General features: G+C 41.5%; 168 protein-coding genes and 4 pseudogenes (2 of these 172 only partly in view). 73 read left to right on the top strand and 99 right to left on the bottom strand.

The annotated features are described in order from the left end of the window. Positions 1-1,293: the 5' portion of a phosphoenolpyruvate synthase gene (ppsA, locus tag ACR5KR_RS03615; RefSeq protein ID WP_448265475.1), read on the bottom strand. 1,320 nt of this gene lie to the left of the window's left edge; the window shows 1,293 of its 2,613 coding nt (coding positions 1-1,293); the start codon lies at positions 1,291-1,293; its stop codon lies off the left edge, out of view. Positions 1,294-2,094: 801 nt separating this feature from the next. Between ppsA and ACR5KR_RS03610 the strand changes: the two genes are divergently transcribed. Beyond that, the gene (locus ACR5KR_RS03610) at positions 2,095-2,820 is read left to right on the top strand and encodes an alanine--tRNA ligase-related protein (protein ID WP_445627734.1); all 726 of its coding nucleotides are present in this window, start codon (positions 2,095-2,097) and stop codon (positions 2,818-2,820) included. 287 nt (positions 2,821-3,107) lie between these two features. Here the strand turns inward: ACR5KR_RS03610 and ACR5KR_RS03605 are convergent, their stop codons facing one another. The 10 genes from ACR5KR_RS03605 to ACR5KR_RS03560 all read right to left on the bottom strand — a co-directional run bounded on the left by ACR5KR_RS03605 (position 3,108) and on the right by ACR5KR_RS03560 (position 42,681). Beyond that, the gene (locus ACR5KR_RS03605) at positions 3,108-3,905 is read right to left on the bottom strand and encodes a 2OG-Fe(II)-dependent halogenase WelO5 family protein (RefSeq protein WP_448265474.1); all 798 of its coding nucleotides are present in this window, start codon (positions 3,903-3,905) and stop codon (positions 3,108-3,110) included. Positions 3,906-4,125: 220 nt separating this feature from the next. After that, the gene (locus ACR5KR_RS03600; RefSeq protein ID WP_448265473.1) at positions 4,126-6,135 is read right to left on the bottom strand and encodes an ABC transporter ATP-binding protein/permease; all 2,010 of its coding nucleotides are present in this window, start codon (positions 6,133-6,135) and stop codon (positions 4,126-4,128) included. 105 nt (positions 6,136-6,240) lie between these two features. Next, the gene (gene proC / locus ACR5KR_RS03595) at positions 6,241-7,062 is read right to left on the bottom strand and encodes a pyrroline-5-carboxylate reductase (RefSeq protein ID WP_448265472.1); all 822 of its coding nucleotides are present in this window, start codon (positions 7,060-7,062) and stop codon (positions 6,241-6,243) included. A 31-nt stretch (positions 7,063-7,093) separates the two neighbouring features. Continuing rightward, positions 7,094-8,200, bottom strand: a complete 1,107-nt coding sequence (locus ACR5KR_RS03590; protein WP_448265471.1) for a zinc-binding dehydrogenase — start codon at positions 8,198-8,200, stop codon at positions 7,094-7,096. Positions 8,201-8,237: 37 nt separating this feature from the next. Then, entirely contained in the window at positions 8,238-9,032 is a 795-nt protein-coding gene (locus ACR5KR_RS03585; protein WP_448265469.1) for a 2OG-Fe(II)-dependent halogenase WelO5 family protein, read from the bottom strand. Positions 9,033-9,403: 371 nt separating this feature from the next. Further along, positions 9,404-17,122 carry an amino acid adenylation domain-containing protein gene (locus ACR5KR_RS03580; protein ID WP_448265468.1) on the bottom strand — a complete coding sequence of 2,573 codons (7,719 nt, stop codon included), beginning with the start codon at positions 17,120-17,122 and terminating at the stop codon, positions 9,404-9,406. Positions 17,123-17,184: 62 nt separating this feature from the next. Next, positions 17,185-21,474 carry a beta-ketoacyl synthase N-terminal-like domain-containing protein gene (locus tag ACR5KR_RS03575; RefSeq protein WP_448265467.1) on the bottom strand — a complete coding sequence of 1,430 codons (4,290 nt, stop codon included), beginning with the start codon at positions 21,472-21,474 and terminating at the stop codon, positions 17,185-17,187. Continuing rightward, positions 21,471-31,520, bottom strand: a complete 10,050-nt coding sequence (locus ACR5KR_RS03570) for an amino acid adenylation domain-containing protein (RefSeq protein WP_448265466.1) — start codon at positions 31,518-31,520, stop codon at positions 21,471-21,473. The genes ACR5KR_RS03575 and ACR5KR_RS03570 overlap by 4 nt, the downstream gene beginning before the upstream one ends. Next, entirely contained in the window at positions 31,517-42,328 is a 10,812-nt protein-coding gene (locus tag ACR5KR_RS03565; protein ID WP_448265465.1) for an SDR family NAD(P)-dependent oxidoreductase, read from the bottom strand. Before ACR5KR_RS03565 ends, ACR5KR_RS03570 begins: the two co-directional genes overlap by 4 nt. 212 nt (positions 42,329-42,540) lie before the next feature. Continuing rightward, complete coding sequence (locus ACR5KR_RS03560; RefSeq protein WP_448265463.1) at positions 42,541-42,681, bottom strand: hypothetical protein; 141 nt, start codon at positions 42,679-42,681, stop codon at positions 42,541-42,543. An 852-nt stretch (positions 42,682-43,533) separates the two neighbouring features. Between ACR5KR_RS03560 and ACR5KR_RS03555 the strand changes: the two genes are divergently transcribed. The 19 genes from ACR5KR_RS03555 to ACR5KR_RS03465 all read left to right on the top strand — a co-directional run bounded on the left by ACR5KR_RS03555 (position 43,534) and on the right by ACR5KR_RS03465 (position 82,819). Next, positions 43,534-45,660 (top strand): patatin-like phospholipase family protein, encoded by a 2,127-nt coding sequence (locus tag ACR5KR_RS03555; protein ID WP_448265462.1) that lies wholly within the window; start codon positions 43,534-43,536, stop codon positions 45,658-45,660. 287 nt (positions 45,661-45,947) lie between these two features. Further along, positions 45,948-46,343, top strand: coding sequence for a hypothetical protein (locus ACR5KR_RS03550; protein ID WP_445627746.1), 396 nt, complete (start codon positions 45,948-45,950; stop codon positions 46,341-46,343). A 266-nt stretch (positions 46,344-46,609) separates the two neighbouring features. Then, on the top strand, positions 46,610-50,839 hold the full coding sequence (locus ACR5KR_RS03545) for an SDR family NAD(P)-dependent oxidoreductase (RefSeq protein ID WP_448265461.1): 4,230 nt from the start codon (positions 46,610-46,612) through the stop codon (positions 50,837-50,839). Then, a complete protein-coding gene (locus ACR5KR_RS03540) occupies positions 50,840-55,765 on the top strand; it encodes an amino acid adenylation domain-containing protein (protein ID WP_448265460.1) in 4,926 nt (1,641 codons plus the stop codon). Positions 55,766-55,908: 143 nt separating this feature from the next. Then, positions 55,909-56,517, top strand: a complete 609-nt coding sequence (locus ACR5KR_RS03535; protein WP_448265459.1) for a LysR family transcriptional regulator — start codon at positions 55,909-55,911, stop codon at positions 56,515-56,517. Continuing rightward, a complete protein-coding gene (locus tag ACR5KR_RS03530) occupies positions 56,510-57,208 on the top strand; it encodes a cupin domain-containing protein (protein WP_448265458.1) in 699 nt (232 codons plus the stop codon). The genes ACR5KR_RS03535 and ACR5KR_RS03530 overlap by 8 nt, the downstream gene beginning before the upstream one ends. Positions 57,209-57,218: 10 nt before the next feature. After that, positions 57,219-58,013 (top strand): SDR family oxidoreductase, encoded by a 795-nt coding sequence (locus ACR5KR_RS03525; protein ID WP_448265457.1) that lies wholly within the window; start codon positions 57,219-57,221, stop codon positions 58,011-58,013. Between the two features lie 231 nt (positions 58,014-58,244). Then, positions 58,245-63,215 carry an amino acid adenylation domain-containing protein gene (locus ACR5KR_RS03520; RefSeq protein ID WP_448265456.1) on the top strand — a complete coding sequence of 1,657 codons (4,971 nt, stop codon included), beginning with the start codon at positions 58,245-58,247 and terminating at the stop codon, positions 63,213-63,215. 506 nt (positions 63,216-63,721) lie between these two features. Then, complete coding sequence (locus ACR5KR_RS03515) at positions 63,722-64,888, top strand: aldo/keto reductase (protein ID WP_448270080.1); 1,167 nt, start codon at positions 63,722-63,724, stop codon at positions 64,886-64,888. A gap of 22 nt (positions 64,889-64,910) precedes the next feature. Beyond that, positions 64,911-66,704 carry an ABC transporter substrate-binding protein gene (locus ACR5KR_RS03510; RefSeq protein WP_448265454.1) on the top strand — a complete coding sequence of 598 codons (1,794 nt, stop codon included), beginning with the start codon at positions 64,911-64,913 and terminating at the stop codon, positions 66,702-66,704. Between the two features lie 16 nt (positions 66,705-66,720). Further along, on the top strand, positions 66,721-67,656 hold the full coding sequence (locus ACR5KR_RS03505; RefSeq protein ID WP_445627754.1) for an isopenicillin N synthase family dioxygenase: 936 nt from the start codon (positions 66,721-66,723) through the stop codon (positions 67,654-67,656). 71 nt (positions 67,657-67,727) lie between these two features. Next, positions 67,728-69,353, top strand: a complete 1,626-nt coding sequence (locus ACR5KR_RS03500; RefSeq protein ID WP_448265452.1) for a glycosyltransferase family 39 protein — start codon at positions 67,728-67,730, stop codon at positions 69,351-69,353. Positions 69,354-69,406: 53 nt separating this feature from the next. After that, on the top strand, positions 69,407-69,901 hold the full coding sequence (locus ACR5KR_RS03495) for a GtrA family protein (protein ID WP_448265451.1): 495 nt from the start codon (positions 69,407-69,409) through the stop codon (positions 69,899-69,901). 9 nt (positions 69,902-69,910) lie between these two features. Beyond that, entirely contained in the window at positions 69,911-71,050 is a 1,140-nt protein-coding gene (locus ACR5KR_RS03490; RefSeq protein ID WP_448265450.1) for a hypothetical protein, read from the top strand. 234 nt (positions 71,051-71,284) lie between these two features. Continuing rightward, positions 71,285-72,616 carry an MBOAT family O-acyltransferase gene (locus ACR5KR_RS03485; protein WP_448265449.1) on the top strand — a complete coding sequence of 444 codons (1,332 nt, stop codon included), beginning with the start codon at positions 71,285-71,287 and terminating at the stop codon, positions 72,614-72,616. A 117-nt stretch (positions 72,617-72,733) separates the two neighbouring features. Continuing rightward, positions 72,734-77,413, top strand: coding sequence for an amino acid adenylation domain-containing protein (locus tag ACR5KR_RS03480; protein ID WP_448265448.1), 4,680 nt, complete (start codon positions 72,734-72,736; stop codon positions 77,411-77,413). A gap of 100 nt (positions 77,414-77,513) precedes the next feature. Next, positions 77,514-78,908, top strand: coding sequence for an MFS transporter (locus ACR5KR_RS03475; RefSeq protein ID WP_448265447.1), 1,395 nt, complete (start codon positions 77,514-77,516; stop codon positions 78,906-78,908). A gap of 188 nt (positions 78,909-79,096) precedes the next feature. Continuing rightward, positions 79,097-81,106, top strand: a complete 2,010-nt coding sequence (locus ACR5KR_RS03470; protein WP_448265446.1) for an ABC transporter ATP-binding protein/permease — start codon at positions 79,097-79,099, stop codon at positions 81,104-81,106. A gap of 30 nt (positions 81,107-81,136) precedes the next feature. Beyond that, positions 81,137-82,819, top strand: a complete 1,683-nt coding sequence (locus ACR5KR_RS03465; RefSeq protein WP_448265445.1) for a GUN4 domain-containing protein — start codon at positions 81,137-81,139, stop codon at positions 82,817-82,819. A 303-nt stretch (positions 82,820-83,122) separates the two neighbouring features. Here the strand turns inward: ACR5KR_RS03465 and ACR5KR_RS03460 are convergent, their stop codons facing one another. Continuing rightward, the gene (locus tag ACR5KR_RS03460) at positions 83,123-83,551 is read right to left on the bottom strand and encodes a hypothetical protein (protein ID WP_292777668.1); all 429 of its coding nucleotides are present in this window, start codon (positions 83,549-83,551) and stop codon (positions 83,123-83,125) included. A 359-nt stretch (positions 83,552-83,910) separates the two neighbouring features. Here ACR5KR_RS03460 and psbQ point away from each other — a divergent pair, with 359 nt between their 5' ends. From psbQ to hemJ, 4 genes are all read left to right on the top strand, one after another. After that, positions 83,911-84,366, top strand: coding sequence for a photosystem II protein PsbQ (gene psbQ, locus ACR5KR_RS03455; RefSeq protein ID WP_448265444.1), 456 nt, complete (start codon positions 83,911-83,913; stop codon positions 84,364-84,366). Between the two features lie 81 nt (positions 84,367-84,447). After that, a complete protein-coding gene (locus ACR5KR_RS03450) occupies positions 84,448-85,551 on the top strand; it encodes an NAD(P)/FAD-dependent oxidoreductase (protein ID WP_448265443.1) in 1,104 nt (367 codons plus the stop codon). A gap of 228 nt (positions 85,552-85,779) precedes the next feature. Continuing rightward, positions 85,780-86,631: an alpha/beta fold hydrolase gene (locus tag ACR5KR_RS03445; RefSeq protein ID WP_448265442.1), complete on the top strand. Its 852-nt coding sequence runs from the start codon at positions 85,780-85,782 to the stop codon at positions 86,629-86,631. 468 nt (positions 86,632-87,099) lie between these two features. Next, complete coding sequence (gene hemJ, locus ACR5KR_RS03440; RefSeq protein WP_448265441.1) at positions 87,100-87,681, top strand: protoporphyrinogen oxidase HemJ; 582 nt, start codon at positions 87,100-87,102, stop codon at positions 87,679-87,681. 265 nt (positions 87,682-87,946) lie between these two features. On the opposite strand, the gene ACR5KR_RS03435 is transcribed toward hemJ, so the two are convergent. Continuing rightward, a complete protein-coding gene (locus ACR5KR_RS03435; RefSeq protein ID WP_445627767.1) occupies positions 87,947-88,840 on the bottom strand; it encodes a peptidoglycan-binding protein in 894 nt (297 codons plus the stop codon). Positions 88,841-89,680: 840 nt separating this feature from the next. Here ACR5KR_RS03435 and ACR5KR_RS03430 point away from each other — a divergent pair. Next, positions 89,681-89,887 carry a hypothetical protein gene (locus ACR5KR_RS03430; protein ID WP_448265440.1) on the top strand — a complete coding sequence of 69 codons (207 nt, stop codon included), beginning with the start codon at positions 89,681-89,683 and terminating at the stop codon, positions 89,885-89,887. A gap of 51 nt (positions 89,888-89,938) precedes the next feature. On the opposite strand, the gene ACR5KR_RS03425 is transcribed toward ACR5KR_RS03430, so the two are convergent. From ACR5KR_RS03425 to ACR5KR_RS03390, 8 genes are all read right to left on the bottom strand, one after another. After that, positions 89,939-90,487 carry a hypothetical protein gene (locus ACR5KR_RS03425; protein WP_448265439.1) on the bottom strand — a complete coding sequence of 183 codons (549 nt, stop codon included), beginning with the start codon at positions 90,485-90,487 and terminating at the stop codon, positions 89,939-89,941. A 104-nt stretch (positions 90,488-90,591) separates the two neighbouring features. Further along, entirely contained in the window at positions 90,592-90,744 is a 153-nt protein-coding gene (locus ACR5KR_RS03420) for a hypothetical protein (protein WP_448265438.1), read from the bottom strand. Next, positions 90,741-91,157, bottom strand: a complete 417-nt coding sequence (locus ACR5KR_RS03415) for a type II toxin-antitoxin system VapC family toxin (RefSeq protein WP_448265437.1) — start codon at positions 91,155-91,157, stop codon at positions 90,741-90,743. The genes ACR5KR_RS03420 and ACR5KR_RS03415 overlap by 4 nt, the downstream gene beginning before the upstream one ends. Further along, complete coding sequence (locus tag ACR5KR_RS03410; RefSeq protein WP_448265436.1) at positions 91,154-91,372, bottom strand: transferase hexapeptide repeat containing protein; 219 nt, start codon at positions 91,370-91,372, stop codon at positions 91,154-91,156. Before ACR5KR_RS03410 ends, ACR5KR_RS03415 begins: the two co-directional genes overlap by 4 nt. A 74-nt stretch (positions 91,373-91,446) precedes the next feature. Next, on the bottom strand, positions 91,447-93,165 hold the full coding sequence (locus ACR5KR_RS03405; protein WP_448270078.1) for an NAD+ synthase: 1,719 nt from the start codon (positions 93,163-93,165) through the stop codon (positions 91,447-91,449). Between the two features lie 177 nt (positions 93,166-93,342). Next, positions 93,343-94,089, bottom strand: a complete 747-nt coding sequence (locus tag ACR5KR_RS03400) for an NUDIX hydrolase (RefSeq protein WP_448265435.1) — start codon at positions 94,087-94,089, stop codon at positions 93,343-93,345. After that, positions 94,050-94,649: a nicotinate-nucleotide adenylyltransferase gene (locus tag ACR5KR_RS03395; protein ID WP_445627771.1), complete on the bottom strand. Its 600-nt coding sequence runs from the start codon at positions 94,647-94,649 to the stop codon at positions 94,050-94,052. Before ACR5KR_RS03395 ends, ACR5KR_RS03400 begins: the two co-directional genes overlap by 40 nt. A gap of 201 nt (positions 94,650-94,850) precedes the next feature. Further along, on the bottom strand, positions 94,851-96,260 hold the full coding sequence (locus ACR5KR_RS03390) for a nicotinate phosphoribosyltransferase (protein ID WP_448265434.1): 1,410 nt from the start codon (positions 96,258-96,260) through the stop codon (positions 94,851-94,853). A gap of 454 nt (positions 96,261-96,714) precedes the next feature. Here ACR5KR_RS03390 and ACR5KR_RS03385 point away from each other — a divergent pair, with 454 nt between their 5' ends. Together ACR5KR_RS03385 and ACR5KR_RS03380 are read left to right on the top strand one after the other, a co-directional pair. Next, complete coding sequence (locus ACR5KR_RS03385; protein WP_194041182.1) at positions 96,715-96,867, top strand: hypothetical protein; 153 nt, start codon at positions 96,715-96,717, stop codon at positions 96,865-96,867. Positions 96,868-97,201: 334 nt separating this feature from the next. Continuing rightward, positions 97,202-97,888 carry a hypothetical protein gene (locus tag ACR5KR_RS03380; protein WP_448265433.1) on the top strand — a complete coding sequence of 229 codons (687 nt, stop codon included), beginning with the start codon at positions 97,202-97,204 and terminating at the stop codon, positions 97,886-97,888. Positions 97,889-98,068: 180 nt separating this feature from the next. On the opposite strand, the gene ACR5KR_RS03375 is transcribed toward ACR5KR_RS03380, so the two are convergent. The 5 genes and pseudogenes from ACR5KR_RS03375 to ACR5KR_RS03355 form a co-directional block, all read right to left on the bottom strand. Then, positions 98,069-99,586, bottom strand: a complete 1,518-nt coding sequence (locus tag ACR5KR_RS03375) for a trehalase family glycosidase (RefSeq protein ID WP_448265432.1) — start codon at positions 99,584-99,586, stop codon at positions 98,069-98,071. Between the two features lie 169 nt (positions 99,587-99,755). After that, positions 99,756-102,554, bottom strand: a complete 2,799-nt coding sequence (gene treY, locus ACR5KR_RS03370) for a malto-oligosyltrehalose synthase (RefSeq protein WP_448265431.1) — start codon at positions 102,552-102,554, stop codon at positions 99,756-99,758. 469 nt (positions 102,555-103,023) lie between these two features. Next, positions 103,024-104,871 carry a malto-oligosyltrehalose trehalohydrolase gene (treZ, locus tag ACR5KR_RS03365; protein WP_448265430.1) on the bottom strand — a complete coding sequence of 616 codons (1,848 nt, stop codon included), beginning with the start codon at positions 104,869-104,871 and terminating at the stop codon, positions 103,024-103,026. A 404-nt stretch (positions 104,872-105,275) separates the two neighbouring features. Next, positions 105,276-105,683 carry a thiol-disulfide oxidoreductase DCC family protein gene (locus ACR5KR_RS03360; protein ID WP_448265428.1) on the bottom strand — a complete coding sequence of 136 codons (408 nt, stop codon included), beginning with the start codon at positions 105,681-105,683 and terminating at the stop codon, positions 105,276-105,278. Positions 105,684-105,797: 114 nt separating this feature from the next. Then, positions 105,798-105,902, bottom strand: a pseudogene (locus ACR5KR_RS03355) (Uma2 family endonuclease); the annotation flags it as partial. 310 nt (positions 105,903-106,212) lie between these two features. Between ACR5KR_RS03355 and ACR5KR_RS03350 the strand changes: the two are divergent. From ACR5KR_RS03350 to ACR5KR_RS03325, 6 genes are all read left to right on the top strand, one after another. Next, the gene (locus tag ACR5KR_RS03350) at positions 106,213-106,737 is read left to right on the top strand and encodes a calcium-binding protein (protein WP_445627779.1); all 525 of its coding nucleotides are present in this window, start codon (positions 106,213-106,215) and stop codon (positions 106,735-106,737) included. A gap of 384 nt (positions 106,738-107,121) precedes the next feature. After that, on the top strand, positions 107,122-108,171 hold the full coding sequence (locus ACR5KR_RS03345; RefSeq protein ID WP_445627780.1) for an aldo/keto reductase: 1,050 nt from the start codon (positions 107,122-107,124) through the stop codon (positions 108,169-108,171). 116 nt (positions 108,172-108,287) lie between these two features. Beyond that, a complete protein-coding gene (gene dps / locus ACR5KR_RS03340; RefSeq protein ID WP_445627781.1) occupies positions 108,288-108,860 on the top strand; it encodes a DNA starvation/stationary phase protection protein Dps in 573 nt (190 codons plus the stop codon). A gap of 633 nt (positions 108,861-109,493) precedes the next feature. After that, positions 109,494-110,210 carry a pirin family protein gene (locus ACR5KR_RS03335; protein ID WP_445627782.1) on the top strand — a complete coding sequence of 239 codons (717 nt, stop codon included), beginning with the start codon at positions 109,494-109,496 and terminating at the stop codon, positions 110,208-110,210. 396 nt (positions 110,211-110,606) lie between these two features. After that, positions 110,607-111,311, top strand: a complete 705-nt coding sequence (locus ACR5KR_RS03330; RefSeq protein ID WP_322698681.1) for a mobilization protein — start codon at positions 110,607-110,609, stop codon at positions 111,309-111,311. 427 nt (positions 111,312-111,738) lie between these two features. Next, positions 111,739-112,461 carry a class I SAM-dependent methyltransferase gene (locus ACR5KR_RS03325; RefSeq protein ID WP_445627784.1) on the top strand — a complete coding sequence of 241 codons (723 nt, stop codon included), beginning with the start codon at positions 111,739-111,741 and terminating at the stop codon, positions 112,459-112,461. Positions 112,462-112,481: 20 nt separating this feature from the next. Here the strand turns inward: ACR5KR_RS03325 and ACR5KR_RS03320 are convergent, their stop codons facing one another. The 3 genes from ACR5KR_RS03320 to ACR5KR_RS03310 all read right to left on the bottom strand — a co-directional run bounded on the left by ACR5KR_RS03320 (position 112,482) and on the right by ACR5KR_RS03310 (position 114,684). Then, a complete protein-coding gene (locus ACR5KR_RS03320; RefSeq protein WP_445627785.1) occupies positions 112,482-112,910 on the bottom strand; it encodes a YidH family protein in 429 nt (142 codons plus the stop codon). Positions 112,911-113,230: 320 nt separating this feature from the next. Continuing rightward, positions 113,231-113,893, bottom strand: a complete 663-nt coding sequence (locus ACR5KR_RS03315) for a hypothetical protein (protein WP_445627786.1) — start codon at positions 113,891-113,893, stop codon at positions 113,231-113,233. A gap of 80 nt (positions 113,894-113,973) precedes the next feature. Beyond that, on the bottom strand, positions 113,974-114,684 hold the full coding sequence (locus ACR5KR_RS03310; protein WP_448265427.1) for a cadmium resistance transporter: 711 nt from the start codon (positions 114,682-114,684) through the stop codon (positions 113,974-113,976). 334 nt (positions 114,685-115,018) lie between these two features. On the opposite strand from ACR5KR_RS03310, the gene ACR5KR_RS03305 reads away from it, so the two are divergent. Then, on the top strand, positions 115,019-116,005 hold the full coding sequence (locus ACR5KR_RS03305; RefSeq protein ID WP_448265426.1) for a LysR substrate-binding domain-containing protein: 987 nt from the start codon (positions 115,019-115,021) through the stop codon (positions 116,003-116,005). 200 nt (positions 116,006-116,205) lie between these two features. Here the strand turns inward: ACR5KR_RS03305 and ACR5KR_RS03300 are convergent, their stop codons facing one another. The 3 genes from ACR5KR_RS03300 to ACR5KR_RS03290 form a co-directional block, all read right to left on the bottom strand. Continuing rightward, on the bottom strand, positions 116,206-116,574 hold the full coding sequence (locus tag ACR5KR_RS03300; RefSeq protein ID WP_322714827.1) for a pentapeptide repeat-containing protein: 369 nt from the start codon (positions 116,572-116,574) through the stop codon (positions 116,206-116,208). Next, positions 116,564-116,878, bottom strand: a complete 315-nt coding sequence (locus ACR5KR_RS03295; protein WP_448265425.1) for a hypothetical protein — start codon at positions 116,876-116,878, stop codon at positions 116,564-116,566. Before ACR5KR_RS03295 ends, ACR5KR_RS03300 begins: the two co-directional genes overlap by 11 nt. A 213-nt stretch (positions 116,879-117,091) precedes the next feature. Continuing rightward, positions 117,092-117,622: a hypothetical protein gene (locus ACR5KR_RS03290; RefSeq protein ID WP_334935277.1), complete on the bottom strand. Its 531-nt coding sequence runs from the start codon at positions 117,620-117,622 to the stop codon at positions 117,092-117,094. Positions 117,623-118,047: 425 nt separating this feature from the next. Between ACR5KR_RS03290 and ACR5KR_RS03285 the strand changes: the two genes are divergently transcribed. The 4 genes from ACR5KR_RS03285 (at position 118,048) to ACR5KR_RS03270 (ending at position 126,879) form a co-directional block, all read left to right on the top strand. Continuing rightward, entirely contained in the window at positions 118,048-121,671 is a 3,624-nt protein-coding gene (locus ACR5KR_RS03285) for a WD40 domain-containing protein (RefSeq protein WP_448265423.1), read from the top strand. Positions 121,672-121,871: 200 nt separating this feature from the next. Continuing rightward, positions 121,872-122,849 (top strand): ABC transporter substrate-binding protein, encoded by a 978-nt coding sequence (locus tag ACR5KR_RS03280; RefSeq protein ID WP_448265422.1) that lies wholly within the window; start codon positions 121,872-121,874, stop codon positions 122,847-122,849. 9 nt (positions 122,850-122,858) lie between these two features. Then, complete coding sequence (locus tag ACR5KR_RS03275; RefSeq protein ID WP_448265421.1) at positions 122,859-125,522, top strand: ATP-binding protein; 2,664 nt, start codon at positions 122,859-122,861, stop codon at positions 125,520-125,522. Then, entirely contained in the window at positions 125,512-126,879 is a 1,368-nt protein-coding gene (locus tag ACR5KR_RS03270) for a diguanylate cyclase domain-containing protein (protein WP_445627793.1), read from the top strand. Before ACR5KR_RS03275 ends, ACR5KR_RS03270 begins: the two co-directional genes overlap by 11 nt. A gap of 70 nt (positions 126,880-126,949) precedes the next feature. On the opposite strand, the gene ACR5KR_RS03265 is transcribed toward ACR5KR_RS03270, so the two are convergent. Further along, complete coding sequence (locus tag ACR5KR_RS03265; RefSeq protein WP_445627794.1) at positions 126,950-127,570, bottom strand: hypothetical protein; 621 nt, start codon at positions 127,568-127,570, stop codon at positions 126,950-126,952. 41 nt (positions 127,571-127,611) lie between these two features. Then, positions 127,612-128,187, bottom strand: coding sequence for a leucyl/phenylalanyl-tRNA--protein transferase (gene aat / locus ACR5KR_RS03260; RefSeq protein WP_448265420.1), 576 nt, complete (start codon positions 128,185-128,187; stop codon positions 127,612-127,614). 104 nt (positions 128,188-128,291) lie between these two features. On the opposite strand from aat, the gene ACR5KR_RS03255 reads away from it, so the two are divergent. After that, positions 128,292-128,621 carry a hypothetical protein gene (locus ACR5KR_RS03255; protein WP_012410384.1) on the top strand — a complete coding sequence of 110 codons (330 nt, stop codon included), beginning with the start codon at positions 128,292-128,294 and terminating at the stop codon, positions 128,619-128,621. Positions 128,622-128,720: 99 nt separating this feature from the next. On the opposite strand, the gene rpsN is transcribed toward ACR5KR_RS03255, so the two are convergent. The 6 genes from rpsN to ACR5KR_RS03225 form a co-directional block, all read right to left on the bottom strand. Continuing rightward, a complete protein-coding gene (gene rpsN, locus ACR5KR_RS03250) occupies positions 128,721-129,023 on the bottom strand; it encodes a 30S ribosomal protein S14 (RefSeq protein ID WP_335037693.1) in 303 nt (100 codons plus the stop codon). 76 nt (positions 129,024-129,099) lie between these two features. After that, positions 129,100-129,789, bottom strand: coding sequence for an endonuclease III (nth, locus tag ACR5KR_RS03245; RefSeq protein WP_448265419.1), 690 nt, complete (start codon positions 129,787-129,789; stop codon positions 129,100-129,102). Beyond that, a complete protein-coding gene (gene rseP / locus ACR5KR_RS03240; RefSeq protein WP_448265418.1) occupies positions 129,765-130,865 on the bottom strand; it encodes an RIP metalloprotease RseP in 1,101 nt (366 codons plus the stop codon). Before rseP ends, nth begins: the two co-directional genes overlap by 25 nt. Positions 130,866-131,036: 171 nt before the next feature. Continuing rightward, positions 131,037-132,317 (bottom strand): serine--tRNA ligase, encoded by a 1,281-nt coding sequence (serS, locus tag ACR5KR_RS03235; protein ID WP_448265416.1) that lies wholly within the window; start codon positions 132,315-132,317, stop codon positions 131,037-131,039. Positions 132,318-132,510: 193 nt separating this feature from the next. Next, the gene (locus ACR5KR_RS03230; RefSeq protein WP_445627799.1) at positions 132,511-132,840 is read right to left on the bottom strand and encodes a hypothetical protein; all 330 of its coding nucleotides are present in this window, start codon (positions 132,838-132,840) and stop codon (positions 132,511-132,513) included. 226 nt (positions 132,841-133,066) lie between these two features. Further along, complete coding sequence (locus ACR5KR_RS03225) at positions 133,067-133,645, bottom strand: DUF3611 family protein (RefSeq protein WP_445627800.1); 579 nt, start codon at positions 133,643-133,645, stop codon at positions 133,067-133,069. A gap of 597 nt (positions 133,646-134,242) precedes the next feature. Between ACR5KR_RS03225 and ACR5KR_RS03220 the strand changes: the two genes are divergently transcribed. After that, positions 134,243-134,590 carry a PadR family transcriptional regulator gene (locus ACR5KR_RS03220; protein WP_445627801.1) on the top strand — a complete coding sequence of 116 codons (348 nt, stop codon included), beginning with the start codon at positions 134,243-134,245 and terminating at the stop codon, positions 134,588-134,590. 52 nt (positions 134,591-134,642) lie between these two features. After that, positions 134,643-135,173 carry a cofactor assembly of complex C subunit B gene (locus tag ACR5KR_RS03215; RefSeq protein WP_322698287.1) on the top strand — a complete coding sequence of 177 codons (531 nt, stop codon included), beginning with the start codon at positions 134,643-134,645 and terminating at the stop codon, positions 135,171-135,173. A 448-nt stretch (positions 135,174-135,621) separates the two neighbouring features. Here the strand turns inward: ACR5KR_RS03215 and ACR5KR_RS03210 are convergent, their stop codons facing one another. Next, complete coding sequence (locus ACR5KR_RS03210) at positions 135,622-135,939, bottom strand: DUF3155 domain-containing protein (protein WP_041566316.1); 318 nt, start codon at positions 135,937-135,939, stop codon at positions 135,622-135,624. Positions 135,940-136,226: 287 nt separating this feature from the next. Here ACR5KR_RS03210 and ACR5KR_RS03205 point away from each other — a divergent pair, with 287 nt between their 5' ends. Next, positions 136,227-137,582, top strand: coding sequence for a GAF domain-containing sensor histidine kinase (locus ACR5KR_RS03205; RefSeq protein WP_445627802.1), 1,356 nt, complete (start codon positions 136,227-136,229; stop codon positions 137,580-137,582). A 39-nt stretch (positions 137,583-137,621) separates the two neighbouring features. Here ACR5KR_RS03205 and ACR5KR_RS03200 read toward each other — a convergent pair whose 3' ends face one another. The 3 genes from ACR5KR_RS03200 to ACR5KR_RS03190 form a co-directional block, all read right to left on the bottom strand. Further along, the gene (locus ACR5KR_RS03200) at positions 137,622-138,509 is read right to left on the bottom strand and encodes an aldo/keto reductase family oxidoreductase (protein WP_448265415.1); all 888 of its coding nucleotides are present in this window, start codon (positions 138,507-138,509) and stop codon (positions 137,622-137,624) included. A gap of 250 nt (positions 138,510-138,759) precedes the next feature. Beyond that, positions 138,760-139,584, bottom strand: coding sequence for an SDR family oxidoreductase (locus tag ACR5KR_RS03195; protein ID WP_448265414.1), 825 nt, complete (start codon positions 139,582-139,584; stop codon positions 138,760-138,762). A gap of 7 nt (positions 139,585-139,591) precedes the next feature. Then, complete coding sequence (locus ACR5KR_RS03190; protein WP_445627805.1) at positions 139,592-140,557, bottom strand: quinone oxidoreductase family protein; 966 nt, start codon at positions 140,555-140,557, stop codon at positions 139,592-139,594. A 278-nt stretch (positions 140,558-140,835) separates the two neighbouring features. On the opposite strand from ACR5KR_RS03190, the gene ACR5KR_RS03185 reads away from it, so the two are divergent. Then, the gene (locus tag ACR5KR_RS03185; protein ID WP_448265413.1) at positions 140,836-141,771 is read left to right on the top strand and encodes an AraC family transcriptional regulator; all 936 of its coding nucleotides are present in this window, start codon (positions 140,836-140,838) and stop codon (positions 141,769-141,771) included. Positions 141,772-142,089: 318 nt separating this feature from the next. Here ACR5KR_RS03185 and ACR5KR_RS03180 read toward each other — a convergent pair whose 3' ends face one another. The 8 genes and pseudogenes from ACR5KR_RS03180 to ACR5KR_RS03145 form a co-directional block, all read right to left on the bottom strand. Further along, on the bottom strand, positions 142,090-143,331 hold the full coding sequence (locus ACR5KR_RS03180) for an S-layer homology domain-containing protein (RefSeq protein ID WP_445627807.1): 1,242 nt from the start codon (positions 143,329-143,331) through the stop codon (positions 142,090-142,092). A gap of 559 nt (positions 143,332-143,890) precedes the next feature. Continuing rightward, positions 143,891-144,520 (bottom strand): annotated as a pseudogene (locus ACR5KR_RS03175) (S-layer homology domain-containing protein); the annotation flags it as partial. Between the two features lie 1,643 nt (positions 144,521-146,163). Further along, positions 146,164-146,877, bottom strand: a complete 714-nt coding sequence (locus ACR5KR_RS03170) for a conjugal transfer protein TrbI (RefSeq protein WP_448265412.1) — start codon at positions 146,875-146,877, stop codon at positions 146,164-146,166. A 100-nt stretch (positions 146,878-146,977) separates the two neighbouring features. Further along, entirely contained in the window at positions 146,978-147,121 is a 144-nt protein-coding gene (locus tag ACR5KR_RS03165) for a hypothetical protein (protein ID WP_448265410.1), read from the bottom strand. A 157-nt stretch (positions 147,122-147,278) separates the two neighbouring features. Continuing rightward, positions 147,279-149,009 carry an NACHT domain-containing protein gene (locus ACR5KR_RS03160; protein ID WP_448265409.1) on the bottom strand — a complete coding sequence of 577 codons (1,731 nt, stop codon included), beginning with the start codon at positions 149,007-149,009 and terminating at the stop codon, positions 147,279-147,281. Positions 149,010-149,033: 24 nt separating this feature from the next. Further along, positions 149,034-149,189: a hypothetical protein gene (locus ACR5KR_RS03155; protein WP_448265408.1), complete on the bottom strand. Its 156-nt coding sequence runs from the start codon at positions 149,187-149,189 to the stop codon at positions 149,034-149,036. Beyond that, positions 149,186-150,232: an IS4 family transposase gene (locus ACR5KR_RS03150; RefSeq protein WP_448265407.1), complete on the bottom strand. Its 1,047-nt coding sequence runs from the start codon at positions 150,230-150,232 to the stop codon at positions 149,186-149,188. The genes ACR5KR_RS03155 and ACR5KR_RS03150 overlap by 4 nt, the downstream gene beginning before the upstream one ends. A 154-nt stretch (positions 150,233-150,386) precedes the next feature. Then, a complete protein-coding gene (locus ACR5KR_RS03145) occupies positions 150,387-150,950 on the bottom strand; it encodes a hypothetical protein (RefSeq protein WP_448265406.1) in 564 nt (187 codons plus the stop codon). 162 nt (positions 150,951-151,112) lie between these two features. On the opposite strand from ACR5KR_RS03145, the gene ACR5KR_RS03140 reads away from it, so the two are divergent. Both ACR5KR_RS03140 and sbcC read left to right on the top strand, forming a co-directional pair. After that, on the top strand, positions 151,113-151,307 hold the full coding sequence (locus tag ACR5KR_RS03140; protein ID WP_448265405.1) for a hypothetical protein: 195 nt from the start codon (positions 151,113-151,115) through the stop codon (positions 151,305-151,307). 355 nt (positions 151,308-151,662) lie between these two features. Further along, the gene (gene sbcC, locus ACR5KR_RS03135) at positions 151,663-154,689 is read left to right on the top strand and encodes an exonuclease subunit SbcC (protein ID WP_448265404.1); all 3,027 of its coding nucleotides are present in this window, start codon (positions 151,663-151,665) and stop codon (positions 154,687-154,689) included. Positions 154,690-154,700: 11 nt separating this feature from the next. Here sbcC and ACR5KR_RS03130 read toward each other — a convergent pair whose 3' ends face one another. The 11 genes from ACR5KR_RS03130 to ACR5KR_RS03080 all read right to left on the bottom strand — a co-directional run bounded on the left by ACR5KR_RS03130 (position 154,701) and on the right by ACR5KR_RS03080 (position 163,932). Beyond that, complete coding sequence (locus ACR5KR_RS03130) at positions 154,701-155,990, bottom strand: peptidoglycan-binding protein (RefSeq protein WP_448265403.1); 1,290 nt, start codon at positions 155,988-155,990, stop codon at positions 154,701-154,703. Positions 155,991-156,327: 337 nt separating this feature from the next. Continuing rightward, positions 156,328-156,837 carry an SH3 domain-containing protein gene (locus tag ACR5KR_RS03125; RefSeq protein ID WP_448270075.1) on the bottom strand — a complete coding sequence of 170 codons (510 nt, stop codon included), beginning with the start codon at positions 156,835-156,837 and terminating at the stop codon, positions 156,328-156,330. A 418-nt stretch (positions 156,838-157,255) separates the two neighbouring features. Continuing rightward, positions 157,256-158,767, bottom strand: coding sequence for an AAA family ATPase (locus tag ACR5KR_RS03120; protein ID WP_445627815.1), 1,512 nt, complete (start codon positions 158,765-158,767; stop codon positions 157,256-157,258). A gap of 557 nt (positions 158,768-159,324) precedes the next feature. Further along, complete coding sequence (locus ACR5KR_RS03115; RefSeq protein ID WP_445627816.1) at positions 159,325-159,852, bottom strand: YceD family protein; 528 nt, start codon at positions 159,850-159,852, stop codon at positions 159,325-159,327. 168 nt (positions 159,853-160,020) lie between these two features. Further along, positions 160,021-160,548, bottom strand: coding sequence for a Jag family protein (locus ACR5KR_RS03110; RefSeq protein ID WP_445627817.1), 528 nt, complete (start codon positions 160,546-160,548; stop codon positions 160,021-160,023). Then, positions 160,545-161,696 (bottom strand): membrane protein insertase YidC, encoded by a 1,152-nt coding sequence (yidC, locus tag ACR5KR_RS03105; RefSeq protein ID WP_445627818.1) that lies wholly within the window; start codon positions 161,694-161,696, stop codon positions 160,545-160,547. The genes ACR5KR_RS03110 and yidC overlap by 4 nt, the downstream gene beginning before the upstream one ends. A gap of 247 nt (positions 161,697-161,943) precedes the next feature. Further along, positions 161,944-162,336: a PH domain-containing protein gene (locus tag ACR5KR_RS03100; protein ID WP_445627819.1), complete on the bottom strand. Its 393-nt coding sequence runs from the start codon at positions 162,334-162,336 to the stop codon at positions 161,944-161,946. Further along, positions 162,323-162,745 carry a ribonuclease P protein component gene (gene rnpA / locus ACR5KR_RS03095; RefSeq protein WP_448265401.1) on the bottom strand — a complete coding sequence of 141 codons (423 nt, stop codon included), beginning with the start codon at positions 162,743-162,745 and terminating at the stop codon, positions 162,323-162,325. The genes ACR5KR_RS03100 and rnpA overlap by 14 nt, the downstream gene beginning before the upstream one ends. A 26-nt stretch (positions 162,746-162,771) precedes the next feature. Beyond that, a complete protein-coding gene (gene rpmH / locus ACR5KR_RS03090) occupies positions 162,772-162,906 on the bottom strand; it encodes a 50S ribosomal protein L34 (protein ID WP_099102484.1) in 135 nt (44 codons plus the stop codon). 106 nt (positions 162,907-163,012) lie between these two features. Next, positions 163,013-163,525, bottom strand: coding sequence for a DUF2808 domain-containing protein (locus ACR5KR_RS03085; RefSeq protein ID WP_445627821.1), 513 nt, complete (start codon positions 163,523-163,525; stop codon positions 163,013-163,015). Positions 163,526-163,755: 230 nt separating this feature from the next. Then, on the bottom strand, positions 163,756-163,932 hold the full coding sequence (locus ACR5KR_RS03080) for a hypothetical protein (protein WP_448265400.1): 177 nt from the start codon (positions 163,930-163,932) through the stop codon (positions 163,756-163,758). A 409-nt stretch (positions 163,933-164,341) separates the two neighbouring features. On the opposite strand from ACR5KR_RS03080, the gene ACR5KR_RS03075 reads away from it, so the two are divergent. The 3 genes from ACR5KR_RS03075 (at position 164,342) to ACR5KR_RS03065 (ending at position 167,382) form a co-directional block, all read left to right on the top strand. Next, a complete protein-coding gene (locus ACR5KR_RS03075; RefSeq protein ID WP_445632182.1) occupies positions 164,342-165,517 on the top strand; it encodes a Re/Si-specific NAD(P)(+) transhydrogenase subunit alpha in 1,176 nt (391 codons plus the stop codon). A gap of 171 nt (positions 165,518-165,688) precedes the next feature. After that, positions 165,689-165,982 carry an NAD(P) transhydrogenase subunit alpha gene (locus tag ACR5KR_RS03070; RefSeq protein WP_138499926.1) on the top strand — a complete coding sequence of 98 codons (294 nt, stop codon included), beginning with the start codon at positions 165,689-165,691 and terminating at the stop codon, positions 165,980-165,982. Next, on the top strand, positions 165,979-167,382 hold the full coding sequence (locus ACR5KR_RS03065) for an NAD(P)(+) transhydrogenase (Re/Si-specific) subunit beta (protein WP_445627822.1): 1,404 nt from the start codon (positions 165,979-165,981) through the stop codon (positions 167,380-167,382). The genes ACR5KR_RS03070 and ACR5KR_RS03065 overlap by 4 nt, the downstream gene beginning before the upstream one ends. A 166-nt stretch (positions 167,383-167,548) precedes the next feature. Here ACR5KR_RS03065 and ACR5KR_RS03060 read toward each other — a convergent pair whose 3' ends face one another. From ACR5KR_RS03060 to petN, 7 genes are all read right to left on the bottom strand, one after another. Continuing rightward, complete coding sequence (locus ACR5KR_RS03060) at positions 167,549-168,271, bottom strand: HNH endonuclease (protein ID WP_448265399.1); 723 nt, start codon at positions 168,269-168,271, stop codon at positions 167,549-167,551. A gap of 64 nt (positions 168,272-168,335) precedes the next feature. Then, positions 168,336-168,935 carry an HNH endonuclease signature motif containing protein gene (locus tag ACR5KR_RS03055; protein WP_448265398.1) on the bottom strand — a complete coding sequence of 200 codons (600 nt, stop codon included), beginning with the start codon at positions 168,933-168,935 and terminating at the stop codon, positions 168,336-168,338. Positions 168,936-168,945: 10 nt separating this feature from the next. After that, the gene (locus ACR5KR_RS03050) at positions 168,946-169,146 is read right to left on the bottom strand and encodes a hypothetical protein (protein ID WP_448265397.1); all 201 of its coding nucleotides are present in this window, start codon (positions 169,144-169,146) and stop codon (positions 168,946-168,948) included. Positions 169,147-169,401: 255 nt separating this feature from the next. Continuing rightward, complete coding sequence (locus tag ACR5KR_RS03045; protein WP_448265396.1) at positions 169,402-169,728, bottom strand: hypothetical protein; 327 nt, start codon at positions 169,726-169,728, stop codon at positions 169,402-169,404. Positions 169,729-170,234: 506 nt separating this feature from the next. Beyond that, the gene (locus ACR5KR_RS03040; protein ID WP_448265395.1) at positions 170,235-173,399 is read right to left on the bottom strand and encodes a GAF domain-containing sensor histidine kinase; all 3,165 of its coding nucleotides are present in this window, start codon (positions 173,397-173,399) and stop codon (positions 170,235-170,237) included. A 152-nt stretch (positions 173,400-173,551) separates the two neighbouring features. Further along, a complete protein-coding gene (locus ACR5KR_RS03035) occupies positions 173,552-173,713 on the bottom strand; it encodes a hypothetical protein (protein WP_094350864.1) in 162 nt (53 codons plus the stop codon). Between the two features lie 7 nt (positions 173,714-173,720). Continuing rightward, positions 173,721-173,810: a cytochrome b6-f complex subunit PetN gene (gene petN, locus ACR5KR_RS03030; RefSeq protein WP_017322509.1), complete on the bottom strand. Its 90-nt coding sequence runs from the start codon at positions 173,808-173,810 to the stop codon at positions 173,721-173,723. Between the two features lie 279 nt (positions 173,811-174,089). On the opposite strand from petN, the gene ACR5KR_RS03025 reads away from it, so the two are divergent. The 4 genes from ACR5KR_RS03025 (at position 174,090) to ACR5KR_RS03010 (ending at position 179,013) form a co-directional block, all read left to right on the top strand. After that, positions 174,090-175,982, top strand: a complete 1,893-nt coding sequence (locus ACR5KR_RS03025) for an ATP-binding protein (RefSeq protein ID WP_448265394.1) — start codon at positions 174,090-174,092, stop codon at positions 175,980-175,982. A 144-nt stretch (positions 175,983-176,126) separates the two neighbouring features. After that, a complete protein-coding gene (locus ACR5KR_RS03020; protein WP_448265393.1) occupies positions 176,127-177,389 on the top strand; it encodes a sensor histidine kinase in 1,263 nt (420 codons plus the stop codon). Positions 177,390-177,514: 125 nt separating this feature from the next. Further along, on the top strand, positions 177,515-177,946 hold the full coding sequence (locus tag ACR5KR_RS03015) for a hypothetical protein (protein ID WP_448265392.1): 432 nt from the start codon (positions 177,515-177,517) through the stop codon (positions 177,944-177,946). Positions 177,947-178,452: 506 nt separating this feature from the next. Continuing rightward, complete coding sequence (locus ACR5KR_RS03010; protein WP_448265391.1) at positions 178,453-179,013, top strand: exonuclease domain-containing protein; 561 nt, start codon at positions 178,453-178,455, stop codon at positions 179,011-179,013. 167 nt (positions 179,014-179,180) lie between these two features. Here ACR5KR_RS03010 and ACR5KR_RS03005 read toward each other — a convergent pair whose 3' ends face one another. The 4 genes from ACR5KR_RS03005 to ACR5KR_RS02990 form a co-directional block, all read right to left on the bottom strand. Continuing rightward, entirely contained in the window at positions 179,181-180,524 is a 1,344-nt protein-coding gene (locus tag ACR5KR_RS03005) for a hypothetical protein (RefSeq protein WP_448265390.1), read from the bottom strand. 255 nt (positions 180,525-180,779) lie between these two features. Then, positions 180,780-181,478, bottom strand: a complete 699-nt coding sequence (locus tag ACR5KR_RS03000) for a hypothetical protein (RefSeq protein WP_445627834.1) — start codon at positions 181,476-181,478, stop codon at positions 180,780-180,782. A 1,171-nt stretch (positions 181,479-182,649) separates the two neighbouring features. Continuing rightward, complete coding sequence (locus tag ACR5KR_RS02995; RefSeq protein ID WP_104909288.1) at positions 182,650-182,922, bottom strand: GlsB/YeaQ/YmgE family stress response membrane protein; 273 nt, start codon at positions 182,920-182,922, stop codon at positions 182,650-182,652. A 372-nt stretch (positions 182,923-183,294) separates the two neighbouring features. Then, positions 183,295-183,795, bottom strand: a complete 501-nt coding sequence (locus ACR5KR_RS02990; RefSeq protein ID WP_445627835.1) for a DUF4174 domain-containing protein — start codon at positions 183,793-183,795, stop codon at positions 183,295-183,297. 31 nt (positions 183,796-183,826) lie between these two features. Here ACR5KR_RS02990 and ACR5KR_RS02985 point away from each other — a divergent pair, with 31 nt between their 5' ends. Further along, on the top strand, positions 183,827-184,024 hold the full coding sequence (locus tag ACR5KR_RS02985) for a hypothetical protein (RefSeq protein WP_448265389.1): 198 nt from the start codon (positions 183,827-183,829) through the stop codon (positions 184,022-184,024). A gap of 170 nt (positions 184,025-184,194) precedes the next feature. Here the strand turns inward: ACR5KR_RS02985 and ACR5KR_RS02980 are convergent, their stop codons facing one another. After that, the gene (locus tag ACR5KR_RS02980) at positions 184,195-185,175 is read right to left on the bottom strand and encodes an aldo/keto reductase (protein ID WP_448265388.1); all 981 of its coding nucleotides are present in this window, start codon (positions 185,173-185,175) and stop codon (positions 184,195-184,197) included. A gap of 509 nt (positions 185,176-185,684) precedes the next feature. On the opposite strand from ACR5KR_RS02980, the gene ACR5KR_RS02975 reads away from it, so the two are divergent. Continuing rightward, positions 185,685-185,867 carry a hypothetical protein gene (locus tag ACR5KR_RS02975; protein ID WP_322710478.1) on the top strand — a complete coding sequence of 61 codons (183 nt, stop codon included), beginning with the start codon at positions 185,685-185,687 and terminating at the stop codon, positions 185,865-185,867. A 206-nt stretch (positions 185,868-186,073) separates the two neighbouring features. On the opposite strand, the gene ACR5KR_RS02970 is transcribed toward ACR5KR_RS02975, so the two are convergent. Next, a complete protein-coding gene (locus tag ACR5KR_RS02970; protein ID WP_445627838.1) occupies positions 186,074-186,232 on the bottom strand; it encodes a hypothetical protein in 159 nt (52 codons plus the stop codon). A 571-nt stretch (positions 186,233-186,803) separates the two neighbouring features. On the opposite strand from ACR5KR_RS02970, the gene ACR5KR_RS02965 reads away from it, so the two are divergent. Together ACR5KR_RS02965 and ACR5KR_RS02960 are read left to right on the top strand one after the other, a co-directional pair. Continuing rightward, the gene (locus ACR5KR_RS02965; protein ID WP_448265387.1) at positions 186,804-188,087 is read left to right on the top strand and encodes an MFS transporter; all 1,284 of its coding nucleotides are present in this window, start codon (positions 186,804-186,806) and stop codon (positions 188,085-188,087) included. Between the two features lie 389 nt (positions 188,088-188,476). Beyond that, a complete protein-coding gene (locus tag ACR5KR_RS02960) occupies positions 188,477-189,577 on the top strand; it encodes an alpha/beta fold hydrolase (RefSeq protein ID WP_448265386.1) in 1,101 nt (366 codons plus the stop codon). Positions 189,578-189,879: 302 nt separating this feature from the next. Here the strand turns inward: ACR5KR_RS02960 and ACR5KR_RS02955 are convergent, their stop codons facing one another. Then, complete coding sequence (locus tag ACR5KR_RS02955) at positions 189,880-191,406, bottom strand: glycosyltransferase (protein WP_448265385.1); 1,527 nt, start codon at positions 191,404-191,406, stop codon at positions 189,880-189,882. A gap of 408 nt (positions 191,407-191,814) precedes the next feature. Between ACR5KR_RS02955 and ACR5KR_RS02950 the strand changes: the two genes are divergently transcribed. Then, entirely contained in the window at positions 191,815-192,087 is a 273-nt protein-coding gene (locus ACR5KR_RS02950) for a Precorrin-3B methylase (RefSeq protein WP_448265384.1), read from the top strand. A gap of 6 nt (positions 192,088-192,093) precedes the next feature. Here ACR5KR_RS02950 and ACR5KR_RS02945 read toward each other — a convergent pair whose 3' ends face one another. Then, entirely contained in the window at positions 192,094-192,555 is a 462-nt protein-coding gene (locus ACR5KR_RS02945; protein ID WP_448265383.1) for a DUF3592 domain-containing protein, read from the bottom strand. A 205-nt stretch (positions 192,556-192,760) separates the two neighbouring features. Here ACR5KR_RS02945 and ACR5KR_RS02940 point away from each other — a divergent pair, with 205 nt between their 5' ends. Further along, a complete protein-coding gene (locus ACR5KR_RS02940; protein ID WP_448265382.1) occupies positions 192,761-195,016 on the top strand; it encodes a glycoside hydrolase family 10 protein in 2,256 nt (751 codons plus the stop codon). 175 nt (positions 195,017-195,191) lie between these two features. On the opposite strand, the gene ACR5KR_RS02935 is transcribed toward ACR5KR_RS02940, so the two are convergent. The 8 genes and pseudogenes from ACR5KR_RS02935 to ACR5KR_RS02900 all read right to left on the bottom strand — a co-directional run bounded on the left by ACR5KR_RS02935 (position 195,192) and on the right by ACR5KR_RS02900 (position 203,177). Then, the gene (locus ACR5KR_RS02935; RefSeq protein WP_448265380.1) at positions 195,192-195,836 is read right to left on the bottom strand and encodes a DUF938 domain-containing protein; all 645 of its coding nucleotides are present in this window, start codon (positions 195,834-195,836) and stop codon (positions 195,192-195,194) included. Positions 195,837-195,848: 12 nt separating this feature from the next. Next, on the bottom strand, positions 195,849-196,316 hold the full coding sequence (locus ACR5KR_RS02930) for a hypothetical protein (RefSeq protein ID WP_445627845.1): 468 nt from the start codon (positions 196,314-196,316) through the stop codon (positions 195,849-195,851). A gap of 103 nt (positions 196,317-196,419) precedes the next feature. Continuing rightward, the gene (locus tag ACR5KR_RS02925; RefSeq protein WP_448265378.1) at positions 196,420-196,722 is read right to left on the bottom strand and encodes a hypothetical protein; all 303 of its coding nucleotides are present in this window, start codon (positions 196,720-196,722) and stop codon (positions 196,420-196,422) included. 474 nt (positions 196,723-197,196) lie between these two features. Then, positions 197,197-198,600, bottom strand: coding sequence for a glycoside hydrolase 100 family protein (locus ACR5KR_RS02920; protein WP_448265377.1), 1,404 nt, complete (start codon positions 198,598-198,600; stop codon positions 197,197-197,199). A 610-nt stretch (positions 198,601-199,210) separates the two neighbouring features. Beyond that, a pseudogene (locus ACR5KR_RS02915) lies at positions 199,211-199,480 on the bottom strand (SDR family oxidoreductase); the annotation flags it as partial. A gap of 404 nt (positions 199,481-199,884) precedes the next feature. Beyond that, positions 199,885-200,547 carry a class I SAM-dependent methyltransferase gene (locus ACR5KR_RS02910; protein WP_448265376.1) on the bottom strand — a complete coding sequence of 221 codons (663 nt, stop codon included), beginning with the start codon at positions 200,545-200,547 and terminating at the stop codon, positions 199,885-199,887. 264 nt (positions 200,548-200,811) lie between these two features. Further along, positions 200,812-202,170, bottom strand: a pseudogene (locus ACR5KR_RS02905) (APC family permease). Between the two features lie 584 nt (positions 202,171-202,754). Further along, positions 202,755-203,177: a hypothetical protein gene (locus ACR5KR_RS02900; protein WP_445627850.1), complete on the bottom strand. Its 423-nt coding sequence runs from the start codon at positions 203,175-203,177 to the stop codon at positions 202,755-202,757. A 405-nt stretch (positions 203,178-203,582) separates the two neighbouring features. Here ACR5KR_RS02900 and ACR5KR_RS02895 point away from each other — a divergent pair, with 405 nt between their 5' ends. Then, positions 203,583-205,004, top strand: coding sequence for a WGR domain-containing protein (locus ACR5KR_RS02895; RefSeq protein WP_448270073.1), 1,422 nt, complete (start codon positions 203,583-203,585; stop codon positions 205,002-205,004). A 400-nt stretch (positions 205,005-205,404) separates the two neighbouring features. On the opposite strand, the gene bchM is transcribed toward ACR5KR_RS02895, so the two are convergent. Further along, entirely contained in the window at positions 205,405-206,091 is a 687-nt protein-coding gene (bchM, locus tag ACR5KR_RS02890; RefSeq protein ID WP_448265375.1) for a magnesium protoporphyrin IX methyltransferase, read from the bottom strand. Positions 206,092-206,301: 210 nt separating this feature from the next. Between bchM and ACR5KR_RS02885 the strand changes: the two genes are divergently transcribed. From ACR5KR_RS02885 to ACR5KR_RS02860, 6 genes are all read left to right on the top strand, one after another. Further along, positions 206,302-207,486, top strand: a complete 1,185-nt coding sequence (locus ACR5KR_RS02885; RefSeq protein WP_448265374.1) for a DUF58 domain-containing protein — start codon at positions 206,302-206,304, stop codon at positions 207,484-207,486. A 206-nt stretch (positions 207,487-207,692) separates the two neighbouring features. Then, a complete protein-coding gene (locus ACR5KR_RS02880; RefSeq protein WP_099100573.1) occupies positions 207,693-208,058 on the top strand; it encodes a ferredoxin thioredoxin reductase catalytic beta subunit in 366 nt (121 codons plus the stop codon). Next, the gene (locus ACR5KR_RS02875) at positions 208,055-208,447 is read left to right on the top strand and encodes a DUF309 domain-containing protein (RefSeq protein ID WP_448265373.1); all 393 of its coding nucleotides are present in this window, start codon (positions 208,055-208,057) and stop codon (positions 208,445-208,447) included. The genes ACR5KR_RS02880 and ACR5KR_RS02875 overlap by 4 nt, the downstream gene beginning before the upstream one ends. A gap of 299 nt (positions 208,448-208,746) precedes the next feature. Further along, on the top strand, positions 208,747-209,244 hold the full coding sequence (locus ACR5KR_RS02870) for an LptA/OstA family protein (protein WP_445627853.1): 498 nt from the start codon (positions 208,747-208,749) through the stop codon (positions 209,242-209,244). Positions 209,245-209,274: 30 nt separating this feature from the next. Then, positions 209,275-210,003, top strand: a complete 729-nt coding sequence (lptB, locus tag ACR5KR_RS02865) for an LPS export ABC transporter ATP-binding protein (RefSeq protein WP_445627854.1) — start codon at positions 209,275-209,277, stop codon at positions 210,001-210,003. Positions 210,004-210,467: 464 nt separating this feature from the next. Next, on the top strand, positions 210,468-211,583 hold the full coding sequence (locus ACR5KR_RS02860; RefSeq protein WP_448265372.1) for an LptF/LptG family permease: 1,116 nt from the start codon (positions 210,468-210,470) through the stop codon (positions 211,581-211,583). 269 nt (positions 211,584-211,852) lie between these two features. On the opposite strand, the gene ACR5KR_RS02855 is transcribed toward ACR5KR_RS02860, so the two are convergent. The 7 genes from ACR5KR_RS02855 to ACR5KR_RS02825 form a co-directional block, all read right to left on the bottom strand. Beyond that, the gene (locus tag ACR5KR_RS02855; protein ID WP_448265371.1) at positions 211,853-212,473 is read right to left on the bottom strand and encodes a CP12 domain-containing protein; all 621 of its coding nucleotides are present in this window, start codon (positions 212,471-212,473) and stop codon (positions 211,853-211,855) included. 225 nt (positions 212,474-212,698) lie between these two features. Continuing rightward, positions 212,699-213,295 (bottom strand): CPBP family intramembrane glutamic endopeptidase, encoded by a 597-nt coding sequence (locus ACR5KR_RS02850; protein WP_445627857.1) that lies wholly within the window; start codon positions 213,293-213,295, stop codon positions 212,699-212,701. Between the two features lie 160 nt (positions 213,296-213,455). Further along, positions 213,456-214,511 (bottom strand): DUF3326 domain-containing protein, encoded by a 1,056-nt coding sequence (locus ACR5KR_RS02845; RefSeq protein ID WP_445627858.1) that lies wholly within the window; start codon positions 214,509-214,511, stop codon positions 213,456-213,458. 110 nt (positions 214,512-214,621) lie between these two features. Further along, a complete protein-coding gene (locus ACR5KR_RS02840) occupies positions 214,622-214,801 on the bottom strand; it encodes a hypothetical protein (protein ID WP_335192520.1) in 180 nt (59 codons plus the stop codon). Between the two features lie 146 nt (positions 214,802-214,947). Then, complete coding sequence (locus tag ACR5KR_RS02835) at positions 214,948-215,268, bottom strand: 2Fe-2S iron-sulfur cluster-binding protein (protein WP_445627859.1); 321 nt, start codon at positions 215,266-215,268, stop codon at positions 214,948-214,950. Between the two features lie 396 nt (positions 215,269-215,664). Continuing rightward, the gene (locus tag ACR5KR_RS02830) at positions 215,665-215,958 is read right to left on the bottom strand and encodes a helix-turn-helix domain-containing transcriptional regulator (RefSeq protein ID WP_448265370.1); all 294 of its coding nucleotides are present in this window, start codon (positions 215,956-215,958) and stop codon (positions 215,665-215,667) included. Further along, on the bottom strand, positions 215,951-216,289 hold the full coding sequence (locus ACR5KR_RS02825; protein ID WP_448265369.1) for a type II toxin-antitoxin system RelE/ParE family toxin: 339 nt from the start codon (positions 216,287-216,289) through the stop codon (positions 215,951-215,953). The genes ACR5KR_RS02830 and ACR5KR_RS02825 overlap by 8 nt, the downstream gene beginning before the upstream one ends. Between ACR5KR_RS02825 and ACR5KR_RS02820 the strand changes: the two genes are divergently transcribed. From ACR5KR_RS02820 to ACR5KR_RS02790, 7 genes are all read left to right on the top strand, one after another. Next, positions 216,288-216,425, top strand: a complete 138-nt coding sequence (locus tag ACR5KR_RS02820) for a hypothetical protein (protein ID WP_448265368.1) — start codon at positions 216,288-216,290, stop codon at positions 216,423-216,425. The genes ACR5KR_RS02825 and ACR5KR_RS02820 overlap by 2 nt on opposite strands. Positions 216,426-216,932: 507 nt before the next feature. Then, a complete protein-coding gene (locus tag ACR5KR_RS02815; RefSeq protein ID WP_448265367.1) occupies positions 216,933-217,328 on the top strand; it encodes a hypothetical protein in 396 nt (131 codons plus the stop codon). A 213-nt stretch (positions 217,329-217,541) separates the two neighbouring features. Beyond that, positions 217,542-218,486 (top strand): DUF4351 domain-containing protein, encoded by a 945-nt coding sequence (locus ACR5KR_RS02810; RefSeq protein ID WP_448265366.1) that lies wholly within the window; start codon positions 217,542-217,544, stop codon positions 218,484-218,486. Between the two features lie 27 nt (positions 218,487-218,513). Further along, the gene (locus ACR5KR_RS02805; RefSeq protein WP_448265365.1) at positions 218,514-218,753 is read left to right on the top strand and encodes a DUF4351 domain-containing protein; all 240 of its coding nucleotides are present in this window, start codon (positions 218,514-218,516) and stop codon (positions 218,751-218,753) included. A 335-nt stretch (positions 218,754-219,088) separates the two neighbouring features. Next, positions 219,089-221,719 (top strand): bifunctional aconitate hydratase 2/2-methylisocitrate dehydratase, encoded by a 2,631-nt coding sequence (gene acnB / locus ACR5KR_RS02800; RefSeq protein WP_448270071.1) that lies wholly within the window; start codon positions 219,089-219,091, stop codon positions 221,717-221,719. Positions 221,720-221,781: 62 nt separating this feature from the next. Continuing rightward, a complete protein-coding gene (locus tag ACR5KR_RS02795) occupies positions 221,782-222,228 on the top strand; it encodes a DUF29 domain-containing protein (protein WP_448265364.1) in 447 nt (148 codons plus the stop codon). Between the two features lie 197 nt (positions 222,229-222,425). After that, positions 222,426-222,845, top strand: a complete 420-nt coding sequence (locus tag ACR5KR_RS02790) for an endonuclease domain-containing protein (RefSeq protein ID WP_448265363.1) — start codon at positions 222,426-222,428, stop codon at positions 222,843-222,845. A 181-nt stretch (positions 222,846-223,026) separates the two neighbouring features. On the opposite strand, the gene ACR5KR_RS02785 is transcribed toward ACR5KR_RS02790, so the two are convergent. After that, complete coding sequence (locus ACR5KR_RS02785) at positions 223,027-224,706, bottom strand: hybrid sensor histidine kinase/response regulator (protein ID WP_448265362.1); 1,680 nt, start codon at positions 224,704-224,706, stop codon at positions 223,027-223,029. A 300-nt stretch (positions 224,707-225,006) separates the two neighbouring features. Continuing rightward, complete coding sequence (locus ACR5KR_RS02780) at positions 225,007-226,917, bottom strand: GTPase family protein (RefSeq protein ID WP_448265360.1); 1,911 nt, start codon at positions 226,915-226,917, stop codon at positions 225,007-225,009. A gap of 387 nt (positions 226,918-227,304) precedes the next feature. Between ACR5KR_RS02780 and ACR5KR_RS02775 the strand changes: the two genes are divergently transcribed. Further along, positions 227,305-227,595: a DUF433 domain-containing protein gene (locus ACR5KR_RS02775; RefSeq protein ID WP_448265359.1), complete on the top strand. Its 291-nt coding sequence runs from the start codon at positions 227,305-227,307 to the stop codon at positions 227,593-227,595. Between the two features lie 342 nt (positions 227,596-227,937). Here the strand turns inward: ACR5KR_RS02775 and ACR5KR_RS02770 are convergent, their stop codons facing one another. The 3 genes from ACR5KR_RS02770 to ACR5KR_RS02760 form a co-directional block, all read right to left on the bottom strand. Next, positions 227,938-228,651, bottom strand: coding sequence for a serine/threonine protein kinase (locus ACR5KR_RS02770; protein ID WP_448265358.1), 714 nt, complete (start codon positions 228,649-228,651; stop codon positions 227,938-227,940). Positions 228,652-228,770: 119 nt separating this feature from the next. Next, entirely contained in the window at positions 228,771-229,871 is a 1,101-nt protein-coding gene (locus ACR5KR_RS02765; protein WP_448265357.1) for an AI-2E family transporter, read from the bottom strand. 120 nt (positions 229,872-229,991) lie between these two features. Further along, positions 229,992-230,686, bottom strand: the 3' portion of a protein-coding gene (locus ACR5KR_RS02760) for a bifunctional orotidine-5'-phosphate decarboxylase/orotate phosphoribosyltransferase (protein WP_445627870.1). 739 nt of this gene lie beyond the right edge of the window; only the last 695 of its 1,434 coding nucleotides appear in the window; its start codon lies off the right edge, out of view — the gene reads right to left on this strand; it ends in the stop codon at positions 229,992-229,994.

Genomic DNA, 230,686 nt, shown 5'->3' with positions numbered 1-230,686 from the left:
GGTTTGAAAATCCGCAGGCGATCGACCTTTACCGCTTTTGCCGGAACTCTGCTCGTCGGGTAACGATTTTATAAAATCTCCCCGCTCTAGGATGGTTGTAAGTGCGTCTTTCATGAGCGGATCGGATTTTCCCAATGTGACGTTTAATACCGTTTCTCTGCTGACAGGTGAAGCCAGCGTCGCTGTAACATCAACAAACAACCTTCCACCAGCAGTGTGCATGGGTGCATGGGTCATTAACAGGAAAAAAGACAATCCCAATGGTTTCATGGCATCGGTCATCATTTGGTTGTGACCGACAGATACATAGACGTGATTTTCGCGATCGCTTGTTTCAGGAATGGGATATAAAGTCGTGATGGGGCGACTCTGGACAATATGAAATGTGTCATCAACCAAACACCATTCGATGTCCTGGGGGCAGCCGAAATGTGCTTCAATCTTCCTACCGATGCGCTCAAGCTGCAAAATCTGCTCGTCTGTCAGTGCTTGTCTATTCTGCCGTTCAGGTTCAATTTCCTGTTCTTTCGTACCGCCATCTTTTAAGGCGTAAATAGCCAGTTTTTTGGTAGATATCTTCTTATCAATAACCTTGCCGTTACACACTTTATAGATATCAGCATTCACAAGCCCGGATACCGTAGCCTCACCAAGTCCGAAGCCCGCATCAATGGATAACACCTTCCTGTTAGAAGTGACGGGATCGGCAGTAAACAAAATTCCTGCCACCTGGGGAAATACCATCTTCTGAACAACCACAGACAGGTGGACTTGACGGTGGTCGAAGCCGTTTTGGAGGCGGTAAATTATTGCTCTCTCGGTAAATAGCGATGCCCAGCACTTACTGATATGCTTTAAAATTGCTTCCTTCCCGATAATGTTCAAATACGTATCCTGCTGGCCTGCAAAAGAGGCTGTCGGTAAATCCTCAGCAGTTGCGCTGGATCTTACTGCATAGGCGTTTTTTTCTCCAAGCCTGGAGAGGTGGTGGGCGATCTCTTCATTAATGTCTTGAGGAATGGTTATCCCTTCGATGAAAGAGCGAATCTCACCGCTAAGTTCGCCGATTTTGTCCCGGTCTTCCACCAATAGATGCGATAACTGTTCGAGTAATTCGTTAATCGACGACGTTTCCCCAATGATTCTTTTAAAAGCTTCAGTAGAAATACAAAAGCCATCTGGTACGAGTATTCCTTCAATTTTGGAAAGTTCCCCCAGGTTCGCGCCTTTACCCCCAACAAAGGTGAGTTTTGTTTTGTCTATATTTTGAAAACCAAGCACAAATGAACTCATCAGTTTTCCTCCTTGGGCAATTCATACTTTGGTAATATGGTTGCCATACCTTGCGGTTCATTGATGTATTTACCACTATGTAAGGGGCTGTATGTCTCGTTGTAAAAATACAGGCTCTAAGGATTTTTGAAAAGTATTTTTGGTAACATCTAAGTCTCAGAAACCTAACCCCCCTAGCCCCCCTTCCCTACAAGGGAATGGGGGTTTCAAAGCCTCTCTCCGCTTGCCTAACGGCAGGCTGACGCCAACGGGGAGAGGAATGGAAGTGGGGTTTATAGTATACTTTGTGACTTTTCAAACAACCTCTAAGGATTTTTGGCAATAAACTGCATCATCTGTCGATCGGGTTCACCCCAGAAAAATTCTTTCAGGCTGTCTTCAGCCCCTCAATTGCCTCTGCTGGGATAGCTGTCTTGATTGCTTTCAGTATCTCAGTATCCTGTATGTTTGGAGACAATAAAGAAAATTCTTTCAGATGCACCGGGTTATCTTTAATTCTAAGCGACAATACTTAATTTAACGTGAGTTCGACAAGCCCTTTTTTGATCTCTCCCCCAACCCCTCTCCATGTTGGAAAGGAAAGCCAAAACCCTAATTTCTCGTTGCTCCTCCCTTGCCCGTGGGAGAGGTTCATCGAATTCACGTTAATTTACATAACTTTTGGGCTTAACTGAACCATATTACAGTATAGGTTGCTTATTTCACCCCCTTATTCAGAGTAATATATCTTCTGAACAAACTCCAGTCTTCAAGATGGATGAGGTTTATAATCGGGATCAAAGTCAAGTTGAAAGATTTTCTATGTCCACAGTACTTGCTTATCTTGAAGATACCTATAAATTTACTTATCAGGCTCGCGTTGAGTATATTGCTAATGATGAGCGGGGTGATTATTGTGTACTCGATAGTACTGTGTTTTATCCACAGGGTGGTGGTCAGCCTTCAGATATAGGCACAATTGAAGCCAGAGGAGTTCAGATTCCCATCACTTTCGTAAGCTTTGTAGATGAAGAAGTTCGTCATTATGGAGATTTTTCATCTATATCTTTAGAAAAAGGTGAAGAAGTAATTTTATATGTTGATGAAACCCGTCGTATGCAAAATGCTAAAGCTCATACGGCTGGACATCTCATGTACACAATAGTCGAATCCCTTGATAAAAATCTCATCGCAGTCAAAGGATATCATTTTCCGGATGGTTCTTATGTAGAGTTTCAAGGAAGCCCTTCATTTGAAAATACTGAAAAATTTATTGCTGAAGTTAATACAAAAATTAGTGAAGCTTTAGATGAAGCTAGCAATGTAGAAGCTTCACTGATTACATCAGAAGAATTGGCAGTGCGTTGGTCTAATATACCCAATAACCTACCTCCAGGAAAACCTTTAAGAGTAGTAACAATTGCCAATCTTCATCCAACTCCATGTGGTGGAACTCATTTAAAATCACTTAATGAACTAAAAAGTGTAGTAGTTACTAAAGCCAAACGTCAAAAAGGAAATCTAAAAATTAGTTATAAATTCGAGTAAATTTATGCTTTTTTAATCTGAAGTTACTTTCAAACAAAAAATGCTGATATTTATGCAGAGCCTGAGGCAGTCCGGTTAGTCCAGCAGGGAGGGTTTCCTTTTGTAGGTGACTGGCGTTAACGAGCTTGCGGGCGATCGCTAATTTTACTTATAATATCGTGTCCGCTTAAAAACTTATCATTAAGACCGCTCTAGGGGCAGAGGGGAGGAGTTTTTAGGCTTTCTGCATAGAGAAAGGGAATCATAACTAATTAGCCGGACATGATATTATAAGTTCTAATTTGTCTTTACGACCAAAAAACTAAATCACCTCCCGGCATTTTTCCAATAAAAGAGTTAATTGTTATACGTTCTCCCATGCCTGGCAAGACTTCATGAAAATTACGGCTGTTGAAGATGACCAAATCTCCTGTGAGCGGAATATTATGTTTTACTTCTGAGGTAGCTATTAAAGAACGATCGTAGCCATAGGAACCAGGAGTTTTATATTTTTCATCTTCAGGCTGCCACTGTCGGTTATAGACTTTGCAAACACCTCCTTGACTAGGCGCTTTGACATAGAGATTCCATACTAATTGCGAGGTAATATTTCCTATTACCCAATCTGGAGCATCTAACCCTGCAAAGTCTATGTGTAGCAAGGCAACATTAATCTGACGTATCAATCCAGCGAAGTAATATCCATAAGCTTCATTTTCGTAAGCAATTTGTACTTGACTAGAGACATTCTGCCGGAGAATTGTTGTCAAACGTTTTAGCGGGTCAAAAGATAAGGAAGTTACCTGATTATAAGTTTTGTTAGCTTTTTCAACCGCATCAAAATATCCCCTTTTATCCTTTTTTATATATTCAAATTGGGTAATTCCAATTCTTCCTATTGGTGGTTCCACATTTTTATAAAAATTAAACCCAACTTTTTCAATTGCCAAAGCTAATTTGTGACATTCTTCAGATGAAGCAAATTTAGAAATGCGAATTGATGGAATTTCATTTCTCAGCAATGCTTGGAAATTTTGCTGATTCATTTCACAGTCATTTAATGTTTGCCACTTTGTTGCTCTTAGCATGGTAACTTTCTCACTCATAATTTCTGGTAAATTAAGTTGTTGTCAAAACAGGAAATGATGGAAATAAAGATAAAATCAAAGTTAGTTTTTTATTTGGTCTTTAAGCTGTCAAACCCACATTCCGCAGGTGCGATTGCAATCAGCCAAAAAAGGGAGTGTCACTTTATCCCCACACTATAAGCAGGGGAGAAAAAGTCTTAGTAAAGCCTATCAATTAGATAATTTATTTTTTACTTTGTTAAATTCTCACCCATTTCAACACTTTGGGATCTTTGTCATAGCGATAGGTTAAGCCATCCCTAGTAGTGATAGACTCCCCTTTGCTTGCCTTACTTCTAATAGTGGAAACAGAATAGTTCGTTAATGCATTCATTTCTTTATGAGAAAACCTTTCGCTTGTACTGATTTCTAATTGTGGTTCATTATTAGGTAAAACATCTGTTGTGTTTTCAGCATTTTCATAAGTATTAGTGACAATTTCTCTTGCTTTTTGCAGTCGATAATCCTGCACGGTTACAAGTTGCCAACTGGAATCTTGTGAGAGTTCTAAAACCCATTGATGATAATTAAATAGACTTTCTCGATGTCCAACACTAATAAATGTTGTTTTTGTCTCTTGTAGCTGTTGATATAAACTCCCTTCATTTCTTAAATCTAAAGCACTCGTTGCCTCATCTAAGATAGTGAAGCTAGGATGAGTAACTAATAGTCGAGCAAAGGCTAAACGTTGTTGTTCTCCCAAAGATAATATGTTTTCCCAAGGAACTTCAGTATCAAAACCTTCAACTCGACTGAGCAAGTTTTGCAGGTTTACTTGTTGCAAAACATCTTTGAGTTCTGCATCGGTCATCTGACGATTTGTATTAGGATAAAGTAATTGTTCGCGCAAAGTTCCTAAGATAATGTAAGGACGTTGGGGTAAGAATAAGACATCTTGTAGCGGAGGACGCACCAGACGACCAGTTCCCGCATTCCACAAACCTGCGATCGCTCTCAATAAAGAACTTTTACCTCGACCACTTGGCCCGACAATTAATAAACCTTCTCCAGACTGAACGTTTAATGACAAGTCTTCGACTATCACCTGTTCATAGTTAGGTGTTTGTAATGTCACATGCTCAAAAGCAAATTGCTTCTCTTCTATTGTTTTAATAGTACTGACATTTTCGGGTTGTTTAGTTACTTCTTCTAAGGCATCTGAAAACTCAGATAAACGCTCAACATAACTAGAAAATCGCCCAGAAACACTAAATTCTCGAATTAATTCTTCTAAAGCACCAGCAAACATATAGCAAGCTGTAGTAGCTTGTCCAACTTGTCCGAAATCAATTTCACCTTTAATATATAAAGGTGCGAGTACTACGAGTGCGATCAGTTCGATAACAGCCCGATATCCTCTGTTAAAAATTTCCTTACTTCTCTCCCAATCAATCTTTTGTTTAATCTCTTTGACCAAAATACTAAATCGGCGTTGAACTATATTTAGTTCCTGTTCTTCTCCTCGGAAAAAAGCTATCGACTCGGCGTGATTGCGAACATGAGTTAAACAATAGCTATAATCAGCTTTAGCCTCAAGTTCTGCCTGATTAATCTTAATTAATTCTTGATTTAAGTAAATAGCAATAAAGTTGCCTACAATTGTATAGATAATTAGAGCAATAGCTATCTGTTGCGAAATTGTCCAGACAACTATTAAAAAGGTTATCATTTCCAGTACTTTTTCTAGGAAAGTGGCTGAAAAACTGAGAGCATTACCAGTAACTGGTTCAATCTCTTGAGATAAACGTTGATCTGGATTATCAATATCTGATTGAAAATTAATTTTATAATAAGCACGTTTGTTTAAATATTTATTTAAAACATGATTATTGAGCCATTGATACCAATCAAGAGAAATTTGTTTTCTTACAAATTTAGTCAGTCCTACTAGAAGTGTTATTAATACAAGTCCAACAGCATAAAAAGCTATAGTATAACTAAATTTAGAATAATCCTTCTCTTGAATAATAACATCGATTAAATAACGATGAATAAAACTATTAAAAGTAGTTACACCGACAAGAGTGAAGATGAGAAATATTAGGAGAATCAGCATTCCCCAGGCACGAATCACATCTGAAAAAGCTCTTTCTCCTGGCTTGTTTGGGTACCAATAAGGGCCAGCGATCGCTTTTACATTTTCCCAAAATCGAATAAAGTCTGTAAAAAAATTTGTTGCGGGTTTAGCTTGAATAACTTGGGTTGACATATTTGATAAATAAACTGGAATTTCTGAAAATTATATTTCATAGTTTTTAGTGTTGAATAATCAGTAATAATTACCGAATCAAGAATACCATTCACCACTACTTATTCAAATCATATTGCCTAACTGTTGAGTGCGGCTCAAAGCAGTAAGCACGGCATTAGAGATGACAGTTCGCATCCCACCTTTTTCTAACTCGTAAAGACCAGCAGCAGTCACTCCACCAGGACTCGTTACCTTGTTGCGTAAGACTGCTGGATGTTCATCAGTCTGAAACATTAGTTCTACACTCCCAGCAATCGTATGCAATGTTAGTTCTTGGGCTTGTGCGCGAGTTAAACCCATCTGTACCCCAGCATCAATCATCGCTTCGATGTACAGAAAGATAAACCCAGTGCCGGCGCTACTCAACGCCGTTGCCATATCCAAATAATGTTCATTTTGGGTAGTAAATTCTTTGCCTAATGCTTGTAAAATGACTTGCGTATGCGATCGCTGTATTTCTGTCACACTTGGTGATGCGCTCCACACCGTAGTCCCATGACCAACTTGTACAGCAATATTCGGCATTGTACGAACAACAGCAGGATGATTCAACCCTTCGCACAGAGATGCAATACCTACTCCACCCACAATACTAATTACTAAAGCATCAGGTGAAATTTTATCCTTCAGCATAGCCATAACAGAGGTTAAAACCTGCGGCTTTACAGCCAATATCACAATCGATACGCCTTGTATAGCTTCTATATTGGAGGTTGTAGTACGTACTCCATATTCCCTTTCTAAATACAGGCATCGCGTAGAAAGTGGGTCACTGACTATAACTAAATCGGGTTGTTGAATAGTTTTTGTCGATAACAATCTACTAATTATCATTTCGCCCATCGTACCACCGCCGATAAAGGCAATTTTTAAATCTTTGAGCATATCTTTCTCCTTATTTTATATGTTGTTGGTATCAATATAGATTAGGTTGAATTACAGCTTTTAATACAGAACCTTGTTCAACATCCGCCAGAGCTTGATTAATTTCTGCTAGTGTGTATGAACGACTAATTATCCTCTCCCAAGCAATATTTTTACTGGAATCACTATGGCGTTTTAGTAATTCAATCATTCTGTAAAAATGGCTGAAATCAATTCCCCAAGTTCCGCGAATATCAATATGTTTGAGATTAATTTCTAAGTGGGGATTGATGAGAATTTCACCCGTGTTTGTGTAATGCCCGACAACCACATAACGACCGCCATTTCTCGTCATATTCAAACCCTCTTTGACAGCAATGGGAATGCCTGTGGCTTCAATAGTGACATCAGCACCATGTCCGTGTGTCAATTCCAAAACCCGCTCAATATGTTGTTGTGGGTCGTTAGCATTAATTACCAGGGTTTCATCTACGCCGAAAGATTTGGCAACTACTAAGCGACTTTCATATTTATCAATGACAATTACTTTACCTGCACCTGAGAGTAAAGCCAGAATTGCCGCACTCAAACCTACAGGGCCGCAACCCTGTACCACGACAATATCACCAATTTGAATTTGCGCTCGATCGATAGCGTGTAGTGCAGTTGGTAAAGCACATCCCCCAGCAATGAATTGCCTTGGTGAGACTTCTTCAGGTAAAGTGAGAACTTTCACCCCTGGTTTGAGGTAAATCAATTCAGACCAACCACCTAGTAATCCATCTTTGGCTGAGTAGGTGACACCATAAACCTTGCGTTGTGGACAGCGAGTGGATGCTTTGGCTACTAGACAATACCAGCAGTTGTAACAGGTTTCGTGAACATCGAGAAAAGTAGCGATCGCTCCAGGCTGAATTAATTTACCATTGACATCACTAACCTCTCCACCTGTTTCCACCACACGACCGACTGAAAAGTGACCGGGGATAATTGGATATGGTACTCCTTCTAAATGCCCACGGAGTAAATGTACATCAGTTCCACAAACTTCAGAATATATGGTTTCAATAATGATTCCACCCTTTTCTAAAATAGGGTTTGGTAATTGTTGGATTGTAACTGGCTCATTAGGCGCAGTCATCACAGCTGCATTGGGCATGAATCATTACCTCACTTTGGGCAGGGGGCTGCTTTCTTCAAGACCAGAAAATAATTTCACCGTTAGGAAGTAAGCCAATCATGGAAGTGAAAGCTACACGCTGTCCATGCATCGGCTCAACATAGTGAAAGTTGGTTGTATTAAAAAGCAGTACATCTCCTACGTAAGGTTGGAAAGCGATCGCATCTGCATCCGCAATTACTCGATCGCTATATCCGTAGGAATCGAGTTTATATTGCTCATCGCTTGGTTGCCAACGGCGATCGTAAATACAAGTTTTACCATGATTGTTGTCAGATAATTTCAAATACAAAGTCCAAGAAAGTTGAGCAGTAATTGTACAAACTTCCCATTCAGATTGCTCTATTGGCGCAAAATCAATATGAATTTGGGTTCCATGCTCTATTTTTCTGATCAGTCCTGCATAATAGCTACCGTAATCTGGTTCAGAAGCAATTCGCACATTCACGCCACACTCTCGAAATTTCGCCATTATGCGCTCTAATGGATTGAAGGAAGCTGCTGTAATGGAGTCTCTTAATTTAGCTGCTCGTTCTACTTCTTTAAAATAATTTCCTTTACTAATGCTGTTATATTCAAACACTGTGATGCCAACTTTTTCAATTTTAGGAGTGACATCTTCATAAGCGTTAAAGTTGAGCGATTGAGATTGAGTATATAACATCTCACACTCTTCGGGTGTGGCAAATTCTTTCAACCGAATCAGAGGAATTCGGTGTTCGAGAAGCATTTTTAAAGTTTCTGTAGTTAAGGGATACTCTTGTTTTTTATCCCACAGTGTCGATTTAATCTGATTAGAAGCAGCAGTCATAATACAATTCCTTACATTTAAATTTCAAATTTCGGTTTTGGTGAAAAATCAATACGCTTGGGTTAAAGGTTATTGGCGTCGAAAATTGGTCTTTCAGACGCGATGAATCGCGTCTCTACATGAGTTACAAATCTCAATTGATATTCATACTCAACAACGCCATATTTGCTTTAAAACTTCCAAAAAATAAATTATCTAATTTACTCAGATAATATATTTCTCTTTCCCCCTGCCCCCTGCCCCCTGCCCCCTGCCCCCTTTCAAGGGCAGGCTTTTAGGCTTTCGATAAATAGTTGAGAATGTTCTCAATTATTGAACGTAGTTTTAAGTTCTCAGACAATGGTTTTGGTTTTAAAATCCCAAAAATTTGTCTAATCAAAAAAACCTGCCCCAGAAAGCCCCCTGCCCCCTGCTCCCTGCTCCCTGCTCCCTGCTCCCTGCCCCCTGCCCCCTTGCCTACATAAGGCTTGCTGAATGCAATTTTTCAATTGTTCGGCTAAGACTTGGACGTGGGGTTCTGCCATCATCGTGATATGATTGCCTGGAACAAAATGGATATCTACTGGTTCGCAAGAATACTCACTCCAGCCCCAGGTCGAATCTTGGGAAATTTCAGAAAACTTGCTATTCAACCGTTCCGGGGGAGTCTCGCTGGCACGTAGAAGCGTAATTCGACCCGGATAGAGATGTTTTGGTACATAATTAATCAGAGATAAAGAGTTTGCTTTTAAAGCTTGCACCATGTTTTTCAGCTGATTAATTTCAGCGTGAGGAGGCAGCATATTCACCATTTTTAAATGCTGTAAAACATATTTTAGTTGCTCCTTTTCAGATAGCGATCGCAGGGTATCGTAAGAAATATCCATGTTGGTTGATAGAGAAACTTCTACTGCTTTGATCGCCTCAATCAACCACCGAGCATGATCCCAATCAAGACGCTCAATACGTGCTTGTTTGTCTTTAGAAGTTGGTGCTGACATATCAAGTATGACGACTAAAGCAACCTCATGTCCCCCATCGAGCAACTGATTCGCCATTTCAAAAGCTACTATACTTCCTAACGAATGTCCTCCTAAAAAGTATGGCCCTTGCGGCTGGACGGTTTGCATTGCTTGAATGTAATGACTAGCCATATCCTGAATTCGGGTGTCTGGCTCTACATCTAGATTGTTTGCTTGAAAACTGTATAATGGTTGCTCATCTCCTAAATAACGCCCTAAGTGATATAAGTAGAAAGGTTCGCCGCCAGCGCCAGGAATGCAGAAGAAAGGTAACTTTGAACCGTTTGGCTGAATTGGTACTAGACAAGACGAATTTGAATAATTCGAGTCTATTTGCAAAATTGTCGCTAACTGTTCAATAGTTGGGTTTTGGAAAAGGCTTGTTAAACTCACATCTTTACCAAACTGCTGCTTAATTTGAGTTATTAAGTAGGGGGCTAAAAGAGAATGACCACCTAAGTCAAAAAAGTTATCTTGTACTCCTACTTTGTCAACTTTCAGAATTTTTGACCAGATTTGCACCAGTTGCAGTTCTAATTGGTTACGGGGTTCGACAAATGTATCTAGGTTATTAATGTTAGAAGGTGTAGGCAAAGCACGGCGGTCTACCTTACCGTTGGGTGTCAGGGGCAAGCTATCTAGGAAGACAAAACTAGAAGGCATCATATACTGTGGTAGCTTAGTGGAGAGGAAGCGCCGGATTTCACTAATGGTAGGTGTTGAATCCTGATTGGGAATAATGTAAGCCACTAAGCGTTCTTCATGGGCAATTACAACAGTCTGATGTACAAATGGATGTTGTGCTAATACTGTCTCAATTTCTCCAAGTTCAATGCGTATGCCGCGAATCTTGACTTGACGATCGAGGCGACCAAGAATTTCGAGAGAGCCATCTGGAAGATAGCGACCGCGATCGCCTGTATAATACAACAAATCCCGCTCATCATTGCGAAAATGGTTTTTAACAAACCGAGAGCGCATTTCTTCTAGGGCGTTAATGTAGCCCAAACTGCGAAATGGTGTCCGCAAAACAATCTCGCCCGCTTCCCCAATACCACACAATTGACCATTTGCACTCAAAACTAGAGCTTGAGTTTCCGGAAGTGTCCGTCCTACTGGCTGTACTCCTGGTGTGGGTTCATTAGGTACTTGGTAATAACATTTTGCCAAAGTTGTCTCTGTCGGCCCGTACAGATTAACGATTTCACCTGCTTGGAGGAAAGCATCTCGCCATTGCAGTACAAGCGTTTCTTTCAGAGGTTCTCCGGCTAAGAATAACCAGCGTAAGTTATGCAGAGATACTTCCGAGGGGACACTAGTTAACCATGATTGCGCCAAGGAAGGAACTGTGTGGAGAACAGAAATCTGCTCGCGTTCCAAGTAACCCAAAATTTTCGTTGGTTCTAACTTATCCTCTGGTGTTGGCAGACACAAGGTTGCACCACTGGTCAAAGGTAAGAAAATATCTCTTAAAACGACATCAAAGGAAAGTCCTGTTAATTGGGCAATGCGGTCTTTTTGATTAATTCCAAAGGTTTGTCTTTGCCAATTGAGAAAATGCGCCATCCCTTTGTGACACCCCAACACTCCTTTAGGAACGCCAGTAGTACCAGAAGTAAAGAAAATATAGGCTGCATCATTAGCAGATATTTCCGGCAGAAGTATTGGATGACTGCTTTCTTGGCGATAATTTATAGCTACTGCTGTGTCTGGATTTATACAGATAACAGTTAAAGACTGCCATATTTCCCGGTCTTCTGGGTATTGACTATCGACATACAATATGCATTTAACTTTAGCTTCCTGAAGCATTAGCCGTTGGCGTTGACTAGGAAGTTGCGGATCGATGGTAAGTAAAACTCCTCCACTCAAGAGAACAGCGATCGCACTGGCAATCAATCCAAAACTTGATGTGCCGTACACCGCTACGACATCTCCCCGTTCGATTCCGTGACTTAGCATCACCCTAGCTAAATCTTGAGAGCTTTTGCTTAATTCCCTATAGTTCCAAGTGCGAGATCCTTGACGGACTGCTGGCTGTTCTGGGGTGCTATTTACCCAAGAGGTAAACGTTGTTGTAACTAATTCGTATTCTGGTTGTGGTATGGCTGTTGTGGGATCTGGTAGTAAAAATCGGGTTTGTGGTGTGACAAGAGAATAAGAGGCGATCGCACTATCAGGTTCAGCCACAATTTGATTCAGCAAATGATGGAATTGTTGCACCATTTCCACCATTCGTTCTGAAGTAAATAAATCAGCATTATAGAGTAGTTGCAGAGTTATTCCTTGTTCGTATTCTGCAACATACAAGCTTAAGTCAAACTTGGAAGCCGCTTCTGACATCGATATAGGTTCTACAGACAACCCAAAAAGTTCTAGTTGGGTGTTTGCCAAATTCTGTAAATTAAACCATACCTGAAAAATTGGGTTATGGCTGAGATTTCGTTCTGGCTGCAACGCTTCCACCAACATTTCAAAAGGCAAATCTTGATGAGAGTATGCTCCCAGAGCCACTTCTCGCACCTGTGATAATAGCTGGCTAAAACTGGGATTACCATCCAAGCGGGTACGCAACACCAGGGTATTGACAAAAAAGCCAATTAACCCTTCAATTTCTGCACGGTTACGGTTAGCGATCGGCGTACCTATGCAGATATCATCCTGCCCACTATAGCGCCATAGCAATATTTGGAATGCTGCTAACAGCGTCATAAACAAGGTGACACTTTCTTTTTGACTCAATTGTTTGAGCGCAACACTTAATTCTTTTGAGAGTGCCAACTCTTGATATGCGCCGTGGTAAGTTTGCACAGCCCCTCTGGGGCGGTCAGTGGGTAGTGACAATAAAGTTGGTGCATTGGCTAGTTGTTGTTGCCAATAACTCAGTTGGCTTTGGAGTACATCCCCTTGCAACCAGTTTCGCTGCCAAATGGCAAAATCTGCGTACTGAATCGGCAGTGGTGCTAAAGGTGACGGCTGACTTTGAGAATAAGCATTGTACAGAGCTACTAATTCCTGGACAAACACACCCATTGACCAGCCATCACAGACAATGTGATGTATGAATACTAACAAAGCGTGTTCTGTCTCAGACAGCACAACTAATGTTGCTCTGACCAATGGTTCATTTGCTAAGTTAAAAGCTTGAATAGCTTGTTTTTGCACTAATTGCTGCAAAGCAATTTCTTTTTCGGTTACTTCGGCTTCGCTCAGTACAAGTGTGGATAAATGCTTCAAGTCAACAATAGATACTGTCCAAGGTGTAGATGTTAGTTGGCTTAAAGGAAGCCTCTTGCTCCCTGCCCCCTGCTCCCTGCCCCCTGCTCCCTGCCCCCTGCCTATTTCCTGTTCCCTAATAATTTGTATTGGTTGTCCATCAACGGTAATAAAGTTAGTACGTAATGCTTCGTGGCGATAAATAATTTCTTGTAAGCTTTTTTCTAAAGCTGCTTGATTAAGAGTTCCTGCTAAACGCAAAGTTAGAGGTATGTTATAAGTGCCACCAAGAGACTGTAACTGGTCTAAAAACCACAAACGCTGTTGAGCATAAGACAGTGGTAATTGTGTATTTTTTGCCCTTGGTAAGATGGGTGGTGTAGAAAATTCTAAGTCTTGTACTGAGCGAAGTCGAAGTACTTGTTGCTGCAATTGCTCAAGCGATCGCGCTAATTCGGCAATTGTTGCTTTGGCAAACAACTCACGCAATGGTAGTTCCACTTTAAAAATGTTACGGATACGTGAAAGCAATTGCGTTGCTAGTAATGAATGTCCCCCAACTTCAAAGAAGTTATCATCTATACCCACTTGCTCTAGTTTCAGCACTTGTGTCCAAATTTGTGCCAGCATTTCCTCAATGGGTGTGCGTGGGGCGACATATTTGCCTTTTTGTTCGCTGTGTAAATCTGGTGCTGGTAGGGCGCGGCGGTCTACTTTACCGTTGGGAGTTAGTGGCAGGGACTCCAGCACTACAAAAGCATTTGGAACCATGTACTCTGGGAGTTTTGCTTTTAGGAATTGCCGCAGTTGGTTGATTGTGAGTGTACTTCGACTTTGCTCAGTACAAGTTACCTGTGGATACGGTACTACGTAGGCGACAAGGCGCTTCTCTCCTGGGATATCTTCATGGGCGATCGCACAACAAGTCTGCACATCACCATGTTGGCTCAGTGCTGTTTCAATTTCTCCTAATTCAATGCGGAAGCCACGGACTTTTACCTGATTGTCAATGCGCCCTAAGTATTCAATGTCACCATTCGGTAAATAGCGTGCTAAATCCCCAGTTTTATAAAGGCGCTCAGAATTAGAAGATTGGTCTTCTGTTTCCCCTCTGCTCCCCTGCCCCTCGGTCACTGAGCGTAGTCGAAGTGCTGCTCCCCTGCCTCTTTGAAAGGGATTGGAGATAAATTTCTCTTGTGTCAACTCAGGACGGTTGAGGTAGCCTCTTGCTAATCCCACACCCCCAATGTGTAACTCTCCAGGCACACCAATGGGAACTGGTTGCAAATTTTCATCTAAAATGTAGACTTGCGTATTGGCGATCGCCTTACCAATAGATATTTTCTCATCTTCAGGAGTGCATTTGGCAATAGTCGCACAGACACTAGCTTCCGTTGGCCCGTAAGCGTTGAAGAAGTTTCTGCCAACAGACCACTGCTTGATTAATTCAAGAGGACAAGCTTCTCCGGCGACAATTATTGTTTGCAGTGTCGGCAGTTCCTCCACAGGCATAACTGCTAACGCCGATGGTGGTAGGGTGATATGGGTAATGCAATGCTTACGTAATTGCTTAATTAATGGTTCTCCTGGCAATAGAGAGTCTTTAGTTCCTAGATAAAGCGTTCCACCTGAAAACAGAGCCATCAAAATTTCTGAGATGCTTGCATCAAAACTGAAGGAGGCAAACTGGAGAACGCGACTAGAACAAGTCAAGCCAAAAGTTATTTTCTGAGCTTGAGCTAAGTTGCACAATCCCTGATGCTCAACCATCACACCTTTGGGTCTACCTGTAGATCCTGAAGTGTAAATCAAATTAGCTAGATGAAAAGCTTTGACTCCACTGCTTGGATTATCTTGATTGTTTTGGGCAATTTCTGACCAAGCTTCATCTAAAAAGACAACTTGTGCTTGATTTGGAGGAAGTTTGTCAATCAGTTGTTGTTGAGTTAACAGCACCGAAACAGTAGCATCTTCTAGCATGAAGCGCAAACGCTCAGGCGGATACTCTGGATCTAGTGGTAAGTATGCTCCACCTGCCTTGAGAATACCTAGTAGTCCAACTACCATTTCTAAAGAACGCTCCACACAAATGCCCACCAGCGTGTCTGGTTTGACACCCAATGAGTGCAAGTAATGAGCTAACTGATTAGCACGACAATTCAACTGATGGTAGGTGAGTTGTTGATTGTCAAACACTACCGCTACAGCATCGGGTGTACGTTCTACCTGTTCTTCAAACAACTGATGAATACATTTATCTTGGGGATAATCTACTTGAGTATTGTTCCATTCAACGAGTAACTGCTGTTGCTCAGATTTTGTCAGCAGAGGCAATTGTGCAATTCGCTCTTGAGGATTAGCAACAATTCCTTCAAGTAATGTTACAAAATGCCCACTCATTCGCTCGATTGTGCGCTCATCAAACAAATCAGCGTTGTACTGCCACATACCCACCAATCCAGTGCTTGTACTGAGCGTAGTCGAAGTGCTTGTATTCTGCATTGATAAAGTTAAATCAAACTTGGCAGTTGCACCTTCTACTGGTAAAGAACTGATAGTTAAGCCAGCAAGTTCTACTTCAGATATGGGTGCATTCTGGAGGACAAACATCACCTGAAACAGTGGCGTATGGCTGAGGTTTCGTTGTGGCTGCAATGCTTTTACCAACTCTTCAAAGGGCAGGTCTGGATGAGCGTAAGCTTCCAATGTCACCTGCCGTACTCGACTGAGCAATTGCCCAAAACTGGGGTTGCCTGACAAATCGGTACGTAATACTAAAGTATTGACAAAAAAGCCAATTAACCCTTCAAGTTCTAAGCGATCGCGGTTAGCAATGGGCGTACCCACTACAATATCATCGGAGCCTGTATAGCGATAAAGCAAGGTAACGTAAGCACAGAACAGCGTCATAAATAGGGAAGCTGCCTCTTGCCTGCTAAAATTAGCGATCGCTTGACTCAGTTCGCTTGATAATTCTACATATTGGACTGCGCCCCGGTAAGTTTGAATGGCTGGTCTAGGTCGGTCTGTAGGTAATTCTAGTAAGGTAGGAGCATTTTTGAGTTGTTGCTTCCAGTAATCAAGCTGCGTTTGCAGTACTTCTTTTTGCAACCATTGCCGTTGCCAAATCGCAAAGTCGGCATACTGAATTGGTAGCTCTGGTAGCTTTGGGGACAAGTTATTACATAGAGCTGAGTAAATGATTGCTAACTCGCGCATCAATATACCTGTTGACCAACCATCTACTATGATGTGGTGGACTGTTAGTATAAAAGCGTGTTCTAGCTCTGTGAGTTTCACCACACAAGCTCGGATTAAAGGAGAGCTAGCAAGGTCAAAAGGTCGAGCAAGTTCAGTCGTGGCTAATTTTTGGCAAGCGATCGCTCTTTCACTTTCCGGTAAATCTGTTAAATCTACTACTGGCACACTTAAGGTTAAGCTGTCAGCAATAATCTGGACTGGGCGATCGTTGATGGTGCGGAAGTTGGTACGTAAAACTTCGTGGCGAGCAATAATTTTGTTGAGACTTTGCTCTAGCGCCACAACATTCAACTGACCGTGAAGTTTTATAGCTGTTTGTTCGTTGTAGAAGGGGCTATCTGGTTCCAACTGGTTTAATAACCAGAGTCGTTCTTGGGCAAATGACAGAGGTAAGTTCTGGAGGCGATCGGCTTTGACGAGGGGTAAATCTGTGTCGGGGTTCGCATTTTTCTCTTGCAGTAACAAAATAAGTTCTGCCTTATGGTTAGCTAATAAGTCACGAGTTTCTAGCGTTAATACGCCCTTTGGAGCATTGGCACGCAGCTGCTCACCTTCAACCCACAACTTCACACCCTGTTTAGTAAGATTAGCTAACAATTGCTCGACATTCACAGAAAAATTACCTCCACTTTGCCTAATTCGTAATTCGTAATTAAAGAATTATTTATTGCTGTTTAAATTGCGATTTCTTCTCGATCAATTGCACTTAATTTCATATCTAATTCTAGTTGTTTATCTAGCTTGGGTGCTATTCCAGCTATTGTGGGAAATTCAAATAAACTTGCTACAGTTAATTTAATCGAAAAAACCTTTTTTAGTCGAGATATAATTTGAACAGCTATTAAAGAATCTCCTCCTAATTCAAAAAAGTTATCATGAATTCCTACCTGTTGAATCCCTAATAATTCTTGCCAAATATCAGCAATTTTTTCTTCGATTTCATGACGCGGAGCTATATAGGAATTGGGCAAAGTAGGTCTTGTGTGGAGTGCAGATAATTTTTCTGGCTGTAAAATATCCGGCTTTGCTTGTAATGAAAATTCTGATTTGGAGTCAGTCTCTTTTTGCCCAGATTTTACACTAAATGCCGCTGATGCAGAAGCAACAGCCATAATAATCTGATGCTCTAATGCTTCAGTTTCAGGAAAAGCGGCAACTTGCACAAAATCTTGAGCGCGTAATGCTTCAAACCACTGTTGTTTGATGATAAAAGGTTGACCTGGATTGCGTCTTTTATCATCTAAAGGTTTCAACAGCAGACCCCAAGTGATATCAAAGTCTATTTTTGGCTGAGTTATTTCCCACACTAAAAGGAAGCCGCCAGGAGCTAATAAAGAGCGTACATGGTGGAGTGTTTGATCTATGTTTCTAGTTGCGTGTAAAACATTAGAGGCGATGATTACATCAAAGCTGTACTTATCAAACCCTTGCTCAGTTGGAGACTTGTCTATATCTAGTAATCTATATTCAACAAATGGATAGTCTTTAAACTTCTGTTGAGCTTGAGTCAAAAAGCCGTTACCAATATCAGTAAAAGTATAGTTTGTTCGTTCGGGCGGTAACACAGATAATAATGCTTGCGTAGACACACCAGTACCCGCGCCGATTTCTAAAACTCTCAGGTGAACGGATGATGGCAATGATTTGACTACCTGTTCTAAGCTGGAACGCAAGATAGAGTTGTAGTAAGAAATTAAGGGAGTTTCCGAATATGAACCATTGTTTTCTTTTTGATAAACCAGTTCATTGAAAATCTCTAATGGTTCTTGTTCGCTAATAACAACAGCAGCTAAATTTTCACCACAGCGTTGCACTAAATCTAAATCTACTAAAGATGAAGCAGCAAACCTTGCTCTAACTGCTTCTAAATGTTCATTAATATAATCTTGCGAACATGGCAATAGCTTAGTAAATAACTTCTCCTGTTGCTGTAGTTGTCCTTGTTCCACCAATATTTGCAACCATCTAGATAACAATTGCTGATAGCGGGGAGAAATATGGTATTGCGCTAACAAATTATCTAAAGAATACTTTTCTTCAGGATTGCTAAAAGCTCCTAATTGCTGGAATGCAGAGTTGATGTAAGCTGTACATAAACGGTCTAACCACTGTCTATTTTCTTGATAGGTTAACTCGTTGAGTTCTGCATTTCTAGTATTTGCTTGGTTTTGACCTGCTTGTGTAAGCGATGTCCACAATTGTGATGTTGTGGGTAAGATTTGCAACTGTCCCCAAGCTGCTTTTTGTGGAGGGTCAATCCAATAACGTTGGCGTTCAAAGGGATAAGTTGGTAAGGGAAGACGATAATACTCATCCTGGCTATAAAATCCAAACCAATCTACTTTCACTCCAGCCAACCAAAGTTGACCTAATGTGTTGAATAAAACACGAATATCAGATTGCTTTTCTTGAGGATGACGTACCGAAGTTAAGACAGTTTGTAGAGGTGCTTTGTCTGGATGTCTCTTGACTAATGTAGTTAGTGTGTGTCCTGGCCCTACCTCTAGTAAAACTTGCTCTGGGGTTGCTAATAATTTCTCGATACCTTGAGTAAACAGCACTGTAGAACGTAGATGTTGAGCGTAGTAGTCAGGATTTGTGGCTTGCGTGACTGTAATCCAAGTACCAGTCAGATTGGAAATATAAGGAAGTTTAGGGGGATTTAAAGTAACTTTTTTGACTCGCTCTGCAAAGGCCTCTAAGATTGGTTCCATCATTTGAGAATGGAAAGCATGAGAAGTATGCAGACGACGACATTCAATTCCTTGAGCAGCTAGCTGATTTTGTAGTGTATCTATTGCTGCTGTTGAGCCGGAAACTACACACTGCAAGGGTTGATTAATTGCAGCAACAGAAAGTTCTGAACCTAACAGAGATTGTACCTTATCTGCGGGTAAGGGAACAGAAAGCATTGCTCCAGTGGGCAATTGCTGCATCATCTGTCCGCGTGCTGCTACCAAAGATAAGGCATCTTCTAGAGAAAAAACTTCTGCTAGAGTTGCTGCGACATACTCGCCAATACTGTGACCGATCGCAGCTTGTGGTTCCACTCCCCAAGACTGCCATAATTTAGCTAGGGCGTACTCAATTACAAAAATAGCGCTTTGAGCAATTGCTGTTTGTTGAAGTTGCTTTGATGCCTCATCAATCTTTTCGTCACTAGGGTAAAGAAGATGACGTAAATCAAGCCCTAAAAGGGGTTTAAGAATTTCTGAGCAATAATCAACTTGTTCTTGAAACACTGTTTCAGTTTCGTAAATTTCCCGCGCCATGTTGACATATTGAGAACCCTGACCAGGAAACATAAAGACCACAGGCCGTTCTGTAATCTCTGTATAGTTAGTAAATACTTGGTTTGACTCTAGACCTTTAACAGCATCTTCTAAATCTTGACAAATCAACATCCGCCGATGATTAAAACCCCGCCGACCACTATTGAGGGTATAAGCGACATCCCCCAAGTTAAGCTCAGGATGCTCTTTTAAATGAGTAATTAAATTAGCCGTTGCCTTCTCAAGCGCACTCGCACTCTTACCCGAAAGACACAATAATTGATAATCTCCCCCCTGCCCCCTGCTCCCTGCTCCCCTGCTTTCTTCTCCCTGCCCCCTGCCCCCTGCCCCCTGCCTCAACAAAGGTGCTTCTTCTAAAATCACATGAGCATTAGTACCCCCCATACCAAAAGAACTAACCCCAGCACGGCGAGGAATATTATCTGTTTTCCATTCAGTCAATTTTGTATTGACATAAAAAGGACTGTTGGCAAAATCAATTTTGGGGTTTGGTGTCTCGAAATGCAAGCTAGGAGGCAGCATTTTATGTTGCAGTGCTAATACTGTTTTAATCAAACCTGCAACACCTGCTGCTGTATCCAAATGTCCCAAGTTGGTTTTTACCGAACCAATAGCGCAAAAACCTTTTTTATCTGTAGTTTGACTAAAAGCTTGAGTTAAAGCTGCAATTTCAATCGGATCTCCTAAAGGTGTGGCTGTGCCATGAGCTTCAATATAAGAAATTGTCTCAGCATCTACACCCGCTATAGCTTGAGCTTCGCCAATTACTGCTGCTTGACCGCTAGCACTAGGAGCAGTGTAGCCGACTTTCATTGCACCATCGTTATTAATCGCCGAGCCTTTAATAATTGCATGAATGTAGTCGCGATCGCTGATTGCATCCTGTAATCTTTTTAATACCACAATTCCAGCACCGCTACCTGCGATCGTTCCTTGTGCTTTAGCATCAAAAGCACGGCAGTGTCCATCAGGAGAAAGAATCATTCCTTCTTCATGCAAATAGCCGATTTTTTGGGGAATGCTGATAGTAACTCCCCCAGCTAAAGCTATGTCACATTCACCATTTAAAAGACCTTGACAAGCTATGTGAACAGCAACCAAAGAAGTAGAACAGGCCGTTTGCACATTTACTGCGGGGCCAGTCAAATTGAGTTTGTATGCAACTCGTGTCGGTAAAAAATCTTTATCGTTAGAAATTCCTAATTGCACAGGGTCAATTGTGGTTAATAGTTGATAGTTAGGGTAGAGGTTGTTGAGCAAATACCCACTCATTCCTACACCACCATAAACCCCGATTAAACCATTGTAGGTTTGCGGATCGTAACCAGCTTTTTCTGTTGCTTCCCAAGCCAATTCTAAAAATAGGCGTTGTTGTGGATCTATTAACTCAGCTTCTTTGGCGCTATAAGCAAAGAAATTTGCATCAAACAATTCAATATCTGATAGAACACCCCTAGCTTTTACATAATTAGGATTATTCAGTAAATCAACAGAAACCCCAGAATTTATTAATTCTTCATCCTTCAAACAAGAGATAGATTCTACACCATCTTGTAAATTCTGCCAAAATGATTCAATATCTTTTGCGCCAGCAAATCTACCAGCAACAGCAATTATTGCTATTTCAGAATTATTAAATTCATTATTGTTATCTACTGAATTTATTGTCATTTTGTACCTTTCTTCTGAGAGCGATATTGTTGTCTGGATTGTAATTGTTGATTTCTTAAAACTTTAACTTCATTTAAAGATTGAGGACGAGAAGTATTTTGTTTAATTATATCTTCTTTTTTAATCTTAGTACTTAAATATTGATTTAAACTATGTATAGTTGGATAATTAAACATATCAACTATTGACAATTCTAAACCAAATTCTTCTTGCAATTGCTGATTAATTTTTACCAGTAATAAGGAATGACCTCCTAGCTCGAAGAAATTATTATAAATTCCTACTTTTTCTACTGCTAATGCTTTTTGCCAAATACCAGCAATAATTTTTTCTGTTTCTGTATTTGGGATTACATAATCTGATAGTTCCTTATGTAAATCTGGGTCAGGCAAAGCGCGACGGTCTACTTTACCATTAGGTGTCAGAGGTAAAGACTCTAGTATTACAAAAGCAGTTGGCAACATATACCCAGGCAGTTTATCGGCAAGGAACTGACGCAGTTGCCCTGTTATAAGTGTCACGTCTTTTTGCGGCACTACGTAAGCGACTAAACGCTTGTTACCTGGAGTTTCTTCACGAGCGATCGCACAACAAGTCTGCACATCACTATGTTGGCTCAGTGCTGTTTCAATTTCTCCCAACTCGATGCGGAAGCCCCGAATTTTTACTTGATTGTCAATACGTCCCAGGTATTCAATATTACCATTTGCCAAATAACGTGCTAAATCCCCAGTTTTGTAGAGACGACCAGAACCAAAGGGATTGGAGATAAATTTCTCTTGTGTCAACTCAGGACGGTTGAGGTAGCCTCTTGCTAATCCTGCTCCACCGATGTGTAACTCTCTTGGTACACCAACGGGAACTGGTTGCAAATTTTCGTCTAAGATGTAGACTTGCGTGTTGGCGATCGCTTGACCAATAGATATTTTCTCATCTTCAGGGCTGCATTTGGCAATAGTCGCACAAACACTAGCTTCTGTTGGGCCATAAGCGTTGAAGAAGTTTCTGCCAACAGACCATTGCTTGATTAATTCAACAGAACTTGCTTCTCCGGCGACAATTATTGTTTGCAGTGCTGGTAGTTCCTCCACGGGCATAACTGCTAATGCCGATGGTGGTAGTGTGATATGGGTAATAGAATAATCGCGTAATCGTTCAATTAACGGTTTTCCTGGCAATAGAGAGTCTTTTGTTCCCAAATACAGCGTTCCACCTGACATTAATGCCATTACAACTTCCCAAATAGAAGCATCAAAACTCAAGGAGGCAAACTGGAGAATGCGACTATCAAAGTCTAAGCCAAAAGTTGTTTTCTGAGCTTGAGCTAAGTTGCACAATCCCTGATGCTGAACCATCACACCTTTGGGTCTACCTGTAGAACCCGAAGTGTAAATCACATTTGCTAGATGAAAAGCTTTGACTCCAGTGGTTAGGTTATGTTGATTGTTTTGGGCAATTTCTGAGCAAACTTCCTCTAAAAAGACAACTTGTGCTTGATTTGGAGGAAGTTTGTCAATCAGTTGTTGTTGAGTCAGCAGCACTGAAACAGTAGCATCTTCTAGCATGAAGCGCAAACGCTCAGTTGGATACTCTGGATCGAGTGGTAGATATGCCCCACCTGCCTTGAGAATGCCTAGTAGTCCCACCACCATTTCTATTGACCGCTCCACACAAATACCCACCAGCGTGTCTGGTTTTACACCCAATGAGTGCAAGTAATGCGCCAATTGGTTAGCGCGACAATTCAATTGATGGTAAGTCAGTTGTTGATTTTCAAACACTACCGCTACAGCATCGGGTGTACTCAAAGATTGTTCTTCAAACAACTGATGAATACATTTATCTTGGGGATAATCTGCTTGAGTATTGTTCCAGTCAACTAATAACTGCTGTTGTTCAACTGCTGTCAGCAGAGGCAATTGTGCAATTCGCTCTTGAGGATTAGCAACAATTCCTTCAAGTAATGTTACAAAATGCCCACTCATCCGCTCGATTGTGCTGGCATCAAACAAGTCAGTATTGTATTCCCACACACCCACCAATCCTTGGGTAGTGTTTTCCATCGATAAACCCAAATCAACTTTTGTAGTTGTGCTTTCTACTGGCAATGAACTAACAGCTAACCCAGCAAGCTCTACTTCCTGTACGGGTGCATTCTGAAGGTTAAACACCACCTGAAATAGTGGTGTATGTCCCAAGTCCCTTTCTGGCTGCAATGCTTCCACCAGCATCTCAAAAGGCAAATTCTGATGAGCATACGCTCCTAAAGCTACTTCTCGAACGCGAAGGAGTAATTCGCTAAAACTGGGGTTGCCTGACAAATCGGTACGTAATACTAAAGTATTGACAAAAAAGCCAATTAACCCTTCGATTTCACTGCGATCGCGGTTTGCGATCGGCGAACCCACCAAAATATCTGATTGTCCTGTGTAGCGGTAAAGCAGGGTATCATAAGCTGCCAACAGCGTCATAAAAAGGGTACAACTTTGCTCCTGACTGAGTTTTACTAACCTATCAGTTAACTCAACTGAAAGTGCAAACTTCTGATATGTCCCAGCGAAAGTCTGCACAGCAGGTCTAGGTCGGTCTGTAGGTAGCAACAATAAAGCTGGTGCGTTTGCTAGTTGTTGTTGCCAATACGAGAGTTGGCTTTGCAGTACATTTCCTTGCAACCACTGTCTTTGCCAAATAGCAAAATCTGCGTACTGAATCGGCATTGGTGCTAACGGTGACGGCTGACCTTGAGAATAAGCATTGTAAAGTGCCATTAATTCTTGGACAAACACACCCATTGACCAACCATCAAAGATAATGTGATGTATAAATATTAACAAAGCGTGTTCTGCCTCAGACAACGCTACTAATGTTGTCCTGATTAATGATTCATCTGCCAAGTTAAAAGGTCGTTGTCCTTGTTCTTGCGCTAATTGCTGCAAAGCAATTTCTTTTTCGCCTGTAGCTAAATTCTGCAAGTCAACAATTGATAATATTCCCTGCCCCCTGCCCCCTGCTCCCTGCTCCCTGCTTTTTATTCCCTGCTCCCTAATAACTTGAACTGGTTCTCCATCAACTGTGATGAAGTTAGTCCGTAAAGCTTCGTGGCGATAAATAATTTCTTGTAAGCTTTGTTCTAAGGCAGTTCGATTCAGAGTTCCAACTAGACGTAAAGCTAAAAGTAAATTGTAGAACGCACTGTTGGGATTTAACTTGTCTAAAAACCACAAACGCTGTTGAGCATAAGACAGTGGTAACTCTGCATCCCTTGCTTTTGGTAAAATGGCTGATGTTGTTAGATCCTGTTGCTGCAACTGTTGAATATTTTGGGACAATTCAGCGATCGTTGGTGCAGCAAATAAGCTCCGCAATGGTAATTCTACATTCAAGCTGCTACGCACGCGAGAAATCAGTTGCGTTGCTAGTAGAGAATGTCCCCCAAGTTCAAAGAAATTATCATGAATACCAACTCGCTCAACTTTTAGAACTTGCGCCCAAATTACTGACAGGATTTCCTCAATGGGGTTACGTGGGGCGACATACCGATCCGATAATTGGTTGTGTAAATCAGGTGCAGGTAACGCGCGGCGGTCTAATTTCCTGTTAGCGGAAAGCGGTAGAGCCTCCAAGATGACTATTGCACTTGGAACCATATACTCTGGTAACTTTTCCTTGAGGAAGTTACGTACTTCGCCAATAGAGATTGTCTGCTCTGGTTGCGGCACAATATATGCAACTAAGCGTTTATCACCTGGTGTATCCTCACGTACAACCGCACAAGACGCTTGTACATCGCTTAGTTGACCCAGTACCGCTTCAACTTCGCCTAACTCAATGCGGAAACCCCGAATTTTAACTTGATTATCAATACGTCCTAAAGATTCGAGTTTTCCATCAGGTAAATAACGTGCCAAATCCCCGGTTTTGTATAAAAGTGCTGTTAGCGGTAGCGGGGCGTTCAGCCCGTGCTGAATTGTCCCCCTGCTCCCTGCTCCCTGCTCCCTGCCTCTTTGAAAGGGATTAGGAATGAATTTCTCTTGTGTTAACTGAGGTCTATTAAAGTAACCTTGGGCTAAAAGCGCACCTGCAATGTACACTTCTCCAGCCACGCCTACAGGTACAGGCTGTAGATATTTATCAAGGACGTAAATTTGCGTATTAGCAATGGGTCGCCCAATGGAAGGAAGTAGCGGCCAAGTATCTATTGCATTAGGCAAAGTATAACTGGTGGCTAGATGGCTTTCTGAAGGCCCATACTGATTGTGCAAAGTAATATCAGTTAATTGGCTCAACCAAAGAGAAATCGCAGGGGTAATTTGTAACTGTTCTCCAGACGTAATAATTTCTCGCAAACCAGTATTAACTATGTCATTCCCCAAGGCGACTTCTGCTAGTTGCTGTAAGCCAACAACAGGGAGAAACATTCTCTGAATTTGTTTCTCTTGCAGAAAACCTAATAATGCTAAAGCATCACGGCGTAATTCTTCTGTGATTAAGAACAATGTGCCGCCAGAACACCAAGTAGTAAAGATTTCTTGGAAGGAGACATCAAAGCTAACCGAAGCAAATTGCAGGGTTTTTGCACGAGTAATCTTGAGATTGTCCCGATGCCACAAGATATGATTGCACAGGGCAAGCTGACTCATGGCTATACCCTTGGGTTGACCTGTGGAACCGGAAGTGTAAATTATATAAACTAAGTTATTGGGTTGTACGCCAGAAATTACGTTGTTTGTGCTGCACTGAGAAATATCTTCAGCGTCAGTATCTAAACAAACAAGTTTTGCTTGATAAGAAGCAGGGTAGCTCAAAACCTCATCTTTCCCTTTGATTGAAGCCCCATCCCTTGTAGTTGGCTTTTCTCCCCTGCCTCCTGCTCCCTGCCCCCCTGCTTCCCACTGGGGTAGCCTGTCAATAAGTCGCTGTTGAGTCAGTAAAACTTTAACTTGAGTATCGTCTAAAATAAAGCTCAAGCGATCGCTCGGATACTCTGGGTCAAGTGGTACATACGCTCCACCCGCTTTGAGAATTCCCAGTAGTCCAATGACCATCTCTAAAGAACGCTCGACACACAGCCCAACTAAGACATCTGGTTTTACACCCAATGAGCGTAAGTAGTGCGCCAACTGGTTAGCACGGTAGTTTAATTGCTTGTAAGTAAGTTGTTGATTTCCAAACTCTACCGCCACTACATCTGGTGTAAGCTCGACTTGTTCTTCAAATAATTGATGGATGCACTTATGAAGTGGATAATCAACTTCTGTATCGTTCCACTCCACTAATAACTGCTGTTGCTCAACTGCTGTTAGCAATGGCAATTGAGAAATTCGTTGTTCTGGGTTAGCAACAATACCTTCAAGTAATGTGACAAAATGACTTGTCATTCGTTCAATTGTGCTGGCATCAAACAAGTCAGTGTTATATTCCCACCACCCTGCTAATCCTGTGGCAGTGTTTTCCATCGATAAAGTTAAATCAAACCTAGAAGTTGTGCCTTTTATTGGCAATCGATTTACAGTCAGCCCGGTTAGTCCTAATTCAGATGTGGGTGCATTCTGAAGGACAAACATTACCTGAAACAGCGGTGTATGACTGAGGTTTCTTTCTGGCTGCAATGCTTCCACCAACATTTCAAAAGGCAAATTTTGATGAGAGTATGCCTCCATTGCCATAGAGCGAACACGGGTGAGTAATTCGCTAAAACTGGGGTTGCCTGTCAAGCTGGTACGCATAACTAAGGTATTGACAAAAAAGCCAATTAACCCTTCTATTTCAGAGCGATCGCGGTTAGCAATTGGCGAACCCACCAAAATATCTTCTGTACCTGTATAGCGGTAGAGTAGCGTATCATAAGCTGCCAATAGCGTCATGAACAAAGTTACACCTTGTTCTTGGCTGAGTTTTGTTAGCTTATTAGTTAGTTCAACAGACAGGACAAACTCTTGATGTGTGCCGTTGTAGGTTTGCACAGCTGGTCTAGGTCTGTCTGTGGGGAGCGACAATAAGGCTGGTGCATCTTGTAGTTGTTGTTGCCAGTAATTTAATTGGCTTTGTAATACTTCCCCTTGCAACCAGTTTCGCTGCCAAATTGCGAAATCTGCGTATTGAATCGGCAGTGGCGCTAACGGTGACGGCTGACCTTGAGCATAAGCATCGTACAGTGCTGCTAGTTCTTGGACAAACACACCCATTGACCAACCGTCACTCACAACATGGTGCATACACACTAACAAGACGTGTTCGGTCTCATTAAGCACTACTAATGTCGCCCTGATTAATGCTTCCTTTGCCAGGTCAAAAGGTTGAGTAACTTGTTGTTGCGCTAATTGTTGGCTAGTAATTTCTCGTTCTGTTGTAGATAAATACTTCAAGTCAACAACTGAAACTGTCCAAGTAGTTTCTGTTTGAATAATTTGAGAAGGTTTGCCATCAACTGTAATGAAGTTAGTGCGTAACGCTTCGTGGCGATGAATAATTTCTTGTAAGCTTTGTTCTAAGGCTACTCGATCCAAATTTCCCACTAGCCGCAAAGCCATAGGAATGTTGTAAAAGGGGCTGTTAGGCTCGAACTGATCTAAAAACCACAAACGCTGTTGTGCATAAGACAGTGGTAATTCTGCATCCCTTGTCCGCTTTAAAAGTGGCGGGGAAGTTATTTCTGAGTCTTGTTGCTGTAACTGCCCAATTGATTGTGCTAATTCGGCTACTGTCGATGCAGCAAACAACTCACGTAATACTAGTTCTACTTTGAAAATGTTGCGGATACGTGAAAGCAATTGGGTTGCTAGTAGCGAGTGTCCGCCAAGCTCAAAGAAGTTATCATGAATGCCTACTTGCTCCAGTTTCAGCACTTGCGCCCAAATTTGCGCCAGCATTTCTTCAGTTGGTGTGCGCGGGGCGACATACAATTCTCGCAGTGTGCTGTCTAAGTCTGGTTTTGGCAGGGCGCGGCGGTCTACTTTACCGTTAGAGGTGAGGGGTAAGGATTCCAGCAGCACTATTGCACTTGGCATCATGTACTCTGGTAGCTTTGCCTTAAGAAACTGACGCAGTTCTGGGACTGTAAGAGATTGCTCGGTCTGCGGGACTACGTAAGCTACTAAACGTTTACTTCGACTCCCCTCAGTACAAGTGTCGCCCGGTTCATCTTCTCGTACTATTACCACGCTTTCCCAAATGGCTGGGTGAGAAGCCAGTAATGCTTCAATTTCTCCCAACTCAATGCGGAAACCACGAATTTTAACTTGGTTATCAATTCGTCCTAAATACTCTAACTCGCCATTGGGCAAATACCGCGCTAAATCACCTGTTTTGTATAATTTTTTGGAATTATCAAATGGGTTAGAAATAAAACGTTCTGCTGTCAGTTCGGGACGATTGAGATAGCCGCGTGTCACCCCCTCTCCACCAACATACATTTCACCAAGAACGCCTATCGGTGCTGGTTGTTGATGTTCGTCTAGTACATACACCTGCAAATCTGGTATTGGGCGACCTATTACACTTGCCGTGCTTTGCAAATCAGCTTTACTTAACGGGCGATAGGTAACGTGTACGGTGGTTTCTGTAATTCCGTACATATTAACTAATTGGGGTGAGGTGTCGCCGTGTCGCTCAAACCAAGGTTGCAAACTGTTGATTTCTAAAGCTTCGCCACCGAAAATTACTTGGCGTAAGTTCAAGGAGGAGGCAGGGGGAAATGTAATTGACTGTTCTGCTTGAATTAACTGACGGAAAGCTGAAGGGGTTTGATTGAGAATTGTGACTTTTTCTTGACACAATAATTGATAGAAAGATTCAGGCGATCGCGTTACCAAATAAGGCACTACTATTAGTTTTCCACCATACAGCAATGCACCCCAAATTTCCCATACAGAAAAATCGAATGCATAAGAGTGGAACATTGTCCACACATCATCTTGATTGAAGTTATACCAAGAGTCTGTGGCTGCAAACAGACGAGTTACATTTGAGTGATTGACTAAAACGCCTTTGGGCTTACCTGTAGAACCAGAAGTGTAGATGACATAAGCTAAATTATCGGGTGTTGCGGTATTTTCCGGGTTTAACTCGCACTCTTGAGCAATTTTTTCCCAGTCGGTGTCTAAGCAAACAATATGCGCCTGATGTTGAGGAATAGTGTCTACTAATTGCTGTTGTGTTACCAGTACTTTAACTTGAGCATCTTCTAACATGAAGCTTAAACGCTCAGTTGGATACTCAGGATCGAGCGGCACATAAGCACCACCCGCTTTGAGAATGCCTAGTATGCCGACGATTGTTAAGAGCGAACGCTCTACACACAACCCCACCAACGTATCTGATTTTACACCCAAGGAGCGCAAGTAATGCGCTAACTGGTTAGCTTGATTGTTCAACTGCTGATAAGTCAGTTGTTGATTTTCATACACAACTGCGACAGCATTGGGGGTACGCTCTACTTGCACCTCAAACAACTGATAGATACACTTATCCTGAGAATAATCTGCTTGAGTGTTATTCCACTCTACTAATAACTGCTGTTGCTCAGGTTGCGTCAATAGGGGTAATCGGGAAATTGGCTGTTGTGGATTTGCCACAATCCCTTCAAGTAACGTTATAAAATTACCCGTTATACGCTTGATAGTGCTGGCATCAAAAAGGTCAGTGTTGTACTTGAAAATTCCAGCTAAAGAAGAATTGTTTTCTGCGATCGTCAAATCTAGATCGAACTGACCTTCCATTTGAGGAATTTCAAAAGGTTTGAGGATAAATCCTTCTCTATTTACTTCACCTTCTAACAAAAGTTTTTGCGTCTGCTCAAACTGTCCTAAGTTCTGCAAAATAAAGTTGAATACAGTTTGAAAAATCGGGGAACGGCTGGAATCGCGCTGTGGCTGCAATCGCTCTACTAGTAAAGCAAAGGGAAAATCTTGATGCGCTAATGCTTGTGATACGCAGGAGCGAATTTGAGCCAGAAATTCCCCAAAACTGGGATTTCCTGACAGATTTGCCCGGATGACAACTGGATCGACGAAGTAGCCGACAATTGAGGCAAATTCTATCTGAGTTCTACCTGAAGTCGGAACGCCGACTAGAATATCCTCTTGCCCTGTATAACGATACAGGAGAACCTGAAATGCAGCCAGAAGCAGGATATATTGGGTAACGCCTTCTGTTTGAGCTAATTTTTTCAGTTTTTCGGTCAGTTCTGGGGAAAGAGTAAAGTTATGGGAAGCACCGTTATAAGTTTGGATGGATGGCCGTGGTTTGTCTGTCGGCAAATTGAGTACAGGTAATTCTCCTGCTAGTTGTTGCTGCCAGTAGTTCCAGAGCTTTTCTCCTTGGGCGGTGGTTAATAATTCTCTTTGCCAATAAATGTAATCGATGTAAGAGTGCTGTAGAGGAATTAGAGATGGCTCAACACCTGACTCTAGTGCAGGATAGCTGGCGATTAATTCTTCCATCAGTAATGGCATCGACCAACCATCACCTGCAATATGATGTACTGACATCAACAGGATGTGTTCGTCTGGCGAAGAAGTAAATAAACGCACCCGGATGATTGGGCCATTTTTGAGGTCGAAGGGTTGCTTGTATTCCTGAAAAACTCTTTGCTCAAGCTCCTGCTCGCTCCAATTAGAGGCATTTATTTGTTGAAAATCTGGTAATTGAGTTTGATGGATTTGTTGAACAACTTGATTACCTTGCTTGGAAAAGGTGCTACGTAACTGAGGATGACGGTTAATCAGGAGTTGGAAGGTTTTTTGCAAAATCGTGACATTCACCTGCGAACAAATACGACAGGCAAACACCATATTGTAAGCTGCACTTTCAGGTGCTAGTTGCCACAAAAACCACAGCGCTTGTTGACCGTAGGAAAGAGGATAAATATTTAAAATATCTGGGCGATCGCGCAGTAATTGTAAAATTTCACTTTTATACTGCTGTAATTGAGCAACTACATCAGGAGTTAACAGCGACTTAGAACCCCCAATACGTAATTTTTCCCCGTCATTTCCCAATTTAATCCCTTTCAAAGAAAGGTCTTGTAAAAATTCAACCAAGCTCATAGTTCCAACTCCACCCAATCATTATTTTCGAGATTCTCTAGCTGAAATTGCTCGCTACCTGTGCTTTGGCTTTCTTGAGCAAAATCTAGGGGAAAAATTTCCAATGCCAAATAATTAGCCAGTTCTGTAACCGTAGGATAATCAAAAGCTAAATTTGGGGGTACAGAGCATCTTAAAGAGTTTTGCAAGCGGTTTCGCAACTCAACAGCCGTTAGAGAATCCATTCCTAGCTCAAAAAACCTCTGCTCTCGATCTAGGGTTGAGAGATTACGCCCTAGCACCTTAGCTACTTGTGAGGAAATATGCTCAATTAAGAGTGGTTGGCGATCGCTAACATTCGCCTTCTCTAATTGAGTCCGAAAATCAGATTGTTCGAGTTTCTTGGCTGTGTGGCTGAAGTTAGCGAAAAATGGCGATGCGAAACTTGATTTACTGAGAAATTCTGACCAGTCGATCGGTATTACCGCTACTTGAGCAGAAGATTGATTCAACAATTGTTCTAGTACAACTAATCCTTGTTGCGGCGCAATTGTACCAATACCGTTTGTTTGTAGGCGATTTTGATTTTGGCTATCTAAGTTAGCCGTCATACCCACTTGCGACCAAGGCCCCCAGTTAATGCTGATTCCAGGTAAACCCAAAGTTTGGCGATAATGGGCAAAGGCATCCATAAAAGCATTCGCTGCTGCATAGTTGCCTTGTCCAAGAGAGCCAATCAGCGAACTCATCGACGAGAAACAAACAAAAAAGTCTAGTGGTAGATGTTGGGTGAAGGTATGTAGATTCCACGCGCCTTGCACTTTCGGAGCCATTACCCGCCAAAAACGCTCTAAAGACTGTTGCCGTAAAACACCATCATCCAGCACGCCAGCCGCATGGATAATCCCTCGCAGTGGCGGTAACTGAGAGTCGATTTTTTCTAATACTTCAACCACGCGATCGGCTTCGGAAACATCCGCTTGCACCACCAGTACTTTTGCACCCGATCGCTCAAAGCTAGATATTCTTTGTTTTGTGGCAATAGATACCTTACTTCGCCCAATTAATACCAAATGTCGCGCACCTTTTTCTATCAACCACTCAGCCACCTCTAGACCCAGTGCGCCGAATCCACCAGTAATTAAATAACTCGCGTCTGATTTTATAGATAACTGCCCCTCATCAACTGTTGTACTGATTTGCGGCATCGATACTACTACTTTGCCGATGTGCTTGGCTGCTGCCATATAGCGGAAAGCATCTACTACTTGCTCTAGGGAAAATACTGTTTGAGGTAAAGGCTTAAGAGTACTTGTTTGGAATTGTTCTATTAGTTGCTGCAACATCGGGGAAATTAAAGAAGGATACTTTTGGTGAACTTCCCCTAAATCAAAAGCAAAATATGAAACATCATCTCTTGCGGCTTTTACTTGGCTTTCATCCCAGATGCCAATTTTGCCGATTTCGACAAATCTTCCTTTGTGAGCTAACACCTGTAAGCTTTTGTTGATGAATTCACCATTTAAGCTATTGAGAACAACGTCTACTCCTTGTCCCTGTGTCAGACTCATCACCTCGTCAGCAAATTCCAGGCTGCGGGAGTTCATTACATACTTAACTCCCATTGATTTGAGAAATTCCCACTTGTTAACAGAAGCAGTAGCAAATACCTCTGCACCAGCAGCTATTGCTATCTGCACCGCAGCTAAACCGACACCCCCAGCTGCGGCGTGAATCAAGACTCGTTCGCCTGGTTGAATTTTTGCTAGATGATGCAACCCGTAATGGGATGTTAAAAATGCTAAAGGTATGGTCGTTGCTTCTTGGAAACTTAAGTTTGTGGGCTTTTTGACTACAGTCGTTGCTGGTAAGGTGACAAAACTGCTGAAGGCATCGTGAGTTGTCACCCATGCCAGAACTTCATCCCCAACTTGGAGATGGTCAACATTCTCTCCCACGGTGACGATATTTCCAGCACACTCAAAGCCAAAAGTCAACTGACTCGCTTCGGTAATGCCCATTTTTTCAGCATAATATTCTTTAAGCATTCCTAAAGCATTCAGGACATCTCGGAAATTCACGCTTGCAGCTTGCACTTGAATTTCCACCTCGTTGTGTTGCGGTGGGCGACGAGTCATCGCTTCCAACGATAGATGATCTAAGACACCGTACTCAGATAGCTTTAATTGCACAGGCTGGCGAGAAGCGATCGCAATTTGTTTATCCCGATCGGAAATGGCTTTGCGCCGCACCAGTCGCGCTACGTAGCGTTTGCCGTGACGAATGGCTATTTGGTCTTCTGCATCTGGAGAACAGATTTCTGACCACAGCGATGGCTCCGCCAACGTCAAAGACGAACGCAGATTGTCCTCATCGGCAGCTAAATCTAAGCGCACACATTGTAATTCGGGATGTTCTAGAGCAATGACTCGACCTAATCCCCACAATGCCGCCCCACTTAGTTGAACTGGCTGTGGCAATGCGCTATCTACCGCTTGAGTGCCACGAGTTACCAGCCATAGCCGAGGAGGTGTTGGGAAGTTGGCTTGCACCACAGCTTGCACTAAATGTAAGACACCGCCGCAATTTAGAATTTGTTCTTGTTCTAAATCTATCAGAGAGTTTTGTGACTGCTCTTGGTAACTCCACAGATGAACAATATTACTTATTTGATCCTGACTGATAGCACTAATCAATTTTTGCCAGTGGTCTGAGAGGCTGGGATCGATTTGATAATGTTGCCGATCAATTTTCTGATAGTTAGCACCAGCAGAGACTAAGATATAATCGGGTCCTTGCTGTTGCAGCTCTTTGGCTAGTTGTTGGCCTAGTCCTTCTGAATCAGTCAAAATCAGCCAACTGCCACCAGGGACAGCAGCCGATTGACTTTTTTCCACCGCTTGCCATTCAATTTCATACAACCAGTCTGCGAAATCTTGCTCAAGAGATTGCAGCAACGCTTGGCGAGTCGCTTTTTTGGCTTGTAAACCTTTAATATCTGCAATCAACTGTCCATGAGTATCAAACAGTCTAATATCTGCTAGTAGCTTGTCAGACTGAGAACTTTCTAGCTGTCGTTGCACCGCATGACACCATAACTGCTGACTTTGAGGACGTTGGTAAAACTCGAAACTCTCAATTGCAAAGGGTACAAAAGTCTCATCGTCAGAAAAGAAAATGCTGGTCAGTTGTAAGCAGGAATCTAGAAGACCTGGATATAATTGATAATCTTCTAAACTCTCTACTTCCGAAAGCCATTTAAGCTTGGCTAGGGCTTCTTTTTCTTTCCACCAAACCGAATCAAGCCACTGGAAACTTGCACCCAGTTGAATCTGTCGCTTTTGCCAACTTTGATAAATTTCTTTTGCAGCTATTTGTTGAGTACAGCGTGTCTGTATCTCTTGGAGAGAGACTGTTTCTGGTGTAGTGTTAACGCCAGAGGAGATTTTACCTGTGGCATGAACTAACCACTCACTTATCTGAGTACTACCATTTGGAACTGTATCAAAGCCGATAAGTTGGAAAGATGCGCCACTTCCCTCAAAAGACAGCACCAACTGTACTGTGCGCGCTTTACCTTCAGGGATAGGCAATGCTTGCGGGAAAACTATATTTTCTAACAGACATGACTCACTGGCGAAAGTCAGCTTTGCTGCACCCAATAATAAGGAGAGATGACAGGCTCCAGGTACTATAACTTGGTTATAAACTTGATGTTCTGTTAAGAACGGTAGAGTTTGAGTACTAAATTCCGATTCAAACAAGATTTCCTTGCTTAAAGGCAACTGAAGCTTTTTGTCTAATAATGGGTGCAGTTTTGCTGGTTGTTGCTGTTGATGCCGAGGTGGAGTATGTTCAAGCCAATAGCGTTGTCTTTGAAATGGATAGGTCGGTAGTGCAACTTTGCGGCGAGGATAATCTTGCTCAAATCCTGACCAATTAACTTTGCTTCCGGCTACGTATAACTCACCTAAACTAGAGAGCAATTGTTGCCATTCTGGTATGCCCTCACGTAAAGAAGGTAGCCATAAACCTTCACCATCTGGCAAGCATTGACGACCCATGCCTAACAAAATCGGTTTCGGCCCGATTTCTAAGAAGACTTCACATCCAAGAGTACGCAATGTCTGCATACTATCAGCGAACCGTACTGTTTGACGGATATGATTTACCCAGTATTGCGGTGTTGTGATGCGATCGCCTGCCAATTCTCCAGTAATATTAGATACTAATGGAATTTGCGACTGATTGTAGGTAACTTGATTAGCTATTGCCTCAAAATCAGCCAACATCGGTGTCATCAACGGCGAATGGAAGGCATGGGATACTTGCAAACGCTTTGTCTTGATTCCTTGCGCTTCTAGTTGCTGACAAACAGCGTTGATATCTTCCCTAGTTCCAGAAATTACGACACTTTCCGGGCCATTGATGGCTGCTATTGCCACCCGTTGATTATAGGCTGCAATAACTTCTCTCACTCTCGCCTCTGAAGCCATCAAGGAAACCATTTCGCCACCGGATGGCAATTGTTGCATCAACCGTCCGCGATGAGCAATGAGTTTTAATCCATCTTCCAAGCTAAAAACGCCCGCGACAGTTGCAGCAACATACTCGCCAACACTATGCCCCATGACGACATCTGGCTCAATACCCCACGATTTCCAAAGCTGATACAAGGCATACTCAATCGCAAATAACGCAGGTTGAGTATATGCAGTTTGATCCAGCAGATCCTCAAGACCTTGACTAGGATACAGTACCTCTAACAAAGAATGCTCCAGTAACGGACGAAGAATTTCATCGCACTGCTCTAAAGTTTGGCGGAAGATGGGTTGGGTTTCATATAATTTGCGACCCATGTTGATGTACTGGGAGCCTTGGCCAGTAAACAAGAAAGCTATTTTTGTTGGCTTGTTATTAGACTGGAAGCTCTTAGAAGGTGTCAAATCAGCCAGTTTCTCTACCAACTCCTCCCTAGAGTCAGCCACAATCGCCAGACGATGGTTAAAATGCTCCCGCCCTGTATTCGCCGTATAGCAAACATCTGCAATAGATACTCCAGAATTCGATATCAAAAATTCCCGATACCGATGTCGCAATTCATCTAAAGCATTCAGAGTTTTTCCTGAGAGTGCAAGCAAGTGGTAAGGACGCTCCTCTGCTCCCCTGCTCCCACTTCGGCTACGCTCAGTGACCACCTGCTCCCCTGCTCCCCTGCTCCCACTTCGGCTACGCTCAGTGACCACCTGCTCCCCTGCTCCCCTGCTCTTTCCAGAGGGTGCTTCTTCCAAAATCACATGAGCATTAGTACCACCTATTCCCAGAGAATTCACCCCAGCACGGCGGGGATAATCTTGGGTATGCCAATCCTGCAACGTAGTATTAACGTAAAAAGGCGTATTGGGTAAATCCAGTTGAGGATTAGGTTGTTCAAAGTGCAAACTTGGGGGAATTTTTTGATGGTACAGTGACAGGACTGTTTTGATAAAACCAACCACACCAGAAGCAATCTGGAGATGACCGACATTGGTTTTTACCGAACCAATACCACAAAAGTTTTTTGACTGCGTACTAGCACGAAATGCTTGGGTGAGTCCGCCAATTTCAATTGGATCTCCTAAAGGTGTGCCAGTTCCATGTGCTTCTACGTAGCTGATGGTTTCTGCATCAATTCCCGCCATCGCCATTGCTTCTGTAACCACAGCTGCTTGACCATCTCCATTAGGAGCCATGTAGCCAACTTTTGTACCACCATCGTTATTAACGGCGGAACCTTTAACTACAGCATAGATGTTATCGCCATCAGCGATCGCATCCTCCAACCGCTTCAAAACCACAAGCCCTACACCACTACCAAAAATCGTCCCCTGAGCCTTAGCATCAAAAGCCCGACAATGACCATCTGGAGTGACAATCATTCCTTCTTGATACAAATGACCAATCTTTTGGGGTGCATTCACAGAAACCCCACCAGCTAAAACCATGTCACTTTCGCCACTCAGCAAGCTGGCACAAGCCATGTGAATTGCTACTAGGGATGTAGAGCAAGCGGTTTGCACATTCACGCTTGGCCCAGTCAAGTTGAGTTTGTAAGAAATCCGTGTGGTTAAATAATCTTTATCATTAGCAACCATCATCTGCAAACCACCCATTGAATCTATGGTTGCTACTTGCAGATTATCGTTAATATCAAGCTGATGGCGGTTGGGATAAACATTATTTAGTAAATAAGTGTTCATCACCGCGCCAGCATAGATCCCGATCGCACCATTGTATGTTAGAGGATTATAACCCGCAGTTTCTAAGCTTTCCCAGGCACATTCGAGTAAAAGCCGCTGTTGAGGATCTAGTAATTCTGCTTCTTTTGTGCTATAGCCGAAGAAATCAGCATCAAAAGATTCCACATCAGATAATATTGGCTTGGCTTTGACGTAGTGAGGATTTTTCACTAGCGCCGGGTCTACACCTGCTTTGATAATTTCTTCATCGCTAAAAAATGAAATCGATTCTACGCCATTGCATAAATTTTGCCAGAATTCATCGATATTATTCGCGCCGGGAAAACGACATGACATCCCGATGACGGCGATATCCGATTGATTAACAGCTTGGCGAGAACTCCGAACCTTGGCGCGTTTTTGACCTTGGACTACAGAAGGTGATTCTGTTTGTCCTTGACTTAAGAAATTCGCTAAGGTGCTGATACTGGGATATTTAAACATATCCACAATCGACACCGGAATCTGGAAGAACTCTTGCAATTTACTCTGAGCCTGCACTAGAAGTAATGAATGTCCTCCTAGCTCAAAGAAGTTCTCATGGATGCCTATTTCTTCAAGACCCAACACTTCTTGCCAAATTTGTGCAACTTGGCGTTCAATGTCTGAAACTGGTTGTGCTTGGTCGTTGGTGCTTGCGTGCAACTCGCCTCTGGTAAGCTTTTCTAAATCGATGATGCCTGTTTTAGTTAATGGCATCTGTTGTAGCTGCACAAAATTGCAAGTACTGGGTGTACCATAGCGATCGCACACCACTAATTTAGACAATTGCTCGCCAACTGAGGAATTACTAGCGGTAAAATAAGCAGTTAATTTTTCCAGAGGGTAAGTATCTTCTACATAACTGCGGATATATCGGTTACTACCATCTAATCCCACTAGCAATTGCACCTGATTATGGTGTAAACCGATGAGCAAAGAATACAGCCCTTGTCGTGCAGATATGGTATAATACCCCGCCTTTTGAGCCAACTTGCTTCTTTGGTAGTCTTGGCTAATACCGAGGCCATCCCACAGACTCCAGCTAAAGCAATAGCTCTTTAACCCCTGAGTACGCTGGTAGTGTGCAAAACTCTCTAAAAACTGATTGGCTGCAACAAATGTGCCGACAGTAGCGCCTCCCAAGAAACTACTGACTGAAGAAAAGCTGATGAAAACTGCTTGGGGATTGTCTAGTAGTAATTGATTGAGTACCCAAGCTCCCCCAACTTTTGAGCGTAGGGCTGCTGACCAACTGTGATGATTTTCTGCGATGAGCGATCGCTCCTGATAAGATCCTGCTAGATGTAATATCCCGTCTAATTGACATTGCCAGCTAGACTTTGCCTGTTCAATCACACCTTGCAAAGCTGGCAAATCACAGACATCCACTGCCTCGTAGATGATTTCTCCACCTAGCTTTTCTAGTTCTTGATAAGCCGCGATTTTTTGAGATATAGCATTGGACTGTTCTGTGTAGTTGTGCCATACACTTCTTTGGGGTAGTTCAGTTCTACCAACTAACACTAGCCGTGCTTTGTAATGTTTCAACAAATACTTAGCAATTTCAACACCAACACCCCCAAGACCACCGCTAATTAAATACATTCCACCTAGTTGAAAGGCAAAATCTTGCTTTGGTTGGGAGCGAAAATCTACTTTCTCTAATCGAGGAATCCAACGCTCTCCTTGGCGATAAGCTACCTCAGACTCCCCTGATAAGATATGCAACTCTTGCAGAATGCGCTCTGCATTCACTACTGTTTTATCTACAGTTAAATCTACATGACGACTAGTCAATCCTGGTATTTCCTGGGATATGACCTTCAATAAGCCAAGCAGTGGTGATTTTTCATAGGCAATTTTATCAACAGATGATGTGAACTGCGTATAATTAGAAACTACTAATAACTCGATAGGATATTGCAATTTCTGGATACTAGCTAACGCTTTAATTAAGAATAGTAGACTATAAACACTATATGTTTGAGCTTGTTCTAAGGACTCTAAACTGGAAATCTCATGAATACAACTGTTATAAGTCCATAAATGTATAATTTTATCGATTTGAAAGTTATTAGCTTTCAGGGCAGATAGCAAACGTTGATAATCTTCGGGATTATTTGGTGCAATTTGATAGCGGTTATTGCTCAGTTGCTTAAAGTCTACTCCCGCTTCAACACCAACCCAAGACAGCCCTTGCTTTTGAAGTTCTGCCCCTAAATATTCACCTAATCCTAATTGGTCGAAAAATACCAGGAAGTTACCATTAATTGTAGACTTTTGGCTTACAGGTAATTTACGTCGCCATGTTTTACGATAAAACCAGTCTGGTAGTAAGTTGGGATTATCTAAATTGATGCCTAACTGTTGAATAATATTATCGAACTCACCAGCCACAAACATCTTGCTTAATTGGGTGCGCTGAATCTTGCCAATAGCAGTCTTGGGTATCATCTCCTTTTTCAGAGGAATGATGTAATTTGGATTAACCCCAACATTTTTAACGACTGCTCCACGAATCTTCTTTATTAGTTCTTTTAACAAGGTCTGCTCGGAAATAGCAGAATTAAAAAAGATTGCTAATTGATCTGCGTTTTGCCCAGAGAATCGCACGGCACAGGCAGCCGTATAAGATATCTCTACACCCTCCACTTCTTCAACTACTGATTCAATTTCATGGCTGTAATAGTTGATGCCATTGATAATAATGTCATCTTTATCTCTGCCAGTCAGCACGATTCGTCCTGACTGTAAATAGCCGATATCTCCAGTGTTAAACCATCCATCTTCGGTAAAAGCTTCGCGGTTGCGCTCTGGATTTTGATAGTAACCTCTTGTTACTGAAAGTCCTTTAACTTGGAATCTCCCAATCGCCCCTTCGGGAACGATTTGATTATTATCGTCAGTAATGCGAATTGATGCTCCCGGAATCGGCGGCCCAAGTTCTACAAATGACATATCATCTGATGAAGTTTCTAAAGAAAAACCATCAGACCAAGTAATTCCTGAGCAAGTCTCAGACATCCCAAAGGCTGGATGAATGGCGTTAGGTGGTAAACCATGTTGTTGGAGGAGCTTAAGAAAACTACGTGCTGTTTTCGGTACGATTTGCTCTCCAGCGTTCACGAGAAAGCGCATAGAAGATAAATCCCATGACTGCTGATTTATTTCACTAGCGCGTTCGTTAAGTAAGGAAAAAGCGAAGTTTGGGGCCCAAGAAATTGACGCTTGGTGGCGTTGAATCAATTCCAACCAACGAATGGGATTTTGCAGAATATATTCTGTAGATGCATGGATTTGCTTGCAACCTAAATCAACTGCCATCAGTCCCAGAAATACAATTGCACCCACATGCTCTAATGGCATCCAGTTCAAAACAATCTCATCACTGAAAAAATTGTTCATTTGGGCTGTGCCAGCCGTCATACTTAAGAGATTGCGATGAGTTAACATCACACCTTTAGGAAAACCAGTACTACCTGAAGTAAGTAATAGTAGTGCTAAATCATCTCGGTCACTTTGATGAATATTTCTATCTGGTTGGTTTTGGCGTAAGTTATCTACTGTCTCAACTGGAAAATTTTCGATATTTAAAAGTGCTGGTAACTCCCGAAGGCTTTGAACTAATTTTGAGCTTGTCAGAACAATAGGTTGCTCTAACATCTGCCAAGCATTGTGTAATTTGTTAACAGCGCTGTTAACCTGCCCGTAGGCAGGAGCAATAGAAAGTGGTACGGGAATAAAACCGCCTAATATACAACCCCAAAACGCAGGTATGAAATCTTGACTGAGATCGATTTGAAATATTACTTTGTCTAATGGTTTTAAACCTAGCTTTCTTAAACCAGCTAATATCTTTTGAGCATCTAATAGTAAATCTTTATAAGATTGAATAATTTCACAACCATCGGCTTGAATATAAACTAATTCTTTGTCTGGAAATTGAATAGCTGTTTTTTGCAGTGCTTCCCAAAGAAGTTTTGGAGCATTTTCTTCTTGTTTTAGTTCTTTGCCATGACTAACAGCTAGTTTGTTATTAGCAAAATCCTGATTGATAGTTGAACGAGAAAATTGAGGTGTAACTAAAGTATTGTTTTCTTCACCTGTGAGAGTTTTCCAATCATTTAGCAAGTCTGATATACGTAGCGATCGCTGCTGCTTGAGATGTTCTTGAACTACTACTGCTACTTGCTTAACTTCAGGTAATAACTGAATTTGCTCTGACCATTGCTGTATAAGATTTGTATCCCTTACTTCTAAATCATTTAAGACAGTTTCATCTATCTGTCCCGATGGAGTTAATGGTAAAGTGGAGACTGGCACAATCGCCTTCGGTATTAATTCGCTAGACAGAATTGTTTGCAAATAAGATAGCAATTGTTCTGGTACAAATAATCCTGATGGAACTACATAAGCAATTAAATCTTGTTTTGAATTTTCTGTCTGCCTCTCTATTACTACACAATCGTCAACAGCCAAACTCGACTTAATAGCATCTTCTACTTCTCTATATGGAAAAATTTTATTATTTGAATTTACTAAAAGCTGACTATGATTATCTAACTGCATTAGCTTATATATCCTTTTTAAAGTCCGCTCTTCAATAATTAACATTACCTAACTAAACTTCTGCTAAAAGTGGGTTGACATTAGGTAACAGCTAGCCCTCAAAATCATTTCTTAACAATTTCAATTTTTTTTCATCTCTACGTCTTCAGCATTAATCCTTAATCAGCTAAGTCTATTGTAATCAGCAAATCTTTAATTTCTTTAAAGACCAATTAAACAAATTCAGTTTTGTTAGGTTCTTGATAAATATCTTTAACAACAGCTTCAAGTCCATATTCTGCTACAGCATCCCCTTCAACCGTTATTAAACCAAATAGCCCAATACCTCCGACGATATTAAATGGATTTCCCAATGGTATAAGAATAGCTGCAACCGCAGCAGAATTACCCTCGATCTAACTGATGATTTTACTCTTTTTTGATAAAAACTAATTTATAGGACTCATATTTGATTGCGTGAAAAAACTCAGTACACCTCTAACTTTTCTCTCCTGTTAAAAGTTCCCTCTCGATCGCGCTTGCGCCTCTCTAGGAGAGGCTTCTCTTTCAGAGATGCTAACGCGAACGCCAACGCGCACCACGCAAATAATTTCAGAAATAAAAGCAGATTTTTATATCGTTGAAACAAACTTACTTTCTTGAAAGTAACATACTGAAAATTTCAGTTAAAGAATCATCTCATTTTTCTCAATAAAATGCAACAGCATTTCAAACAATTCGTTGAAGACAGTTAAGACAGTTAAGACAGTTAAGACAGTTAAGACAGCAATCGTCAACAATTTATGTTGTTCGCCAAGATTTAAAGCAGAATAATTCTATAAATTTAAGTAAATATTTAAATAAATATCTTGACTTAAAAATCCAAATAAACTATGTTTTTGATACAATGAACATAAATTTTGAATATTTGAGCAATAATTAAAAAAATTGCAATGAATTATAATTTTAAATAAGTTATAAGTTGAGAAAGGTTTAGTAATATTATTTAATAGTTGCCAAGATTTGAATTGGAAAAATCTTAATGGTAAGTGAGATATGGGAACTAATAGGGAGCGCAGCCATACTGGTATAATCAGTCGTAGAGAGTGCGACGATGGACGATGATAGCAATCTGAGTACACCCCATTATTCAAGCGATCGCCATAAATTTTAATCGTCACTAAGGACTTTCTTCAGTTCTACTCTTATTTGGAGATTAAAATATCGTGACAACACAGGTATATAGCCAATCAGTTATAACATTTGATGGTCAAGATGATTATATAAATTTTGGCAGGAATGATATTGGTGGTGTTTTTGCTGAGGGTAGTTCAGCCTTTACGATTTCTGGATGGATTAATCCTCAAGAACTAAAAAATCAAGCCACTACATACGGAACGCACAATGTTTTTTTTGCGCGTTCCTCAGACCGATATAGTGATAACTTTGAGTTTGGCATCAATGAATCAGGAAACTTAGATATATATATTGATGAGAAGGTTGAGAAGGTTATCAGAACCTTTGGCAATGGAGAATTAACTGTCGGACAATGGCACTTCTTTGCTATTGTTTTTAATCGGGGTCAACTGACTATACACCTTGATGAGCATGAATATTTTGGCTATTTGACAGGTGACTCTTTAAACAAAGCAACTAGTCCTGTAACTCTGGGCGCGACTTTACACAACAGTATATACTTCACAGGTCAATTAGCTAACATTAGCGTCTGGAATTATCCCTGTCCGCCAGTGGAAATCCAAACACACCGCTCTGGGCCTCTAATCGGCAATGAACAAGGATTAGTTGCTTATTGGATGTTAAATGAAGGAGAAGGATCGACCGTCAAAGACCAGACTGAAAATACTCATAATGGAACTTTGCATGGTAATCCCAGTTGGGGTTTAGCACAAATTCCATTTGGAATTACCCAATCATCGAACCAGAGCCAGACAACAAGCAATTCCCCAGAAGAGAACCAGTCAGTTGCAGAGGTTTCCTCCACTGAACTAACTGCTGTTGGCCAAGCTGACTCGCAGCAATCCATTGAAGTTTCCCCAGATGTAGAAAACGACGTTCTTGCAACTCCCACTCCCGTAGCCTCAACTACAGGAAAGGGAAAAAAAGGGTCAAAGAAGCAGAGTGAAAATACCAACATTCAAACTTCCCAGCCAAAGCAAGAGGAGAAAGTCGAAATAGTTCAAGCAACTGAAAGTCAAGTTCCAACCGATATCCAACAGCCCAAAAGATCACAAAAATTAACTCAGGAGCGATCGCAAAAAACTATGATTACTACAGCCAATCCTAGATATAAAATTCTTTCCATTGATGGAGGCGGTATTCGAGGGATTATCCCAGCGCTAATATTAGCAGAAATTGAAAAGCGCACACAAAAACCGATTTTTAGTTTATTCGACTTAATTGCAGGCACTTCAACCGGAGGAATTCTGGCACTAGGATTGACTAAACCCCAATTAAGTTTAGATCCATCTATATCTGAAAGTGAAGCCCAAGCTCAGTACAGTGCCGAACAGATGGTTAAATTATATGTCGAATATGGGGCTGAGATATTTTACGAGCCATTTTTTGAACATCTGCTCGGCCCTCTTGAAGATATGTTTACTCAGCCCAAATATGCGTCTGATGGCAGAGAGGAAATTATCAACAAATATTTTGGTAATACCCCTCTAGAAAATAATCTTAAAGAAGTTTTCGTCACTAGCTACGATATCGAACAGCGAATTCCAATATTCTTTACCAACAAAATCGAAAAACAACAGATAGAATCTAAAAAATTTCGGAAGGTGAGTGTCGGTTTTACACTCAAAGATGCGGCAATGGCAACTAGTGCGACACCTACTTATTTTCCTCCCTATCGAGTTGCGACTTCTCATAATCCTAGTGGCTTTTATAATTTAGTAGATGGAGGATTGGTTGCTAATAATCCAGCAAGCTTGGCGATTACAGAAGCGAAAATCAGTAGACAAACTCAAAGAACAGCGCTACATACCAACGATATCTTATTAGTTTCCTTGGGTACAGGTTCACTGACGAGTGTCTACAAGTATAACGATGTCAAAAATTGGGGACAATTGCAATGGGTAAAACCTCTTTTAAACATTGTTATGGACGGTGGTAGTGAAGTTGTAGCCGGAGAATTAGAACACTTATTTGAGTCTACTGAAAAAGAAATCAGAGGCTCTTATTATAGATTTCAAACATTCCTCACAGGTGAGTTAGAAGACATAGATAATGTCAAATCAGAAAATATTCGTCAGCTACAAACTATAGCCCATCGACTGATTACAGAAAGAAGTCAACAAATCGATGAGTTATGTAGTATTTTGTCAGCCTAAAAAACAGGCAGGGGACGAGGAGATGAGGGAGACAAGGGGACAAGGGAGACAAGGGAGACAAGGGGGACAAGGGGACAAGGGAGACAAGGGAGACAAGGAGATAAATAAAACTCCTAACTCCTAACTCTTAACTCCTAACTCCTAACTCCTCACTCAGCACTCAATTTTGTACAAGGAAAAATTAGTCACCATCTCGATCAAGTACTAAGCTAGCAAGTAAGGGTGAATAAATTCTATTACCCTTAATCAAGATTTAACCAAGAATGTAAGGATTTAAGGTAATTCCAATGGATGAAGTCGTTAAAAAAATCGCTGCTTTGGGTCTTCCTGGCATACTTTTGGTAATTGCAGTTTCTGCATCAGGTTTGGCGGGTGGTTACGGCGTTGTAGCTGCCCTGGCGGGGTTGGGAGGCCCGTTTGGCATCATCGGCGGTCTAGGTGTGCTTGGTTTGACAACACTTGTAGGGGAAGCTATAGCGGGATTTGGAATTGAAGCAGTTCTCAAGAACATTTATACAGAACGTCGTAAAACCGAATCTGTGAGATATCTCCTCAAAGAAATTAAAGATTTACCGATTACAGAGGATCTAAAACTCAAACTAAAAAATGAACTGAACCCAACAATCACTGAGAATTTTGAAGATGTTCAGCCGCCAAAAACAATTGAAATCGTCGAGGAATAATTTTACTGTTACATTTGTTGAGACTACCAACAAAATGTTACTAAATTAAGTGCGATCGCGCTTAATTACTCTCAAATAATAAAATGGCCTTTGAGTCCGACTTCTACCGAATTAAACCCTCAAAGGCCATTATTCAAAATCATGCAATGCAGCCTGAAAATATATTTAAACAGGAACAGATTAAAACCTAAAAACTTGTTCTGCACTAATTCATTCAATTTATAGTTTTTAACCACCACTTGTATACAGTATGGGTTGATAATCAAATGAATTTTTCAGAAAAAAAAAGTTTAGATTTAGAGAAAATACAGCAAATTAAAAATGATTTTGAATTAGTTTTATTGGATAAAACTTCAATAAACGAATGTACAGTAATTATTAAAAAAATATTTCCCCTAGAAGTCATACTATATATTGTTTCAAGTTCAAATATTTCACTAGAACAAATTCGCTCTTATCTTCAAGATATATGCGATGAAGCATTACTACCAAGAGCTTTGGTATCAGTGTCTCATCTACCTTTAACTGCCACAGGAGATGTAGACGAATTAGCTTTGAGCAACATTCCTGTTATTGATGAAATTTTAATTGAGCGAGTAGAAAACCAACTTAATTTTGATCGCAGAATCGAACAGGCAGTGATAGTAGTGCAGGAGTTGAGAAAGCAGATCCCCTCACTCCATTTGTCAGATTTGCTCCCAGATTGGCAAAACAAAAATGCATTTGTTAACTTTTCCCCAGTTCCCAAAGACTCCCAACCCAGTACACAACAACATTTCTTTGAACTAAAACCACTTGCCATCAGCTACGGTGGTATTCTCCCTGACGATCCCAATGCACCTATTACCTTACCCGAAGTTTTGCAAAGAACTGCTCAACAGGCTACAGGTGGGGAAATTATTTACCTGTTGCCTGATGGAACAGAACTACGCCAATCCTACGCTGAGTTACTTGAAGTTGCAAAGCGAATTCTTACTGGTTTGAGAAAATTGGGACTCAAGCCAAAAAACAAAGTTATATTGCAAATGGAACTTAATTGTGACATTATTCCTACCTTTTGGGGCTGCCTACTGGGAGGCTTTGTACCCGTAATCATGGAAGTGTCACCAACTTATAGAGAATCAAACAAGGTGGTGGATAAGCTTTGTCATATTTGGCAGTTCTTAGATAGTCCAGTCATCTTAACTACAGAAGCTCTCAAACAAGAGGTAGAATTACTATCGCAATGGCTACCAGAAGAACGCCTAAAAATAGACACGATTGAAGCATTAAAAGACAACACTGCCAGCACACAATATTACCAGAGTCAACCAGATGAAGTAGCTCTTTTTAACTTAACTTCTGGTAGTACAGGAATTCCAAAATGCGTTCAATTGACTCATCAAAATCTCATTGCTCGCGCTAGAGGGGCCAATAAACTTAATCAACACGAGCCAGAAGATGTAATTTTGAATTGGCTACCGTTCGATCACATTGGCAGCATTTCCGACTGGCATATTCGTGGTGTAGAAATCGGTTGTACCCTAGTTTATGCACAAAAAGAATATATCTTAGGTCGCATCCTCAACTGGTTAGATTTAATCCATAAATACCGGATTACTCATAGCTGGGCCTCCAATTTTGCTTATGCCATAGTTAATGACTCTTTTAAACAAGAACCAGAACAAAACTGGAACTTATCTTGCGTAAAATTCCTACTAACAGCTGGTGAAGCAGTATCCAGTAAAGCTGTGGAGGATTTTCAAGAAAATTTAGTGACTTACGGACTCAAAGCAACGGCAATTAGACCAGCTTTTGGGATGGCAGAGATGGGTTCAGGGATTACATATTATCAGCCGCACCAAGAAGCACCTTTGTTGTTCCATAGGGTAGACAAATCTAGATTGCAAAGTACTATTAAACGAGTAGAAATAGACCATCTAAATCATCATATTTTTACTGATTTAGGTTCAGTTATTCCGGGAATTACCATTCGCATAGTAGATAATAACAACTCTGTATTAAAAGAAGACACCATAGGTCGTTTGCAAGTCAAAGGTGATGCAGTTTCTCCAGGATATTACAACAACCACGATGCCAACAGTCAATCATTTTTAAAAGAGGGCTGGTTTGATACTGGAGATTTAGGATTCATTGCCAACGGACAATTGGTGGTTACTGGTCGCGCGAAAGAAACTATTATCATCAATGGAGCTAACTACTACAGTCATGAAATTGAAGCAGTAGTTGAAGAAATTGGCGAAATTGAAGTGTCTTACACCGCCGCTTGTGCAGTCTGCGATGCTGATGATACAACGGAGAAACTAGCCATTTTCTTTAATTCGCCAATTACAGAAGACCAAAAACTATTAGAACTACTAACTAAAATTCGGCAGGCAGTCGTCAGTAAAATCGGGTTGAATCCTGATTATTTAATTTTATTACCTAAAGAAGATATACCCAAAACTGTTATTGGTAAAATCCAGCGATCGCAACTTCGCAATCGCTTTGGTGCAGGTGAGTTTAACCACATTATCAAACAAATTGATATATTACTAAATAATACTAATACTATTCCTGACTGGTTCTATCAAAAAGTCTGGCGACGTAAGAAAGCCAAGCTTCTAAAAGCTTTACCTCAAGGTTGTCTAACTATAGTCTTCCTCGACGAGTTAGGATTGGGGACATTTGTTTGTCAGCAATTAGAACAGCAAAACCTGCCATATTTGTGTGTTTCACCCGGCTCTGATTTTGCTAAAAAAAGTTCCCATCACTTCTTTTTAACTCCTGGAAATGCAGAGCATTATCAGCTCTTACTTGACACAATCAAGGCAGAGAAACAGACCATTGGTCAGATTCTCCATCTGTGGAATTATCAAGAGTATAGCGGAGAAATCAAAAGCCTAGCAGCTCTGGAAAAAGCGCAAGAACAGGGAATCTACAGTTTGTTATTTCTTGTCCAAGCCATAGCAAAAACTCAAATCCCAGATTTACAGTTATTGTTTGTTTCTAGCTATACCCAGTCTACGCAGCCAACAGACAAGATTGCTTATGAAAAATCTCCAGTTCTCGGTGTCATTAAAACTATTCCTCAAGAAATACCCTGGTTAAATTGCCGTCACATAGATTTGACACCAAATTTAATACAGGCAGATGGTAACTATGTTTTACAAGAACTCCAGGTTTTATCAAAAGACCAAGAGGTTGCTTACCGGGATGGAGAACGTTTAATTGCAGGTTTAGAAAAAGTTAATCTGCAAAAAAAAGCAAAGCAAGAACTTCCCTTAAAAGTGGGGGGAATGTATCTGATAAGTGGTGGGCTTGGAGGTGTTGCGGTTGAAACTGCTAAATATCTAATTCAGTTTTTTAATGCCAAATTATTATTAGTAGGTCGGACTCGTTTATCAAATGTCTCATTAGAAAAAGTCAAGGTTTATCAGGAATTAAAGCAGCTTGGCTCCGTGATTTATGAAGCAGTGGATATCTGCGACTTTCAAGCCGTGCAACAAGTGGTGGAAAAAGCCAAGGCTAACTGGGGATGCCAACTAGATGGCGTGATTCATCTGGCGGGAACTTATCACGAACAAATGCTAGTGAATGAAACACCACAGAGTTTAGCTGCAATTTTGCAACCTAAAGTGTTAGGCACTTGGGTGCTACATCAGGTACTTAAGAAGCAAGGACAGGGGATTTTCATTAGCTTTTCTTCTTTAGCAAGTTTCTTTGGTGGAGCGACAATTTCGGCTTATGCTGCTGCTAACAATTTTTTGGAAAGCTTTAATCAATATCAACGTTTTATTGGTGGGTTGCACAGCTATTGCTTTGCTTGGACAAATTGGCGTGATACAGGAATCAATAAAGGTTATCAGAGGCAAGAAATCACCCGCGCTCAAGGCTATTATGAGATGAGTTTGCAACAAGGATTATATTCCTTTTTGGCTGGTTTATATCACGACCAAGCCCAACTAATAGTCGGTTTAGATGGCAGCAATCCCAAAATTCGCCGTTTCACCTCTGAGTTTCCAGAATTACAGAAATTAACTGCCTATTTCACTACGAGTAACGGTTCTATCGTACCAGAGTTATCAGATTTGATGGTACGCGATCGCTTCGGAACAACCGTTAACTGTGACTTCGTGCAACTATCGCAAATGCCCCTCACCGCTAATGGTGAAATCAATCGAGAATTATTGACTAAGGGTATAACTCAAAAAGCGATCGCTCCCCGAAACGAAACGGAACGGCAAATAGCTCAAATCTGGCAAGAAATTTTAAAAATACCCCAAATTAGTGTTTACGACAACTTCTTTCAACTAGGAGGAAATTCTTTGCTAGCCTTCCAAGTCATTTCTCGGTTGCGCGAGGCTTTTTCTGTTGAATTGTCGCCAAATCGTTTTTTTGCATCCCCAACTGTAGCTGGTTTGGGAGAAAGTCTTGAGGCGCTGCTAACTGTCGTCAGCAAGTGGAATGTAGCTATTGATGACGCAGAAGAAGAATATGAGGGAGGCGTATTATAAATGACAACAATAGAATTTGTATCTTATTTAAATAGTTTAGGCATAAAAATTTGGTTGGAAGGCGACCAGTTAAACTATCGCGCTCCCAAGCAAGTGATGAACCCAGACCTGAAAAACCAACTGCTAGAGCGAAAATCAGAAATCCTGGCTTTTCTAGAAGAAGCTAAGACTGCAACAGACTCCTCCTTTGAGCCAATACCATCTATGCAGCGTTCTGAGGAGTTGCCCTTATCCTTTGCCCAGCAGAGGATGTGGTTTCTCTATCAATTAGAGAGTCAAAGCCCATTTTATAATGAGAGTTGCCAGCTACGCCTTCAAGGTGTACTCAACACAGAAGCTCTTGAGCAGAGTATCAACGAAATCATCCGTCGTCACGAAATTCTGCGAACAACATTTCCAGCAGTAGATGGAAAACCTTTGCAGGTAATTTCTCCCAGCATGGCGATCGCCATGCCAGTTCTAGACTTGCAAGGTTTAGAAGCATCAGAGGTACAACAGATTGTCAAAAAAGAAGCTGGCCAACCTTTTGATTTGAGTAATGGCCCTTTGTTGCGAATCACTTTACTACGACTGGGGCCAGAGTCCCATGTCCTGGTATTGACTATGCACCACATCATCACGGATGGCTGGTCAATGGGGATATTCATCAAAGAGTTGTCCAACCTCTACCGAGCTTTTACTCTTAGTTCCCCTTTGCTCCTTTCTGAGTTGCCTATCCAGTATGCTGATTTTGCAGTTTGGCAGCGACAGTGGTTAACTGAGTCAGTTCAAAAACAACAACTGAATTACTGGAAGCAACAGTTAGCTGGTGCTACACCCTTATTAGAACTACCCACAGACAAACCGCGTCCCCCCGTTCAGACTTTTTGTGGTGCTACCAAAGAATTTCAAATTGACCAGAATTTGAGCAAGCAAATCAAAACCTTCAGCCAACAGTCAGGAGCTACCTTATTTCATACCCTACTGGCGGCTTTCGTAGTTTTAATGTTTCGTTACAGTGGTCAGGATGATATCTGCATCGGTAGCGCGATCGCCAACCGCAACCGCAAAGATATAGAACCATTGATTGGCTTTTTTGTCAATACATTGGTACTGCGTCACCGGATTGAGGGAAATCCTAGTTTTTATGAGTTTCTCTCTCAAGCGCGACAAGTTGCAACCTCTGCTTACAGTCATCAGGATGTTCCTTTTGAACAAGTAGTAGAAGCGTTGCAACCAGAACGATCTCTGAGCTACAATCCCCTTTTCCAGGTAATGTTTGTCTTAGAGAATTTCTCGTTAGATACATTAGAGTTGCCTAATCTTACCTTGACTCCCCAACTGGTAAAAAGGGAGACATCTCAGTTTGATTTGAGCTTGGCAGTTTGGCAGACAAAAGCAGGATTGATGGGTTCGTGGGAATATAACAGCGACCTCTTTGAGCCAGATACCATTGCGAGGATGACAAGTCATTTCCAGACTTTGTTAGCAGCGATTATTGCTAATCCCAATCAACCTATTGCTGAGTTACCACTACTGACTGAGTGCGAACGTCATCAGTTGCTAGTGGAATGGAATGATACTTATACGCCTTATCCTGACAGCAAATGCATCCATCAGTTGTTTGAGGAGCAGGTTGAAAAAACGCCAAATGCATTAGCTGTGGTCTATGAGGACGAGTCTCTGACATACCAACAGTTGAACCTCCGCGCCAATCAGTTGGCGCATCATCTGCAATCTTTAGGTGTTGGTGCAGAAGTACTGGTGGGAATTTGTGTTGAGCGTTCGCCCTTAATGATAGTAGGATTGCTGGGCATTCTCAAGGCTGGTGGGGCTTATGTACCGCTTGACCCAGCATATCCCCAAGAGCGGTTGGCGTTTATGCTAGAAGATGCCCAAGTTAAAGTACTGTTGACCCAGGAAAGCTTGGTCGCAACGCTACCGTCACATCAAGCGCAGGTGATTTGTCTGGATAGCGACACAGCAATCTTCAGCACCAGTGTAGAGAATTTACTCCACACAGCAACAACTGACAATCTGGCTTATGTGATTTACACTTCCGGTTCCACTGGCAAACCCAAAGGAGTGCAAATTGAACATCGAGGATTGTTAAATCTCGTCTTTTGGCATCAACAAGCTTTTGCAGTGTCGCCGCTTGACCGAGCAACACAAATTGCGGGAGTCGCATTTGACGCTTGTGGTTGGGAAATCTGGCCTTATCTGACTGCTGGAGCTAGCATTCACTTTCCCAATGATGAAACCCGGCTTTACCCTGAGCAACTACGAGATTGGTTGTTGTCAAAGGCAATAACCATTAGTTTCCTACCGACACCAATGGCCGAGAAAATTTTATCATTAAATTGGCCGGCGAATGCTGCTTTGCGGACTTTGCTCACAGGTGGGGATCAACTTCATCAATATCCTTCGGCTGCTCATCCCTTTAAGGTGGTGAATAATTACGGGCCAACAGAGAATACTGTAGTCACAACATCTGGTACTGTTCCTAAAAGACAACAAGACTATATACCACCTGCGATTGGGGGGGCGATCGCTAATACTCAAGTTTATATACTCGATTCCCTGTTGCAGCCTGTACCCATTGGTGTGACTGGAGAATTGTACATCGGTGGTGAGAGCTTGGCACGAGGCTACCTCCACCGTCCCGACTTGACGGCTGAAAGATTCATTCGTAACCCTTTCCAAAGAGGCAGAGGGGCAGGGGAGCAGGGAGCAGGGAGCAAGGGAGCAAGGGAGCAGGGAGCAGGGAGCAGGGGAGAAATAAAAGAGCGGCTTTATCGAACAGGCGATTTGGTTCGCTACCAAGCCGATGGCAATATAGAATTCTTGGGTCGCATTGATAACCAAGTTAAAATTCGTGGCTTTCGCATTGAACTTTCGGAAATTGAAGCGGCTTTGACTCAACACCCACAGGTACGCGATGCTGTTGTGCTTGCCAGAGAAGATAAACCTAGTATTAAGAGTTTGGCAGCATATATCATCCCAGAATTGACACAGCCAACCAGTAATGAGCTACGTCTGTTTCTCAAGTCAAAGCTCCCCAGTTACATGATACCTGCATCCTTCACAGTTCTAGAAGCTTTGCCGATTACCCCCAACGGCAAAGTAGACCGTCGTGCATTACCAGTACCAGAGTTCGAGTTCGATGAATCAACTGGCTTTGTCTCCCCCCACACCCATACTCAAGAAGTCTTAGCCAAGATTTGGCGGAATGTTTTATTGCTTAAACAAGTCGGTATCCACGACAATTTCTTTGAATTGGGCGGGGATTCCATCATTAGTATGCAAATTATTGCTAAAGCTAATCAAGCCGGACTCAAGCTGACTCCGAAACAACTTTTTCAACACCAAACAATTGCTGAATTAGCTGCTGTTGCTGGTACAATTAACTTGGTTCAATCAGAACAAAGTTTAGTTACAGGGGTTGTCCCTCTAACACCGATTCAGCACTGGTTCTTTGGGCAAAATCTGCCGGAACCTCATCACTTTAACCAATCCTTCCTGCTAGAAGTTCCCGCAAATTTGCAACCGGAGTTATTAAAGCAGGCACTACAAAAATTACTGTACCATCACGATGCTTTACGCCTGCGGTTTGTGCAGCAGGAGGGGCAATGGCAGCAGTACAACAGTGATGTGAGCGATGGCGTATCGTTGGGTATTGCAGATTTGTCTTATCTGCCCCAAGCAGAACAGTTAAGGACAATTGAAGCAAGGGCAGACGAAGCACAAAGGACGCTGAACTTAGCAGATGGGCCGCTAATGCGGGTCGTTCTATTTCATTTAGGCAATTCTCCCGGACGTTTACTCATCGTCATCCATCACTTGGCTGTAGATGGGATCTCGTGGCGAATATTGTTAGAAGATTTATCTGGAGCATACAAACAATTAGAAACTGGCAAAAGTATCCAACTACCTGCAAAAACCACATCCTTTAAGGATTGGGCAATTCGATTGCAGGATTATGCCCGCTCTCAAGAATACTCACAGCTAGATTACTGGCTGGACTCAATGCAGTTGCCAATTGCTCCTTTACCGTTGGATTATGCTGCTGTTGCCCAAGATAATACTGTAGCTTCCAGTCGGATTGTATCTGTATACCTGAGTGGAGAACAGACTCGTGCTCTATTACAGGATGTCCCTGGAGCTTACAATACTCAAATTAACGATGTGCTATTGACCGCGTTGGTGCAAACTTTCACTCGTTGGACAGGTTCTCACTCTTTATTGATTGACTTAGAAGGTCATGGACGAGAAGACTTGTTTGAGGATGTGGACTTGTCTCGTACTGTAGGCTGGTTTACTAGTATATTCCCTGTGCTGTTAAAACTTGAGGATCGTTTCGATCCCGGAGAGGTTCTGAAGTCGGTCAAAGAGCAACTACGAGGTATTCCCAACCGGGGTATTGATTATGGCATCTGGCGCTATCTTAGGCTGGATGAGAGCGATCGCAGTGAAAAAGCAGGGGGCAGGGGGCAGGGAGCAGGGGAGCAGGGGAGCAGGGGAGCAGGGGAGCAGGGGAGCAGGGGAGCAGGGAGCAGGGGAGAAAAACTACCTATACCAGTCCTACCCCGAGCTGAGGTGAGCTTTAACTACTTGGGTCAATTTGACCAAACGCAGTTAGCAACCCTTGGCTGGAAATATGCTCAAGAGTCTTGCGGTTCCATTCACAGCCCTAAAGGACAACGCCGCCATTTGTTAACAGTGAATGGATTAGTCGTTGAAGGCAGGCTGAAACTGGAATGGCAATATAGCGAGCATTTCCATAGCCGGGCCACTGTAGAAAATCTGGCTAATGAGTATATAGAAACCTTAGAAACTATTATTGCCCACTGTTTATCCCCAGAGGCAGGTGGCTATACTCCTTCAGATTTCCCAGAAGTTGAGTTTAGCCAAGAAGCTTTGGACGAACTGCTAGCAGAAATTAATTAAAAATAAAGTCGTCTACATTTAAAACCAAATTTCTGTTTTAACAAGGTTTTCTGCAAATAAACTAAATTCTTGGAGGTGATTTATAACAAAGCTACTAATGACTCGCTACTAAAAAATATCATGATGATTACTCAGGAAAAACTATGCTGGAATTTCAGATTGAATTTAAACCTCGTATCCCTCCTGCCAAAAATTTAGTCATAGGTACTTTGGGGCCTGCTGCTACTAGTAGTGATTATGCTGCTAAACATATAACTAACCATCTGGCTTCAGAACAAGTAACTGTATCAACTCAGTTATTTGATACTTTTACAGATGTTAGAGAAGCTTTGCTGCAAGACAAGGTGAATTTGGCTTTAGTTCCTCATGCTTACGACCGGATTAATGAGTTTTATATGGAGCCAAGTTTTGATTTAGGTTTCATTTTTATATATCCTACTCCAGTTTATGGATTGGCTAAGAAAAAAAATACAGAGGTAGTTTTCAACGGTTCTAGAATTGTTACTCATCCTGCTCCTTTACCTTTGTTGACAGAACTCTTGCCAGATTCTCAAGATCGAACACAAATACAAGTGGATTTGTCTCCTTCTACCAGCGATTCAGCAATTCAAGTAATGCAGGGTTTAGCTGATTTGGCTATTACTAATGAGAATGCTGTTAAAGCCTACGATTTAGAGTTTATTTCAACCTACGGAAATATCCAGATGAGTTGGTCAATTTTTCAGAAAAAATTAGCAGAAAATTATGTCTAAATATTTTCCTCAGCCAAAAACCATCAAAATTAATTCAGATGTAGAGTTAATTGCATTTCAATGTCAAGATACAGTTGTGCAATTAGTTTCTATTCCAGCAGGGGCTACGTTTGAATTACATCGGCATCCTGAAAGTCAAATTGGAATGCAAATCAAAGGGCGTTTAGAAATAAATATTAATGGTACTAAAGAAATTCTTGAACCCCTTAAGCAAGTTTATGTGGCAGGTTCTAATGTTCTTCATGGTTCTATAAACCCTTTCTCCGAAACAGCATTAGCATTTGATGTGAAACGCATCACTCATTCTGAGGAAGCTGAGGAAGCTATTTTGAAAGTTTCACCAACTCCAGATGAAATTACAGGTTTTGAGTGCCAGTCTGTTGTTGGTTCTTGGTTTAAAATTATTATTACTAAAATTCCTCCAAAAGGAATAATACCAATTCGCCAGTCTGCTAGTGAAACAATGGGAATAATTCTTAACGGTCAGTTGAGAATGATGGTGGAAGAACAACAGCAGCAGTTAGAATCTAATAGTGTTTATTATGCTCCTGCTGATGTTCTTTATGGAGGATATAATCTCTGTGACGAAATAGTATTTTTGGTTGAAATTTCAATTAAACCTCCCTCTCTTGTCTCAGTCCAAGATACTGTTTCCAAGACATATATGGCGCGATCGCTAACTACTTCGTAAGGGAACAATCATGGATTTAGGATTAACACAGAAAGTAGCTTTAGTGACAGGAGCAAGTGCTGGTATAGGTTATAGCGTTGCCCAAAAGCTGGCAGCAGAAGGTTGTCAGTTAATAATTTGTGGGAGAAATTATGAGCGGTTAGAACAAGCTTATCAAGGTTTGGTTGGTTCTCAAGTTAAAATTATCCCGATTTGTGCTGATGTGCAAAATGCAAGTGATTCTCAAAAGTTAGTCCAAGAAGCTATCAGCCAGGTTGGCAAAATTGATATCTTAGTTAATAATTCCGAAGGGGCTAGTTTTTCTAATGAAGCAGTAGAAAATTTATCTGATGAAGATTGGATAACTGTGTTTGAAGGTAAGTTAATGGGCTATATTCGCATGACGAATTTAGTGCTACCGACAATGAAAAATCAGCGATGGGGGCGCATTATCAATATTGTTGGAACATCAGGAAAAGAACCTTCTAGTCGTCTTGTGAAATCGGGAGTGGCGAATGCTGGATTAATCAACTTTACTAAAACTGTTGCTTCGCAAGTTGCTAAGTGGAATGTTTTAGTTACCTGTGTCAATCCTGGTCTGATTGATACTCCAAGGCATAGAGAATATTTAGAAGTATTTGCCCAAGAGGAAGGTCGGACGGTTGATTCGATAATAGAAGGAACGAATAAGATAATTCCTCTTGGTCGCCGCGGTGTTTCTAGTGAGGTTGCTAATTTGGTAGCTTTTCTAGCGTCAGAATGTGCTAGCTATATTACGGGTGTTACTATTCCGATAGATGGCGGATTGTCAACGTCTGCTTTTTAAGAGATTGAGTAAGTTTTTAGTTTATATAAGTTCTATTTTATTTATGAAAATTACTTTTTTTAAACGAACCGCAGAGGCCTAGAGGTTATTAATACATTGCTAATAAAATTGGGCAAACCTCTGCGTACCTTTGGGCTTGACTCTGCGCTCCTCTGCGTTAATAAACATTGGTTTTGTACCTCACTTAAATGAAAATCGCAATAACATAATTAAGATCGTCTTTAAAAAACAATGGTAGTTGCACAAAAACAAAGTAAAAATAAAGATATTGAATCTATTTATCCCCTTTCACCTACGCAGGAGGGGATACTCTTTCATACTCTCTATGAGTCGGAATGGACAATCTATTTTGAGCAGTTTCAATTAACTATTCATGGCAATTTAGATTCAGGTATATTTGAACGAGCTTGGCAACTGTTGGTAGAGCGACATTCGGCTTTGCGGACTCTTTTTGTTTGGAAGAATCGCAAACAATCAGTTCAGGTGGTGCGTAAACAAGTGAATTTGCCTTGGTCTATTTTAGACTGGCGAATGTTTCCTCAGCAAGAGCAAGAAATACGTCTCAATTCTTTCTTAGATTCAGATAGAAAACAAGGTTTTGAACTTGACAAAGCTCCATTAATGCGCTTTGCTTTAATCCGAGTAGCCGATGAAACTTATGAGTTTGTTTGGAGTTTTCATCACCTATTAGTTGATGGCTGGAGTTGGCCGATTATCTTCAAAGAATTGTTTGCTTTATATGAGTCAATTCAGAACGGTCAACAGTTATATTTAGCTCCCAGTCGTCCTTACCGAGATTATATTAATTGGTTGCAACAGCAAGATTTGGCTGAAGCGAAGGCATTCTGGCAACAAAATCTTGAGGGGTTTACTGCACCTACGCCTTTAATAGTTGAACGATCGCTAGGGCAGAGTTCTCACCAACAGCAAAATATTGAGGTGCGATCGCAACATCTATCAACCGAGACGACAACTACCTTAAAATCTTTTGCCCAACAACATCATCTCACACTTGCCACCTTGATACAAGCAGCTTGGGGGCTGTTACTAAGTCGTTATAGTGGTGAGTCTGATGTAGTTTTTGGCACTACTGTATCTGGGCGTCCACCTACTTTATCTGGTGTGGAGTCGATGGTGGGATTGTTCATTAATACATTACCCGCACGGGTGAAAATCCCGGATACAACCGATTTGTTAACCTGGCTGCGGTTGTTGCAACAAGAGTACATAGAACGGGAGCAGTATTCATACACTCCACTGGTAGATATTCAAGGCGTAAGTGAAATTCCTCGCACTCAACTTTTGTTTGAAAGCCTGGTTGTATTTGAAAACTATCCTGTAAATGTAACATTGCAGCAACTTCCTGGAAACTTAAGCATTGGGGAACTACAAGACAGAGGACAAACCAATTATCCTCTCACACTGCTGGCAATTCCTGGCGAGGAAATGACTGTCAAAATTTACTACGATCGCCAACGCTTTGATGCAAACATTATCGATCGCATGGCTGGTCATTTCCTTACTCTGTTGCAGGGAATTACCGCTAATCCTCATCGCACCCCAGGCGAGTTACCGATACTGACTCCAAGAGAGCAAGATTTGCTTTTAGTACAGTGGAATGCTACCTCAGCAGCACATCCCATCAATCGTTGCATCCATCAGTTATTTGAGGAGCAAGTTGAAAGAACACCCCAAGCCTTAGCGGTGGTATATGAAAATCAACGATTGACTTATGAGGAGTTAAATCAGCAAGCCAATAAAATCGCCCACTACTTGCAACGCTTCGGTGTGAAACCAGATGTGCCGGTGGGTATTTGTGTGGAGCGATCGCTAGCAGCTGCTAGCGCTATTTTAGGAACTCTCAAGGCTGGAGGAGTTTGCGTTCCCCTCGATCCTACTTATCCATCAGAGCGTTTAGCCTTCATGCTCAACGATTCTCAAACACCAGTCATCTTAACTCAAACACATTTGCAGTCATTATTTAATGGCAACTTGGCTCATCGTCTAATTGTGTTAGATGAAGATGAAGACGAAATCGCCAAAGAATCTGAGAGTAATCTGCAAGTTGAGGTAGGAGTTGATAATTTAGCCTATATCATATATACCTCTGGCTCTACTGGCACTCCTAAAGGCACTCTTGTTACCCAGCGATCGCTCGCCAATTTAGTAGCACACCATCAGGCAAAAATGGCCACAGGTATTGGTGTGCTTCAGTTTGCCTCCCTGAGTTTTGATGTCAGCTATCACGAAATATCCGTGGCGTGGGGCTTGGGAGGTACGCTGTATATGATTTCTGAATGCGATCGCAAAGATTTAGATAAATTAATTCATTTACTTGCTAATAACCCAATTGGTAAAGTTTTTCTGCCAGTTAGCCTTTGGCAGCAATTAGCAGAAATATACGGAGAGCAAGAACATCTATTTCAGAATATTCGGGAAGCGATCGCTTGTGGCGAACAACTCCAAATTACTCAGCCTACGATCGAGCTGTTTAAGCGTCTGGAAAATTGTACACTCTACAATTTCTATGGCCCTACAGAAGCAGACTTAGTTACAGCTTATACTTTTAGCCAAAACCCAGATGAATGGCCGATTTATCCGCCCATTGGTAAAGCTGCTGTCAACGTGCAAGTTTATTTATTAGACAACAATCTGCAACCCGTGCCGATTGGTGTGGCTGGGGAACTCTACGTGAGTGGTGATGGTTTGGCTCGTGGCTACCTCAATCGTGCAGATTTGACGAATCAGAAATTTCTCCCAAATCCGTTTACCGATTTTGGATTGCCGATTTTAGATTTTAGATTGAGGGACACAAGTGAAAATTTCCAATCTGCTGAAAGTTCTGAGAATCCAAAATCCAAAATCCAAAATCTAAAATCAAGTTGTTTGTACAAAACTGGGGACTTAGCCCAATATCTACCAGATGGGAATATCGAGTTTTTGGGACGAATAGATGATTTAGTAAAAATTCGGGGCTTTCGCGTTGAACTGGGAGAAGTTGAAGCCGTTCTGAGCAAACATCCTCAAATTAACCAAGCAGTAGCAAAAGTGTATGGGGAAAGTGCCAGGGAAAAATATTTAGTCGCTTACTTTGTCCCCATTGTGGGAGAGACAATCACAGTCGAACAACTGCGGGCTTTTTTAACTAAGCAATTGCCAGATTATATGATTCCATCAGCTTTTGTCGAAATGGAATCATTCCCGCTCACACCCAATGGTAAGGTAAACCGTCGCGCTCTCCCAGAACCAACAACCAGCCGACCGGAATTAAGTCAAACTTTTGTTGAACCGCGTACTCCCACTGAAGAAATCTTGGTTGGGATTTGGAGAGATGTTTTAGGGTTAGAACGAGTTGGTATTTACGATAACTTCTTTGATTTGGGGGGACATTCTTTACTGGCAACTCAGGTGATTGCTTTAACGCGCAAAGCATTTGGGATAGAATTACCACTATTGAGTTTATTTGAGTCTCCGGCGATCGCACCTTTAGCTCAAAAAATTGCTACAGCTAAAGCCCCAGACCGGCAGGAGTTAGCTCTAAAACGACTTCCTCCCCAAAACGAGCCAATACCAATTTCTTTAACCCAGCTAGAGTTGTGGTTTTTTGACCAATTCTATCCAGGCAATTCCATCTATAACCTGCCTTTGGTCTATCGCATCACAGGTGCGCTTAACGAGAAAGCATTAGAGGAGAGTTTAAGAGAAATTGTCCGGCGACATGAGACATTGCGATCGACTTTTCAGGTTAAGAATGGCCAAGTCGTCTATGCTGTTATTAACGAGCCTGTCTTTGACTTTTCAGTAATCGATCTCCGGCACATCAGCGAAACTGAGCGCGAAGCTCAAGCCGCACAACAGGCTGAACAGGAAATTAAGCATCCTTTTGATTTGGCACGAGGCCCTTTATTACGCAGCAAGCTTTGGCGTTTGGATGAACAAGAGTATCTATTCGTTGCCGTCACCCACCATATTGTTGCTGATGGTTGGTCTTTTAGTGTCCTAACCCAAGAACTGGCAAAGGTTTACGAAGCCTTTTGTGAAGGTAAGCCGTCGCCGTTGACTGAGTTACCGATTAAATATACCGACTTTGCTCAATGGCAAAGGCAGTGGTTACAAGGAGAAGTCTTAGAATCTCAGCTTCAGTTTTGGCAAAAGCATTTAGGCACTAGTCCGCCAATATTGAAGCTACCATGCGTTAGCGAAGCTGGCCGTAGGCATCGCCCACGTCCACCAGTGCGAACCTTCAAGGGTTCGAGTCAATCAGTATTTCTCTCAAAAAAATTAACCGAAGCGCTGAAGGCACTGAGTCAACAGGAAGGCGTAACCCTGTTTATGACATTGTTGGCAGCATTCCAGACATTACTCTTCTCTTATACAAGACAGGAAAATATCATTGTCAGCAGCGCCTTGGCAAATCGCACCAAAGTAGAAACTGAAGGACTGATTGGTTTCTTTGTCAATTTACTGCCATTTTGTACCAATTTAGGAGGAAATCCCAGCTTCCGAGAACTACTTAGCCGAGTGCGCGAGGTAGCCTTGGGTGTTTACGCTCATCAAGAAATGCCCCTGATTAAGCTAATAGAAGAACTCCAACCAGTCAGAGATCCCAGTTACACATTAATAAATCAAGTAATGTTTGTCTTTCAAAATACTCCAGAGGATAATTTACAATTTGCAAATCTTACTTTGAAAGAGCAGTTTATTGCTAGAGATACAAAAGATACCGCAGAGTTTGATTTAGAGTTAACGCTCGAAGAAACATCAACAGGTATTGAAGGTCTGCTTGTATACAGAACCGATTTATTTGAAGCTGCCACTATTACCAAGATGGTCTATAATTTTCAGACTTTACTGGAAAAAATAACGACCAATTATAACCAGCGTTTAACTGAACTTATCTTAATATCTGAACCCCCAAGTTTGCCCACTCAAACTGTTGTCTCTCCAATATCGAGGGATTTTGTTACACCTCAAAATTCTATCGAAGAAGTTGTATTAGCTATCTGGAAAGAAATTTTAGGGATAGATCGGATTAGCACTCAAGACAACTTTTTTGAACTGGGAGGACATTCTGCTCAAGCTCTTGAAGTTATATGCAAACTACAGTCAGCTTTGCAAGTCGAACTACCGTTGATTTACTTGTTTGAAAAACCTACTGTATTTCAGCTAGCAGCAGCCATCCAATATCAATTAAATAGTTAAGAAATTTCATTTCCATGTAGGGTGTGTTGTCGCATAGCGCAACGCACCGTCAACAATCTAAGGTGCGTTAGCCTACGGCATAACACACCCTACGTCTGGAAGTACTTTAAACTTCGATTTATTCTTGCCTACTTATCTAATATTTCAACTGCTCTGTCCAAGCAAATCTTAATTTAGAGATGAAAAACATGGAACTTACAAAAAATAATCAAATAATTGAAAATACCAAACATAGTATTAGGGAAGTTACTCAAATATCTAACGAAGAACTTCGTATATTGCATGAAATTCCTACATTTAGAACGATTGTTCAAACATTCGTTGTCAGAGCATCATCTATACCCAAGTATGCCACCGTCTAACTACTCCAAGATACATGAGTTAATTCAAGATCGCCTTCAGCATATTGAAAAATCATACTTGATGTTTCATCTCAAAGTAATGCAGGGCTTGATGTCAGCAAAAAGTCATTAATGAATCGCTCTTTTAATCAAAACACATTTATGATGCAATATCGTAGATTCGGGCGTACAGAATTGCCAATGCCAGTCTTTTCCTGTGGCGGAATGCGCTACGTCTATACTGAGTATAAGGAGCTGACTCAAGAACAAATTCCCGATGAAAATCAACAGAATTTAGAAGCCACTATTCGCCGTTCTTTAGAAGTTGGCATCAATCACATCGAAACTGCCCGAATGTATGGAACTTCTGAGATGCAATTAGGAGCTATTTTACCTAAATTACCTCGAGAAAAAATTATTGTCCAGACTAAGGTTACTCCTACATCTGACTCTGAAGATTTCCGCCATTTATGTGAGAAATCTTTGGCTTTATTAAAGCTAGATTACATTGACTTATTAACACTGCATGGCATTAATAATTACCAACATCTTGAAGATAGCATTCGTCTTAATGGCTGTCTTGATGTAGCGCGACAGTTGCAAGCTCAGGGTAAGGTAAAGTTTATTGGTTTTTCTACCCACGCTCCAACAGACTTAATTATCAAAACCATTGAAACCAATCAATTTGATTATGTCAATCTCCACTGGTACTACATTAATCAATTCAATTGGCCCGCCATTGAAGCCGCCACACGTCATGATATGGGTGTATTTATCATTAGCCCATCAGATAAAGGTGGTATGCTTTATAAGCCTCCACAAAAGTTATTAGACTTGTGCTATCCTCTTAGCCCGATGGTGTTTAACGATCTGTTTTGTTTGAGCCATCCGCAAGTACATACTCTCAGCTTGGGCGCATCTAAACCATCAGATTTTGACGAACACTTGAAGGTTATAGAACTTTTAGAACGAGCAGATGAAATTTTACCACCAATTTTAAACCGTTTAGAGAAAGCAGCGATCGCCACATTAGGACAAGACTGGTATCGCACTTGGCACACTGGTTTACCCAGATATCCCCAAACCCCTGGTGAGATTAATATTCCAGTTATTTTATGGTTGCGAAATTTAGCGATCGCTTTTGATATGTTTGAATATGCTACAAGGCGTTACAACCACTTAAATACTGCCGATCCTTGGTTCCCTGGCTTGACAGCAGAAAAAGTTAGACAATTCGATCTAAGTGATTGTTTGCGTCATAGTCCCCATGCAGATAAAATACCAGCTTTATTAGAAGATGCTCATAGGTTGTTATCTCAACCTAGTCAATAAGAAATTGCGGAGTGGTTTCACGATGTCGCATTCTAAGTTATTAAAAAATTATAAAAAATATACTTTAATTCGTCATCGTTGGCTAGTAATTTTGCTGGCTTTAATAACTGCGATCGCCATAATTATCTATCATCAAATTACCTCAAAAATCCCAGCAATACCAACATCTGAAATTATTGTCCCTTTCCCAACTGAACCGACAACTTTCAATCCAGCTTTAATCGTAGAATCGGCTTATATTTTAAACTATACTTATGAAGGGCTAGTTAAAGAAAATGCTCGTGGAGAAATTGAACCCGATCTAGCTAAATCTTGGCAAACTTCCAAGGATAATAAACAAGTAATTTACACCCTCAGAAAAGGGCTAAAATGGTCAGATGGAAAACCACTAACGGCTGAAGATGTCGTTTTTACCTACAATGAAATTTACCGTAATCCAGACATTCCTACTTACGCCAAAGACTTCTTTATAATTGGTCAAAATCGTACCTTACCTACTGTACGAAAGCTTGATAATTTGCGAGTTGAATTTACATTACCTGAACCATTTGCTCCATTTATTCGGGCTACAAAATTAGAAATTTTACCAGCCCATATTTTTCGGGAAAGCGTCAAAACAAAAGAGCAGGAAGGCATACCCAAATTTATGTCAATTTGGGGAACTGATACTCCCCCAAAAAATATTATTGTCAACGGCCCTTATACAATAGAATCTTATACTCCGAGCCAGCGAATAATTTTCCGCAAAAATCCATATTACTGGCGTAAAGATACTCAAGGCAACTCACAACCTTATATTGAGCGCGTGATTGGACAAATTATTCCTAATCAAGATACTTCTTTAATCCAATTTCGTTCTGGAGGATTGGATTACATCAACGTCAATACTGATTATTTTTCATTATTAAAACATGAAGAAAGTAAAGGAAAGTTTACTATCTATAATGGCGGTCTTTTTATTGGGTCAACTGCTATTACTTTTAATCTCAATCAAGGTAGTAGGAATGGTCAAGCATTGGTCGATCCTATAAAGTCTCGTTGGTTCAATACAGTGGAATTTAGACAAGCAGTTGCCTATGGAATTGACCGCCAACAAATACTCAACAATATCTATAAGGGATTGGGTAAACTGCAAAATTCGCCGATTGCTGTACAGAGCAAGTATTATTCTCCTGTTCAAACTGTCTACGAATACAATCTTCAAAAAGCGAAAAAATTACTTCTAAAAGCAGGTTTTAAATACAACAATCAAGGTCAGCTATTAGACGAGCAAGGCAATATTGTCCGCTTTAGCCTAATGACGAATAGTACCAATAATGCATTGCAGGCGATGGGAGTACACATAAAACAAAATTTGAGTAACCTTGGCATAACTGTTGATTTTAATCCCGTAGCTGCTAGCATTTTCATCAATAAATTGACTCAAACTTTTGATTGGGACTGTCAATTACTTGAGGTTGCTGTCGGTCAAGAACCAAATGATTGGGCTAATGTTTGGTTGCCTGAAGCTGGTTGGCACTTTTTTAATCAAGAATCCCAAGCAGGACAAATGCCGATAATAGGGCGACAGGTTGCAGATTGGGAACGAAAAATTGGTAATTTATACATTCAAGCAGCCTCCGAAGTGGATGAAGCAAAGCGTAAAGCTATGTATGTAGAAACTCAACAAATTACTCAGGAGTATCTGCCATTTATTTATCTAGTTAACCCTTTATCAATGGTGGCAGTACGAAATCGTATCCAAGGTATTGAACACTCTGCCCTACTAGGAACATTTTGGAACACTTACAACTTGAAACTGACTGAGATTAACTAAAGAGGATATCGTTTGTATGCAAATTCCTATCATTGATTTCAATCCTTTTCTTATAGGTGACTTAACCGCAAAAGAAGCTGTCGCTGCACAAATTTCTCTTGCTATTCATGAGGTCGGATGTTTCTACCTCAAAAATTATGGTATTCCTAATACTCTAATTGCTCAAGTTTTTTCACAAACCGAGTGCTTTTTTGCACTACCGGAGCATGAAAAAGAACAAATATCTTTCTTTCCAGATCGGAATCTTCGCGGATATCATAATTTTAAAAAGAGTGAAGATAAACATAATGCCAATGAGCTAATGACTGAAGGCTTTCATTTTGGGAAAGAAATTACTCCTGATGAAGTTGGTGCGATTGAAGATCCTTTTTTTGAACCGAATAAATGGCCTAAAAATCCAACTCAGTTTCGTGAAGTGATGATAGAATTTTTCATGGGTTGTCACGAAAGCGCCCTGAAAGTATTCCAAGCTTTGGCTATTTCCCTGAGAATTCCAGAAAATTACTTTACAAATTTATATTCAGAGCAGAATCACGGCATAGTTTTACATCACTACCCATCGATATATCATCCTCCAGAACTAGGAAAAGTTTATCTGGCAGAACATACCGACATCGGAACGCTGACATTTTTATTTCAAGATTCTGAAGGATTAGAAGTATATACAAATGCTGGGGAATGGGTTGTAGCGCCCTTCATTCCTGATGCAATTATCGTATTGGTGGCAGATTTAATGCAGCGATGGACGAACGATAAATTTGGCGCTACACGACATCGAGTTATAGTTCCAACTCAATCTCACAGTGCTAAACAAAGGTACTCATGCGCCTTTTTTACAGGCCCTAATTACGATGCTCAAATTAAGTCCATTCAGACTTGCTTAGATATAGATGAAGTTCCTAAGTATCCACCAATTCTTGCACAGGAATATTTTAAACAGCCAAAAGGGTAATTCGTAATGACGCTTTTGCGTCGCTAACATAATTCGTAATTAATACATTACTTTAAAAAGGGTTGATCCAATTGCTAGCAAAGTCAAATCCTCCAACTTGGTTAAAAATTTTGGTAATTAGCCTGATTGGGTTAGGTATTTTCTTTCGCTTTACCCATTTAGGGCAAAAAGTGTATTGGTACGATGAAATTGCTACATCGCTGGCAATATCTGGTCATACGCTAGCTGAGGTTAAACAAGAAGTTTTTAGCAATTGGGGTAATAATCAAGGCATAATTCCTGCCATCACTTTAGACAAATATCAACACATTAACCCAGATCGATCTGTGGCTGATACAGTTCGCTACTTAATAACTTCAGACCCGCAACATCCACCTTTGTATTATGTAATGGTGAGATTGTGGGCGCAAGTCTTTGGGGATTTTCCGGCGGGAGTTAGGAGTTTATCAGCAGTAATCAGTTTGTTGATATTTCCTAGTGTGTATTGGTTGTGTTTAGAGTTATTTGAATCACCACTAGTAGGGTGGGTGGGAATGGCTGTGATGGGGATTTCTCCCTTGCAGGTTTTCTTTGCCCAAGATGCACGAGAATACGGTTTGTGGATGGTGATGATCCTAGTATCAAGTGCTGCTTTGTTGCGAGCTATTCGCCGAGAAAGTTTCTCTACCTGGGCTGTGTATGCTCTCACCCTAGCCTTGGGATTCTATACCCATTTATTAACAGTAATGGTTGCGATCGCTCATGGGATTTATGTAGTTATTAGGCAAAAGTTTCGCTTTCACAAAACCTTGCGTAATTATTTACTGAGTTCAATAGCAGCTTGCTTAATGTTTTTACCCTGGCTAACGGTGCTGATTACCAAAGCTGACACAGCAACAAATCTTTTGTCATGGATAACATTTAAAACCGATAGTCCTTTTGACCTGATTGGAATTTGGCTCAGTCGGATTAGCCGAATATTTTTTGATTTTAATTTGGCTTCTGATGATGCTTGGGTCAATAATTTGCCTGCGGAAAGTCCTTTATTTTATAGCATTCCTACAATAATAGCCAGTTTATTGTTGATTATTTACATTATCATTTTCTTGAAAAATCACTTATCAAATAACACTAGTTTATTTATTGCTTTATTAGGGGGATTTCCCGGTTTAACATTGCTTTTATACGACCTAATTTTTGGAGGAATTCGCTCCATTTATTTTCGCTATCAGTTACCCTTATACCTCAGCATCCAAATTGCTGTAATCTATATTTTAGCTTTCCAGCTTTTTTTAGCAAAGAACTGGCAGAAAAATCTTTGGCAAATTATGACGATGGGATTACTCCTCTCTGGGCTAGTTTCTGATGTTAGATTTTTTCAGACTGAAACTTGGTGGTCACAAATTGGTGGCAAGAATTTGCTAGCAATGAGTCAACTTATTAATCAATCTAATAGTATTTTATTGGTAAGTAGTAAAAATGATTATAACTTGGGAGTTATCCTCACCTTAAGTCATAACTTAAAGCCAAAAGTTGGCTTACTTACAATCCAAAATGACCAGTTACCAATAATTCCTCAATATTACAATACTATTTTCTTTGTTGACGATCTGGAAAATAGTTTAGCTCATCAGCTTGAGAAGGATAAAACTAACTCCCTGAAATTAGTCTATCCACTTGAAGGGTTTTGGCAACTCGAGAAAAATCAGAAGACGTGAATATTTCTGATTGTAGCAGCCTCGATAAAAAATATTAAGTGAGTAAAAATTGAATGAATAAATTTATTAACTACTTTAGTATTAGCTTCTTGAGAGATAAAGTCCAATTATTTGTTTCTTCAACGCTCATAAGTCGGTTTTTTCGCTTTGCTGTAGTCGGTTTTAGTGGGGTAATTGTAGACTTGGGAGCATTTTATTTTTTACATAGCTCATTATGTTTGGCGTTAACTCTGAGTGCAATGCTTTCCACAGAAATAGCAATTATTAATAATTTTCTGTGGAATGATTTATGGACGTTTGGTGATGTGTCTTTTCAACAAAAATTAAATTTAAAGTTTCAACGTTTTGTCAAGTTTAATCTAATTTGTTTGGTTGGGCTGATTTTCAATAGCCTAATTGTAAATTGGCTATTTTATCAATTCCACGTGAATGAATACATAGCTAAATTGGTAGCGATCGCTTGTGTGACACTTTGGAATTTCTGGCTCAACCTGAAGATGAACTGGCAATTAACAAAGGCAGAAGTAGATGTAGTTGTAGATATCTAAGGAACAATCATGTTAAAACCACTAGTTATGTTTGGTTATAGTTTAATTTTTATAACTACTATATTTTTTTCTTCTGGATGCTTGAATCTCGTTTTACCCTATTACAAGACTATCCAGAACCTTGGTGAAATCAGTGTTAAATGGCAATATTTGACTGAACACAAAGATGATTATGACGCTATTTTTCTAGGGCCAAGTACTACCTACTTTGGGGTGATCCCGAAATTGTTTGATGAATACATGACGACACAGGGTAAAAGTGTAAAATCTTTCAACTTTGGTATTGCAGGTGCAAATGTATCAGAACTAGATTTTTATTTACAAAAAATTCTGGCTTTAGAACCAGCAAACTTAAAGTGGATATTTCTCGATTGTTCAGTTGACTTATTTACCAACATTGGCTCTACTTCCGTTCAAGAGATATACTGGCATACTCCTCGGAAAACACTAGAAAATTTCCAATTAATTTTGGAATCATCAATCGATAGCTGGCAAGCAAAAGTTCCATATATATACGCTAACTTTCAAAGCTTTATCTACCGATGGCTAGGAATTGGTCAACTTTCTACTTTCTGGCAGGAAAGAATATTAAATTTAGATTTATCAATTTCAGATCCATTAGCAAAAGTATCTGAGGATAGGCTCATACAAGAATCTGGATATTACGCAATAGATTGGCAAAAAAAAGCTGATAAATGGAAAACTATGTTTAGAGCAAATGGTTTGGATACTTATCAAAAAAATCTCAAAAATGAACAAGCAAAATTAGCAAATTTCAATTCAGAAAATGTATTTAACGATCCATCTACAATATATGGAGCGAAAATGATGAAGAATATTGCTTCTCGGATCGAACAACAGCAGCAAGTTAACAAAAAGAAAATGGAAGCTATATTTTTCATTCCTCCAATTCTCGAAACTGATTCCAACCCATCTGCTATTTACAGAGCGTATAAATCGGGATATATCGAGAATCTATTTGCTTTTAATAATCCTAATAATTTTACTAATTTATATGAACTAGATCGCAGAATTGATAGCGCACATCTCAATCATCAAGGCGCTGAAGAATTCACACTTTTACTGGCATCAGAATTTAGCCAATATTTGAAAAATTCTGGAGAAAAACTTATTAGTGGTAGACTTTAAATATCTAGTTTTTATTACCTAATCACTAATTACATATAAATAAATATGGTATTCACAGAATTTCGGTTTATATTTTTCTTCCTGATTGTTTTCTGCATTTATTGGGCTTTGCAGAAACACAATCATCGGAAATTGTGGCTGCTAGTCTGTAGTTATATTTTCTATAGTGCTTGGGATTGGCGCTTCCTTTTTTTGCTCTTGCTATCGACAGTTATTGATTACTTTGTCGGTTTAATGCTATCTAGACCACAGGTTAGTGATTTGCAAGCAAAAGCGATCGCCTCACTTGAGGTAGTAGAAAAAAAAGAAACTACAAGTTTTTGGAATTGGGATGGCTTGCTAAATAAGCCACAAAATCAGCAACAACGTCAAGCATGGTTGATACTTAGTTTAGTAGCAAATCTCGGAATATTAGGATTTTTTAAATACTATAATTTCTTCACCGATTCTGCTGCCAACTTATTAGCTTTTTTGGGCTTACCCCTGAGTCTTAAAACCCTTAATATTATTTTGCCAGCAGGGATTAGTTTTTACACATTTCAAACTCTGAGTTATTCCCTGGATATTTATCTAGGTAAACTCAAACCTGTAAGAAATTTTTGGGATTTTTCTCTATTTGTAACTTTTTTCCCTCAACTGGTTGCAGGGCCTATTGTCCGTGCATCTACCTTTTTACCGCAACTGCTAACCCCAAAAAACTTAAGCGAGGTTGATTTTAGAGGATGTTTAATGCTTTTTTTCGTAGGGTATTTTAAGAAAGCCTGCATTTCCGATAATCTTTCGCCTGTAGTAGAACAGTATTTCACGAATCCAGAAAATTATACTTTCTTGAGTTGTTGGATTGGTGTTATTTCTTTCGTCATCCAGATATACTGCGATTTTTCTGGTTATTCTGATATGGCGATCGCTTCAGCCGGTTTACTTGGATACAAACTACCTCTGAACTTTAATTTCCCCTATCTTTCCAATAATATCACTGAGTTGTGGCAACGTTGGCACATCACTCTTTACAGTTGGTTGCGAGATTATGTTTATATTCCTTTAATGAGAAAACGACCAAAAGCTGAACGCACAGAAATGTTTGGCTATAGAAATATTCTCACTTTGATGCTTTTATCAGGACTCTGGCATGGGGCTGCTTGGCATTTTGTAGTTTGGGGTGGATTAAATGGCATCGCCTTAGTTGTTCACAGGCAATGGTCATCTCGGATCGCTCCCTATAAGGAATTAGTACCACTGAGAAAGATGCTAGGTATTCCCCTAACATTCTATTGGTTTTGTGCCTCTGTCATTTTCTTTCGGAGTAACGATCTCAGCAGTGCTGTACAAATAGAAAAATCCTTTTTATTCTTTAATTCTCTTGGTTATGAAAACCTAAATATCCAAATTGCATGGATTTTTGTACCTTTAATTATCCTCCACTGGGCGGCTTATAAGGGTTGGTTTGCTGATTGGTGGCGTAAAATTCCTAGTTGGAGTTTTGCTGTTTTATTTGGGGTGTTGGTTTCAACAATATTTCGGCTGACAGCAATCAATCCTCAACCCTTTGTCTACTTTCAGTTTTAGTGTGCGATCGCTCAATGCACATAAATTTAGCGTAGGAAATCAAATATTATATGGCGAAGAATAAAAATTGGATAAAGAGGTGTACCTATCTTTTAAAAAATAAAATAATAGCCTTATATGAGCAAGCTGGAAATAATTAAAAATAAAAATATTGAATCTATTTACCCTCTTTCTCCTATGCAGGAGGGTATGCTTTTTCATACTTTGTATGAGCCAGAATCAGGAGTATATCTTGAGCAGTTCTGTCTCACGCTCTCTGGAAATCTAGATATTACAGTGCTTCAACAGGCTTGTGTGCGAGTAGTGAAGCGTCACCCAGTTTTGCGTACCCTTGTGGTTTGGGAAAAGCAACAAAAGCCTCTCCAGGTAGTATGTAAACAAGTAGAGTTACCTTGGCAAAACTATGATTGGCGTTCCTTATCTGCAAAAGAACAACAAGAGCGCCTAGAAACTTTCTTACAAGCAGATCGAGTCCAAGGTTTTGTTCTTGACAAAGCTCCACTTATGCGCTTTACGTTAATTCGAGTTGCTAATGATATTTACGAATTTATCTGGAGCTTTCATCACCTGCTAATTGATGGCTGGAGTTGGCCGATTCTCTGCAAAGAGGTTTTTACTTTTTACAATGCTTTACTTAAAGGCAAATATTTATATTTAAATACTCCTCGTCCTTACCAAAATTACATAAATTGGTTACAACAACAAGATTTGAGAGCAGCAGAAGCTTTTTGGCGGCAACAACTCCAAGGATTTACTAGCCCTACCCGTTTGCTACTAAATCGGGGTGAGGTGCAAAATTCTCCACAAGTAAAAACCTACCACGAGCTGCACTGCTGTTTATCGTTGCCCATAACTGCTGCTTTACAGTCCCAAGCACAGCAATATCATCTAACAGTTTCAACTTTCGTACAAGCAGCTTGGGCAATTTTACTCAGCCGCTACACTGATGAGTCTGAGGTAGTATTTGGCGCAACTGTGTCCGGCCGTCCTCCCACTTTATCGGGGGTGGAATCGATGGTGGGACTATTCATTAATACTCTACCAGTTAGGGTGAAAATCCCAACAGCAAAGCCTTTATGGCAATGGCTGAGGCAATTGCAGACTCAACAGGTGGAGCGATCGCAGTATTCTTGGTGTCCGTTAGTCAAAATTCAGGCTATTAGTGAAATTACCCAAGAATTACCTTTGTTTGAAAGCATCGTGGTGTTTGAAAACTATCCACAAGATACGTCTTTCTCAAATCCAGGTCAAAGCATCCAAATTACTAAACGGCGAGTCATTGAACAAACTAATTATCCGCTCACAGTCATCGCTGTACCGGGACAAGAGTTATCCCTACGCATTCTTTATGATGGTAGCCGCTTTGACGAGGAAACGATTAACCGGATGATGGGGCATCTCGTGACTTTGTTAGAGGGTATGGTCGCTAATATCGAGCAGACAGTGAGTGAAATACCTATGCTAACTGCTGCCGAGCAGCAACAACTTTTAGTATGGAATGATACCCAAACAGATTATCCTCACAAATGTATCGCTCGGTTGTTTGAAGAACAGGTAGAACGAACACCGGATGCAGTCGCCGTTTCATTCCAATCCCAACAACTGACTTACCAGCAGTTAAATTGTCAGGCTAACAAGTTAGCACACCATCTCCAAAAACTTGGGGTAGGGCCAGAAGTGCGGGTAGGGATTTGCGTTGAGCGTTCTTTATCGATGGTAATAGGACTGTTGGCAATCCTCAAAGCTGGTGGTGCTTACGTACCCTTAGATCCGCGATCGCCCCAAGAACGCTTAAATTATATGTTGAGTGATTCTCAAGCGTCGGTATTGCTGACAGATTCATCAATTGCCTTATCTGGGCAACCATTAACAGTAGTTTGCTTAGATACATCGGATTTGTGCCAAAACAGTCAGGAGAATCCTGTTAGTGGAGTGACACCAGAGAACTTGGCTTATGTCATGTATACTTCTGGTTCTACAGGCAAACCCAAAGGTGTAGCCATGAGTCACCGTTCTCTGGTAAACCTTTTATCTTGGCAAATGGACGAAAGTGCTTGCAGTTGTGCCAAAACTTTGCAATTTGCTTCCATCAGTTTCGATGTCTCTTTTCAAGAAATTTTCTCTACCTGGTGTAGCGGCGGAACCTTAGTTTTAATCGCCGAAGAAGTACAGAAGGATGGGTTTGCATTATTACAGTTAATTGCTAAAGCAAAGGTGGAAAGACTATTTTTGCCCTTTGTCGCCCTTCAGCAATTAGCCCATGCTGCCTCTATTACTCAATCCTATCCTGCATCTTTGCGTCAGATTATGACAGCAGGAGAACAGTTACATATTACCCCTGTTTTAGTCAACTTTTTTAGAGAGCTTCCTGGTTGTACGCTACAAAATCAGTATGGCCCAACGGAGAGCCATGTAGTAACAAGTTTTACCTTAAAAGATGTGGCAAGCAGTTGGTCGCCACTTCCGCCTATTGGTCGTCCCATTGCCAACACGCAAATTTACATCCTCGATCGCCATCTGCAACCATTACCAATTGGAATTGTTGGAGAACTGTATATTGGCGGCGTGGCGATCGCCAGAAGTTATATTAATTCCCCAGAATTGACTGCTGAGAAATTCATTGACAAGGATGGGAATCGTTTGTATAAAACAGGCGATCGCGCTCGCTATTTACCTGATGGCAACATCGAATTTCTCGGTCGTATTGACAATCAAGTAAAGGTGCGGGGTTTTCGCATTGAATTGGGGGAAATTGAAACCGTACTCGCCGCGCACCCCCAGGTAAAAGAAGCAGTAGTTCTTGCTATTGACCAACCAGGAAACAAGCGTCTCGTTGCCTACATTGTCCCCAAACAGCATCTAGACACCAGCGAACTGCTTTGTTACCTCAAACAAAAGCTACCCGAATATATGTTGCCTTCTGCTTTTGTCAAGTTGCTGGATGTACCTCTAACCCCCAGTGGTAAAATAGAACGCCGTGCTTTACCAGCACCTACGAGTCGGGAAACACGTAACATTTCTACAGACTTGATTCCACCCCGTACTGCAACTGAAGAAGTTTTGACAGCAATCTGGAGTGATGTTTTAGGACTAGAAAAAGTTGGTATCCACGACAACTTCTTTGCATTAGGTGGGCATTCCTTATCAGCAATGCAAGTCATTGCGCGGTTGCGAGAAACTTTCAAAGTAGAGTTATCCATAAGCTGTCTGTTTGATTACCCGACAGTAGTTGAGCTAGAGCAGCAGATTTCAGAATACCGCCAAAAAGAGGCAGGGGAGCGGGGGAGCAGGGGAGCAGAGGAGCAGGTGGTCACTGAGCGTAGCCGAAGTAGGAGCAGGGGAGAAATAATCATTCTTTCTCGTGCCTCTTTGCCCTCTTGTCAAAATGACTTGACTCCTTCTCTCAAACCAGTACCCCGAAACACAAAGGAGTTGCCAATCTCTTTGACTCAGCTTGAGTTTTGGATATTAGCTCAATTAAATCCGGGCATTCCCATCTATAATATTCCACTGGCTTATCGCTTGACGGGTTTACTCAACGTCAATGCCCTGGCGCAAAGCCTCGTAGAAATTGTGCGTCGTCACGAAACTCTGCGAACTACTTTTACTATTACGGATAGACAAGTTGTTCAGAAAATTATTCAGGAGCCTATCCTACCATTTTCAGTGATAGATTTGCGAAAACTTTCTCAATCTAAAACTGAGCGAAAGGCTTTGGCTCAAAGATTTGTAACTGAGGAAAAAAACCAGGCTTTCGATTTAGAACAAAGCCCATTGTTACGCATCAAACTGTTGCGGCTCTCTGATGCCGAGCATTTACTCATAGTAACTATCCATCATCTGGTTTTTGATGGTTGGTCTGTGGGTGTGTTTTTACAGGAGCTAACAAAATTATACGCAGCATTTTGTCATGGTCAGCCCTCACCACTTCCCGATTTACCCATTCAATATGCTGACTTTGCTCATTGGCAACAGCAGTGGGTTGCTCGTCCGGCTTTTGTGTCTAAGCTTGACTATTGGAAACAGCAACTAGGCAATAGTACACTTTTACTAGAGTTACCTAGCGTTAGCGAAGCTCGCCGTAGGCATCGCCCACGCTTGCCAGTACGAACTTTTCAAGGTGCAAGTCAAACTTTCATTATTTCTAAAAGCCTAACAAATGCTCTTAAACATTTGAGCCAACAGCACAATGTAACTCTATTCGTAACTCTATTAACAGCCTTCAAAATAGTGCTGTTCTATTACACCGGACAGTCAGATATTATCGTGGGCGTCCCTTTTGCCAATCGCCAGCAAGTAGAAACTAAAGGGCTTATTGGATGCTTTATTAACACACTACCAATACGTACATATCTGGGTGGCGATCCAAGTCTGAGTGAGTTGCTATATCAGGTGCGTGGCTGTTTTTTAGCAGCCTGCGATCGCCAGCAAATTCCCTTCGTGAAGTTAGTAGAAGCACTACAGCCAAAACGAGAACCAAGCCACTCTTTGCTATATCAAGTGATGTTTAACTTCTTGCCTCCATCAGATTTAAAACTGACAAATTTAACTGTTCATCCCTGGTCAATTGAAACTAATACAGCAGAATTTGATTGGGATATTTATCTTCAACAAACAACATTAGGAAGTGTTGAAGGGAAATGGTGCTACAAAATCGATTTGTTTGATGCTACTACTATTAGCCGTGCAGTCACTCAGTTTCTAGTGTTGCTTGAGCTGCTAATTAAGAATCCTGAATGCCGCCTGAGTGACCTTTGTTTACTATTTCAAAAGCATAATTCTCAATGCCGTGCGTAATTCGTAATTCGTAATGACGCTCCTGCGTCGCTTGCCGCCGGCGCTAACGTAATTCGTAATTCCAAGATTTGAACAGTAAAAAGCTAGAAAATACCAGATTATGATGTCAAACGTACAGATGATAGAAAAAACAAAACTGACTGCTTTGCGAGAAATGCGGCTGTTTCTCGTTGTTTGGATAGGACAGTTAATTGCCCTAATTGGTTCGAGTACCACTGCTTTTGCCTTAGACATTTGGGTTTACAATCGCACTGGCTCAGTCACTCAGTTTGCTTTCATCTCCCTGTTTAATACTTTACCGCTAATCTTAATTTCCCCGATAGCTGGGCCTTTAGTAGATAGGTGGGATCGCCGAAAGACGATGATTTTCGCTGATGTCTTGGCGTGTTTGGGAACGATCGCGATCGGCGTTTTATTTGTCATGGGTCGATTGGAAGTCTGGCATATTTACTTAGCTAATACCTTTACTGCTGTTTTCATGGCTTTTCACATGCCAGCTTATACAGCATCAACAGTCTTACTTGTGCCAAAACAGCACCTCAATCGTGCTAACGGTCTGATGAGTCTGATGTATGGCATTTCCATAATCATTGCACCAACTCTCGGAGGTGTTCTACTAAGCATTGTTCATTTCCAAGGGATTATTTTGCTTCACGTAACCAGTGTGTCTATCGCTGTTGTCTCCTTGATGCTGGTTCGGTTCCCCGAAGTCAACACAAGTGTTGTTACAACTGCAAAAAGTTCATTTCTCAGTGAAGCAACTTACGGATTTACATATTTGACCGCTCGACCCGGACTGCTGGGACTAATTTTATTCTCAGCTTGCAGTCTTTATCTTGTGGGAGGTATTAATGTCATTACTGTTCCGCTAGTGTTGAATTTCGTTTCAGTAAGCGTTCTGGGAACTATTCTTTCGCTATTTGGCATTGCTATTCTAGCAGGCGGCTTGCTCGTGAGTATCTGGGGAGGACTAGAACGCAACATCTATGCAATATACGGGTGTATGCTGTTAAATGGTGTGTTTATTATCGCCGCCGGTTTGCAACCCTCTCTTGTCATCTTCACTGTTAGCATCTTCTTATTCTCTTTGACACAACCAATCATTTCCAGTTCCACGCAAGCTGTCATGCAAAAAAAAGTAGAACCTAATGTGCAAGGTAGAGTTTTTGCGATCAAAGGCGCGATTGAAGCGGCTGCTTTACCTCTAGGCTATATCACGATTGGACCTTTAGCTGAGAAGGTTTTTGAACCCTTAATGGCTACTGATGGTTATTTGGCGGGAAGCATCGGACAAATCATCGGTGTTGGGTCTGGTCGTGGTATGGGACTTCTACTGATTATTATGGGAGTCTTGACCATTTTAGAAACCTCTCTTGCTTACTTGTACCCTCGCCTACGGTTTGTGGAAGATGAACTTCCTAATGTTAGTAATGCAGTTGCGATGGCTACTGATACAGCTTCTAGCAAGAGTGACGTAGTTTCTTTGGTATCCTAAATTTGGCATTGCATAGCGATCGTTGATTATTTTATTTTTTTAATTATCTATTTTGAAAAATAGATAATTATTAATTTTTTTCATAAACTGCCAAAGTTTTGTATCTAGATTCAACATCAAATCCTGTATTGTTTACTTTTAAATTTTTCTGTCTTTCAATTAAAAAAATGTTCAGTTTATTTTAGAATATGCAAACCAAAGTTTCAAACGATCCTTCTCCTCCGACCTTTAATAAATTTTGGGATAAGGTAAGAGCGATCGCCGGCCCTTACTGGTATCCAACAGAGTCCAAAGAAAGAGTATTTTCAGACGTAATTCGGACATGGGGGATGCTCATTCTCCTAATTTTATTAATAATCACGCTGGTTGGCGTAACTGCCTTTAATAGCTTCGTGACTCGCTACATAACCGATGTAATCGAAGAGAAAGATTATCCTAACTTTATTAAGACAATAGTGATTTTCGCTGCTGCTCTTGTTTGCATAACACTCTTAAACGGATTTTCTAAATTTGTCAGACAAAAAATCGCTATTGATTGGTATAAATGGTTAAATAATCACATATTATCAAAATATTTGAGCAATCGTGCCTATTATAAAATTAATTTTATATCTGATGTTGATAACCCAGATCAACGAATATCCCAAGAAATTGAACCTATTACTAGTGATGCTCTGAATTTTTCGGCTATTTGTCTAGAAAAAGTGCTGGAAATGACGGTTTTCTTAGTAATTCTTTGGTCAATTTCCCAATTTATCGCCACTGTTCTGGTTGTTTACACAGTCATTGGTAATTTGATTGCTATTTACTTAGCTCAACAATTAAATAAAATTAATCAACAAGAACTAGAAGTGAAAGCAGAATACAATTATTGTTTAACTCATGTTCGCGATCACACGGAATCGATAGCTTTTTTTCAGGGAGAAAACCAAGAATCTAATATAATTCAACGAAGATTTAGTAACCTCCTAAAAAATTTCGAGCGCAAGATTAATTGGGAGAGAAATCAAGAATTTTTTGACGGAGGATATAAGGCTGCTATCCAAATCTTTCCATATTTAGTACTTGCACCTATATATATGAGTGGTCAAGCTGATTTCGGAGAAGTTGTTCAAGCCAGTATAGCTTGTAATCAGTTTGCCAATGCTCTAGCAACATTGATTAGTGAATTTGGAAATTCTGGACGATTTTCTAGTTATGTTGAGCGGTTATCTGAGTTTTCAAATGCATTAGAAGCAGTTAGCAAACAACCAGAAAATGTCAGTACAATTAAAACAATAGAAGAGAATCAGTTTGCTTTTGAAAATGTCACTTTACAAACGCCAAACTATGAACAGGTAATTGTTGAAGATTTATCACTTTCTGTTCAACCAGGCGAAGGTTTATTAATTATAGGGCCAAGTGGTCGAGGTAAAAGTTCTTTATTGAGAGCGATCGCAGGTTTGTGGAATGCGGGAACTGGTCGTTTAATGCGACCTCCCTTAGACGAAGTTTTATTCTTACCCCAACGTCCTTATATCATCTTAGGAACTTTGCGCGAACAGTTAATATATCCTAATACAAATCGTCAACTGACCGACGCCAAACTCAAAGACATTTTGCAACAAGTAAACCTGCAAAATTTGTTAAGTCGAGTTGAAGGTTTTGATAGTGAAGTTCCTTGGGAAAATATATTGTCCCTGGGAGAACAACAACGTTTGGCTTTCGCACGATTATTAGTTACTAACCCTAGCTTCACTATTTTAGATGAAGCAACAAGCGCTTTAGATTTGAATAATGAAGGTAATTTATATCAACAATTACAAAAGACAAAAACAACGTTCATTAGTGTTGGACATCGAGAAAGTTTGTTTAATTATCATCAATGGGTTCTGGAACTTTCACAAGACTCCAGTTGGCAACTTTTAACTGTGCAGGATTATCGGCTGCAAAAAGCAAAAAAAATTATCACTAATTCTCCCGAAAACACTAAAAATACGATAGATGTTTTAACTGATAACATCCAAAGTCAACCAGAAATATCGACGGATATTAGCACAATTGTAGGACTTTCTCATCAAGAAATTCAGAGATTAACAGACTCCAAGATTAACACTATTAGAAGCAAGGCTAGCCTTGGTAAGTCCATTACTACCAAGGATGGCTTTACCTATCGCTATGACAAAGACCCGAAGGTGTTGAAATGGGTAAGAACTTAAGAACTATTAAGATTTTTGAAAATTAAGGTCATGTTTACTAAACAGCAAAGACAACTAATTACTTACGAAACTATTTCAATCTACGAACGAACTTATCAATTACCCATTCTCAAAAATAGCGGTGTAAAAACGGTTCAAAAAACAATTAGAGAACGTCAAAGGTTAATTAAAGAAGGTGTTCGATATCATCATCAGCTTGGAGGAATAATTAAGCGAAAAGAAAAAATTAGCCAGGGAGAGATTTTTAATGAAATTCAATTATTTATTGAAGACTACAATCATATCATTGATTTTCTAAAAATTTACAAAGATACTTATCACAATTTTTTATTAAACCTTACTAACGACTTGAAGAAGTTATTCAAACAAAAATATTTAGCAATAAAAACTTTAGAAGATGAAAGAAGCAAATTAGAGCTAAAAAATTATAAAAACCCCCAAATACTTAATGAGCTAAGATGGGATAAAGAAGAAAACTTTAAAGCATTTTTATTATTAAGCAATGCTTATTTTTTGATGTTAGAAAAAATTAGCTTGCTTGGTGAAGGAATTAAAAAACTTGCAGAAGATATAAAAAAACAAAAAGAAATTGTTCAGCAAATAGTTGAGGATTTAGACACCTATCAAGAGCTTTATGAATATCAAAGTAAAGCTTATAAAATTCGTCAAGAAATAGCAAAAATTGCCCAGACAGCAATCAATTTTGAGAATTCTTTACAAGATTACTTTAGTCCCTTTCAATCTTTAATCGATGACTTCGTAAAAATAGATGAATATTTTTACGCAACTGTCGGAGATATTAAAAATTTAGGAGATAATATTTTAAAGTATCAATCAAATTTATTTAACCTTGAAGAAGCCAAGGTCATTTCTGAAAGTTTTCTCGATTTTATGGTGACAAGTTATGATAAAAAAACTAGATTAAAAGATGCTTTTATTGAAGCTAAACTATTAGATTGGCAAAGCTATAATTTAGATTCGAGCGAAAATTTTGTTTTTTTAGACAAGGGTATTGATTTAATATCTAACTATATATCTAAGCAACTTACCGATCAAAGAAAAATGCTAGGCATAGCAGAAGTAGATTTTGTCTCTACAGTGTCTCTATCTACTGTTGAAAAAACAGGGTTGATGGAACTGACTGATAACAATCTTACATTGACAAAAGAATTTTTCAGTAATAAAGATATTGATTATAGCCAATTGCAAAATCTCCTCTCACAGCATAAGTGGAAAGAAGCTGACATTGAAACAGCTAAATTAATGCTAAAAGCCATGGAAAAGAATTATTGGAATGAAGTTTATAAGGAAGATATTGATAACTTTTGTTGTCAAGACATCTATACCATTGATGAACTTTGGGAACAATATAGTTATGGTTATTTCGGTTTCAGTGTTCAGCAAACTATCTGGAGTGAAATGGGTGGTCAAGTAGATTATGAAACAGAAAAGAGACTAGGCGATCGCCTTGGTTGGCGAAAAGAGGGAAACTGGTTAGACTATGAGCAACTAACTTTTAAATTGTCCCCCATGACACCGATGGGACACTTACCAGCCAAATGGTTACACTACGATCGACATAGCTCTGACTTATCTTTATCATCTACAGAACACCTTTCAATGGGAGCCTGGCGGGTAAAATCTTGGTTAGTTTGGCAGATGCATTTATTCTTTTCTCGTACAAAAATTTGTAGTTCTTTAAAGATAATTTGAGAAGATATTTAGTAATTATAGAATTATGTTTTAAGTGTAGATTTTGTGAGGATACATATTTTCAAAATAGGTAATAGCAACTTTGGCCAATGCCTTAACCGCAGCAGAACTAATTACAGGTTGAACAAGTCCGATACTAGGAATAAATCCTGCGCGCTTTATGGATTTTTAACTCGGAATTGGATTTGGGGAAAAGGTTACTGGGTTTAGGTTAAAGGTTTTTTATTTCCCCTTTCCCCTTCTCTTTTCCCCAAAACCCGACAAGTATTGCAACAACTCCTAGTTGTGCTGTCATTGTTGATTTTATTCACTCGGTTTATTAAAAACTTCTAAAATCTGTCGGCAAATCTGCTTGAGCTTTTCCTCGATTTCACTAGAAGGCGAAGATGCACCGACAACACTCCAGTTTTCTACCGTAGAAAGTCGCCACGCCTCACCGCGATGATCGAATCCAGCCACCTCCACGCCGATCGCACGCCGGGAATTATTGATGGGATCTTGATAAAATCGGATTTGAATTAAAATACTGCGACTTCGCCAAGATTTGCTAATACCAGGAAAGTGAAAGCCAATATCTATAGAATCTGGATCGACTAACTCCCTAGTTTCCGGGTCATTTTTCCAGGGTTTGAGATCGGATTTGGCATCAGGAAACTCGAATTTGAACAAATTAACTACCGTGGCAATGTTGCTGGCGAGTTCAAGGTTTGTTGCCTGTTCAGCTGCGTTCACTAAAAAACACTCCTATATTGCGTCGGCATCTTCAAGGATGTGAAGACAGAAAAACCGCCAGAAGGCTTATATTATTGGTGTTTCAGCTTATCAAGACCTTTGAGATTTAGCAACTCTAAATCATATTTTCCTAACAATCCTCGTTACTAACAGAAGCAAAAAATCGCTTCTTGTTGGGACTGCCTAACACCTATTAAGTAATTGTACTTAAAAATTACTCCAAAGCAGATGAAACTCTGTTCTTTGGAAAAATATCAAGATTTTCTGCAAAATCCTTGGCTGACAAGAACGATTAACTCCGCTAGCGATCTAAAATGACACTGTTAATCGGTAAACCAAAAAGCAATTAAGTTCAATATATGGTGCGTCAACGCTCGATTTTTTCATTTTTCCTAGTACTATTGGCCACATTCCTGATTAGTTGTGGTGGCCCTGGTGTTGCGGTGGCACCTCCGACTTACACAGCAGTACAACTTGAAAAAATTCAGGCTTATGTTCCTGAAATTCAGGCTGTGCGCGATCGCTCACAAGAGTTGACAACCTTGATTAAAAGAGGTGATTGGATCAATGTGCGTAACTTTATACATGGCCCCATAACAGAAGCAAGGCTGAATCTGACTTATGTCACTTCCAACCTTCTACCCAAAGACCAACCCAAAGCACGTCAAATAACGCGAGATTTGTTTAACGACCTGGTTAAACTCGATAAAGCTACTAGTGCTGGCAATCCTCTAGTTGCCTTGAATCAATCCCAAGCTGCTTTTGCAGAGATTGACAAATTCCTCGAGCTGCTTCCGAAAACAGAAGAAAGTTAGGAGTTAGGAGTTAAGAGTTAGGAGTTAGGAGTTAAGAATTTTTAACTTCTCACTTCTAACTCCTCACTTGAAACACAAGTTATGAATGTAGTTATTATCGGTTGTGGTGTAGTTGGAGCTGCGATCGCTTACGAACTGAGTCTAGTAAAAGGGCTGAAAATTACAGTTTGCGATCGCCAACCACCAGCACAAGCTTCCACAGGCGCTGCACTTGGCGTTTTGATGGGCGCAATCAGCCAAAAAATCAAGGGCAAGGCTTGGCAGATGCGGCAAACTAGCATCCAACGCTATGAAACCTTGATTCCGGAACTAGAAGCTTTAACAGGTCGCAAAATTCCTTTTAATCGTCAGGGAATTCTCATGCTTTTGTCTGATTCTTCCCTAGAGGGGATGTCAGCATGGGAAAAGTTAGCAGAAATTCGCCACTCTCAAGGCTGGAATTTAGAAATTTGGGACACGGCTAAACTCCAGAATATCTGTCCTCAAATTAATAATGAAAAAATTACTGGTGCTGTCTATTCTCCGCAAGACCGCCAGCTCGATCCAACTGCCCTTACCTTAGCTTTAGTTGAAGCTGCCCAGCAAAATGGTGTAACTTTCAAATTTGGCGTGACTGTTTTAGATGCCCCAACCTCAACACCGGAATTTTGCCATCAACTTGACACTACAGAAGGAAAAATAATCGCTGATTGGTTTGTAATTGCAGCAGGGTTAGGTTCAACCCCACTAACAGCAAAATTAAATCAGATAATTGATATCCGCCCCGTACTTGGGCAAGCATTGCAAATGCGTGTGGAGCATCCATTAGGAAATCCCGACTTCCAGCCAGCGATAACGGGTAACGATGTCCATATTGTTCCTGTGAGCGGTGGAGATTATTGGATAGGCGCAACAGTGGAATTTCCCAGCAATGGCGATGAGATACCGCCAAATCAAGAACTGCTGGAATCTATTAAAGAACAAGCGATCGCATTTTGCCCAGAATTAGCTACAGCAACTATTCTCCGCACTTGGTCGGGGTTACGTCCCCGCCCTGAAGGTCGCCCCGCCCCAGTTATTGGTAAGCTACCAGGGTTTAGTAACGTCCTCCTAGCTACCGGACACTATCGCAACGGCGTTTTACTAGCACCCGCTACAGCTTATGCGATTCGTGAGATGATTATTCCTCAAGGAGTGGGGAGATGAGGGGGTAGGGAGCAGGGGAGAAATCAATTCAAAATTCAAAATTCAAAATTCAAAATTCAAACATTTTAGAACTTCTGCCTCACTTCGACTACGCTCAGTGACCACCTGCCTCCTCTTTTCCAATGACAAATGACAAATGACAAATGACCAATGACAAATGACAAATGACAAATGACCAATGACCAATGACAAATGACAAATGACAAATGACAAATATAGGAAAATAGCGTGTCAATAACAGAACATAAAATCAATGTAGATTCACTGGAATGGTTTTATCGGGAATCTTTACCAATCGGCAGAAGTGACTTAGCGCCTGTGTTGTTGCTACACGGCTTAGTTTCGCAAAGTTACAGTTGGCGTCATATTATACCTGCTTTGGCGAATCAGGGAACAAGAGCGATCGCTCCAGATTGGATTGGTTACGGCAATTCTTCCAAACCAGAAAAACGAGATTTTGCTTACACTCCCGATGCTTTTATCACAGCTTTAGAAGGATTTATTAAAGCCATAGAACTTGAACATTTTTCTTTAGTTGTCCAAGGTTTTTTAGGTTCTGTTGGACTACAATATGCTTTGCGTCATCCAGAACAAATTGCCAATTTAGCTATTTTAAATACACCAATTTCAACTGCTGCTAAATTACCCTGGAAAATTAAACAAATGGGTTTACCTTTAGCAGGTGAAGTCATGACTCAAGACCCCTTATTAGTCGATCGGACGCTAGAAGGCGGAAGCCGTTATCGCATAGGAGATAAGGATTTAGATGTTTATCGAAAACCATTTTTAACTGCTTCTTCGTCTGGTCGAAGTCTCTTAGCAAGTATTCGCAATTTACAGCTTGATTCAGCCATGACCGAAATACAAACTGGCTTTAAAGAATGGCAACAACCAATTCTGATTCAATGGGGTATGATTGACCCTTGGCTATCTGTAGATATTGCTGAAAACTTTGCCAATTCCGTACCAAATACCGAATTAATAAAACTTAATAATGTCGGACATTATCCTCAAGAACACTACCACGAGACGATTTTGCAAGACCTTTTACCCTTTGTGCGTCGTAAAGATGCTCATTGACAATAGACCTCTTGCAAAAGTAACTTTTGCAAGAGGTGGGAAAAGGGGAAAGGTTAAAGGGGAAAGGTTTTTTTATTCCTTTTCCCTTTCCCCCTTACCCTTTTCCCTACAAATGCCAAGAAGTCTAATATATAGCAATCCTATTTGATTTGTGAGAATTTTGGTGTTGACTGTCCTAAGTCAATTGGTCATTTGTCCTTGGTTTTGTCTTACGAAAGATTTAGGATTGCTATAGCTTTGGCAAAAATGGATATTATAAAAATGAATGTCAAAATTCAGGAGTCAGAATTAATTAGTAGAGGATGCAAAATCATCATTGTAGCCCACTAAATAGAAGATTGAGTGGCAGAATTAAAATGTTATTTCTTGTTAAAAGTCCATCCTTTTTCAGGTGCAATATTCTGAATTCTGAATTCTGGCTTCTGACTACTTTGTTATTACCATTACAAGTAAAGGAAATTATGATTCATGGCTTATTCATGGTTTAAAGCCTTTCATATTGTCGGATTTGTAGTTTGGTTTGCTGGTTTATTCTACTTAGTACGTCTTTTTATCTATCACGTTGAAGCAAACCTTGAACCTGAACCAGCACGAACGATACTGAAAAATCAGTATCAAATTATGGAAAAGCGCCTTTACTCTATCATCACTAACCCAGGAATGTTTGTGACGATCGCAATGGCCATCGGTTTATTAACCACTGAACCGGACGTTTTAAAAGAGGGTTGGTTGCATATCAAACTGCTGTTTGTGGCGCTTTTAATTGGCTATCATCATTACTGCGCTCGGCTGATGAAGAAATTAGCAGTAGATGAATGTCGCTGGAATAGTCAGCAATTACGTGCTTTAAATGAAGCGCCTACAGTTATGTTAGTAGCGATCGTTTTGTTGGCTGTGTTTAAGAATAATCTACCTACAGATATGGCTGCTTGGGCTATTTTCGCCATGATTATCTTGATGGCTGTCACTATTCAACTTTACGCCAAAAAACGCAGGCAGGATAAAGAGAAATTGACGGCACAGATAGGAAAACCACAAGAACAAAGTTAGATAAAGTAGGGGCGCACAGATGTTATAGGTGTCAACTTAAGGTGAAGGCTTCCTAGAACAAGCTTTCAGAGATTGTCTCGTTATCTCGTTCCCAGTCGGAGACTGGGAATGCCTATGTGAGGCTTCGCCTCAAGACTAGCGGCAGAGTCGCAATAGAATAGCATTTCCAGCCTCTAGGCTGGAAACGAGGTTTTAAGCGGGTTTGCGCTTAAGTTGACACTAATGCACAGATGTGGGCCCCTACTATTACTCATCCTGGAAACGTTTACAGTAAATCATCCCCAGGAATCACGGTAGTGTAAAAAATATATTTGCGATTAGCGACATAACGGCGGTCTTGTTTAACAATCGCCATAAACTCTCTATGTCCCTCACGGCTACGTCCCACTAAACAACCTGCGCTAGCAAGGCGAATATCATTCCTGGGGAAATCAAAGCCGTAGTGTTGATTTACATAAAAATTATCACCTGTATCAAGTTTGTCGCCAGTCCGTTTAAAATCTTGGTTGAAATCTCTACAAACAGTGATATCTCCAACTTGCACTAATGCTTCATGAGGCTCGGCTGTACCGTGAGTACCCACAGCCCAAGCTTTGTATTGTCCAAACTGAATCCTAGCTGCTCCTTTGGGATTCATCGGATTGTAAGTGTAGTACTTCCCTGGTTCTGTAGTAGCTTCCCAGTGATCTACGATTTTGGGAACGCCATTTACTACTTCAATCACAATCCGGCGATCGTTAAATTCATTAGGTGTATCACTGTTGAGAGTCCAGTCTCCATTGATACCCTCTACATAAACAATGTTGTATTCTTTGGGATTGGTAAATACTTGATAACCTTTGGCTAACATATATTTCACAATCTTACTGGCGATGTCGTTGCCTAGTTTTAAGGGGGGTTGAGGAAGATCGTCTATTTTAGTTTCAATTAGTTTCTTGGCTGTGACTGCTCCTAAAAAACCACTCTCTTCAGTCTTGGTTAATTCTTGAAATTTTTTGAGAGATATCACAGAAACAGGGCCAAATTTACCATCGGCTGGAGGTTCCAGCAAACCTAAACCAATTAACAATATCTGAATCTGACGAGCCAAGTCTGCATCTTCTGCGATCGCATCAAATGACCATTTCTCATCTTTTCCCAAGAAATCTTGTAGTTTCATTATGCACCTGCTTTCATTTACTGAGTTCTAAGTATAAACATCATTTTTTTAATTGATGTTGTTTGAAACTATACTCTTAACTAAAATATGATGTCACAATTTTTACTATTAATTTATGATTAAGCACACAAAAATTCACAGATATTACACTGAAGAAAAAACTATTTATTGACGACATATATTAAATTTTTTTCGGGAATATGGTTCGAGTTCAGAGGTTGAATGGTGAACGATTTCGTAGGGGCGATCGCCAAACTCACCAACCTGCTAAAAGATACAGCAGAATTCAGAATTAAGGACTTCCAAATAAAAAAATATCCCATCGCTTTTAGGGCAGGGGGCAGGGAGCAGGGGGAGAGAAAGTCGTTTTGATGGGCGTGAAATTGGATAATTTATTTCTTGGAAGTCCCTTAAAGAGTCAGAATTTAGAAGTAAAATAGCCTTTATGTCTAGCTTTAAGACGAATAGTGTGTACTACACTTACCCGCAATCTGCTGTATGAACACGCTCACTCCTAATATTCACAGCGAATCAGACTTTGAGTCATTGCTGAATGCGATCCCACAGCGTTTAGATGAGTAAAAATAACCTATTGATTAAGCTTAGAGGTTGAGCAATGTCTCCGACAAGCTAAACTTACACCTTTTTAACTAGACAATTTATGTTCTAAGGTGCAAGTTTTAAGTTCAAAAGTAGAACGATCGGGGTTAAAGGTGCAACTTCGAGGATAAAAAGCGCAACTTTGAAGATATAGCAGGAGGCAGGAGGCAGAGGGCAGGAGACAGGAGGTAAAACTATTGCTAACTCTAGCATTCACGGTTTCTAAATGTCCTAATCTATGTGACTACGGCTATAAAAGGCGCAACTTCGAGAGTAAAAAGTGCAACTTCGAGGATAAAAGGTGCAATTTCGAGGCTTAAAGGTCAAGCGATGCCTGCGGCGGGCTGCGCCAACGCTCTTTTAACTCAACAATTGGGGTTAAAAGGTGCAATCTTCAAGTTCAGAGGTGGAATGGTGAAGGTTGAAAGTAAATTTTCGGCTCTTTAATTCACTTTGAAGCTTACACAGTCCAATCCTGTGTCATCAAAATTAAATGCGCTAACTCTCCCATAAAATTGAGTCATTCGATTTGTAAATACGCACGTGTCCATCATTGTCCACTCTGAGATAAGCACCAGGATGATTATCAGTATTGGAAGCCCAAAGTGGTTTCTTATCGGAACCATTGACAACAAAGTTTCCATCCGCTTGCATATAGCACTCTGTTACGACTTTGCCAGCAGTATGTGATTCCCAAATAGTTGCGCTATCTGAAGTTTTGTGAAGTACAAGATTTCCATCATCTTGGCAGAATAAACCATATTTACCATTGCTTGAAAGTAAATGTCTACCATTTGGTTTTAAAAATTGATCTGACCAAAGAGTGTTTGATTTAGAAGAAACGTCAGGAGTCAAATCTTTCTGATCATTAGAAGAGGCTAGTTGTGAAGGAGAAGATAACTGTTTTATCACAAGTGGCGCAACTACACTAGTGATAATACACACGATGATAGTACCTGATACTGTAATTAAAGTATTCATAACAGTCGGCTCAATTTTCCGACTGCTTGAATCTGTAACTTTTTGAGGTGGTTCCTGCTCACTCATATTTGGTTAAAAATTTAGTATATTTTATGCACTCTTCCTTTCGCTAATTTAATAGTACAACACCTTCGCCAGATTTTTGAATCATAACGGGTAATACCAATTCTCTATGAAGTTGCACTTAATAAAGCGGAGGTGATGTAATTCCATCCACAAATCGAAGCGATCGCTTCCGGAGAAATGGAATCAAGAACATGTTTTAGCTTTTGCCGCAACTCATCTAAATTTGTGCAGTGTTCCCCACACCTTTTTTCGTTCACCCAGTCATCAAGTTTGGAACTTTGCTAAAGTCGCTAGTGTTACGAGTCAATAACACTAAGCTTCGTGAAAGTGCAATCGAAGCTATTCTTAAATCCATCGTGGCGATGCGAACTCTTTGCGCTCGTAAATCTTCAAATATGGCTACTGCTCCAGCATCGAATGGTAAAATTGGTGCTGCTGAAAACCCCCGAATGATTTCCATTAGCAGAGTATATCCCCGAACTACATTAGCAGGTGTTTGGGAACGAGTAATAAAGGTATGAGCGCCAATTACTTGCTCATGGAAACTAACAATAGAAAAAGCGAAATCTGTAGCCTGATACTGGGCAATATGAGCAGCTAATGTTAAAAACTCTGTTCCTGAACGTCTTTGAAGAAAACTGATATGGTCAGTGTCCAATAGATATCTCACAGTTGCTCGCCAGTCTCTTCTGTAAATATGTCAGCGTGGCGTAATGACCGACCATACTCTAAAGCTTCCAAAAATGCTGGTTCATCAGAGATTGAGCCAATAACCTTTTCCAGCCAATTACTAGAGGTAGGCGCATCAATGACTCGATGTTTGATATCTGCAACTGTTTGTTCAAGAGTCGCTAAACGTTGTTCAAAATTTGCTTCATTTAACATAATTTTCTTTGATAATTTAGTTTCAATGGTAATGCTTATCCGCACCTAGACAACGCGGATGAGCATTTTGTCCATCACAACAAACTAAGGTTAGGTGTAGCTGTGGTTTTAGTCTGGTAAGCATTTTTGATACCAACCCAGTTACTAGCAATTGGCATTCGCCAACCGGTTCCAAAGGCGCGATCGGTGATTTTTAAGCCGGGGGGTGCTTGTCGCCGTTTAAATTCAGCCCGCGCCACCATTTGAATTACTCGGTTTACAATTACCGGATCGTGACCGGCTGCAACAATTTGTGTTGCTGATTGGTGGTTGTGAATCAGGCGTTGCAAAATATCGTCCAAAATTTCGTAAGGCGGTAGAGAGTCTTGATCGACTTGGCCTGGTTTGAGTTCGGCGCTGGGTGCTTTAGTCAAAACGTTTTTCGGGATAATTTCATTATTGCGATTTAACCAATGGCAAAGTGAATACACACGAGTTTTAGGAACATCTGCAATTACTGCTAACCCGCCATTCATATCGCCGTAGAGTGTACAGTAACCAACTGCCATTTCTGACTTGTTACCGGTAGATAAAAGCAGATAGCCAAATTTATTAGCGATCGCCATTAATAAATTACCGCGAATCCGTGATTGGATATTCTCTTCAGCCAGTCCAAACTCCGTACCCGCAAACAAATCATCTAAAGTGCGATCGAAGCCTTGCATTAACTCGCCAATTGGTAAAAGATGAGTCTTAATCCCCAAATTTTCGGCTAATGCTTCAGCATCACTGATGGAATGCTCAGAACTGTAAGGGGAAGGCATGAGAACACCGAGGACATTTTCTTTACCAAGTGCAGCCGTGGCGATCGCAGCTACTATTGCCGAGTCAATTCCGCCACTTAAACCCAACACTACTTTAGAAAAGCGGCACTTACGAGCGTAATCTCGCACTCCCAAAACCAAAGCTTGCCAAATTTCTTCATCTTCCGATTCATACATTGGTTCTACAGAACCCAACTGCAAATCACGCAACGTTTCATCAAATTCTACTACTACTAAATCAGTGTCAAAACCACGGGCGCGACACATAATTTCACCTTGACGATTTAAGGCAAAACTATGTCCATCAAAAATTAGATCGTCATTTCCGCCAACCTGATTAGCGTAAATCATTGGTTGTTGAAAACGTATTGCACTATGCCTGAGCATGATTTCACGAAACTGCTGCTTACCAGCCGTGTAGGGCGAAGCAGACAAATTTACAGTCAAATCTACACCCAAAATTGCTAAGTCAGCAATCGGATTTACTGCATAAGTACGTTTGCCCCAGAATTCCTCATCGTTCCATAAATCTTCGCAAATAGTTACGCCAATATGGATATTATCGAGAGTGAAATAATTAGCTTGTAAGCCTTCTTCAAAATAGCGGCGTTCATCAAAGACATCGTAAGTAGGTAAAAGTCGCTTGTGAAAAACTTGCTTGACTTTGCCATTCTCTAATAAAGCTATGCTGTTAAATAAACTTTTACCGCCACTAATATCTGCTTTGATATTAGGTTCAACAGTTCCTACCAACACAGCTAAATTTGGTGGTAAATCCTGAGCCAAATTTTGTAAAGTGATGCCCATCGCTTCCACAAAACTAGGATTTAGTAATAAATCTCTTGGTGGATAGCCACACAGAGAAAGTTCTGGGGTCAACAACAAACGCGCACCGCTAGATGCTGCTCGTTGTGCCGCCTCCAGGATTTTTTGGGCATTTAAAAGCAAATCACCGATAGTCGGATTAATTTGAGCGATCGCAATTTTCATATTATTTGTCATTTGTCATTGGTCATTGGTCACTTGTACTGAGTTTCGACTGCGCTCAACTACCGCGAAGCCGAAGTATTTGTCATTTGTCACTTGTACTGAGCGAAGCCGAAGTATTTGTCCCCTTGTCCCCTTGTCCCCTTGTCCCCTTGTCTCCTTGTCCCACGTAGCGGTTGGTTAAATAAATACCAAGGGTTTATCTTTTAAGGGAGCAAAAGCTTCGGCGTTAAACTTATACAAGCTAGCCGGACGACCAGCACCCCGTGATACCTTAATTCCGGTATCGCATAAAAAACCTAACTTGAGTAGACGCGCTCTAAAATTAGAATAATCGGAAAAGTTATCACCTAAAACTGTGGCGTATAACTGATATAAATCATTCAAGGTGAACATTTCTGGTAAGACTTCAAAAGCCACTGGGCTATACTCTAATTTATTTCGCAACCGCCTATGCCCATAAGCCAAAATTTCGTTATGGTCAAAAGCTAATTGCGGCACTTGTTTGACCGGATACCAAGCGATGCCAGTCATGCGATCGGCAATCAATTCGGCTTCTTCAAATCGCACTAGGGCAAAGTAACTAACTGATAAATAACGCACACCATAACTATCAGTTGCTTCCCGTGGATCGCGATTCGGCCCGCCAAATGTATACAGTTGTTCTAAATAGAGATTGTTGACCTTAATTTTCTCCGCCATAATGCGATAAGCGGCATCTTCTAAAGACTCTCCTGGACGTACCAAAGTACCGGGAAGACTCCAATGATTTAAAAATGGTTCTTGCTGCCGCATTACTAGTAGAACTAACAGCCGATTTTGTACAGTGTCTACAGAAAAAATTACATTATCAACACCAACCTTGAAATCGGCCAAAGGTTGTTGGTTTAACGGAGTTGGTATCTTTTTTGGTGAACGTCCTGGCATTCGTACAAATGCTCTCGATTAATATAGGCAACTACAGGAGCTGTGAGGGCTTGAGGATCTCTATGTTCGCGGTACGCTGTTGAGGAAACATCTAGACCGGTCAGACTAGCGATCGCAATTTTCCCTCCCAGCTTTTGCACTACCTCTGAACTAGATTCATCTATTGCATATCCGGGTCGCGGTACAATCAGTAGTTGTACTTCCTGTAACAAATCTTCAATGCGATACCAACGTGGTAGCTGACTCAGTAAATCTGAACCAATAATCAACGTCAATTGGGCGTCTTCACCCCAAGCAAGCTTGGCTTTTTCCACTGTTTCCAGCGTTCTGAAACTACTCAATTTTTGTTCCAAAGCAATATTGTGCCGTGGTGCGTCTATATTCGCAATCAACAGTTGCAGCATTGCCGCCCGGTGTTCTAAGGGTGTTTGATGAGACTTAAATGGATTATCTGCTGCCCAAACCGCTACCCAATCATAACGCTCAGACAACCAACTCAGAATTTCTTGATGTCCAGCAGTTGGTGGATCGGCACTAGTTCCAAACAAAGCAACTCTCATAATAATTCGTAATTCGTAGTGACACTCAATGACTATTTATCCAATGGATGTTTCACAATCCAAAATCGTTCGACTGAGCGACTTGCCTTGAGTTTCGACTGCGCTCAACTACCGCGAAGTCGAAAGGAGCCGAAGTCTAAAATCTAAAATCTAAAATCCAAAATGGTATTACCTCTGTGTTCTCTGTGCCTCTGCGGTAGCCTACGGCAAGCTGCTGGTGCGTCTACGTTTCTTAGTTTCTTCAGTCAACACCCGTAACCCCTCAGAAATTTCCACCTGCACCGAGACAGGATCGTGCAAAGACCGTGTTTGTTGTGGCAAACTGGCAACTGAGGCAGCAGTACGCTGACGAATTGTTGTCAACGACTCCAACGGCTGCACCCGTTCACCTTCTTGCACTACCAACTGCAACAAAGGTTCTTCTTCTAAAGCAATTTCATCTAAGAGTCCCAATCTGTCTGCTTTTACCTTATCTCCCGTAAACGAGCGAAAAATCTGCTTGCGCCCTGGATAAGTAACTTTACTACTCGATTGTTTCATGACTGGGATGCCATCAATATCTACAAGTTTATAAACTCCATTGACAGGCGAACCTGTAACTAGTCGTGTTCCCAGTCCGTAACCATCAATCTCAGCTCCAGCAGCTTTTAATCTGGCAATTTCCCACTCGTCTATGTCGCCACTAGCAAAAATTGGCACACCGGGAAGGAGCGATCGCACCTGTTTTGATAAGGTAACTAAATCTCCTGAGTCTAATCTCACTCCTGTTAATTGCATTTCCCCGGAATTTACTTTTTCGGCCAAGCGCTGGGCAGCAGCAATGGTATCGTAAGTATCAATTAGTAATGGCGCACCCGGAAAATAGCGATGAAATGCACTAAAAGCTTGTTCTTCAGTGCCCTCTATTGCTGACAATGCCATCACTAAGGCGTGTGCCATCGTACCACTTGGCTGTTGTCCCAGTTGTAGCGCTGCTAACACATTGGAAGTGGAATCTAACCCACCCGCCAACGCCGCCCGCGCCGCCCACAAAGACCCTTGGGGACTAAATGCTCGTCTGGTGCCAAATTCTAAAAGTGTTGCTGATTCCCCTGCTACATCCCGCAATCGGGCTGCTTTTGTGGCAATCAAAGTCTGGTAATTAATCGTATTCAGCAGGTAAGTTTCTACTAGTTGCGCTTGCCAAAGGGGTGCTTCCACCCGCAACAGTGGTTGATTGGCAAACACGGCTGTCCCTTCTGGTACTGCCCAAACATCACCCGTGAACTTTCCCTCAGCTAAAAGCGACCAAAAGCGATCGCCTGCGCGAGCAAAAATCCCCGTTGCCTGTAATGCCGCAATTTGCGCCGAACTAAAGCGGATTTTGGCTAAATATTCCAATGCCTGCGTCAGCCCCATCGCAATTAAATAACCAAAACCCTCTGGCAACCTTCTGACAGACAATTCAAAGCTTGCCCGTCGTTGTTCTATACCTTCGCCTGTGTAACAAGCTGCCATCGTCAACTGGTAAAGGTCGGTCAGCAAGCTGTAGTCATCGGCAGAAAGGTTCAGTTCCTGGTTCTGCTGGCTTTGCTGTTTATATACATAGTCCAAATCTGGCAAAGTTGTCATGCAAGAGCTTCCTTACAAGATGCTTCTTTTATTTATGGTAATATTTACCATAAATAATGTCAACTCCCTGGAAGTATATTGTCTGAGATTGCCGTATAACAATAGATTTGTCGGTAGCTTAATAATAAATTCATCAAATAATTAATATTTTTTAATAGTAATGGCTAGCAATAATGTTAATTAAATCGGGCGGCTAATCAAGGGAAATAATATCCTGTCAGAGAAAGTTTGTTTTACTTCGCTCTTTTCCCAAATGGGTTGAAAGAAACAACTATGTTACAATTAGAATCGAAGAGAAAAGTTTGACTTTTTGACAAGCTAAAGTATTGCAAAGTTATCTGAATAAACATTGCATATATTCTCAATATATTGAGAATATGAGCAAGGCTTGAGTATTAGGATTAGAGTATAAGCATCACCATTAAAGCGACTCAAAAAGAAGGAGTCCAATATTATGGATATTTCCAAAATCATTGCGAACATAACCCAGTATATTTCTGAAGCTGCAATGCGGATTTTTGGCCCTACGGATGATGCTTATCCTGCTGTTGGCGTACAACCTTTTACAGGTGAGCCTTACGACGAAGATAGAGATGATAATTGGTAGATGCCGATCGGGTATTCAAAAACAATACAGGAGTTAAAATTCAGAATTCAGGCGAGGACAATTACCGGAGAATTCAGGCAAACCATATAATAGAAAACTAGTAAATTGTAGATTTAGCTCCGTACTTAAACCTCTTTATTCAAAAGTAGTGGCGTATTGCAATACGCCACTATTCCAATTGTTCTGCATTCTGGCTCCTGATAAATAGATATCTTGCAAAAATTATATAGCAATCAAAGTTTTAGTCTTAGTATGCGTTCAAAATTCAAGCCGTAAAGATTTGTTGTACCGTTAGTTGCATTAATTTTATTTATTTTCATATTTAGAGGGGAAAATGAATAAGATTTATTTTTGGAAAAGTTATTTTGCCTTGACTTTTAAATTTTTAGTACATATAGCTCCTGCTGCACACTTAGTTACTTTACTTGGACTGCTGCTCGGAGTACATCAAACGGCATCTGCTACGACGATTACGTTTGAGAAAGCATCTGTAGGGACACTATCAACCTATACTGAATCTGGTTTTACAACTTCAGTAGTTTCTGGGCCTTGGGTTGCAATTGACTCATACGGGAAGCCAGCTCCCTTCATAGAGTTTACGAATGAGGCTGGTCAGAACCCGCTGGCTGCGACAATTCAAATTACAAACGATGACTCCACGTTTAAATTCAACTCAGTCGATCTTTACTCCAGCGTGACACCAATCCCTTATGTAATAACGGGATTGTTGAATTCAACGCCAGTATTTTCTTTTGAAGGTACGGTTCCAAACACTTTTGGTGATTTTCAAACTGTGGTCAACTCGAACTCGAATTACTTAATCGACAGCCTGACAATCTCTCTAACTAACCCAGCAGCACCGTGTTGCTCTAATCCTATGGGGCTTGATAATATTACTGTGACACCCATTTCCCCTACTTCAGTTCCAGAGCCAAATAGTTCTCTATTTTTTTTACTGGGACTTCCAGTTATCACTTGGCTTCGTCGAGCGACATCTGACTCCTCGCTCAACAATCCGTAATGAGTTCATAGCGATCGCACTCACCGTAATGGCTAATAAATTCATCAACGGTTAGAACTTTTGAGGCTGATTGAACCATTGTGATTATTCTCAAAAATCGTAGAGTGTACGTAAGTCCTAATATAATTCAACCCACCTACTTAAAATAAAGGCGTGAGGAAAAAACTCACGCTTTTTTATTTAAACTTTTCGATCGGCGATTGCTAAGAGTTCCAGAATCGCTCCATTTGTCCAGCCGAAACCAACTTCGTTAGAACTATATCCAAAGCAGATTTCGTCGGAAACATTGGCAGAACAGCGTTCAACATCATATTTCTCAACTAGGGTATCGTGACGCTCAAATTCTTTAACTGCCATAGCGAGAAATTTGTTGGCAATGCGATCGCCTTCTGTATGATACCCATAACGGTGAAGTCCAAGGACTGCAACTAATGTCAATGGGGCCCAGCCAAGGGGAGCATCCCACTGATTGCCGGTGACACGAGTACTGGTAAAAATTCCGCCTGGGGCTTCAAACAAAGAGAGATTTTCTACGACGCGTTTGGCTTGAGTTGGAGAAGCAATTCCCAGCCAGAGAGGATAGAACGTGGTAGCAAATTCGTAGCGGCGGCGTTTTCCATTCTGGAAATGATAGTCTAAATATAATCCTTGTTCTTCATCCCAAAGAAATTGATCGATCCGATCGCGGCGGATATCTGCGCGATTGCTCCATTTTTGTTCCAATTGTTCGTTCCCCAGAATACGCTTAATTTGCGCCATGTCTTGTTCAACCTGATACAGCAAACTGTTGAGGCACACCGGAGCGTAGTGGAGGATATCAGCACTGAAGGGGCCAAATCGGTTGGTGATATCAAAACCAGATTCGCGCATGGTGCGATCGCTTTTGTAAAATAGCTTGGTCAGTTCGTCAGTTTCCTGGTTGTAATAAAGACTAACGTCATAATCCTCAACTTCAAAAGTTTTATAGTACTCTTTGACGCGATCGTAGTGGCTTTTTCCCTCTTCATCCCGCTCGGAAAACAAAACTTCTGGCGCCGGTCCCTCCCCAAAGGCATAAAATCTGGATAAGCCGGTTGCAGCATTCAGATGGGGCGGTACTACCCAGTAATAATAAAATTGCTCTAACAGCGGTACGGTTGCTTTCAACCACTCTTCATCTTGGGTGTGCTGGAATAACGCCAAAACCATCATACTCAGGACAGGGGGCTGCGATCGCGACAGCATGTAAGTCCGGTTGGCGTTGAGAATAATGCCGTAATGTTGTACTTGGTACAACAATTGATCGACTTGACTTTGTGCTAGCTCCAATTCTCCATCGTGCAAAAGTCCTAGTAATATAAAGTAGCTGTCCCAGCCATACATTTCGTTGAAGCGACCACCTGGTACGACATAAGGCCCTGGTAGGTATAGTAACCCATGCTGTTTAATCGCTTCTGCTTCTGCTGGCAAAGTGCGAATTTCTAGCTGTTGCATATCTTTTGGAGATAGCGATCGCTCTAACACAGTCTGAATGTTGGGACAATCTTCGGAAGGGGAAATGTAAACAATCCAGGGAGTTTCTCTTTTGTGGTCTAGTTTGGTATCCTTGGCAGATTGTAATAAGTGTTCGTGCGATCGCGTTAAAGTTTTCCACATTTTTTTGATGTGGAGGCGCACAGCTTCAATCTGCGCGGTGGTCAGTGCTGGTGGAGTGGTCATAATTACAGAATTTTTTTTAACGCAAAAAAGAGGCAGCGCGGTCTTCTCCCAAAGGGAGAGGCTAACGCCAAAGGGGTTTCCCCCATGAACGACTGCCGTCACCAAAGGAAACGCAGAGGAACGCTGAGGTTTTACAGGGTTCTCTCTGCGTGGGACAAGATTTTTGTTTTTACTCGGCAGTGCTAACTAAGAGGGCAACTGGGAAATGAGTTAGGGCTGTTGCGATTGATAGGGTTTCTGTAGCTTGTAAGGGTTGCTGAGTTAGGACGTTTTTCCAAGTGGGGGAAGTTCCAGGGGGTAGTTGCAGGTGCGTATCTTGCCAAACTGACTCGCCCAAGGGATTGTCTCCTGGCTGGATGAGGCTGGTTAAAAACCGGGGCGCGATCGCGATCGCTGTTTGATTCCCCTCCCGCCGTGCAAAGGCGATAATATGATTGGCGTAGGTTCCCTGAACTTCTAACGGTAAATAATCGCCGTCCTGGAATAATGAGACATAGTTTGTTCTGGCTTGGAGTAATTGAGCCGTTAAAAACAGTTTGATTCTGCCGTCTGTTTTGTCCTTTAGTAACTCCTGAATTAGTCCCAAAATGTCTGTTTTTGCCTGTTCGCGGATAGCGCTTAAGTAAGTACGTCGCTGTTCAAAATCTACAGGACGGCGATTATCTGGATCGACTAAACTCAGTTCCCAAAGTTCCGTTCCCTGGTATAAATCGGGTACGCCGGGTACGGTAATCTTTAGTAAAGTTTGGGAAAGGGAATTGAATATCCCATACTCTGCAATTCGCTGTTGAAATGGACGAAAGGCTTCTAGAAATTCCCCAGATATAGCAGGATCGAGTACTTTCCCAATGAAGGAGGTACAAGCTTCTTCATACTGGCTATCAGGTCGTAACCAGGCTGTATGCACCTTCGCTTCTCGTATTGCTTTTATTATATAGTCTTTCACCCGTTCCACAAAGGATGCATGTTCGTGTTCGGCAAAGGGAAACGCCCCGACTAGGGTTTGATAGAGAAAATACTCGTCGTTGCGATCGGGCATCGCAAACCCGTGGCGATGGCTACGATGTACTCGATTCATGGCACTCCAGGTATTTACCTGCCGATCCCATTCATCGGGGATTTCTGAGAGGACATTCAACCTGGCCCGCACATCTTCGCCGCGCTTGGTGTCGTGGGTGGCGGTGGTGTTCATTGTGTGAGGCCAGGTTGCTTGATGCTGTTTGTTAAAGGCATGAAATTTGGCTAATTCGATGCCAAAATGACCGGGATTTCCGCCGACTTCATTCAGCGACAGCAACCGATTGTAAACATATAATGTGGTGTCTTCTACGCCTTTGGCCATTAAGGGGCCGCTGTATTGCTGCATTCGCAAGACAAAATATATCCACTGTTCGCGTTCTGTTTGAGTCAAAGAATTATCGAATTCTAGCAGCATTAACTTTTCAATAAAAGTCAGTTCGTTCTGCAACAGGGGCGTTTGTTCTTTGGCTCGATCGATTACTTCTTGAATGGTAGCGCGATCGCTTTCTCCAATTCCATCGGGTGTAATGTACGTGCGGTAAATCGGGAACAGTGTCAAAACTTCGGCGATCGCTCTTTTTAATCCATTCAGTGTAAAATCATTGCCATAGCGATATTTGCTGGAAACGTTCTTTAACAAAAGAGCCAGATTGTCAATATCACCTGCTAAATTTTTTTCCAAAATCAGGTGCTTTTTATCCTTCACTACCGAGGCATAATCTGCTCTGGAACTGATAAAGTTTTGGTAAATTTTATCGAAGGCTGATTCATTTTCTGTTTGACAAAATACGCCATTTACATAGTTAAGAAAGTCATATCCAGATGTTCCTTGAATCTGCCAGTTTTCCGGCAAATCTTCGGTCAGTTCTAAAATCTTCTCGACGGTGATATAAACATCTCCCATCTTTTCTTGCAGTCTTTCGAGATACTGGATTGGGTTATAAAGTCCATCAATATGGTCAATCCGTAAACCAGTAAATTTGCCTTCTTCAACTAGTTTCTGAATTAGGCTGTGGGTATTATTAAAAACCCGCACTTCTTCAACTTTAACGGAAATCAGTTCATTAACAGTAAAGAAACGACGGTAATTCATTTCTTCCGCCCCCACCTTCCAGAAGGCAAGACGGTAAAATTGATCCTTGAGTAAATCATCTAGGAGGTTAAAGCTTTCGGAATTACCGGGTTCTCCGTTGAATGTTTGGATATTTTCGTCAATAAACTCGCGGATGGCATCGTTTGTGGTGTAGAGTTCCCAAAGCAATCCTTTAATAAATGCGATTTGGTCTTGTCGCTGTTTTCCTGCAACTTCTGAGGGCACACTTTTGAGAATGTAGAGAATCCCCAATAGTTTAATAAAATCGGGATGATTGCGTCCCAGTGTCCGGGTGAGTTTACCTAAATTATAGGTGATAAATTTTGTGTAAGATTCTAACCGCAGTGGCAGTTTTAAGCTGTAATAGTTGACGGTTAAACCGTTTTGTTCGTATTGCAGTTGAATGTGTCCGTTTTCCAGGGATGTACCATAGAAATCTCCCAGCAGAGGAGCTAGAATTCGCTCTTGGCGATCGCCAAAGGGAGCATTCCAAGAAAGATCGAAGTAATCGGTATAGCTGGAATCTGGGCCGTGTTCCAATACGTCCATCAAGTAATCGTTTTCGCTGCTATAAGCCATGTGGTTGGGCACAATATCTTGTAACCAGCCCATACCAAGGGATTGCACTTCAGCAACTAATGCCTCAAAGGACTCATTAGTTCCCAGTTCTGGGTTAAGTTGAGTGGCATCTACTATATCGTAACCGTGCGTACTCCCGGATCTGGCTTTGAAAATGGGGGAAGCATATACATCGGAAATACCTAAATCTGCTAGATAAGCTGCGATCGCTTTAGCGTTGTCAAAGCCAAACTGAGGTGTAAACTGAATTCGATAAGTGGCGGTGGGAATTCGCATATTTTTTTAGTAGGAAGTAAGGGGGATAAGGAAGATGAGGTTTTGAGGGTAAACGCTGAACCTTTTAGAGAATGTTTGAAAAGTCCTCTTCTCGGTAACAAAAGGGTATTACCCCCCTTAATCCCCCCGATGTATTGGGGGGAAACAAGAAAATCTAGTTCCCTCCCTTTATAAGGGGAGGGTTAGGGTGGGGTAAATTTTAAAGGGGTTAGGGGAGATCAATAAGTCCTTAACATCCACAGCCAACCATTATTCAAACATTAAGCCTTTTAGCTCGAACATTAAGCCTTATTGCTCGAACCTTAAGCCTTATTGTTTGAACCTTAAGCCTTATTGCTCGAACATTAAGCCTTATTGCTCGAACATTAAGCCTTATTGCTCGAACATTAAGCCTTATTGTTTGAACCTTAAGCCTTGTTGCTCAAACATTAAGCCTTATTGTTTGAACTTTAAGTTCTAACTCTCTCCCTCATCCTTTTTCATAGAGTACTAGACTAGTAGGTTGCAATTTCACTTCTTGTCCCACAGACAGGTGTTCAGGAGCTTCAGAACCATGCCCAGACCATGAGGTATCAGCAGAGTCCAACAATTTATTAGCATTATGCTCAAACGGCAAAGCCACTGTCACTGGAGACGAATTGAAATTCATCACAAATATTATTTCACTCGATTCGCACCAACGCCGCACGATGACGATCTCTTTCTCTTCATCGCTAGTTGCTTCGATGAAATTGCGGTCTTGGTTGAGCAGGGCTGGATGTGTCTTCCGTAAATTAATTAACTGACGATACCAATCCCAGAGAACTTTGTGCTTTCCTTGATTGCGTAATTCCCAATTAAGTTTAGACTTGAGGAAAGTTTCTGCCGATTCTGGATCTGGGGGATCGTCTGCATAGTGAAATGCTTCAAATTCTTCTTTGCGTCCGGCTCGAACTGCTTGAATCAAATCGGGATCGGAGTGACTGACAAAGTAAATGAAGGGTGCAGTTTCGCCGTATTCCTCTCCCATGAATAACAGGGGTAAGTTGGGCGATAGCAGCACAGCACCAGCGGCTAACTTTAATCCTTCAAAAGAGATCCGCTGGGTGAGGCGTTCTCCTTTCATTTGATTGCCGATTTGATCGTGATTCTGAATGCAGACTGTAAACTGTGATAAAGGGCGATCGCGGCAAGATAAGCCATGAAATCGTTTGCGATCGGGCGAGTATTTCCAATCGTAGACAAAAGTATCACTATAAGCTTTTGCTAAATCAGCACATTTCCCAAAATCGTGATAATATCCTTGGCGATCGCCTGTCAACAGTACGTGCAATGAATGGTGAAAATCATCACTCCACTGAGCATCGAGTCCATATCCACCCAATTCTGCTGGACGAATTATTCGCGGATTATTCAAGTCACTTTCGGCTATCAAATGGCGTTTCCATCTTTGTCCTTGTTGTGAGAAATGATGAACTGCTTCCGCCAGTTCCCATAAAAAATGCTTGGCTCCCAAGTCATAAATTGCTTGAATGGCATCCAGCCGCAATGCATCAATGTGGAATTCGCCCAACCAGTAAAGAGCATTTTCGATAAAATAATTTCGCACACCCTGACTATGGGCATCGTCGAAATTCATTGCTTCGCCCCAAGGCGTTTTATAGGTTTTAGTAAAGTAGGGCGCGAACTGACTCATATAGTTGCCTTCTGGCCCAAAGTGGTTGTATACCACATCCAGCACAACGGCGATATTATTTTGGTGACAAGCATTTACCAGTTGCTTGAGTTCGGCTGGACTACCATAGGAATTTTGCACAGCATAAGGATAAACGCCATCATAGCCCCAGTTGCGGTATGCAAGAGTTGCTTCAATATGAGTATCTCCCGGAACCTGCGAGATGGGCATGATTTCAATGGCGTTAATTCCCAGTTCCCTCAGTTCTGGTAAACGGGGAATGATGGCGGTGAAAGTTCCTTCCGGCGTGAATGTCCCAACGTGAACTTCATAGAAAATCATCGACTCTACAGGAATACCCGTCCATCCTTCATCAGTCCATTCAAAAAAAGGATCGACAATTTGCGACGGGCCATGTACCCCTTCCGGTTGATACTGCGACGCCGGATCGGCAAAGTTGTCTTGGCCATTCAAGACATAGCGATAAAGCGTACCCGGATACACATCGTTGACTTTCGTGTGCCAGTATCCCTCAGATTGAGGCTTGAGAGGAATTAACTGCTCTTCTGGCGTCAAAATTTTTACCGTGACGCTATCTAATAGCGGAGACCAAACTGTGAATTCACACTCTCCGTTACCCAAGTAGTTTGCACCAATTTTCACGCAGTATCCTCCCGTCAGTTCAGTTTGTTGTGCCGAATTGTGGCGCGATGGCGTACCCACCCGCTGTAGGCGATCGCAAATGTCATTGATTGCACAATGTTTACAAAGACGCCAGATAGCATAATGGTTGGTCTAGCAGACTTTTTGCTAGCATCTGGAGGCGGATTTTTGAATAAAATAATTCTGTCTAATGACAAATAAAGAGACAGGGCAATACAGTTTTGTTAAGGTTTTTTGATGAAAATTCTAGATTGCAAAACCGATTATTGTAGAGACGGCGATTCATCGCGTCTCTTGCCTTAACCAACAGTATTGAGAGGCAAGAGGCAGGAGGTAGGAATTTTTAAAACCACGCAGGGGGGGTAAAGCTTCGTTTCACTGCGGTTTTTAACGGCCTATTTAACTTAAGTTGCCTTGCAGCTACCATCTACACAGTACGATGATTGATATGTATTAGAACGTTTACCAAAGATTGCGTAGCGGTTATCGCGGATTTGCTCGTAAAAGCGATCGCCTGCCCATTTCATCCCCGGTAATGCTCGATAAGCGTCTACAAATATACTTCCTGCTGGCAATAACCGCCCAATTTCTTCTGCTGCGTTACTGCCTTGCCAACGTCTTTGAGGGTTATTGCCATCAATTAAAATCATCCCCTGTTCGCAATCTTGGGCTGAAATTCCCCACTGTAAAAGTGTCTGCTCATCTTGCATGGGACTGTAGCGAAATAGTTTTCCTTGGTCTAAGGTTTCTAGCGATCGCACTAGGGTAACGCAGAGATTACAATTCCCGTCGTAGATTACGTAGTAATTCATAAAAATAATAGCTCTTTGGCAATTGAATTGTCGGATGTGTCTAAAACACAACTTTGGTATTCTAGCTTAGAAAACCGTAGCGATCGCTTTTATCTCACCGAACCAGTCTCCAGTTCAAATATGCATAATGTCGTCTAGCTTAAGTTGTAAATTTGGCAAAACATTAGAATAAATAGTATCTTTTAAGCAATATTGTTGTTGTTGGTAAACACCGTTAACAAACGGCAAAGGTTGGTTATTTGCGATTACCGATAAACATCACGATGCATTTGTACAGCATAAAAGTCCTACAATCATAGTTTCAAAGCAAGGACTATAGAATGTTTCTATATAAATTACTCTCACCACAAAAAATAATCAGCATTCTTATTTTTTTACAAAAGAATCTTGTGTATTGATTCCTGTTTAATATATAGTCTTTTTTCGTACATACATTAGCACAAGAAAATACTGGATGCTTGCGACATGTAAGTATATCCTTAATTGTCAGACTTTGTATCTTAAAACACCAATTACCTAATAAACAAGTATGGCTAATATCACTGGAACCCCTTTAAACGATGTTCTTAACGCTACTATTGGCAACGATGTAATCAATGGACTGAATGGAAATGACCGCTTAATAGGGAATGCTGGAGTCAATACTCTGAACGGTGGTTCAGGTGATGACAACCTTGATGGTAGAGATGGTAATGATATTCTAATTGGCGGATTAGGTAGAGATACCTTAGTTGGTGGAGCAGGAGCTGATATCTTCCGTTACAACAGTGCTTTAGAGGGTGGCGATATTATCAATGACTTAAACGCATCTCAAGGTGATAAAATCCAAGTTTCTGCATCTGGATTCGGAGGTGGACTCGTAGTAGGGCAATTACAACGTTCTCAATTAACTCTCGGTAGTGCTTTCACCAACCCTAACCAACGCTTTAGAGTTGACACCAGTAGCTCGATTCTATTCTTCGACAAAGATGGTAGCGGTTCGCAATTTGGCTTTGTCGAAATTGCTAAAATAAACGGCGTTAAAGGTCCTCAAATTATTGAAGTAATCGCCTAGAAAATTTTTGATTTTAGATTGTAGGGTCGGGTGTCGTAGCTAAATGGACTATGGCACCATTAGCAGACATCAAAAAACTCAGAAGCCGAGTTTCGTAAATTTAAAAATCTAGTTATGGAAACATATTCAGGTTGCATTTTATTATATTATTAAAACAACAGTATATTTAATAATTTATTTTTGTAGGTTAGGGAACGCTAAAACTCAACTACACATTTTTCTTGTTTAGCCTTGATCGAGTAGTATTGCAAAGCGATCGCCGCATTTAAATAGCACGACAATATAAATACTAAAAGGCTTGTCCTCAAACATCGCCCCCGATTTCCAGTTATCATGCCTTTGGAATGGTATTTGCTTAGTTTTTTCATTAATGAGAAAATATTCATGAGATACAAACTCTTAGGCAAAAGCGGGTTAAGAGTCTCTGAACTCTCCTTGGGAACCATGACCTTTGGTGAAGATTGGGGTTGGGGTGCATCTGTTGACGAAAGTCGGAAAATCTTTGATAGCTATGCAGAAGCAGGCGGAAATTTCATTGACACCGCCAACGGTTACACCGATGGTAGCAGTGAAAAAATTGTTGGCGAGTTGATTGCTAAAGAACGCGAACGCTTTGTAGTTGCGACAAAATATTCCTTTCCCTTGCGGATGAATGATAAAAAGGGCGACCCTAACGCCAGTGGAAACCATCGCAAGAATTTAATTCAGTCTTTAGAAGGTAGTCTCAAACGCCTGAATACCGATTACATTGATTTATTCTGGTTGCACGCTTGGGATTTCACAACACCGATTGAAGAAGTCTTGCGATCGCTTGATGATGTAGTCCGTCAAGGTAAAGTACTTTACATCGGCATTTCTGACACACCCGCTTGGATCGTTTCCCAAGCAAATACCATAGCCCATTATCAAGGATGGACGCAGTTTGTCGCCCTGCAAATTGAGTATAGTTTAATTCAGCGAACACCAGAACGGGACTTGATTCCGATGGCTAAAGCCTTCGATTTAGCAGTAACACCGTGGTCGCCCTTGGGTGGTGGTGTGTTGACAGGGAAGTATAATCGGTCTCCTCAAGGAGGCGCTGAACAAGGGCGACTCGAAACTTTGGGCGGAGGGATTTCTGAAAAAAATTTAGCGATCGCTGAAGTTGTTAGTCAAGTTGCAGCAGAAATTGGTCATACACCTTCACAAGTAGCATTAGCTTGGTTACGCGCTCAAAGTGGTGTGATTATTCCGATCGTTGGCGCACGTAAGTTAACGCAATTTCAAGATAACTTAGCTTCAATAGAAGTCACACTTTCGCCAGAACATCTGCAACGGTTAGATGAAGTGAGTCAAATTGAAGTGGGTTTTCCCCATGACTTTTTGCAGAATGACGTAATTCGCGATCGCCTTTTCGGTGGTACATTCAATACCATAGAAAACCATCGTATTTAACTAATAGTCATAAACAGTAACATATTCAGGCATTAATTCAATCTATCGTCAGAGAGTTTCGCCAAGCCTTGCAATTCTGTAAAGTTGGATTTAAAAGGCATTAACAACGTAGAATTATGAGCGACAACAGCATTACATCACGTTTGTACCCCACCCGTATTGACATTCCCGCTGAAGCGCGAGTGCAAATTGTGGTACTTCTCAACCAAAGCTTGGCAGCTACTTCGGATCTAAAAACCCAAGCAAAGCAAGCACATTGGAATGTAAAAGGAACTGACTTCTATCAGCTACACTTATTATTTGATGAAATTGCAGGGGAATTAGAAGAGTTCATCGATTTGATCGCTGAACGCGTCACAGCTTTAGGTGGCTATGCTTTTGGAACAGTCCGCGCCGCAGCTAGTAATTCCATCTTGCCAGAATACCCCTTAGATATTTTGGATGGCAAAGACCATGTGACAGCCTTAGCAGATCGCTTTGCATCTTATGCTAAACACCTGCGGGATGCGATCGATAAAACTGATGAATTGGGCGATCTCGATACCGCTGACCTTTACACCGAAATTTCTCGCACCATTGACAAACGACTCTGGTTCTTAGAAGCTCATCTGCAAGTAGCAGAAATTAAAGCAGAGAATGGCACAGCGGGTACTACTAAAACTCAAAAGATCCCTGCTACTGTCAAATAAGCACTTTTGAGAGACACTTGATTTACTAATAGGGTGCATTAGACTAAAGTTTAATGCACCTTATTGGTGTAACACAGCTAAAAAGTTGCTGCAATAAATTTAGTCTTGATACGCTACTAGTACGCAAGGCAGAATTAAAAATTAATACAGTATTAGGGTTTCGTTGATTTGGAATCGTTGGTTTATTTCCGCCCTGTTGTACTAGCAGATAATCTTGTTGTGCAAAACTTGAAAATGCAGTAATTTAGCAAAAAAAATTGTAGGTTGGGTTGAGGAACGAAACCCAACACTCCGATCAATGTTGGGTTTCGCGTTGCTCAACCCAACCTACATTTAATGCTACTAGTAACTTTTTAGAAAAGTAGTCTTTATTAAATCTAATAGTATCTTTTTGGTAAGTACGTCACTTTTAAGTGCGTACTTTTCATTTATATGTATATACTTTACTATTGAAATAGTTCAAAACCAGGTGACAAAATTCACAAATATCTTCGACAAGTAATACATCAAGATTAATGCTTCAACTTGAAGAAGTTATTAGGTTACTGAAAATTTATCCTAATTCCATTCCTAACTCTTGTACAGACGCGATGAATCGCGTCTCTAAATACTCATTAAGAACGAGGTAAATATATGTCTCAAAATACAATTACCCACTTAATTCACGATCGCAATTCCCGTGGTCACGCCAAAATGGGCTGGCTCGATAGTTATCACACATTTTCCTTCGGTAGTTTTTACGATCCCAACCGCATGGGATTTCGCTCTCTGCGGGTAATTAACGACGATCGCATCGCCCCTGGTGCTGGATTCCCTACCCACAGCCATCGTGACATGGAAATCCTCACTTATGTCTTAGAAGGTGCTGTAGAGCATAAAGACAGCTTGGGTACTGGCTCGGTAATTCGCCCTGGTGATGCCCAAATTATGAGTGCTGGTACTGGAATCAGCCACAGTGAATTTAATCCTTCACCAACTGAACCATTACACCTGCTACAAATCTGGATTCTTCCCGATCGAGAAGGAATAACGCCAAGATACGAACAAAAAGCTTTTCCTCTCGAAGAAAAGCGCGGTAAACTCCGCTTAATTGCCTCTAAAGATGGGCGCGATGGTGCTGTGACAATTCACCAAGATGTTGAGTTATATACATCTGTTTTAGAGTCAGGTGATGTTGTTAATTATCAAGTCAAACCCGGTCGTTATGCCTGGTTACAAATAGCGCGAGGCATAGTCAACTTAAATGGTGAAGAACTCAGAGCCGGTGATGGTGTACAAATCAACGGCGAAGAACAGCTAGAAATTAGTACCAACATCGGCGGCGAAATCTTGCTTTTCGATTTAGGCTAATATTGCAGCTAAAAGGGCGCTTAGAAACCGCGTCTAAACAAACAAAACTTGCCTTTGCAGGTTAGAACAAGGGGCTTAAGCCCCTTGTTTTGTTTTAGTCTGCGCAGACGGACTTCTCCTGTGTAAAATGAGACTGTTGGAATCTATCCAAATCACGGTTATACTTTCTCATAAAACCACCAAATACTTGGGGGCAATGCAATACTGGTCGGGTTTTGGATTTTAAACTGGAATTTGGTTTTGGGAAAAGGTTAAAGGGGAAAGGTTAAAGGTTTTTTCTTTCCCCTTTCCCATTCCCTTTTTCCCGTTAACTGACAAGTTTGGGGGGCAATGGCCAAAAAATTCTTAGTTTGGGAAAGATGTATCAGACTTTAATAACTATTAGAGGTGGCTGTAATGCCGACGATTCATTTTGTGGATGGTGAAAAAGGCGGGGTAGGAAAGTCTCTCTTTGCCAGAACAATGATTCAGTATTGTTTGGATAAGAGAATCCCATTTGTACCAGTGGAGACAGATAGATCGAATCCAGATGTCGCAGGGGTATATAAGGAAATATGTAAATATGCTGTGTTTAGTGAGAATGAACGACAGGCAAATAAGGCAGATAGAATATTTGAGTGGGCGATAGAGAAGCCAGTAATTGTTAATTTAGCCGCACAATCGCATAGAGCAGTACAAGGGTGGATTGAATCTAATCAATTACTTGAACTAGGAAGTTCCCAAGGAGTTCTCTTTTGCAAATGGTTTGTATCGACAGGAGGATATGACAGCATCAACCTGTTTGCTCAGTCAGTGAATACTTACGGTGAGAAAATCCCTCATATTCTGGTGAGGAATTTAGGGCTGTGTGATGATTGGGAGCATCTAGAGTCAGACTCCAACTATCAGAACCTAGTAAATAAATATCAGATAAAAGTTATAGATTTTCCGAAGTTAGCATACAGAGAAAGAAACATAATTGACCAAAATCGCCTGACTTTTGCAGAGGCTAGAGAATATAAAGAATTTGGGATAATTGGGAAACAGAGAATAGTGAATTTTCTGAAGCTTGCTTATGGTGCTTTTGAAAAAGTAGGTATCTGGTATGAAAAAGTTGAATAGTAGTCATTAGTCATTGGTCATTGGTCATTGGTCATTTGTCATTAGACTTCTTGGCATTTGTCGGGAAAAGGGGAAGGTGGGGCCCCCTCTGGGGATAAGGGGAGGGCTTTCAAGGGCAGGCTTTTAGGCTTTCGATAAATAGTTGAGAATGTTCTCAATTATTGAACGTAGTTTTAAGTTCTCAGACAATGGTTTTGGTTTTAAAATCCCAAAAATTTGTCTAATCAAAAAAACCTGCCCCAGAAAGAAGGGGAGGGTGGGGTCCCAAGAAGGGGATAAGGGACAGGGGGAAGGGGAAAAAGTTCTGTATTGTCCCCTTCCCCTTTAACCTTTACCCTTTTCCCCAAGAGTGCAAAAAGCACTTTTACAAGAGGCGATCGCTTGGCGAATTTGACTACAATTCTAAGAAAGAGTCGCAAAAACCTAAATGTCTAAAAAGTCCGATTCTCAGTTTAAAAATCTCTTTAGTTCACCCAAATCAACCAACTGGGACGAAAGATTAGCCCAAATAGCCTATCGTTTTAACCGAGAATATCAACGTGAAACCTTTGAACTCCCAGCAGAAGTACAAGCAATGCCGATATTTAGCGAGTGGATTGCTGGAAGTTTCTCAGGAAGAATTGCTTCCCCTTTTTGGGAAATTGCTAAACCTCAAAAAAATCAACACTGTATAGATATTGGCTGTGGGATCAGCTTTTTAATCTATCCTTGGCGGGATTGGCAAGCGTTTTTTCATGGGCAAGAAATCAGTAATGTGGCCCGCGATACCCTGAATTCTCGCGGGCCACAGTTGAATTCTAAACTGTTCAAAGGGGTTGAGTTGGGAGCAGCTCATCAGTTAAACTATCCATCAGAGCAATTTGATTTAGCGATCGCCACCGGATTTAGCTGCTATTTTCCCCTCGAATATTGGGATGCTGTACTAGCAGAAGTGAAGCGGGTGTTAAAACCAGGGGGACATTTTGTATTTGACGTTCTCAATCCAGAACAGCCTCTAGCAGAAGATTGGGCAGTTCTGGAAACCTATTTAGGGGCTGAGGTATTTTTAGAGCCTTTGGCTAAGTGGGAAAAAATGATTAAGACCGCCGGTGCTAAAGTCGTAACGCATAAATCAGGAGAATTATTCGAGTTGTATAAGATACGATTTTAAAATATTATTACTCAGGATTATTACTCAGGGATAAGTGGACTCATGGGATCTAAAGAGGTTGTAAAAACAAAATAGATTACCCCAGCGCCGAGAATCATCACAGCAAGACTGAACAGCAGCACCCAGCGGTCTGTCGGTTCGTAAGTATCTTCTTCGATATCACGACGGACTGCAAAATAGTGTCCTGTTGAAAGCCATACCGTGATTAAACCCACCAGCGAGAAGACTAAACCTAACTTCCAGCCATTGCCAGGACGGGGTACTAAAGGTACATGGAAGGCACGCAAACGCACGATGACAACACCAAAACCTAAAAGAGCGATTCCTGTCCGCATCCAAGCGAGGTAGGTACGCTCATTTGCCAAGTGATCTCGGATTCTAGACGGATTCAGTCGTCCTGGCTTTTTTTTATCTTTTTCTTCTTCTGTAGGTTTCAATTTTAACTGCATCAATAATACCCTTATCCCCAAAGCGGCTCTTATCAAAAAAATGCGAAGGTAGTAGGAAATCTCTTTCCAGATGACTTGCAACCAACACAATAGTTGCGCTACTGAAATATGCTTGTTGTGATTGTACATTTTTCCCAAAATTTATTTTAATGCAGATATAGAAATAAAACAAGCCTAAAATTGAGGATAGATAAATTCAAAAAAAAGAGCCAAGATCAAAGAGATGTTTCACCAGTGTTTGTCCTGTTCTTCTCTGATTTTGGCTGTTACCCTATTTAAATTCAGAACAATCATTCAAAAATAAACTATGCAGTTCTATTTCAAGACTGTTTGCTAGGCGCATTAGGAACTCGTGTATTTATGAGATCCTGCGATATATCTGGGATAAACCAGTTAGCCTCTTTGCTGTTAACAACTTTTACAGTCGGGACATTCAATTCAATCGCAGCAGTAGCTGGATTCCTTTTAATTACCAACTGAGTTCCATCAAGGATCTTCAGAGCCGCGGCTCCTGTCAATTCTTCACCTTGCCCATTAGGACTAGAAGTGAAATTTGCTACCTGGACATCATTCGGTAGATAGATGCCATCACAATCCCAGTTATTTTTAGTGGACTGACCATCAGCTAGAAAATATAGACCATTCTCGTATACGGCATCGTCATCTTCTTCTTCATTTGGTCTTTTACCGTATACCGCTATGGTATTACCTGTTTGGTTGTTGCATTGACCCCAATTAATTCCCGTCTCTAAAGCATACTTTTGCAGTGTTAATTCCTCGGTTCTTTTTTGAATTTCTTCTGGTGTCAGACCTTCAACTTGAGTTTGGGCATCTTTTGTTTGCGAGAGTTGCTTAAGAGCTTTAGTGACTTCGATGTAATCGGGGTTTTTGCTAAATTTTGGTCTATCAGCAAAAGAAGGTTGAGCAAAGGCTAGATTAGCGACAATCATTAAGACAATTAGCAGAGATTTCCAAATTTTCATGTTTTGATTCCTGTTGATGGGTAAGATATTTACCAGTTTAGAATTCATTTTGCTCAGAAAATTGATGATGCACCTCTTGATTAGACACTTAATTTTTCTTGTTCTTCACTCGACGATTGAGTATTGAAACCTAAAATCAATGAGAATATATAACTAGAAACTACAGATAAAAGAGTCCAGGTAACATTTTCTGTGACAATAAACACGCCCAAACCAATCAAGATACAAGGTACAAAAGTATTGCCATTTTCAGTTAAAAAGTTAGCGATCGCAGGCAAATAAGTTAACTTGTAAGCGGTATAACACCATACACCCACTAGGGTAAAGAATACACTTAGAATCACCAGCAGACTATCTAATTCTGAGTTGGCAAACAAGGGCACATAGACGCTGATATTATCACTGCCATTAGCAAAGGCGATCGCAGCTACATTGCAAGTTTGTGGAGAAATAAAACTCCTAACTATAGAGGGAGAAGACGGCTCGGTTTCTTCTTCAGCTTCCTCTGGTGAATCCTCTTCGCGTTTTAGTAAACTGCTCACACCAATGATTATGGGCATAAAACCAAGTAGTTTAATCCAGTCCTGCGGTATGATTAGTCCACCCAAGAAACCGGGAAGACTAGCAACGATCAATGCTGCAAAACCGAGATACTGACCAGCAAGGATGTGACGACTGCGAAACGTTTTACTGATTTGTGAAAAAAACAACGTCAGAATGACAATATCATCAATGTTGGTGGCAGTGAATGCAGTAATCCCTGTGGTAATTGCAGTTACTAAATCGTTCATTTGTGGAAGTCCTTATGTTCATGCTTGGGCATGGGGCATGGGGCGTTAAGAGTTCTGTTAGCGGAAGCAGGGCGTTGAGCCAGTGCTGAGTTAGGAGTAGAGACGCGATTAATCGCGTCTGTACAAGAGTTGGGAGTTAAAAGTTTTGTTTACCCCTTGTCCCCCTTGTCCCCCTTGTCCCCTTGTCCCCCTCTCTACTTGGCCGTTTGATTCCGTGCCGAAGCTTTGATTTATACTTTAGTCAAACTAACCGATAGAATCAAATGCTTTTATTTGTCAAAATGATAAATGAAAGTGATTAAATTTTTGACACCAAGTCTTAGGGATACGACCAATGGCAGGAATGACGCTTGAGCAGCTAAAAATATTTCTGGCTGTGGCGCAGAACTTACACTTCACTCGCGCAGCAGAGGAGCTTTATATTACACAACCTGCTGTCAGTGCAGCGATCCACAACTTAGAGCAAGAATACGGAGTGAAACTATTCCATCGGATTGGTCGCCATATCGAAATTGCTGAAGCGGGTAAATTACTGCAAGTGGAAGCGCAGAAAATTCTCGATCAAGTTTCCTTGACAGAAAGGGGGTTGCGAGAATTGAACAATCTGCAAAGAGGTGAATTGAAATTAGGGTCGAGTCTGACCATTGGTAACTACTGGCTACCAAGTAAGATTAGTGAGTTTAAAAGCCAATATCCTGGTATCCAGATTGACTGTACCCTTGCCAATGCAGAAACGATTTGTGTCGGTACAGCAATGGGACAGTTTGATTTAGGTTTGGTGGAAGGTGACGTGAAGCCAGCGCTTCAGAATACTCTAGAGTACGAAATAGTGGGAAGCGATCGCTTACAAATTGTAGTCGGTCAAAAACACCCTTGGTTTGAGTGGGGAGAAATTGATTTAAGCCAATTAACTCAAACTCCTTGGGTAATGCGGGTGCCAGAATCTGGTACACAACAAAGGTTTGAAGAAGCGTTGCAAAATTGGGGGATCAACCTCAGCGAACTGAATGTAATTTTAGTGTTCACCAGTGGTGAGATGGCAAAAGCCGCAATTGAAAATGGCGTAGGCGCAACTGGAATTTCTGAACTGATGGTAAAAAAAGAAATCCAGCTAGGAACTCTGCGGGCAATTCGAGTTATTGATAATAGAGAAGGCAACAGTGCGATGACTACGGCAGACTACGCCTACGCAGAAATAGTTCGACCTTTTTTCAAAATCAAGCATCGTCAGCGTTTTCAAACTGCTCTTTCCAAAGTCTTTGAACAAATGTTGATATCGTCTATGTTGGATAATTCACATCAACATGTATCAGTTATTTAAAGAAGATTGGGCATTGGGCATTGGGCATTGGGCATTGGGCATGGAGAAGAGACAAGGTAGACAAGGAAGAGGGGGGAGACTGGGGAGAGACTTGTTCAATAATTTCCCCTTGTCCCCCTTGTCTCCCTTGTCTCCTTGTCTCCCCTGCTCCCCTGCTCCCCTGCTCCCCTACTCCCCTGCCCCTCTGCCCCCAATCCCCTTCACACCTTCCGCATATTTCTACTGATAGGGTCAAAACCTCTAGAAAACCGCGTACTTTCATCATAGTAAGCGCCAGTCAGATTAGCTCCATACAACTTGGCATAGTTGAGTTTTGCTCCTCGAAGATTTGCTTCATTCAGATTGGCACCGCTCAAATTAGCTCTGGTCAAATTCGCTTTGGCTAAATTAGTTCTACTCAAATCTGCTCCCCAGAGTTTAGCTTTAGCTAAGTTAGCTCCACTCAAGTCAGATCCCCATAAATTAATTCCTGGCAAATCGGCTCCAATCAGCTTATCCCGACTCAAGTTAACGGCTGGAAAATATCTTTCTCCTGCGGCAAAACGCCTTTTTAATTCTTCAGCATTCATGCGTAGCGTTCACCTTCTTTAGCAATACAGAAGTTATTTGTTCCCATTCCTGGCTTAGTTCTCCTGAAAATACTGGTTGACCACTGCGTTGATACCAGAAATGGGCATTGTTCAAATCGCCTTCTTTGCGATGCAGGTAAGCATGAACCCAGGCACTGTCAGCATCGCTGGCATCTGTAACTATTTCATGAGCTTTGTTCCAATCACCTTTGTTGTCATACCACATTGCTTGCAGCCCTTTTGATAGTGTCTGAGGACATAGGCGTTGCTTTTCGATCAATCGCAGAAATTCCTCTGTATTCACGATCGCCACCTAACAAAAATCAAACTTCTATCTCTAAGATACTCCTCAGCTTAAGGCTAAGGGGCAGAGGGGCAGGGGAGCAGGGGAGTAGGGGAGACAAGGAGACAAGGGAGACAAGGGGGACAAGGGGAAATTATTGAACAAGTCTCTCCCAAGTCTCCCCCCTCTTCCTTGTCTACCTTGTCTCTTCTCCATGCCCAATGCCCTTCACATCTACTTAACTGGAATAACTTCAAACTGAAAAGTACCGATCAAACGGTTATCAATATAGACTTCTATTCTATGCTTACCAACTGGATCGCCAGGGGCGATTGTCCAAAAATTCTCAATTACACCTTCGGGAGCCGACTGTGTGCGTCGTGTTACAGATGTCTTGCCGTCTGCTGATATTGAGAAATCTTCGCCATTATCTGTACCCCAAGTTTCTGGAGGTTTTGGTAAATACAAGACTTCACGCCATTTCACTTCACCTTGGTAGTTTTTGAGTTTAATCCGCCATCCGTAGGTGTTTCCTTCCTGAAGTGGCACTCTTGTTGTCTGGAAAATGGTAACGTTTCCTTTGGAGTCAACTCTCTTCAGACCAAACTCGGTGTTACTGACAGTAATCTGTTTTGCATTCGTTGGCGCCGGAGATGATATGGCATTTTCTACCAAAACAGAAGTAGCGTTGATTGGCTTAGAACCGATGACCCCAGATATTAGCCAAAAAGCAGCTAGCACAGCAGTAGTAGTCCAAATTCTCATTAGTATGGTTTTCCTATCAGACTTTTGGTACTTATTCAAGTAATCTGCCATGTTTTCCGGGTCGAGGTTAGCGATGGTTAGACAAAGACGAAATTGCTTTCAGAAATTTGGCATACCCATTCCTCACCGTCTTACTCTACAAGACACTTCACGAACGGGATAGTGTGGCATGGATATAGTATTCTAAATCCTGAATTCTGAATTTTGACTCCTTCTTTAACGTGAGTTCGACGAGTGCTATTTTGACCTCTCCCCCAGCCCCTCTCCTACCAGGAGAGGGGAGCAAAAACCCTCCTTACTCGTTACTCCTCCCTCTCCCAAGGGGAGACGCAACGCGTTCGCCTTTTAGGAGAGGGAGGCCGGGAGGGAAAGGTCTGTCGAACTCACGTTTCTTTATTTCCTCCTTTTCTAATCACACTTTGCACATGAGATACCAAGTTGGCGGTAGCCTCCACAGTGACGATCCCACTTATGTTGTGCGTCAAGCAGACGAAAAACTTTATACCAGTTTAAAAGGTGGCGATTTTTGCTACGTCTTCAACTCTCGCCAAATGGGTAAATCATCCCTACTACAGCGAATAAGTCGTCGTCTCAAGTCAGAAGGCTATAAATGTGTTTACTTAGACGTGACGCAATTGGGTAGCGAGGATACCACATCAGCACAATGGTATAAAGGAATCATTGTCAGCATATTCTACGGGTTAAATCTGGCAGAATACGTCAACTTTAAGCAATGGTGGAATATGCAAACAGGTCTTTCTCCTGTACAAAAACTACACCAGTTTGTTGAGGAAGTATTGTTGCCAAATGTCAAGAGCGATTCTGAAGGAGGCGGCGAAGCTAAAGGCATTTTCATTTTAATTGATGAAATTGATAGTTTGCTGAGTTTGAATTTTCCGGTCAATGACTTTTTTGCCTGGATTCGTCATTGCTACAATCAGCAGGCACACGATCCGAGGTTTCAACGCCTGGGATTTGCATTGTTTGGAGTCGCCAGTCCATCTGATTTAATTGCAGACAAACGTCGGACACCTTTTAACATTGGGACAGCTATTGAGTTATACGGCTTTCGATTGCATGAAGCTAGCCCATTGCTAAATGGGTTAAAAGGAGCAATTGAGCGACCAGAAGTTGTGCTGCAAGAGGTGATCTATTGGACAGGTGGACAACCGTTTCTCACTCAAAAACTCTGTCAATTAATTCTTCAAACTGCCTTAAAGACATCAGAGCGGAAAATTTTCCTACCCCCAAAAACTGAGGCCTATTGGGTAGAAGAATTGGTGCGATCGCAGATTATCCAACACTGGGAATCACAAGATGAACCCGAACACCTGCGCACGATTCGCGATCGCTTGCTTTTCAACCAACAACAAACTGGACGGTTGCTGAGTCTTTATCAGCAGGTATTGCAAGCCGAGGAAATAGAGGACGAGGGAAAATGGGGATGGGAGGACGCAAATAATGAAGACACTAGCGACTCTTGGCGTTCCCAGTCTTTGCGTCCTCTTTTATCTCCCGTGGCTGCTGATGATAGCCGAGAACAGACGGAGCTTTTACTATCAGGATTGGTCGAGAAGTACAACGGCTATCTCAGAATTAAAAATCCCATCTACCGGAATATTTTCAATACTGAATGGGTGTTAAAGCAGTTAGACAATCTGCGCCCTTATTCACAGCCATTCAATGCTTGGGTAGCATCGAGCTTTCAAGATGAGTCACGCCTGCTGCGGGGTAATGCTTTACAAGAGGTTTTGGACTGGACTCAGCGTAAAAGTCTTAGCGATTTGGACTATCGATTTTTAGCAGCTAGCCAAGAATTGGAACGTCGGGAAGTCCAGCAAAAAATGGAAGTAGAACGGCTCAAAGAAATTGAAGCGCGATTGGCGAGCGAACAAAAGAGCGCTCGGCTTCAGCGACGACTCCTATTAGGGGTAAGTTTGGCCCTACTAGCAGTTATTGTCTTGGGGTTCACAACACTCTACGCCGATCGCCAAGCATCACTGAGTGAGGTACGGGCGATCGCAGCTGCTTCTAATGGTAGTTTTAATTCCAATCAACGCTTAGATGCACTGGTACAAGCAATCCGAGCCAGACAGGAATTTCAACGGCTCGATCTGCAAAATTTGGTAGATGCCAATGCTCTGGATCTCCAAACCCGCAAAGTATTAGAACAAGCTGTCTACGGTGCTGATGAATTCAATCACTTGTCGGGGCATCAAGGGATTGTCTTGGGCGTTGATTTTAGCTCTGATGGTCAGTGGATTGTCTCATCTAGCATCGATCGCACAGTCAAGCTATGGAAGCGGGATGGAACACTGGTGAGAACGCTACCACATACTGCAACCATACAAAGCGTCCGCTTTAGCCCGGATAGCCGGCGGATAGTCGCTGCCGGCATTGATGGCACTATCCGTCTTTGGACGATCGATGGTAAATTGTCAACCATTTTCAAAGGGCATACATCTGCGGTGTGGCGAGTTGCCTTTAGCCCAGATGGACAAACGATCGCTTCTGCCAGTGGCGATTTTAGCGTCAAGCTTTGGCAACTAGATGGCACTTTAATCAGAACTCTTAAACATCAGCGTGGTGTGTGGGGAATTGCCTTCAGCCCCGATGGTCAAACCTTGGCTTCTTCTATGGTAGGCGGCAAGAATCAGCTTTGGCGATTGGATGGAACGCTACTCAAAACATTCACAGCTGGAAGCGCAACTATTTGGAGTGTTGCTTTTAGCCCTGATGGACAAACTTTAGTATCTGGCGGTGCAGATAAGATAGTGCGACTGTGGAATCGAGAAGGCACTCTGCTGAGAAGTTTTAAAGGGCATACTGCTGAAATATTTGGTGTAGCCTTTAGCCCTGATGGGCAGACTATTGCTTCCGGCGGTTCTGATAAAACCGTTAAACTCTGGCGAATAGATGGTACTTTATTAAGAACTTTGCAGGGGCATACCTCAAATATTCAAACCATCGCCTTCAGTCCTGATGGAGAAACTCTCGCCTCTGCCAGTCACGACAACACCATCAAACTCTGGAGAGTCAACTCACCCTTAATAAAGTTACTCAATGGCCATCAAGAAATGGTCTGGCGGGTGGCATTTAGCCCTGATGGGCAACGGCTAGCTTCTGTTGCTGGCAAAGAAGTCAAACTCTGGAGACGCGATGGTTCTCTCGCCAAAACTATTGTTGAAGAAGATTCTCGAATGCTTAGTCTCGACTTTAGCCCCGATGGTCGAACTTTAGCGATCGTTGGTTCTAAAGGTGTTGTGAGACTGTGGCAACTAGACAGCAATCAGCGAACCATTCTGGAAGGGCCAGGTATCGGTCTTTTGGGTGTTAGCTACAATCCTGATGGCAATCGATTAGTGACTGTGGGTTTTGATTACAAGCTGAGACTCTGGCAACGCGGCTCCAATGGAGAGTTTCAACTCCAACAAATTATTCAGGCGCATACAGGGCGAATTTGGGACATTGTTTATAGTCCAGATGGGCAGTTTATCGCCTCTGCTAGTGCTGATGGCACTATCAAACTGTGGACTTCAGAAAATAGCGAACGCCTGTTAGAGAAACCCGATCGCACCTTAGAAGGGCATAAGAGTGAAGTTTTTGGGGTTGCCATTAGCCCGAATAGTCAATTGATTGCCTCTACAGGTGGGGATGGTAGTCTGCGACTTTGGAAACGTGATGGCACTCTGGTGAGGAGCTTTGATGGTAAAAGTATTGGCTTAACGAGGGTAGCATTCAGTCCAGACGGTCAAATGCTAGCAGCCGCAGGTTTTGACAATACGATCAAAGTCTGGAAAATTGATGGTACTTTACTCGTCACCCTGAATGGACATACTTCTAATGTCGGCAGTGTTGCCTTTAGCCCCGATGGCAAAACCCTTGCCTCTGGCGGAGATGACCAACTTGTGATTCTGTGGGATTTAGAACAAATTCTCCATCTCAACCTACTGAAATACAGTTGTGATTGGGTACGGGATTATTTAAAGACTAATATAACAGTGGAAAAGAGCGATCGCTCTCTTTGCAATTACAGCCTTTTTCATTGATTTGAACCATAATACCTTGTTGGGGCGGCTGCAAAACAATATCTGTGAATCAAATTATCGCGCCGCTTTGAAGCAATTCCAACAACCAAAACTCCTTTAATACAATCACCGACTAAATTTACACGGCAATTTAAATTTGAACAATTAGTTTGTTTAGCGGAATCTTTGATTAACAATAATTAAAAAACATCAAAAATTCTATGCTTAAACTACTCAGATCCATTAGCATTTTCCTCGTTACCGCCTGTTTACTACTTGCTTGTAATACTTCCGCACCAACTGAAGTCAAACGTCCGCCATTGAAAGTGGTCTTTGCATCTTTTGTTGGAGAGCTTCCAGGCATCATTGCTCAAGAAAAAGGATTCTTCAAAGACCAAGGGGTAGATGTGGAACTAATTCATAAACAATATACCCAATTGGAACAAGCAAACTTCAATGCGGGTAAGTATGATGGGATTACATCGTCTTTGGGAAATTTTATCATCTGGAGTGGCATAAATCCAGATATACAAGGCGCGATCGTGATAGATGAATCAATAGGAGCAGATGTGGTAGTTGCCAAATCAAAAATAAAAACTGTAGCTGACTTGAAAGGTAAAAAGCTGGGTGCAAATCTAGGCGGTTTTAGCGAAGTTTTCGTGACTGAAATGTTGAAAACTGCCAATTTAACCAGTGATGATGTGAGCTTAGTTCAATTAGAGGCTTCAGAAATTCCTCAACGCCTGAAAAATAATACGATTCAAGCCGGACACACTTGGCAACCTTATCTCTCTGAAGCGATGAAATTAGGGGGAAATATTCTATTTACTAGCAAGCAAACCCCTGGCTTGATTTTAGATTTGATTATCTTTCGCGGTGAGACAATCCGCGATCGCCCCGAAGATATTAGTGCATTTGTGCGCGGATGGCTGCAAGCCTCGACCTACTGGAAAGCAAATGTTGAAGAAGGAAAAGCTATCGTCAGCAAAGCATTAAAAATTCCGCTCGATACTCTCTCTCTAGAGGGAATAAATCTAACTGATTTAGGTGAAAATCAAAAATATTTTCAATCTAGCAACCCTAAATCCATTTATCAAACTGCCAAGATATATGCAGACTTTTTTATTCGCTCTGGAAACCTGACGCGTATTCCTGAACTAAAAAGTTTGTTTAATTCTTCCTTCTTGAATCCTCCCTAGTTTGAAGCTATGCAGCACTCTTTTTTGGGCGGCATCCGTACAAAGTTAATCGCCTCGTTTCTCGTTGTTGCTTTGATTCCGTTGCTGTTATTGGCATTTGTCAACAAACAGACAACTGAAAAAGCACTAACTGACAACGCCCGACAGGCCCTATCTGCGGCGGCTAACGAAACCGCTAACAGAATAGATGCCTTTATTGATGGAAATCTCAATGCCGTGCGCACAGAGGCGATTTTACCAGGTTTGGCACGCTACCTCAGCCTAACTCCAAAACAGCGAGACGACAGCCCCGAAATGCAATTGGCGACAGAAACATTAATCCGTCTCAGTCGCAAAGATATGCTCAATATTCTCTCTTATGCTTTGCTCGACTTAAACGGGAAAAATGTATTAGATACACGTACACTAAATATTGGCAAAGATGAATCAGTTCAAGATTATTTTAAAACACCGCTAAAAACTGGTTTCTCCTTTGTTTCTAGCATGAAGCGATCGCCAACAATTCCCGATCTGATTACCCTCTTTTTTAGCAGTCCGGTTCGCAATGCCAAGGGAGATATATTGGGTATATTGCGTGTTTCGTATAATGCGACTGTTGTTCAGCAGTTAGTAACTCGACAAACTGAACGAGCTGGGGAAAAATCTTTTGCGATTCTTTTAGATGACAATAATATTTATCTGGCACATAGTACTGCACCAGAACTACTTTTTAAATCAATTGTGCCTCTACCTGATGATGTTGTAACTAAACTGCAACAGGAAGGTCGTTTGCCTAATTCTTCTGTCAAAGAATTGGCAACTAATGAGTCCGAACTTAAACAAGCATTGGATAATAAACAGTCGTATTTAATTGCATCTTTGTCAGCAACAGGCGATCGGGTTAATCTAATTGCGATCGCTCGTTTGCAATATAAACCTTGGTCTGTGTTGTTTGCCCGACCCCTTGCCGTTGCCCTAGCACCTGTAGAAAAGCAAATTCGTGACGCAATTTTTCTATTTGCATTTATTGCTGGAATCGTGACAATCATTGCTTTTGTCATCGGACAACTGCTAACAAAGCCAATAATTTCTCTTACCAATATAGTTTCCCAGTTTACCGCAGGTAACTTAGATATTCGTGCCAAAAATAAATCAAAAGACGAAATAGGTCAACTGGCAAAATCGTTTAATAATATGGCACTTCAATTACAAACATCTTTGGAAACCTTGGAACAACGGGTACAGGAGAGAACAGCAGAGTTAGCGATTGCTAAAGAAAAAGCTGAAGTCGCAAATCAAGCTAAAAGTTTATTTATTGCGAATATGAGTCACGAATTGCGATCGCCCCTCAATGCTATTCTAGGTTTTTCTCAGTTAATGTTACGCGCTAAAAACTTGCCTGCCGAGCATTATGAGAATGCTGGGATCATTTATCACAGTGGTGATTATTTACTCACACTTATTAATAATATTCTCGATTTATCAAAAATAGAAGCGGGTCAAACTACTCTTAACCCTAGAGACTTTGACCTGTATCGCTTGCTAGATGATTTAGAAGATATGCTACATTTACAGGCAAGTAATCAAGGCTTAAATTTAATATTTCAACGTAGTGATAATGTCCCATGTTACATTTGCACAGATGAGTTAAAACTCCGGCAAGTATTAATTAATTTGATTGGTAATGCCATTAAGTTTACTCAAAAAGGAACAGTTAGTTTAACAGTAAATAATAGTAGTGAAGAATTCACAGATATTTTAACTCTTGATTTTAAAGTCTGTGATACAGGAGTGGGGATTGCAGCCGCAGAATTACCCAAACTATTTAATGCTTTTGCTCAAGCACAAGCCGGAAAAGAATCCCAAGAAGGAACGGGTTTAGGTTTAGCAATTAGTCACAAGTTTATTCAGTTAATGGGAGGAGATATTTCTGTTGAAAGTAAATTGGGAGTTGGGACAACTTTTAAATTTTATATTCAAGCAAAGTTAGGTCAACCAACCAATAAAAATATTTTAGAAGTACATCCAAAAGTATTGGAACTTGTACCAGGACAACCTATATATAAACTATTAATAGTAGATGATAAACCGATTAATCGCAAATTATTAATTAAACTTTTACAACCGTTAGGGTTTGAGATGAAAGAAGCTAGTAATGGCAAAGAAGCGATCGCTATTTGGAATGAATGGGAACCCCACCTGATTTGGATGGATATGCGAATGCCTGTCATGGACGGTTACGAAGCTACAAAATATATTAAGTCCACTACAAAGGGGAATGCTACAGCTATAATTGCTCTAACGGCAAGTGTTTTAGAAGAAGAAAAAGCGATCGTCCTTTCAGCCGGATGTGATGACTTTCTCCGTAAACCTTTTGCAGAACATACAATTTTTGACACACTAGCCAAACATCTGGGTGTCAAATATATATTTGCTGAAAATAATTATTCAAATTTGGAATATACAGAAAAAAATCCTTTAACATCCAAAAATCTAATTTGTATGTCTCAAGAATGGATTAATCAATTCTATGAAGCTGCATTAGAAGCAAATACTAATCGTGTCATAGAATTAATTAGAGATGTTCCTAAAACAGAAACTTTTTTAATTCAATCTTTAACAAAACTTGCTCGTCAATTTGAATTTGAGGAATTAGTTGATTTAGCCGAACCCCTGAGAAGCAATGAATCTTAATTCTGATAAAGAAAATAAAGGTAATATTCTCCTAGTAGACGACAGTCCCAAAAATTTACATTTATTAAGTGATACTCTAGTCAAACTCGGCTACACTGTTCGTAGTGTCACAAGTGGAAGGATGGCACTGAAAACAGTAAAGGCAAAGCAACCAGACATCATTCTTTTAGATATTAAGATGCCAGAAATGGATGGCTATCAAGTGTGTAGAACTTTAAAAGCTGATGAAGTTTTACGCACCATTCCTGTTATTTTTATTAGTGCTTTAGATGATGTGTTCGATAAAGTGACAGCCTTTGAGTCAGGGGGCATAGACTACATCACTAAACCCTTTCAGATGGAAGAAGTTGTAGCGCGTCTAGAAAATCAGTTAACCATTCAACGCCAGCAACGGCTTCTAGAAAAAGAAAATATTAAGCGTAGGGAAACAGAAGAGATACTGTATCATTCCAGGGCAATGCTAGCCAGTATTTTGAATAGTTCGCTAGATGGTATTGCCGCTATGCAAGCTGTCCGCAACCCTGTAACAGGAGACATTGAAGATTTCCGTTGCTTAGTGATCAATCCTGTCATTGCTAGAGCCTTCGGAAGCAAATGTGAAGAGATGATTGGCAAATTAGTACTAAAAAAACTCTTAGCCTATCTAGAACCAGAACTCTTTAATCAATTCGTTAATCTTGTCGAAACGGGGGAAGCTTTAAAACGAGATTTTTACTATCCATTAGGCAATTCTTGCTGGTATCACTTTGTTGCAGTCAAACTAAATGATGGTTTTGCTATTACCATACGCGACATCACTGGACGTAAACAAATTGAATTAGCTCTTCAAGATGCAAATCAGAAACTAGAACAACTGGCAAATTTAGATAGCTTAACTCAAGTGGCTAACCGTCGTTGCTTTGATGCACGACTGAAAGCAGAATGGAAACGCCTTGCACGAGAACAACAACCCCTGTCACTGATTATGTTTGACGTTGATAAATTCAAACTTTACAACGATTACTATGGTCATCTTGCAGGCGATGATTGTTTAATGAGGATAGCGCAAACAGTGCAACAGACAATTCATCGTCCTGCTGATTTAGTGGCACGTTATGGTGGAGAAGAATTTTTGGTACTCTTGCCCAATACTGACTTAACGGGAGCGCTCAAAGTAGCACAAAGTATTCAGCAAGCAATTCATGCTCTGGCTATTCCCCATGTACAGTCTGATGTCAAAAATATTATCACCGTTAGTTTAGGAATTACCTCTCGCATACCTATTTGGAACATCAGGCCAGACACACTCATTGCTTCAGCAGATAAAGCACTGTACAATGCCAAACAAAATGGGCGCGATCGCTATTGTAATGATTAAAACGTTTTTTATAGCAATACCTTCATTTCCACCATTATTACATCAGTAACAATCACATCCGGCTTTTCTTTTAAAATAACACAGAGTCTATTATTTCAATGCTGAATCGATCGTGCTGAAATACCACATTATGCCATTCCTCGTCACCCATCTCGTTATAGTGTAGGTAGCCATCGCGGAATGCACAAACACTTTTAGATTCAAGAAGTAATAATTCCCAAAATGCCTTGGCAATACGTTTATAAATCTCAGTTGATGAACCATCTGGATTAAAACGCAGTCCAGCACGAAGGTTGTAATCTTCACAAATGAATGGGTATGCTATCCAGTCTCCATTTGACCCTAGCTCACAAGCCATGAACATTTGCTCTATGAGTGCATACTTGTAGTCTGGAATAGACAAGCTTATCAAAATATTAGAACCAAATATGGCTGGAATTCTAGCCCGTACCCACACTGCATTAACTGATTCTCCAAATAGATCCTGGCATCTCTGTAAAATACTCGGAGGTTGTCCCTCAATGTAGTCCGAAAGAGGAAACATTGGATCTTCTCCAACCCTCTGATATGAGATAATTTCTAGTTCGCTACCCAAGTCACCCAATAGCGCAATAAAAACAAACCCACCATGCTGGGCACATTTCCCAAGAATCTGATGAAACCATCCATGTTTGATAACAATGGAAACCATCAATCGAACTACTTGTTTAATATTAATGATGTTGTCATTATTTATACTAAATTACAAGCACATTGCAACGCTTGCTCAAGTAAAGATTGATATTCTTCATCTTCAACCCGGTAAGCGCCAAACCTCTTCAAATGGGGATTCATCATTTGGGCATCAAAAAACACAAATTTTCTCTGACGCAATCTTTCCACCAACTTAACCATCGCCACCTTTGAGCCTTCGGGAATGCGGTAAAACATCGACTCGCCAATAAAAGCCCCACCAATCACAATTCCTAAAATTCCCCCAGCTAATTCGTCACCTTGCCAAGTTTCAAAACTATAAGCATAACCACTCTGGTAAAGTAGCCAGTAAATCTTTTCCAGTTCTGGTGAAATCCAAGTTGTCTCTCTATTAGCACAGCCAGCCACCACAGCTTGGAAGTCCCGATTAATCGCCACAGTAAACCGTTCTTGATTCAGAACACGCTGTAAAGACTTGGGGTAACGAAACCTCTCATCCAAAGGAATAAAAGTTCGATCGCGACTTCCGTACCAACTCAGGCGATCGCGCTCATCAGCCATGAGAAAATAGCCTTGTGCATAACCCTCAACAATAGCCGCGATATCATATTCCATAAATAAATATAAAAAAAATACTCTTAGAAACGCAATTTGATGCTAAAAAATCAACCTCAGCGTTCCTCTGCGTTTCCCTTTGCGTCCCTCTGCGTTTAAAAAAAATGACTCAACCAATTCCACCCATCACCCTACCACCGCCCGAAAACCCCCTACTCGAAGGTGAATGGTTACGAGAACGCTTACAACGGTGGCTAGATACAGAATTTATCCCCGAAGCAGTAAACCAAAATATTGCCCAACGAGCCGCACAGATTTTTGTGCGTCAACGGATGGAAGGAGAAAATGACCTTGGTTCTCTGGTAATTGCCATTGTCACAGAGATGCAGTCCTATGATTTTTCCAATAGCTTCTATGGAGAGTTTGCGATCGCTAACGCCGTCAGCGATCTACTCTTAGAAAGTCTGGGAATTGATAAGTGTTGTGGTCAATAATATTTTGTCATTTGTCCTTTGTCATTAATCCTTTGTTATTTACCAATGACCATTGTACAGACGCGATTAATCGCGTCTCTACTGACTAATGACTCTTAACTACCAACTAGACTTAACAACTCCAGGTAAAAGGCCTTCATGCGCCCATTCTCGTAGTACGTTCCGAGACAACCCAAAATCGCGGTAAACTCCTCTAGAACGACCAGTCAACCAGCAACGGTTGCGGTGGCGGGTGGGCGCACTATTCCGGGGTAGCTGTTGAATCTTCCGGTGGATTTCTAGTTTATCCAAAGGAGATGCTGCACTTTTGAACTCTTCTAAGAGAGCTTCCCGCTTGTCAGCATACTTTTCGATCAACTTGGTGCGCTTTTTCTCGCGCTCAATCATGCTCTTTTTTGCCATATATTCTCTAACTTATTTGAAGACACCGTTTTCCATTCTACAGTCTCTCCATCAATTCTGGGGTTACTTGTGTCGCTTATCCTACAACCACTGGCTTATTTGCAGCCGGACATAAATCGGCAAGCTCACAAGCAACGCAGACAGGAGAGCGGGCTTTACAAATAGCACGACCGTGATAAATCAGCCGAATTGACCAATTTTCCCAATCAGACTGAGGCAATAAATCCATTAAATCTTGCTCAATCCGAACGGGGTCTGTATGTTCAGTTAAACCCAAGCGTTCGCACAGGCGCTTGACGTGAGTATCTACTGTCACGCCAGCATTAATGCCATAACCATGAGCTAGGACTACATTTGCTGTCTTGCGCGCCACACCTGGAAGCTTTAATAATTGCTCCATTTGGTTGGGGACAACAGAGTTAAACTCAGTGACAATCATCCGACAGGCGGCTTGAATGTTCTTGGCTTTATTGCGATAAAACCCTGTTGAACGCACCAAACTTTCTAATTCTACTAAGTCAGCGATCGCTAAACTCGCTGCATCAGGAAACCGAGTAAATAATGCTGGTGTCACTTTATTCACCCGCTCATCAGTACACTGAGCAGAGAGAATCGTTGCCACCAACAGTTGTACTGGCGTTGAGTAATTTAAAGAGCAAGTAGCATCTGGATAAAGACGCTTCAGCCGAGCTAAAATTTCTATCGCTCGTTGCTTTTTAGATAAAGATTTGCGGGTAATGCTCACTGGAACAATTTTTGTACCCATTCCAATTGGCTAGTTAATTGGGTGGTTTCTTTGACGATCAGAAAAATTCCTAAGCCTAAGAGTAACACCAAACCGGTTTGCATTACACTTTCTTGAATTCGGGCGGGTACTGGCTTACCGCGTAAACCTTCAATCACCAGAAAAGCGAGTTGTCCGCCATCCAAAGCTGGTAAAGGCAAAATATTGATAATAGCCAAGTTAATGCTGATAATTGCCGCAAAAGACAACAGATTTGCGCTATTATCATCAGCTAATTTTGCCCCGATTTTGACAATATTAACTGGGCCAGAAACTTGTCCAGCAGTTTGTTGAAAGTTGGTAATCAACTGACCAAAACCGCTGAGTGTCCCAACAAATAATTGCTGAAACCTGTTAGCAGCAAGACCAAAAATTTCAAAAGGACTATTAGGACGGCGATAAATTGCTGTAGCATTCGGACTGAGTGCCACACCAACTACGCCTTTGCCATCGGCTCCCAGTTTCGGCGTTAATTTCAGGGTTTGTTGTTGTTTTTCCCGCAGAATTTTCAGTTCGATTTGCTGATTGGGGTGAGTTTGAATTTCTTTGGTCAGCAAAGGAGTTGATTTGTCAGAAGCCGGGAGTTCTCGACCGTTAACAGCCAGAATAATATCTCCTTCCCGAATTCCTGCTTGGTAGGCAACAGATTCTTGATTAACAGGCTGGACAATTACACCAGCTTGATAAGTTAATTCTTTGGGAATGCCGACGATACCCAATTGCAGAGCCAACACCAAGTAGGCAAATATTAAATTTGCGATCACTCCAGCACTGATGACAATCGCTCGGTCTAAAACTGGACGGTTACGCAGCAGATTTGGGTCATTGGGTGGAACATCGCTATCGGGGTCATCATCGGGAAAGCCCACAAAGCCGCCCAAGGGAAAGGCGCGGACAGCATATTCGGTTTGCGAACCTTGGTACTTTAAAAGAACTGGGCCAAAACCCAAAGAAAAACGGTTAACGAGAATGCCTTGAGAACGTGCTGCAACAAAATGTCCCAACTCGTGTACCAAGATCAAAACAGCCAAGACTGCGATCGCTGCTAAAACTGACATAGAGTAAATTGTGAAGATATTAAGCTATAGTTATCTCTATTCTAATTGGGCATTGGGCGTTGGGCACTTGTACTGAGCGACTTGCCCTGAGCGGAGTCGAAGGGAGCCGAAGTATTGGGCATGGGGTATGGGGCATAAGTCATTAGTAAAAGACAAATGACTAATGACAAATTATAAAACTTCACGTCCGAAGTAAGGTTGCAACACTTCTGGTATCCTCACCGTCCCATCGGGTTGTTGATAATTCTCCAAAATTGCTGCCATCGTCCTTCCCACCGCCAAACCCGAACCATTCAGAGTGTGTACAAACTGAGTACCTTTCTTCCCCGCCTCTTTGAAGCGAATATCAGCCCGTCGCGCCTGGAAATCTATCGTATTGGAACAGCTAGAAATTTCGCGGTATTTGCCAGAAGAGGGCAACCAAACCTCTAAATCATAAGTTTTGGTAGCGGCAAATCCCAAATCTCCAGTACTTAAATTTACGACTCGGTAAGGCAACCGCAACGCCTGTAAAATTGCTTCTGCATTCCCTACCAATTTCTCCAGTTCATCAAAAGACGTACTAGGTTCGACAAACTTCACCATTTCCACCTTGTTAAATTGATGCAGGCGAATTAATCCCCGCATATCGCGCCCATAACTACCAGCTTCGCGGCGAAAACAGGGAGTAAAGGCACAGTGGTAAATAGGCAAATCTTCAGCAGCGAGAATTTCACCCCGATAAAGATTTGTAACTGGAACTTCCGCTGTCGGAATCAGCCACAAGTCATCATCAGCGCATTTAAAGCTTTCTTCCGCAAATTTGGGTAATTGACCGGTCGCCGTCAAAGACTCAGTATTAACTAACAGCGGTGGACTGACTTCCACATACCCAGCTTGAGTATGGAGACTCAGCATAAATTGAATTAATGCCCTCTCCAATGCTGCACCAGCGCCTATTAATGTCACAAAGCGACTTTGGGCAACTTTTACAGCTCGTTCAACATTGAGAATACCCAGCTTTTCGCCAATTTCCCAGTGAGGCAGAATATTCGGATTTTGGGGAATGTACTCATCACCCCAACGCCGCACTTCTACGTTATCTTCCTCATTCTTTCCAAGGGGTGTGGAGTCGCTTGGCAAGTTTGGAAGTGCCAACACAAGTTGAGCAATTTCAGCTTTGAGGTCTTTTTCTTGAGGTTCCAGTTGACTCAACCTCGCTTTGAGAGAGTTACCTTCATCCCGCAAAGCTTGAATTTCTGGGTCTTGAGGATTGATCCCAGATTTAATCTTCTGGCCGACAATTTTACCAATTTCGTTGCTACGGGCTTGGAGTTGACTACGCGTCCCCTCAAGTTCCCGTTGTTGCCGATCTAACAGTAATATCGGTTCGATGTCGTATTTACCACTACGACTATTCAATCTTTCTTGAACTAATTGGGGATTTTCCCGTATTTGCTTGATATCCAGCACAGATTTTTCTCAATTTTTAACCTAAAATCTTCCTGTCAATACAGTTAACACATAAGCATTTAGCATATAGTAATTTTGCTTTGCTGTAACTGCAAAAACAAAGTTTATTAGAAAGATCAGTTTCAATCTCTGAGCAAGATTTTACCCTAGCATGATTGCCAGGGCTAAGAAACCATATAATGCATTAAACCAATCATGAATTCGTATTTTGAGTCACTGTCGTTTCAGAAACCTGAGCAAGACTCTGATCGTTACCATTATTGTTATCAACGGCTGCAAACGTCCTTTGAGTGATATTCGGTGGTTCCTTATCGTCTCTAGTTTGTCCAGGTGAAGGTAACCAGTATGCAAGCACACCTGATAAACCACCCCAGTAAAGCGCAATATTCTTGTCGTCCTGTGGTGACGAGCCTGATGAGGCAAGCTTGAAAATGCACAGCCCCAACACGATGCTACTAAAGAAAACCTGTACGCCAAATCTCCATAGGTCTTGATTAAATTTCTGTGCTGGTTGATTTCTCATGGTGTCAAATTGATTTTTCATGGTATCAGACTTCTAAAAAAGGTACATATTATCCCTGTGCTAGTTTTGGCATCACCTACTACTACAGCTTGGTAAAATTCATAATTACGTGTACTAGTAAGATGTTTTTCAAGGATTATGTAGTTGTCTTCACACCCAGTTTTGTCTGTTTCGGAAAAATTATGGTTAACTTCTTTAGACTTTTGAAAACTCAGCACTCATATTATTAGGGTCGGTTAATGCGATTGAGTAACCAAAGTGACGCCACCAGTCCTGCAAAGTGGGCTGAGACGGTGTTGGTGTTTGCTTGTACTACAAGCATATCTAGACCGCTAATAATCCGGGTAGGGTCAAAAAATTGGGTAGTTATCGCTTGTGGAGATATGGATCGTGCTACCAGTGTGCCAACGATCGCCTGCGCCCCCAAAAGAGTCACTAGCGTTCCTGCTAAATTCACCCACACCCCTAAGCGTAATACTTGCACAGTCTCACTTTTTCGAGGACGGTTGCTGGGATTGGAGGATTCCAATTGCTTGCCAATTCTCGTATAACGGTAAGCTAAATAAATCCCCCCACCCAAAACAACCAATCCACAAATTGCTAAAAATACACCAAAGCCAGTCCCAGGATTATTACTAGGACTGCCAGTTCTTTGATTAAAGATGGCGAACAGCAGCACAATTATGCTAGAAACAACGCCTAGTACTAGCTGAATCCAGAAGCTAATCCAACCTGTAAGGCGAAAAGTTTGGGCAATTGCCCTAAGAGTTGAGGAAGATGATGGGGCATTGGGAGTTTGTGACATAGCGATCGCTAATATGCTGGGTGCAAGATATAAGGAAGGCGAGGAGGAGAGGACGAAGGGAGTTTAGCGCCTTCTTTGATAAATTTACTATCACACTTGTCAAATAAGACAAGAAATTCTGCGATCGAGGAAATCATAAATGGTTACTACTTAAGTATGTCTACAGACGTAGCACTTCGATCTCAGATATATTCCATAGCTTAAGATTTTAGAATTTGCATTGGGAAAATCACTGTAAAACAAAGTGTTTATTAAGCTTTACAGACAAAATAGCATTTTACCTGTAAAATTTCTTCGATGGCATTTTATTGCTTAAGCAGCTCGGCATCAGTTAACACCAAGATACTGAGTCTTTCACTGTCTGTTCGCTCCTCACCACACCGTATCGAGCTTGAGTGGGGGTACATTGTTTTGTGCCCCTAAAACTCGTAAACTCGCCCCACAACTTCACAGGCGTGGGTAATTGTTTGATGTTTACCCTTTGGAAATCTCGTCTAAGTAGCTTTATATGTATTACTCGCGTAGTAGTAGCACTGTATACTGTCTACAAGGATTGTAGACTTTACCCTAAGGCATTTTTTTAGCCATTCACTAACCATGAAACTTGAGGATATATATCAATTTTTTGAGAATCCTCCGCCAACTTACCTTTGTCAGGAACTAGCAGTTTGTTACATACTGTCTGTTTTATTACAAGGTGAATCCTACGGAACCGAGTTGATTGAGCAATTAGAAACTGAGTATCCCGTCTATCGGCTTTCAGATACCGTACTTTATAGTGCAATCAAATTTCTAGAAGACCAAAAGGCAATCACTGGATATTGGAAGAAACTCGAAGGACGGGGGCGCCCCAGGCGGATGTACCAAGTTTCTCCCGAATGGCAAGTTCAAGCTCAGGATTTAGCTTTTCAATGGCTTAACTACATCAACGGGAGGAAAAAGTAACGAATCATTGATAATGAATAAGTCTCCTCCAATCAAACACTAACAATTAGTTATGGATACTGCTATTTTGCCATCTACCTTCCTGCTAACCTTGTTGTTATCGGTTGGGCTGTTTTTCTTTATTCGTGCCTCGACTAAAGACCGCACAGAAATAGCCCACCTAGTATCTGAGCAAGATGAAGCTGTTTTAATGTCTCAATTAAAAGAGTATTTTCGATCGCGGTCTTACCGAGTGGCAGCGGTAGACCGAGAACAGAATCAGGTAATTTTTGAAGGTAATGTTCGTCCCAGCTGGTTCTTAGCCATATTTCTCACTTTACTAGCAGCGATTGGGATTGTTTGTCTATCTCTGGTTGCATCCCTGCTTTTTCCTAGCCTGAGTACCCTTGTTCTGGCGATGGTACTGCTGTCGCCTTTAAGTGGTCTATTTTATTGGAAAAAATCTGGAAGACTTGAGAAGGTATCGCTCAAAGTAGAAACAACTCAGAGCGAACAAACCTCCTCAAGTAAGATTGCTGTAGTTGCCCATCGAGATGAACTGGGCGAGTTGCAAAGGACTCTACAGCTCAAGCCTGGGAAATAATTGATTTTTGCGACCATCTCTTAACTATGATATGCAGACTTCTGACCTAACCTACTATGCAGGCAATGGAAAGTAGTCAGGAGAAAATCAAGACTGCTGCTTTGCCAGTTTTCCCCACGACTTTGGTTGTGGGGAAAAAATTTAAATTCATTAACTTAAATTCGTTGACAGAGCAAACTTTAACCATCTACGGCATAAGAGCGCAACTTCACTCTTCTTTTTAGAGGCACTTGGCTCTATACCCATTCCCTTCTGCGTCATCAAAGTAGTATCAATCCATGCAATCTAGCGTGGTTTGAAACAGGTTCACTTTCCAACTACCTGGATTAGATTTACTGGCAAATCAGCTACAAACTAAAAAAAAATTAAATTTTGCATAAACTTAGCAATTTTGCCAGTTAATAGTAGTCAGGAGCCACATTCAATGCTCAAGATGACCATCTATGGTTCACCGACTAGCTAAAGCAAGAGGTTCTTGACCTGGTGAAGGTTCCAACACCCTCAAACTAGGAAACAAGAAATGATTTTCCTCTACGTATTGAGCACCAAACAGTCCCTTTTCTGCCCAGAAATAACGATCTGTAGTGTGTTCATTTCGCTTTACAAGTAGCAACGCTGGTGGCAAAATTCCTTCAGCTTGAATGAATCTTCTTGCTGCTGTCACAGGCTTTTCTTCGCCACTTTCGATGCTATATTGAGGCACGTGTTCCAAAATACGCCGTCCTTCCTGACGACGACGACTCTTCCTTTTGCGTCTCCTTGCCAATATACTGTCCTCCTCTTTCAAGCTATAGATTGTAGTGATAGCTACAAAATCCGTCGTCATTATATAGGTTCTAGTTTAGAATATCAATAGTTTTTAACCTTTTAATATAAGAAAGTTAATATCTTTGAAACATAGAGAAAAGCAAATTACCTAAGAATATAATTTCCTAGTACAAACCATCTCTTTTGAAGATTTTAGTTAAGCTTGATGAAATGAGTGAGGTAAAAATTAAGTATCCTCTCTTACATCATGCCTCAAAATCTATAATCTTGAGCAAAAGCTAAAAAATGTTAATGTCTGCCAGTTCTGATTTTCTTGCTCTGTGTCGAGAGCAAATAGCGCTACTAACCCAAGGGCTAGGAGCAACTTTAAGTATTGTGTACTTAACACAAGAATTGGTAGATACTCCTTCTGGCGATGCCAAACTGATTCCTGTGGTGATTTACCCGGAAACAGCATTATTGCTGCCAGGAGAGGAAACTATTGAAGCGACGGCATACAAGCAACTTCAAGTTGGAAATGCATTTATATTACCCAATCATCAAAGAAGGTTATTGACAGCAGGTTCAGAACCTCCAACTTCGTCACGAGAGTCTGAGATACCAGATGCGTCTCAACCCGATCTCAAAGAGGAATACCTACTTAGTGGCAACCAAATTGTTTTACCTTTGATTTATGAGGGTGTGATGATGGGGTTATTAGTGACAGGTAGGAAAGACCGGCTATGGAATGAACACGAACAAAGTCAGATTCAACGGATAGCCCAAACATTAGCGATCGCTTGTATTTTAGATCAGCGGCGAGCATGGTTTGAGCAACAGTTGCGCGAGCAACAAATTCTTCAAGAAAAACAGCGGGATTTGCTAGATAACCTGTTGCATCAGTTTCGTAACCCATTAACGGCGTTACGGACTTTTGGCAAACTGTTATTGAAACGACTACGACCAGCAGATGCTAACCGGGATGTGGCAAATAGTATTGTCAGAGAAAGCGATCGCCTTAAAGAATTACTGCAACAATTTGAACAAGTAATTGACTTGACAGAGGCAGATTTAGCACCACTACATCTACCGGAAGATGGAGTATTTGTAGAAGCAACTATTCAAAAATCCGCTAAACCGCCGCTATTATTGCCGGGAACGGGAGATAAAGCAGTTGACTGCTCCCTAGCAGATATATTAGAACCATTATTAATATCAGCCAAAGCGATCGCCCAAGAGCGAAAGCTAAAACTAATAACTGAAATTCAAGAGAATTCATCCCTAGTACGTGCTAATGTCAAAGCATTACGAGAGGTGTTAACTAATATTATTGATAATGCTTTGAAATACACTCCCAGTGGTGGCAAAATTTTGATTCAAGCAGGGCAAAAAAAAGCTCATTTTCAGGGAATAGTTATTAGTGATAACGGGCCCGGCATTCCACCCCAGGATTTAGAACATCTTGGAGAACGGCATTATCGCGGTGTACAAGCGCAAACAGAAATCCCTGGCACAGGTTTGGGGTTAGCGATCGCTAAACAACTAATAGAGCAAATGCAGGGCGAAATTGAGGTTTTCAGCCCTGCAATCAACTCTAAATTCACTTCACCAAATGCGCCGGGAACTACATTTATTATTTGGTTGCCGGAAGTTGAGAATTAGTCTATTGAAAACAAGTTATCCCGTTTTCCTTTAATGTTTTTACTGAACCGCAGTTGTAGCGATCGCGTCGAGATGTGCGATCGTTTGCGGTGAAAGTTGCAGGTCTGCCGCTTTGATGTTTTCGTGCAGATGACTAATGGATGACGTTCCGGGAATTAACAAGATGTTCGGCGATCTCTGAAGCAGCCATGCCAAGGCGACCTGCATCGGTGTGGCTCCAAGTGATGCTGCGACAGCATCGAGGGCTGATGATTGCAACGGATTGAACCCACCCAGCGGGAAGAACGGCACATAAGCAATTCCCTGCTTTGCGAGGTCGTCAATGAAAGCGTCATCTTCCCGGTGCGCTACGTTGTACTGATTCTGCACGCAGACGATTTCTGCGATCGTTTGCGCCTCTGCCAACTGCGTAGGTGTGACATTGCTCAAACCGAGGTGACGAATTAATCCCTGCTCCTTAAGTTCGGCTAAGGTCGTTAGCGGCTCTGCAAGAGAACCCTCCGATGGCCCGTGAACGTTACCCATCAAGCGGAGATTGACAACATCGATCGCATCGAGTCCGAGGTTACGCAAGTTGTCGTGAATCGCCTCGGTCAGCTCCTGCGGCGACATCGCGGGAACCCACGATCCATCTTCAGGACGACGCGCTCCAACCTTGGTGACGATCGCTAAATCTTCCGGGTAGGGATGCAGCGCTTGTCGGATAATCTGATTCGTGATGTGAGGTCCGTAGAAGTCGCTGGTATCGATATGATTAATGCCAAGGGCGATCGCTTCGCGCAAAACAGCAACGGCTGCATCCACATCTCGCGGCGCACCCATTACATTCGGACCCGCGAGTTGCATAGCACCATAACCTATGCGCTTCACTGTGATTGAAGTGTTCGGCAACGTAAAAGTGCCGCCAAGGTTGGTTTGCTCAGACATATTGCGACTTTCTCCAAAAATTTTTTAGTGATTTAATGAAAGCAATTTTGAGAGTCCATTTCTCATTAGACCTCTTGCAAAAGTAACTTTTGCAAGAGGGGGGAAAGGGAAAAGGTTAAAGGGAAAAGGGTTTTGATTAGCCTTTACCCCTTTACCCCTTCCCCTTTTCCCGACTTCTGCAAGAAGTCCATTGATGTCGCTGCGTGCGATCGAAGCCCTCTCCTGGCGATCGATAGATTCCTATCGCTTGTCATTGTTCGTTGCGGCTCGCGAATATTTGCTCATATTCACCGTTCCTTTCAGCAAAGCGATATGCTTTGACACGATTAACAAGGATTTCGCCGTGGGGCGGGTTGGGAGTACTGAGAATCTGCATCACTTCAGCAATAAAGTCAGCCAGTGGCATTGCGGCAGGATCGGTCGCCTGACTAGCCCCGCCAAACTCCGTCTGTACATAGGGTGGGGCAAGTTCAAGAACCTCCACGGAGGTTTCCCGAAGTTGAACGCGGAGCGACTGCAACCAAGAGTGCAAAAAAGCCTTGCTCGCGCAATAAGTCGGATATGGACTGATGGGAACGAAAGCCAAGCCAGAGGTGGTGGTGATAATCGTTGAATGCGGTTGCTGTTTGAGAGTCGGGAGGAGTGCCGCCGTCAGGTGAAGTACACCGACAACATTAGTCTGAATTATAGACTGCATCACGGAGAAATCGATCGGATCTGAGGTGAGGTCTTCCGTCTTACCAATTCCGGCATTGTTGATTAGAACATTGAGTTTAGGGAACTGCTCTCGAATGCGGGAAGCAAAGGCTTCGATGTCCGCCGGATCTTGAACGTCAAGTTGAATCCCGTGCATACCGGAGTGAGCGGCGGTGATTTCGTCGAGAAGATGTTGACGGCGACCCGCGATAATAACTTGATTACCGCGTTGATAGAAAGCCTCAGCAAGCCCACGACCGATGCCGCTTGTGCCGCCAGTAATGAGGATGGTGTTGTCCGTGAGATTCATAGGTATATTTTCCTGGAAAGATGTCAAAATTTGTTGAAAGTTAAGTTGTTGTAAAAGCTGAAAATTCAATCAGCGCTTATTCGCCGCTCACACGCAACACGATTTTGCCCAGATAGTGCTGTTTCATCGCATCCTGCGCTTGTGCCGCCTCTGACAGCGCAAATGTCTGCGCGATGTGAACTTGAAACTCACCGATACCGATCAATCGGTTAAGTTCGTCTAACAATATCGGGTCGGCGAAGCCATTTGCCTTCTTGAGTTCCACCCCGTCGGGCGCTTTGGGTTCGGGCATCACGCCATTAGGAAAGGAGACGATCCCACCCTGACGCACTAAACTCAGCGTAGATTGAACTGTATCGCCGCCCACCAGCACCAGCGCCGCATCGAAGCCATCGGGTGCAAAAGTGCGGGCGCGTTGGGCAATGTCGTCGCTGTGTCCGTCTACTGCTTCATCGGCACCCAATTGTTTAGCCAAAGCTACACCGTCTGCACCCGATGCGATCGCGAAAACGTTTGCCCCCATACGTTTAGCCAGTTGCAGCGCGACGTGACCGACGCCACCACTCGCGCCCCATAGCATTAATTTGGTTTCGCTGCTTATCCCCAGCGCCTGCAAATTGTTTAGCGCTGTTATACCAGCAATGGGTAGCCCGCCTGCCATCAGCATATCGAGACCATCGGGCATCAGCGCGACCGTTTTCTCAGATACGACGACGTACTGAGCATAGCTACCGCCCTTGTCGTTCATGAAGCTTTGGGCGTAAACGCGATCGCCAACAGCAAAACGCTCAACGCCGTCGCCAATAGCAACGATCGTGCCTGCACATTCGCCGCCCAGCACACGCGGAAAGTGGACTTCGTTATACACCAGATCGCCTTCACGCTCCATTGCGTCCCAGATGCCAACTCCGGCGATCTCGATACGAATCAAAACTTCGCCTGCATCTACCATAGGCACGGGTAAGGTGTGCAAAGTCAGCTTGTCAGCATGACCGAACTCGTCCACAGCCATTGCTTTCATTTGTTGCGGAGTATTTTGCATAAATAGGTTCTCCTGCTTATTGCTTCAGTTGTTATTGAGGAGTTCAAAGGCGTAAAACTTTTCAAAGTTTGTTTGGACGGATTGCCATTTCCTCCAAGAAGTTTTTAATTTCAGAAAAGAAATGCGGCATCGTTCTTCGGACTCTTTAAGGTCTTGCTTGAGATACTTTCATCCTACGAATTCGATTCAGCGTTTCCAATGCCTAAAACTCTTCGATCCTTGCCTAATTCTCCAGCATGGATTGCTTGATGACATTTTATAATCGTGTAGGGCATTGAATGAGTCGAGGTACCATGACTTTCGTTATCCCCAATTCTGAGGTAGTTGCAGATCGGTGCGAAGCGCTGGCGGCATTAGTGGCGCGGCACACCGAACCCAATAACAACCTTGTCTATCCAACTGCGATCGCATCATTGAGCTTTTCGCGATCGAATGCGTCATCTGCCATCATTTACCAGGATTATGAACCGCGTCTGGCCATTCTCGTTCAAGGCAAGAAAAACATAGTGCTGGGAGAGGAAACGTATCCCTATGAGATCGGGCAATGTCTTGTTGTCTCAGTCGATCTCCCCATCGGTGGGTGTATTGTTGAGGCGACAAGCGATCGGCCGTATTTGGGATTAAAGCTGACCCTAGACCCAATGCAACTTTGTGAAATGGCTGCTCAAATGAATTTTAGTTCGGCGAAGAAAGAGAACTCCGTCCGAGGCTTATTTGTGAGCAACGCCGATCCCACGTTGCTTGACTGTGCCCTTCGCCTCACTAAGCTCTTAGATACGCCACAGGATATTCCCATGCTGGCACCGATGATGATTCGGGAACTCTACTACCGTCTGCTGATCGGGGAACAAAGTGAAGCTGTGCGTCAAATTGCTACCTCTGGCAGCAGTATGCAGCGAATTGCTGAAGCGATCAAACGGATTAAGTCTAAGTTTACTCAGCCGATGCGAGTCGAGGACTTAGCAAAGCAGGTGAGAATGTCTACTTCATCGTTTCATCAGCACTTCAAACAAGTGACCTCAATGAGTCCACTTCAATATCAAAAGCAGTTAAGACTGTTAGAAGCTCGTCGCTTGATGCTGACGGAAGATTGTGATGCAACCTCTGCTGCTTATCAGGTCGGGTACGAAAGTCCTTCACAGTTCAGCCGGGAATATTCACGCCTGTTCGGTGCGCCACCGATGCGAGACATCGAACGATTACGAACGGCTTGACCGAATAATTACTAATTCGTAATTCGTAATACTTTTATTCTTTCCTCAATCAAAACTTTTCAGTCTACTAAAAGTACCAATCATTGAAATTATTTTTTTAATAATATCTATAAAATTAGTTTTGTCTCACCTCTATAGCGCTATTATCACTCTCATAAATTAATAAACAACGGCATAAAAAACTTGCTTAACTTAAATTTAGTTTCAGGAATTTTCTAAAAGTTTTTAGTTTGATAAAAAAACTAGCGTAAGTACTATATACATACAATATATAGTACTTACGCTATTCTTTCAATTCGGCTTTAAATGTACTAATGACTATCTTAATGAAACCAACAAGTTTTGATTGATGGTCATTTGTAAATCAGTATTTGGGTCAATGGCGATTAAGTCAACACTATTCTTGCCGAAGAACAGACCAACCAACGCACCGATACCAGCACCACCCAAGACTTCTTCTGTGGCAATAGCGCGATCGCCTGTGACAGCAGATACCGCAGTTGCCGCACCTGCGCCCAATACAGTATCCTTGATAATTGAACCAAGACTAGTACCCTTCTTGACGGTTTCAGTTTTGGTAATCACGTCAGAACTAGCATTAAGCTGATACTCTTGACCATTGGTCAAAACTAGTTTCTCGGCAACGAATTGAGAACCGCCTGTAGCAGGTTTGAGTTGACCAACAACTTGGCTCCCAGCAGGAATGACTACAGCTCCGTCTTGCGTTACCACGTTTTGGGATACTGTCAATGTCAAAGGCGATGTTTCATCCTTTGTAACGAGAATTTTTTCTGCCTTGTCATACTTCACAGGAATAGTAGTCCCTTGAGCAATTGTCACTGATGTAGGTGTTGGGGTAGTAGATCCGACAGCCACAACATAAGGCGAGTTAATTGCTGAGGCTTGATTAGAACTAACCAATGCTTGGTAGATAAAAGCTGCTACCTGGGCGCGAGTAGCGGTTGCAGTTGGATTCAGGAAGTTCACATTCGGATAGTTCACCACAATTTTCCTTTCAGTTGCTGCGGCGATCGGGCTACGGGCATAGCTAGCGATGTTAGAGGCATCGTTGAAGTATTGCAGAGTGCTTTCGGTATTACCGCTAGGAGTATATTCCAAACCGTTAGCGAGAGAAACTAAAACCTGTTCGCGGGGAATAGCTTGATTAGGCTCAAAGCGATTACCGGGATAACCAGATAAGAAACCAATGGTATAAGCTTGCTGGATTGCACTGGATGCCCAATAGTTGCTGGGTACATCAGCAAAATTGATTGCTGGCCGTTGCTGTGCTTTTTGGAAAGCTTTGTTAACCATCGCAGCAAATTGAGCGCGTGTCACCGGTTCTTCTGGGCGGAAACTACCATCAGGAAATCCGGCAATTACACCTCGCTGTGACAATTGTTGAATAAATTGTGCTGCCCAATAGTTAGATGAAACATCAGAAAAACTCGTTTGAGCTAAAGATGGTGAAGCTGTAATGAAAGGCGCTACAGTACCGACTGTGACGCTTAAAGCCATGAATGCAGCTGTTCTAGATTGCCAACGATTTAAGTTAAACATTATTTTTTTGCTCCAGTTCTATTATTTTTTTTACTGTTAATTAGTTAGACATTTACTAAAGTACAAGGTTCCTAATTTTTCTGCTTTTTGTCAAAACCATTACTTTAGTCATGCAGTCATCATTAAAACATCTCTGCCAAACGAACTAGCTAATAGAACGTGAGTTCGATGAACCTCTCCCCAACCCCTCTCCGAGGTGGAGAGGGGCAGAAATATTCTTAGTTGACAACGAAAAAATTAGGGTTTCAAAGCCTCTCGAATAGTGGGGGAGAGGAATGGAAATGGGGTTTTTAGAGCCGTCAAACTCACGTTAATAGAAGTAATATCATCACACTATTCTCTATTAGCAGATTTCCAAAAATATAGATACGGAGTGAGACGATCTAGAGAAATAATAGTTGCTGTTAAATACACAATTTTATAGTTAAAAGTGAAGGCGATCGCACACTCTAGTTAAAGTAGTGATCGCCTATTAAATAACTATCTAAATCAACAGATTCTAATTGTGACTGATACAGGTGTTGAAGTAGTAGATCCGAAGTTAATTGCTGACTCTTAACACAACATAAGGCGAGTTAATTGCTGGGGCTTGATTAGAACTAACCAATGCTTGGTAGATAAAAGCTGCTACCTGGGCGCGAGTGGCGGTTGCAGTTGGATTCAGGGATTTCACGTTCGGATAGTTCACCACAATTTGCTTTTGGGCTGCTGCGGCGATCGGGCTACGGGCATAGTTAGCGATGTTAGAGGCATCGTTGAAGTATTTCAGAGTGCTTTCGGCATTGCCACTGGGACTATATTTCAGACCGTTAGCGAGGGAAACCAAAACCTGCTCGCGGGGAATAGCTTGATTAGGCTCAAAGCGATTTCCAGGATAACCAGATAAGAAACCAATAGTATAAGCTTGCCCAATCGCACTAGATGCCCAATAGTTGCTAGGTACATCAGTAAAATTGATTGCCTGCCGTTGCTGGGCTTTTGGGAAAGCTTTGTCGATCATCGCGGCAAATTGAGCGCGTGTCACCGGTTCTTCAGGGCGGAAGCTACCATCAGGAAATCCAGCAATTACACCTTGCTGAGACAATTGTTGAATAAATTGTGCCGCCCAATAGTTAGATGAAACATCAGAAAAAGCAGTTTGAGTTGAAGATAGCGAGGAGCATCCCACTACGATCTGATTGCCTTGCAAAGGATAATTCACTGGATCGCAAACAAAACCTGCCGAATTAGCCTGTATAACAGTCCGCGTTGGCGGATTTTGTTTCTCTAACTCTGATTTCAAATTGTCAGAGATTTTTTCGAGAGTGGGATGCTTACTTAAAAACTCTGAGTCTGCAACAATATCGTGAGGCCCCTTAGCAGTTATCTTAGTGCTATTGAGATAGATATTATAATCATAAACAACGTTTTTGTTTTTAGTGTTGTTATTAATATTTTTGTCAGGAAAAGCATAGAGAATGTTCCTGAGAATTCTGACATCGGATGAGGTATGAGCAAATATTTGCCCTCCATTAATTTCTGGACTCTGATTATTTAAAAAAGCTGTGTTATTTACAATATCAACATGGTCGCTAAAAAATGCATGAATCCCTGAACCACCATTATTAAATGTAAGATTGTTTTTAACTAAAGTACGTCCTTTATATGCGCCCAATTTTGAATTGTCTTGATTTCTTGTACTATCGATAATAATGCCATTACCGTCTGTGATCTTTCCAACTGCAATCCAAGGGATGTACATACGATTGTTGTAGGTCTTGTTGTTGGTAACAAACATCTTGTATCCCTGGTTGTTATCAGAATTCCAATTATTCAACATCGAAATGCCACTGCAACCATAAACGCTGTACCAGGCATTATTAAATACCACATTATTATCTATTGTCACATAGTCTGCTTGAATTGCTGAAATACCTGCTCCTCCACAGTCATGCACTTTGTTGTTCAAAATACGGATGTGATGAACATGACCATTTGTTCGACCATCAATGTTGATACAGTTTCCATTCGTCAGTGGGTTTTGTTTGTTAGTCTTCTGACTCATCGCATAATCAAGGGTTATATTGGGATTGTTTCCCATAACCTCTAACCCGTTGATCTCGATATACGAAGCTTTATTTGAAATCGTGATACCATTCCATGTATTGTGCTGAATTTTTGGGAAATGCCCAGGATATGCTTTATACCTAATCCATGCATTTGCAGTTCCAGAACGTATAATATTTACTACACTCCCAGCTTTGCCTGTATTTGTGTATACTCCGTTCATTATCAATACTGTATCGCCAGGGTTCGTAAGGTCTGCTGCCTTTTGAATTGTTTTAAAGGCAGATGAAGTAGAAAGTCCGCTATTATTGTCGTTTCCACTACCACTAACATAGTATGTTTTCGGTGTTGAATTAGCGCTGATTAGCTCACCGCTAGATAGACTAACTTCCTTGTTAGTGGATACCTGACTGGCGTTTTCAACTAAAGATACTTTTATATTGTCTCCCGGAACCAAAAGACTTAATACTACGGGAATTGCAAGATATGTGCCTAAATTTAAACCTTGAATTACCATAAGAAAAAGCTCCTCGATCGCTACTACTTAATAAAAGTATCAGGATATTCCATAATTTTGAATACTCTTTTAGATACAGAATACAATAGAGCTAATTTTTAAACAAGTATTACAATAAATATCGACATTGATTAAGACGATACAGAGGTGGAATAGTTGCTGTTCAAGAGAATTTTTTAGGGTTAAAAATAAAGGCGATCGCACACTCTAGTTAAAGTGGCGATCGCATATAAGGGATAATTAAATTCACAACTTGAATGAAGTTAAATTTAGTAGCGGGATTGTGGTACTAAATTCAAGTTAGAATTCAGTGTGAGCCTTAAATCCTGTTCAGGTCTGAGGACAAAAGCATCTCTTTCTTTGTTCCGCAAAAGCACACTCGCACCCGCACCCGCAGCCGCACCGAGAACAGGTTTTAAATCGTCAATTCTGCGATTACCAGTAATTAGTGAACCTAAAACACCAGCACCCCCACCAATAGCTGCGTCAGTTAAAACCTGACTGGTGTTGGGCCCCTGTTTAACTCTTTGAGTTGTGGTGTATGTCCGAGAACTTGCGTTAATTGACTGACGTTGACCATTAGAAAATTCTAATTCTTGAGCGACAAACCTTACGCCTTTTCCTTGGTTATCATTTCTATCTCTGGAATAACCATCTAAATCAACAGGTTCTAGCCGTCCATTTATTTTAGTACCAGCAGGAATTAAGACATTTCTATTTCTATCGATAATGTCATTGGCAATTCTCAAGGTTAGAGATTTACTTTCTCCTGGAGCAATAGTAATTGTCTCTTTTTCGTAGGTTACAGGAAGGTTAACTCCAGAAGGAATAGTAACGTTTCCGTATTGCCCAATTCTGTCTTGGTTAATTCTATATTGTGCATTAGCAGGAGTCAAGCTCAATAGGGGACTAATGACGGTTGTAGTAACCGCCATTGCGATAAATGCAACAGTACCAGATTTCCATTGATGTATGCGAGTCATAAGAGGGTTATCCTTTGTATATGTGATGTATTTAATGACGAGGATTCACTGAGTTTGTTTCTGACTGTTTTGGAACCTGTCTGTAGGCGTATACAAGTACTTATTCTGATGGGAAGTTTTTGCGATCGCACAGACGTAAACCGTCATAGACATCGCTTCTCAGAATTTGTATTCTGCTAATGTGCGTTACTAAAATTAAAGATGAAAGGTTTGCACGACCTAAATGAGTATCATTTTGTTCCAAAATGCTGTTTTATTACTCATGTCCACATATTTAAGCCATTGAATAGAGGCGAATGGGTTGACTGTGAACTCTTACTTCCATTCTAGATTTATTTGCGAATATTGGTGAAATATTTTCGTTTTTTTAACGAATAATTCACTATCTATTATATGGGTATTTATGATTGCTGTTGGCGCTGTTTAATCTCTGCGATCGGTAATAGTAAAGTATCTTCTATTTGCTGTCGGACTTCACGGCTGACATAACAATCGCTATTTAGGAAAGATATCAGTAACAAATTAGCATTGTGGTACTGGTTTAGTAACTCCTTCTGCCGTTCGCTAAACTGCCAATTATGACCAACATTACGATGTTTAATTATTACTGCTCTTAATTCCTCTCTCCAAGCTTGCATATCATCTAACCACCATTTCTGAGATTTTTTCCAGTCTTTTCCGTCTGGTAGTTGCTCTTGAAGTTGTTGCAGTGAATACTTGAGTTCTGAGTTAAGGGTTCTGGAGAGAAGTTGAGAGAGATTGAGATCGAGAGAGAGGTTGACTGGTCGACATAGCTCAAAGTCGAGGTCAAGGTCAAAGTTGAGAGGAAGGAAGACTTCGAGAGATCGGGAGAGGGAAACAACTCGGGAAAAGGAGAAGGCTCGAAAGAATGAGAGAGAAAAGTAAAAAGCTCTAACTGTTGCTGGTTTGTAAGAAACCTCAACGGAAATAGATTTCTCTCTTACCCATATAAGAAACTGTTGCAACTTTTGCTCATCAGCCAGACTCGCATCAATTTTCTTTTTTATACACAGCAATAATCGATCTGCACTTGGTGACATTCCAACAGCTAGCAAAAAGACTTCTCGCCAACGTTTCTCGGTCATGTGGCTAACAAGATTTTGTAGCGCCTCTTCTGATGACTGTCTGACAACCACAAATTCTCTAGCAGTGAAATACTCGTGAAATGTAAGGTGACAAAAAGAGTAAATATTTTTTGCCCTGGCTACAACAAGTCCATGATGATGCTCAATTGAATGCAAAACTTGCTCGCTATCAAATTGCAATGCTTCCTCATCAGTATTAGCACCAGGTAAATTGCGGATATATTCTGTAATGTATTGTTCTGCTATTTTTTGTTTAAAGAAATAGTCACCTAACTCAAAGGTAGCCAGAGCAATTTTACTGAGTAAATCTTCTTTACGTTGGACTGACAGCTTTTTATAAACTTGATCGCGCTGAATTCCCCGCTTTGCATCCCATTTTTTTAATAGCGTATCTATTCCTTCTTTGTATAGCTCAGAACGATTTGCTGGAAAATCTCCTGACTCTTCAAATGCTAAACATAACAGTGTTAGTAGGAGCGGACTTATAGCGAGTTCTTGAATTCGGTTATTGTCTTTGAGGAGTTTAATAAAAGTCTTTGATTTTATAGCTTTATTCTTAAACCAATTATTTGCAAAATTAGCAATTTGCTCATCGTCAAAATCAGCAACTTCAACCTCCGTAAACTTTTCAAAAGTATACTCACGTGCTGCAATCCGGCAAGTCATTACAAAGTGATTGTTTGGGAAACGGTCAGAAAACTCACGAATTTCCTTTAATATACGGCTGTTATCTTCTTCTCTAACCTCATCTAAGCCATCGAGTAAAAGTAATACTTTACCGTGAGTTATCACATTTTGAATAGACGTGATAAATTGCGTCTCTAAAATGTTACTTGTTGCAGAAACGTGATTTACGGCATTTTCACTGATGTATTCCAACAATCCAGGTTGATTTAAGGCTTCAGCGAAGTCTTTGAGTGTGATAAAAATTGGCACGCAATTACTCTGAAATTTAGCTTCAATACACTGAATTGCCAAATACTTCAAAAACGTAGTTTTACCTGCTCCTGGCTTACCCAAAATCATCAACTTCAGGGGGCGACAAGCTCCTTAAAGTGCTTGCTGTATAAGCTTCATAGCCCTTAAACCTCGCTGATAATATGCCTGCTTATTGCGAATGAAACCGAGCATTTCCTCGACCCATACTTGACACCCTTGCATTGCTTCTATCCAATTTTGACCCTTACGGGTTCGCCAGTCGCTCATGGGGGAAACCCCCAAGACCGCGCTGGCTCACCATATAAACCTATCCAGAAATTACTGTGACGTTTCTGGGTTCTATTCTTTTCTTCTTGGCGACAAATATAAGAATCAAGTTTTTGAAATTTAGTTCTTTGCCCATGTAACCAAGCACTGGTCATAGCCAAAGCAATTAAGAATATTATTCGTACAAGTCGATCAGGAGTGGCTTGAGAGCTTTCCAAATTGTAGCCACCAGTTTTACAGTCTTTAAACATCGCCTCAATCCCAAAACGTTGAGCATATATTTTGAGAGCAGTGTTTAAATCAGGCAAATTAGTTAATAAATACCAAGCTTCTTTGTCTTGTTTCCCTCTGTACTTTCTTTTCCAATAAACAGCTAAATTGAACCAACCAAAACCTTGTTTTTGAGTAACTTTAACATCGGTATAAAAGGAGCGAACACCAGGATAAATCTCAATGCTACTTAAAGGCTGAAATTTTTGTCTTTTTTGGCGAAAAGTAGTATCCTTTTTTTGACGAAACACAAAACTGAGTTTCTGCTTGTGGAGCCACTGCGCCAGTTCTATGCTATGAAATTCCCTATCCCCAATAATCACTAATTTGTACGTTTTTAACAAGCGGATTACTGGACGTAATACTTTTTGTTGTTCTTCTAAGTTACTGCAACCATCTTTCTCTAACAGACACCAATATATTGGCCAAGCTCTTTTTTGGTAAATCACACTCACCATTAACACATTATTTTCTCTCCACTGCGTTCTATCCATCGCAATAGTTAATTGTGACCCTACCTTAAAATGTTGGTTAATTATTGCTTCAATGATAGGAAACCACAACAATACTACACTTAAGGCATTCAATGTTAAAAACCTTTGTATATGCCGTCTACGACTGTTTTGCTGTATTGGTAGAGGTAAGGTTGCTGCCAGTCTTTCTATCTTCACCTGTTTTTGATTTTGTAACAACCACACCAACATTTTCAAAGTGATTAACTGTGCTTTATTTAGGTATTTTTCTAAGAAGTTTTGGTAGAATGATGCCAGCATTATGACGACGGTCTTAATCAAATTACGAGACCGTTCTTTTTTACCATTAAACTGTACCCTACAGGTAGCCGCTTAATAACTGTACAGTTCATTCTCAATAAATACCCACATTTTTTAAGGGGTCTGTACCTCTCAAACCTTTATCTGGCTAGGTTTAGAGGCGTTTGTCGCCCCTTGAAATCATCAACTTAGGATATTTTTCTACCGCCTCTAGCCCTGGTACTCGTTTTTGAGTAATTCTGCCCAGTCCAAAGCGGTCAAAATCTTGGCTTTTACACTGTTGTAATAATTCATCAATGCCTAACCGCCGCTGTCCAGTGATTTTTTCCAAAATATTAACGCTGGTGTAAATGTCATTCAAGCCAATGGGTTGAGTCATATCTAGCACTCGCATTGTGCCGCAACGTTCTTGAATGATGGGTTTTATCTTTTCGCGTACCCCTTGCACGATCGCATCAATATCAATACTGTTATGCTGATTTACCTCTGGTTCACTGGCTGGTTCAGTAACTAGTTCTTCCCACTCTAAATCTAGCCTGTCGCAAATCTGGACAAAAAGATTGCGGTCAACAGGTTTACCTGTAAAGAACTTTCCAATCGGCTGGCGAGTTACTTGTAAATCTTCAGCTAATGCTTTTTGAGTTAAGGAACAGCGAATTAAAGCTCTTTTTGCTTTTTGGATACCTTCTGGAGAACAGGAAAGCGATCGCCTGGACATAAGCTAACCACCACACTTTTGCTGATTCTAACTACCAATTTGGCAATTCATGCTCATCGCATACACAAGTCACTCATATCTCAAACCTGTATTTAAGCCTAGAACAAACACTCACCTGTCAAAGTATGGATGTAGTGATTCAAACAATTTGCGAGGGAGTCTATGTTATCCAAGAAATTTCCTTCAAGAGATGAAGTGCTAGCTGTTGCAACGCTGATTATGGTAATTGGTTCTCTCACTCTCGCAGTTATCGATGAGAAGAGTCGCCCTCCATTTCTAGATTTAACCAAATTTGCTGTCGGTACATATATTGGATTGTTGATACCTCGGTCAAGGTCAAATGATAGCGATGTCTAAGACAGGCTACGCCTACGCAATTAGCCAATAACAATCCTAAATAATTCCCAAGAGACAAGATCCCCGACTTCTCAAAGAAGTCGGGGATCTGTGACTTTCAATTCTCACAAATCAAATAAGAATGTTTTCTTCTCAGTCAACAGAAAAAAATAACGAAAAGCCTCCAGAAGAGTTTCATTTTTCTTTGAAGACAGTAAAACTTTTTCATGCAACAAGAAAAATTCACTCAGATAATTGTAAATTTTTGTAAAATTGATGTCTTCAAGACTAGAAACCTGATATCTAGATAGCTAAACTAACAAACAGTGCATCTGTACTGTTAATAATTAAAAGTAGATGTGGCGCTATAGCCTGAATGATCCCAGTACAACTTATCCTCAAAAACTTCCTTAGTTACCGTAATGCAACTTTAGATTTTGGCGGTTTGCATACGGCTTGTATTTCGGGTTCCAATGGTGCGGGTAAATCTTCTCTTTTAGAAGCAATCACTTGGGCAATTTGGGGTGAAAGCCGCGCCACTGCTGAAGATGATGTCATCTATTCTGGTGCGAAAGAAGTTCGGGTTGATTTTACTTTCAAAAGTAACCAACAAAAATATCGGGTGATTCGTACCCGAATTCGGGGAGGTACTAGCGTCCTCGAATTTCAAATAGAAATACCATCTGGGTTTCGCTCACTCACTTGCAAAGGGGTCAGAGCAACCCAAGATTTGATTTTAGAACATATTAAGCTTGATTATGATACTTTTATTAATTCTGCCTACTTACGTCAAGGTCGTGCAGATGAATTCATGCTCAAGCGTCCCACAGAACGCAAAGAAATTTTAGCGGAGTTGTTAAAACTCAATCAGTACGATGATTTGGAAGAACGAGCAAAGGAATCTTCTCGTCAGTTCAAAGCCCAGGCAGTAGAGTTAGAGCGTTCTTTGGAGTCGATAAAAATTCAGCTGCAACAACGCCAGATCACCCAAGCGCAAAGAGTGGAGTTAGAAGCCGAACTCAACCAACTGCAACAGGTACAAGCTTTTGATAATATTCAATTACAAAGTTTGCAAGTTGTCCAGCACCAGCGCCAAAATTGGGAACAACAACTTAGCTTTATAAAGCAGCAATACCAAAATCTTACCCAAGATTGCGATCGCCTCCAACAAGAACAATCAGCTATTGGCTCTCAGCTAGCAGATTTAGAAAAAATATTACACCAAGAAGCTGAAATTAAAGCTGGATACGCTCAATATCAAAGTCTCCAATCTCAAGAAGAAGCTTTTGCTGTCAAATTTGAAGAACATACCCGCGCCCAACAAAATCGCCAACAAAAGCAACAACAGCTTACCAAACAAATTCACGAAATCGAACGGCAACTGCAACAAGCCCAAGCGCAACTAGAAGCTTTGCAGCAACAAGAGCGAGATATTCAACAAACTTTAACTAAATCAGGTGAAGTCGAAGCCGCTTTGTCACAACTAGCCGCCGCTCGTCACCATGTTACTCGTTTAGATGAATTGCAAATGCAAGTGACTCCCTTGTTGCAACAACGAGCAACTTTACAAAGCCAACTCGATCGCACTCATGCTGGTTTAGTAGCGCGACTCGAACAACTGCAAAGTACTGAGAACCAATTGCAACGCCAGCACAGTCGCCAACCGCAACTGCAACAAGCGGTGATGGATGTGGCAATTCAGATTGAGGAACTGGAGAAAAAGCGGGTTTATCTGCAACGAGTCCAAGAAAAAGGGCAAGAAAGGCGGCATTTTATCGAACGTTTGCAAGCTCACCAACGGGATTATGAAAAACTGCTGGGAGAATTAGAGCAGAAATTGCAAATGCTGCAAAATCCTGAAGCACTTTGTCCATTATGCGAGCGTCCTTTAGACGAACATCACTGGAGTCGGGTAGTGGAAAAAACCCAAAGTGAGTTAGAGGATACTCAAGGGCAGTTTTGGGTAGTGCGGGAACAATTAGCTGTGTCTGACAAAGAAATTCAGACTCTCAGGCAGGAATATCGCGATATATCCCAACAATTGATGGGCTACGATGGTTTACGCGAACAACGGGGACAGTTAGCAGCGCAGTTAGAAGCGACAACAGATGTGCAAGAACAGTTACAACAAATTGCTGCTGAAAAACAGCATTTAGAGCGATCGCTCCAAGCAGGTGATTACGCTCCCGATAAACAAGCGGAACTCCGGCAGCTAGACCAATATCTGCAACAAGTTAATTATAATGAGCAAGATCATGCCCTCGCTCGGAGCGAAGTTGAGCGGTGGCGATGGGCAGAAATTAAACTCCAGCAAATAAAAGATGCAACTAAGCGACAAGCGCAACTATTAGCCCGAAAACCAGAATTACAATCTCAAATTGCCCAATTACAAGCCAAAATCCAGCAAGAGCAGATTGATTCTGAATGTGCTAAACAAATCGCGGCTCTTGAGCGTCACATTACTGAAATTGGCTACAGTTCTGAGCAGCACAATAATCTGCGTATGGCTGCCAAGAAAGCTCAATCTTGGCATTTGCGGTATCAACACTTGCTATCAGCCCAGCAGCAGTATCCGCAACTCCAGACGAGATTGCAAGAGTTAGAAGAGTCCAGAAGCGCCAGAGTCACGGAGCGCCAAAAACTCGGCAGCCAAATCGAAAGTATTATCCAGCAACTACAAGCAACAGCTAATCCATCTGCCCAAATTCAAGCTTTAGAACAGCAGCTAGCAATCCGCAGACGGCAACTCGACGAGCAAATAGCGAAGTTGGGGCGTTTAGAACAGCTGGCGCATCAACTGGAAATGCTGCAAATTCAGTACGAACAACAGCAGCAGCAATTACAATCTTGCAAGCAGGAATATCGTGTTTATCAGGAATTAGCGCAAGCTTTTGGTAAAAATGGTATCCAAGCATTGATGATTGAGAACGTGTTGCCGCAACTGGAAGCCGAGACAAATCAACTACTTTCGCGGCTGAGTGGCAATCAGTTTCATGTACAATTTATTACACAAAAAGCTGGGCGTAGTGCTAAATCAACCAAAAAAAATGCCAAGCTAATAGACACCTTAGATATTTTAATCGCCGATTCTAGAGGAACGCGAGCTTACGAAACTTACTCTGGTGGAGAAGCTTTTAGAATTAACTTTGCCATCCGTTTGGCTTTGGCGAAATTATTAGCGCAACGGGCGGGGGCGGCGTTGCAATTGTTAATTGTGGATGAAGGTTTTGGTACACAGGATGCCGAAGGATGCGATCGCTTGATTGCCGCGATTAATGCGATCGCTTCCGATTTCGCCTGCATCCTCACTGTTACCCATATGCCCCACCTCAAAGAAGCCTTCCAAGCCAGGATTGAAGTGAATAAAACTCAAGAAGGTTCGCAGTTGAGTTTATCAATTTAATTACGAATTAGTTAATTGTATTTTACCCGTGCATCCAGACCTAACGAGCGGAGCTTTTTCGTTAGCGTTTCTGCTTGGGCGCGATCGCTAAATGCTCCAGCATTCACATAATCCCCTAAATTGGATTGCTCCGCGACAGCATTGGGTATATATTGTTGTACTTTACTCAGAGTATCATTACTGGAAATTGGAATTATTACTCTGTAAGGATTATTAGCAACTAATGTGTTGCCATTGGTAACAGGTACTACATTGTCATTGGCAGGAGGTAATGCATAGGGATTAGTGTTAGCTAATACATAGTTATTATTCTCAGTATAATTGCCCCCAGTTGAACCATTTAACCCCAATGCTTCCCAAGTTTGCCAATCTACATTTCCAGTAGAACTAATTCGAGAATATTGCTGGAATGCAATCACAGATTGTCTAGTGTAATCGTTGAAAAGTCCATCAGGATTAGTATTAGAGAAACCCAACTGCGCCAAACGCTCTTGAACTAATCTGACATTTTCTCCGCGATCGCCTACAGTGAGATAATTTCTACCTGGTTGTTGAATGCTACCTGTAGAGACTCTACGCACTGAGTCCAGAACTTGGGCATTAGCAATGCCATCAACAGGTAATCCATTATTTCGTTGGAATGCAATTACAGCTTCTCTAGTCATTGGGCCAACATTCCCAGTGGCATCAGCATTTAAATAACCTAGCTGCCGCAAACGCACTTGCAGTTCTTTGACTTGTTGAGTGGAAAGACTCGATCTTCCTGGAGTCACAGAAGTACCCATTAGTGCGTTCCAAGTTTGTCGATTCACAATCCCGTTAGCAGTTATGCGATAACTTCGCTGGAATGCAATTACAGCATCTTTAGTAATTCGTCCAAAATTCCCAGTGGGATTAGTATTAAAGTAGCCTAACTGCCGTAGACGCTGTTGTAATCTTGTGACGGCTGCACCAGTTTTGCCTTGAGAAAGAGTAGGATATTGACCAACTGGCGAACGTGATGCGCCACCGATATTTCTATTAGAAATTCTACTTTGACACGCTCGTTGCAAGGCTCGTTGAGTGCTAACACCTACAACTCCATCAGCCGATATTCTATTGGCTCGCTGGAATTTGATTACAGCATTTTGAGTCAAGCTAGCAAACTTACCTGTCATTGGGCCGTTAAAATAGCCTAACTTTTTTAAACATCTCTGGCTACTGCTAACTTCAGGCCCATTACTTCCTATTTTTTGAAGTGCTAAAACTTCTCCAGCAATACTCAGAAGCCCCGTAATCAGAGCCACTGATAAAAAACGCATTGCACCAAAAGTCGATAACTTTTTCCAATTTAAAAATTTAAAATTAACTACGATAGGAACAACCTTGATGCTTTCGGATGCCTCGTAGACTGAGGCAAGCTTGATTAAATGGCTAGCTACCCCTGTTTTCACTTGCTTTTTTAAGTTAATAAATATAAAAAAGTATACCACTTACTAGATGTAAGAATTACTTTTCGTATGATTCTTTACAAGTAAGTGTCCTGGGGAGTGGGGGACAAGGGGACAAGGGAGACAAGGGAGACAAGGAGATAAATAAAACTCCTAACTCCTAACTCAGCACTATTTTGCCCAATGCCCCATGCCCCATACCCTATACCTATTGTTCATCAACTTTTTCAGTATTACCTGCTTTTACCCAACCTTCTTGTTCGCTATCTTCCAAACGGATCTTTTGCCAAGCTTTATCCTCGCTTTCTGACAAAATAATAATTTTTTGATTAAAAGCGACTCCACCAATCTTTTCAGCTTCTTGATTTGGTTGCGATCGCAAACTCAAGCCTTCAGCCCAACTAACACGTCCTCGGTAAGCTCCCGATGGTAATGGTTTGGATGATGGGGTAGCCTTTGGTGATTCTGTGGGAGTAGAGGTTGGGCTTGCAGACGATTGAGTAGATGTTCCAGGTGTAAGAGCGGGCTTACTTTCTCCAGGCTCAGTTTTTTTAGGAGCTTGGGCTTTCACTGAGGGACTATCGTTGGAAAAAATGGGTTTGGCAGGGGCTATGCCGGTGCGATTCATAAAATAGAATGCAATTGCAGCACCGCCACCTATTAGCACAGCGATCGCTAAGAAAAATCCCAGTATAAACTTTGTTAAGCCAGACAACATAATTAAAACCTGATTATCAAGAGTCAAGGGTGTAGGTGAGCCAGCTATGTACGTATTTTCCCCCATTGAGGAGAGTGGTGTTTAACTGGCTCTCAAGGGTTATACCATTTTAGATTTTAGACTTCGGCTACGCTCAGTCGAACGATTTTAGATTTTAGATTGTGAAACATCCATTGGATAAGTGTTTCAGTTTTCCATCTGTCGCAATCATTTTTCACGCTTGGTATTACGAGTAGAGAAGCAAATAACCCATCAGTATAAGAATCAATAGTCCATAATAATTCATCATGAACTATTGACTTTTGACTAACTGATTATTGTAGCTATGCTGAATAGACATCTGGTGAAATTAAATATGCGTTATCCAAAATCTTTGTAGAGACGTAAGCACTCCTGCGTCTCTACATTATTTTTGGGTTCACGTAGTGCGCCGGAGGCGTTCGCTCAAAGGATTGTGTTTAGATGCTAAACGCGCTCTTCCAGCAGCAGCCCATTCTTGGAGTTGCTGAATTTGCTCTACGGCAGTTCGTGCTAAGGGTATGATTTGACTAGCTGCTTCTAAAATGTCGTCGGTAGCAAAGTCGCGATTTTGGCTAAATCCAATATGCATCGCTTCAATTAAAGTTTGCTCAATCTCGGCCCCAGAAAAATCAGGGGTTTCATAAGCTAGCCTGTCGATGTCATAACTTTTCAAGTTATGGGGGCGCAGTCGGGATAAATGAACATCATAAATTGCTTTTCTCTCTTCTTGGGTGGGCAAACCCACAAAGAAAATTTCATCAAATCGTCCCTTGCGGAGCATTTCTGGCGGTAAAGCTTGGATGTCGTTGGCGGTGGCGACGACAAACACGGGTGAGCTTTTTTCGGCTAGCCAATTAATAAAAGTGCCAAACACACGGCTGGCTGTTCCGGCATCACCTTTGCTACCAAGCCCTGCAAAGGCTTTATCTATTTCATCAATCCATAAAATACAGGGAGCGAGGGCTTCAGCTACTTGAATCATTTGGCGAGTGCGAGATTCTGATTCGCCCACTAAACCACCAAATAACCTGCCCACATCCAAACGTAGCAGGGGTAAATGCCAATGATGAGCGATCGCTTTTGCCGTTAATGATTTACCAGTTCCCTGAATACCCACCAACATTAAACCACGGGGGTGCGGTAATCCGTACTGTCGCGCTCGATCTGTAAATGAACCTCCCCGCCGAATCAACCAATCTTTCAAGTTATCCAGTCCGCCAATATCAGAAATTTGCTCAGTGGCGGGGTAGAAGTCCAGGATTTGGGTTTGGCGGATAGTTTGGCGCTTTTCTTCCAAAACCAGTTCCATGTCTTCTGGTCGCAATTCTCCGTGGGTTGCGATCGCTTTTGCCAAAACCCGGCGAATCCGTTCCATCGAAAGTCCTTGACAAGAGCGCACCAAATCATCTAAAACTTTTCCAGAAAGGGAGTTACCAGTACTTTGTAGTAAGCGATCTATCTCAGTTTTTATTTCTGAGGCGGCTGGTAAGGGAAACTCGACGACTGTCAGCACTTCCGTTAAGTCATCAGGGATGGCGATGCGTGGCGACAGTAGAACAATATTTTTTGGTTGCGATTTGAGAAGTCTGGACAGATTGCGGAGTTTGCGGGCGATCGCCACATCTTCTAAAAAGCGATGATAATCTCGTAAAATCATTACCGCAGGTGCGGAAGCTGGTAATTTTTCAATAAATTCCAAAGCTTGCAACGGGTTACGTCGCCCAAACCCAACATCATTGGGGTTTCCCTGGTAGCCATCGACAAAATCCCAAGTATACACCGGGCGATTACCCTGGTTGCTTGCTTCTTCCCGGATAGCTGCTTCTACCCGTTCTTCCTCGTATGTAGGAATATAAATCAAGGGGTAGCGGGCACGTAGCAGCAGTTTAAACTCTTCACGGAAGTTCATATATATGTTATTGGTTAGTTTCTCTTGAACGCAATGTACAACTTTCTTGGTTCAGAAAGCCAATGAGTAATTAGCAAGAACAATACAATATTGCTTTTCTCGTTCAGCAAATATGGGACTCGTATTTGATTGCGTGAAAAAACTCAGTATACATTTATTCCTTCTTCCCTATTCCCTATTTTCTCCCTACGCAAATAATTTCTCCAAATCAAAGCGGATTCCTATATGCACAAGTTAAAATAATGCTGTTCTTAAATAGACTGTTAATTTAAAATTAAAAACCTAGTGATTTCTAAAAATCATTAATATTTTTTATAACGTAATCTTGGGAAAATAGGTGATTGAATGTTACTTTAAGCAAGAGCTTGTAAAAATTATGATTGACTTAGTTTTAGTAATTGATCAAATACAACAATTATTGATATCTTTTGGATAGAAATATGAATATCAACTAACTTATACCGAAAGTATTTAATAAAATATAAAATAATAAGCCTGTATAGACAGGCTTAGTTAGCACAGCCGAAGACTTAAGTCTGACGTAATTATCAAATTACTTATCCTGGAAGTTGCTTTTTTAAAGCTTCCAGAGAAGCCCAACGGTTATCAACTGGAGTCTCACGACTATCAGAAGTATCAGGACTATCAACTGTACTACTTACAAGAATACCTGGACAATTGCGATCGCATAATTGGCGCTGCGGTATTGCCAAACACATCTGCTCATACAGCCATTCGTTGGGATAAAAATAACCATCAGGCGGTAAGCTTTCCAGCAAATCTTCCATAACCACTTCCCTTTCTAAGGGCAAGTCATTTGCCTGATTTGCAGTTTCATCTAACCAGATAATTTCCTTCGTATCAACCCCTAAACGGTGATTGTATTGCTGCAAGCAGCGGTTGCACGTACAAGTAATAATTGTTTCTGCCTGAGCTGACACTTCCAGGTAATTGCCATGATGTTGCACGCGCACATGACCGCGAACTGGAGTTAACGTTTCTAGACCAGGCAGAAATTCTTTAACTTGAACTTCCTCTGTTCGCTCCGATGCTCTAGTTAGCTGCGGAATATAAATTGCGTCCATAGGATTTGTGAGACATCCTCACTAAAATTTATCTCGATTATCAGCAATTATACTGATACTGAATCTTTATTTTATCCCTTAACAAAAAGAGAAATTTTGAAATTATATATGGTTATGAGTTTTCAATTAACTCCAAACTCATAACTCCAAACTCCTAACTTCTAACTCCTAACTCCTAACTCCTTCCAACGAAGCGGGACAAACAACCAGATGGCGATGTGGCTCTTTACCGCGACTGAAGGTTTCTAAATCTCCAAATTCCTTTAAGAAGGTATGAACTTGACGCCGTTCAGCAGAACTAAGAGATTTGATTTCTACTTCTCTACCAGAAAAGCGCACTTCATCGGCTGCTGCTTCTGCTAATGCTCGAATTTCGGCTTCTCTTTTGACCCGGTAGCCATTTAATTCAATGGTGTAAGAGGCTTGTTTTTCTGGGGGTTGGCTAAGGTTTAGAACCGAATTTGCGAGATACTGAATCGCATCTAACACAGAACCATCAGCACCAATTAACACCTGGATTTGTTCTGATGTCAAATTAGTTTGGTCAATAGTCAACCAGTAGTTATCTGGTTCTGGAGAATCGCCGTCTTGAGATTGGGCAGTTTCTAAATGACCTTGAATTTCAGCAGGTATTCCAGTGAGTTCCAGCAGGGTTTTTAACCACTGCTGACCTCGCTGCATCGGAATGTCGCTCATGATCCCCCTGTTGCCTTTTTCTTAGGACTTTTTGGTTCAAACGGTAATGCTTTTTGCTCTGTGACTGCTGCTTCTTTCTCCTGGGTTTCTACAATTTTTTGTAGTTCCTCCGGTAGAGGTTCGCGGGAGAGAAGATAAGTTTGGGCAGTTTGGAAAATATTACCAATCACCATATACATCAGCACCCCAGCTGGTAGGGGGAAGAACAAGAACATCCCAGAAAAGATGACGGGGGTGATTTTGTTAACTGTATCCTGCTGCGGATTGCCACCACTGGAATTTTGCCCGGAAAGCATTTGGCTAACATAAAGGCTGATTCCAAAGAAGACGATCATGGCGACGATATCCCAGTGGATTGTGCCATCTGGATCTTGTGCGCCAACCCTGCCTAAAGCATCAATGAATAAAAAGCCTTTTTCTGCTGCTAATCCAGGAATTGTTCCTTGAATAGTAACTTCTCCTGGTTGCAAGGCTTCTACATTGCCCTGGGCATCAATTTTTATTCTATCTTCACCTTTGGTAACTTTCCAATCAGGAATCAGCTTATTTTCTGGGTGTTCTGCTAAGAGTACCTGAAATGGTTTACCTTCAACAGTCTGATACTGTATTTTGGTTTGTTCTCCCACCGCTAATTTATTTCCGCTGGGAATAATGGCAGCTACTTTAACGTGTTCCCCATCTGCAATGTAAATATTTTGAGGAGCAGTGGCAAAGGCTTGCGGTTGAATTTGTTCGATTTGTTCTGCGGGAAGAATTTGCAGGTTAACGCTATAGTTCGCACTTGCAAAAGGCGAACCCCGCAAGGTAGCAAACAGCGCTAACAAAACCGGCATTTGCACTAGTAAGGGAAAACAGCCTGCCAAAGGGTTGCCAAATTCTTTTTGGACATTAACCATTTCCTCTTGCTGCTTTTGCGGATCGTCCTTATAGCGCTCTTTGATTTCTGCCATCCGCTTCTGCATCAGAGGTTGTACAATTCGCATTTTCCGCATATTGCGAATTGAGCCAGCACTCAGGGGATAGAGCGCGAAGCGGACTATCAAGGTCAAAGCAACGATCGCTAATCCGTAGCTAGGCACTATACCATAGAAGAAATCTATGATTGGCAGCATCACGTTGTTCGAGAGAAAGCCGATACCAAAATCCATTATTCTGAATTCAACCTGAGGTACTGTAAACTGAATCTAATTTATCTAAATCATGATTTGTCGGCGACTATCTTTCGCTACGGATAGCCGCACATTTTGAGTGCTGAGTGGTGAGTGCTGAGTGCTGAGTTAAGAGTTAAAGAGTTAAGAGTTAGGAGTTAGGAGTTAGGAGTTTTGTTTGTCTCCCTTGTCTCCCTTGTCTCCCTTGTCTCCCTTGTCTCCCTTGTCTCCCCTGCTCCCCTGCTCATCACTTGTTAGCAGGAGCGCTAAATTCGGGATTTTTCGCCGCAATTCTTTCGTTTATGTAGTCATAGACTTCGCGAAACTTGGGAATTGCACGCAATTCCAGACGACTGCCGTTTTTTAGGGTGATTGCCATATCTCCCCATAAGCCAATGCCACGGGGAACTTTGACGACTTTGACAATTTCTGAGTAAATTACGTCAGTGCGATCGCGTCCCTGCCAACCTCCGGTAACAGTAATTCGGCGATCGGTGATGCGGAAACGCAGCCACAATGCCCTGACAATTGCCCCGACTGCTAATGGTAGCCCGACAATGGTTAGCCCAATCAGCAGGTTGACAATTAAATCCCCAACATGGGGACCACCTTCATAATAAACATCTTCACGAATTCCCATTGAACACCTCAGCTTGTGCCAACAACTGCTCTAATTCTTGCAGAAATTGTGGGCTTACGCACTTAGATTCTGCTGCTGTGGGTTTGACAATGAATACTAGCCGCCATCCTGGTGATAATTTTGGCAGCAGATTATATAAAGCCGCAGTAATTTGCCGTTTGATTCGGTTGCGAACCACTGCCCTTTTGCTGACTTTTGTGCTAATTGAAATACCAATCCGCGTGCTAGCAAGGAGCTTTAAGTCAGTTGTTTGTGTAGTCTGAGTGGCAGTGTCCAAAGAAGGTTTCGTTGAACATAAGGGCTTTAAGGCTCTCAATGTTAAATAAGAGCCATGACGCCGAATTCCTTCTCGAAAAACTGCCTGGAAATCCTTGCGGGATTTTAGCCGATTTGTTTTGGGCAAAGCCACAGATGCTCTTTATCGCTCGATCTGTCCTAAACACTCAGACGATGACGGCCCTTTTTTCTTCTGGCGCTAATCACGTTTCTACCGTCTGGTGTCCGCATCCTGGCACGAAAACCAGAGGTTCTTTTTCTCTTACGGCTAGTACCGCCCAGTGTTCTTTTCATACTCTTCTCCTCTTAAGTGATTTTTATAAAAACTCACAATCTCTAATTTTATCACTTTCTTAGGGAATTGGGAATAACCGATTGGTTATATCCCTATTCCCTATTCTTAAGTAATGCTCAAAATCCATGTTCCCATATAGCGCAGTAGTGGTACATCCCCAGGGGAAAGCACTTGACAGTTAAAATAGTAAACTCCGCCGAAGGATGGGTTTTTCACGTTAGATAACACTACCTCGACTGGGCTACCTGCTGGTACTGGATCTTGAGGAAAAATATTGATCAGTTTACCTTCTTTGTCCCATTTCACCTCAGAAAGCGGAACTGCTTTGCCTTTGACTCGGACTTCAATTTTTTTCTGGTCAAAAGTTCCTTTGTAATAATCAGGGTAGGTAATGGCAAATTGACCAACTGCCAATTTCATTCTTTTGGCTGGAATCTTTAGTATGTATCGATCCCAACCATTAGCTTGTCCCCCAAAATCTAATCGGAAGGGTAGCTGATTTTCTTGTTTGACGCCGCTAAACAGCGTAAATCCAGGTAAGCTTTGCGCCCAAGTCAAGGCTGGTAATCCAGTAACCAAAAAGCTACTCACGGCTAAAGCAGAAAGTAAACGTCGCATAATCGGGCTTCCTCTACGAAAATATAAATCTGTTATCTAAAAATAACTGTGTGTTAGTATTCTTTACTAAACTTTACTACTAGCTTCCTGACAATGGACGTTTAATATCCAAAAAAAGTGCCATCCTGCCTGAAGTTTAGGCAACAGTAAAGTTACTTAGTATTAAAACAAACGTATATTCAATTTACTTCATTACCCTTATGTAGCCATGATTTGATTGCTAAGTTGGGTCAAATTTGAACTAGATATAAACACAGTTGGGGGTTGGATTGTGTTTCTAAATATGTATAAGTGTATCTAAATTTGAGAATTTTGTTATAAAAATTGAGGTGTGCCATCAGCGATCGCCAGTTAAGTTGGGCTAAATTGATTAAAATAAGTTGGATTGGAATCGAAGTCGCAATCATTAAAATTTGATTGGGAAATTATCAAGCTTTCAAAATTCGGTCAATATTACTCTATAAGAAAGGAATACCAAAATTTCTCAATCCCGAAAACAACCTAAAGATAAAGATGCAAAATTTGGGAATCAATTTAGGATGTGCAATACATAACCCTGTTTGCAACTATCTGAAAATATGACATCTGCGAGCGGCAAAGCAAAAAGTCCGATTGGAGGGAACCTCCGCTCAGAACTTTACAAAAAAATGAGGCTTTGTCTAGAGAGCAAAGAGTGGGAGAAGAAAGATTCAAGGTTCAATCTACAAGTAAAATTCATGGCTGATGTTCCTGCCTAAGTACCATGAGTGCGGGACACCCATCATCTGGACAATCGCTTACTTGGCAGAGATTAAGTATTTATCTTCAGGAGATTTCATGAGAATAGCAGTTGCTAAAGAAATTGAAGTTTGTGAACGTCGTGTGGCATTAATTCCTGACACCGTTGCCCGATTGGTAAAACAAGGTTTGGAAGTGTGGGTAGAAGCGGGTGCAGGAGAACGGTCATTTTTTGGCGATCCTGACTATGAAGCAGCAGGAGCCACAATAATCAGCGATACTGCCAAATTATGGGGTGAAACAGATATTCTGCTGAAAGTAAGTCCACCGCAAGAACGAGAAGATGGACGCTCAGAAGTTGATTTGCTAAAGGAAGGGGCTGTTTTAGTCAGTTTCCTCAATCCCTTGGGAAATCCTGTTGTGGCGCAGCAACTAGCAAATCGGAAAGTCACAGCTTTGAGTATGGAGATGATCCCCCGTACCACCAGGGCGCAAAGTATGGATGCTTTGTCCTCGCAAGCTTCATTAGCCGGTTACAAAGCAGTATTAATTGCCGCCGCCGCGTTACCGAAATACTTTCCGATGTTAACCACAGCCGCAGGCACGATCGCTCCAGCGAAAGTATTTATTATGGGCGCTGGTGTCGCTGGATTGCAAGCGATCGCCACCGCTAGACGCTTGGGAGCAGTAGTAGAAGCCTTTGATATTCGTCCCGCCGTCAAAGAAGAAGTGCAAAGCTTAGGGGCAAAATTCGTTGAAGTCAAATTAGACGAAGAAACCGTCGCTGCTGGCGGTTACGCCAAGGAAATTTCCGAGGCTAGCAAACAACGTACCCAAGAAGTTGTCGCCGAGCACATTAAGAATTCTGATGTAGTGATTACTACAGCCCAAGTACCTGGGAGACAAGCACCACGGCTAGTTACAGAAGAAATGGTGGCACAAATGAAACCCGGTTCAGTAATTGTGGATTTGGCTGCTGAACAAGGTGGTAACTGCGCTTGTACCGAACCCGGCAAAGATATTGTGTGGAACGGCGTAACAATTATCGGCCCCATCAATCTTCCATCATCGATGCCAATTCATGCCAGCCAATTGTATGCCAAGAACGTAACATCGTTGATTCAACTGCTAATTAACAAAGAGAAAGCTTTGCAGGTGGACTTTGGCGACGACATCGTTGATGCAGCTTGCGTTACCCACGCAGGTGAAATTCGCAATCAACGAGTGCGGGATGCGCTACAAGCATTGAATACTCAACAACCAGCGGTTAATTAGGGAGATGTGGTTCGACTGCGCTCACCAACCGGGAGATAGGGGGACAAGGGGACAAGGGGACAAGGGGACAAGGGGACAAGGGGGTAAACAAAACTCTTAACTCCTAACTCCTAACTCAGCACTCCTAACGCCCCATGCCCAATGTCCATTTATACAAGGAGTTTTGATTTCATGACAGAGGCATTACTTGCTGCTTTGTTTGTATTTGTATTGGCATCTTTTATCGGCTTTGAAGTTATCAACAAAATCCCACCTACTTTACACACGCCCTTAATGTCAGGCTCAAACGCGATTTCTGGCATTTCGGTACTTGGGGCAATAGTGGCTTCAGGTGCTAGAGAAACAACTGTGTCAGTGATTCTCGGTTTAATTGCTGTAGTACTAGCTACAGTCAACGTTGTAGGTGGCTTTCTCGTCACAGATAGAATGCTGCAAATGTTCAAGAAGAAGGAGATTAAGGCGTGAGCGACTTTTTACCAACTGGCATTCAGCTGACATATTTAGTCGCTGCATCCTTATTCATTTTTGGTTTGAAAAAGCTGGGTTCACCAGCTACAGCACGAAACGGTAATGTGATTGCATCTGTGGGCATGTTGCTGGCAATTGTGGCAACAATGCTAGATCGGAATGTGTTGAACTACGAGATGATATTGTTGGGCTTGGCGATTGGATCGGGAATTGGTGCGATCGTTGCCTACAAAGTCCAAATGACGGAAATGCCCCAAATGGTGGGTTTACTCAACGGTTTAGGCGGTGCGGCTTCAGCATTAGTCGCCGTTGCCGAATTTTGGCGATTATTGGATTCTGGCGCACCCGTACCTCTAGATGTGAACATTTCCATGCTATTGGACGTGTTAATCGGTGGTGTTACCTTCACAGGTAGTTTTTTAGCCTTTGCTAAATTGCAAGGTTTAATTAGCGGTTCCCCGATAACATTTCCTTTCCAGCAACCATTTAACCTCTTACTTCTAGGTGCTTATTTGGTAGGCAGTGCCTATTTAATCATCACACCAGATAGCTTACCCATATTCTTGGGAGTGGTAGCTGTTTCCTTAGTGTTGGGTGTGATGTTCGTCATCCCCATTGGTGGCGGCGATATGCCGGTAGTAATTTCGCTGTTGAACTCCTTGTCAGGTGTGGCGGCGGCGGCGGCGGGTTTCGTGGTGATGAACAATATGTTAATCATCGCTGGGGCTTTGGTAGGAGCATCCGGCTTAATCCTCACCGAAATTATGTGTAAGGCGATGAACCGCTCTCTCTTCAGTGTGCTGTTCAGTGCTTTTGGTACAGGGGCTACTTCTGGTGGTGGTGCTGCTGGTGGTGCAACCGATCAAACTGTCCGCAGTATCGATCCCGAAGAAGGAGCGATGATGTTGGGTTATGCCCGTTCTGTGGTAATTGTGCCTGGTTATGGTATGGCAGTTGCCCAAGCGCAACATAGCGTCCGCGAATTGTCAGATCAGTTAGAAAAAATGGGTGTTGATGTTAAGTATGCCATTCACCCCGTTGCTGGGAGAATGCCGGGACACATGAATGTGTTGCTAGCAGAGGCAAATGTGGCTTATACCCAGTTGTACGACATGGATGATATTAATCCCCAGTTTGAACAAGCGGATGTGGCTTTGGTAATTGGGGCAAATGATGTAGTAAATCCGGCAGCGCGGAGTGATGCTAATAGCCCGATTTATGGTATGCCGATTTTGGAAGTAGATCGGGCGAAGCAGACAATTGTGATTAAGCGCGGGATGAGTACGGGTTTTGCCGGTGTAGATAATGAGTTGTTCTACAAGGATAAAACGACGATGCTTTTTGGTAGTGCTAAGGATATGGTGGCGAAGTTGGTTTCGGAAGTGAAGCAACTTTAAGAGAAACGAACCGCGAAGGGCGCAAAGGGCGCGAAGTAAAGAAAGAATTAGAGAATCGGCTTGCCTTGGGGGTGTTATGTTCCTAAGGCAAGTTTTTTAGTAAAAATAAAGGGAGTTTTGCAAATTTCAATTTTGGTATTTATCCTGCATAAACTATTTATAGCATTCAGCATGACAGTTTCTTTGGCTTGACTACGGCGTACATTTTTAATCTGCCCCAGATTTCTATGGCATAAAAACCAGCATCTGGATTGTCACTTGTCATAGCACGTACTACTTTAATACCTGGACGATCATATGTCTCCAAATGTTCTTGATATTTTTTTAGTATAGCTTGAGCAGCTTTATCATCTATAGTAAAAAATTGAATCTCAAAATCGCTTTCTATAAAAGTCTGATCAACAAAATAAGTTATACCACGAACTATTTTATGACACAAACGTTCTAACTTATCGGCTGATATTGGAATAGATAGATATTCTGGATAGTAAACATTATTTTGTACTCCAAAATTTGGATGTAAACCTATAGGTGGGATTGCTTCCCATTTAACTATTTCTTTTTTTATCTTATTTCTTTTGTTTTCTCTTGCTTGCTTTTCTGTTCTATCATTTGCATAGTCTGGATCTATTGAACGCAGTACCTTATCTGTAATTCCGCTTGACTTTGCATTTTCAGGATCAATACACATACCAAGTCTCAAGAGTAGATCCTCTTCCAATCTGCCATATTCCTCATTGCATTTTTTGCACGATGGAATTGTCCATCTTTGTAAATTTTCTGGAGTAGTATCTGGATACCAAGCAGAAGGGAAAACATGATCCCGCGTCAAATTATCTACATTTTGTAGACAATGTACACATCTTCCAGACTTAGGTGTTTTAACCATTATTTGCGATGATATAGTAAATAATTATTTTAGTTGTAGTATAATCACAGAGCAACCTAACTTGTTACCTGATAAGATTGACGTACCATTGTAGCGGACGCAAGTTGGAAATATGATCGCTACCTCCTTTAAATTTTGGTATTATGTGGTCAATTTCCCATCCATAAGTAGATTGACGATTTCCATACTCATATCTATTTATCAATCTTCCAAATTCATCTTTTCGCCAGACCCTTGGATCGCAATTTTGAAGAATAAAACCCTTTTCCCATACTGCTTGAATTTTAGTTAATTTGACGGTATTTTGAGTCTCTTGATACGCCAGTGCCAAGGAATAATGGTTAGGACTTACACTACCGAACATATTGTGATTTCTCCTTATTAGAGTTAGTTTATAGATTATAGTATATTTGTACTGAGATAGATTGGTAAAAAAAGTGATCGCCTGCAAAATCTCCACTATATGATCGCTCCTCGTCTCCTCAGTCTTCTCTGCACCTCTGCGATTCGTTACAAAGAGCGATCGCTCCTCCTCTTCCTCAGTGTTCTCTGTGCCACTGTGATTCATTAAAAAGAGCGATCGCTTAATCTTACAGTGCGATCGCTCCTCCTTTTCCTCTGTGTTCTCTGCGCCTCTGTGGTTCTTTAAAAAGAGCGATCGCACACTTCACATTCTAAATTTCTTGCCATTCTCTAGCATCAATAAAAATAGATAGATGTTTTTTATTGTTTGTGGCAATAATAACCTCATGTCCATAACTAGCAACTAAAATAGATTGAGATGCCAAAATTACATCACCATCTAAAGCTTTATTATCTGCTGTAGATTTTCCTTGATTTCTGACTTGGGACCATAACTCTGCTGCTTTCAACATCACTTCTGTTGCAATAGGAAGATAGATAATTTCTGACTTTAGTTGATTAAGTTTTCTAATTCCTGATAATTTATTTGCCCTTAATAATTCCCGTCTAATTTCATAATCTATAATTTCTGGTAAAATTACTTCATATTCTCACTCAAATAGCGTATTAAACCATTCTTGACATTGCACAGCTAGAGGCGTTGCTTTTGGATTAGTAATTAATCCCACAGGTGCAGAATCCAAGATAATAACCTTACTCATCCTATGTTAAATAGAAATACCTTTCATAGATTCAATAATTTCTAAGGTTTTTTGCTGTTCTTCTTGTTCATCTAACTCATTCCATGACTCAAATATTTTTTTGATGTTTGTTTTCCTTTCTTGTTGTTTGACGGCATCACTCTGATTAATTTCATTAAGAGCATTTTCCCAGTTATTTAATGATGTCTGTTTCATCGTCATGCTTTGACGAAATAAACGTACAATTTGTAGTAATTCTGGTAGATATTCTTCTGGAGTTTGTTGAATTTCTAATAATAGTTCAGCGCGGGGTGTAGGTGATGATTGCGCTGTTAGCGGTTGATTATTGTTCATAAATACCTTGCAAGTAAATTATTTAAAAACACGAGTAGATATTAATCAGTTTTAGCACTGGTAGTTATATTATATTTTAGCGTGAATAGCTATTTTAGTTTACTGAGAACGTCCCGACGCTGACATGGTATCGAACGGAGCAAGAATCAGTTCCTAATCGAGTGCGCCTATTGCGTGGGATAAAAAAGCGATCGCTAACTTTTTGAAATGCTTAGGCCTACCGTAGGCATCGTCTTCTTCTATTCCTCTGTGTTCTCTGCGTCTCTGTAGTTCGTTAAAAAGAGCGAGCACCTACAAAATCTCTACTAGTGCTGTTTTCTCTGCGGCTCTGTGGTTTGTTAAAAAGAGCGTAGGCGAAGCCTTCGACGGGCTTCGTCTGCAAAATCTCCATTGTGCGATCGCCCTCTGCTTCCTCTGTGTCCTCTGCGCCTGGAATGGTTCATTAAAAGTTAAAAAAGGTGTAGCCTCTCGTAGAGAAGGCATCACCTGATTTCTTTGTTAACTAACTATCGTTTTATTGGGATTTCTATCCAGAACTCACAGCCATTAGCAGGTTCAGAAACACATTTGATATTACCGCCGTGTTTTTCTACAATAATTTGGTAACTAATAGATAACCCTAAGCCAGTACCTTGTCCAGGTTGTTTGGTGGTAAAGAAAGGTTCAAAAATGCGCGATCGCACAATTTCTGGAATGCCACAACCATTGTCAGCAATGCAAATCAGAACAGCATTTCCTTCTATAACTTCTGTACGTATCCAAATTTTCGGATTGCCAATTATTTTTCCACTAGTTGCTGAGTTCTCCAGTGCATCGATCGCATTGTTGAGAATATTCATAAATACCTGATTCATCTGGGCTGCATAGCAGACTACCGGGGGCAATTCACCATATTGTTTAACTACCTCAATCGCAAAAGAATTAGTTTCTGGTTGCAGTCGATGTTGTAAAATTAGCAAGGTACTGTCGATACCTTCATGAAGGTCAACGGGCTTCATTCCTGCTTCGTCAAGTCGAGAAAAACTTCGTAACGACAAGACTAATTGAGAGATCCGCTCTGCACCCATCTTCATTGAAGCAAGAATTTTGGGCAAGTCATCATTAATGAAATCTAAATCTAGTGCTGCTACTTGCTTTTGAATTTCTCCTGTTGCTTTAGAATACTGTTTTTGATAAAGGCGCAGTAATTTAAATAAATTTTCGGTATGTTCAGTAACATAAGTGATATTCCCATAAATGAAACTAATCGGGTTATTAATTTCATGTGCTACACCAGCAACTAACTGCCCTAAACCTGCCATTTTTTCACTTTGAATTAACTGACTCTGAGTCTGCTGTAATTCCTTCAAAGTCTGGGTCAGCTCTTCTTTTTGACATTGAGTTTGTTCTAGTAATTCCGCTTGCTGAAGTCCTACGCCTAACTGAGTACCAATTTGCATCAACAAATCTACTTCATCTTCTTGCCAATCACGGGGTTTGTTATTTTGATAAGCTGCTAGCAATCCCCAAAGTTTCTCACCCTGAAAAATCGGCACAATCATATATGCCCTAGCCTCCATGAGTTCAATCAGGGCAATATAAGGAATAGAATCATCGGTGCTATAAATATCTTTAATAACAAGAGTTTTACCATTAGCAAAATCCCCACCTTGGGTTTCTTGCAAGTAATTACTTGCATCAGCGTAGCCCGCACTTCGACTTGGCTCAGTGACCATCGTAGACATTGCAGGTACAATTTCCTTTACTGGTGTCCAACCTTCGGCTAAAGACTCAGCAACAAATTTGCCACTCCAATCAGTCCCAAATCGATAGATTGTCACTCGGTCAACTTCCAATAGCCGTCGGACTTCTTCTGTACTGGTTGCAAAAATGGTGTCAATATCAAGAGAGTGGCGGATTTTCTCCACTGTTGCAGCTAAGGCCTTCTGTCTTTCGGCTGCTTTGCGTTCTCGTTCGGCGGCTTTAGCCAGTTTTTGAGCTTGCACCTGCATCTGTGTCAAAGATTCAGCTTGCTGTAATGCTACCCCCAATTGAACGCCAACTTGTGCTAGCAAGTTGATTTCTTCATCTTGCCAATAACGGGGCTGAGAGTTTTGATAAGCTACTAGCAATCCCCACAGCTTTTCACCCTGAGAAATTGGTACAAAAACTTCATTACGTGCATACTTACCCGCTTGTTTTCCTTGCACAAGAACGCGTTCTGTCACAGACTGCGGCTTAACCATTGGTGTCCAGCCATCAACGATGGAATCAGCCACAAATTCTCCACTCCAATCAGGATAGAAGCGATAAATTGCGACTCGTTCCACTTCTAATAACCGACGAACTTCTTGAGTAGTGGTTTTAAATATGGCTTCAATTTCAAGAGACTGACGAATTTTTTCTACTGTGTGCGCCAACGCTCTTTGCCTTTCAGCAGCTTTGCTGATATCTGCTGCTTGAATCTGCATTTGTTGGATAAATTCCGCTTGCTGCAAAGCCACACCTAGTTGGGTGCCAACTTGGGTAAGCAAGTAAACCTCATCTTTTTGCCAATCACGGGTTCCAGCATTTTGGTATGCTGCTAGCAAGCCCCAAAGCTTTTGACCGTGGTAAATAGCAACGATCGCATAAGCTCTTGCTTGATATATCTCTAAAATTTTAATGTAGCAATCGCTAAAGCCTGAATTGTAAATATCATTACAAATTCGGTACACTTCACACTGAGTGAAGTTTCCACCCTCTGTATCTTGTAAATAGGTATCAGCGACTGGAGGTTTAGCTAAATCTTTGGCACTACATTCGCTGACATTCTCTTTCAATTCTGGCCGTTGCGACTGTTGATCTATGAGGGAAACCCAACCCTCTGCCACTGATTCAAACACGAATTCACCACTCCAATCGGGATTGAAGCGATAGATAGCCACGCGATCGGCATTTAGCAGCTGCCTAAGTTCTGCGGTGGTTGTGTGGAAAATGATTTCCAAGTCTAAGGACTGGCGAATTTTCTCAATGGTGATAGCTATAGTTTTCTGCCATTGGGCCGCTTTTTCTCTAGCTTTTGCTTGTGCTAGTTCTGCTGATTGTAGTTTGACTTGTTCCAGGAAATCTGCTTGCTGTAAAGCAACTCCTAGATGTTCGGCAATTAATTGCACAAACTCAATTTCTGATACTTCCCATTGTCGAGGATTACTACACTGATGAATACACAACAATCCCCATAAATCTTTACCTTTGATCAAGGGGGCAATTATACTGGCACGTACTTGGAATTTTTCCAGAATCTGGATATAGCAATCACTGGCATTTACTTGATAAATATCAGTTATTGCTCTAATTCGACCTTGCTGATAAAGTTCTGCGAACTCCTCACTAAAACAGTGGTCGCGCAGTTTGGCTGCTAATGCCGAATCCCATTCGGTTGCCACATCTTCATAGATAAATTCTCCTTCCCATGCCAAATCAGGATAAAAACGAAACACGCTAACCCGATCGCTTTTCAGAAGTTGGCGGACTTCAGTGACTGTAATTTTGAAGATAGTTTCTATGTCTAGAGACTCCCGAATACGGGCAATAACTCCAGATAAGGCTTTTTGTTGCTCATTCTGATGTAAAGAGCATGTTACATCTGAATGAGATTCTTGCCGTTTTGAATTTGGTTGTATGGGTTGAGTAGTAGAGGAGTTTTCCATTCCCAGTGGGACTTTAAATATTGAAAGTCTTCTATTTAATGATTCCCGTTGCGATCGCAAAGTTAACAATTATTTCCTGGGAATGTCATAAAAACAATGTAGGGACACGATTGTATCGCGTCCCTACAAAAAGATTTTCAATTACGAGAAAACTATCGCCGCTTGGGAGTGGCGCTGCGGGTGGTGCGTTTTTCTTCATCTCGGCGACGGCGATCGCGCCAATCTGCCAGGGTTAAATAACCAATACCACCAGTGACTACTACGAGCAGCACTACAGCAAATAAAGCCAAAATACTCAAGAATGGACTTTCCACAATGCCTCTATAGTCCGTTACGTCCCCACACTACCATTGCAATTGACCAAGTAAACACAACTAACAACGCTACCCAACCTAGTGTCAAAATCTCCATAGTCCCACTTTTCAAATAATTACAAAAGGTTTCTAATACTTATCATACAGGGATTGGGCAGGCTGAGATTTTTTTATCAATCAGATTGTAACTTTTGCGTGTGATGTTTACGACAAGGTACGTTTACACAAAAAAGACAGCAACTTTTCTTGATACGTTAGTATTTTAAGCAACGATAAACACGAATGTAAAAAAGTAGCGATCGCGCTTTCTGACTTGATACTTTTGGGAATACTAGGGCTATGGGTATATATTTCCAATCCAGCAGCCCCTAATATCATGCCGACATTTTTTAACTATCCTTTCCACTCCAACGGTTTTATTCCCCACGGACATTGTTATCTCTGGCAAACTGGATTAGTCTGGCTGCACATTATTTCTGATGCCACGATCGCTCTAGCCTATTATTCTATTCCCTTCCTACTGATTTCTTTTATTTACAAGCGTAAAGACGTTCCTTTTAATGGCGTCTTTTTGTTATTTGGTGCTTTTATCATTGCTTGTGGTACTGGACACTTGATGGATATTTGGACGCTTTGGCATCCAAATTATTGGGTTGCAGGTAGTTTAAAAGCTCTAACTGCAATTATTTCAATATATACGGCATTTGCGTTATTTTATCTCATGCCTCAAGCTTTGACACTACCCAGCCCTTCTCAATTAGAAGTTATTAATCGAGCGCTTTCAACTGAAATTGTCGAGCGCAAGCGCATCGAGAAAGAACTACGCCTTGCAGAAGAAGTCGCTCAAAACTCCAGCCAAGCCAAGAGTGAATTTCTCGCCAATATGAGTCATGAACTACGCACACCTCTTAACGGGATTTTGGGCTATACACAAATACTTCAACGCACAGAATCTTTGAGTCAGAAAGGACGTAAAGGAGTCAGCATCATTTATCAATGTGGTTCTCATCTTTTAACCTTAATTAATGATGTTCTGGATCTCTCCAAAATAGAAGCCCGGAAACTAGAATTGTATTCTGTTGATTTCTACTTACCTGCCTTTATAGATAGCGTGACTGAAATTTCCCGCATCCGGGCAGAACAAAAGGTCATCGCATTTCACGTCCAACTCGATCCTGATTTGCCAACGGGCATTCATACTGATGAAAAACGCTTGCGGCAAGTGCTGATTAACTTACTTAGTAATGCAATTAAATTTACTAATCAAGGCAGCGTCACTTTCAAAGTTAAGGTCATTAATCAACAATTAAACACTAATGGACATACTAACTACAAAATTCGTTTTGAGGTAATAGATACTGGTGCGGGGATAATCCCTGAACAAGCGCAGAAAATCTTCCAACCCTTTGAACAAGTAGGAAATCAAAAACGACAATCTGAAGGTACAGGCTTGGGATTAGCAATCAGCCAAAACATTGTTTTGTTGATGGGTGGTCAAATTCAAGTACAAAGTGAATTGGGCAAAGGTAGTACTTTCTGGTTTGAGGCAGAATTTCCAGAATCTAAAGACTGGGCAAAGGTTTCTAGAGTGATTGAACAAGGAACTATTATTGGTTATCAAGGACAAAACCGCACCATTTTGATTGCGGATGACAAATGGGAAAATCGATCGGTAATTGTAAATTTACTAGAGCCAGTTGGGTTTATTGTTGTAGAAGCTAGTCAGGGTCAGGAAGCATGGGAAAAGGCTCTAGCCCACAAACCAGACTTGATTATTACTGACTTAGTGATGCCTATATTGAATGGATTTGAGTTGATCGATCGCTTGCGTCAGTCTGAGCAATTTAAAGAGATTGCTGTCATCGCTTCCTCAGCTAGTGTGTTTGCAGCCGACCAGTACAAGAGTATTGATGTAGGTGCAAATGCATTTCTACCAAAACCTGTAGAAGCTGAAACGCTACTGGAAATGCTACGACAGTTTTTGCAACTGGAATGGATTTTTGACGTGAAGGTAGATGAAATCAAAAAAACCAATATAGATGCTTTGGAGCGACCAAATGAGATAATTTATCCTGCCAAAGAGGTTTTGCAAGATTTACTCGAACTAACGCAAGACGGTGATATTCAAAAAGTTTTGCAACTGGCCGAGGAACTGTCTAAATCTGATGAGCATTTAAGCATTTTTGCCCAGCAAATTATCCAGCTTGCTAGTAATTTCCAACTCAAACGTTTGGAAACTTTTCTTGTAAGTATTCAGGAGTCAGAATAAATGAGACGAACTGTAAAAGCATTTCAAGACTAGTTAATAACTAGCTATGCTAATTCCATTCTGAATTCTGAATTCTGGTTTCTGAATTTTTTAATTCAACAATATATCAATTAATTTGAGTCAAATTTAAATTGTTAATTCATCATGCTTAAAACCTCAGATACCGGATTTATTTTGATTGTGGATGATAATCCCACAAATTTATCTCTCCTGTGTGAAGCACTTAATAGTGAGGGTTTTCGTTTTCGGGTTGCAGTTGATGGAGAAAGTGCGATCGCCCAAGCCGAACGCAATCAACCAGAGTTGATTTTGCTGGATGTACAAATGCCAGGTATTGACGGATTTGAAACTTGTCGCCGCATGAAAGCCAATCCTGTTACCCAAAACATTCCGATTATTTTCACTACTGCTTTAGCGGATACAGAGAGCAAAACGAAGGGATTTTCCCTTGGCGCAGTTGACTATATCCCGAAACCATTTGCCCAAGAAGAAGTGATTGCCAGAGTACGCGTACATTTACAACTCAAACAATTGACTGAATCTTTGGAACAAAAAGTTAGCGATCGCACCAGGGCTTTGCAAAAAGCCCAAGTCCAACTAGTACAGCAAGAGAAACTATCAACACTCGGAGAGTTAATCGCTGGTATTGGCCATGAAATCAATAACCCTATCAACTTTATTTCCAGCAATATTCCACCCTTGCAAGAATATATTACAGCAGTAACCGAGTTGCTTCTACTATATGAACAAGAGTATCCAAACCCAACAGCCAAAATTACCAAAACTATTGAGAACTTGGATCTAAACTTTGTTCTCGAAGATATGGGAAAAATCTTGAACTCACTCCACATAGGAAGCGAACGAATTCGCAACCTTTCTAGTTCACTCCGCAGTTTCTGTCGCTCGGATAGCGATGCCAAAATATCTGCTGATTTACATCAAGGAATAGATAGTACCCTAATGATTTTGCAACACCGTCTCAATGCTAATAGCGATCGTCCCCGCATTGAAGTAATTAAAACTTATGGAGAATTACCACAGGTTAAGTGTTATCTAGGGCAGATGAATCAAGTATTTATGAACATTCTCGCAAATGCAATTGATGCCCTTGATGAAGCTATAATGGAAGGCAAAATCAGCAATCTAATTCCTCAGATTAAAATTACCACAGAAATAGATTCTGAACAATTGGTTATAATTCGGATTGCTGACAATGGGATTGGTATTCCTGAACGGTTGAAAAAACGTTTGTTTGAGCCGTTATTTACGACAAAAACTGTAGGCAAAGGTACTGGACTTGGCTTGTCGATCGCATATCAAATTATTGTAGAAAAACACAACGGTATATTAGACGTGAATTCTCAACCTGGCATGGGAACCGAATTTATCATCAAAATTCCTACTTGAGAGCGGTATTTAATTAATGACAAAGCTGCTCAAGCATTTATCATACTGGAGAGTAAGGAAAAATTTCCCTAATATCCAATCCCTTATTTATATATGGAGTGAACTCAATTTTAGATCCTCAATTAATGACAGAACGCATAGAATCCCTTAAGAGTGGAATCATTGGGGGATTATCTGTGTGTTTGGCTTTTGCAATCGCTAGTCTGTTGAATACTTTCGTACTGGCAAAGTATTTTCAGACACTTGTATGTCTGCAAAGCGATCTTAACTGGCGCTTGTTGGTGAGTGGTGCAGTTGCAACTTTTACTGGTTTCCTATTTGGTGTCACCTACCGCTATATCATCCGCTGCGATCGAAATCCTCAACTCAAAGCTGGTGGCGTGTTAGCTTTTGGCTTGGTACGCGGATTAACTCAGATAGAATTTGGGTGGAATCACAGCACAATTTGGCCTTTTTTGGTGTTAGCGGCAGAAAGTTTGTTATGGTTTGCGCTGGCTGCGATCGTTCTTGATCTCGCTATTCAATTCCTTTGGGTTAAACCTTTTTCATCAATCTAAATTTCTGTAGTCTTACAGCTACCTGTAAGCCTCTACAGGAGGTTGTGGTTCAAATAAATCAAAAAAGCTGTGAGCGTTACATTTTTGTAGTATAATTGTTACAATAGAATTACAAAAACCACATTCCGCAGGTGATTTGAAAATCTGGCTATTTTCCATAACCAAGATAGAGCAATGCTTTGAGGCATTTAACATTTATTCTGCATTCTGCGATCGCAACTGAGTTGAGCGTCAAAATGAAGCTTATTGATACTATTGTCAATAAACTTAGCATGTTTGACCTGAAATACTTCTATAACCCCCTATAGATAATAAAAAGCCTGAAGTGTTTGTACAAGTTGAGTTTTAGCCATTTTGTAAAAATTCGGATTTTGGCAAAAATACCTGCGGAGAGCAAAATTTTGAGTATATTTACTCATGCGGAATATGGGACAAAAGCAAGTGATTTTTTAAAAATATGTATAAATAATTACTAATTTAAATTACCTTTACTCTATTTACATAATATGAATAATAAAAGATCCCATTATTATCTGATAGTCGATTTGGAAGCTACGTGCTGTAACAGTAAAACTATTCCCCGTCACGAAATGGAAATTATCGAAATCGGTGCAGTGATGCTCAATCGAGCAACGTGGGAAATTGATTCAGAGTTTCAGCAATTTATCCAACCGGTGAGACATCCGCAACTGACAGGTTTTTGCACCGAATTGACTAGTATTCGGCAGCAAGATGTTGACGAAGCACCCAAGTTTTTAGAGGCAATTTCTCGTTTCAAAGAATGGATTGATTTGTTTCCCAACTATATTTTTTGTTCTTGGGGTAATTACGACAAAAACCAATTTATTCAAGATTGCGCGTTTCATAATTTTCCTTATCCTTTTACTTCAGAACATATAAATATCAAAGAGGAATTTTCTAAATATCTTGGTGTATCTAAAAAATTTGGCATGGCACAAGCTCTCAATGAGTTGGGGATAGAATTAAAAGGCACGCACCACCGTGGCATTGATGATGCCCGCAATATTGCAGCTATTTACAGACAGATGAAAAACAAAAAAAACTAAGCTTAAGCTAAAACGCTCTAACTCGAATGGCACGCTTGTAAAGCCCAAAGACTTATTGTATCCTCGTTCCCAGCCTCCAGGCTCTTAAACAGTTGGGGCAAGGGCTGTATCTTAACAAGCGTGCCATTTTGCTCTAACTCTTTGTTAAATCCCTTTATGTAAAATAATTACGAATGACGGATTTTTAAAGTTCGGTGTTTGTTACCGACTATCCATAGTAGAACAATTAGCAATACAAGCGCTTTGATCGTTGATGGCTCCACTACCTTCTTCACTTGCGTGGGGGTTTGAGGAGTAACATTACACGGAATCTCAACGATTTGTGTGTGATTAGAACCATTACCACTAGGAGTCAGATCGCATTCGCCTTTATTGGTGAGAGACAAAGGTACATTTTCTGGAGAAACAGGTGTAGGTGGTTGAGGAGATAGAGAAATAGGTGGTTGAGATGAAGAAACAGGTGGTTGAGCTGACGAACTATCGCCACTCAGTAGTAGAAGCAGAATTAAACCAAGACCCCCAACGCCAATTATTGGCCAAAGTGGAAAGGAATTAGAACTGTCTGGTACCAAGACATCTCCCGTAGAGCCAGGGAAAGCATCAAAAGCTATTGTTTCTCCATCCAAAGCTAGTGGATTGTCACTTAGCAAAGTATCTCCTGCGATATCTTCTCCTAAAAGCTGATTAAATTCCGCTGGAATCGCATTGTTGGGGCGTCCTAGTTCCCCACCTTCTTCAGAGTATGGAAAGGATAGTACTTCAAAAATCTTCTGTTGGAGTTGGTTCTGATCTCCAGAATTCAACGCATCCAAGCCTGTAGAGATTCTATTTAAATAAAAATTTGTCATCTCTGGCGAAAGACCTAGAGACTGAATCTGCTCTTGAATATTAGAAATTTTTGAGGCCTCTTCAAAAAGCAGTCGTCCGTATGACAATTTCAGGTCTAGTAATCCATTACGAAGGCTAACCGAGTCATTGACTCCTGAGTATGGTGCCCAGTAGAACTGCTTGGTTACAAGTCCGAGTCCTTCTACTGGATTGCGACCAAAAGATTGTCCAAGAAGGTATTGAGATCCATCCATGATTGCGGGAGATGCATTTCTCCAAAATGAGGCGTAAGGCACCGCAGAGAGATTGGGATTATTGCCGTAGAAGCTAGCGAAATTCTGGAAGTTTTTTTCCCCACCGGCTGCTCGGATCAGAAGGTTTTGATAACTAGTCCCATTGTTTAACTCCACTAATCGTTGGATTACCGATCCAGTTTTATTGCAGGTCAGACCAAATCCCACATCACATCCAGGAATGACTCGCATTTGGCTCAAATTCTGGTTATTAAGTTGGTACTGGAGATACTCAGACTCCAATCCTTGTTGGATGCCATAGCGTCCAACATTTAGCTGTGCAAAAGCAGACTGACATGTAGTGAGGACTACTGCAACAGATGAAAATGCGATCGCTGCAAAGCGAACTACTTTCGGCATCGCAATTCTTTGAACAATTGATCTAGACAAGATGCACCTCCACTAAACGACAGCTATTTAATTAGGGATTGGGCATGGGAAAGAGGACTTGGGGACAAGGGGAAAGATTTGTTGTAAGTTCTAAACTTTTGTCCCCTTGTTCCCTTATCTCCCCTGCCCCTCGGTCACTGAGCGTTGGTCATTGAGTTTCGACTGCGCTCAACTACCGCGTAGCCGAAATGAGTCGTTCGCGCAGCGTCTCGTAGAGAAGTGCTGCTCCCCTGCTCACTGCCCTACTTCCTCAATTCAACTCTTAGGTAAATAAATGTTGATCGTGATTCCCGTACCTTTAAGGTTTCCTGATGAGAGTGTGTGATATAAGACCATCGCCCGGTTTGGTTGGTCAAAAAGATACCCACGACGTGTAGGTTTGATCTTCCCTTCTTTGACCAAGGAAACGAAGGCTTGTAGATATCTACGTATACCTTGACGGTTCTCTTTAGTAGTATTCGTATGATGCTCAATCAGCATCATAAAGAAGTCCAAGCTACGATTTTCCTGACCTTGAATTAGACTGCCTTCATCTAGGAAAGAACTTGCTATGAGCCTGCTATTAACTTGTTTGACCTTAAATAAAGTAAAATAACGTCCCTCTTTTTTAGGATCGTTGGCATAACAGACCCAGGAACCCTCTTTATTTTGTGTAAAACCCTGTTCAGCAAGGTAAGAAAGCAAAGAATTACTTGTTTTAATTTGTGGTGGAGGTAATAAATCTTCAATGGGATCTAAAGAGCAAATCCTCTGTGTTGTTTTTTGTGGATAAACAGCAGGAGTCTGTTGGGTATTGACGCGAAAGGGCTGTGTTGTTTTCTGTGGATAAACAGCAGGAGTCTGTTGGGTATTGACGCGAAAGGGCTTGTCATCAGACATTGCCATGCTAGACATTGCAGCCAACGCAGATAATTGGAGAACGATCGCTCCAAACAAACGAACTATGATATTCATGTTTTTCCTGTTACTCTTAGTGACTTTGTGAATAATCGAATTTTTACTAGATCGATCTCGATCTAGCAGTCCTAAATTATTTGTTAAATTTAAGTGTTTGCCTGATTTGATCGAGGGTAGCTTAAGTTTTCACTAATCAAATAGGACTTTTATATATAGGTAACTAAGCACAAAGAGAATCAATATCTAAATAAAACACACAATGTTAATGTCTTGTTGACAAGACAAATTAAGCTTTTTGATATTTTTACATATACAAAAAACTCTTGACATTGCGTCAAAACTTTTCTATTTACTCTTGTCTAATTTTTTGCCATCTTAAGAAGGTTTTATGCCTTTCTCGCTGGCTATGATGATTCCTAAAAAAGAGCTTTAGTTAGCTCTTTAGTACCTTATATAAGCAGAGTTTAAAAAGCTCTGTGCTTTGCACGTTAGGGCTTTTGTTGATTTCCTGGGTAGGTTGAATAATTTTTTGTTTTTTGCAGGTAGCGCACCTAACTAGCTCTTTCAGCATGGTTACAAATTGATGTATAAATAATATCTCCCTGACAGTAAAATAATATTACCATGAGCTTAAGACATGCAACAGTATTGTGGACAGTTGTCAAAGTTGTACACTATGAATCGCAACTACCTCTTCATTAAATCTCATCGCAAATAGGTGAGAGGCAAGCTTAATCTATATTACACACTACTAGTATGAAATTATTAAATAATCGCAGTGTGTAAACTGATATTGTCATGTATTAAATAGAACTTTGTCTAAAGAAAATACGTATAAGAAATAGATTGCGATCGCTAACCCAAGTGTTTAATTACCCTACTAGGCGATGTTTATGATGGTCTACGCCTATGCACCAAACAAAGTTAAGTTAGATTAAAAGTATAAAATTTGCGATTTAGCACGCTATTGCTGTTGTTGCTACAGACCTTATAAGCCTGTAAGGCAGATATTTACGACTTCTCTAATACCAATTAAAAAAAATGTTTGCGACAGATAGGGCATCTAAAATAAAATCATAGCCTCAACATTATCAACCTGAATAATGTTGAGGCTATCAGCATAACAAGCGGCAAATTCTGTCAATAATTGTTGATAAATAGAACTTACGCATTGACAGGTAAGACAAAAAGTGCGTAAGTTCTAAAATAGTTAATTCAATTTAATTTATTACAAAGCACTGCGGCTAGTTAACGCATTCCACAAGAAGACTGCAACAATCGCACCCAGAACTGCTACTGCAATACCGGGAATACTCAAAGAGGGAGCAGCTAGAGCAAAGCTTCCTGTACTAAAGAATACACCCAAACTACCACCAATAAAAGCACCAACGATCCCTAATAAAATTGTTGCTAAAATTCCGCCGCCTTGATGACCTGGGTAGATAGCCTTTGCGATCGCACCAGCAATTAGACCTAAAACAATCCAAGCAAGAATATTCATTGTTTTTATTTGATAAACGTTTTTTAGTGACAAATACACAATAGCAATCCAAATATTGACATTCAATCTATCAACAGAAGCAATGATCGATAGCCTTGAGGATGAACGCTATTACTTCTGGTGATGAACTCTCTTAATTGAAATGGATAATAAAAAAGCTCCTAGTTGGTATAAAACCAGGAACTAATAAATTTATTGCTTGATAATTGCAGTATATACCTTTTTAATGATTTTTCTCATCTACTTGAAGAATTAAGCTCAGGTTTGAGGGCAGCTACTTTTGTAGGAACTTGTAGAATTCTAGCGTCATTCTAAATTCTGACTGCTGACTCCTGAATTCTGTTTGATAAGAAAACCAACTGCTTTACCAATTTATCGTTCTTGCATTTCTCGCTGACGCATCGGCATAGCGTCAATTTGCTCAAAAATTGCTGTCGGTTGCACTGGTGTAGATTCTTGGCGCTTAACACCACCATCTTTGCCGATCAAAATCACGCGAAAATTTTCTTTATTAACCCCAAAGCGATTTCGCAAATTGGCAGCAGAAGACTCATCTATTAACTGTCCGTTGGCATAGCTTTTATCTGTTGCCAAAACTTGAACAAGAACTAAATCTCGATCTTTAAAATCGTTTTGTTGCTGGTTAAATAACTGCATCTGTTGCTGATAGTTATGGTTATCAACAGATGGTGCAAAAAGTAGCAGCACTCGATTTTGCCATTTTTGGGAACTGAGGTTAAATGAAGACATTTTGATCGTATGGGTTGAACCTTGGACAGTACCGGCAATACTAACAGGCGATAGGGCTATAGATGCGGCGATCGTCAGAGCGATTAATACTGAGTTATTCACTTCGGGGCTTGTTAGGCTCATAATGACAATGACACGAACGAGGTTTGATGAAATGTCAAAAGCTTTTCCAGACTCTTCTCAACTACAACAGTGGCATCAAGGTATTGAAATGGCTAACCGCAATAACATTTTCTGTCATTGTCGTAGTTGCAGCCATGAATGGGTGGACTCTGTGATGGATGCAGTTTGTAGTAAATGCGGCAGCAAAGATATTGAACATATCTCGTGCTGGCAGTTTCCAGATGATTGAATTAGTATTCAAAGATATAGCCGATAAAATAGCGATGTCTACGACGGGCTGCGCCTACGCTACTTTTGACATTTCCTCTGAAAATTCTGGATGATTACTTTGTTAAGCTGCGGTAATATTTGCTTGTGCATCGAAAGCGGAATTTGAAAAAATACTCCATTTCAGATAGATTAACGGTTAACAGTACTCATGTCAGGATAGCGATCGCCAGCTGCGACATTTTTTGGTGCAACTGTTTCCAGTCGATGCAACTCTTGTTCAGTCAGGGTAATTTCGGTAGCTGCAATATTCTCCTCCAAGTAATTACGGCGTTTTGTACCAGGGATTGGGACAATATCTTCTCCTTGAGCAAGTAGCCATGCTAAAGCAAGCTGACTAGAAGTTACTCCTTTTTCGCTGGCGATCGCTTTGACTTGCTCTACTAATTGCAGGTTTTTATAAAAATTCTCACCTTGAAAGCGAGGAGAATTTCTTCGATAGTCATCAGGTGCAAGATCGTCAGGGCTAGCGATCGCACCTGATAAAAATCCTCTTCCTAATGGACTATAGGGAACAAACCCAATTCCTAATTCTCGCACGGTAGGTAAAATTTCATCCTCTGGCTCTCGGCTCCAAAGAGAGTATTCTGTTTGCAGTGCAGTAATCGGGTGAACTGCTACAGCTCGTCGAATTGTCGCTGGGGCAGCTTCCGAAAGCCCCAAATAACGCACTTTTCCCAGCTTGACTAACTCTGCCATTGCCCCGATAGTATCTTCAATGGGGACAGTTGGATCTACTCGATGTTGATAATAGAGGTCAATTACTTCCACTCCCAGACGTTTTAGCGAGGCATCGCAAGCTTGATGGACATATTCTGGTCTGCCATCAACCCCTTTAAAGCCACCATCTTCAGTACGGACATTACCAAATTTAGTTGCTAAAACTACTCGATCGCGGCGATCTTTAATTGCTCTGCCTACTAGTTGCTCGTTGGTAAACGGCCCATACATATCAGCAGTATCAAGAAAATTCACTCCGAGTTCTAATGCCCGATGAATTGTAGCGATCGCCTCAATTTCATCCCGACCGCTATAGAACTCAGACATTCCCATGCAACCAAGTCCGATAGTTGAAACTTCTAATCCAAGTTTCCCTAGCTTTCTGGTTCTCATAAAATAATTTCCTACTCAGTAATTGGTCTTAGAATATTACCCTTTTCAGGATTATCCCTTTCCTTTCCACCAAGTCATCTATTATTAGAAGTATTTACTGATAAAAGTAAGTTGATTTGCGGGTAATTAACATTCGATTTTACCAGCCGTGTGAAAAGAGCTTTCTAGTTTACGCACATTTATTATGTATTTTCTAGTCAATTACTAGCCAGTTGTAAAGAAGCGATGACCAAACGCTGTAAATTGGCTGCTGAGTTCTTTTACAGCTTTGGGTCAACTTAGGCGATTTGTGGTTGTTCTGTTCTGTTGATATCTCATTTAAACTGCAAAATATACAGTTGTAATGCCAATGAATATAGAATCGTCACTTCAAGTTCACTTTTAGCAAAAGTTCGTTAAGCACGCACAATAATGGTCGGTTGTTACATACACCAGTCTGATTGTGATTAGTCAGAATATAGTAGTGCGAGATATTGCACTCTTACAAAAGTTAAATTCAGAGGTAAACTATGTTTCCTTTTTGGGGTAATCCATGTTATGGAAGCGAACCCATTTCGCACAAAGCTAGCTTAGAGCGGAAATTAAAATTCTTGATTTGGCTACGAGATGATTTAGAGTCTAAACTGGCTGGTCTTAATGCTTCTATTGATACAGTTCGTCAGCAAATAGAACGTTCAAACTCATCTACTTAGAACTTGCTAATACAGCAATTCATCTCATCACCTATCTAATAAGCAAGTGATGAGATAAATTGCAAGTGAATTGACGACTACTAACCTAGTTAATTAATCAGTCCGTTGTAACTAATAATTGATTGCTGACCGACTCTTTTGGTTAAAGCAGCTATTAGTTATAGCGGACTGATATCTTGTGAAGCACCTGCTTCATCCAGGGAGTTTCAAATTTTAGAAATAGCAAAAATGCTTGAAATCGTAGGCATTCCCATCTCTGACACAAAAGTGCGTAACTCGATGGCTGCTTGCACTCCTCCAAAGCTACCAGCAAAGTAGCGAACAATACCAGCAGCAATCCTGTCGGTCAACAAACCAATAGACACATTTCCAGTTTTCCTTCGACCCAACCCAAAAAATCCAGCTTCAAATCAAATATCAATAACTTTAGGCGATGTCTACAACGATCTACGCCTATGCTTTAACTATTTTATTAGACATCTTGCAAAAGTAGCTTTTGCTTTCCGGTTGGAGAAAGGTTAAAGGTTACTGGGTTTGGGAAAATTCTATACCTTTACCCTTTAACCGTTCCCCTTTTCCCCGACAAATGCCAAGAAGTCTATTGTCAAGTCATCTCTGTGATTAATAGGTGTGAGTTTTGGGAAGGCATAATCTACACCGCTTGCCAATCACGCACCACTTCCAGGTTAACCTAGACCTGCCACTGACCCAGAACTCAGTAGCAGTCAGGTTCACCATTAAAAATTGGGATATTTTACAAAAATATTTTTCAACGGTGATTTAAGTACAACATTTGGGAACAATTTATGGAACTCAGATTTTTGTAGGTACTTAGGTAATTTCTAAGTATCTACAAAAAACAGATAAACCTGTTCAAAATGCAGCCTGAGTTTCCCTAAAAGGGAATAAATCACCAAACTGGCAATATCTATAAAAATGCTTAATTCGGAAATTCAGAAAGACCTTCGCCATAACTTTACTGTCAATGTTATTGAAAGTGGATTTTTTGGTTTTGGAAGTGGTTTTGCTTCATTTTTCACGATTATTCCACTATTTGTTAGTACTCTTACCGATTCTGCATTGCTTATCGGTCTGATTCCAGCTATTCCACGCTTAGGCTGGCAATTACCTCAGCTATTAACAGTTAGTAAAGTAGCTAGCCTACAGTGTTACAAACCAACTGTAATGTCGTTGACAATTCATCATAAGCTTCCTTTTTTGGGATTAGCACTGGTGGCTTTATTACAACTAGAACTCAATCACCAAACTATCTTACTGTTGACATTTGCCATACTCATTTGGCAAGGGCTAGGCGGTGGATTTAGCGCCACTGCTTGGCAAAGCATGATTGCTAAAATTGTTCCCTCCAGAAAGCTTGGTATTTTTTACGGTACTTTAGCAGCATCTGGTAATTTGATGAGTGTTTGTGGTGCTGCGATCGCAGGTTTACTGCTTAAGGAAATTGCTCAACCATTTAACTTTGCTCTGTGTTTTTTGTGTGCCAGTTTGGCAATGGCTCTATCTTGGTTTTTTATGTCTAGGACGCGAGAGCCAGTAAGTATCGCACCATCAGCCTTTGAAAGTAGAAGTGAATTTTGGGGCAGTCTAATTGTGATTCTCCGGCGCGATGAGAATTTCCGCTGCTTTGCGATCGCACGTATGATCTCACAGTTAGCACTGATGCCGCTTCCCTTTTATACACTCTATGGCGTACATCACTATGGGATGGAAGAAGCATCTATTGGGTTGATTACGACTCTATTGATGGTTACACAAACTATTGCTGGGTTAGTTTTGGGTTGGTTAGGCGATCGCACAGGTTGCAAGTTAATTTTACAAATTGGTTGTGTCGCTTGTGCATTCAGTTCGATTTTTGCTTGTTTAGCACCCAATGCAAACTGGTTTTACTTGGTATTTATAGGAGAAGGAATAGGTATGATGGCTCTGCAAAATATTGCTGCGGTAATGACCTTAGAGTTTGGCAACCAACATCAACGACCAGCCTATATTGGTCTTGGTAATACCCTTATTGCTCCTGCCACTATCCTTGCTCCCCTACTAGGTGGATGGATAGTGGAGAATATTGACTATAAAACTACCTTCTTGGTAGCAGCGATCGGTGCATTGGTTACAGCAGTGCTTTTGCATGTAGGAGTAAGCAATCCCCGCTATCTTGAAGAAAATTTTGGTAACGATTCAGTTAATGTTTTGCCTGAGTAGTAAGCATTTGATATTAATTCGTCATCCCTAATCCGAATGCGCTAGCGTGCTGTAGGCTCATACATAAAAGCAGAAGGGAGAGGGAATATTTTTGATTAATAGTTATTTTTGTCAATCTATAGGACTGATATTTGATTGGGTGAAAAAACTCAGTACACCCCTAAATCCCTTTTTCCCTGTTCCCTGTTAAGAGTTCCCTCCCTACGCAAATATGTTCATTAATCAAATCGGATTCCTATAGATTGTTTATCAACTAACCTAAACCCAGCATTTTTATCACTCCAACATTGTATAAATCACTCTTGGGAGTGAAAGTTGGACGATTCTAACTATGGTATGAAGCTAAAAGCAGTTAACAAAGCATTGCAAGGTTTAGGCTCATGATATTCATGCCTCATAATTTTCTACTTGTATGGCTGTTTCAACTGTTGTCCGTTGGGGTACTTGGCGGGGGAATCTACATTCTTTATGAATGGTACGAACGAGAACTTGTAGGAACGCCCTACTTGGTGGCTGGACTAGTAATGGTTCTGTGGACTTTTGGAGGTCGTTTTATCAGTTTGCCACTGCTGCGCCGTCCTGGAAAACAGGAACCTCATTTTATGCGTAGCAAAACCGTGCAGCGCTTGCCACGTCCAGATGGGAGCGTGTTGCAAGTAGAGTTTTTTGGCCCTGAAGATGGTCAACCAATTATCTTGTCACACGGTTGGGGACCAAACAGTACTATATGGTATTATGCCAAACGACAACTAAGCGATCGCTTCCGAGTCATTGTTTGGGATCTACCAGGGTTAGGAAAATCCGCTAAACCGAAAAACAACGATCATTCTATAGAAAAATATGCCCGTGACTTGGAAGCTGTTATTGCCATAGCAGGGGATAAACCTGTTATCTTGGTGGGACACAGCATGGGCGGCATGATTAACCTGACATTCTGTCGCCTGTTTCCAGAGCAATTAGGGAGCCGAGTGGCTGGCTTAATTCTTGTAGATACTACTTACACCAATCCGGTAAAAACTTGCATTTTTAGCAATCTGGTACGTAAATTGCAGAAACCCCTACTCGAACCTGTGTTGTACCTGACTATCGTGCTGTGGCCGATTTTTTGGTTGATGACTTGGCTCTCGTATTTGAATGGTTCGCTGTATATCACCGTTGAACTATCTGGATTTACGGGTACTGAAACACGCGGTCAACTAAGTTTTGCAGGTTTATTATCAGCATTGGGTTCGCCTGGTGTTCTGGCTCGTGGCACACTGGGAATGTTGAAGTTCGACGAAACAGACACACTTGCAACTATTAACGTTCCTGTGTTGGTAATGTGTGGGGCTTCAGATATAGCAACAAAACCTGTGGCGAGCGATCGCATGAAAGCAGAATTACCTTACTCTGAAAAAGTCACCCTAAAACCAGGTGGACACATGGCATTGATGGAGCAAAACCAGCAATTTTCTGAAGCAGTCAGCAGATTTTGCGCTGGCTGCTCATAGCTGCCTAAATCCCACATTTAGCATCCATCAAAAAATATTGCTCCAGGGTTGACATTTCGGTGTTTCGCGCAGTCTGTAGCAACTTCCGTCTTCCCTGCAAGAACTTCCGCCAAGACGTTTCGGTGTTTTGCGCAGTCTGTAGCAACTTCCGTCTTCCCTGCAAGAACTTCTGCCTTAACGTTTCGGTGTTTTGCGCAATCTGTAGCAACTTCCGCCTTGACGTTTCGGTGTTTCGCGCAGTCTGTAGCAACTTCTGCTTTCCCTGCAAAAACTTCTGCTTTGACCCCAGTTTTGCACTTTATTTAATCTACATTGCTTAGTACCTTTTGATTAGATCCAAAGTAGAGTTCGCTCAATTCTTCCAAAGAAACATCGGTCTGCGATTCTGGATTACGGAAGTAGGGATGGATAGGAAGGAGTTCAGCGCGAGGGCTTTTCGGTGAAGACAGAATTTGCTCAAGCAAAGACAGGTAGTTTTCACCAGTAGATTCCCAAGTGTACTTCTTCAGCACCCGTTGCTGACCAGCTTGGGCAAAATACTCCCACTCTTTAGCATCACATAGCAACCGCTCCAAGCCTCGTGCAATATCAGCAGGATCTTCCGGATCGACGAGTACCCCATATTCCTTATCTCCCTGTTGCAAGCTCTCGCTAGGGCCACCGTTCTTGGTTGCTACCACTGGTAAACCTGCGACTGCTGCTTCTAAGGGAGCAAGCCCAAAGGGTTCGTAGAGTGCAGTCAGCGCAAATACTGAGCGGCGTTTAACCATAAATCTATAGGTTGCTGCCAGTGACTCTTGAGATTGATGTAACAAGCCAAATGCACTGATTTTGCCCCACAAGTCGTTTTCTTTGACCGCTTCCCGAATCGGGGCTAATACTTCTTCAGTGATTTCGTCGCTAGCCTCTTCTCGTAAAGGATTGTCCAGCGCCCCTGTAATTATCACCAAGTTAGCTCGTTCTTGAAGTGTTGGACTGATTGCGAAAGCTTGCACTAGCCCCAATATGTTTTTTTTCAGTTCTAATCGACTGGATGCTAAGATGACGGGCAAATCTCGACGGTCTTCTGCAATGTCCCGTGCCAATCGTTCCTGAATGAACTCATAAGTAGCCTCCTCGTTTTCGAAACGCGCTTTTGCCCCAAAAATCGAGAAATCTGCTCCTGGTGGAATCACTGCAAAGCGGTTGTCGTCGTCTACATCCACTGCACCACTATAGACTCGATGAGAATACTGTTCAAAACGTTCTTGTCGTGTGCTGGTAATATTAACCGCCGAGCGATTCATGCTCAGGCGTTCGGCTAAAATGCGATATCTGAAATAGAATTGCTCGTCTATTTCTGTGAGATTTTCTGGAGTGACTTCTAATTTGTCAATCTTTTGAGCGCCGAGAGAATGAGCAGTAAAGGTAAAAGGTATGCCTGTCTCCTCTTCAATTAGAGCGCCACAAAGTCCTCCATCAGCGTAGTGAGCAGTCATAGCATCGGGTAAGCTACCTTCCTGTTGATAAAATTTCAAGATGTTGGGTACCCAATCAGCGACAAGATGAGGCCATAACAACTCTTTAGAGAGAAATTCTTTTGGCCCAGCTGGTAAGCGGATAATGCGAACATTATCGATCCCTTGATAAGTGTCAATCGCTTCGGCAAACTCTGGCCACTCCGGGTCAATAATTTGACGGGTGATAATATCAACTTTATGACCCATTTGAGCTATGGCTATAGCGACTTGCCTAACGTAAATTAGCTGACCCCCAAAATCTGGGTGTTTCGTGATGTGACTATTGCCTGAATCAAAATTGCCTTGAGGATTGAGAAATCCAATATGCATAGCCCACTTCCTAATACAGGTTAATTTCTACCAGAGATTTTTGCTTGAAGACGGCAGCATAATAGCTTAGTGAGCTTGTTAAAAACTCCCAAGGCTGAAAAACGCAAGCAGTGAAGCTGTAGATAAATAGCCAATTCACGCATTTATCCTAATGTTTAAGTTAATCGCTACTGCGGCTGGCGCATATATACCCGATGACATAAATAGCATGGTAACTTTCAAGAAACAAGGCAGGAAGTGAGTAGCAAGTGGTACGCCGTCGGCTGCGCTGCTCTTAAAAAATACAAGGGAAAATTACTTAATCTAGCGGATGCGTTATGAAAAGCTGACATCAGCTAGCTTGGAATTTGAAGTGTCAAGATAAATCTGACTCGCTAGGATAGGATTAGAAATTTATCGCATTTGAGTATGACCAAGCAAGATACTCCGCTTACGGGAGAGGCGCTGATTAAAGAAGTCTGTCGGCGGATTCGAGTAGCCCGCAGCTATTGGGATGCTCACAACAATGCTGCTTGTCGGGGCGAACGCGATCGCGCCTTAGCCCTTTACAACACCCTGACTAAGGAACAAAAAGACCAGATTCCGCAAGTGTTGCGGGTGTGGTTGCGTTACCGCAGTGAGAAATATTTTGGCGCACACCGAACGCCGCCAAAGTCAGCACGAAAATCAAAATCTATCTAATTTAGATTACCCACCTGAAGACCAGCGTACAGGCAACAGTGCGCCGACGCTAAAAACCACAGCTAATCCACCGATACCAAACATTCCCCAAGGTACTAAACCTTCTAGCGGATTCACGACACGCGCAGTACTTATCGGTTCTTTAGGATTGTAACGTACCACTACCATCTGGCCGTTGCTGGAGCGGTAGGACTCATAACTGCCTGTAAAGCGAGTGCGTTTACCGTTGGCTAGAAACTCGATAACTGGCGCATAGGTTTCTTTTTGCTCACTGTTATTCGTACTGCTGCGATCGCGACGACTGATGCTGTCTACCACCGTACCACGTGTTTCGTTTAGCGTTGCACCTTCGTGCGCAATGATGTTACGTACCCAAAAACCGCCTCCAATAAACAGCAATCCAATCACCAGCCCAATACTTGCGCTTAGTTTGTCATCAAAAGTGTTCTGGTGAGGTTGGAAATTCATGGGTTTGACGATGGCACAACAATAAATTTCATCACAGCATCTCGATTACAGCTTACATTTGAAACATTTCTATTTGGCACCACTAACCTTATAACTGCGTCAAATATCTTGTAGCTAAATTACTGCATCAGTTTTCTGATGTAGTAATTTAACGTTTATATGGTATTAAATATAACCAATTAACCTCATTTAGTAAGCAAAAGTAATGACAACTCAGTTTTGGGAAAAAAGTAGAGAAATTAATGCAACTCTAACTAACTTACTATTTAAGCCTGTACACAGACGAATATTACTAGGTCTAAGCAAAGCGAGTCAACAGACATCGCCGTGGATTTTGAAAAAGCGTCTGCTGCCATTATTATGTCTGATATCATTCTTTCTAGTATTGCTACTAAACAGTTTTCCCCCTGCTGTTGCCCAACTACCTCCTCAACCTCGTCAAGAAATTCGGGGAGTGTGGCTAAGTGGTAACGATTTTAGCGTTTTTAGAAATCGTTCGCAGGTGCAAGCAGCCATGAGCCAACTGCGGCAGTTAAACTTTAATACTGTTTATCCCGTAGTCTGGAATGATGGTTATACACAATACCCCAGCGCCATCATGCAGAAAGAGGGGATACCCTTTTTCTTCAAGGGAATAGATGGACAAGATGTAATTGCAGACATTATTACTCAAGCGCGCAGACAAGGGTTACTAGCAATACCCTGGTTTGAATTTGGTTTTATGGTTCCTCTAACTTCGGAACTTGCATCGCAGCATCCAGATTGGCTAACCCAAAAAGGGGATGGGACTCAAACTTCAATTAGTGCTGCGGGTGAAGTAGCTTGGTTGAATCCTTTTCACCCGGAAGTGCAAAATTTTATCAGGGAACTTGTCGTGGAAGTGATTGCTAAATACGATGCTGATGGCGTTCAATTTGACGACCATACGAGTTTACCTGTGGATTTTGGTTACGATAAATACACGATAAGTCTATATACTCAAGAAACTGGCAATCCTCCTCCACCCAATCCCCAAGCCCAAGCATGGATAAAATGGCGGGCAGATAAAATTACTGCCTTTATGATAGACCTCTACCAAACCGTGAAAGCCAAAAAACCGAATGCTATTTTTTCAGTTGCTCCTAATTACTATAATTTTGCATATAAAATGCAACTGCAAGACTGGCTCAACTGGGTACGGTTTGGTATTGTCGATGAGTTAGTGATGCAGGTGTACCGTAATGATGTGGAAAGTTTTATCGCTCAAATTACCCGTCCAGAAATTTTAGAAACCCAACAAATTATTCCAACTGGTATCGGTATTATGGCGGGTTTACGAAATCGCCCAGTTGCTATCCCACAAATCCAATCCCAGGTAGAAGCAGTGCAACAACGCGGTTTAGGTATCGGCTTTTTCTACTACGAAAGCCTTTGGGATATTGCTCCTGAACCAGCAGAGCAACGCCAGTCGGCATTTGCGGCTCTTTTCCCAAATTCAGCGTTGCGCGATATCTCGCAAAATACACCCCGCCAGCCAACTTTTAACACCATAAGCTTACCTTTATATCCAAAACCTTCCCTTGGGCAACGTGTTCGCGGTTATTTTTTGGAAGTTGCGATCGCAAATGGTCAACCAAAACGTATTTTATTAGATACAGGGTCAGCAGGGCTAAGAGTTCCCAAAGAGTTTTTAGGTAATTCTCCGATCCAAAGAACAGGTCAAAATATCAAGGAAGTATTAAGTGATGGTACTATCCTGGAAGGAGAATTAGTTTATGCGAATGTCCGGTTTGGTTTGATTCCCACCGCCGAACCTGTTCCCGTACAGATTGTTAGTAGTCGCCAATGTAGCGCCGACAAACCTAAGTGTTCAGCAAACAGTGGTGTACCATTTTCGGGAATTATCGGTGTTAACTATTTTGAAAAATCACTTCCCTATAACCCGTTGAGAAAATTATCAGGCAATCTGAGTAACGGATTTATTGTCGTTGGCAATGGTGGTAGTAATAATAATGGCAGCCTAATTCTCGGTTTAACTGCCGAAAATCAAGCAGGTTTCAAAATGGCTTCTTGGAGTCAACAACCCGAAATTAATGGTGTACCCGGTAAAAGATGGGACTCTCGACTGAATAAAGTTTGTTTAACTGTTGCTGGGAGTTCTGCGAAAAATTTGTGTAATAGCAGAGCGATCGCTGATACTGGAACTATTAATGGTTTAACTGAATTCAAGTCAGCTTCGACAGCAGGTAAACTCAAACCCGGAGTATTAGGGTCAGCAAATGCTGTAAAAGTAGGAATTAATGGCATTTTTGATTACAGTTTGACACCAGGAACCCGTGACGGATTTAATCGCTGGAATTTGAGTATCTCGCCACAATCAGAACTGGCTATATTTGTAAATCCTGGAATTGCCTTGTTTGATAAATACGATGTACTCTTTGACCAAGTTAATGGTAAACAGGGTTTTCGTAGTCGGCGGTGAGAAGAAAGTAAAGACTTGCTTACTCAGATAGCGTTCAATTAACCCAGGATTTACACAAACATTACCGAAACCCAGATGTAGAGACGCGATTTATCGCGTCTTGAAAGACCAATTATTTACACCAATAACCTGTTAACCTAAGCGTATTGGCTTTTAGCACAGTAAAAGCCAATCACTAAGTAGAACGTTGAAATACTACTGAAAGATTATTAGCTGGCATTTGGTAAATCTGTTGCAATATCAGATTTTGTGCCCTAGCTACTGCTATGACATCATCCAAGTTACGCACACCCCACTCTGGGTTTTGAGTGCGTAAATATTCGTCAAAAGCTGCATTACTCGCAGCTGTATGTTCTCCACCTTGTTTAAAGGGTCCATATAAATAGAGAATACCTCCTGCTTTTAGGATACGACCTGCCCCTGCCATTAACCCCAGACAGGCTGACCAAGGTGAAATGTGAATCATATTGATGTTGACGATGGCGACAATTGGCTTTAGATTTAGCCAATCAAATCCACTATTTTCCACACCCCAAACTGGTTCTTTTACATCTAGTTCAAGCGGTGCATAAACGTTATCACATACATTGTGTTCAGTCCATGAAATAATGCTGGCTCTTGATTGTGGATTTATATCGGTTGGGAGCCACAGATAATCTTTGAGCCTGGATGCAAAAAAGACTGCGTGTTCACCAGTACCACTTGCTATTTCTAAAATAGTGCCGCTCTTTGGCAACACTTGTAAAAGTACTTCTAGAATTGGTTCGCGGTTACGCTCGGTTGCTGGTGCGTATTTTCGTGCGTCTTCAGAAGCTTTCATGAATTTGGCTCTCTAGCTCAAAAAAAATTTTCTAGAGATTGGATCTTGTTTGAGGGATTGCATAAAATCTCTCAAAGTCATCATGCTGCCTGTTAAGGTGAACTTAGGAGTGCCATTTTGAGCAACGATTCTCACTTCATTGTCTTGAATCTGAATCTTATTTTTAATAATATCCCATAGAGCATCGAAGCTCTCATCATCCTTACAACCATTGGCTTCCAGGAATTTTTGGCGTACTTCTGTTTTTAGTGCCAGTGCTTCTGCTGCTTGAGTACGTGCCTCAAAGTGCTTAACTACATCTTCATAGGCACTTTCTCGCAGAGTTTTGTTTTCAGCCAGAACTTCTTCTAACTGAGTTTTGATGGCTTTCAGTTGGGATGCTAAAGCAGCTGATTTTTGGTATTCAACTTTTAAGGCTTGCTTTGCATTAACTAACAAGGTTTTATAATCTAGCCGATCTTGATTTTTTTCGGATTGCATTTTTATCTCTCGATCGACGCATTTTCGGGGATCAACTCTCGTCAGTTATATAACAAAACTGGCGAGAGCTTAGTAAATATTGTCTGTGTTATCTGAGTTTCGGCTATTGCACCAATAATGGTGATTCAGAGTGAGCATTCTCTTGAATACTACTCAAACTAAAACTAATGTGAGAACGGATAGCTCGTTCATAAACACTAGTCTGCTGAGTGCGTACCCCTACAGCCTGATATATTAAGTTAACTTCCGGGAACTCAGACCAATACATCAAAAAAATATCTTTAGCTGGAGTAATAATTTCATAATTATTCTCTTGTCTTTTCTTTCTAAGTTTACAATTATTTAGTTGTAATTTTTGTCTGAATAGTTTTTCAAATTCTAGAATTAAATCTGAAGTAGTTTTCATGGTTAATACACGTTAAAACGTGCTAATTCTGCAAAGACTATCTGTTGATATTACTAAGTATGACACTTCAGATACCTCTTATAACTTAGTGTATCAGTTATCGGGTATTTGAGAAGGGTATTCAGAGGCAGGGTCATTCCTTGGCGTACTCCCTGATGGAGTAGACTGTGCGATCGCTGTCACCTTTTAATATTTTTATGGTACAAAAATACTATTTGATAACTTACGTCAGTATACCTAGTACAGTCGAAAGTTTGTCTACCTTTAACCAGTTGCTCAAAATAACTTGTCTGCCTATTGTCTGCCGAATTGAGATGGTAGCTGGATTTACACCAAGTTGTACTAGTTAGTAGAAACACCCTGTATAATTACACCACTAAATCATTTTTGGAGTCAAACTTTGCCAGGTATTGATTACCCAATACTGTTCGGTTCAGGTAAGAGACGCGATGAATCGCCGTCTCTACAATCTACCTACAGGCTACAGCCTGGGCCTTCAAGACCCTCTGCAAAACTGATTAATTCCAAGTACTCTGGATTTTCCACAAGCTTTTTAGCAGCTAGCAATCCGGCAATGCTCCAAGTTTGATAAATTCGGGCTTCTTTGCCAATTAAACGACCATTGTTGCCATCGTAGTATTCCGGGAATTTATCTCTAAATAAACGCTTTTCGGCAATAGCGATCGCTGCTTGAGCAAGTTCTGTGCGACCGGCTTTCAATGCCGCAGCGGTAAATAACCACAGTAAAACCGGCCAGTTACCGCCGTTGTGATAAGACCAAGCCCTGTTTTTAGAGTCACATCCTGTAACAATTCTCCACTCTAAACCTTCCATTGCGGGAAAGCAAATTTTAACAGGCATATAGCCGATTAAATCTTGCCAACGTTGGGCGAATAAATTCATAATGCTTTGGAATTCTTTAACGCTTGCTAAGGAAGTTAAAATTGCCATCAGATTTCCCAAAGCAAAAAAGCGAAAATCTATCCGTCCCGGCCCCAGATTTCCCGCTAAATATCCTCCAGTTTCGGGCAACCACTCGGTCAACCAATTCGGAATTGATTCTGAGTTGATGTTGAATTTATTAACAATTTCTTTACCAAATTCGTTATCTTTGTAACGATAAATTTCTCCCAATCGCTTTAGGTCTAGCCAATAATAGTTGCGGATATGATATTTCAAAGATCCCAATCGCCTATTGACTTTGCTAAGGTAGCTATCGCCATCCCCATCTGGTAAAAGCAATTCATTAGCAGCTCTTAAAGACGCGTAGAATAACACCTGAATTTCTAAAGGATGTTCGTAAACTCCCATGCGACGGTCAATCATAAACGCGCCATCGGGAACTAACATTGTTGGGTACATAGAAAACCGATGTACTAAGCAAAGATCCAAAATTAGTTTGATTCCGGCTTGAAAATTTGGCTGACGCGCTAGAGTTAAATCACCTGTAGCTTTTTCATAAGCTCGTAGCAGGAGAATCCACCACATACAAGAATCAATCGGGGGAACACGAGCGATCGCTTGCTCTCCAAAATCAGCGACCAAAAATTCCTCATTCCCTTTAGAATGAACCTTGAAACTGGCAGGCATTAATCCCGCTCCCGGTTCAAAGCAGTCCATTTGCTTTTCATGACTTTGTAATTTCAGTGTTTCTACTAAGAAGTTACGCACAATCTCTGCTTTGCCATGCATGAGAAACACCAAGGCAGAAGGGACAAAATCGCGGAGGAAGCACTGGTCATAATTGAGTGCATCTGACTCCGGATCGTGGGCGGCTACAGTACCAATCGGTTTTCCTTGGTAATAAATTACAGAATCTTCCAATAATTTCCAGGCTTCTGCTTCCATCTGACTGTTCTTATCGATCGCGCTAGTCATAGGCGTTGAATTCCACTAATGGTATGTATCGGCTTAATTGTGGAAAGTACGCCAGCTTAACCTCAAGCTGACCAAGAAGGGGGAAAGGGGAAAGGGGCAGGGGAAAGGATACAAGCCCCTGTTTTTAACGTGAGTCTCCAACGAAGGCGCGCCTACGGGAAGGGCGAAAGAAAACTGCGTTTTCTTAGGAGTTAGACAGACCTCTCCCGGACAGCCTCCCTCACCTTTTAGGTGAGGGAGGAGTAACGAGAAAAGAAAAGTTTTTGCTCCCCTCTCCTCGTAGGAGAGGGGGTGGGGCTTTCAAGGGCAGGCTTTTAGGCTTTCGATAAATAGTTGAGAATGTTCTCAATTATTGAACGTAGTTTTAAGTTCTCAGACAATGGTTTTGGTTTTAAAATCCCAAAAATTTGTCTAATCAAAAAAACCTGCCCCAGAAAGAGGGGGTGGGGGAGAGGTCAAAATAGCACTCGTCGAACTCACGTTGTTTTTAAACATGGAGCATATGTAAAGATGTATTTCGAGATACGTAGTACGAGAAATGCTACGTCCTTACTTCAAGCCCCTAACTTTAGTTATGGGGTTCCCTTTTCCCTTTCCCCTTTAACCTTTTCCCTGCCCGAAGGGCGTTGACACGAATACCTTGGCTTGCATATTCCAAAGCTAAAGTTTTGGTGAGGTTTTCCATGCTGCCTTTGCTAATGGAATAACTGATATACATCGGTCGCCCAATAATTTCGTGAACGCTAGAAATATAAACGATCGCTCCCCGATGATTAACAGACAGGAGGTATTTAATAGTTTCACGGACGCAGAGATAAGCACCCCGGAGATTGACTGCAATTACTCGGTCAAAGTCTGCTGTGATAACTTTGTGGGATGGACTATAGCTGATGTTCCACCTGTAATTAAAACATTCTTTCCTTTTAAGCCTATCATATTTCTTGCCTAAGCTGCCTTTACTCAAATTTGCACTCAGTCAAACAATTTTGGATTTTAGATTATTCTTTGGTTATTTAAAGCTGTTAATGTCAACCCCTATTGGAGGTAATTTAAAGTTAAAAAATGGGTATTTGATAATTTTGGATTTCTGAAAACAATTCTCAAAAATGAGGCTACAGATTCAAGAGATGGAAAATTATACCAATTCAATTAATGATTGCAATACGTACTTGGGTAAAGACGCGATGAATCGCGTCTCTACAAATGGTCTATTTGTCGTATTCTTTTTTCAAATTGGTATTAACTTGAATCTGACACCTTTTAATTACGAATTGCTATTAATCTCTATCGCAAATTCGCTGGCACTTGTTCAGGGACTACCCAATAGTAAACAGTTTTGCCCTCTACATTAAGAGTCTGGTCTGGTTTCCAATCGCCCATATCGAAGGCGTGGGAAACAATGCGAGTCCCAGGTTTAAGTTCTTTCAACAGCTTGGGACGGAGTTTGGCGTTGATCTCTGGCAGTAAATAAAGTGTAACTACTGTTGCTTGACTCAAATCAGTGTTAAACAAATCTTGTTGGACAAACTTGACGCGATCGCTTACTCCTGCCTTTTGGGCATTCGCATTAGCTTCTTTGATGCGATCGGGGTCAATATCTATACCGATGCCGCGCGTACCAAACTTTTGTGCCGCAGTATTGACAATTCTTCCATCACCACTACCAAGATCGTAAAGCACATCATTTTTACCCACTTTTGCCACTTGTAACATTGCATCTACCACTGGCTGTGGTGTAGGTACATAAGGAACATCTCCAGGACGTTCTTGGACTTGAGTTGTGGGAGTTGTCGCCGCTGGTGTTTCGGTTTCGGTCTGACCTGTTAAAGTAGAAGGCTGTTGTGTTCCGGCTTCCAAATCTTGTTGTTGCGGCGTACACCCAGCAATTCCTAAACTGGTAATACTAACGCTTGTAACCAGTAAAAACAGAATTTTTTTGAAGTCCATGAATTTTCTCCTTTGTTAATAGTTATTGAATATTGGGTATGGAGGCATTGGCCAAACAGGGCGTTAGGAGTGCTGTTAGCGTCAACGGGGCGTTTAGCCCGTGCGGAGTTAGGAGTTAAAAGTAGAGACGCGATTAATCGCGTCTGTACAAGAGTTAGGAGTTTTGTTTACCCTCCTTGTCCCTCTATCTCCCTCATCTCCCGGTTGGTGAGCGCAGTCGAACCACATCTCCCTGCTCCCCTGCCTCCCCTGCTTCCCCTGCCCTCACGTCCTACGTTGACGGTAGTTATTCCAGAACAACAGAGGAATACCTGCTGCCACGACTAAAACACCTGCGATCGCTCCTACACCTGTATAAACCAAGCTGGAGTACAGCAAGTAAGCGCAGACGGCGCAAAACAGTAATGGAGTGAAAGGATAAAATGGCACACGAAAAGGGCGAACTATGTGGGGTTCGCGGATGCGCAATACCAGCAGTGATACGCCGGAAAGCAAAAAGAAAAACCAAAAAATCGGGGCAGTGTAATCCACCATTGTTTCAAAGCCTTTGCGGGTGAGCGTGCCTAAAAAAACCAGTGCTAAGGCGATCGCTGCTTGCAAGAATAAGGCATAGGTAGGACTGCTTGGACGTTGTTGCCAGCGTCCCATAAAACTAAATAGCGAAAAATCCTGTCCCAGTGCGTAATTGGTACGCGCTCCAGTAAAGATTGTGGCGTTGGTTGCTCCCAAAGTCGCGATCGCAATCAGCACACTGATAAACAAAGCTCCCGGTGCGCCCCAAACAGAGCGCATTAAATCTGCGGCTACTGCTTCTGACTGTGCCATGTTTGCTAATCCCAGTCCCCGTAGGTAAGCCAGATTGATTAGCAGATAAATGGTTGTAATGATCCCAATACTCCACATTAGCGATCGCACGATATTACGTCGTCCATCTTGAATTTCTGCACAGATGTAAGCCGCCTCATTCCAACCACCATAAGATAGCAACACAAACACCATCGCTAGTCCCTAGGTTCCTGATGATGCAGATTCTACAGGAGTGGCAGAATTAGGAATGGCGGTAAGCCCAATAATGACTACCAGCAACAAACCTAGAACTTTCGCAGCACTCAGCAAGTTTTGTGTCCACTTACCCTGTTGCAAACCGACAATGTTCAAAGCAGTTAAAAATGCGATCGCTATGGCTGCATATATAGAAGACGAAAACGTGCCTAGCCGCCATATCTGAGAAATATAATCACCAAAAACAAATGCCAAAAGAGCAATGGAACCAGTTTGAATCACTGTCATCCGCGCCCACGCAAATAAAAAGGCGACTCTTTGCCCGAATGCACGTTTCAAATAATAGTAGGCACCACCAACGTCAGGATAGACAGTGGCCAATTCTGCATAGCATAGCGCTCCTACTAGAGACACTACACCACCCATTAGCCAAAAAAGCAGTACAGCAATATCGCTACCTGCTTGACTGGCTACTAGAGCCGGAGTTTCAAAAATCCCCGCTCCGATGACAATACCGACAATTAGAGCCACTGCGCCTAATAATGTCAGGGATGGTTTGGGTGTTGCTAGTTCAGTTGATGTTGTTTGATCGAGCAAATTGTAGTTTTTACGTCTACTCACATTATTTCCTTATTAGTGTTGAGTTGGGACTTTTGGCTTTGTTTTACAGTCTTTGTTCAACAGAGGAATCATCTATGTACTCCAGATTTGGGAACTCACGATTCAATAAGACCTTAAATCACTGTTTTAGCTGTACTTCTATGGTTAACAATAAATGTGACGAGAAAGTGACAGTCACCAGTGATACAGCATATTGCAAGTTATATTCATCTGGTAATATTCAGATTAACCTCCCTGCGTAGCTTGCCGCCGTAGGCATCGCTCTAAATTCTCTTGCTAGACAACATCATTTTGCAAATAGGGTAAAAAATCTGAATTGGTAAAACGTCTTCCACTAGTGAGATTTATACCCATCTAAAGAATGATTGACTGATAAGGGGTAATCGTGCTTTGTTTGATTAAAAAGCTGGTACTGCTATACGTAATTTTTATACCGCACAAGTTTCATTGATTGAAAATTGATACTTTATTTACGCCCTGCTGTACTCAAGACAGCGATCGCTCCATAGTTTCGCTTAAGTATGGATGCACATATGTGCGTTGTTAATTAATAAATAATATATCGGCTTCTTATCCCTAATTCTTTAGTATCTGCTACTGGGAAAAAGTAAAATGTCTATTATTTCACCTACTACCAAACCCAATACAGCTAGGACAGTTATAATCCAAAATGAATCTAGTTTATTGTAGCCAGAAAAGCGCATTTCTAAATCAGCTAAAAGCGTAGTGGCTAAGGGTATCATAAAGAGCCTTAATAATATCGACCAAGTTGCTACTAAAGCAATTGATATACTTAAAAACAAGATAACAACTAAAGTTTTCGAGCCAAACTCGACTAAACGCTCTAACCAAGAAAAACTTTTTCTGGCTACAGCTATAACCATAGCAACAACAAAAGCTCCTACTAACCAAATAATATGATTAGCAGCAAGATACCATCCCAGAAGAATGTAAGCCAATAAGAGGAATATTAAAGGCATTAAAGGAATCCTGTTAAAAAATTCCATATTTATACTGCCAAGGCTTAGAAAAATACCAGGTTAATCCCTTAATTCTATTCAAAAAATGTTACTACTAAAATTTGTAAATATACCAGCTTTGCTCAGGATATTTCTCTATCTATAGAGCCAATTGAAACAGATACTCTTTCGTCATGACAATAGACTTAGCTTGTGTAGCGTACCAATCCGACTTTCAAAAACCTTGTTAACTAAGTCGTGTCTGTAATTATACTAAAGTTTTGGTATTATAAATAACTTAAAAAACTTTATGAACTCGCGATCTAGATCACTGCTAAAAGCTCAAGATACTTCCCACAATAGATTGGGGCAAAGTATAATTCTGTAGCTAATTTGCATATCCCAAACTTGTCTGTATATTTAAACATTGGTATTGATTTGATGAGAGAAGTTATCCCAGAAGAAAAGACATATTTAGAGCTTTCCGAAGCTAGTGGAAGCTCTCACAAGTTTTATGAAGTGATAGTTCAAGATAACCAATTAACTATACGTTACGGTCGTATTGGCGACTGTGGGCAAACTCAAACAAAAGCTTATCCAACTTTTGAGAAAGCGAAAGCAGAGGCTAGTAAAAAAATTAAAGAAAAGCTCAAAAAAGGTTACGAGGTAGCTGTTATGGGTGTTCGCCAAAAGCGTCCTGTGACACGCCGCCAAGTCAGCAGCACTATTTCCACCGCAAAACAAGCTCCGATTATTTGGAAGTTTGCTTCATCTTCAGCTGCTTTTGGAATTTTCATTGATGCCAAACGTTGCTGGGTTGGAAATCAAGCAGGTCAAGTTTTTGCTTTGAATCATCAAGGTCAAGCGATCAATCGGTTTAAGCTTCCTGATGGCGTTAAATGTTTAGTTGCCGATGATATTTGGATTTATGCCGGTTGCGATGACGGCAATGTTTACGACCTGACCGGCAAGCTACCGCGTCTAAGCTATAAAATTGATGAAAATGTCGATATTTTTTGGTTAGATATCAAAGATGGATTGTTAGCCGTCTCTGATGCTAATGGTGGCGTAACGACAATCGATCATGATGATGAATCACAGTGGACTCGTCTAAGTCAAGGTGATTCCGGCTGGATGGTACGTTGTGACCAATCAGGGATTTATCACGGTCATAGCAAAGGCGTGACTATGTACGATCGCCTTGAAGGTAGGATGTTATGGCATCAAAAAACTCAAGGCAGCGTATTATTTGGTTGGCAAGAGGCATCAACAGTTTATGCCGGAACAAGCGACCATAAAGTTTACTGCTTTAATAAAAATGGGGAAGTTGGCTCCGTTTTTAAATGTGATGCGTCAGTTTACTCTTGCGCCACCGCACTTAACGGCAAGTATGTCTTCGCCGGAGATAATAGTTCTTCCATTTACTGCTTTGATGAGCTAGGAAATCGTCTTTGGAAGCTTTCTACAGGGTGTGGCTCGGCTTTATCTATGCAGTTTTTCAACAACCATATTTATATTGTTACAACAGATGGTTATTTGGCTTGCATTGATGCTAGTGAAACTGCGATTGGCTCTGCTCAAACAGGCACAGTTCCCGAAGCTGTAGTAATTAAAGCACCATTAGGTGAAGGAGCAGCACCCTCATCTGTTCTAGAAACTACTACAAATACAAGCTCTGGGGTTATTGTTGAATGCTTTCGAGAAGGAAGTAAATTGAGAGTTCGTGTTGTTTCTGAGGGTTACAACCACAACTGGAAAGTGCAGTTTCCCAAAGATATTCGTATTGAAGGTGCGCGTTACCTTGTTCAAGAAATACGTGAATCAGCCAGTGGCGGATTCTACCGTGCTTATGGTGATATTCAAAAATTAGTTTAACTAGTGGTACGCCAAGGCAACTTGGCTCTTTTAAGGGGAAGGTGGGGCCCCAAGAAGGGGATAAGGGGAAGGGGGAAGGGGGAAAGGGTTTAAATCTCTTACCATGAATTCCCTTTAACCTTTATCCAATCTCCACCTCAGATTTTTGGGTTGGCAGACTACTAGATAAAGCCTGAGCTTCAGCGCTAAAACCCTCGATATTTGAGACGATCGCAATCTCAAAAAGCGCCGACACTAAAGCATTCAGTCCCAGATTAAACCGTAAAGACTGCGATCGCCCTTGAGCAAATTGAAACTAAGAATGAAAAATAGCACAACGCCCCATGCTCAATTACAAAATTATCTTTGAGATTGTCAAATCGCAGCAAAGGTTTAATAAACCTTTGCTGCGATTTTAACCTTAATTGCGTGTAGCTTCCAGTAAGCGAGAAAAATAGAAGCGAGTTTTCGTCATTGCCCGTCGTTGCAAAGAAAAGCCATTGCTTTCTAAGATTTTCACCACATCAGCCTCACGATGTAAATAAGCACGAGTGGCTTTACTTGGCCCAGGAAAGAAACTGCCAATTTTCTTGAGTATACTCAGTGCGCAGGTCTTCGGCGCAAAACTGAGAATTATCCGCGACTGTGCCAAAGAACAGAGGTGAGATATCATCTCATCGGCTTTTTCTTGAGGATAATGGATGAGAACATCTAAGCAAATAACGGTATGGTAGCTACCACTCAATGATTCTAAATCCTGCACGGCAAAAGTCGGATTTTCGGTATTTCCCAAAATTTGCTTTGCTCTATCTCTGCCTTCTTCTACCATTTTTTCCGAAATATCGGTGGCATAGACTTTAGCACCATCTACAGCCAGGGGAATGCTGAGACTACCGACACCACACCCAGCATCACAGATTGATAGCTCTGGTAAATTGTTATCAGCCTTCAGCCAACCGAGAACTGTATCCACAGTTTGCTGGTGTCCATTGCGGATGTCTAATTGGACGTTGTTGACTTCGCCATCGCCGTAGATTCGCTTCCAACGGTCAAACCCTGTGGAATTGAAATACTCGCGAACAATCGTTTTGTCGTCGGCTGCATTCATAAACTTCGATTTTTAGGGGTTCCCAATGCTTAAAATTATCATTGATAGGAACCCATAAGAGCGGTCTTCCAGATTTTTCCAGATGATAGTTGCCCCCTGAATCCAGCAAGCTTCAAATTGCTTGACGCTTAATAAATATTACTATTATGGTTTTTTTGGCATATTCTAAGACCCTGTTAATTTGGGGTGGTGTTGGGCTAAAAAAGAAACATGAAAATTATTAAACCGATCACCAATTGGTTAGAAACCCGCGCTTGTGCCCCTGCATACGGCGGTTGGGTACTAGCTGCAACGGCTATTTGTTTTTTTGGCGCAGGTATCAATACGATGGCTGGTTGGCTTTACGCCATTAGCGGCATTAGTTTTGCTCTTTTGGGTGTAGCAGCCATTTTACCGCCGCGCTCGCTCACAAATCTATCCATTACCCGCCGTCCCATCCAACCAGTATCAGCAGGCGACGAGCTGACGGTGGAATTAGAAATCTGCAATCAAACACAGCAGCCTGTAAGTTTATTGCAAGTTGAAGATATACTGCCCTTCGTCTTAGGGAAACCAGTACAAAAGGCAATCGAAACAATTCCTCGCCAAGGTAGTTACCGTTGGGTATATTACCACCCGACTGTGTGTCGGGGTGTTTATCGCTGGCACACAGTTGAACTTGCTTCTGGTGCGCCTTTGGGATTGTTTTGGTGTCGCCGTCAGCGTGATTGTGGTGCCACAGCGATCGTTTATCCCACAGTGTTACCCTTGGCTACCTGCCCCCTAGTAGATGAAATGGGACAAGAAGAGAGCAAAAGGGGCGATCCTCGTGGTAAACCCTTGCAAACAGCGACAACGGGGCTAGTGCGATCGCTCCGTCCCTACCGTCTAGGAGATCCCACTCGCTTGATTCACTGGCGAACTAGTGCCCGTTATGGGGAATTAAGGGTGCGGGAGTTAGAAATGGTGACAGGTGGACAAGAAATAGTGATTGCCCTCGATAGTGCTAGCAATTGGGAAGAAGAAAACTTTGAACAAGCAGTAATTGCCGCAGCATCTCTGTACTTTTATGCACAGCAACAAGAATTACAAGTGCAACTGTGGACAGCATCAACAAATTTAATCAAAGGCGATGCCTACGGCAAGCCCGAAGGTCTACGCTTTGTTCTAGAAACCTTAGCAGCAACCAGAGCCTTAGAAGATGCCAGTTCAGTTGTTCCTAAAAGCTATCCTTTGATTTGGCTGACTCAAAACCCCCTGAGCCTTGCTACTCTTCCTCAAGGTAGTCGCTGGGTTTTATGGCCAAATATTTCCTCACCAGCAGAACAAGAGGTAATTAATTGGGAACACCCTGGTATAGTTTTGCAAAGCGATCGCCCACTGCAACCCCAGCTACAAAAAACATTACATTCATAAATCAATTCAAATTTTATAATTTCAAAGACTGCTGACAAGTTCAACTTCTGCGATTTCTGAGATTTTCTCCGATCCCAGGACAGCAGATATATCAGCCTTTGAGCAAATGTAAAACAATTTGAGGGGAAAAGGTTGGGGAAATACACCCAGTAATCCCTTAGTAAGGCTGAGGTACAATGCAAAGAAATATTTAAATTATGAACGACATGATCGCATCAGAACATAACACAAAATCCAGCGATAAAAGCCTAGAGGCAATGCGGCATTTTTCCGAACAATACGCCAAGCGTACTGGAACATACTTCTGTTCTGAACCTTCTGTCACCGCAGTTGTGATTGAAGGATTAGCCAAACATAAAGACGACCTGGGTGCGCCTTTATGTCCTTGTCGCCATTACGAAGATAAAGAAGCTGAAATTCACGCCACATATTGGAACTGTCCTTGTGTGCCAATGAGAGAACGCAAAGAGTGCCATTGCATGTTATTCCTCACCCCTGACAACGAGTTTGCTGGAGATAAACAAGAAATCTCTCTGGAAACAATCAAAGAAGTACGAGACAGCATGGGATGAGCGAAATCATCCCCCAAGAGTTTTGGCAAGGCGTAGAACAGTTCAATTCTGGACAGTTCTACGCTTGTCATGACACTTTAGAGGCTTTGTGGATTGAAGCTAGCGAACCGGAAAAAAGCTTTTATCAAGGAATTCTCCAAATTGCTGTGGCACTGTATCATTTGGAAAATCGGAACTGGCGAGGTGCTGTAATTCTATTGGGAGAAGGCAGCAATCGCCTACGCCGTTACCCATCTAGTTACAGCGGCGTTAACGTAGATGAGCTATTGAGTCAGAGCGCAGTGTTATTGACGACATTACAACAAATAGGGCAAGACTTGATTGCTGCTGGTAATCTGGGCGAAAATCAAGTCTTATCTTTGCCTAAAATTGTGCTAACGGCTGATTAGACATAGGAGTGAAATTAATTATGCGTTACCCGAAATCCTTGGTAGGCAAAATTTATCTAGCCGAGGGTTTCCCGTACTACTACGTGGAAGCAAGCTACGCGTAGCGTCTTTGTTAAAAGAAGATTATTGTGCCTACGTCATTTTATTCAGATGTCAATTACCTGAAACCTTGAGGTTGGAGGTAGCGTCACTATTTCAGCCAGTAGTTATCAGAAATCACTCCAGATTGTATATTTCATAATCTGGATAAAGTACTTGAGATAATTAGAATGCAATGAAATCCTAAATCCCCAATTGCTATGATGCCCTGCTATCAATTGCCCTTATCCCAGATACGTCGCTTTGGATTAGCTTTAATGCTACCAGCTATATTTTTGGGCGCTTTTGCCTTCCCTACCCAAGTGCAAACCGCTACTGCACAAACATCTCAGGCAAATCGCCCCCTCACTATCCGCGCTGATGTACAAGAATATGACGCGAAAAATCAAGTAATCACCGCTCGCGGGAATGTGCAAATGTTGTATCCGGCTCGCCAACTTCAGGCAACAGCTGCCCAAGCACAGTATTTTAGTAAAGAACGCCGAATTGATTTCAGTGGCAATGTCTATATTTTGCAACAGGGCGGTAACAGTATCCGAGCAGAAAAAGTAACCTATTTAATTGATGAAGGGCGATTTGTTGCTTTACCCCAATCCAACCGTCAGGTAGAGTCGATCTACATGGTGCAGGAATCAGATAATAATGGACAAACTGCGACACCTGCCCCAAAAACGCCACCTTTGAAGCCTTCTAATTAGCATTTATCACCAAGAAAGGGTGCTTCCAGCGTGAAAATTGTTTTAGAGAATATTCACAAATCTTACGGCAAGCGAGTAATTGTCAATCGTGTCAATCTTTCTGTTGCTCAGGGGGAAATCGTTGGTTTACTAGGCCCCAATGGGGCTGGTAAAACGACGACTTTTTACATTGCGACAGGTTTAGAAAAACCCAATCAAGGAAAAGTTTGGCTGGGTAATGTAGACGTGACGGGAATGCCAATGCATCAAAGGGCAAAACTGGGTATTGGTTATCTAGCACAAGAAGCAAGTGTTTTTCGCCAACTCTCGGTAGAGGATAATATTCTGTTAGTGCTAGAACAAACTCATGTGCCACGATGGGAGTGGGCAAGGCGACTCAGAACTTTACTGCGGGAGTTTCGGTTGGAAAAATTAGCTAGGAGTAAAGGAATTCAACTTTCTGGTGGTGAGCGACGGCGGACGGAATTAGCAAGGTCTTTAGCTGCTGGACAAGAAGGGCCAAAATTTTTACTTTTGGATGAACCATTTGCCGGAGTCGATCCGATCGCAGTCTCAGAAATTCAGCAAATCGTCGCACAACTGCGCGATCGCGGCATGGGTATCTTAATTACAGATCATAATGTCCGCGAAACCCTTGCGATCACCGATCGGGCCTACATCATGCGTGAGGGACAAATCCTTGCTTTTGGCGCTGCTGACGAACTCTACAGCAATCCCCTCGTGCGGCAATATTATTTGGGGGATAATTTTCAAGTCTAAATTAACAATTATTTAGTTAATAATTTTAAAAGATATTTTGATTTTTGATTCTTCAGCATGAATTTATGAATTCATTTTAGTTCTGCTTTCTCCGCTATTGAGAATTAAACTTTGATACTGAATAAATTAAATACAGTAGTTTGCAATTAAGTGAGGTAGAGAGCCTAAACTTCAAGACCAGATATAGGACTAGTATTTGATTTTTGAAATTACTCGTAGAGGCAGGGAACAGGCAATAGGCAATAGGCAATAGTGAAGAAGAGGATTATAAGTGTACGGATTTTTTTCAGAAATCAAACCGGATTCCTATATAAAGGCTATTTTTCTTCTGCCTCCTGCCTCCTGTCTGCTGCTGTATACTTTGCTTTGCCAGGGTTGCTAATATCTAAATTTTCAAGTTGCTTATGATATCAAAGAAGCTCACGTCTTTTAATAGTCTTTATTCGCTGCTGCCTTTTACGATCATGGATCGCTACCTTGCCAGCGAATTGTTAGCGCCGTTTTTCTTTGGTGTCGGAGCTTTTTCATCAATTGGCGTCACCATTGATGCTGTATTCGATCTCGTCAGAAAAATTGTCGAATCTGGGCTACCTATAGACATTGCTATTCAAGTTTTTTTGTTAAAATTTCCCAACTTTATCGTTTTAGCCTTCCCCATGTCTACGCTGCTGGCTACTTTGATGACCTACAGTCGTCTTTCTAGCGAGAGCGAACTAATTGCTTTGCGTGGTTGTGGTGTCAGTGTCTATCGCATGGTGCTAACTGCTGTGATGTTAAGTCTTGTAGTCACAGGAATGACATTTGTGTTTAACGAAGAAATTGCACCAGCAGCAAATTATCAAGCGGCGATGACTCTGGATAAAGCGCTCAAATCAGACAAGCCCACTTTTAAACAGCAAAATATTTTCTATCCTGAATACCAGGATGTTGTCCAGCCAGATGGCTCTAAGAATCGGATATTGACACGCTTGTTTTATGCCGACCAATTTGATGGTAAGCGGATGACAGGGTTGACAATTATAGATCGCTCAACCAAAAATCTGAATCAAATTGTGGTATCAGAATCTGCTCAGTGGAATCCTTCTCAAAATGTCTGGGATTTTTACAACGGTACAATCTATTTTGTCGCAGCCGATCGCTCTTATCGTAACATCGTCAAATTTGAACACCAACAACTGCAACTACCGCGCACGCCATTAAGTCTGGCAGAAAAAAGCCGAGATTATGGTGAAATGAATATTGCTGAAGCACTAAATCAACTAGAAGTGGAAAATCTTGGTGGCGATCGCCAAAAAATTCGTAAACTTGAAGTGCGGATTCAACAAAAAATCTCTTTGCCCTTTGTATGTGTGGTTTTTGGCTTGGTAGGTGCAGCGATGGGAAGCATACCCCAGCGAACGGGGAGAGGTACCAGTTTTGGGATTAGTGTGGTAGTTATTTTTTCGTACTACTTAATATTCTTTGTTAGTGGGGCGATGGCACAAGCAGATGTCCTTTCTCCCTTTATGGGGGCTTGGTTGCCCAACTTTCTTTTTTTGGGAATAGGTTTATTTTTATTGATCCGAGTTGCGAGAAGGTAAATTCAAATAGCAGGAGGTCACTGAGCGTTGGTCATTGAGTTTCGACTGCGCTCAACTACCGCGTAGCCGAAATGAGTCGAAGTGGGGCAGGGAGCAGAAGGTCACTGCGTTGGTCATTGAGTTTCGACTGCGCTCAACTACCGCGTAGCCGAAATGAGTCGAAGTAGGGCACGGGGACAAAGAGACAAGGAAAATAATTCCAAACTCCTAACTCCAAACTCCAAACTCCTAACTCCCAATGCCCATTCCTCTTCATCCCCACACTTCAATTACGGGTGATAATTTCGACATTCTGGTGCATTGGGGTTTTCCTTGCAGTATTCTTCAAAAGAAACTTTAGCTGATATCATACCCTCAGCTTTCTGATGAGCTGCTTCTGCCTGAAGTTCTTCTACCTCATCCCAGGCAGCTGCACAGGCTTTAGAATAAGCACCTTGTTCAGTGCAAATAGCACGAGCTTGCTCAATTGCTTTTTGAATTCTCTCCTCCAGCAGTAGCGCTTTTGGCGCTTCCACAAAGTCGCTTTTAGTCAAAATGTCGGTAATCGAGATGATGCCCAACAGCTTGCCTTGAATCACAGGTGCGCGATGAATACCAGTATTAGCAAATAACCGCGCTACATATTCCACACCCAAATCAGGATTGACCACGATGCAGGGCTTGCTCATAATTTCATAAACCCGCACTTGCTTTGGATCTTTCCCGTAGGCTGTTATCTTATAAACAATATCTGTTTCTGTGACAATGCCATAAGCATCATTGTCATAGCGACGATCCACAACCAGCGCCCGCAATCTTTTGTCCTTCATCAGCCCCACCGCTTCAGCAACAGTTGCCGAACCGCGAATGGTAACTACGTCTTTGGTCATGATATCTTCAGCTTTCATCATTGTTGTAGTCTCCTGGTTAATAGTCCGGTGCAGCACTGCGCCCTCATGGACGTATCGAAGCGTTGCAGCGCACAGTTTGCTCTAACTAGAAAGTAAAAAAAGTGGAACTTTTGCCGAGCTACAACAATAAATTAGACCAGTTGTCAACTTATGATGTTATCCAATGTAACCAATGCTCAAAAACCAAGCATAAATTGTGATAATATTTTGTCGATTAACAAATATTTATTTTTTAATTGCCGAAAATCGCCGCATTTTCCAGAAATAGCTAGAAATCAAATTGGTAATAATATGAGCAACAATCGGCACTAACAAGTTGCCCGTAAGCAGGGCGCTATATGCCAATATCATCCCGACAATTGTTGCCCAAATTACATAAGGCCATTGTTGGGAACCGCTAAAATGCAAGATGCCAAAGCAAAGACTGGATACAATTACAGCTGTCAGATCGGAGCCTAAAGCTGGTAGAATCACGCCTCTAAATAACAATTCTTCACTCAATCCTGGTAGCAACCCCAGCCAAATTAAATCTGGTAAAGCTAAAGGCTTCAGTACTACTTCTAGATAATAATCTGCACTCTTACGATAGGCAGTCCATAGACGGTAAGTTAAGCCACTTAACGCAGTCAGCACAAACCCCAACCCTACACCTAACAGCGCTTCTCTTGGATTCAAGTCCCAAGAAAATAGTGAAAAGTTGCCAAAGTATAACGAAAGTTTAGCGACTATCAACAAAATGATTGCAGTCGCTCCCATCGCCCCAAGTACTTGGATGCGCGTCAGGTATGGAATTTCTGGCTCTTGCTTTTGTTGTTCAATCACGGGTTTTAGGGGGCAGGGGGCAGGGGGCAGGGGAGCAGCTGGTCACTGAGCGTAGCCGAAGTGGGAGCAGGGGAGCAGGGGAGCAGGGGGCAGGGGGCAGGGGGCAGGGGGAGAATAATAAATGACCAATGACAAATGACTAATGACCAATGACCAATGACTAATGACTAATTGATTGCAAAGGTAATAATTTGGGACGGAGAGCGGAGGGATTGATGCCTGCTTTATGTGCTACCAATACACCTACTGCTTCTAAATATGAGTTTACCTGTATAGATTTGATCCCCAACGGTTGGGCAGGAACTTTTATTAGAGTTTTATTTTCTTCTACTGTAATTATTTGGCATCGTTTTTGGCTTAAACTCAGTAAAGCACTGCTACCACAGGCAGTTGCAGGTGCGATCGCAGCATCCACTTCATCTGCCCAAATATCTCCTTTCTCTGATGCGATCGCTCCTTTCTCTATTATAAATTGTGGGGCACGACTTAATCCGACAAGTACGCAGGGCAAAAAGGTATAGCCTAATTCTTCGGCGGCGGAACGCGGAGATAAATCAGCTTGTGGAGGTTCGCTCAAAAGGGCGGGAGAATGGGCACAAGGAATTTGAAAGGTTCGCACTAGCAAATGGCTAATTACGGCTTCTGCACCCGCTAAAGAATCTACCCCTTCACCTTGACGATATTTCTCTACTGCTTCTAAGTCCATATCATCGGGGAAACGGGCTACAACTGCGATCGCTTCTGCTCCCGCTTTTTTAATTAATATCTCCGCTGCTCGTAACAAGCTATCTGGGTTGCCAATTGTTCCCCAACTAGCCCCCGATGCTGTAGTCCGTAATTCTACATTTAATGGCGCATCGGTAATTACATAATTTGTTAAGGTTAATCCCAGAGTTGCTCTCACTGCATCGGCGGCTTGTATATGTCGTAGCCGTAACTCTGGCTCAATGCCTTGGTCTAAAAGCAAACCTATTTTATTAGTGCGGACTGGACGCAACCCCCAGCATCCAGAGGCGAATTTGTCAAGTCCATAACCTTCAACATAAAAAGCATTGGGGAGATTCCAATACAAACTTGCGCCATTCAGGACATTGGGGTGAGTAATTAGGCGATCGCAAACCTGTGCTATAACTTTGGCAACAGGTAAAGCATCTCCTGCATAACCCCCAATAGCAGCCCCTACACCTGTTGGTACAATTAAGATAGCGGTGTACATATTGAGTGCTGAGTTATGAGTGATGAGTGATGAGTTTATGAATCAAAAGCCATCAAATCCTAACTCTTGTACAGACGCGATTAATCGCGTCTCTCTAAATCGCGTCTTTCCTAACTCTTAACTGTGGTAACAACGGCTTCAACTATAGCTTTTTGTTCGTCAGTATCCACAGAAGTAACTGCCCAACGCAGAGGTTCGCCTTGTTTCTTTAACTCTGTTTCAATTACTTCTAGTAACTCTGCGGGAGTTTCTTGTAAATCAATTTCTGCGGTAATAAAATGAGTCGTCATTTTGGTAAATCCTGTTGGTCTGTAGTTTCTATAATAGCTGACTTCATCTCCGATGAAATACTTATGTAATTTATCGAATTTGGTAATCTCAGAAACAGTTATTCAGTTATGAATAATTATCCGATATACTGATAACTGTTCACAGATTATTTGTCTTTACCAAATTGTAATTGATAAACTATGTCTTCCTTTTCTGTTTCAAGTTTCAAATCAGAAAGGGGTTTGGCAACACAAAGTAATACGTAACCTTGCTTTTGCAAATCTGGACTAACGCCCATACCATCAGTTTGATCCACGGTTCCCTGGCTTATTTGACCGGCGCAAGTTGTGCAAACACCTGCATTGCAAGAACTCGGCAGTTCCAAACCAGCAGCATCGGCAACTGATAAGATCGTTTCATCTTCGGGAACTTGCAAAGTATGAATTTTGCCTTGATGATTAATTTCTACGGTGTAAGTTTTGGGCATAGACAAAAGAAGGTGATGCTACGGGCAAATATATTAGTTTATCTGAATTAGTTAAAAATATCCAGATGTTACTATAAGAATTTAGGTAAAAGGCAGTTGACCAGGATTTAGTAAGAGAAGCGATGAACTCTCTTTATAGTTTATTTGGTACAATCCGCTAAGTTCTCAAAGCCGCCGGAGCTAATGTGAGTGCTTCTCGTGATTCAGTGGAAGGAATTGCGTTGGCGCAGCCCGCACTTCGACACCTTTCGGCTTCGCGGTAGTTGAGCGCAGTCGAAACTCAAGGCAAGAAGCTCAGTGACCACCGCAGGCATCGCTATAAATCAACAATATACACTATGTATCGATGATTGCACTCACGAACAAACTTTGGTCATCAATGTTACAACATTAGGCTTACGGCTTTACTGTTACAGCAAAATGTAACCCTAAAGCATCCAACAAAGAATTTAGACTGTAAAACTCAATTTCGCCTTTCTCTAATAGCATCTGGTCAAGTTTATTGTAGAGTTGCTTGACTTGTGCAGAAAGCCGATCGACGCCACCATGCGCTTCTATGACATTTTTCAATGCCTTACTTAACATTTTTGGATCGCTTTCTTCTAAAACAACTTCAATATAAACTGCTGCTTCTAGTGGATTTTTTAAGTCTTGAATCAGTTTTTCGTGATAGCTGGTACTTCTATGCATCATCTCTACTCCTATAGTCTTTCCAATATTCCTTGGCTTTAGCAATATCTTTATCTTGAGTGCTTTTATCGCCACCACACAAAAGAATAATAATTGTTGACCCTTCCTGCCCAAAATATATGCGGTAGCCAGAACCATAGTCTATTCTAAGTTCAAAAACACTATCACCAACTGATTTACAATCACCTAAATTACCCTCCTCTACTCGGTCAAGCCTTGCTCTGATTTTAGCCTTTGCTTTTCTATCCCGCAGAGAGTCAAACCACTCAGAAAAAATATCTATACCATCAAATCTTAAATAATTCCTGATTTCTTTTGGTTGAACTTCCATGTTGAAATTTTCCCAAATGCGCGATCGCATTATCAGCGATCGATCTAGGGTGCGATCGCGCCCGTTACTGCAACAATATGATTTAAGGCTGTCACGAACAAACTTTGGTCATCAATGTTACAACATTAAGCCTTAAGGTTACAACATTAAGCCTTAAAGCTAGAACATTAAGGCTTAAAGTTACAACATTAAGCCTTAAAGCTAGAACATTAAGCCTTAAAGCTAGAACATTAAGGCTTAAAGCTAGAACATTAAGCCTTAAGGTTACAACATTAAGGCTTAAGGTTACAGCGATGCCTGCGGCGGGCTGCGCCAACGCAGTTGACATAGAAGACAGACCATTTGTAGGGGCACAGCAATAGACTTCTTGGCATTTGTTGGGAAAATGGGAAAGGGTTCTGTATTGTCCCTTTCCCCTTTAACCTTTACCCTTTTCCCCCTCTTGCAGAGGTCTAATGCTGTGCCCTATTGTCTGTTGCTTAAACGTAATATTATTTTGCTGAAAATCAAACTTTGAGGATTAAATTCCGAGAAATCACGGACATCAATAAAAACTTTTACTAAAAAATGCGCTTTTTGCTGAACCAAAATCCAGGTTAATTGAGACAAAATAGCTTTGTAAAGCTTTGAAAATTGTAAATTTATGACTCGAAAAAAACGTACTTCCCTGGTTCTAAAAAAAGCTGAGTTTAGAGTTGCCGGACTAAAAGCGGTCGATCCAAATATCAATTTCGATGATACTTACAACCTGCAAAACCTGACTCAATTAATAAAGCAGTTTCATAATATGCTTGATGATTATAACGCTGCTATAGCTATGATTGACTCTTCTAAAAAAAAGCTAGATGAAATGGAAAAAACCTTAAGTCATGTTTCAGATAAAATGCTGGCAGTGGTTGGCTTAAAGTACGGCAAAAACAGCAATGAATATGAACTTTCAGGCGGGGTTCGAGACAGCGAACGTATTCGGAAAAGCAGATTGACACGGTTAAAATCTAATCAAAATAAAACTTCAGATGAAAATGCAATAACTACCTAGTAAATACTTCTCGGTTAGCGCAATTAGTCGTTGCAGATCCCTCCAATACCCCGATAATTTGGGGGCTTATACCCTCTTTTACCTCCCTTTTTAAGGGGGTCGCCGTAGGCGGGGGGATCTGAATTTAGAACGACTCAACTTTAATAAATGAATCAGAACTACTATATAATAAAAATTTGCCTCAACCCCAAAATTCCGCAATCTTAAAATTGAATGACCCGTTTTATACACGATAAATTCGCCAAAGACTATCTAGAAGAATTATTAAAAAATTACGGCGAAGTCAAAGCATCAGAAAAAGTTTCAGGAGAGATTAAAGAAATAGATGTTTTATTCACTCCTACCAAACAGCAAAGCTCTAATATAGAAATACTAGGTTTGCTAGGAAGATTTGCGGAATATCCTGCACTCATAGAACCCTTCCGTAATCCAGCTTCTACCGATGAAATATGCGACTGTATTCTAAAATTATTAGAAGTAAAGGCTCTTTTACGACGAGAAGCTAAAACTAATAAAACCAAACTTCAGAACTCGGAAATTCCTAAATTGTGGATTCTGACACCTACCGTATCTGAAACTAGGTTGTCTAGCTTTGGAACTATGCAAAAAGCAAGTTGGTTACTAGGAGTACATTTTCTGCCAGATGCCTTGCGGACAGCAATTGTAGCGATACACCAACTACCCCAAACACCGGAGACATTATGGTTGAGGCTTTTGGGAAGGGGAAGCGTGCAGTCACAAGCGATTATCGAGTTGCAAGCGTTACCATTAAATCATCCATACCAGAAAGCAACTCTCGAATTAGTTTACAACTTGCGCGAAAACTTGAGAGTAAATCAAGAATTAGAAGCAGATGATAGGGAGTTAATTATGCGGCTAGAACCACTTTATCAAAGAGACAGAGAACAAGCCAAAGAAGAGGGAAGGCAAGAAGGAAGGCAAGAGGGAAGGCAAGAGGGAAGGCAAGAAGGAAAACAAGAAGGAAAACAAGACTTAATACTGCGTCTACTAAATCGCCGTATTGGTGAAATTGATGCATCATTAATCGGGCAAATTAAAGGCTTATCGATTGAACAATTAGAAAATTTAGGAGAGGCATTGCTAGATTTTTCTAGTGTTGCTGATTTAGAAACTTGGTTAAACCAACAATCAATCTAATTCATTTTGATTGATAAAGAGTTAATTATGCGACTAGAACCACTTTACCAAAGAGACAGAGAACAAGCCAAAAAAGAGGGAAGGCAAGAAGGAAAACAAGATTTAATACTGCGCGTACTAAATCGCTGTCTTGGTGAAATTGATGCATCATTAATCGGGCAAATTAAAGGTTTATCCATTGAACAATTAGAGAATTTAGGAGAAGCATTACTAGATTTTTCTAGTGTTGCTGATTTAGAAACTTGGTTAAACCAACAATCAATCTAATTTATTATTACTACACCTGGCAACTATAAGTCGCGGCTATACAAACTTGTGTTGAGCATCTCGACTTCGCTCGATGGAGCCGAAGTCGAAATACGAAACCCACCTCTGTGGGTTAAAAATTCTTGATTTACTCTTAGTCCACGGAGGTGGACGAAAGTTTGTGTAGTAGCGAATTTTATTGCCTTATATTTTCCAAAATTTCAGTATAAAAAAGTTGCTAATAACCAATTACCAGTAAGGCTTTCATCATAAAAATAAGCTAAACTCTTATAGCCAAGTATTGCCTAAAAATATTTCATAATTGAAGGGAGAACATCCCAATGGAGAACATAAAAATGCTAGAACAATATCGTAAACACGTTGCCGAAAGAGCAGCACTCGGTATTCCCCCTTTACCATTGGATGCGAAGCAAACCTCAGAATTATGTGAATTACTGAAAAATCCGCCAAAGGGTCAAGAGGAGATATTATTACATTTATTGAGCGATCGCGTTTCTCCTGGTGTCGATCCAGCAGCTTATGTCAAAGCTGGATTTCTCACCGCCATAGCTAAAAAGGAAATCACCAGTCCTTTGGTTTCGCGCATAGAAGCGGTGCAATTGCTGGGCACGATGGTAGGTGGTTACAATGTGCAATCTTTAATCGAACTGCTGCAATGGCCCACCGTATCCCTCTCCGACTCATCCGAAACACCTCTAGTAATGGGCGGACAAGGAAAGGAACCCATCGCCGCCAACGCCGCCAACGCTTTAAGCAAAATCCTCTTGGTGTACGATGCCTTCCACGATGTTTTAGAGTTATCTAAAACCAATCCTTTCGCCAAACAAGTGATTGACTCTTGGGCGGAAGCTGAATGGTTTACTATGCGCCCCACAGTACCAGAAGCGATTACTGTCACCGTTTTTAAAGTTCCTGGCGAAACCAATACCGACGATTTATCGCCCGCCCAAAGCGCCACAACTCGCCCAGATATTCCCTTACACGCCTTAGTGATGTTAGAGTCACGGCAACCGGGAAGCTTACAAACCATTGCCGAATTGAAGAAAAAAGGGCATCCTGTAGCTTACGTTGGAGATGTAGTTGGTACAGGTTCCTCGCGTAAATCTGCCATCAACTCAGTATTGTGGCACATGGGAAATGATATACCTTTTGTGCCAAACAAACGCGCTGGGGGTTATGTTTTAGGTGGTGCGATCGCGCCTATTTTCTTTAACACAGCAGAAGATGCCGGTGCTTTGCCTATTCAGTGCGATGTCACCAAACTAGAAACCGGCATGGTAATTACCATCCATCCTTACAAAGGCGAAATCACCAACGAAGCAGGCGAAGTTATTTCCACCTTTGACCTTAAACCTGATACCATCCTCGATGAAGTTCGCGCAGGTGGACGCATCCCCCTACTTATTGGACGTACCCTCACCGATAAAACTCGTCTTGCACTTGGTTTAGAACACAGCACAGTCTTTACCCGTCCCCAGCAAGCCTTTGATACAGGCAAAGGCTACAGCTTGGCACAGAAAATGGTCGGTAAAGCTTGCGGATTACCTGGTGTGCGTCCCGGCACATCCTGCGAACCCATCATTACTACCGTTGGTTCTCAAGATACCACAGGCCCCATGACCCGCGACGAATTAAAAGAACTCGCCTGTCTTGGTTTCAGTGCAGACTTAGTGATCCAAAGTTTCTGCCACACAGCAGCTTATCCCAAACCAGTAGACATTAAAACCCACCACGAACTCCCCGATTTCTTCGCCTCTCGTGGCGGAGTCGCCCTCCGTCCTGGTGATGGTATCATCCACTCTTGGTTAAACCGGATGCTGTTACCCGATACCGTGGGAACTGGCGGCGACTCTCACACCCGCTTCCCCTTGGGTATTTCCTTCCCCGCCGGTTCTGGGTTGGTAGCCTTTGCAGCCGCCTTGGGTGTGATGCCTTTAGATATGCCAGAATCAGTATTAGTTAGATTCAAAGGTGAATTGCAACCCGGTGTCACCCTGCGCGATGTCGTGAATGCCATTCCTTACGTAGCAATTCAAAAAGGTTTGCTGACAGTAGAGAAACAGAATAAGAAAAACGTCTTCTCCGGGCGAATTCTAGAAATCGAAGGTTTGCCAGATTTAAAAGTTGAACAAGCCTTTGAACTCACCGATGCTAGCGCCGAACGTTCTTGTGCCGGATGCACAATTAAGCTGAGTGTAGAAACAATTTCTGAATATCTGCGTTCTAACGTAGCGCTACTGAAAAATATGATCGCACGCGGCTATCAAGATGCGCGTACCATGCTGCGCCGTGTGGCAAAGATGGAAGAATGGTTAGCAAACCCCGTGTTATTAGAAGGCGATGCCGATGCAGAGTATGCCGAAATAATTGAAATTGATTTAAACGAAATCAAAGAGCCAATTGTTGCTGCTCCCAATGACCCCGATAATGTTAAGTTATTATCGGAAGTTGCTAACGATCCAGTGCAAGAAGTATTCCTCGGTTCTTGTATGACGAATATCGGTCATTATCGGGCAACAGCGAAAGTTTTGGAAGGCGCTGGTGAAGTAAAAACTCGCTTGTGGATAGCACCACCAACGCGCATGGACGAACACCAATTAAAAGAAGAAGGTGTATACAGCGTTTTTGGGGCTGCGGGTGCGCGTACAGAAATGCCGGGATGCAGTTTATGCATGGGTAATCAGGCGCGAGTTGCTGATGGCACAACAGTATTTTCTACCTCTACTCGCAACTTCAATAATCGCATGGGTAAAGATGCACGAGTGTATCTTGGTTCAGCAGAATTAGCCGCAGTTTGTGCGCTACTAGGACGGCTGCCGACAGTGCAGGAATATTTGGATATTGTGGCGAGTAGAATTCATCCTTTTGCAGATGATTTATATCGGTATTTGAACTTCGATCAAATCGTCGGTTTTGAGGATGAAGGACGCGTGATTTCTAAAGAGGAGCAGGCGTTGTTAGTTTAGTATAGTTTAATTAGGTGGGTGTTATGCCCACCTAATTTTTAGCGTTTTCAAGAGGAATATTAATGACCAGTCCATCTTTTATAAATAAACAAAATCTCTATCAACAAGATTTTTACTTGTGGACACAAGCAATTGTCCAGCAGTTAAAAGAAAATAAGTTTAATGAAATAGATATATCTAATTTAATTGAAGAAATTGAAAGCATGGGGAGGAGTGAAAAACGCGAGTTAAAAAATAGATTAATTGTGCTATTAATGCACTTGTTGAAATGGCAATATCAACCAGAAAAACGTAGTGAAAGTTGGCGCAGTACCATTTCTGAACAGCGTATCTGTATTGAAACATTATTAGAAGATAGTCCCAGTTTGCAACCTTTACTTGCAGATGTATTTGAAAATTGTTATCAAAAAGCTCGTGTAAAAGCATCTGAGGAAACAGGGATTAAATTAAATTTATTTCCTAAAGAATCTCCATTTACATTAGAAGAAACCTTAAAATATACTTATTAAGTTAAAGCAATAAATTTTTACACCATAGTTTCAACAAAGCTTGATCTCCTTCGTACTTCGCACACAGACCTAACCCCCCAACCCCCTTCCCTACGAGGGAAGGGGGAGAAATCCGGCTCCCCTCTCCGCTTCGGAGAGGGGTTGGGGGAGAGGTCAATCATAATCTAAAAATAAACACCTATTTTCATACTTCATAAATGAATAATCCAACACCTGAAGAACCCTATCTACAAAAACATGAGGGAACTCGCAATATAGTAATCGGATACAAAGCAGACTTAGTTAAAGTGCAACGTGCCAAAGAACTTCGTCAGCAAATGACATCAGAAGAAAAAATTCTTTGGCAACATTTTCGTGCTAATCGCCTGAATGGTTTGCACTTTCGCCGTCAACAGATTATCAATGGCTTTATTGCAGATTTTTACTGTCACGCAACTGGATTAGTGATAGAAGTAGATGGCAAAATTCATGAACAACAAGCCGAATATGATGCAGAACGAGACAAAGTTTTGTCAGCTAGGGGACTGCGTTTGTTGCGAATTAAAAATGAAGAAGTGAGACACGAACTTGATAAAGTCTTGATGCGTATTTCCACAGCTTGTTCTCAACAGACCTAACCCCCCAACCCCCTTCCCTGCTAGCGTTGGGGGAGAAATCCGGCTGCCCTGTTTGCTTTGGAGAGGGGCTGGGGGAGAGGTCAATCTATGCGATCGCGTATGTTCCAAAACAAGGCAACGGATTTGTATTAAGTACGTATGTAATAAGCCTTATGAGGGGAGATCGACGGTTAAGATAATGTCAACTTGATAATACTTCATCAAAGTATCGATCGATTTCTGCTTTGAGTACGTCAAAGTCTACAGGCTTGGTTAAGTGGGATTTGAAACCAGACTTCAGCGCCAGCTGCCGATCCTCTTGGCTACCGTAGCCGGTAAGCGCAATCAGAATTGAGCGAGTAAATTTGGAGTCTTTACTCAGTTCTTGTGCAACGGCGAATCCATCCATTTCGGGAAGTCCGATGTCACAAATAATTACATGAGGCTCAAGCTTCTTTGCAGTTTCTATCCCTAAAATTCCATCCTTAGCAATGGAAACTTCATGCCCAAAATGCTCAAGTAGTGCTTGTAATGATACGGCTGAATCCTCGTTATCTTCAATAACTAAAATCTTCAACGATTTTTTCGCCGCCTCTGTAATTTCTAGTTCGTTGTCCGAGGCTGTAATTTCTTCGCATATAGGGAGAGTGACTTTGAATTCTGCTCCCAAATTTATCCCTCTACTTGAGGCTTCAACATTACCACCATGAAGTTCTACAAGACTTTTTACTACCGAAAGTCCCAAACCTAGCCCGCCCCGCGAACGAGCTAAACTGCGATCGGCCTGGGTAAACGGCTCGAAAAGTTCTGGTAATATTGTCGGGTCTATCCCTATTCCTAAGTCTCTTACAGATAAGGCCGCCATACTACCTGAGCCATTCTCACCTGGAATAACTGAGAAATCTACCCAGATCGTCCCATCTGGCTGGGAAAACTTTAAGGCGTTATCAAGAAGGTTCCCAAAGATTTGGAAGAAGCGAGTGGAATCAACATAAGCCCACACGGGCGTGTTTGGCAAGTCTTGTACTACGTTAAGATTCCATCTCTTGATTGCTTGTGCGTGGTCATTGAGACTTTGGCGAACCAATTCAACCAGATTAACCTTCTCAAGGTTTAATGAAATCTTCCCATAAGTGATGGACGACACATCAAGTAACTCATCGATCAATTTCGAGAGATGCTTAATCTGGTTTTGCATCATTAAAACTGTTTCCCCAACTGCGCCAGTCTGTCCTAGCTTTAACTTTAGTAGCTGAACGCCGTTGGAGATGGGGGCAACGGGATTCCTCAGTTCGTGAGCCAGCATGGCAATAAATTTGTCTTTTAGGGCATTTTGGTTCGTTAGTTTCTGGAAAAGTTGCACGTTAGCGATCGCAACTGCTGTAGTATCGGTTAAAGTCTCCAGCATTCCGATCTCTTGGGGCGTGGCTAGGTGTTGTGTACTCCAGTAGGCTCCAATCGCACCCAGGGGATCGGAAACCCGAATGGGAACCATCACTAAACTTTTAACAAAAGTTACCTTGTACGCCTCAATCGGAATTCGCGCATCCTGGTAAATGTCCTCAATTACGGCTGCTTTTTTATTCAGCATTGCCCAACCGGAGATGCAAGACTTGAGCGGAAAACGCATACCTTTCCAAAGCGGGCCAATGGCGTTTTCATCGACATAGTGGCAACATTCACCATCCCGCAATACAAAAGTTACTCCATCAGCATTTGTGAGATCGCGAGCAGCCAAACGCACAATCTCAATAATTTCTTCAATAGTCCGCACACAAGCCAAATCCTTCACCACCGAAAGCAGCCTGTTGTAAGAAGAAATGCTATGGCTCCGATCTGAATTCTGTTCTTGAGAGATGGAGGTTTGTAATATATTTTTCATAAAGAACTCCGAACAAAAAGATATCGGTATAAAAACTTAGGTAAAACGGGTAGGTTCAGCAGACACCTACTTTTAATCGTAATCTTAACCTCGATATTGAGAGTACAATCTGTTACCGCATTTTTACTTTTCCTTATATAGTATGAAATTCTTCAAAATTGCTAAGTAAATATTCGTAATTTACTTTTATTTATTAATGCAACTTTTGGTATTTAATCTACGGAGGTTACGTAACAGCTTAAACTCGTTATTTAGACGTAATATTCACAATCCTTTGTAGACATCGCCATCGCAGACAAATTATTTGGCGATCGCTAAATAATACTCAAATCGCTCCCGGAGTTGTTCAACGGTCAGATTTTGAGTCCAGTACTCCACTAAAGCGTGACCAAATGCCCAAGCGTTGCGATCGGGTGCAGCGGAATTTTCCAGCAGTAGCGGCCAAAGGGCTAGCAACTCAAAGTTGACCGAGTTGGGGTTGAAGAGTGAGAAAAGCTCATATCCCATTTGCAGTTTGCCAATGACAATTGGCAACTGTTCCACAGGAATTTGCTTTGCCAGCATATACGCTAGGGCTGGAGATCCGGTTGAGAGGGTAGAAACAAACTGAAGGACGGGACTTTTGAGCAATGTCGTTAATCCTTGTGTTGTCGTCATCTGGAAGGTGTAGTGGTCGATGATTTTGGCGGCGGCGACAATGCGAGTTTCTAGATTACGCAAAAAGCGGGCGAGACGGAGTTGCTTGGTAGGTGCGATCGCATCCACTAATCCTAACGATAACGCTTCTACTCCCCAGGCAGCTCGATTTGTTTTGCTGTCGCTTGTAACTACTGGTAGAACGAGATTACAGAAGTTTCCTAGCAGTTTTGCCCGATACTCGGTGGCTTCTCTAATCGCAATTTCTTTGGGACGATCGCCCCATTCCCAATCATAAGGCGGTTGCCATTCGCGGATGGGACGCAGACGATCTACTTGAGTAACGATCGCGATCGCAGGTAAATCTGCAACTTCTGCTTTGATGTCTTGCAAAAAGTCTACATCCATTTGCAAGGCAGGATCGAGGGCAGGGGTGGCTAACAGCAGTAAATCTGAATTGATAGCATAATCAAGCACCAAGTTTCGGAGTTCGGCACGGTTGACTTGTTCGTAACCAGGTGTATCCAAAAGCGTCAGAGTTTCGCCACTTTCAGCTTGCCATTGATAATTCTGAATGCGATCGGTACTGGGTAAAACATCAACGGCTGCGAGATCCGCCTGAAATAGCGTATTAATCAGGCTACTTTTTCCCGATCCCGTGCGCCCCACCAGCAGAATATTCACGGGTTTTTGCTCAACCGCCTCGGCTGGTTGAGCTTGAGTCAGGATATCTCGGAGTGTTTGAGTTTTTGCCTGGGGTAAAGTTGGAGGGGAAACTACGGTTGCTGTAACTGGTAAGGTGCTACGTCCGTAAAGTGCGATCGCTTGTCGGCATAAGTTTCTCAAAGCAGCTTCTCGGAATAACTGGCTCAAATTCCCCAATAATTGCTGAGTTGCTTGGTTACTAGAACCCTGACTGGCTTGTTTTGCCACCGCCGCCACCGGATTTAAGATCCACTGTGCCCAGTTCCAAGCTTTCCAGAATTTCCGAGCCGATGGTTCCAACTTTCGGTAGACTTCATATCCTTGGTATGCTTGTCCAACCGTCACCTGATTGAGGACAGGGGATAACTTTTGCATCCACCGATCCATATCATCCACCGTTCCCCTAATCAGCCCGTAAGCTTGGGGGACGTAAATATTCAACAGGGGATATTGAACTTCAGGATTGTAGATATGAGCGATCGCTACGACTAAATCCTGGCATCGCGTCCAAAAAGTTTGCCAGTCTTCCCAAATCGGGCGATCGCTTTGTGCTGCTTGGAGAATTTCTTGAAGGGCGGTTTGTGCAAGTTTTGTGGTGTCACTTTCCACAGGTAGCGCTGCTGTATCCTCTGCTGTCGATTCCAGTTCTTCACGGACTTCAGTTAATACAGCTTCCACTTGGTTAACAGCTGGTTGAGTCCATTTGACTAGCAGCCAACGCCAACCAACAAATAAAACGGTGAATACACCCCAAATCCAATTAATGCCCCAGGCGTGAATTTGTGAACCAGCAGACACCAGTAAGAAAATGATGATAAACGCGATCGGAATTGCTAAGACTACCCACTGCCAAAGTTTTAACCGCACCATTGCCCCATACCTGCTTTGAAATGTTGGGAAATTCGAGTTTTTGTCAAAATTACTCTTATAAAAAGTCTATCGTCTCCAATGCAGGCAGGATGTTTGGTATTTTGGGATTAATGGTAGACTCCCAATACTGCTCGGTTAAGCATTTTAAATTGGAATTGGGTTTGGGGAAAAGGTTAAAGGGTAAAGGTTAAAGGTTTTTTCTTTCCCCTTTCCCCTTCCCCTTTTCCCCAAAACCCGACAAGTATTGGGTAGACTCCTAATTATTAGGGATAAATGTTTTATTTTGCTGTAGGTAGCTAAATAAACAACTGGATATTTATATTTCTAGATTAGAAGAAGTTTAAAATTGCTCAGTTGTCTATGAGAGCAAAATTTAGTAAACAAGCTATGCAAACAATTACCGACATTGGCACGCTGATTGTCAGCACACCCGGAACCTGTGGTGGTCGCCCTCGGATTGCGGGACACCGGATTACGGTACATAATATTGCGATCGATTTCAACGCAGGCATGAAACCGGAAGAGATAGTTGTCCAAAGACCACAGCTAATGTTGGCACAAGTTTATGCAGCGCTAGCTTACTACTATGCTAACCAGGAAGTAATTGACACGGAGATTGCCGCAGAAATTGAAGAATACGACCGTTTGGAAGCTGAGTACGCGGCGAAGAGACAGTGAGCCAAATTCGTTTGTATTTAGATGAGGACAGTGTTGAGAAGTCCCTAATCAAAGCTTTCTGTAATGCAAACTTGGATGTTGTGACAGTGGCCGATGTGAGCAGCTAATTTGGGCAACAGAGCAAGGGCGTGTTATCTATAGCTACAACCGAAGAGACTTTTGCTGCTTACATAACGAGTTTTTAGCCACAGAAAGAAATTATACTGGCATTATCTTGTTGCAGCAAGAACGCTATTCCGTAGGGCAACAGTTACAAGGTTTGCTCAAGTTGGTTGCTACTCGTTCGGTTGAGGAGATGGTAAACTAACTAGTATTTTTGAGTGCTTATATTGATAAAAGCTCTTAACGTTTTAAATACTTATTTAAATACTTAATATTAGTTAATCTTAAGGGTAGTTGGCAGCAAAAAGTTTTAACAGAAATTCCCAGACGATAAAATTTGCGGACGATATCTAAGATAGAGTATGGTACGCGCAGTCGCAGTGGGTAACACACGGGCAGATATAACCAGTAGTAAGCCTTTTTTAGGTCATTCCACTTTGAGCAAGCTTCTTGATGCAGGAAATCTGATATATCTACGACTAATCCTCTGCCTTGGTACATCATGACATTACGCCCGTGGACATCATGAGGGTGGAGTCCACGACTTCGTGCATAGTCAAGGGCTTCATCGATGTCCTTGATTACCTGCTTGGAAATTAGTAAACCAAAGTGCATACAATCGTAGAGGGTTGTTCCATAAAGCCGTTTCAAGACTAAAAACCCATCCTTGGCGTAGAAACACTCAGAAAACGCTGGATGATAACCTAGACGATGGTAAACTTCTACTTCCTCTTCAAAGCCTGGCCGTCCTGGGGCATAAATCTTAACTACATAGTCAGGGGAATCGGGGTGATAAACTACTGCGGCGTAATTTCCTCTGCCAAGCAGCCGCCAAGGTTGTGGAAGATAGCTGACCTTAATTGGATTATGGGGATTGACACTTTCAATCTGTAATCTAGGCAGTAGTTCCTGATAAATGTTTTTGACTAACTGTTTTAGGGGCAATTTGTCCATATTAATTCCTTAGCCAATTTACGAGGTTTGGGAATAAGGTTGACTTGAGTGAATTACGACCTAAATGATTCCGTTGCAACTTGCCGTTAACAGTAGAGATGGCAATTTTTATCCACAACTCATTGCGATATTGATTTTTCGACCAACAATTCCGATCCTGCTTCACCGTTATCCAGGTTATCAGAATTAACAGATTTAGAAAAACCATCTGCTACATCTTTGATAAAACCAGCTACAGGTACCGCAACTAGCAAACCCAAGACTCCGCCAACATTGGTTCCTACAAGCAGAGCAATTAATACCCATATTGGTCTAATGCCAGTAAATTTGCCTAAAAGACGGGGTGCGATCGCCTGATCGATTAACTGATCGATAACAACAGCTACCGCAAAAACCTTAGCTGCTAGCCAAAAGTCATGTGACGCTATTATTAAAGTTATCAAAACCAGACTGACGACATCACCAAAGGGAATTAAGCTCAAAAGTCCAACTCCCAAACCAAAGAGTAAACCAAATTGGACTTGAAAAGCTAAAAACAATAATGTTATTGAAACACCCATCAACAAAGCCAAACTGACCTGACCAATTAAGTAATTTTGAAAGTTTTGCTGAATAGACTGGGCGATCTGCTGGGCACTATTTCCAGGTAACTTATTAAATATCGCCTCCCAAATTCTTGGTCCATCCAATAATAAGTAAAAAGTCAGTACTACTGTGATTAACGCCTCAGAAATACTATCAATTGTATCTCTGATAATACTTAAAAGTTTATCTGAAATAAACTCTATTTCATTAGGTAATTGATCAGTAATTTGTGCTAACAACTGACTTAAATTTACATTTAGTTTATGATTAAAAAACCAATTATTGAGAATTTGAAGTTTTTCTTCGCTAGAATCAATCCATTGCGGAAAGACTTTAACCATTTCATTAAATTGCTCTAAAACAATGGGCAATAAAGTGATACCCAAAGCCACAACAATTACTAAGGCTAATATAAAAACTAATGCTACTGCATAGCTGCGTTTAACTTTCCGCTGCTGGAGAATTGAAACAGGATAGTTTAAAACGAATGCAAGCAAAATAGCCAAAACAAGAATTGTGACGACAGGTTGAAAGTTTTTAATCAGCAAAAATGCTAGCCAACCATTGAGAAAGACTAGAGGAAATAACAAAGTAAAAATTAACCATCTAAGTAGTTGATTCAGAGGAAAATTCATAATTAATTTCAAAGCAAAAATTATTTTAGTTACTAGATTGAACCGAGTAATTAAATCTGCTCAACAGGAAGTAGACAAGAAAAATATTTCCAGATTCTCCACTTCCCATGATTGAAATGATTAACTTTCAGCGAAAGCTAAAAATTGTTCCTCATTTATTCGCCCTGCTTGATAGAGAGTATTAGTAATTTCCGAAATAGTTAAAACCGCATGGCTACGATAACCATTTTGCTGTAACCTATCTTTCACTCCTTGTTCGTGATCGATAAATACCACAATATCATTAACATTTAATCCAGCTGATTCCAACTTTCCTGCCCCTTCCATGACACTTTTGCCGCTAATGAGAATATCGTCAACCACTACAACTGTTTCACCAGCATGAAAGTTACCCTCAATTACTCTCCGAGTTCCGTGTGCTTTCACCTCTTTACGCGGGAAAATCATCGGACAATGAAGGCGCAAAGCTAAACCAGTCGCAGTAGGTAATGAACCATAGGGAATACCTGCTAATCTATCAAAATCCAGATTCTTCAAAATATTCTCATAAGCTGTGAGAACTTGATTAAAAACTTGGGGATTGGAAATAATTTTGCGTAAGTCGATGTAATAAGGAAATATCGCTCCTGATGCTTGGACAAAGCTGCCAAACATAATGCAGTCAATATCATAAAGTTGTAAAATCAAATCTTGGTGTGGGTGCTGATTTAGAAAACAAACATCAGGAAACCACACAGAACAAGTAGAATTTTCGTAAATAATTTCAGTTTTGATTTGATTGATTTCTGCACGTAGTGACTGGACTTCTTTTGATA

It is taken from the genome of Nostoc sp. DSM 114159 (assembly GCF_053470285.1).
Note: the sequence above shows the minus strand (reverse complement) of the source record. Positions and strands in the feature narration are given on the sequence as shown.

Excerpts from the sequence above, each read along its gene's own strand:
- ACR5KR_RS03610 (WP_445627734.1), top strand. The coding sequence starts at position 2,095 with ATGTCCACAGTACTTGCTTATCTTGAAGATACCTATAAATTTACTTAT.
- ACR5KR_RS03605 (WP_448265474.1), bottom strand. The coding sequence starts at position 3,905 with ATGAGTGAGAAAGTTACCATGCTAAGAGCAACAAAGTGGCAAACATTA.
- ACR5KR_RS03600 (WP_448265473.1), bottom strand. The coding sequence starts at position 6,135 with ATGTCAACCCAAGTTATTCAAGCTAAACCCGCAACAAATTTTTTTACA.
- proC (WP_448265472.1), bottom strand. The coding sequence starts at position 7,062 with ATGCTCAAAGATTTAAAAATTGCCTTTATCGGCGGTGGTACGATGGGC.
- ACR5KR_RS03590 (WP_448265471.1), bottom strand. The coding sequence starts at position 8,200 with ATGCCCAATGCAGCTGTGATGACTGCGCCTAATGAGCCAGTTACAATC.
- ACR5KR_RS03585 (WP_448265469.1), bottom strand. The coding sequence starts at position 9,032 with ATGACTGCTGCTTCTAATCAGATTAAATCGACACTGTGGGATAAAAAA.
- ACR5KR_RS03575 (WP_448265467.1), bottom strand. The coding sequence starts at position 21,474 with ATGACAATAAATTCAGTAGATAACAATAATGAATTTAATAATTCTGAA.
- ACR5KR_RS03570 (WP_448265466.1), bottom strand. The coding sequence starts at position 31,520 with ATGAGCTTGGTTGAATTTTTACAAGACCTTTCTTTGAAAGGGATTAAA.
- ACR5KR_RS03565 (WP_448265465.1), bottom strand. The coding sequence starts at position 42,328 with ATGCAGTTAGATAATCATAGTCAGCTTTTAGTAAATTCAAATAATAAA.
- ACR5KR_RS03550 (WP_445627746.1), top strand. The coding sequence starts at position 45,948 with ATGGATGAAGTCGTTAAAAAAATCGCTGCTTTGGGTCTTCCTGGCATA.
- ACR5KR_RS03545 (WP_448265461.1), top strand. The coding sequence starts at position 46,610 with ATGAATTTTTCAGAAAAAAAAAGTTTAGATTTAGAGAAAATACAGCAA.
- ACR5KR_RS03540 (WP_448265460.1), top strand. The coding sequence starts at position 50,840 with ATGACAACAATAGAATTTGTATCTTATTTAAATAGTTTAGGCATAAAA.
- ACR5KR_RS03535 (WP_448265459.1), top strand. The coding sequence starts at position 55,909 with ATGCTGGAATTTCAGATTGAATTTAAACCTCGTATCCCTCCTGCCAAA.
- ACR5KR_RS03530 (WP_448265458.1), top strand. The coding sequence starts at position 56,510 with ATGTCTAAATATTTTCCTCAGCCAAAAACCATCAAAATTAATTCAGAT.
- ACR5KR_RS03525 (WP_448265457.1), top strand. The coding sequence starts at position 57,219 with ATGGATTTAGGATTAACACAGAAAGTAGCTTTAGTGACAGGAGCAAGT.
- ACR5KR_RS03520 (WP_448265456.1), top strand. The coding sequence starts at position 58,245 with ATGGTAGTTGCACAAAAACAAAGTAAAAATAAAGATATTGAATCTATT.
- ACR5KR_RS03515 (WP_448270080.1), top strand. The coding sequence starts at position 63,722 with ATGCAATATCGTAGATTCGGGCGTACAGAATTGCCAATGCCAGTCTTT.
- ACR5KR_RS03510 (WP_448265454.1), top strand. The coding sequence starts at position 64,911 with ATGTCGCATTCTAAGTTATTAAAAAATTATAAAAAATATACTTTAATT.
- ACR5KR_RS03505 (WP_445627754.1), top strand. The coding sequence starts at position 66,721 with ATGCAAATTCCTATCATTGATTTCAATCCTTTTCTTATAGGTGACTTA.
- ACR5KR_RS03495 (WP_448265451.1), top strand. The coding sequence starts at position 69,407 with ATGAATAAATTTATTAACTACTTTAGTATTAGCTTCTTGAGAGATAAA.
- ACR5KR_RS03490 (WP_448265450.1), top strand. The coding sequence starts at position 69,911 with ATGTTAAAACCACTAGTTATGTTTGGTTATAGTTTAATTTTTATAACT.
- ACR5KR_RS03485 (WP_448265449.1), top strand. The coding sequence starts at position 71,285 with ATGCTATCTAGACCACAGGTTAGTGATTTGCAAGCAAAAGCGATCGCC.
- ACR5KR_RS03480 (WP_448265448.1), top strand. The coding sequence starts at position 72,734 with ATGAGCAAGCTGGAAATAATTAAAAATAAAAATATTGAATCTATTTAC.
- ACR5KR_RS03475 (WP_448265447.1), top strand. The coding sequence starts at position 77,514 with ATGATGTCAAACGTACAGATGATAGAAAAAACAAAACTGACTGCTTTG.
- ACR5KR_RS03470 (WP_448265446.1), top strand. The coding sequence starts at position 79,097 with ATGCAAACCAAAGTTTCAAACGATCCTTCTCCTCCGACCTTTAATAAA.
- ACR5KR_RS03465 (WP_448265445.1), top strand. The coding sequence starts at position 81,137 with ATGTTTACTAAACAGCAAAGACAACTAATTACTTACGAAACTATTTCA.
- psbQ (WP_448265444.1), top strand. The coding sequence starts at position 83,911 with ATGGTGCGTCAACGCTCGATTTTTTCATTTTTCCTAGTACTATTGGCC.
- ACR5KR_RS03450 (WP_448265443.1), top strand. The coding sequence starts at position 84,448 with ATGAATGTAGTTATTATCGGTTGTGGTGTAGTTGGAGCTGCGATCGCT.
- hemJ (WP_448265441.1), top strand. The coding sequence starts at position 87,100 with ATGGCTTATTCATGGTTTAAAGCCTTTCATATTGTCGGATTTGTAGTT.
- ACR5KR_RS03435 (WP_445627767.1), bottom strand. The coding sequence starts at position 88,840 with ATGAAACTACAAGATTTCTTGGGAAAAGATGAGAAATGGTCATTTGAT.
- ACR5KR_RS03425 (WP_448265439.1), bottom strand. The coding sequence starts at position 90,487 with ATGAGTGAGCAGGAACCACCTCAAAAAGTTACAGATTCAAGCAGTCGG.
- ACR5KR_RS03410 (WP_448265436.1), bottom strand. The coding sequence starts at position 91,372 with ATGTTAAATGAAGCAAATTTTGAACAACGTTTAGCGACTCTTGAACAA.
- ACR5KR_RS03405 (WP_448270078.1), bottom strand. The coding sequence starts at position 93,165 with ATGAAAATTGCGATCGCTCAAATTAATCCGACTATCGGTGATTTGCTT.
- ACR5KR_RS03400 (WP_448265435.1), bottom strand. The coding sequence starts at position 94,089 with ATGCCAGGACGTTCACCAAAAAAGATACCAACTCCGTTAAACCAACAA.
- ACR5KR_RS03395 (WP_445627771.1), bottom strand. The coding sequence starts at position 94,649 with ATGAGAGTTGCTTTGTTTGGAACTAGTGCCGATCCACCAACTGCTGGA.
- ACR5KR_RS03390 (WP_448265434.1), bottom strand. The coding sequence starts at position 96,260 with ATGACAACTTTGCCAGATTTGGACTATGTATATAAACAGCAAAGCCAG.
- ACR5KR_RS03385 (WP_194041182.1), top strand. The coding sequence starts at position 96,715 with ATGGATATTTCCAAAATCATTGCGAACATAACCCAGTATATTTCTGAA.
- ACR5KR_RS03380 (WP_448265433.1), top strand. The coding sequence starts at position 97,202 with ATGAATAAGATTTATTTTTGGAAAAGTTATTTTGCCTTGACTTTTAAA.
- ACR5KR_RS03375 (WP_448265432.1), bottom strand. The coding sequence starts at position 99,586 with ATGACCACTCCACCAGCACTGACCACCGCGCAGATTGAAGCTGTGCGC.
- treY (WP_448265431.1), bottom strand. The coding sequence starts at position 102,554 with ATGCGAATTCCCACCGCCACTTATCGAATTCAGTTTACACCTCAGTTT.
- ACR5KR_RS03360 (WP_448265428.1), bottom strand. The coding sequence starts at position 105,683 with ATGAATTACTACGTAATCTACGACGGGAATTGTAATCTCTGCGTTACC.
- ACR5KR_RS03350 (WP_445627779.1), top strand. The coding sequence starts at position 106,213 with ATGGCTAATATCACTGGAACCCCTTTAAACGATGTTCTTAACGCTACT.
- ACR5KR_RS03345 (WP_445627780.1), top strand. The coding sequence starts at position 107,122 with ATGAGATACAAACTCTTAGGCAAAAGCGGGTTAAGAGTCTCTGAACTC.
- dps (WP_445627781.1), top strand. The coding sequence starts at position 108,288 with ATGAGCGACAACAGCATTACATCACGTTTGTACCCCACCCGTATTGAC.
- ACR5KR_RS03335 (WP_445627782.1), top strand. The coding sequence starts at position 109,494 with ATGTCTCAAAATACAATTACCCACTTAATTCACGATCGCAATTCCCGT.
- ACR5KR_RS03330 (WP_322698681.1), top strand. The coding sequence starts at position 110,607 with ATGCCGACGATTCATTTTGTGGATGGTGAAAAAGGCGGGGTAGGAAAG.
- ACR5KR_RS03325 (WP_445627784.1), top strand. The coding sequence starts at position 111,739 with ATGTCTAAAAAGTCCGATTCTCAGTTTAAAAATCTCTTTAGTTCACCC.
- ACR5KR_RS03320 (WP_445627785.1), bottom strand. The coding sequence starts at position 112,910 with ATGCAGTTAAAATTGAAACCTACAGAAGAAGAAAAAGATAAAAAAAAG.
- ACR5KR_RS03315 (WP_445627786.1), bottom strand. The coding sequence starts at position 113,893 with ATGAAAATTTGGAAATCTCTGCTAATTGTCTTAATGATTGTCGCTAAT.
- ACR5KR_RS03310 (WP_448265427.1), bottom strand. The coding sequence starts at position 114,684 with ATGAACGATTTAGTAACTGCAATTACCACAGGGATTACTGCATTCACT.
- ACR5KR_RS03305 (WP_448265426.1), top strand. The coding sequence starts at position 115,019 with ATGGCAGGAATGACGCTTGAGCAGCTAAAAATATTTCTGGCTGTGGCG.
- ACR5KR_RS03300 (WP_322714827.1), bottom strand. The coding sequence starts at position 116,574 with ATGAATGCTGAAGAATTAAAAAGGCGTTTTGCCGCAGGAGAAAGATAT.
- ACR5KR_RS03290 (WP_334935277.1), bottom strand. The coding sequence starts at position 117,622 with ATGAGAATTTGGACTACTACTGCTGTGCTAGCTGCTTTTTGGCTAATA.
- ACR5KR_RS03285 (WP_448265423.1), top strand. The coding sequence starts at position 118,048 with ATGAGATACCAAGTTGGCGGTAGCCTCCACAGTGACGATCCCACTTAT.
- ACR5KR_RS03280 (WP_448265422.1), top strand. The coding sequence starts at position 121,872 with ATGCTTAAACTACTCAGATCCATTAGCATTTTCCTCGTTACCGCCTGT.
- ACR5KR_RS03275 (WP_448265421.1), top strand. The coding sequence starts at position 122,859 with ATGCAGCACTCTTTTTTGGGCGGCATCCGTACAAAGTTAATCGCCTCG.
- ACR5KR_RS03270 (WP_445627793.1), top strand. The coding sequence starts at position 125,512 with ATGAATCTTAATTCTGATAAAGAAAATAAAGGTAATATTCTCCTAGTA.
- ACR5KR_RS03265 (WP_445627794.1), bottom strand. The coding sequence starts at position 127,570 with ATGGTTTCCATTGTTATCAAACATGGATGGTTTCATCAGATTCTTGGG.
- aat (WP_448265420.1), bottom strand. The coding sequence starts at position 128,187 with ATGGAATATGATATCGCGGCTATTGTTGAGGGTTATGCACAAGGCTAT.
- ACR5KR_RS03255 (WP_012410384.1), top strand. The coding sequence starts at position 128,292 with ATGACTCAACCAATTCCACCCATCACCCTACCACCGCCCGAAAACCCC.
- rpsN (WP_335037693.1), bottom strand. The coding sequence starts at position 129,023 with ATGGCAAAAAAGAGCATGATTGAGCGCGAGAAAAAGCGCACCAAGTTG.
- nth (WP_448265419.1), bottom strand. The coding sequence starts at position 129,789 with ATGGGTACAAAAATTGTTCCAGTGAGCATTACCCGCAAATCTTTATCT.
- rseP (WP_448265418.1), bottom strand. The coding sequence starts at position 130,865 with ATGTCAGTTTTAGCAGCGATCGCAGTCTTGGCTGTTTTGATCTTGGTA.
- ACR5KR_RS03230 (WP_445627799.1), bottom strand. The coding sequence starts at position 132,840 with ATGAGAAATCAACCAGCACAGAAATTTAATCAAGACCTATGGAGATTT.
- ACR5KR_RS03225 (WP_445627800.1), bottom strand. The coding sequence starts at position 133,645 with ATGTCACAAACTCCCAATGCCCCATCATCTTCCTCAACTCTTAGGGCA.
- ACR5KR_RS03220 (WP_445627801.1), top strand. The coding sequence starts at position 134,243 with ATGAAACTTGAGGATATATATCAATTTTTTGAGAATCCTCCGCCAACT.
- ACR5KR_RS03215 (WP_322698287.1), top strand. The coding sequence starts at position 134,643 with ATGGATACTGCTATTTTGCCATCTACCTTCCTGCTAACCTTGTTGTTA.
- ACR5KR_RS03205 (WP_445627802.1), top strand. The coding sequence starts at position 136,227 with ATGTTAATGTCTGCCAGTTCTGATTTTCTTGCTCTGTGTCGAGAGCAA.
- ACR5KR_RS03200 (WP_448265415.1), bottom strand. The coding sequence starts at position 138,509 with ATGTCTGAGCAAACCAACCTTGGCGGCACTTTTACGTTGCCGAACACT.
- ACR5KR_RS03190 (WP_445627805.1), bottom strand. The coding sequence starts at position 140,557 with ATGCAAAATACTCCGCAACAAATGAAAGCAATGGCTGTGGACGAGTTC.
- ACR5KR_RS03185 (WP_448265413.1), top strand. The coding sequence starts at position 140,836 with ATGAGTCGAGGTACCATGACTTTCGTTATCCCCAATTCTGAGGTAGTT.
- ACR5KR_RS03180 (WP_445627807.1), bottom strand. The coding sequence starts at position 143,331 with ATGTTTAACTTAAATCGTTGGCAATCTAGAACAGCTGCATTCATGGCT.
- ACR5KR_RS03170 (WP_448265412.1), bottom strand. The coding sequence starts at position 146,877 with ATGACTCGCATACATCAATGGAAATCTGGTACTGTTGCATTTATCGCA.
- ACR5KR_RS03160 (WP_448265409.1), bottom strand. The coding sequence starts at position 149,009 with ATGATTTTGGGTAAGCCAGGAGCAGGTAAAACTACGTTTTTGAAGTAT.
- ACR5KR_RS03155 (WP_448265408.1), bottom strand. The coding sequence starts at position 149,189 with ATGAGCGACTGGCGAACCCGTAAGGGTCAAAATTGGATAGAAGCAATG.
- ACR5KR_RS03150 (WP_448265407.1), bottom strand. The coding sequence starts at position 150,232 with ATGCTGGCATCATTCTACCAAAACTTCTTAGAAAAATACCTAAATAAA.
- ACR5KR_RS03145 (WP_448265406.1), bottom strand. The coding sequence starts at position 150,950 with ATGTCCAGGCGATCGCTTTCCTGTTCTCCAGAAGGTATCCAAAAAGCA.
- ACR5KR_RS03140 (WP_448265405.1), top strand. The coding sequence starts at position 151,113 with ATGTTATCCAAGAAATTTCCTTCAAGAGATGAAGTGCTAGCTGTTGCA.
- sbcC (WP_448265404.1), top strand. The coding sequence starts at position 151,663 with ATGATCCCAGTACAACTTATCCTCAAAAACTTCCTTAGTTACCGTAAT.
- ACR5KR_RS03130 (WP_448265403.1), bottom strand. The coding sequence starts at position 155,990 with ATGCGTTTTTTATCAGTGGCTCTGATTACGGGGCTTCTGAGTATTGCT.
- ACR5KR_RS03125 (WP_448270075.1), bottom strand. The coding sequence starts at position 156,837 with ATGTTGTCTGGCTTAACAAAGTTTATACTGGGATTTTTCTTAGCGATC.
- ACR5KR_RS03120 (WP_445627815.1), bottom strand. The coding sequence starts at position 158,767 with ATGAACTTCCGTGAAGAGTTTAAACTGCTGCTACGTGCCCGCTACCCC.
- ACR5KR_RS03115 (WP_445627816.1), bottom strand. The coding sequence starts at position 159,852 with ATGGACGCAATTTATATTCCGCAGCTAACTAGAGCATCGGAGCGAACA.
- ACR5KR_RS03110 (WP_445627817.1), bottom strand. The coding sequence starts at position 160,548 with ATGAGCGACATTCCGATGCAGCGAGGTCAGCAGTGGTTAAAAACCCTG.
- yidC (WP_445627818.1), bottom strand. The coding sequence starts at position 161,696 with ATGGATTTTGGTATCGGCTTTCTCTCGAACAACGTGATGCTGCCAATC.
- ACR5KR_RS03100 (WP_445627819.1), bottom strand. The coding sequence starts at position 162,336 with ATGGGAATTCGTGAAGATGTTTATTATGAAGGTGGTCCCCATGTTGGG.
- rpmH (WP_099102484.1), bottom strand. The coding sequence starts at position 162,906 with ATGAAAAGAACACTGGGCGGTACTAGCCGTAAGAGAAAAAGAACCTCT.
- ACR5KR_RS03085 (WP_445627821.1), bottom strand. The coding sequence starts at position 163,525 with ATGCGACGTTTACTTTCTGCTTTAGCCGTGAGTAGCTTTTTGGTTACT.
- ACR5KR_RS03080 (WP_448265400.1), bottom strand. The coding sequence starts at position 163,932 with ATGATTGCGACTTCGATTCCAATCCAACTTATTTTAATCAATTTAGCC.
- ACR5KR_RS03075 (WP_445632182.1), top strand. The coding sequence starts at position 164,342 with ATGAGAATAGCAGTTGCTAAAGAAATTGAAGTTTGTGAACGTCGTGTG.
- ACR5KR_RS03070 (WP_138499926.1), top strand. The coding sequence starts at position 165,689 with ATGACAGAGGCATTACTTGCTGCTTTGTTTGTATTTGTATTGGCATCT.
- ACR5KR_RS03060 (WP_448265399.1), bottom strand. The coding sequence starts at position 168,271 with ATGGTTAAAACACCTAAGTCTGGAAGATGTGTACATTGTCTACAAAAT.
- ACR5KR_RS03050 (WP_448265397.1), bottom strand. The coding sequence starts at position 169,146 with ATGTTGAAAGCAGCAGAGTTATGGTCCCAAGTCAGAAATCAAGGAAAA.
- ACR5KR_RS03045 (WP_448265396.1), bottom strand. The coding sequence starts at position 169,728 with ATGAACAATAATCAACCGCTAACAGCGCAATCATCACCTACACCCCGC.
- ACR5KR_RS03040 (WP_448265395.1), bottom strand. The coding sequence starts at position 173,399 with ATGGAAAACTCCTCTACTACTCAACCCATACAACCAAATTCAAAACGG.
- petN (WP_017322509.1), bottom strand. The coding sequence starts at position 173,810 with ATGGAGATTTTGACACTAGGTTGGGTAGCGTTGTTAGTTGTGTTTACT.
- ACR5KR_RS03025 (WP_448265394.1), top strand. The coding sequence starts at position 174,090 with ATGCCGACATTTTTTAACTATCCTTTCCACTCCAACGGTTTTATTCCC.
- ACR5KR_RS03020 (WP_448265393.1), top strand. The coding sequence starts at position 176,127 with ATGCTTAAAACCTCAGATACCGGATTTATTTTGATTGTGGATGATAAT.
- ACR5KR_RS03015 (WP_448265392.1), top strand. The coding sequence starts at position 177,515 with ATGACAGAACGCATAGAATCCCTTAAGAGTGGAATCATTGGGGGATTA.
- ACR5KR_RS03010 (WP_448265391.1), top strand. The coding sequence starts at position 178,453 with ATGAATAATAAAAGATCCCATTATTATCTGATAGTCGATTTGGAAGCT.
- ACR5KR_RS03000 (WP_445627834.1), bottom strand. The coding sequence starts at position 181,478 with ATGAATATCATAGTTCGTTTGTTTGGAGCGATCGTTCTCCAATTATCT.
- ACR5KR_RS02995 (WP_104909288.1), bottom strand. The coding sequence starts at position 182,922 with ATGAATATTCTTGCTTGGATTGTTTTAGGTCTAATTGCTGGTGCGATC.
- ACR5KR_RS02990 (WP_445627835.1), bottom strand. The coding sequence starts at position 183,795 with ATGAGCCTAACAAGCCCCGAAGTGAATAACTCAGTATTAATCGCTCTG.
- ACR5KR_RS02985 (WP_448265389.1), top strand. The coding sequence starts at position 183,827 with ATGTCAAAAGCTTTTCCAGACTCTTCTCAACTACAACAGTGGCATCAA.
- ACR5KR_RS02980 (WP_448265388.1), bottom strand. The coding sequence starts at position 185,175 with ATGAGAACCAGAAAGCTAGGGAAACTTGGATTAGAAGTTTCAACTATC.
- ACR5KR_RS02975 (WP_322710478.1), top strand. The coding sequence starts at position 185,685 with ATGTTTCCTTTTTGGGGTAATCCATGTTATGGAAGCGAACCCATTTCG.
- ACR5KR_RS02965 (WP_448265387.1), top strand. The coding sequence starts at position 186,804 with ATGCTTAATTCGGAAATTCAGAAAGACCTTCGCCATAACTTTACTGTC.
- ACR5KR_RS02960 (WP_448265386.1), top strand. The coding sequence starts at position 188,477 with ATGCCTCATAATTTTCTACTTGTATGGCTGTTTCAACTGTTGTCCGTT.
- ACR5KR_RS02955 (WP_448265385.1), bottom strand. The coding sequence starts at position 191,406 with ATGCATATTGGATTTCTCAATCCTCAAGGCAATTTTGATTCAGGCAAT.
- ACR5KR_RS02950 (WP_448265384.1), top strand. The coding sequence starts at position 191,815 with ATGACCAAGCAAGATACTCCGCTTACGGGAGAGGCGCTGATTAAAGAA.
- ACR5KR_RS02945 (WP_448265383.1), bottom strand. The coding sequence starts at position 192,555 with ATGAATTTCCAACCTCACCAGAACACTTTTGATGACAAACTAAGCGCA.
- ACR5KR_RS02940 (WP_448265382.1), top strand. The coding sequence starts at position 192,761 with ATGACAACTCAGTTTTGGGAAAAAAGTAGAGAAATTAATGCAACTCTA.
- ACR5KR_RS02935 (WP_448265380.1), bottom strand. The coding sequence starts at position 195,836 with ATGAAAGCTTCTGAAGACGCACGAAAATACGCACCAGCAACCGAGCGT.
- ACR5KR_RS02930 (WP_445627845.1), bottom strand. The coding sequence starts at position 196,316 with ATGCAATCCGAAAAAAATCAAGATCGGCTAGATTATAAAACCTTGTTA.
- ACR5KR_RS02925 (WP_448265378.1), bottom strand. The coding sequence starts at position 196,722 with ATGAAAACTACTTCAGATTTAATTCTAGAATTTGAAAAACTATTCAGA.
- ACR5KR_RS02920 (WP_448265377.1), bottom strand. The coding sequence starts at position 198,600 with ATGACTAGCGCGATCGATAAGAACAGTCAGATGGAAGCAGAAGCCTGG.
- ACR5KR_RS02910 (WP_448265376.1), bottom strand. The coding sequence starts at position 200,547 with ATGGACTTCAAAAAAATTCTGTTTTTACTGGTTACAAGCGTTAGTATT.
- ACR5KR_RS02900 (WP_445627850.1), bottom strand. The coding sequence starts at position 203,177 with ATGGAATTTTTTAACAGGATTCCTTTAATGCCTTTAATATTCCTCTTA.
- bchM (WP_448265375.1), bottom strand. The coding sequence starts at position 206,091 with ATGAATGCAGCCGACGACAAAACGATTGTTCGCGAGTATTTCAATTCC.
- ACR5KR_RS02885 (WP_448265374.1), top strand. The coding sequence starts at position 206,302 with ATGAAAATTATTAAACCGATCACCAATTGGTTAGAAACCCGCGCTTGT.
- ACR5KR_RS02880 (WP_099100573.1), top strand. The coding sequence starts at position 207,693 with ATGATCGCATCAGAACATAACACAAAATCCAGCGATAAAAGCCTAGAG.
- ACR5KR_RS02875 (WP_448265373.1), top strand. The coding sequence starts at position 208,055 with ATGAGCGAAATCATCCCCCAAGAGTTTTGGCAAGGCGTAGAACAGTTC.
- ACR5KR_RS02870 (WP_445627853.1), top strand. The coding sequence starts at position 208,747 with ATGATGCCCTGCTATCAATTGCCCTTATCCCAGATACGTCGCTTTGGA.
- ACR5KR_RS02860 (WP_448265372.1), top strand. The coding sequence starts at position 210,468 with ATGGATCGCTACCTTGCCAGCGAATTGTTAGCGCCGTTTTTCTTTGGT.
- ACR5KR_RS02855 (WP_448265371.1), bottom strand. The coding sequence starts at position 212,473 with ATGATGAAAGCTGAAGATATCATGACCAAAGACGTAGTTACCATTCGC.
- ACR5KR_RS02845 (WP_445627858.1), bottom strand. The coding sequence starts at position 214,511 with ATGTACACCGCTATCTTAATTGTACCAACAGGTGTAGGGGCTGCTATT.
- ACR5KR_RS02840 (WP_335192520.1), bottom strand. The coding sequence starts at position 214,801 with ATGACGACTCATTTTATTACCGCAGAAATTGATTTACAAGAAACTCCC.
- ACR5KR_RS02835 (WP_445627859.1), bottom strand. The coding sequence starts at position 215,268 with ATGCCCAAAACTTACACCGTAGAAATTAATCATCAAGGCAAAATTCAT.
- ACR5KR_RS02830 (WP_448265370.1), bottom strand. The coding sequence starts at position 215,958 with ATGCATAGAAGTACCAGCTATCACGAAAAACTGATTCAAGACTTAAAA.
- ACR5KR_RS02820 (WP_448265368.1), top strand. The coding sequence starts at position 216,288 with ATGTTGAAATTTTCCCAAATGCGCGATCGCATTATCAGCGATCGATCT.
- ACR5KR_RS02825 (WP_448265369.1), bottom strand. The coding sequence starts at position 216,289 with ATGGAAGTTCAACCAAAAGAAATCAGGAATTATTTAAGATTTGATGGT.
- ACR5KR_RS02815 (WP_448265367.1), top strand. The coding sequence starts at position 216,933 with ATGACTCGAAAAAAACGTACTTCCCTGGTTCTAAAAAAAGCTGAGTTT.
- ACR5KR_RS02810 (WP_448265366.1), top strand. The coding sequence starts at position 217,542 with ATGACCCGTTTTATACACGATAAATTCGCCAAAGACTATCTAGAAGAA.
- ACR5KR_RS02805 (WP_448265365.1), top strand. The coding sequence starts at position 218,514 with ATGCGACTAGAACCACTTTACCAAAGAGACAGAGAACAAGCCAAAAAA.
- acnB (WP_448270071.1), top strand. The coding sequence starts at position 219,089 with ATGCTAGAACAATATCGTAAACACGTTGCCGAAAGAGCAGCACTCGGT.
- ACR5KR_RS02795 (WP_448265364.1), top strand. The coding sequence starts at position 221,782 with ATGACCAGTCCATCTTTTATAAATAAACAAAATCTCTATCAACAAGAT.
- ACR5KR_RS02790 (WP_448265363.1), top strand. The coding sequence starts at position 222,426 with ATGAATAATCCAACACCTGAAGAACCCTATCTACAAAAACATGAGGGA.
- ACR5KR_RS02785 (WP_448265362.1), bottom strand. The coding sequence starts at position 224,706 with ATGAAAAATATATTACAAACCTCCATCTCTCAAGAACAGAATTCAGAT.
- ACR5KR_RS02780 (WP_448265360.1), bottom strand. The coding sequence starts at position 226,917 with ATGGTGCGGTTAAAACTTTGGCAGTGGGTAGTCTTAGCAATTCCGATC.
- ACR5KR_RS02775 (WP_448265359.1), top strand. The coding sequence starts at position 227,305 with ATGCAAACAATTACCGACATTGGCACGCTGATTGTCAGCACACCCGGA.
- ACR5KR_RS02770 (WP_448265358.1), bottom strand. The coding sequence starts at position 228,651 with ATGGACAAATTGCCCCTAAAACAGTTAGTCAAAAACATTTATCAGGAA.
- ACR5KR_RS02765 (WP_448265357.1), bottom strand. The coding sequence starts at position 229,871 with ATGAATTTTCCTCTGAATCAACTACTTAGATGGTTAATTTTTACTTTG.